Genomic DNA, 230,686 nt, shown 5'->3' with positions numbered 1-230,686 from the left:
GTCGGACCTTCGATTGCCAGACGGCGACGGCCTGGCAATATTACGGAAACTGCAGGCGGAAGGCCATTCGGTTCCCTTTATCATCATCACAGCCTTCGGCACGGTTGACCAGGCGGTAGAGGCGCTTAAGGCCGGTGCCGATGACTTTCTCACCAAACCACTGTCCACCGACCATCTTCGCTTGAAGATCAAGCGCCTGCTGGCCCATGCGGCGGTGACCAGTGAACTCGCACGTTACAAATCCCAGAGTGAAAGCGACAGTGCGCTGGGGCTGGTGGGCGAGAGCCGGGCGATGGGGCGTTTGAGGAACGAAATACGACAGGTGGCCCGTAGCCAGGCGGCCGTCCTGGTCAGTGGCGAGAGCGGCACCGGCAAGGAACTGGTCGCCAGGGCCATTCACGACGAGAGCGAGCGCCGGCAAGGACCGTTTATACCAGTCAATTGCGCGGGCATACCCCATGAGCTGATGGAAAGCGAGTTTTTCGGCCACGAAGCCGGTGCTTTTACCGGCGCAAAATCCGCCCGTAGGGGGCTATTTGCCGAAGCGGATGGAGGCACGCTGCTGCTGGACGAAATTGGCGAGATGCCGCTCGCTCTTCAGGCGAAATTGTTGCGTGTGCTGCAGGAAGGCACGATTAAGCCGGTGGGTTCTGACCACGAAGAGGCCGTCAATGTGCGTGTTATTGCGGCTACCCATCAGGACCTGGTCAGGGCCGTGGAACAGGGTGGCTTCCGCGAGGACCTTTACTATCGCCTGGAAACCCTGACCTTGATGGTGCCGCCATTAAGGGAGCGGGATGACGATGTGGATCTGCTTGCCATGCATTTCCTGCGGGATTCCGCCCGGCGTCACCAGCGCGGATTCCTGCAGCTGGGCGAAGTGGCTGCGCGAATGTTGGCGGATTATCCGTTTCCCGGCAATGTCCGGGAACTGGCCAGCGCGATTGAACGGGCCGTGACCTTTTGCGACGGTGATGTGGTGTTGCCGGAACATCTGCCGGCCCGTATCCGCAAGCGCCAGACAGAGTCTGCTGAGGGCCGGCCGGTGCTGCCATCAGGAAACCTGGCGGATTGGCCCACGTTGGAGCAGGTCCAGCAGGACTATGTTGTGCGTGTTATTGATGCGGTGGAAGGCAATAAACGCCGTGCGGCCCAGATACTCGGGGTAAACCGGCGTACGCTCTATCGCTGGCTTGATGCGGAAAAGGACACTGCTCATGACTAACCAGAAACAGGCAATGCTTTACGGCCTTGGAACGGTATTGCTCTGGTCAACAGTGGCCACTGCGTTCAAGTTGTCATTGCGGGAATTGACCCCGGTCCAGATGCTGGTGGTCGCCTGTTCCGCGTCGGTAATAGTGATGGCGCTTATTCTGGTCGCACAACGACGGTGGCACCTGGTCTTTGAACTGTCGCGCCGCCAATATCTGCAGTCTTTCGGTATGGGGCTTATCAATCCCTGCCTGTACTACTTCCTGCTGTTTGGTGCGTTCGACCGGCTGCCTGCCCAGGAGGCGCAACCCCTGAACTACACCTGGGCGCTGGTGCTGGCCTACCTGTCGGTGCCCTTCCTGGGACAGCGACTGCGGCGTGCCGATATCATCGCCGGATTGATTTGCTACAGCGGGGTCGTCGTTATCGCAACCCGTGGCGATGTGTTGTCGTTAACGTTCTCCGACCCTCTTGGTGTGGGCCTGGCCATCGGCAGCACCCTGGTCTGGGCGTCCTACTGGATTATCGCGACTCGGGATACCCGGGATCCGGTGGTCGGTCTGTTCCTGAATTTTCTCTGCGGTCTTCCGGTGATCGTGGTGATTTGCGGGGTGACGGATGGTTTCGATTTCAACCCCACAACAGGCCTGTTGGCGGCCACCTACGTGGGTGTGTTCGAAATGGGAATTGCCTTTGTGCTCTGGTCCTACGCCATGAAGAAGGCGGAAAATACCGCCAGGGTGAGTAACCTCATCTTTATCTCACCGTTCCTGTCGCTGGTGTTCATCTATTTCATTCTTGGCGAGATCATTCTGCCATCCACATACGTTGGCCTGGTGTTGATCGTTGCGGGGCTGTGGATTCAGCAACGTAAAACCCGGGAGACAATGGCGAGGGCTTCATCGGTATGAGCCAGTGGTTCATCTACATGGTACGGACCGCCAAAGGGGCTCTTTACACGGGGATCACAACCGATGTGGCGCGGCGCTTTGCCGAACACCAGGCCGGTGCACCAAAAGGGGCCCGTAGCCTGCGGGGCAAAGGGCCCCTTGAGCTCGCATTTTCTGCCGAGACGACAGACAGGGCGACGGCGTCGAAACTTGAGTGGCAGATCAAACAATGGCCGCGCAAGCAGAAGGAAGCGCTGATTCGTGGGGAGGTTGTCCTCCCGGTCAACTCGACAGATGCTGGCGTATAAACGCGCCAGCTGTTTGCAGGGCCTCGGTGGCGCGGTCCAGTTGCCCCGCGTGGACCTGGAAAACGTGCCAGAGCCCGTTATAGATTTCCAGGCGTGTATCGACACTGTCACGGCTGGCCGCGTTCGCCAGGCGCCGGGCATCATTCAGCAGGATTTCCTGGCTGCCCACCTGTATCAGCAACGGCGGAAGGCCGGAAAGGTCGCCAAATACGGGTGAAACGAGAGGCTCGGACGGTGGTGTGTTGCCGCAGTACAGGCGCGCGGACTTGTCGATCCACGGCTTCTGTAGAACCGGCTCGCATTCAGGCGCGTAAAGGTGCTGGTGGGAAAGATCAGTCCAGGGCGACAGCACCATCAGCGACGAGGGCAAGGGCAGGCCTTTGTCGCGTAGGCGCATGGCCAGGGCTACGGCGAGTCCGCCGCCGGCTGAGTCGCCCGCGAGGCATAGGGTTGCAGGCGGATGCCCTTCGTCCAGCAAGGCGCGGTAAACCATTTCAGCATCGTCCAGTGCCGCGGGGAAGGGGTTCTCCGGTGCCAATCGGTAGTCGGGAGTAACCACCATCGCGCCACTGAATTTCGACAGGTGGCCGGTAATTCCCTTGTGTGTTTTTGGCGAGCCTATGATGTAACCACCGCCATGGAAATACAGTATGACCCCGTGAGGGTTGTCGCTGTGACAGGCCCGGGTGATCGAAAGCCCTTCTGCCTGGATGTCTTCAAACCGGGTGCCACGTGGCGGAATCGATGTCAGGTAGGCCTTGCTGATCAACCGGCGTTGCAGGGCAACGGGAATCGCGGGATGCAGCAGGGGACGAACGAGTCGGTTCATGGTCTGGCGCAGGCCGGCTTCCAGGGCGGTTTGTATCATCGGCAACTCCGGGGTTGTGGTGTGCTAATCTAAGCACCAAGCTTAGTGCAGACACACTGCTATTTTCATACCCATTCATGACAGGCGTTTAACTCTACGTGTACTGGAAAACAGATACCATAGAAATTCCGAACTGGGACAGGGCGTCGTTACTTGAGCGAATGTCGCCCTTCGAGCCTGAAAGCCAGGAACAACTCAGCGAGGATATGGTGGCCTACTGCCGGTTCTACGGCCTCGATCTCTGGGTAGAGCACCCGGAGGTCAGCTATCGCCAGGGTTATGTGATGGCGGACCGGCACCAAGTGATGGTCCACTATTTTCGCCTTCCGGATCAGTGCAAGCCCCGGGGCACGGTGTTTATCCTGCATGGCTACTTTGACCATGTAGGGCTATACAGCCAGTTGATCGACCGTTGCCTGGGTGCGGGCTTTGATGTGCTCGCCTATGATCAGCCCGGGCACGGGCTGTCCAGTGGCACACCAGCGGCGATTGGTAGTTTTCTCGAGTATCAGGCCGTGCTGACGGATGTCATGGCCAGTGTAAGGCGTCACGTGCGGGCGCCCTGGTATGCGGTCGGGCAGAGTACGGGCGGGGCTATCCTGATTGACTACCTGCTGACCAACCATCACGACCGGGAAACCTCGGATTTTCGTAGGGTGGTACTGCTGGCACCGTTGATCAGGCCGATGGGGTGGCTGGGTGCCAAAGTTCTGCACAGCCTGGTAAAACCCTTTATATCGCGATGGCGACGGGCGTTTGGGGCCAACAGTGGAAACTCGCGTTTCCTGAAGTTCCTCAGGGACTACGATCCGCTCCAGGCCAGGGCCGTACATGTGGACTGGGTTTCTGCATTACGGCAGTGGGTACCGCATATTGAGTCCGCCCGCCCGGTCGATTTTCCGATTACCGTGGTGCAGGGGGAAAAGGACCTGACTGTAGACTGGCAGCACAATCTGCGGATTATCCGCAATAAATTTTCCTCCGTGGAGGAACTCCGGATACCGGATGGGCGTCATCATCTAGTAAACGAAGCCCAGGATTTACAGGCAACCGTATTCAATACCATTGTGGATACGTTTGAAAACGACCATGACGGGTCTCTGTCTGAGGCCAGTTAAGGAAAGCCAATGGCGGCATCATGCCGCGAACAGTCATACCTTGGAAAGACTTTGGAGAATGCCGTGAAGAAAACGATTGTAGCTTTTGCCGTCGCCACCGTGGGTCTTGGCGGCTGTATGACATACGATCCTTACACCGGTGAGGAAAAAACCTCTAGCGCCACGAAAGGCAGCATTATCGGGGCCATTGGTGGTGCCGCCGTCGGCGCTGCAACCTCCAGCAGCAGTGACCGTGGCAAAGGCGCACTGATTGGTGCCGCATCCGGTGCGGCCATTGGTGGTGGTATCGGTTATTACATGGACAAGCAGGAAGCGCAGTTGCGCCGCAAACTCGAGGGTTCCGGTGTTCGCGTTGTACGCAATGGTGACGAAATTGAACTGGTCATGCCGGGCAACATTACCTTCGACGTCAACCAGTCCTCCATCAAGCCGTCGTTCAGCAACACGCTGGAATCCGTGGCGCTGGTACTGAAGGAATTCGACAAGACCATCATTCAGATCGAAGGCCATACCGATAGCACTGGCTCGCGGGATTACAACCAGTTGTTGAGTGAGCGCCGCGCTGGGTCAGTCAGGGATTTCCTTTTGAATCAGGGTATCGCACCCAAGAGGACCCGTGCGACAGGTTATGGCCCGCGCTACCCGATTGCCTCCAACGACACTGAAAGCGGACGTGAACAGAATCGTCGCGTCGAGCTGACACTGGTTCCCATGCAGTAACATCAGCCCAGGCTGAATCAGCGACTCCGGATCATGCCCGCGTCCGGAGCCGCTTCCCTCCCTTTTTGCTCCTTCCCCATTCTGCCATCAGCTTCAATTGTCAACATCGGCCTTTGTGCATTAAAGGTTGTTTAAGAGAGCCGAATTGGCCTCATCTGACCTGAATCGCCCTTCAATGCATGGAACGGTGAAGGGGAATGTCCCGTGGTGGAACATAAGGCTCTATGTTGTCCGTTCCCGGTGAGCCTCAATCATGGAAAATGAGCAAATGGGAGATCTGCTTTGACAACAACGATCACAAAAACAATTGGTTTTACCCTCAGTGTTCTCTTGGCCGCCCCGGCCTTCGCAGAACTGTCGGATGGTGTCGGCCTGACGGGCACTTCGGAAGCCTCCGAATCCGCGCTTCAGCCGGGAGATCGCATACCGGGGCGCTATATCCTCACACTGGCCCCGTCGATTCCTGACATGCTGGGGCTTGCCGACCTGCAGGCAAGCGTCGAATCGCTTCTGGTGGCCGTAGGTGGTGGTGATATTCTGCATGTATACCGAACTGCGATGACCGGTGCGGCGGTCACGATGACAGAGCCGCAGGCAGCACTGTTGTCATCCCTGCCTGGCGTGCTGGCAGTTGAGCCCGACCAGGTTGTTGCCGCAAATGCGGTGACGCAGGGTGATGCCACCTGGGGGCTGGACAGGATCGATCAGCCGGTGCTCCCCCTGGATGAGCAATATAGCTACCCGTCCTCTGCCGGTAACGGAGTCAGTGTCTATATCATCGACACAGGTCTGCGGGATAGCCACGATGAGTTTGCCGGACGGGTGATTGAAGGCCGTAACTTTGCGGTGAACGATACGGGCTTGCTGGGGTTGGGTGGGTTGCCGTTGATCGGCCCGATCGTCAACATTGGTGGCGAGACTGACCCGGAAGACACCACAGACTGCAATGGTCACGGGACCCATGTCGCCAGTACCGCAACTGGCACCGTCTATGGCGTTGCCAAGAACGCATCCATCTCGGCCGTGCGGGTGTTGGATTGCTCCGGTGCCGGTTCTAACGCGGATGTGATCGCAGGTGTTGACTGGGTGGCTGAGAACCATCAGGCGCCGGCCGTTGCCAATATGTCCCTTGGTGGAGGAAATTCAGACGCTCTGGACGATGCCGTGCGTGGTGCGATAGAGCAGGGAGTGACGTTCGTCGTGGCCGCCGGTAACAGCGATGCTGACGCCTGTTCCGGCTCTCCAAATCGGGTTGCATCAGCGGTAACCGTAGGAAGCACTACCCGCGAGGATCAACGATCGTCGTTTTCCAACCACGGAGAATGTCTGGACCTGTTTGCCCCGGGGTCTGACATCACCGCGGCCTGGTACCAGGAGGACGATGAAGTAAACACCATCAGCGGGACCTCTATGGCATCGCCACACGTAGCGGGCAGCGTTGCCCTGATCCTGGGGGCTGAACCCGATCTGTCACCGGCATCGGTCAGCACCAGGCTGGACGAGCTGGCGACCAGAAATGTACTTGGGAGTATTGAAGAGGGCTCTCCCAATCGTCTGCTAAGAGTGCCGCAGTAATGCTTGAGGGCCGGAACGATCCCGTTCCGGCCATTTATCGTTTCCTAGTTCTTCCCGCCGGGAAGCCACTCGTCAATCCTTGCCTTCAGGTCCCGCAACTGGTCTTCCCCTGAATCCCGGATTTCCGAAATCTTCTTGCGTGCTTCTTCGACGTGTTCTTCCAGCGCCTGAATGCGCTCGGAGAAATCTTTCTGGATTTCAGCCTCTGCCTGGTCGTCCTGGGCTTTTGCCATCCTTTCTTCAGCATCGGCCTGCAGGCTCTGGATCTGTTTGCTCCAGTACTCGGTCTGGGTTTCCAGTTTTTTCTGCAATGACTCCTTCAGTGACATGGAATGCTCCTTGGAGTGAATGTTGGATGCAATGTTAAAGCTTTCACTTCCATCATGGCTGCATCTGATGACATCTCAAGGTCAAGTGCCCTAAAAGAGGATTAATAAGAGGTCATGTGCGGGAGTTGGCCTGTTTGGCCATAAAAAAGCCGGGACCTGTTGGCCCCGGCTTCTTTGTGGTGCTGAAACACCGTCTGGATCAGAACAGCACGCGGCAGCGGATGGTGCCTTTGACTTTCAGCAGTTTCTCAAGTGCCAACTCGCCGTACTCCTTGTCGACGTCGATCACCACGTAACCAATGTCTTCCTTGGTTTGCAGGTACTGGCCACAGATGTTGATGCCGTTTTCCGAGAACACCTGGTTGATTTCCGACATCACGCCCGGCACGTTTTCGTGGATGTGCAGCAGGCGGTGCTGGTTCGGATGTGAGGGCAGGGCCACTTCCGGGAAGTTCACGGAAGAGACAGACGTGCCGTTGTCGCTGTACATGGCCAGCTTTTCTGCCACTTCGCGGCCAATGTTTTCCTGTGCCTCAATTGTGGAGCCACCGACGTGCGGAGTCAGGATCACGTTGTCGAACTCGCGCAGTGGAGAGATGAACTCTTCATTGTTGGACTTGGGTTCAACGGGGAAGACATCAATGGCGGCGCCCAGGAGCTTGCCACTGCCCAGGGCATCGGCCAGGGCGTCAATGTCTACCACGGTACCCCTGGAAGCGTTCATCAGGATGCTGCCCGGCTTCATCTGGGCAAACTGCTCGGCCTTGAACATGTACTTGGTGGACGGCGTTTCGGGAACGTGCAGGCTGATCACATCGCAGGTGTTGAGCAGCTCCTGCAGGGTGCCTACCTGGGTGGCATTGCCGATGGACAGTTTGGACACCACGTCGTAGAAGTACACGTCCATGCCCAGGCCTTCGGCCAGCACGCTGAACTGGGTGCCGATGTTGCCATAACCGATGATGCCGAGCTTCTTGCCACGGATTTCGTAGCTGTCTTTGGCGGACTTCAGCCATTCACCACGGTGGGCCTTGGCGTTTTTCTCAGGTACGCCGCGCAGCAACAGAATCGCCTGGGCCAGAACCAGCTCCGCCACACTGCGGGTGTTGGAGAAAGGTGCGTTGAAAACAGCGATACCGCGACGGGTGGCCGCCTGAAGGTCAACCTGGTTGGTGCCAATGCAGAAACAGCCCACCGCTACCAGCTTCTGGGCAGCGTCGAATACCTTCTCGGTCAGCTGGGTGCGTGAGCGGATACCCACGAAATGAGCGTCGGCGATTTTCTCCACCAGCTCGTCTTCGGCCAGTGAATGAGTCAGGAATTCGATGTTGGTATAGCCTGCGGCGTTCAGGGTATCAATGGCGGACTGGTGCACGCCTTCCAGCAGCAGGATGCGGATTTTGCTCTTTTCAAGAGACGTATTTGACATGGGCTTGCTTCCGAACCTTTCGTCACATGAAATGACCCGTGAGGACCGCTGTTGGCGGGCGGGCTCACAGAACAGGGGCGGTATGATACCATAAACGCAGATTTTCACAGCGCGTCGGACCACCTGAATCAACTCTGCTTAACGACGCCCTGATTAACCCTTTGCGAGACCGGACTATCCATGAATCCTGAACAGATCGTTGCCTCCCTCAAAGCCCTGATGGAAGCGGGCCAGACTCCCGGAAAAGTGCTGACTGACGCGGCCGACCTGGAAAATTACGGCAAGGACTGGACGAAGATCTATCCACCCAAGCCCGTGGCCATTGTTTTGCCCAAGACGACGGAACAGGTGCAGGCGCTGGTGAGGTTTGCCAACGAGAACCAGGTGGCTCTGGTGCCTTCTGGTGGGCGCACCGGCTTGAGTGCCGGAGCCGTGGCGGCCAATGGTGAGGTTGTGGTGGCGTTTGACAACATGAACCAGATCCTGGACTTCAGCGCCAGCGACCGCACCGTGAAGTGTCAGGCCGGGGTAGTGACGGAACAGCTGCAGACCTATGCCGAAGACAACGGCCTGTACTATCCCGTGGATTTCGCCTCGGCCGGCTCCAGCCAGCTTGGCGGCAACCTCTCCACCAACGCCGGTGGTATCAAGGTGATCCGCTACGGCATGAGCCGGGACTGGGTGGCTGGTCTGAAAGTGGTCACCGGCAAGGGGGATATCCTCGATCTGAACAAAGATCTGGCGAAGAACAACACCGGGTACGACCTGCGCCATCTGTTTATCGGCGCGGAAGGCACTCTCGGATTTATTACCGAGGCCACCATGAAGCTCTCTCGCAAGCCGGATAATCTGACCGTGCTGGTGCTGGGCCTGAACGACCTGACCAACACCATGGACGTGCTGCAGGCGTTCCAGAAGCAGATCGACCTGACCGCCTACGAGTTCTTCTCCCATCAGGCCATGGGGCATGTACTGGCCCATGGCCAGGTGCAGGCGCCGTTCGAAACCGAGGCGCCGTACTACGCGCTGCTGGAATTTGAGGCGGTGTCCGATCAGGTGATGGACGATGCCATGGCGCTGTTCGAGCAGTGCGTGGAAAACGGCTGGGTGCTGGACGGCGTTATCAGCCAGAGCGAAACCCAGGCCCTGAACCTTTGGCAACTGCGGGAACGCATTTCAGAGTCCATTGCACCGCGTACGCCGTATAAGAACGATATCTCTGTGGTGGTTTCCAAGGTGCCGGGGTTCCTGCAGGAAATCGACGCGGTGGTCACCGAGCACTACCCGGATTTCGAGATTATCTGGTTCGGCCACATCGGCGACGGCAACCTGCACCTGAACATCCTCAAACCGGAAGACCTTGCCAAAGAGGATTTCTTTGAGAAATGCCAACAGGTGAACAAATGGGTCTTCGAGATTGTCGAACGTTATCAGGGCAGTGTGTCTGCCGAGCATGGTGTCGGCATGACCAAGAAGCCGTATCTGGAGTACACGCGCAGCGCCGCTGAAATTGCCTACCTGAGGGGCATCAAGCAGGTGTTCGACCCCAAGGGTGTGATGAACCCCGGCAAGATATTTGACTGAAGGCGTTCAGGCGATGCGGGTGGTGGCTCCTGGGAGCGACCTGAATGGTAGAGCAGCTTTCCGAGTGTGAAGGCGACTGTTTTCTCCTGACCCCCAACCGGTCCATGAACTGGCGGGGCAATATCCGCATTTGGCTTGCGGCTGTGTTGCTTTCGCTGGTTATTTCCACTGGCATGCTACTGGCCGGAGCATGGCCGGTATTGCCGTTCGCGGGTCTTGAGTTGACCGCATTGGCGGCGGCGTTCTACTACACCTCCCGTCAGTGCCAGAGGCGCGAAGTGCTCACGTTCGCACCGGAGCTGATCCGCCTGGAAAAAGGCCTGACCCAGAAGGAGCGGGAATGGGAGCTGCCCCGGCGCCACACCCGCGTATGGCAGGACATGCCACGTCATCCCTGGACTCCCCCAAAGCTTCACCTGCAGTTCCGGGGCGAGGAAATTTCCCTCGCACCCTTTCTCAATATCGATGACACCAAGGAACTGGTTGCGATCCTGGAGAGGCATGGGCTGAGGGTGGAAAAACGGCGCAGGCCGGAGAAGCTCTGGTTCTGACTACATTCATCTGACAATCAAAGTGTTGCTGTATGAAAGATCACATCGTTGTGCTCAGCGGCGCCGGTATGAGCGCCGAAAGCGGACTCTCCACGTTTCGCGATAATGGCGGCCTGTGGGAACAACACAGTGTCTATGACGTGGCGACGCCAGAAGCCTTTGCCCGAAACCAGGAACTGGTGCTGCGCTTCTACAACGAACGCCGGCGGCAGTTGAAGTCGGCACAACCAAATGACGCCCACCGCTTGCTGGCGGAACTGGAGCAGCATTACCGGGTAACGATCATTACCCAGAACGTGGACAACCTGCATGAGCGGGGCGGCTCCAGCAATGTTATACACCTTCACGGTGAACTCACCAAAGCCCGCAGTTCGACGCATCCGGAACTGATTTACGACATCGGATTCAACGACATACAGCCTGGAGACACCTGTGATCGCGGTTCCCAGCTTCGGCCGCACATCGTATGGTTCGGCGAGGAAGTGCCGATGATCGAGGCCGCAGCGGAGATCGTGCCCACCGCAGATCATCTGCTGATTGTGGGCACGTCCCTGCAAGTCTACCCCGCAGCCGGGCTGGTGGATCTGGTGAATTTCGATGTGCCGGTAACGGTCATCGATCCTGGTGAACCGGCCAGCCTTTCGAGGGCGGAGGTTATTCGCAAGGGCGCCGGTGAGGGCGTTGCGGAGTGGATGAAGGGGCTGGGGTTATAACGCCAGATACTCCTCGAGTTCTTCCCGAAATGCTGCTTGCACCCCCAAACGCTTCATCATCCAGTAATGGCCGGCAATCATTCGGTCAATGAAGATGCTCTCTACCGGCGGCTTGAAGTAGTCCAGGTACTTGAACACGGTGGTGGTTTTTGCAGCGACGTCCTTGTGCAGCTCTGACTCGGCAAAATCGTAGGGCGTATCGCTGTCAAAGGGCTGAATCAGAATGTCCCGCCACATGGCATAGTAGGCTTCGTCCACCGCCGGCTGTGATTCCACGCGAGCACCAAGGGCGATCAGGTGGCGATCCAGGGCGGCGTAATCCTCTTCCAGGGCGGAGACCAGGGCGTTGCGATAGGCCTCGACGATTTCCGGCTTCAGCTTTTTCACGCAGCCAAAGTCATAAAGGATGATGGTGCCATCGGGCCGGTAGGCGAAATTGCCGGCGTGGGGGTCGCCATGGATGCACTGGTAGCGGAAAAGCTGGTCCGCCATCATGGTGAAGATGCGGTGCCCGATCAGGTTGATGGTGTCCTGAGCGTATCTTGCGGGGGTTACCTCGCTGATATGGTCGCCTTCCACCAGCTCCATGGTCAGTACCCGCCGGGACGAGTGGCTGGCAAAGACGGTCGGGATCTCGATCCAGTCGTCATTGGCATGGAACGCCTGGAATTCCTTCAGGTTGCGGGCCTCGTTCTCGTAATCCAGTTCCTCTTTGAGCCGCACCCGGATTTCGTCGAACAGCTGGTCGACGTGCTCTTTCGGCATTTTCAGCAGGCCGCCCAGTTTCAGGGCCATTCGTAGCTGTTTCAGGTCGCTGTCGCAGGATTCGTCCACGCCGGGGTACTGAATCTTGACGATGACATCGGTGCCGTCGTGCAGGCGGGCCCGGTGAACCTGGCCGATGGACGCCGCCGCGTAGGGTTTTTCCTGCAGGTACTCGAACAGTTCTGACACCGGTTTGCCCAGTTCGCTCTCCACCTGACCGACAATCACCTCGAACGGCATGGGCGGGGCCTCTTTCTGAAGCCGCTCAAGGGCATCCGAGAATTCCCGGGGCAGAAAGTCCTGGGTCTGGGAGGCAATCTGGCCGACTTTCATGACCGCGCCCTTGAGCTCACCCAGGGTGTCGACAATCTGGTCCGCCATGCGGGTATAGCTCTCAGAGCGGGCGCCCTCGTTGTCTTCCTCGCTGCGGAATATCCGGCGCGCACGCTGCCCGGCATACTGACCGGCCACGGACGCCGTCATGCCTGCCAGTCTGAAGAATCGTCCGCTGCGTGTGGTAACCGGTTTCTTTGCCATGCCTGTTATACGTCCTGAAGAGCCGATGGACCTGAGGAGGATCGCAATGTCCCATGCCCAGCCTAGAGCACGGTGGTCTCCACAAACAAGGCGTCTTCCAGTTCCAGAGACAATATCTGGCCGGATTCCAGGGGGCCAACGCCTTTTGGTGTACCGGTAAGAACCACATCGCCGGGCATCAGGGTGAATTGGGTGCTTATGTGGGCGATCAATGGCACGATCGGGTTCAGCATATCCCGGGTATCACCGGTTTGCTGGCGTTCGCGGTTGATGTCGAGGGTAAAGGTGAGATGGTCTCGGCGGAGACGGTCGATACACACGAAGGGCGACAGTGGGCAGGCACCATCAAAGGCCTTGGCGCGTTCCCAGGGCTGGCCTTTCTCTTTGAGCCGGGATTGCACGTCTCGCAGCGTCAGGTCCAGCGCCAGGCCGTAGCCAAGGATAGCGGCTTCGGCGTCGCTGGCCGACGCATTGGTCAGTGGGCGGCCGATCAGCACGGCCAGCTCGGTTTCAAAATGAACCGCGCCCTGGTTGCGTGGGAAGTCCAGGGGGCGGGTGATGTGCACCGCGGAGGTTGCCGGTTTGATAAACAGCAGGGGCTCATCGGGAACCGGGTTGTTCAGCTCCCGGGCATGTTCCGCATAGTTACGACCGATGCAGACGATTTTGCCCAAGGGCAGGTTAACCGGTGTTCCGTCTTTCCAGTGGTGCTGATAGTCAGGCATGGCCGCTCCCGTCGTGCGTTATGGAAGGGAGCGAGACGCTCCCTAATCACCCTCAAAAGAGCAAACAGTATAAACCTTCAACTCCTCTTCCTGCAGCTTGCGTGAGCCCCCCAGGTCGGGGAGGTCAATCATGGCAGCCACTTCGACGATCTCGGCGCCAATTCTGCGAATGAGCCGTGAGGCGGCCAGCATGGTGCCGCCGGTGGCGATCAGGTCGTCCACCAGCACCACGTTGTCGCCGGGCTTGAAGGCATCCTTGTGCAGTTCCACCGAGGCGGTGCCGTACTCCAGTTCGTAGTCTTCCACCAGGGTATCGAACGGCAGCTTGCCTTTCTTGCGGATCAGTACCAGCGAGGCGTTCAGCTCATAGGCCAGGGCGGAGCCGATGATAAAACCACGGGCATCTACGGCGGCAACGGCATCAATATCGTGGCCGTGGTAGCGGTGAACGAAGGCATCAATCAGCTTGCGGAACGCGGTGCGGTCCTGGAGCACGGTGGTGATGTCGCGGAAGGCGACGCCTGGCTTGGGCCAGTCTGGCACGGTGCGAATGGCTTTCTTGATGCTTTCTGAAAAATAGTCCATAGCGTGTCCAAGCGCTGAAAGCGCAGCTTAGGCTGCGTCCAGGAAGATGAATTTCAGGATAAAGACCACGGCGATGATGACCACGCTGGGGTTCAGGTCCGACCAGCGGCCGCTCAAGGCCTTGAGGATGGCATAGGTAACGAAGCCCAGGGCAATGCCGTTGGCGATCGAGAAGGTCAGCGGCATCATCAGGGCGGTTACCACTGCCGGTGCGGCTTCGGTGACGTCGTCCCATTCGATCAGCTTCAGGCCGCTGGCCATCAGCACCGCGACATAAAGAAGCGCCGGAGCGGTGGCGTAAGCCGGAATAATACTGGCAATGGGCGAGAGCAGCAGGCACGCCATGAACAGCGCCGCGACGACCACAGCGGTCAGGCCGGTGCGGCCACCGGCGGAGATGCCGGCGGTGGATTCGATGTAGCTGGTGGTGGTGGAGGTGCCGAGGGCAGCGCCGGACATGGTGGCTACGGAATCGGACATCAGCGCACGGCCCAGCCGTGGCAGTTTGCCGTCCTTGTCCAGCAGGCCACCGCGCTGGGCGGCGCCGATGAGGGTGCCGGAGGTGTCAAACAGGTCTACAAACAGAAAGGCGAAAATCACGCTGATCATGCCAATGTTCAGCGCCCCTGCGAGGTCCAGCTGCATGAAGGTCGGCGCCAGACTTGGGGGCGCGGACGCAAAACCATCGTACTCCACCATGCCCAGCCCCATGGCTGCTGCTGTCACGGCAATGATTCCGATCATCACCGCACCGGTGATCTTGCGGAAGGACAGAGCACAGATCAGCACGAAACCGCCGAAGAACAACAGGCTCTCGGCCACTTTTACGTCACCCAGACCAACGAGGGTGGCGGGGTTATCAATCACGATGCCGGCATTTTTCAGCGCGATGAGCGCCAGAAAGAAGCCAATGCCGGCGGAGATGCCAAAACGCAGGGACATGGGAATGCTGTTGATGATCCATTCCCGGACTTTGAAGATACTCAGCAGGAAGAAGATAAAGCCGGAAATGAAGACAGCACCCAAGGCCACCTGCCAGCTATAGCCCATGCCGCCAACAACGGTGAACGAGAAGAACGCGTTCAGGCCCATGCCCGGCGCCAGCGCGATCGGGTAGTTGGCCCAGAGCCCCATGATCAGGGTGCCTATGGTGGCCGCCAGGCAGGTCGCCACGAATACCGCGCCGAAGTCCATGCCGGTAGCGGAGAGAATGCTGGGATTGACCACGATGATGTAAGCCATGGTCAGGAAGGTGGTAAAGCCCGCAAGTACCTCTTTGCGAACTGTGGTGCCATTAGCCTGGAGCTTGAATAGTCGTTCTAGCATGACGTATGCCTGCCTTACAGGGTGCTGAATGGGGGTTGAATGAACCGGTTTCAGGAATTGGGTGAAAAAACGGCAATGTTACCGGCTGGAGGCGAGAACGCCAAGGGACGATTGATCATCGGTAGCCTCATTGCACTGTTCGCCTGTCCCGCTGGAGGCGGATGTCGAAGCGCACAGCCAGCAGTCGGGTGATGAAAATAAACAAGAGGCCAATGGTCATGGCCAGGGATTCGCTCTCCAGCAGCCACTGGCAAACAAAGTATAGCCAACAGCCGGCGAAGGATATGGACGCGTAGATCTGGTCTTTGCGGAAAATCAACGGCACCTCATTGCAGAAGGTGTCACGCAGTGCACCACCAAAAGTACCGGTCATCACGCCCAGGAGTGACGCCACAAACCAGGAGTGGCCAAGGTCCAGAGCCAACTGCGCGCCGAGGATTGTGAAAACACCCAGGCCGAGAGCATCAGGAAGCAGGATGCGCGATTCGCGGATACGCTCGACACGGTGCCAGTAGCTGAACACAACGGCCATGCAGAGGATCAGGATAGGTTGCTCCTGATGCTTGATCCAGTACAACGGGTGATTATCCATCATCAGGTCACGAAGGGTTCCTCCCCCCAGGGCGGTCACGAAGCCGATGGTGAAAACGCCCACCGGGTCCATGTTCTTGGATCGGGCGATCAACATGCCGGAGATCGCAAAGGCAATCACACCGGTCATTTCCAGCACGTAAATTATGTCAAACATCTCTGGCCCTAAGCCGCGTATTGCGAGCGCTGTGATCCGTTCCCGCTTTTTGAAGCGTGTTTGAGGCCTATCTTGAAGCTGTTACGCGTATTGAGCAATGACTATGTCTCTGATTCGTCTGGCCTATGCCAGTGAGTCATTTTTCCGATCAGAATAAGCCCTGCTAATCCGGAGAGATTAGATTTCTTTATTTGCTTCATGATCCGACTCTGTTTAGGTTGATAACCATCCATTGATGTTGTCCTCTATCGACCGTCCAAATATCGACTGTCCTACAACGGAGTCACGAATATGAGAGCGATCCTCTGCAAGGAATACGGCCCGGCGGAGACGCTGGTGATTGAAGACGTCACCAGCCCCGTCGTGAAAGGTCACGGGGTCAAGGTGCGCGTTAAGGCTGCCGGCCTGAACTTCCCGGATACCCTGATCATTGAAGGCAAGTACCAGCTCAAGCCCACCATGCCGTTTTCTCCCGGTGGAGAGATGTCTGGCGAGGTAATTGAAATCGGCGAGAAAGTCACTCGCTTCAAGCCGGGTGACCGGGTTGCCGGCCTCACCGGCTACGGTGCCTTTGCCGAAGAGGTGGTCGTCCCGGAGCAGAACATCCTGCCCATTCCCGAATCCATGTCCGACGAAAAAGCGGCTGCTTTTTCCATGGTCTATGGCACCTCGTATTACGCTCTCAAGCAACGCGCCAATATCCAGCCGGGGGAAACTCTGTTGGTGTTGGGTGCCAGCGGCGGTGTTGGCCTGGCAACGGTGGAACTGGGTAAAGCCATGGGCGCCCATGTGATTGCGGCAGCCAGTACGGCAGAGAAGCTGGCAGTGGCGAAAGAGGCCGGTGCCGACGAGCTGATCAACTACACCGAAGAGCCGTTGAAAGACGCGGTTAAACGCCTGACCAACAGTAAGGGCGTGGATGTGATCTACGATCCGGTCGGCGGTGATTTTACGGAGCAGGCGTTGCGCGCCATGGCCTGGAACGGCCGTCACCTGATCATCGGCTTCGCGGCTGGAGATATCCCCAAGATTCCGGCGAACCTGACGCTGCTGAAAGGCTGTTCCGTTGTTGGTGTCTTCTGGGGCAGCTTCACCCAGCGTGAGCCTCAGAACAGCGCCCAGAACATGATGGAGCTGCTGAAGCTGTTCTCCGAAGGAAAGATCAATCCGCGAATCAGTGAAGTCTATGACTTCGAGGACTATGAGAAGGCTCTCGGGGCGCTGACCGGTCGGACTGCTACGGGGAAGGTTGTCCTTAAGGTCGGTTCTTAAGGCCGGCCCCCAGCCTGTTTGTTTCGGTGGATGCATCGGTGGGGAGCCCCTCCCAAAAAACGCTTCAAGCACATCGATGTACGCTTGGGCTCCGCCATCCATGGCTCCGCACATTTTTGGGAGGGGCTCCCCACCGATGCAGGCAAGGCATGGGAGGTATGCCTTAGATCCAGAAAATCTCAGAACCGAACTTTTCCGGCATCAATCTCGGTAACCAGCTCGGAGGTCAACCGGGTATAACCATCTGTACCGGGTAACCATGCGTAAACTTTCTCCCCCGCTTTGTCGATGGAATAGCCGGCTTTCTGGATATCCACCTTGCGGTATTTGAACGTGCCCGTTTTCTCGATGGCACCGGTTACCCGCACAAACACCGGAATCGCATAGGGTGGCAGGTTGTCGCTCAGGTACCGGAACAGTCGGTTCACATCAAATGCCTGGCCATTGGCGTGGGGAACTAGCGTTACCATGCCGGCCTTGCCGTTGGTGCCCGGAATCTCCACCCCATAGACAATGGCTTCCTCCACCATATTGGAACCGTCGATGATGTTCTCCACCTCGGTGGTGGACACGTTTTCCCCTTTCCAACGAAAAGTGTCGCCCATACGGTCCACGAACTGCAGGTGTCCGCAGCCGATTTCTTTTAGCACGTCACCGGTGTTGAACCACTGGTCGCCTTTCTTGAAGGCGTCCCGCAGGATCGATTTTTCCGTGGCTTCTTTCTGGGTATAACCCTCGAAGGACCACTTCTTGGTGATCTCGCCGATCAGCAGGCCCGGCTCGCCCTTTTCGACTTCCTGCATGAATCCGCTGTCGTTCCGAACCGGGTCGCGGGTGCCGTCGTGGAATTTGACCAGTTTGTAGGGGGCGGTGGAAAAGCCAACGGTGTTGTCCAGGTTGAAGAAATTGCTGAAGGCGATGTTGCCCTCGCTGGAGGCATAGAGTTCCGCCACGGTTTCGATGCCAAAGCGTCCCTTGAACTCCTTCCAGATGGACGGGCGCAGGCCGTTGCCGATCATCTTGGTGAGGTTGTGATTGCGGTCCTGTTCGCTGGGGGGCTGATTCAGCAGGTAACGGCAGAGTTCGCCCACGTAGCCGAAAGTGGTTGCCTGGAAATACCGCACGTCGTCCCAGAACGCGCTGGCGGAGAATTTTCGACGCAGGGCAATGGCAGAGCCACCGGCCATCACGGATCCCCAGCACACCAGCAGGGCGGTGCCGTGGTACAGCGGAAGGGTGCAGTAAAGGACATCGTCCGGTCTCATGTCCAGGGACATCATGCCGAACCCGCCGTAGGCTTTCATGAACTTGCGGTGGCTGCCCGGCGCCGCCTTGGGTAAGCCAGTGGTGCCGGAGGTGAACAGGTAGATGGCGGTGTCACCCATAGTGGGCGGATCGGCCGGCTTGGGGGCCGTATTCCGATGGGCGCTGACCGTTGCCGCCATGTTCACATAGCCCTCCGGTGCATCGCCGAAGATGTTCGTGGTGTTGGTATCGGCCAGGAACAGGAATGGGTTGGGGTGGCTGGTCCTGATATCGGCTTTCACGCCGTCAAAGGCCTCCACCAGTTCCTCGCCCACAACGACCATTTTAGGACTGACCAGATTGATGCTGTGTTCCAGTACGCGCCCCTTCTGGGAGGTGTTGAGCATGGCACAGGCCACGCCCACCTTGGCGGCACCGGCGACCACGGCGAGCAGCTCCGGGCGGTTTTCCAGGAATACGGCGATGGTATCGCCCCGGATAAGGCCCTCTGTCTTCAGGAAACCGGCAATGCGGTTGGCCCAACCGTTGAATTCCCGCCAGGTAATGCTGCGGTCTTCGAACAGGATGGCCGGGCGGTGTCCGTATTTTTCGGCGTTGCGGTCCACCAGGGTGCCAAGGGTCAGGTCCTTGTTCTCGTTTTTGACCGAGTAGTAGTAATAGCCCTTGGCAATGGCGGGAAATCGCCGGAGTATGCCCGGCAGGCTGCGAGCAATGTCACGTGGGGATACGTTGTCCTGGGTCATAGGGTCATCCGTCAGGGTCAGTGTGAAACGTTGTTGTTTGTTTTGCCCCCGGACAACGAATGGCTCCGGGGTTAATCCAGAAACAGGTCCGGCAGCAGGGGCTTGTCGCCTGGCTGGTACCGGTAGTGTTCGAAATCCGTTACGCCGTCGGCCCTGAGCACGTCCTCATCGATCAGGGACTGACCGGTCATTGCCCCGGCAGGACGGCTGAGGACGCTCAGTGCGGCGTCCGCCATGATGTCTGGCTTGCGGCCCTGGGCCATCATTTGCGGGCCGCCCACTTCAAACTCAATGGCGGCCGTGGCGATTAACGTTTTAGGCCACAGGGTGTTCACTGAAACCCCGTAACGCCGAAACTCCTCGGCCATACCCATGCTCAGCATGGTCATGGCGTACTTGGTGGTGGTGTAGGGCCCATACTGGGCGAACCACCGGGTATCCAAATTCAAAGGCGGCGACAGGCTCAGGATATGGGCCTGGTCGGACTCCTTCAGCCAGGGCAATGCCGCCTGACTGCAGAGGAATACGGCGCGAGCGTTGACCTGATGCATCAGGTCGTACCGGCTGACCTTCAGGTTCTCGACGCCGGTCAGTTTGATGGCGCCCGCGTTGTTTACCAGCGCATCAATGCCGCCAAAATGGTTCGCAGCTTCATCTATCCGCTGGCGCACCAGTTTTTCGTCTCGCACATCCAGCACCAGTGGCAGGGCCTGGCCACCTGCCTGTCGAATTTCCTCCGCCACGCTGTGTATCGTGCCCGGCAGCTTTGGATGCGGTTCGTCGGATTTTGCACCGATCACCACATTGGCACCTTCTCGGGCACAGGCAAGGGCGATGGCTCGCCCGATACCCCGGCTGCCTCCGGTTATAAAAACGGTTCTGTTCTTCATTGTGCTCATTGTCCGGCCTCCTCTGAGGTGACGTCTGTGGCAGTGATCTCTACCAGTAACTGGCTGCGTTTTACCTGGTCGCCTTTGGTGGCCAGTATCTCGCCGACCGTGCCATCGCGGTCGGCTTTTACCGGATGCTCCATCTTCATGGCCTCCAGGATGACCAGAGTGTCGCCCTGTTTCACCGCCTGGCCGGCCTGGACCAGAACATCAATAATGGCGCCGTCCATGGTGGCCTTGATACGGCCACTGCCGCTGGCGGCGGCACCGCTGGCCGGCTGGTGGGTCACGTCACGCACTGCCAGTGCCTGCCCGAACGCCTGCAAATATAGGTGATTGCCCTGGCAGTGATATTGGCATCGCTGACGAACGCCGTTGTCGATAATGCATAACAGGCCATCGCCCATGCTTTCAAGGTCGAGCTCGTATTGCTCTTCGCCCAGGGTCACGGTGACATGATTGCCGGCGCGGCGGACCAGCAGTTCCAGGGTTTTATCGCCGGTATCCAGTTTCATCGGACTGACAGTCGACGGTGCGTTGCTCCAGGCATTATTGAGGTCGGCCCGAACGTCAGGACGGCCTGAATTGCCATGGCTGAACACGCAGGCCGCCAACGCAAGCTCGCGGATGCTGATGTCTTTTGGTGCCAGGGATGGATCGTCTCTGAACGCCTGTTGCAGGAAGGCGGTGGTGGCCTCGCCTTCGCCGAAGGTGTCGTCCGCGATGATGCGGCTCAGGAAATAACGGTTGGTGGTCACACCGAATACAGTGGTGTCTTCCAGCGCCCTGAGCAGTCGACGACGGGCTTCGTTGCGATTGGCCCCCCAGGCGATCACCTTGGCCAGCATGGGATCATAGTGAGGCGTAATCGAGTCCCCGGAGCGCACGCCGGTATCAAACCGCAAACCTTCGCCTTCCGCAGGCTGGAACTGGTGCAGCTGCCCGGTTTGCGGTGTGAAGCCGTTGGCTGGGTCTTCTGCGTAAAGGCGCACTTCAATGGCATGGCCGTTCAGCTGGATCTGGTCCTGTGTTAGTGGCAGCGCCAGGCCCTCGGCCACGGAAAGCTGCCAGGCCACCAGATCCTGACCGGTGATCAGTTCGGTCACAGGGTGCTCCACCTGCAGGCGGGTGTTCATTTCCAGGAAGTAGAAGTTGCGGTCCTTGTCGGCGAGGAACTCGACCGTACCAGCACCTTCATAGTCACAGGCCAGCGCCGCCTTCACGGCAGCTTCGCCCATGGCCTGGCGCAGTTCGGGTGTTACAAACGGAGAGGGTGCCTCTTCGATGACTTTCTGATGGCGCCGCTGAACTGAACAGTCCCGTTCACCGAGATACACCGCGTTACCGTGTTGGTCTGCAAATATCTGGATTTCGATATGGCGGGGTTCAATAACCGCCTTCTCCAGAATCAGCTCACCATCGCCAAAGGCCTGCTTGGCTTCGGAGCGAGCCCGCTGAATGTTATCGGCCAGTTCCGCTGCCTTTTCCACCAGACGCATACCACGGCCACCCCCGCCGGCAGAGGCCTTGATCATCAATGGGTAGCCGATATTTTCGGCGGCGTTGATGAGTTCTTCGTCGCTGGCATTGTCGCCCTCGAACCCCGGCACCACCGGCACACCGGCTTCCTGCATGGCAATCTTCGATCGCCGCTTACTGCCCATCAGCTCAATAGCCGCCTCCGGTGGCCCGACAAACACCAGGCCGGCGTCTTTGCAGGCCCTGGCAAACCCGGAATTCTCCGACAGGAACCCATACCCCGGATGCACACAATCCGCCCCGGTTTTCCGCGCCGCCTCAATAATCGCCTCTGCGTTCAAATACGACGCCGATACCTGAGCCAGTCCGATACACACCGCCTCGTCGGCCAATTCCACGTGCAGGGCCTTGGCGTCTGCCTCGGAATACACTGCCACCGTCCGGTATCCCAGCGACTTCGCGGTTTTGATCACCCGTACGGCGATTTCGCCTCGGTTCGCTATCAGGAGCTTTTTTAGCATTTTTGCTGGTCTCATGGTTGGGTGGTTATCCGCTTTGGTGGGAGGGAGGCCCTGGTTCAGGACACGCCGTGAATACGTCCATGTAGGCTCCTAAAAAACATCCATGTTTTTTAGGGTCCTGAACCAGGGCCTCCCTCCCACCAAAGCTCCTTCCAACTGTTGTAATTGCATGTCTTTTTTTATGAGCGTTTTGCACGGTGTCTGGGGTCGGGGTTGATCCGGCTTTCCGGGACCGTCAAAAACATGGATGTTTTTGTCGAGCGTACAGGGACGTATTCACCGCGTGTCCCGGAAAGCCGGATCAATCCCGACCCTCCACCATCAGTCTGACTTGGCCCAAGAAGCCGGCCGTTTCTGCATAAACGCAAGAGTCCCCTCGGAACCCTCGTCACTGCGAATCGCCTCGGCAAACTTCCCGGCAGCACTGTCCAGAAGCCCACTCATCGACTCGTGACCAACGCGGTGCAACAACGCCTTGGTCTGGGCCGTCGCATTCGGCGCGCACTGCTGTACCCGGTCAACCGCATGGCCGAGCAACTCATCAATCTCAACTTCAGACTCCGCCACCTGGTGAACAATCCCCAGCCGGCACGCCTCATCCGCGTCCACTCGCAGCCCCAGCAACGCCAACCGACGCGCCTGCGTCAGCCCGATGCGCTCCACCACAAACGGCGCAATCTGCGCGGGAATGACTCCCAGGGTCGTCTCCGGCATACCAAACTTGGCTGTCGGCCCGGCAATCGCCACATCCGACACACAGGCCAATCCAAAACCGCCGCCCATCACCGCACCCTCGGTGACTGCAATCACCACCTTCGACGACTCGTTCACCTGTTGAATCATCTGGCCGAACGCCCGGTTCAGCCGGTAGAAAGGATCTTCCTCACCCTCGGAAGGCTTCTGCCCCCGGGCACCGGCCATGTCCTTGATATCCCCGCCGGCGCAAAAGTGGCCACCGGCTCCGCGAATCACCACGGCACGAATGCTGGCGTCGTTCTCAACCTGACTGAACACCGTCGACAGTTCCGCCACCATCTGCAGGCTCATGGCGTTCCGAACGTCCGGCCGGTTGATGGTGACGTGAAGGGCAGGCCCCTGTTTCTCCAGAACTAGCGTTTCGCAATGTGGTAATTGATCCATGTTCGACTCCAAGAAAGTTGTCCGGGGACCGGTGCGTGGGTGGGAAGGCTTTTCCGGGACCGTCAAAAACATGGATGTTTTTGTCGAGCGTACAGGGACGTATTCACCGCGTGTCCCGGAAAAGCCTTCCCACCCATGTGCCGGTCCTTTCTCCCAATGCCAAAATCCAAAAAATCAGTCCCGCTGCTTACCAGGCAAAGTCCCCATCATCTTGCAGATAATCCCCAACATGATTTCGTCAGCACCGCCGCCAATCGACACCAGCCGCACATCCCGGAACGCACGGGACAGCGGGTTCTCCCACATGTAACCATTGCCCCCCCAGTACTGCAGGCAACTGTCCGTCACCTCACGCCCAAGCCGGCCAGCCTTCAGCTTGGCCATTGACGCCAGCTTGGTCACATCCTTGCCTTCCACATGCAGCTCACAGGCCTGATAGGTGAGGGCACGCAGGGCTTCCACCTCGGTTTGCAGCTCTGCCAGGCGGAAGTGAATCACCTGGTTGTTGATCAACGGCTGCCCGAACGTTTTGCGCTCGCGGCAGTATTCAATGGTCTTGTTGATACAGAGTTCCAGCGCCTTGATTACGTTGGCCGCGCCCCACATCCGTTCCTCCTGGAACTGCAGCATCTGCATCATGAACCCGGTGCCTTCCGCACCGATGCGATAGCGCTGCGGCACTCGCACATCGTCAAAAAAAATCTGCGCGGTTTCGGAAGAGCGCATGCCCAGCTTGTTCAGATGCGGACTGAAGGAAATGCCCGGCGTGTTCATGGGCACAACGATGAGCGATTTGTTCTTGTGGGGTTTGTCGTCAGAGGTGTTGGCCAGCAGGCAGATAAAGTCGGCCTTGGGGCTGTTGGTGATCCACATCTTGGAGCCGTTGATGACGTAGTCATCGCCGTCCTGTTTTGCGGTGGTTTTCATCCCCGCCACATCAGAACCGGCGGCGACTTCGCTGACGCCGATACAGCCCACCATATCGCCGGCAATGGCCGGGGCAAGGAAGGTCCGTTTGAGTTCGTCGGAGCCAAAGCGTGAAATGGCAGGGGTGCACATATCTGTCTGCACACCTATTGCCAGCGGCACACCGCCGCAATGGGCAGTGCCGAGTTCTTCGGCGGCCACCAGGTTGTAGCTGTAATCCAGCCCCATGCCGCCATACTCTTCCGGCTTCTGAATGCCCAACACGCCCAGGTTGCCGAGCTTCTTGAAGATATCGTGAATCGGGAACTCGCCGGCTTCTTCCCATTCGTCGCAGTGGGGATTGATTTCCTTCTCCACGAAATCGCGGACGGTTTTTCTGAGGGCTTCGTGTTCGGCTGTGAATTTCACGTTTTTGTTCTCCTGATGTTAGTTCGTGCCTAAGTGGTAGTGGTGCACGTTCTCTAGCTCGGGTGGCGGCTGTGTAGGCGGGCCTTCAGAAACACGCTCCTTCGGCACATCCATGTGACGCTCGGGCTCCGCCATCCATGGCTCCGCACGGTTTCTGAAGGCCCGCCCACACAGCCGCTTTGTCTATAAATTCGTTGCTTCCTGCAGGGCGGTTTTTGGGAGGCCTGCCGCTCCGGGGTCAACCACCATCACTAAGCTCTCCTAGAGGCGGGCAACGCCAAAAGAATTAGGCCGCAACTGCCGAACCTCAGCCTCCCGACAAACCGAAAGCACCAATGCCAGAACCCGCCGGGTATCCCGCGGATCTATGAGCCCGTCGTCCCACAACCGAGCTGTACCGAACAGGGCCGTAGAGCCGTCTTCCAGTTTCTTGGCCGTAGCCTGCTCCAGGAAATCCAGCGTTTTCGGATCCGGCTCCAAACCGCCCCGGCGCTGCTTGTCTTCGGCCACAATGCGCATCACCTTACCCGCCTGCGCAGGGCCCATGACCGCTGTGCGGCTGTTGGGCCAGGCGAAGATGAAGCGTGGGTCCAGGCCGCGGCCACACATCGCGTAGTTACCTGCACCATAGGAACCGCCGATCACAATTGCGACCTTGGGCACCCGGCAATTCGCCACCGCCTGGATCATCTTTGAGCCGTGTTTGATGATGCCGTTCTGTTCCGAATGGGTGCCGACCATGAACCCCGTGGTGTTATGCAGGAACAGCAACGGCGTGCCCGCCTGGTCGCAGAGCTGGATAAACTGCGCTGCCTTGGTAGCGCCGGCAGGCGTGATCGGGCCGTTGTTGCCGATGATGCCCACCGAGTGGCCTTCAATGCGGATGGTGCCGCACACGGTCTGGTCGTCGTAGCCGTTCTTGAAATCCATGAACTTCGAGCCATCGGCTATGCGGGCGAGGATTTCACGCACGTCATAAGGCTTCTTGGCGTCGCTGGGAATAACGCCCAGCAACTCTTCGGCTGGGTAGAGCGGCTCTTCCCATTCCGGCTCCCGCGACGGGGGCAACTGCTCGTTCCAGGGCAGGGCTTCGAGCACATTGCGGGCGTGGCGAATGCCGTCGGCGTCGTCCTCGGCCAGGTATTCCGCCGTGCCGGCCACTTCTGCATGCATCTGCGCGCCGCCGAGTTCTTCATCGGTAGCGACTTCGCCGGTGGCCGCTTTCAGCAGGGGAGGGCCCGCCAGGAACATCTTGGCCTGTTCGCGAACCACAATCACATAGTCCGACAGCCCCGGCTGATAGGCACCGCCGGCGGTCGCATTGCCATGAACCACCGTAACCTGCGGAATGCCAGCGGCGGACATGCGTGCCTGATTGGCGAAACCGCGAGCGCCCAGCACGAAAATGTCCGTGGCGTAGTTCAGGTTGGCGCCGCCGCTTTCAGACAGCGACACCACTGGCAGCTTGTTCTCCATGGCAATTTGTTGCAGCCGCAGGGTCTTGTCCAGCCCCGCCGGCGTAATGGTGCCGCCCTTGATGGCGCTGTTGCTGGCCACCACCAGGCAGCGAACACCGCTAACCGTGCCAATGCCGGCAATAATGCCGCCACCGGACAGGCTGCCGTCCTTGTCGTCATGCATCTTGTAGCCGGCCAGGGAGCACAGCTCCAGGAACGGCGTACCACGATCCAGCAGGCGATTGATTCGGTCACGGGGCAACAGTTTCCCGCGCTTGATGAACTTCTCCCGCGCCGCTTCCGCCAGATCAAGAACCTTCTGCTCCACATCGCGGAAGGTGGCAATGTGCGCCTCCATCACCTCCGCGTTTGCGCGAAAGTCATCCGACTGGGGATTTACGGTGGACTCCAGTACCTGCATCGAATTCTCCTCAGTCGTCACTCAACACTTTCGGCGTGACTGCCCGGTGGAACCCATTAAAGGGCTCATTGTTCTTCGCTTTCGGGAACGGCCAAACCCGGCCCCCCTGGGACGCGGCACCGTCAATTCGCAGGCAATCCCCACTGATAAACGCCGCCGCCGGGCTCAACAGAAAACAAATCGCTGCACTGACCTCGGACTCCGTCCCCATTCGCTTAAGAGGCACGTTATCCCCGAGGCTACGAATCCACTGCTTCATATGTTCGGGATAGTTATCCATCCCACTGGAGGCAATCCAGCCCGGTGCCACAGCGTTCACCCGAACCCCGGAGCAACCCCACTCAACTGCAGCGGTCTGGGTAAAATTCACCATCCCTGCCCGGGCAGCGCCGGAATGCCCCATGCCAGGCATGCCGCCCCACATGTCCGCCACAATGTTCACGATGGCGCCGCCGGTTTTTGACAACAGCTGATTGTAGGCTTCACGGGCAATGAGAAAGCCCCCAGTAAGATTCGTGCGAACCACCGTCTCCCAACCTTTCTGGTTGATGTTTGCCAGCGGCGACGGAAACTGACCCCCGGCGTTATTCACGACGCCGTTCAGCCCGCCATGTTCCTCAATGATGGCCGTGACGGTCGCCTTTACAGACTCTTCCTCACGGATGTCGCACACGTGAGCGGAAGCAATACCACCGTCATCGGTAATCTCTGCTTTCACCGCCTCAACCTTCTCAGCCTTCCGCCCAACCAGAGCGACCCTCGCCCCAAGCGCAGCAAGTTCATGAGCGGTACAACGCCCAATTCCGGAACCACCCCCGGTAACGATAAAAACCTGATCCCGAAAGAGATTCGGGTGAAAAACAGACTGATAGCTCATAACAAGAGGACCTTTTCAAATGTTCGGGCGCTCTGGTGGGAGGATATGTCCGGGACCGTCAAAAACATGGATGTTTTTGTCGAGCGTACAGGGACGTATTTACCGCGTGTCCCGGACATATCCTTCCACCAGAGTGCATGCACCAATGTAAAATCAATCAAGCAGTTCAGCACGAACCGGAACAGGGAACTCAAGCAACTGCTGGGCAAACGCCTTCCCCTGCGGATCAATCCGCAAGCTGGCAACACCCCCGCCACCGAGACTGTGCTCCAACAGGAAATTAAAGGCCTGAAACCCCGGCAACGCCCAACGGGTCACCCGACCATGCGCAGGGTGTAGCGTATGGGCCATCCATTCCGCCACAGCCAACTCCGTCAACGCCGCCTCAATAAACGGCACAAACTCCGCCTTGCGGGCAATCACCCCGATATTGGTGTGATCCCCCTTGTCACCACTGCGCGCCCAGGCCAGTTGAATCAAAGGCACTGTGGTATCCGTGGCCGGAGCGGCCGCACTGGCAGACTGCTCAATCAGCTGGCTTGGCTCGAACCCGCCGTCAGTAGCCACGTCTACCGTCTGCTTGTCGCCACCAAGATCCACGGCAACGGATACCTCCGTTTTCGGAACCAGGCACGAATACAACCGAATCTTCGGCCACACGGTCGGCCGTCCACCCACAATGCCCGTAATCCCAGGTGCCATCCCTGTCGCCGCTTGGGCGATTTCCCGGGAAAACAGCACCAGCGCTTCCTTCTTGAGGTGGGCCGTGCTGATCTTCACCACCACCTCTCGACATTCTCCCATACGTCCCTGAGCGCCGTAGGTGGCCTCGGTGCCTAATAGTTCGATGCTGGTTTCTGTGTAGTCCGGCAAGCCCCGCTCACTGAACATCCGCGAGGTTTTGGCCAGGATCGCCTCGGCGACTGTCCGGGCCTTGGCCTTCGCATCCATGCCTGCCAACAAGAAGGTTACCGTGCACTTGAAACCGTCCGGCCAGGTGCCGGATACCTTATAGCTGTCCGTGGGGGGAAGCCCCTTGGCGCCAGAAACCCGAACCTCGTCCGTTGCCACTTCCTCAAGGGAGACCCCGGTAAAATCACAGGTCACATCCGGCAGCAGGTAAGCTCTCGGGTCGCCGATTTCATAGACCAACTGTTCCGCCACCGTGCCCCGGGACACTTTGCCCCCGGTACCTTGCGGCTTGGTCATGATGAAATCCCCGGTGGCGGAGACTTCTGCAATCGGAAAGCCCATATCGGCATAACCCTCGGCTACATCTTCCCAGTCGGTAAAGTTACCGCCCGTGGATTGCGCGCCGCATTCCAGTAAGTGCCCGGCCAGGCTGCCCTGGGCAAGCTTGTCGTAATCGCTCCAGCGCCAGCCAAATTCATGCACCAGAGGCGCCAGCACCAGGGCGCTGTCGGCAACCCGGCCGGTGATAACAATGTCCGCACCCTGTTCCAGTGCTGCGACCAATCCCGGAGCGCCCAAGTAGGCGTTCAGGCTGACCAGCATCGGCGGCATTGGCTGTGCGGTGGTCATCTCGGTGATGCCGGCATCGGCCAGTTGCTTCTTTTTCGGCAGAAGGTCATCACCCAGCACCAGGGCGATCTTCATATCCAAGCCGGCTTTTTCGCACAAAGCCTGCAGAGCATCGCGGCAGGCGACGGGATTGACGCCACCGGCGTTCGCCAATACCCGGATGCCTTTCTGTTTGATCTCACCCAGCAAGGGGCCCATCACCGTTTGTACGAAGTCGCGGGCGTAACCCTGGCTTGGGTCCTTCATCTTCTGCCCCGCCATGATGGACATGGTGATTTCCGCCAGATAGTCCGCCACCAGGTAATCAATATTGCCCTTGTGGACCAGTTGGGCGGCAGCCGTTTCGGTGTCGCCCCAGAAGGCGGCAGAGCAGCCAATACGGACGGTTTGTGGCCTGGAGATGTCGGAATCTGGCATGTCTTCACCTTGTTGACGGAAGCCGCAAAGTGCTTTCAGAGACCCTTACAGGGTCGCTTTTAGCGGAGATTGTCTATCATGCGGTTGACGATACCAAGCAAGCGCTTGGTTTGTAAACAGGCAAATTCGGGATAGAATGGGCGCTCTTCTGTTCCCTGGCTGGAAAACACTGTGAATCAAGACTCTATCCTGCGCTCACTGGTTGCCGACAACCTGGTTTCCGATCCCGCCGGAGCCCGTGGCCGGCTTCTCCACGAGGCCGCAAAGCTGTTTCGTGACAAGGGTTATGAGCGGACCACCGTCAGGGATCTGGCCGCCGCCGTTGGCATTCAGTCCGGTAGCCTGTTCCACCACTTCCGCACCAAGGAAGAAATCCTCAAGGCCGTCATGGTGGAGACCATTCGTCTCAACACAGCCCTGATGCAGGCTGCGGTGGATGCGGCCAGTACCCATCGTGACAAGTTGCAGGCGCTGATTCGCGCTGAACTGGAGTCCATCAACGGGCAGACCGGGGAGGCCATGGCAGTGCTGGTGTTCGAGTGGCGTAGCCTGTCCGAGGAATCCCAGGCTTACGTCCTTGAGCTTCGGGATATCTACGAGCAGTTGTGGTTGGATGTGCTGGAGACCTTGCGTCAGGACGGCGTGCTGGCGGCAGATCCCTTTGTGGTGCGCCGTATGCTCACGGGCGCCCTGAGTTGGACAGTGACATGGTATCGGCCTGATGGTGGCCTGACCCTGGATGATTTGACGGCGCAGGTGGTTGCAATGATGGGTTTAACGACGCCCTGAATCGGATAACCCGGCGTTAAATGCCGATGGTGGTACAAATGTCTCAATTGTAATTTTTTACATAACTTATTGTTTTAAAGAGATTAAAAGATAATTTCCTCTCGTCTATGTGGGCCATTGGCCTGATCGGCATAACCAAATCGGCAATCCAGCCATTTTTGTCTGACAAGATTCAACGCATTCTTGCCCTCGTCAAAGATGAACGGGACAGTGATTGCGATCGCCCCCGACCTATAAAAACAATGCAAACAGGACGAACTATGAACTCCTCACTGGTGAATTCCTTTGGGCATGCCCTCAACGTTCGCAGCCGTCACCTGCTTCTTCTTGTGGTGACGTTTCTGGCCGGTTGCTCGGCCAACCCTATCTACACTACAACGGGTGTGGTGCTCTCCAATTACTCCGAGGGGGAAGCAACCCCTTACGTCATGCAGATGTCCGATCCGCAAATGGCCTGTGCGTTGGGTGAGGGCGTTGACCCGCTGTTGTACTCGTTTTCCCGCGTGACCGAGGCGCCTGAGAGCACCGGTTCCCTGTTGATGCTGCTGGCCGCGAACTGCTCTGAATACAAGGCATGGGAAGCGGAACTGGAATACCTGCGCGCTGACTTTGCCGGTGATGTACCTGCCGCAAAAGACGCGCGGGAGAAAGCAAAGCGGCTGAATGCCCGAACCGCCAAGCGTCGCTATGTCGCCTATCAGCGCGCCATGGCGGCCTATGACTTTGACCCGGCCGCAAAGGAATTCGAGTGTCCGTTCCTGTTCGATGACCAGGAGGAGCTGACTTTCCTGCTGGGCCTGCTGACCGGCATGCAGGCCATCGTGAACGACGCCAACTCCGGTGCCATGGCAGGGGTTCCCCGCAATATTGCGCCCCGGGCGGAGCGTGCCGCCGAATGCCTGGATAACGAAAAATGGGGCGGTTTACCGAATGCCATACGCGGCATGGTGTGGTTGCTGTTGCCGGACACCCGCCCCAGCCTGTCTCCGGATCCCTGGGAAGTGCTTGAGGATAGCTCCCGCCTGGGGGTTGAATCGGGTATACGGGCGTCCATGGCTCTTGAGGCCGTGGCTGCAGAGACGTTTGGTCGCCCGGAGGTGCTCAAGGATGTCATCGCGCGGTTCGCCGACGCGGATGGAGAGATCAAAGTATGGGCTGAGTATCGCCTGGTAGACGAGATCGCCCGAGACGTCATTCAGTTCTCGTCCGATAAGCATTGGACAGCGAACTACGGCTACCGCACGCCCCGTACCTATTTCGGAAGACTGAGCCCGGAACGGCTCGAAGAGCCTGAAACCATGGATCTGGACGGCCTGCTCTAAGCAGGCCCTCGACTCACTGTAATTACCTACAAACACAAGAAAGACCCGGAGGTCATTCATGATCCGTAAATCCCTTGCTGCCCTTTCTTTTGCTGCAGTTGCTCCGATGGCCGCCGCACAGTCTGTGACGATGTGCGTTTTCGATGTGATCGGCGCAAACGGTGATATGTACAACATGGTCAAAGACTATGCGCTGGAAATGAAAGCCCATGGGGTTGATTTTGAACTGCGCCCCTACACTGACGAAGGGGTTGCCGTGGGTGATTTCAATTCCGGACAATGCGACGCCGTCGCCGCTACGGATCTTCGGACCCGCCCGTTCAACCGATTTACCGGCAGCATCAGCGCCGTTGGCGCGATCCCGACCTATGACGATCTGAAAACAACCCTCGCCACGCTTGCGCAGGCCAAGGCAGCGCCCTTGATGAAACAGGGCGACTATGAGGTGCTGGGCATTGTTCCGGCGGGTGCAGGCTACCTGTTCGTCAATGACCGTAGCATTGATACCGCTGGTGAACTGGCCGGCAAGCGCATGGCCACACTGGATTACCAGAAGGACGCCATCCACATGGTCAACCATGTGAAAGCGACGGTTGTACCCTCCGACATCACCAACTTTGCCGGCAAGTTCAACAATGGCTCGGTGGATACGGCTTACGCACCGGCGTTTGCCTACGAAGCTCTGGAACTCTACAAGGGCATTGGTGAAGACGGTGGCATCGTTGATTATCCGCTGGCGCAACTGACCATCCAGGTCATTGCCCGAGACGATGTGCTCGACGACGACACGGCTCAGAAGTCCCGTGAAGTTGCCTGGGGGATGTACGGCCAGGCCATGGACCTGATTCAGCGGCAGGAGTCCGCCATTCCGGAGGAAAAGTGGATCCGTATTCCCGATGCTGACATCGAAGGCTATCAGGAGATGTTTCGGGAAAACCGCCTGCAGCTTCGGGATGGAACCGATGGTGCCAATAAGGTCTATCACCCGAAGATGATGAGCCTGCTCAGCAAAATCCGTTGCTCCAGCAATCCCGGTGCCTCCGAGTGCACAGCGCCTGACCGCGAATAATAAAGGCTGACCCTCCATGAACTGGCGAGCATTATCAGCGGCAGGCCCGAAAACGCTGTACCCCGTGCATCGATTGCACGGGGTTATCCTCCTGCTGCTCCTTATCTTTACGCTTCTTCTGGGTATGGGAAACTCACTCCACTCGCGCATGCTGTGGGTGGGGGAGCAGACCTGGCCGAACTACTACCTGCTGGACCCGGACGCCACGGAGCCGACCTGCACGTTGTCCATGGATGTGGATGCAGAGGTCAGGAAACGTGTCGAGGCCTACGAGCCAGATCCGGACGATCTTTTCAGCTCGCCGCCGGACCCGGATGCGATCCGCAAGTCCCTGGAAAAAAACCTGGCACTCTGCCAGCAGAAGCATCGCCTCTATGAAGAAAACCAGGAGCATGCCACCGAGGCGTTGGCAGTTTACAAGGCGGTTGAACAGGGCTTTGCGGATTTCCTGCTGGATAATATCGAGCTCACCAAGTTCCTGTTTATCGCCATGTTTGCCATGGCTGCGGCGATTTCGGCCTTCGACGCCGATCACATAGCCCTGCGATTGCCGCGCAACCGGTCAGAGTGGCGTCTGAGCCAGGGCATGCAGTTTGTGGTCAATGGCCTGATGGTGTACTCCCTGTTCTCTTACGTGGGCAAGTTATCCTCTTCGCCGGGCTCGGAAGGCACCGCTTTGCTGCAATACGCCTGGGCGGCAGTCTTCGGGCTGTTCATGGTGATCAACCTGATGCGGTTTGTGTCGGTGCCGTCTCGAATGAGGCCGGGATCACTGGCGGCGTCCTCCGGCCTGGTACTGCCGCTGTATTGCGCAATGGGCCTGATCGCGATGAGTTATTTCTTCTTCGTGGACGGCTACTCGTCCGGCCTGGCGATCTATTTCGGTATGATGACCAACCTGTCATCGATGTTTATCAACATCGGGCTCTATGTGCTTGTGGGCATGGCGCTGAAGCAGACTCGCATTCCGGACCTGCTGTTGAACGTCATCAAACCTTACCATCTGCCCGCGCCCATGCTGGCCTCGGTGATGATATTCGCGACCGCTTTTCCCACTGCGTTTACTGGCGCCTCGGGGATTTTCATCCTGGCCGTGGGTGGTGTCGTCTACGATGAAATGCGCAAGAGTGGAGCAGGGCGACAGCTATCGCTGGCTACCACGGCCATGTCCGGCAGCTTGGGGGTGGTTCTTAATCCCTGTTTGCTGATCGTGGTTGTGGCGGCGCTGAACAAGGAAGTGACCACCTCCGAAATGTACGGCTGGGGTTTCTGGGTGTTTATTATGTCGGCCACTCTGTTCTCTGTGGTTGTCTGTAAAACCCAGGGCAACTGGAAGCCTCGCCCGGCTCCAGGGGCATTCCGTAAATCGCTGGCGCAGCTTCGCCCCCTGGTGCCTTATGCCATCGTTACCGCGGTGGTTATCCTGGCCATCTGGGTCATTCTCGGTTTGGGATTCAATGAGTACAGCGCGCCGATGATCCTGCCGCTGGTGATGCTGGCGCTGGTCTATCTCGATTCGGGCAAGGATCCCAACGAACAGGGCCAATCCCGGGTGCGTGCTTTTTGTATGCGCACAACGGCGGCCGCCAGTGACTCTGCCGTACACATCGGCGCACTGCTGGCGCTGATTGGTTTCTCTATCTGTCTCGGGGGCATCCTGGAACGTTCCGATGTGGTGCACGCATTGTTCCCGGAAAACCTGACCAGCCCCTGGATCGCCATGTTGGTGATTGTGGTTATGCTCACCATTATCGGCATGGTGATGGACCCGTTCGGCGCGGTCATCCTGGTGTCGGCCACCATCGCGCAGCCCGCCATCCAGTTGGGTATCGACCCGCTGCACTTCTGGATCGTGTGCCTGGTGGCGTTTGAACTGGGCTACCTGAGCCCGCCGGTGGCACTGAACCATCTGCTGACACGGCAGGTGGTAGGTGAAACCGAGGTGTTGGCCGCTGAGCGCACGGGTTCGTTCTGGCATCGCTATGAGAGACTGTTGTTGCCACTGGTGGTGATGGGACCGACATTGCTGACGGCGGCGTTCGTGCCTCTGTTTTTCTACGCACTGTAGATATAGAGCCTCGGAGACACCGACGCGAAACCGCCTGTGGGGTAACCTGCAGGCGGTTTTTTGCATCTGATTATGGGTTTGGAACGTAATCGGTTTCATAGGCGTTTAATGAGTACCATACTGAAAGCATATGGTGTCGTTCTCGCACTTCTAAGTTGTCGTCCTTGTGAGCCCATTATGATTCGGACTGTTCCTGTTACTGCTGGTTTGATCTCGTTTACATTGCTGTTCGCAGGCTGCGGCGGTGGTGGATCCGGTGGTAGCAGTGAGGCGCAACCCGATCTGAGTGGGGTGATTGACATCGAGAGCGGTACACGGGTGGACTCCGATACCGCAGATGATCGTCGTGTTGACCTTGCCACCGCCAATAACACGGCCGTGTCTGCCCAGACTCTGCCGCCGGGCGCAACGGTGGGTGGCTATCTGAGTTCTGGCTCCGATACCTACGCAAATTTTTTCCAGTACTTTGAAGATGCCGTTGATGTCTACGCCGTAGACCTGTCACCCGGAGACCGCGTCTCTTTTCAGGTGTTCAGTTCTCCGGAGGATCTCCTGCCCGCTGGCGCAGCGGCGCCGGAGCGTTCTCTTCGGATACTGAAACAGCAGGCGGGAACCGTTGTGGAAGTGGCGTCTCAGTCTGCTTCGGGTGATCTGCGACCGCTGGTCGAGGTGCTCGACGACACTTTCGAGCCCGGCTCTTACCTGGTGGAAGTCAGTACCACCAGCGGTATTCCATTTCGGTACGTGCTGTCGCTGGCAGGTGAGGGAACAGCCAGCGTGATGAACACCAGCTACTCGACGCCGCCATTCATGATTGATGAAGCCGTAGTCACCCTCGCGCCAGCCTCGGGGAACCAGCCAGTGATCGCAGCGATGGCGACGTCACAGCGCAGGGAACTGGGTCGAGGTGCCTGGCTGTTGCGCCGTGACCGGCCACGAAACCTGGCAACCATGTCGTCCGGGCAGCGAGAAAGTGCGCGTCAGGAAACCCTGGAATGGGTCAGGGAGTTGCAGCAACAGCCCGGTGTGACATCGGCGGAGCCGAACTACCTCTATTCCTCCCAACAAGTGTCCCCGGACAATGATCCACTCTACAGTCGCCAATGGAGTCTGCCGCTGATTCAAACGCCGTTGGCCTGGCAGGCCGCACCGAGTGCGGGTGCAGATATTGGTATCGCGGTCATGGATACCGGCGTATTCCGCTCGCCACCGACGGCGACGGGCGACTGGCATCCGGACTTGAGCGCCAATGTGCAACTGATCCCAGGGCAGATCATGGATTACGTATCGGGTGATCTGGATATTGATCGGGAGGACAGTGGCCAACGTGACACAAACCCCGCCGACCCGGGTGACGGCAAGGCCCGGAGCAGTAATTTCCACGGAACCCATGTGGCAGGTATTGCCGCTGCCGTTGATAACACCCAGGGTGTCGTCGGGGTTTCGCCGGGGGCCACTATCTATCCGGTACGGGTGCTCGGGCGTGACGGTGTAGGGTCGTCCGCTGACCTGATTGACGCCCTGAACTGGGCAGCCGGCCGGAATGAAATAGATGTGATTAATCTCAGTCTCGGTGGGCTTGGCCCAAGCAACGCGCTCAAGCAGGCGATCGACGCCGCCTGGAATGGTGGCAACGGCAAACTGATTGTTGCCGCTGCTGGCAACCAGGGCACGGACGAGCCTACCTACCCCGCTGCCTATCCCAACGTTGTCGGAGTGGGGGCTGTAGACGGCGGAAGTGTGCGTGCCTCGTATTCCAACGTTGGCCAGTCCGTCGACGTGGTTGCTCCGGGTGGTGATGCAAGCAGGGATGCCAATCAGGACGGTACGGCCGATGTCATTGTCAGCGCCTGGGGGCGCGACGATACGGGCTCATTCGAGCCGGGATACGCTGGCCTGCAGGGCACCTCAATGGCGGCACCTCATGTGGCGGGCGTTTACGCCCTGATGAAGGCGGAAGTGCCGACCCTTACCCCTGCCGGATTTCAGAGTTTCCTGGTAAATGGTGACCTTACGGACGATGTGGGGCCCGCGTTTGAATACGGAGCGGGGCAGATCAACGCACTGGCAGCGATGGATGCGGCGCTGGACGGCAATTTCCCAATCACTCTTGGTTCCTCGCCCACCGCTATACAGTTCAATGCTGCGGTGCTTAGTGAACAGCTGGTATTTTCGACCTACCCCGAAGGGGAGAGCGTCACCATCACAGACGTGGACCCTGGTGCGCCATGGCTTGATGTGAGTGAACCCAGCGATGCGCGACCGTTGTCACTGACAGTGACCGCAGACCCTACGCAACTGGGGGGTGACGGGCGCTACATGGCAACGCTGGTGATTACCTATCAAGCAGACGGCGCACCTGCTGCAACGCTTATGATTCCGGTATCTCTCAGCCTGGGTAGTTCATCGGATGAACGGAACGCAGGCCGACACTATGTATTGCTGGTCAGTGCGGACGACGAGCGCGATACTCTTGAGCAGGCCGTTGTCTCCGCCTCCCGGGGGCGGTACGAATTTGCGTTTGACGAGGTTGAGGCCGGTGAGTATTTCCTGGTTGCCGGCAGCGACATGGACAACAACGGGCTGATTTGTGAAAACGGCGAGGCCTGTGCCGAATATCCGGTCAATGGGTTACCTGAAAAAATCGTTATTGGCGAAGAACCGGTAGGCGGGGTAAGGTTGAGTACCAGTTTTCGTCGGCCCACCATTACCTCCCTGGGTCTGCCCAGAGTGGGCTTTGAGGGGTATCGCCTGAGATCAGGCCCGAAGTCAAAAACTGGCGGTGAGCCGATCCGCAACGTGGAGAATACCCGTTGACCTACCGTTTTACGCTGCTACCACTCTGTGTACTCGTGCTCAGTCTGATCACAGGCTGTGCGATCAATCGCTCGGCGACCGCTGATGGTGCGCCTCTGGCGAGACAGGTCACTGAGTCCGATCACTGTGGGCTCACGGCGCCGGGACTGGTCTATGTGTCCAGTGCCGGAGATCTGGACAAGCTTGCCCAACTGCCCTCCGGAAACCTGGCGCTGAGCATGCTTCGCGCCATTGATTTCAATGAGGAACATCTGGTGTTGGTGGGGCTGGGGCAGAAAACCACTGGCGGCTACGGCCTGACACTGACGTCATCCGAGATCGTAGACGATGTTCTGGAGTTGGCGGTCAAGGTCAGGCGGCCGGCGGCAGACGCCATGGTAACCCAGGCGTTGACCACACCCTGTGCAGTGATCGCCATCAGCCCCGAAGAGTGGGAGCAGTTGCGGGTGTCCGGGGAAGGCCTCGGGCGTTTCTCGCGACAGCGTTAACGGCGCCGGGGCCGTGCTGATCCACACCAGCACAAAACAACCGTTGATCTTTCCCTGCGAATCCCTAAGCTATGGGCCAGTTTTATAACAAACCCGTGGAGTCGCTTCCTTCCCATGAGCCAGAAACAGTACAACGCCGATGCCATTGAAGTTCTGAGTGGTCTGGACCCTGTCCGCAAACGCCCAGGCATGTACACCGATACCAGTCGGCCCAACCATCTGGCTCAGGAAGTCATTGATAACAGTGTCGACGAAGCGCTGGCGGGGCACGCCCGCAGGATCGATGTCGTCCTGCACAGCGATGGTTCCCTGAGCGTGGAAGACGACGGCCGCGGGATGCCGGTCGACATGCACAAGGAACATGGGGTTCCGGGTGTGGAGCTGATTCTGACCCGCCTCCACGCCGGCGGTAAATTCTCCCAGGGTAACTACAACTTTTCCGGTGGCCTGCATGGGGTAGGTGTCTCGGTGGTCAACGCCCTGTCGACGCTCCTTGAGGTTTCCATCAAGCGTGATGGGCAACTGCACCGGATGACCTTCGCCAACGGCCACAAGAAGACGGAACTAACAGTTGTCGACTCTGTGGGCAAGCGGAACACCGGTACCCGATTGAAGTTCACCCCGGACCCAAGCTACTTCGACAGCCCGAAATTTTCCGTCAGCCGTTTGCGCCACAACCTGCGCGCCAAGGCCGTTCTCTGTCCCGGCCTGAACGTCACTTTCCTGCAGGAACACACCGGTGATAAAGATGAATGGTGCTACGAGGGCGGTTTGCGGGACTACCTGCGCACCGAGCTTGCCGACATCGAAGCCGTACCGCTGGAGCCGTTCACGGGCAGCTTTTCCGGCAACAAGGAAGCGGTGGACTGGGCGTTCCAGTGGTTGCCGGAAGGTGGCGAAGCGGTTATGGAGAGTTACGTTAACCTGATTCCGACCGCCCAGGGCGGCACCCACGTGAACGGCCTGCGTACCGGCCTGCTGGAGGCCATGAGGGAGTTCTGTGAGTTCCGTAACCTGTTGCCCCGGGGCGTCAAGTTGTCTCCTGAAGACATCTGGGAACGCTGCGCCTATGTGTTGTCCTTCAAGATGCAGGAACCCCAGTTTTCCGGCCAGACAAAGGAACGGTTGTCCTCCCGGGAAGCTGCCGCGTTTATTTCCGGTGTGGTGAAGGACGCGTTCAGCTTGTGGCTGAATCAGCATACGGACATTGCTGAAGCACTCGCTGAATTGTTCATCAGCAATGCCCAGCGTCGTCTCAGGGCCAGCAAGAAAGTGGCCCGCAAAAAGGTCACATCCGGTCCGGCTTTGCCCGGAAAACTGGCGGATTGTTCCGGCAGCGACACCAACCGCTCGGAACTCTTTCTGGTTGAGGGTGACTCCGCCGGCGGCTCCGCGAAACAGGCTCGTGACCGTGAATTTCAGGCGGTCATGCCCCTGCGAGGCAAGATCCTCAACACCTGGGAAGTGGACTCCAGCGAAATTCTTGCTTCCCAGGAAGTCCATGACATTGCCGTTGCCATTGGGGTAGATCCTGGCTCCGACAAACTGGAAGGCCTGCGTTACAACAAGATCTGCATCCTGGCGGACGCTGACTCCGATGGCCTACACATCGCCACCCTGTTGTGCGCGTTGTTCGTCAAGCATTTCCGACCGGTGGTTGCTGCCGGCCACGTATTTGTTGCCATGCCCCCGCTGTATCGTGTTGATTTGGGAAAGGAAACTTTTTACGCCCTTGATGAGCACGAAAAGCAGGGCATTATCGACCGGCTGGCGGCCGAAAACCGTCGCGGCAAGATTTCCGTTACCCGTTTCAAGGGCCTGGGCGAGATGAATCCGCTCCAGTTGCGGGAGACGACAATGGCGCCGGATACCCGCCGGCTGGTGATGCTGACCATTGAAGACGGCGACGATACCGACAGCCGCATGGACATGCTGCTGGGTAAAAAGCGGGCGTCTGACCGCCGCACCTGGCTGGAGACTTACGGAAATATGGCGGATATCGAAGTCTGAATCGTCCTATATTTCTTCTGGTGCTTTAAACAGCATCCTTTATTCTTTCTAAGTATTCGGCAAACTCGTTATCCTGCCCCTTTTATCCAAAGGACCACCAGATGGATTGGCAGGGCTGGTTTGCATTAAGCCTTACGGGTGTGGCGTTATTATTGATGAGTGTCGGGCGGTTCGGCCCGCATCTCGTCATGCTGGGTGTACTCATCGTTCTCAGTGCCAGCGGCATTATCAGTGCCGATCAGGCCCTTGCCGGATTCAGTAACAGTGGATTGATCACGGTGGTTGCCATGTTCGTGGTGGCGGCGGGCATTCACCATTCCGGTGGAGTAGACCTGGTTGTCCATCACCTGCTCAGGTCACCTCGTACGGTGCGCTCGGCCCAGGCCCGCATCGCATTCCCTGTCGCGTTGCTGAGCGGCTTCCTCAACAACACCCCGGTAGTGGCCACCATGATTCCCGCGGTCCATGCCTGGTCCCGCAAGATTGGCATATCACCCTCGAAACTGATGATCCCCCTGAGTTACTCCGCCATTCTGGGTGGTACCCTCACCCTGATTGGCACCAGCACCAACCTGGTGGTCAATGGCCAGTACCAGCAATTGACCGGGGAGGGCGGTTTCTCGATTTTTTCCATCACCGCCGTTGGGTTGCCGGTTGCTGTGATCGGCTTGGCTGTCATGCTTCTGGTGTTACCGAGGGCGCTTCCGGATCGTAAGGACCAGCAGAAGTTCGGTTCCATGCGGGAGTTCACCCTGGAGGTGGCAGTTGCCTTTGATGGGCCGTTGGTGGGCAAGAGTGTCGGAGAGGCCGGGCTGCGTGAGTTGGAGAGGCTGTACCTCGTCGAGATTGAGCGGGATGGCAGCGTTGTTACGGCGGTACCTTCGGAAGAACGCCTTCGAGGCGGTGACCGGTTGGTCTTTGCTGGCGATACCCAGGCTATTTCCGATCTGCTGCGAATCAACGGTATTGTCCCTTCGGTACACGATGATGAGCCAAGCCTGAGTAAAGACCGGGCAGAGCGCCGGCTGGTTGAAGCCGCGCTGTCCCCGCAGTCGGAAGTGCTGGGTCTGACCATCCGGGATGCCCGTTTTCGGGATCGCTATGGCGCGGTGGTATTGGCAGTCGCCCGGGGTGGTGAGCGGGTGTCGGGCAATCTCGGCAATATTCGTCTGAAAACCGGCGACGTTCTGTTGCTGGAGGCACGTCCCGCTTTTGTCAGTCGTCAGCGATACGCCAAGGACTTCCTGCTGATCAACGACCTGGAAACCGAAACACCCCGCCATGACCGTGCCTATCTGTCCTGGGGCATCCTGCTGGTGCTCGTGGGCGCTGCCGCTTTTGGGGTATTGAGCATGCTGAACGCCGCACTGATGGGGGCGGCCCTGATGGTTCTTAGCGGTTGCTGTTCCGTCGGTCAGGCGCAGAAAGCGGTGGATGTACCAGTGATGCTTACAATTGCTGCGTCATTTGCCTTAGGGGCTGCGCTTCAGGAAACCGGGGCTGCAGGTTATGTTGCGACGGGCATTCTGGAGGTGAGCAGTGGTCACCCACTGCTGACCATCCTGCTGGTGTACTTCGCGGTATCGGTGCTGACCGAGGTCATTACCAACAACGCAGCCGCAGTGTTGGTACTACCCATTGTACTGTCAATGACAACGGCCCTGGGGATCGCGTCAGAGCCCTATGTTATCGCCGTGATGATGGCGGCATCCGCCAGTTTTGCCACACCACTGGGCTACCAGACCAATATGATGGTGTTTGGGCCAGGGGGATACCGGTTTATGGACTTCGTAAAAGTAGGCCTGCCGATGAACCTGTTTATCGGGCTGGTGACCGTCGGCGTGATCTCGGTGGTCTACGGGATCAGCCTTTCCTGAGGGCGGTTTCGGTAGGGTTGGCGAGAATGTCGCAGCAAAGAACCCTCAGCTCGCCCTTGTGGTAGTAACCGAGGGACAGGGTAACGCACATGTATGCGCCGGTAATACAGAGGTAGGGCGCGGTTATATGAACATGGCCTGGCTGGGCAATGGCCTGGCGTAGATACTGTTGGCGATACCAGTCGGCACTGGTGGTGCTTTCCAGCGGCCGGAATCGAGGGTCCAGGCCCCGGGCTGTGGCGTCCGATACCATGGTGTCATCAATTTGTACGCCGTTGGCATCGACCAGGTAACACCGCGACACCGCAGGATGATTCAGCAGGCTACTGCATGCCTCGTTCATCGGCATGCCCTGCGAGAGTGTGTCTACGGCACTACGAAAGAAATCCTCGAAGTAGGAAATCAGTTGCTGTGTTGGGTCTCTCGTTATCCGGTTTTTGCTCTTATAGTCTCTCAGTAACCCGTCCAGGTCCGTCACTTTGTGGGGAATGTCCGCCAGGGCAGTACTTGGCCTGCTGAAATAGAATCCCTGGACAAAATCAACGCCCGCGTCGATAGCAATCATTGCCTGGTCGTGAGTTTCCACGCCTTCAAGGAGCACTAGGCACCCAGACTGATGCAGCAAAGAGACGATGCCGTTGAGTATCTGTCTGGCCTTGTGGTCGTCTGTGGCCCGAGTCAGAAGCTTACGGTCCAGCTTCACGATATCCGGTGACAGGTTCCAGATGCGCTCAAAGTTGGAATGCCCAGCACCAAAGTCATCGATAGCGGTCAGGCAGCCCAGCTGTTGGTAGTAGGCAACGGTTTCACGCAGTCGTTCTGCATCGTCCGTTGGCTGCTCCACAATCTCCATCACGATGCGATGGGGAGGCAGGCCCGTTTTCTTCAACAGTTCGCCGAAAAAGCTGTCGGCACGGTTGCCAGCTGAAACCACACGGGGAGATACGTTCAGGAACAGCCAATTCAGCTGGTCCTGGAATCCGGAATAGTTGCTGATGTGCAGGTATCGGCAAAGGCGATCAAGCAGCAGGTTTTCGGCGTCAGAGCTCGGTAGCTCGAACAAATGAAGGGGTAATACCGCAGCATTATCGGTATCAAAGGCGCGAATCAGCGCTTCGTAGCCGACAACCCGTTTGTGGGAAATACTGAATATTGGCTGCAGCGCCGTTCGTAAAGTCAGGCCCTGGTAGTCGGCCGTCCATGATTCCCCCTCCCTGGTTAACATAGGCGACAGCACATCAACTTCCGGTGCGGTCATCTGCTCTGGGAGGGTTCGCGACATAGGCCTTTTCTGGTCCGGATAAACGAAAACATCGGGAAAGCCTGTGGCAGCCCGATCTGTTGATCCTGGTCGCATTTCGTTGACTTATAGGAAAGTAAATCAGTCAGCACGAACAGGATGGTCTAGATAGACAGAAGAGTGCCAAAAACAGCGGGTTATTACCACTATTTCATGTAAAAACAGGCAACGTCAGGCGGCAATGCGCAGGTGGGTGAGCAGGACCGGTGTCCGGCAGCTCCGGTGGGAGCTGCAGGGAATCAGTTGTTGCTGGGTACTGCGACGGATTCGTCGAATTCAAGTTCCATGTTTATTCCTCTCGTTCACTGAGTGACCCGAACCGGGTAAATGAAGTATGTAAAAAGTTTATCGTACCCATTGTTTTCCACAATCCGTAAAACCCGTATCAGACCAAAGGTATAAGGGATCGTACGTATGGGGTTGTTCATCAGAAAATCTGATCTTCGTCTCCAAAACATTTTGATTGGTTTTGTGCGGGGCTCTTCCTAAACTGTTGGGATCTTGTTTGGTATCGGGGAGTGGGACGTTAAGCGTCATGCAGGTACGCAATTCGAGCAGTAATTTTGGTGTGGTATCCGTAGCCATTCATTGGCTGGTGGCTGTAGCGGTGTTTGGCCTATTCGGGCTGGGTTACTGGATGGTGGATCTATCCTATTACGACGACTGGTATCGCACCGGCCCGGATATCCATAGAAGTATCGGTATATTGCTGCTGTTGGTCATGCTGTTTCGCCTGGTGTGGCGACTGTTCAATCCGCTGCCGCGTGCACTCCCGAGCCATAGCCGACTGGAAGTGTTGGCCGCTCATGGCGCACACTCTCTGCTCTATGTGCTGATTTTTGTTGCTATGGCCAGTGGGTATCTCATTTCGACGGCGGATGGGTCCTCAATAAGTGTGTTCAACTGGTTTGATGTGCCTTCGGTGACCGGCCAGATTAAGGGGATGGAGGACACCGCCGGGCTTGTCCATTACTGGTCTACCTGGGCACTTGTCGTGCTTGCCGGGGTACACGGTCTGGCTGCGGTTAAGCATCATCTGATTGACCGGGACGACACCCTTCGACGCATGTTGGGTTCAGGCCGCCGCCAATCGTAATTCAGACTATCGATTCAATCGTGCCTACGGGCTGTTTAAACAAGGAGATGAACATGAAAAAATTGCTGCTTGCATCTGCGGTTGCACTTGCGGTGTCTGGCGGAGCCCAGGCATCCGAGCACAGTGGAACCTATGCTTTTGATACCAAGGGTTCCCACCAGTTTATTACGTTCAAGATTTCCCATCTGGGCTATAGCTGGTTGTATGGTCGGTTCAACGATTTCGATGGTGAATTTGTCTACGATGCACAAAACCCGGCGAACAGTTCCGTTGAAGTTGCCGTGGACACATCCAGCGTTGATTCCAACCACGCCGAGCGTGACAAGCACCTGCGCTCGGAAGACTTCCTGTACGTTGACGAATTCCCTGAGGCCACGTTCAAGAGTAAAAGAGTGGTTGTGGACGATGAGGGCGAGGCCGATATCGTCGGTGACCTGACCCTGCGTGGTGTGACGAAAGAGGTCACCCTGGACGTGGAAATGCTCGGGCATGGTGACGATCCATGGGGTGGTTACCGCATGGGGTTTGAAGCTGAAACCGAATTCAAGTTGACGGACTTCGGTATCCCCATGGATCTGGGCAAGGCGTCTGAAACGGTTGAGATGATCATTTCTGTCGAAGGCATTCGCCAGTAAAAGCTTTCTAAATGCCGCCTTCAGGTTTTAGTCCGGAGGCGGCAATGCTCCTTCCTTCAAATTCACACCTTGAACCGGCCTGTCTGCTGCTCAAGTTCCCTGGCATAGCCATCCAGCGATTCGCTAATGCGGTCGATGCTGCCTGAGCGCGTCATGCTCTCTGACGCCAGATCATTGATTTCAGTCACGCTTCGGTTGATTTCGTCAATTACCTGGGTTTGTTCCTCGGTGGCTGAAGCCACGCTGGTGTTCATGTCGCTGATATCCGCCATGGATTCGAGGATGCCCTGAAGCTCCGCCTCCGCCTCCGTGGCCAGCTTTTCAGTTTCCACCGCTTCCTTGCTGCCGGTCTCCATCACCGCAACGATATCGGCAACGCCGGTCTGCAGGGCAGTGATCATGGCCTGGATATCTTCCGTGGATTGTTGGGTGCGCTTGGCCAGGGTGCGAACCTCATCGGCCACAACCGCAAACCCCCGTCCCTGTTCGCCGGCCCGGGCGGCCTCGATGGCGGCGTTGAGGGCGAGCAGATTGGTCTGGTCTGCAATCTCGCGGATAACATCCAGTACCGAGGTGATGTTCTCCGAGTCCTGTGACAGCTTGCGTATAACCTCCACCGCCTTGGAAATCTGCGCCGCCAGTCGCTGTACCTGGACGGAGGAGTTGCGAATGATGGTGGCCCCGTTGCGGCCTTTTTCCTGGGCGTGTTTGGTAATGTCGGCCGCACGTGATGCATTGCCCGCCACTTCTTCAATGGCGCTTTGCATCTCATTGATGGCCGTGGCGACCATGGAGATAGCATCTGTTTGCCGTGTTATCCCGTCGCTGTTGTCGCGCGCCGCACTGGACAGCTCGGATGCGCCCGAGCCAAGTTGCTTGCTGAGGTCCTGGATGGAGCCGATCATGGCCTGGAGGTTTTCCAGCACCTGATTAAAGCTCGTGGCCAGTTTGCCGAGGTCATCGTCCATTTCCACGGGAATGCGTTGTGTGAGGTCTCCTTCGCCCCGGGCAATGTTGTCAAGTTGCTTCCTTAGCACACCAACGGACGCAATAATCATCCGGAGGAACACGATAAACAGAAGAATGCCGGCTATGACAGCGCTGGCGGTGATGACCAGTATAAAGGCCGAGCTGGCAGCCCCCTCCTGAGATGCTTCGTTGGCTACAATCTGAGCCTGCTCATCGGCGTGAACCCCCACCTGGTCGTAGTAATCCCTGAGCTCACTGAACAGCGGGTTGCTTTGTTCAGTCAGTAGCCTGTGCCCCGCGGCGGGGTCTCCTGACTGTGCAGTCCGCATGGACTCTCGAGCGGTCTCCAGCCAGAGGTCATAGGTTTTGCGAAAACTCTCGGTTTTCTCGGAGATACCAGTGCCTTGCAGGCGTTCTATCGCTTTCTCCAGCCTCTCCAGTGCTTGGTCAGCGTTTTCCTCGAAGTCAGCCTGATGCTGGTCCGGAGATTCATTGTTCTCCGTTGCGCTGATAAAAGACATTTGCGCGACCAGGGCCTGATAAAGGTCTCGATCGCCGTTGAGCGCTTCGCTTACGGCGGGAAGATAACGTTCGGAGAGCGTATCTGTGTCGGATACCAGATTCCGTGCCGTCAAGACGCTAAAAAGACCGATGACGATCAAAGCGATGGCGGAAATTGCGAAAGGTAAAGCGATCTTGGCTCTCAGGCCTAAGGAATTCTTGAAATTCATCTTTCCTTCCTGCTTTTCTGAAGACGCGTTTAGTCAGGATAGCATCGGAAAGAAGGTTGTCAGTGTTAGCGGGTTGCTTATGAGGTGTGGTTGGCAGGAATACCCTTAAAGCGTATCAGGGGACTCCTGGGCCGATTGTCCGTTCCGGCAGAGATGGCGCTGGCGCCAGAACTGGGCAAAGAAAATAACCAGTCCGATGAGCAACCCCGCCCACAGGTAAGGGCCCGCCAGTTGGAAAGTGCCGGTTATGGCAAACTCCACCAAGAGCATCAGGGTAAGAGCAAGAACAGCGTTCACCATGGCCGTAATCAGCGCCTGCCCACAGGCTTTCAGGTTGGGTCTCATAGTTCTCCACTCGTGGATGTCGTGAAACGGATCATCGTTTACTGATGGCGAGCATACGGTGAGGGTTACACTCTCTCCATGCGGGAATTCCGCTATTGGAAAATCCACGGGGTGTTGGTGTATCCGTCCCCGCCTCCATATAATGTGCAGTCCCGGCTTAGGCCGGGATAACCAGCGGAATTCATATCAGGCAATAACAAAGGGGCATCCATGCCAGAGTTTCAGACCACGGATGAAGGCTTTGAGCGGGTTTCATTGCGGGACTACACCGAAAAGGCCTACCTCGACTACTCCATGTACGTCATTCTGGACAGGGCGTTGCCCAACGTCGGAGACGGACTGAAGCCGGTGCAGCGGCGTATTATCTACGCCATGTCCGAGCTTGGTTTGAAATCCACCTCAAAGTATAAGAAGTCTGCCCGTACGGTGGGCGATGTCCTGGGTAAATTTCACCCCCATGGCGACAGTGCCTGCTACGAAGCCATGGTGTTGATGGCTCAGCCGTTTTCCTATCGCTACCCACTGGTGGATGGCCAGGGCAACTGGGGCGCGCCTGACGACCCCAAATCTTTCGCGGCCATGCGTTATACAGAATCCCGTCTCGCGAAATTCGCGGATGTCCTTCTCAGCGAGCTGGGGCAGGGCACAGTGGACTGGGTGCCAAACTTTGATGGCACCATGGACGAGCCTTCAGTATTGCCCGCGAGGTTGCCTCACGTACTTTTGAACGGCACCACCGGTATTGCCGTGGGTATGGCAACGGACATCCCGCCGCACAATGTCCGGGAGGTGGCAGCGGCCTGTGTAAGGCTGCTTGACCAGCCGGAGGCCACCACCGATGACCTGTGTGAGCATGTCCAGGGACCAGATTTTCCCACCTACGCGGAGATCATTACGCCTCGCAAGGATATCCGCCAGATGTACGAGACCGGCCGGGGCTCGCTAAGAATGCGGGCGCGCTGGATTAATGAGAGTGGGGAAATCGTGGTGACCGACCTGCCTCATCAGGTCTCCGGGAACCGGGTGCTGGAGCAGATCGCCCAGCAGATGCAGACCAAAAAGCTGCCCATGGTCGCGGACCTGCGCGACGAATCCGACCATGAGAACCCGACCCGGCTGGTGATCGTTCCACGCTCCAATCGTGTGGATCAGGAAGGGCTGATGGCCCACCTGTTTGCCAGCACGGATCTGGAGAAAACCTATCGGGTGAATATCAACGTCATCGGCAATGACGGCCGCCCGGGCGTGAAGGGCCTGCGCGAAATGCTGACGGAGTGGCTCAGCTTCCGTCGCACCACCGTCACCCGGCGCCTGCAGCATAGGTTGGATAAGGTCCTGGCGCGTCTGCATATTCTTGAAGGCCTGTTGGTGGCCTATCTGAACATCGATGAAGTTATCGCGATTATCCGCTACGAAGATAAACCCAAAGCAGAGTTGATGTCCCGCTTCGGGCTGTCCGGAGAGCAGGCTGAAGCCATTCTTGAGTTGAAGTTGCGTCACCTGGCCAAGCTTGAGGAAATGAAAATCCGTGGCGAGCAGGACGAGCTGTCGGCTGAGCGGGATGAGCTGCAGGCGATTCTTGGCTCCGAGGACCGCCTGCGGGAGCTGATCAAGGACGAATTGCTGGCGGATGCGGAAACCTATGGGGATGATCGTCGTTCACCCATTGTCGAGCGCCGGGAAGCCAGGGCCTTCAGCGAAACCGAATTGGTTTCCAACGATCCGGTCACGGTTGTGCTGTCGGAGAAGGGCTGGGTCAGGGCGGCCAAAGGGCATGATATTGAGCCTGAGGGGCTTAGCTATAAGGCGGGTGACAGTTTTGCCATGGCTGCCAAGGGGCGTAATAACCAGCAGGCGGTATTCCTGGACTCCACGGGGCGGGCTTACTCCCTGGTCGCCCATACGTTTCCATCTGCGCGGGGGCAGGGCGAGCCTCTGAGTGGCCGTATCAATCCGCCGTCGGGGGCAACGTTCTCTGGGTTGCTGATGGGCGATCCAGCGCGGAAGGTGTTGTTGGTTACCGATGGCGGCTACGGATTCGTGACCTCCCTCAATGACATGATCAGCAAAAACCGCAACGGCAAGGCCGTGGTGTCGGTACCGAAAGGGGCGAAGATCATGTCGCCGGTGGTGGTTCCCGGCTCGGACAAGCCGCTTTATCTGGGTGCCATTTCCAATGAAGGACGGATGCTGGTGTTCCCGCTGAGCGAGCTGCCGGAGCTGGCCAAAGGCAAGGGCAACAAGATCATCAGCATTCCCTCGGCGCGGGTTCAGAACCGGGAAGAATATGTGGTGGCTGTTGCCGTTTTCGCTGAGGACGACCAATTGGAGATTCGTGCCGGCAAGCGCAAGATGGGGCTTCAGTTCAGCGATCTGGAGCACTACCTGGGCGAGCGTGGCCGCCGTGGCCATAAACTGCCTCGCGGGCTTCAGAGAGTGGATGCGATAGATGTGATTCAGTCAGCCAGCAATGCGGCAGGCGTTTCCGATGCAGACAGCGTTGCCAATGCAGAGGAGCAGCCTGACAGTGAGTGAACTGGTTCTGATTAACGTTTCGGGGCGCGACAAGCCGGGCCTGACGTCGGAGATAACCGGCATCATGGGGCAGTACGATGTGCGTATTCTGGATATCGGCCAGGCGGTGATCCACGACCACCTGACCTGGGGTATCCTGATCGAGATCCCCGATGAGTCCAAATCCTCACCGGTGATTCGCGACCTTCTGTTCCGACTGCATGCGCTGGATCTGCAGGTGCGTTTTGCGCCGATTACGATCGAGGAGTATCAGCAATGGGCGGAGGGACGTAACCGCGCCTGCTACATCGTCACGCTGCTGTCGCGGGATATCAAGGCCGAGCAAATTGCGCGGGTGTCTGCGATTACCGCCCGCCATGGCCTGAACATCGATAACATCAGCCGGCTTTCCGCCCGCCCGTCGCTGAATTCCTCCGAGAACCGCATTGCCTGTGTGGAATTTTCTGTCCGTGGCACACCATCTGATCTCGAACAGCTGCGCTCCGACTTCCTGCATATCGCCGGAGAGATGAACGTGGATATTGCCTTCCAGGAGGACTCCATCTTCCGCCGTAATCGACGGCTTGTCGTGTTCGATATGGATTCCACCCTGATCGACGCCGAAGTGATCGACGAACTGGCTTTGGAAGCCGGCGTTGGGGCGCAGGTGGCGGAGATCACCGAGCGAGCTATGCAGGGAGAGCTGGATTTCGGGCAGAGCTTTGCAGAGCGTCTGGCGCTTCTCCAGGGGTTGGATGAATCCGTGCTTGAGGGCATCGCCGCCCGCCTGAATCTAACCGAAGGTGCGGAACACCTGATACTGAGCCTGAAATCCCTGGGCTACCGTACGGCGATACTGTCTGGTGGCTTCACCTACTTTGCTCGCCATCTGCAGAAAAAACTCGGGATTGACTATGTGTACGCCAACGAGCTGGAAATTGAAAACGGCAAGGTGACGGGCAAGGTGTCGGGCCAGATTGTTGATGGCAAGCGCAAGGCGGAACTGCTTCAGGAAATTGCGGAACGCGAGCATATTTCACGGGAACAGGTCATTGCGGTGGGTGATGGTGCCAATGATCTGCCCATGCTAAGCCAGGCGGGGCTCGGGGTGGCTTTTCGGGCCAAGCCCCTGGTCAAGGAATCCGCACGGCATTCGATTTCGACGCTGGGGCTGGATGCGATCCTCTACCTGATCGGGTTCAGGGAAAGCGACAGTCTACAGGCCCGGGAAAGGTAGCAGAACGCGCGGCATGGGAGGGCTATGCCGCGCGATTCTTCAGTGGTCACCGAAGTCGTAGTTCATCTCCGGAACCGGGGCCTGCAGATAATAGCCCTGGATGTAGTTCACCCCAGCCTGCCACAGGGTTGCAAGCACGCTGGCGTTCTCGACCAGAGGCACGATGGTCAGCTTGCCTGCACTCTGCAGGCTCTTGACCATTTCCTTGACCTCTTCCTTGGCGTCGTCCTTCTTCTGAAGTTCTTCAGTAAAGGAACCGTCGATCTTCACGTAATCCACGTCGATATGCTTCAGGGTATTGAACGGATTCAGGGCGCACCCGAACTGGCAGATCGAGACCTTGCAGTGCAGCTCGTGAACCGCCTTGGCAAACTCTTTGGCCTGTTTCATGTAGTTGTTGGCATCACCTTCGCGTATCTGGAAGATCAGTGAGTCGCCCGGCAGGCGAGCCGCCTTCAGGGCCACACTCAGCCAGGGGGTAAAGGTTTTGTCTTCCAGGGTCTCTGCCGTCACGTTCAGGAACAGGCGGGTATCGTGCCCGCGCGATCGATGGCTGGAAAGCTGCTTGATGGTCTGCAGAATCACCCAGCGGTCAATCTTGATAGCCATCTCCGAGGGGCCAACGGGCGGCAGGAAGTCGTACGGTGAGACTTCCTCGTTGTCCTTGTTCAACATCCTGACGAAGGCCTCGTAGTGTTCTTCACCCTCGCCGCGTAGATTGATAATGGGTTGGAAAAGCAGCTTGAAGCGATTGTCATCCAGGGCTTTCTGGATGGCATCGACCGAGTTGCTTTCATCCATGGCCTCGTAATCTGCCGGGTTGTACACCAGAACGCCGTTGCCCTGCTCATGGCCCGGCTTTTTCTTCAGCTCCGATGAGGCGGTGTGGGCCCGGCCCATCAGGTCCGGTGCCTTGGGTGCATTCTCGGTAATCGCGGCAACGCCGATGCTGAGAGTCAGTTGTACCGTGCGGCCGTTGATGTCGAACAGATGGTCTTCGACCTTCTTGCGAATGGCTTCACATTGCTCCGCCATGATTTTCTCTTCGCACGGTTGGCACAGCAGGCAGAAGGCGTCGTCGCTGAGGCGGGCGAGGACCATATTCTCAGGCGCCTGCTCCTTCAGCAGGGTAGCCAGGTCGCCAAGCATCAGGTCGGCGCCGGCAATGCCCACCTGGCCTTTCAGGCTCATGAAGTTGTCCAGGGCGATATAGGCCAGTGCACCAGTCTTGTTGTCCTTGCCAGCCGTCGCAATCGTTTGGCCCAGGGCATCCATCAGGTATTGACGGTTGAACAGGCCGGTTAGCAGGTCCTGGCTGCTGATCTGACGAATCTTCTCTTCCAGCTCCGCGTCGCTGTGCTCTGGCTGGATCACGATCTGGGTGCAGGTCTCACCATCATACGTCGCTGCGGATACCGACATGGTGACGCTGAGTTCCTGGTCGTCACTGCGGCGGGCGACGCAGTTCATGGTCATGCCATCCTCACCACTATCGGCGAAGGATTTCATGAACTCCTTGTATTTTTCCTGGCTTTCCGGTGTCAGGGTGTCGAGCACAGGGATGCAGATCAGGTCGTCGATGTCGTCGTAGCCCAGGAACTCCATGTACGATTGGTTGGCGTAGATGTGCATGCCATCGTTAATGTAAGCGATGGCGTCCTTGGAACTTTCCAGCAGAAGCTGGCAGCGTTGTTCAGATTCCCGTAGGTGGGATTCGAGAGTCCTGCGACGCCGCCGATCCTCCAGGGCGCTCAGCTCCCGGTTAACCACCAGCACCAACTGATCCGTGTTCTCGAACGGAACCGTGTCCTGTCCACCGGCTTTCATAATGGAGACTGTGCGCTCGCGATTGAATTCGCCGGTCAGGAGAACGAACGGAATGTCCTTGTCCAGGCGCCGAATCATCGCCAGGGCGCCATCCGCGCCGAACTCCTGTTCAACATCGTCGCGCGCTAAAAGCAGGTCCCAGTTACCCGTTTTCAGGGTTTCTTCAAGGTCTTCCTCGGACGTGATGCGATGGGCTCGCGTGGCTTTGCCCGAGTTTCGGAGCAGGCTGACCAGGGTCTCGGCGTCGTTCTGGGACGGATCAAGGATGAGCAGGTGTACGGTTGCGTTCTTTTTCTGCATTTCGTCAGATGTCTCGTGATACACGTTGGCTGTGCCGACACCTGTCGTAGAACTCAGAGCACGGGGCCGGCTTTCACTAACGCTGAATGATGCAGGGGTTACCGGTTAATAACAACCCTTCGGGCGGGTTCATAAGCGTCCGTTCACAGTAACGGTGCGCTATAGCGAGGGCCATAGTGAGTCGAACTCGTCTTCACTGGTGCCTGCCTCCGGCGGATTGTCGCCGGCTGGCGTTACACTGGCGCTCTGAAGCTTGAGCTCAAACTGACTGACACTGCCGGTCGCTGAAATCTTGCGGGACAGTGTGCCCTGATCTTCCCGACCGTCATGAAGCAATGAAATCCGGCTGCCGGACTGGAACGGAAGTCGCGGTGTGATTAGGGTTGCTGCCTGGTTAACGACGCTGATTTCCGGTAGCAAGAGGCCGCGCAGGTACTCGCTGCTGTTGCCAATTTTCTGAATCAGTCTTACGCCGCATGGCGCCGCACTGGGGGCCAAAAGCTCAATGCCAACCTGTGTGCCCTGGTTGCGAACCTGTCTTATCCAGCGCACAACCGCTACGCTCCAGGGGTGGTTTGACTGCTCGCGGACGCCGAGAACCTCGCCCGCCTGAAGGGAGGAGGGGACGTTGGTCTCCCACGCGGCGCAGTATCCGCCGGGACTGGTGTTCACCAGCAGTGCATGGTGGCGCTTGGGTTTTCTTCGATCACTTTCACTGTCTGGTGTGGCGCCAATACTGTTACGGAAGTTGATTGGCGTATCTGCCGATTGCAATGGCTCGTCGTTGGGCCCGGCGTCATGGGCGCCGGCCCAGGCATCCTGTTTCTGCCGGGACGAGCGCAGGAACATGTTGTCGTCGCCGTTCTGGTTGTCGTTGCCGCTGACAAACTCGTTGAACGTTTTTTCGCCGGCCACGTAATAATGGGTTGCGGTCAGGCCTACGCATATCTCGAGCGTGCCCTGACTGGCAATGCGATTGAAGTTGCGCTTGGCAAGGATGCCGAGCGCCTGGCTCAGGTGAGTCAGAAGTGTGTCGCCAATGCGGGAGGGCAGCTCAAGTTCGCTGGATCCACCATCCCGTTTGTTGCGGGCGTGCAAGGCGTCCGTGATCTGTTCTGATAATTCCCGAGTGTCGAAGTTGTAGCAGTCGTTACCCGGCTTTTGTTCCAGCAGGCTGCGGTAGACCGGCGAGGTGTCCCGCTCCATGTTTACCACGAACAGGCTGTCGTTATCGGTTTCGGGCCCGCAGGAAACCAGGTGGGTCCAGTTCTCGAACAGCTCGTAAACCTGCGCCAACTCGCCTTGTCGGAGTTGATTGGGGCGGGCGCAGCCTAGCAGCAGGATGCGTTTGTAGCAGTCTTCCACGGAGCTTCCACGGCGATGGGTCAGAGTATCGTCGTCGACGGATAGCCCCTGAATCTTGTTGCGATGGGCGAATCGGAAAAGTCGATGACATTCCAGCCAACTTTGCGCAGGGCTTGGGCAATACAGTTGATGGGCCCTTACGATCGTAGCCGCCAACTCTGAGATGGCGCGGTGAATTGCTGTCGAGACCGCCTTGCGATTTTTGTCCAGGCCGCCGTTGTCCAGGAACTCAAGCACGCACAGTTTGTAGCCGCTGGCGGCATGGAGCTGGAGGGCTTGGGACAGATTGGCAACCTTGCGCTGTTTTTCCGGTAGTGCGACGGCCAAGCCAAGGTAGTGGCGAGACAGTTCGGAGCAGACGAAGTGAATCTTCGGGCGAATCAGTTCCAGCAGTTGCAGCCGCTGCTGAGGCGCGATAAACAGATGATTGAGCTCAATGATGGCGTGATAGAGTTGCCGGGAAGCTTCCCCAATATTCGCCATTGGTAACTGGTTTACCCAGTCCCTGAAGGCTTTGGGGGAAGTCTGGCAAAAAGAGAGACTTGCCGTCTTCTGTTCAGGAACGCGGAGATCGGGCTTCAGAATCATGCCTTCCATGCTATCACGCCAATTGTCTGGACCACGGTAGGTACTCCGGGTTGCACCACGAACTACAGGCGTATCTTGGTAACGCCTGCGTGTTTTAATCGGAAAACGCCGCGAATATCGGTTTTTATTGTTATCGCTTTCTGCACTGTAAAATAGCAAACGCACAACAAAAAGCGAGAAAAGCACGAGTTGACAATGTTTAACAAGTAAAATTGGGCCAACATTGCCAAATGGGTCACGCAAACAGGTCCAATGGTGTTTTCCCGGGCTGGCCCGGAATCTCCCTGACAAGCCTGGGTACCAGGAAACCTGGCAGCACTGTAATCAGTTGCCGTACCAGGTCCCGAGCCTTGTCGTCACTAACTTCGAAGTGGTGGGCGCCGGCCACTGGGTCGAAGGCGTGGAGGTAATAGGGCAGTACACCGCACTCGAACAATCGCTCGCTGAGTTCCGCTAGCACTCTGGCGTTGTCGTTCACGCCTTTCAATATCACGCTCTGGTTCAGCAATGTGACGCCTGCGGCTTTCAGTCGCCCGAGGGCCTGTTGCGTGTCGGCATCCAGTTCGGCGGGATGATTGACATGGATGACGACGACAGACTGCAGGCGTGAGCCCGAGAGCCACGCGATCAGCGAATCAGACACCCTCTGGGGGATGACGACGGGCAGTCGGGTATGGACTCTCAGCCTGCGGATGTGTGGGATGGCTGCCAGTGCCTCGGCCCAGGCCGACAGCAGCCGGTCATTCGCCACCAGCGGGTCGCCCCCGCTGAAAATCACTTCGTTTATGCGAGTATCGTCGGAGAGGGCCTTGAGGGCCTGCGACCGGTCCTCCGGCGACAGTCGGTGGTCCTCGTAGGGGAAGTGGCGGCGGAAGCAGTAGCGACAGTTGATGGCGCATTGCCCGGTCACCATTAACAGGGCGCGGCTATCGTACTTGCGAATCAGCCCGGTCGCTGGCATCGAGCCACTTTCCTGAAGTGGGTCGGAGACAAACCCGGGATAGGTGTCTGCTTCGGATGATAAAGGCAGCACCTGACGTAGCAGGGGGTCGTCGGGATCGCCCCTCGTGATTCGATTCAGATAGGGGTCGGGTACCCGTATGGGGAACAATCGGTGGCCTTCGTCCGCGCCATGGAGCCAAGCTGCCGGGTCAAGGTCAAGCCGGCGCAGGAGGGCATCCGGCGTAGTGACGGACTCCGAGAGCAGTCGCTGCCAGCTGTGATCAGCGTGATCGACGGGGCGGGCTTCTATACGGGTGGCGGTTCGCTGTATCATAGCCAGCTTCGAATTTCCAAAAGCATCGTTTCAGGTGATAATTTCATGGCTTCATATTCTACCAACGAATTCCGTGGCGGTCTTAAGGTTTTGCTGGACGGCGACCCCTGCATCATTCTCGAGAACGAATTCGTAAAGCCCGGCAAAGGGCAGGCATTCAACCGGGTAAAACTGCGTAACCTGATGACCAACCGGCAGTGGGAACGCACTTTCAAATCCGGCGAGAGCCTGGAAGCTGCTGACGTGATCGATCTGGAAATGGAGTACCTGTATACCGATGGCGAATTCTGGCACTTCATGAAAACCGACGGGTCTTTCGAGCAGTTTCCGGCGGATGCCAAGGCGGTTGGTGACTCGCTTAAATGGCTGAAAGAGCAGGATGTTTATACCGTAACACTCTATAACGGCGCGCCTCTGACAGTCTCCCCGCCCAACTTTGTCGAGTTGGAAGTGGTGGACACGGATCCGGGTATGAAAGGCGACACCGCCCAGGGTGGCTCCAAGCCGGCGACGCTTTCCACGGGTGCCGTTGTCAACGTGCCACTATTTATCACCATTGGTGAAGTGCTCAAGGTGGACACTCGCTCCGGTGAATACGTCAACCGGGTCAAAAACAGCTGATTGGAGCCCTGGTGACTGACTCCCTTCAGTGGCGGCCCTCGGCTTCACAGGTGGCTCTTAAAAGCCGCGCACAACAGTTTGCCTGGGTGCGTGGCTTTTTTGCGCAACGTGATGTGATGGAAGTCGAGACGCCCGTGCTTGGCCGGCATGGTGTTACTGATATCAATATTGACAGTATCTCCGCGAATCCCGCCTCGATCGGAGTCCGCCCAGCGGGCGGGTGGCTGCAGACATCCCCGGAATATCACATGAAACGGATGCTGGCGGCTGGATCCGGCCCTATTTATCAGATCGCCCGGGTGTTTCGCGACGGTGAGTTCGGGCGGCGACACAACCCTGAGTTTTCCCTGCTTGAATGGTACCGGCCCGGTTTTACGGATGTTGATCTGATGGAAGAGGTCTCCGAGTTGGTTTGTGGCTGGCTGGGTTGTGAGCCGCCACGCACCATGGATTATCGCGATGCGTTTGTCCGGTTCGCAGGTATTGATCCGTTTTTGGCCGGTAATGACGAGTTGTCAGAGCGTTGCGAACAATGGATGGAACCATCCCAGCTGGATGGCCTCTCTCGTGACGACTATCTGGATCTGCTGATGAGCTCTCAGGTGGAGCCGGCACTGGCGGGCGTTGGGCCGGTATTCGTGACCGGTTATCCGGAGTCCCAGGCTGCACTGGCCCGTGTGTCTGAACGGTCCGGGGTGCGGCAGGCTCATCGTTTCGAGCTCTACGTGGGCGGTGTGGAGCTGTGCAATGGCTACTGGGAACTGACCGATCCCGACGAGCAGAGGCGTCGGTTTGAGGCGGACAACCAGGCTCGCCGCAGAGTGGGAAAGCCCGAGATGCCCATCGACCAGGCGTTCATGGCGGCCCTGGAGTCGGGGGTGCCCGATTGTTCCGGAGTGGCCTTGGGCCTGGACCGCCTGTTGATGCTGAAGTTGGGGCTTGATGAGTTGGCCGGCGTTATTGCGTTCCCGGCTGACCGGTGTTGATGTCGCCGAAAGCTTCACCCATGCGCACCGTACCGCCTGCTACCTGATTGGCGTTCCATTTCACGGCGCCCTTGGGCATAACCATGATCACCGTTGAGCCCAGGCGGAACCGTCCCATTTCCTCGCCTTTTTCAAGCTGGATGGGTGTTTTGAGGCTGTCATAGCGACTCTCGGAAACCTCACCCCCGCCGGGTGCCACGACGCCAGCCCAGGTCGTCTCGACACTGCCCACGATCATTGCGCCGACCAGCACCAGGGCCATTGGGCCTGCGGGGGTGTCGAATAGACAGGCAACCCGCTCATTTCGGGCGAACAGGTTGGGCACGTTCTCCGCGGTGGTCGGGTTGACGGAAAACAGCTTGCCGGGAACGTACACCATTTCCCGGAGCGTGCCGGCCAGCGGCATATGAATGCGGTGATAGTCCTTAGGGGAGAGGTAGATGGTAGCGAATTCGCCATCGGTAAAGCTTGCCGCCCGCTCCTCATCGCCACCGAGCAGTTCGTTGAGGCTGAAGGACTGGCCCTTGGCCTGGAATACCCGATCATTGCTGACTTGACCCAGTTGGCTGATGGCGCCGTCAACGGGACTGACCAGAGTGCTTTCTCGCTCGTCCACGGGCCTCAGGCCGGGTTTCAGGGCGCGGGTAAAAAAGGCGTTGAAGCTTGCATAGGCCGCCGGGTCCGGTTCCAGCGCTTCGCTCATATTGACGCCATAGCGGCCGATGAACCACTTCACCACACGATCCTTTAGTCCGGGCATGCTTTCATTGTCCGCAAGTCGGCCCGCAAGGCGTGAAACCGCGAGTTGCGGCGTTATGTACTGGCTCATTACAAACAGCTTGTCGAACATTGGAAAGTGATCCTTGGCCCTCAAAGGCGCGAAGTTTAACAAATCGCGGGGTGTGTATAGAAATTGTTTCATATCTTCGCGGTTCGGTCCGCTGCTTGCTATTATCTGTGCAGGCCGGCCAGGCGGCTCCGCTTCAGGCGCCTAGCCTGACAGAAATCATAGAAGGTGTGTTCTCAATCCATGCTACTTATAATCGGTGCAGTCATTGTCATTGCCAGCGTCCTCGGCGGCTATGTCCTCCATGGTGGTAATCTTCTGGTGTTATGGCAGCCCACGGAAATACTCATTATCGGCGGCGCTGCAGTGGGGTCGTTCATCATTGCCAACCCCCTGCACACCATCAAGGAAGTGGCGAAAGGTGTCCTCAGCCAACTGACGGGTTCTCCCTACAACAAGTCCTTTTACATGGATTTGCTCAGCCTGATGTACGAGATTTTCGACAAATCCAGGAAACAGGGTGTGATGGCCATCGAGGAAGACATCGACAATCCGGAGTCAAGCCAGATCTTCAGCCGTTACCCCGCCATTATTAAGTCGAAGTACCTGCTGGCCTTTATCACCGACTACCTGAGAATTATCAGTTCCGGGAACATGGCAACCCATGAGCTCGAAGGCATGATGGAAAATGAGATCGAGAGTCGTCAGCACGAACTTGAAGAGCCAGCCCACGCTGTCAACAAGATAGCCGATGCTCTGCCAGGCCTCGGGATTGTCGCAGCCGTGCTCGGTATTGTTATCACCATGAACTTCCTGAGTGAGGGCCCTGAAAGAATTGGCCTCAGCGTGGCGGCGGCGCTGGTGGGAACGTTCCTCGGAATCTGGATGGGGTATGGCTTCGTTGGCCCCACCTCCATTGCCATGGAGCACACCGCCAAATACGAGATCAAGGCCTACGAATGCGCCAAATCCGCAATCGTTGCCACCGTGTCGGGCCAGGCGCCGCAGATGGCCATCGAGTTCGGCCGCAAGGCCCTGCCGTCGGATAAGCGGCCCGGGTTTCAGGAACTCAACGACCACGTGCGTTCAAAATAGTCTGAGCAAGAGCCGTCAGGAGCAGTTTCTTGGAAGAACAGCCAATCATCGTAAAGAGAAAAAAGAAAGTTGCGGCTGGGCACCACGGCGGTTCATGGAAAGTGGCTTTCGCCGATTTCGCTACCGCCATGATGGCGTTTTTTCTCGTGCTCTGGCTGACCGCAACGGCGTCTCCTGAACAGATTCGTGCTGTGGAAGGTTACTTCAAGGACCCGGTCGGGTTTACTGAGGGTGGGTCTCCCAATCCGGTGGATCTTGAGGGCAGTGCCTCGGTGATCAACGAAAGCAGCGAGGACATCGAGCGCAGCGATATCCAGATCGAAGACCAGGTTGTGGAGGAGCTGGCGCAGACTCTGGAGCAGCGGCAGATGGAGGAGCTCTTTCAGGACCTTCAGGACCGTATAGAGCAGAGCCAAACCCTTCAGGAGTTTAAAGATCAGCTGCTGATCGATATCACCAGCGAGGGCCTGCGTATTCAGATCGTCGACCGCTCACAGCGCCCCATGTTTGACAGTGGTCGGGCCGAACTCAAGTACTATTCTCAAGATATCCTATTTGAGCTTGCCAAGACACTCGGCACCGTCAACAACAAACTGAGCATTACCGGCCATACCGACTCCACGCCCTTCAGCGGTCGCCCGGGTTACACCAACTGGGAATTGTCGGCGGACCGGGCCAACACGGCTCGCAGAGCGCTCGTTGCAGGCGGTGTCAGGCAGGAGCAAATTGGCCGGGTTGTGGGGCTGAGCGATTCGGTGCTGTTTGATCAGGACGATCCTCAGGCGCCGGTTAATCGTCGTATTTCCATTATCGTGATGAACAAAAAGACAGCGGCTGGCATCCAGAGCAATGCCAGTCGATCGGGTGAGCCCTTGATTGACCTGACTGCCCCCTCTGAAGAGGAGCAGCAGGAGGCAATGAAACGGCTGGAAGAAGGCAGCTGGGCGGAAGAGAAGGAAGAACCCAAGCCCGGAGAGCTGAACTGGTAAGTCGGTTCAGTCGGCTTTCAGTCCCCGTGACTGCTGTTCCGCCATATCCTGAAGAATCCGGTTGAAGCTTTTCAGTCGCTCCGTGCTGATGCGACCATCCTCGGCAGCCTGCGCAATGGCACAGCCGGGGTCACCCATATGGCTGCAATTGCGGAACTTGCAGTGACCGATCAGGTCTCGTATCTCCCGGAAGCCGTACTCGATCTCTTGTGGTGTCATGTGCCACAGCCCGAACTCCCGGATACCCGGCGAATCGATGAGATCGCCTCCGCAGTTCAGGTGAAAAAGTTTGGCGGTCGTGGTGGTGTGAACCCCTTTCCCGGTGCTCTCCGAGACCGCGCCTACCCGGATCGATGCTTCCGGCAATAACGTCTGGATAATGGATGATTTGCCAACTCCCGATTGACCCACGAATACGCTAGTCTGACCTTTTACCAGGTCTTCAACCCTAACCGCCTGCTCACCCTCCAGGGTTTTTGCGGAGGTGCGTTCTATTCGATATCCGAGCTTTTCGTAGCGAGCCAGAAGTTGGTCGATTGCTTCCCGATTCTGGTCAGTCACCAGGTCGGTCTTGTTGAGCAGGATGATGACCGGAATGTCTGTGCTCTCGGCCGCCACCAGATAACGATCAATCAGGTTGTCGTGGGGTTCCGGTTCGGGGGCGATCACAAGGATGATGTAGTCAATATTGGCAGCGACGGGCTTGAGTGCGCCGAAGTTGTCGGGCCGTTGCAGTAGGGTGTGACGGTCGCAACGCGCCACAATGACGCCGGTATTGTCGCTGCCTGGGCGCCAGATCACCTTGTCGCCAGTTACCAGGCTGTCGATGTTCGCTCTCACAAAGCAGCGCAGCACCGTGCCGGTGTCTTCCCCCTCCAGGGCTTCCACGTCGAGTTGCTGGCCGTAGTGAGCGATAACAAGGCCTTGTTGCTCCGGGCCGAGATCACCAGCGTCCAGCTTTTCGCTGATGGATTCTTCTTTCTTCGCCGCCCGTGCAGCCCGCTCCTGCTGAATTTTCTTGATGCGCCACTGCTGCTGCTTGTTGAGTCGACGTTTAGCCATATCGTGGGTCGGTTAATTCCTGCTGGGAAATGGTGATTGCTGTAACATCATACGTGAATGATTTCGTCAGAGCCTGTTTGTTCTGTCGGGATTGGCCGATATATTACCAATATTACGAGGGTGGCCGGTCACTGCTTCCCGGGAGCGTCTGAAACCAGGGATGGTTTCAGTCGAGCGCACATGGATGTGCTTGTAGCGTATCCCGGGAAGCAGTGACCGGCCACCCATGCACGCATTGGAAGGCTGGGAGTCACCGAATGCCAGAAGCCAACTACCTTGTCTGGATTGACCTGGAAATGACGGGGTTAGACCCGGAAAAAGAGCGCATCATCGAGATAGCAACCATCGTTACGGATTCTGAATTGAACACGATTGAAGAAGGGCCGGTGATTGCCGTTCACCAATCAGACAAACTGCTCAGTGAAATGGACGAGTGGTGCACGCGGACCCATGGCGAAAGCGGACTGACCCAGCGGGTAAAGGACAGTAAGTACGGCGAGATCGATGCCGAACAGAAAACCCTGGAATTCCTGCAGCGGTATCTCGAGCCGGGGCAGTCCCCATTATGTGGCAATAGCATCGGCCAGGATCGTCGCTTCCTGGTGAAGTACATGCCGGAACTGGAAGCCTTCTTTCACTACCGCAATCTGGATGTGAGTACCATCAAGGAGCTGGCGAGGCGCTGGCGGCCGGATGTGCTGGACGGGGTGAAGAAGAAAGGCAGTCACCTGGCGTTGGACGACATTCGCGACTCCATAGAGGAGCTGCGGCATTACCGGGAACACTTTTTCCAACTGTAGGCCGCGGCGCTTTCAAGCTATAGGCCGTGCCTGCGAAGGGCCCAGTGCACATGCTCCCGAACCATCTCTGACGGAAAGTCAGCCCGCTGTTTTAGGGCTTCGATCACTGGGATGGTTGAAGGCGCATTGCCAAGGCCCACCGCCAGGTTCCTCAGCCATCCCTCGTAACCGGTGCGGCGGATGGCGGAGCCTTCAGTGCGTTTGAGGAATTGTTCTTCCGTCCAGAGGAACAGCGTAGCCAATTCGCTGTTGTCCAGGCCATGGCGGGGCTGGAAGTCTTTTTCCGCCGTTGGCTTGCTGAACTTGTTCCAGGGGCAGACCAGTTGGCAGTCGTCACAACCGAACACGCGGTTACCCATTTTGGGGCGCAGTTCTTCCGGAATGCTGCCCTTGAGTTCAATGGTGAGGTAGCTGATGCATTTGCGGGCATCGAGTTTGTGGGGGCCTTCAAAGGCATCTGTGGGGCAGATGTCCAGGCACGCGGCGCAACTGCCGCAATGTTCCTTTTCAAACGGTTCGTCCAGCGGTAATGGCGCGCTGGTAAAGATTTCTCCAAGGAAGAAAAACGACCCCGCTTTTGGATGAATCAGCATGTTGTTCTTGCCAATCCAGCCCAGGCCCGCGCGCTGGGCAAGGGCCCTTTCGAGCACAGGAGCACTGTCTACGAACGCTCTGTAATCGTATCCCGATACCGCCTCGTCAATGCGTTTTGCCAGGGTCGCCAGTCGTTTGCGCATCAGCTTGTGATAGTCACGCCCAGTGGCATAGCGGGTAATGTAGGCCTTCTCGGGGTTAGTGAGTATTCGCCCCGGGTTATCAGGCGCAGGCAGGTAGTCCAGCCGCACGGAAATGACTCTTTGCGTTCCTTCCACCAGTGAGGTGGGGGTATAGCGTTTGTCGCCATGATCTTCCATATACGACATTTCGCCGTGAAAACCCTTGCGGAGCCAGTCCTTCAGGCGAGCTCCGTGAGCACCGGTGTCCGGGAGGGTAATGCCGACATCACTAAAGCCGAGTTCCCGGGCCCAGGATTGGATATGTTCCGGCAGATGTTCGAGGTTTTGATCGATCGATTCGGTCATGGAGTGCCAGTCGAGTGGCAACCGGTTTTCCCGGCGGCCCGAAGGGTAATGAAGTTTAATTTGATTAAGTTATGACCTTTTCCGCTGTTTTGCTATTCTTTACAGGTATCTGGCCGATTTTCTTAATCCGAATTCTTTAGCGGGAGCCGATTTTCATGCCCCTGTCTGGTGGTCATAGTTTACCAGAAGACCTCTACTCCGCCGATGCGGTGAGGGAGATTGATCGCTATGTAATTGATCAACAAGGGGTTGACGGATTTGACCTGATGCAGGCCGCAGCCGCCGGTGCGTTTCGCAGGCTGGTACGCAACTGGCCTGAGCCGGGCCGGGTTCTGGTGCTGTGTGGCGCCGGCAACAATGGCGGTGACGGCTATTTGGTGGCGGCCAATGCCGTACGCCATGGTTTGGATGTGGACTGTATTGCCGTTGCGCCGACGGGAAAATTATCTGGTGATGCCCGCAAGGCCTGGCAAAAATCCGTGGCCGATGGGGTAAAAGTGCGGGAACTTGCGGATCTTGGTAGCGGCGATGCGCAGCGATCAATTGCCAGCGTCGGTTTAATCGTGGACGCCATGTTGGGAACCGGCGTAACAGGCGCTCCCAGGGAGCCCTTTGCGGCGATGATCGACGCGTGCAATGAGGCGCCTGCGCCCGTAATGGCGATTGATTTGCCGTCCGGCCTGAACGCAACCACTGGAGCGGTGGTCGGACAGGCGATACGGGCTGATGCAACAGTGACCTTTATTGGGCTCAAGGCCGGACTGTTTACGGGGCAGGGGGCTGAGTGTGGGGGTGACATCCTGTTCGAGTCCCTGGATACCGATGACTGGGCCTCCGAGAGCGGTCAGCAGCCTTTTGCTCGCCGGGTTGACTGGCGGTCGATTCGTTCGGTCATCCCCAGGCGATCAAGAACCGCGCATAAGGGTCGTTTCGGGCACGTGCTCGTGGTGGCCGGGGACCGGGGTTTTGGCGGTGCCGGCCTGTTGGCAGCCGAAGCAGCGGCAAGAGCCGGTGCCGGACTGGTTACGCTGGCCACGCGCCCGGAATACGTCTCACCGGCCCTCGCGCGCTGTCCATCGGTCATGGTGCAGGGGCTGATTCATGGTTCTGAACTGCCGCCGTTGATTGAAGCGGCGGATGTCATAGTCTGTGGTCCGGGCATCGGCCAGGGTGCCTGGGGGCAGCAGATGCTCCAGCAGGTGGTTGCGAGCGGTAAGCCGAGGGTGCTCGATGCAGATGCCCTCAACCTGATGGCCTCAAGGGTGGCGCAGCCGGCACACAATCATATCCTTACCCCGCATCCTGGAGAGGCGGCGCGGCTTCTGGCGTGTGATGTGGCGGAAATTGAAGAGGATCGTGTAGGCGCTGCCGGGCGAATCTCTCAGATGTTTGGCGGAGTTGTGCTACTTAAGGGGGCCGGAACGGTGGTGGCAGGCGGAGGTGCAGTGCCGGACGTTGTCAGCGGCAGTAACCCTGGCATGGCGACTGGTGGCATGGGGGATGTTCTTTCGGGCGTGCTGGGTAGTTTGTACGCTCAACTGAAGGATGCCCGTGTTGCAACCTCGGCAGGCGCTGCATTGCATCTGGCGGCTGCGGACCTGGCGTCGGAAACCCGCGGTTATATGGGGCTGTTGCCGATGGACGTTATTGAGGCCCTGTCACAGGTATTGGTGGATTCTGAGCGCTGGCCGGATCGTCGTTCGGTTGGCGGTGGTGGAGACGAATGATGGACGTTGCAGCGCAGGAGCTCTCGCTGTTCCTGAAGGATGAGGTGGCAACAGAAAACCTTGGAAGGGGGCTCGCTACCGTTGTGGTTCAGGCCGGACAGGGAGCCATTGTATTTCTCGAGGGCAACCTGGGTACGGGAAAGACGACCCTGAGCCGTGGAGTCATGCGTGGCCTTGGCCATGACGGGGCTGTTAAAAGTCCGACCTACACCATTGTGGAGCCGTATGAGCACCTGAGCCCTCCCGCTTACCACTTCGACCTATACAGATTGGGTGATCCGGAGGAGCTGGAGTACATGGGTATACGTGATTACTTTCAGGGCCAGAGCCTTTGTTTGATTGAGTGGCCCGAGCGGGGTCAGGGAATCCTTCCGGATCCCGACCTTTGGATACGCTTGAGTGTCAGTGGAGATGGGCGTAAAGCGCTTGTCTCGGCGGCAACGGCTGTGGGTGTGGGGCTGCAGGCCAGGCTTGCGGCAATACCGTTGTCGAGTGTTCGAGGTTAATTATGTGTGATCAGTGCAGGTGGGCAGGAAAATGATGGCAAGAATGTTCTCCAGATGGTGCCTGGCCGGTAGTGTAATGCTGACTCTGTTGTTTCCTATGGCAGCAATGGCGGGCGTTAACGTGGAAGGCGTGAGGATCTGGCCCGCGCCGGACCATACCCGGCTGGTGCTGGATGTTGCCGACAAGATTGATCACAAGGTGTTTGCCCTTTCCGGGCCTTCGCGCCTGGTGATTGACCTTGAGAACACGACGCTCAAGGCCGATTTTGACAAGCTCGATCTCTCGGGCAGTCCCGTAAAGCGTATCCGCAGCGCCCCGCGCAACGGTAATGATCTTCGGGTAGTGCTCGATCTGAAGAGTGACATCAAGCCGCGCAGCTTTCAGCTCGAACCCAATCAGCAGTACGGTCACCGGTTGGTCGTTGACCTGATCGACGAAGGTGGCCTGAAGGCTCGAAAGCCTTCGGAGCCAACCGTCACCGAAAACGCCAACGGCAAGCGGGATATTATCGTGGTGGTTGATGCCGGCCACGGCGGCGAAGACCCGGGAGCAATCGGCCCCCGGGGCACCCGAGAAAAGGACGTGGTGTTGAGAATGTCGAAAACCCTGGCGGAATTGATCGACGCCAAGCCGGGTTATACCGCCAAGCTAACCCGTACCGGCGACTACTACATCGATTTGCGTAGCCGCACACTGCTGGCCCGGAAGCACAACGCCGACCTGTTTGTGTCGGTCCACGCCGATGCCTTTCGCACGCCTCAGCCCCGTGGTGCTTCGGTGTTTGCGTTGTCACAGCGGGGTGCCACCAGTGAAACCGCCCGCTGGCTGGCCAAGACCGAGAACCGCTCTGACCTGATCGGGGGTGCCGGTGGGGTGTCCCTTGATGGTCGAGATGACATGCTGGCGGGTGTGCTGCTGGACCTCTCCATGACCGCCAGCATCAATTCCAGCCTCGGTGTCGGGGACTCTATCCTCGGCAGGCTTGGCAGTGTCGCCAAGCTTCACAAGAAAGGCGTTGAGCAGGCTGCGTTTGCGGTGCTGAAATCACCGGATATTCCATCGGTTCTCGTTGAGGCGGGATTCATCTCGAACCCGAAGGAAGAGCAGAACCTTTCCAGTGCCTGGTATCGTGAAAAACTGTCCCAGGCGGTGTTTCGGGGTATCGATGACTACTTCCAGAAAACGCCCCCGCCAGGCACGTTGCTGGCGTGGCAGAAGCAGAACGGCCGTGGCGATGGCAGTGTCAGTCAGTACCGGATTCGCCGGGGGGATACGCTCTCAGGTGTCGCTCGGGAGAACCAGACAACCGTCAGCGAACTGATGCAGTATAACGGCCTCAATGATGACCGTGTTATGGTAGGGCAAACCATTCGTATTCCTGCATCCTGACACGAGGTCCCCTGGTAACATGCCCTCCATTCGATTACTGACGCCCCGCCTGGCCAACCAGATTGCTGCCGGTGAGGTGGTTGAGCGCCCGGCTTCGGTCGTGAAAGAACTGGTAGAAAATGCGCTCGATGCCGGTGCCCGCCGGGTCGATATCGAGGTGGAGCAGGGGGGTGTCAAGCTGATCCGGGTACGTGACGACGGCATGGGCATAGACGAGACGGACCTTCCCCTTGCGCTCAGCCGTCATGCCACCAGCAAGATTGAAAATCTCGAAGACCTTGAAGCAGTGGCGTCCCTTGGTTTCCGGGGGGAGGCCCTGGCCAGTATCAGTTCCGTTTCCAGGCTGGCACTGACATCACGCACAGAGCGCCAGGAGGCGGCCTCAAAGGTAGAAGTGGAAGGGCGCGACATGGACGCCAGTATTTCCCCGGCGGCCCATCCGGTGGGCACGACGGTGGAGGTCCGGGACCTGTTCTTTAACACGCCCGCCCGACGCAAGTTTCTCCGTACGGAGAAGACCGAGTTCAACCATGTTGAAGAATGTATTCGCCGCCAGGCCCTGAGCCGTTTCGACACCGGTTTTACGCTTCGACATAACCAGCGTGTGGTCCAGAGCCTCAGGCCGGCTGAGAATCCGCTGGACCGGGAGCGGCGGATTGGCTCTCTATGCGGTCAGCAGTTTATCGACAACGCCGTGGTGATTGATGCTGAGGCTACGGGATTGAAACTTTGGGGTTGGGTTGCCCTGCCGACCTTTTCCCGCAGTCAGGCGGATTTGCAGTACTTTTTTGTCAACGGGCGGGTGATACGGGACCGGCTGGTAGCGCATGCCGTGCGCCAGGCTTATCGGGATGTGCTTTACAACAACCGTCACCCGGCGTTCGTGTTGTATCTGGAGGTTGATCCCGCGAACGTGGACGTGAATGTTCACCCCACCAAGCACGAAGTGCGTTTCCGCGATGGGCGCCTGGTTCACGATTTTATTTTCCGGACGCTTCACAAGGCGCTGGCAGATGTACGCCCGGATGATCATCTCAAGGGAGCGGTAGCCCAGTCCCACGGTCGGGAGGCCGGTACGGCAACCGGTGGTTTTGGCGTTCAGGCTGCCATGCCGGGTGTCAATCACCAGCCCGCCTCCGATCCGTTTACAGGTTCCGGCGGCAGCCCGCAGCATGCCGGGTTCTCAGGGAGCCCGAGGCCCCCGCAGCCTGAATGGCAGGCCCGCGATCAAATGGCGTTCTACCAGTCCCTGAACGAGGGCGGTGGAACCGGGGCGCAGCCCGCGATGGCTGACTCCGGTGATCTGGCCGTTGCGGCGCCTACGCCACCGCAGGACAGCGGTGATGAGCCGCCGCTTGGCTACGCCATTGCCCAACTGCACGGAATTTATATCCTGGCCCAGAGCCGTCAGGGCATGATCGTGGTGGATATGCACGCGGCCCATGAACGTATTACCTATGAGCGTATGAAGCGTGCGCTGGAGGCGCAGGACCTCAAGAGTCAGCCGCTGCTGGTGCCGGTTTCCCTGGCTGTCAGCCAGAAAGAGGCGGCATTGGCGGAGACTCATGGTGAAGAGCTTTTGCAGTTGGGATTGAGGGTGGAGCGCATTGGCCCCGAAACTCTCGCTGTGCGGCAGGTGCCTGCGCTGTTGCGGGGGGCGGACACCGAGCAATTGGTTCGGGATGTGCTGTCTGACCTGATTGAGAACGGCGAAAGCGACCGTGTGGAGGCGGTGATACATGAGTTGCTTGGTACCATGGCATGTCATGGTTCCGTGCGTGCCAATCGGCAACTGACCATTCCGGAAATGAATACCCTGTTGCGGGACATGGAGGCCACCGAGCGCAGTGGTCAGTGCAACCATGGTCGGCCCACCTGGACTGTGGTCACCCTCTCGGAGCTGGACAAATTATTCCTGCGCGGGCGTTAACACCGGTATGACGGCATCAACCGCTAAAGGCACCAAGCCCATGGCCATATGCCTGATGGGCCCGACTGCCTCGGGCAAGACCGACCTGGCCATCGAGCTCTGTCGCCACCTGCCCTGCGATATCATCAGTGTTGATTCGGCGATGATCTACCGGGGTATGGATATTGGAACCGCCAAGCCCTCGCACGAGGAGCTCTCCCAGGCGCCACACCGGTTAATTGATATCTGCGACCCGGCGGAAACATACTCGGCAGCGGACTTCCGTCGCGATGCCCTGCGTGAAATGAACGACATTGTGTCAGCGGGGCGGATTCCGTTGTTGGTGGGTGGCACCATGATGTACTTCAAGGCATTGCTGCATGGTATGTCCAACCTGCCGTCTGCTGATCCAGTCGTCCGGGAGGCCCTTGAGCAGGAGGCGAAGGAGCGAGGCTGGGGTGCCCTTCACCAGGAGCTGGAGCGACAGGACCCTGTGGCGGCGGGTCTCATTCATCAGAATAACCGGCAGCGACTTATTCGGGCACTTGAGGTGATTCGTCTGACGGGACGGCCGATTTCCTCAATATGGCAGGACAAGGCGAGCAGAGGCCAGGCAGAGAACCGTCAGAACAGCGATGGCATTGAGGATTACACCTATTTCACCCAATGGCAGGCAGACGAATCGCCGTCTCTTCCGTATACTGTAGTGCAGCTTGCGATGGCTCCCGCCGAGAGGCGGGTGCTCCATGAAAGAATAGCCCTGCGTTTCAACGCCATGCTGAATGCGGGTTTTCTTGATGAGGTCAGGGCGCTGAAGGCCAGGGGTGATCTGAATGCTGGCCTGCCCTCCATGCGTTGTGTCGGATATCGTCAGGGCTGGGCACATCTGGCCGGTGATTATGATTACGACACCATGGTAGACAAGGGCGTTGCTGCTACCCGGCAGCTTGCCAAGCGACAGCTGACCTGGTTGCGAAAGTGGTCCGATGTGGACTGGTTGGATAGTGGCGACAAACTTATGTCCGACACTGCCTTGAAAATTATTGAGTTTCGCACCACATTTAACAATTGAAGTTGACGATCTGCCTTTACTTATAAACAGGAGAAAACACATGTCAAAAGGGCACTCTCTACAAGACCCTTACCTTAATGCATTACGCAAGGAACGCATTCCGGTTTCCATCTTTCTGGTCAATGGTATCAAGCTTCAGGGCCAGATCGAGTCTTTTGACCAGTTCGTGATTTTGCTGAAAAACACTGTCAGCCAGATGGTCTATAAGCATGCCATTTCCACTGTGGTGCCCGCGCGGAACGTTCGTATTCCGCCACAGGCTCCGGGCGGAGAAGAATCTGAAGACTGATTTATCCGGGCACACCGGTGTTGTTACCCGCGCTCCCGAAGGGCCCGAAAAGGCTCCCAGGGCCGCGGGTGTTTGTTTTGGTGACAGGTGCAGTCTGACTGATTTGGAGTTGTTACTACTTGTTTGAGCGTCCCGACGTTGGTGAACGGGCGATTCTCGTTCATATCGAGTTTTCCTCACACGAAGAAGCTGAGGATCTGGGCGAGTTCCGTGAACTGGTCTGGTCTGCCGGTGTCGAACCCGTAGGTGTTGTCACCGGCTCGCGCAAGCAGCCCAGCCCGAGACTGTTTGTCGGCGAGGGGAAGCTGGAAGAAATTCGTGATGCCGTGACCGCCAACGAAGCGGATGTGGTGCTTTTCAATCACGCACTCAGCCCCAGCCAGGAACGAAACATTGAGCGTGAGCTGAGCTGTCGTGTGCTCGATCGCACGGGCGTCATCCTGGATATTTTCGCTCAGCGTGCTCGCACCCATGAAGGTAAGCTTCAGGTGGAACTGGCTCAACTTGAGCATATGTCGACCCGCCTTATTCGGGGTTGGACGCACCTTGAGCGCCAGAAGGGTGGTATCGGGTTGCGTGGCCCGGGTGAAACCCAGTTGGAGACGGATCGGCGGTTGCTGCGGGAGCGTATCAAGTCCATTCATCGCCGCCTTGAAAAGGTCCGTAAACAGCGTAACCAGGGTCGCCGGGCCCGGATGCGTGCGGATATTCCAACCGTCTCACTGGTGGGCTACACCAACGCGGGCAAGTCCACGCTGTTTAACCGCATAACAACGTCAACCGTTTACGCGGCGGATCAGCTGTTTGCGACCCTGGACCCGACGCTGAGGCGCCTGGAACTTCCTGACATTGGCCCGGTCGTAATGGCCGACACTGTCGGCTTTATCCGTCATCTTCCCCACAAGCTGGTTGAAGCCTTCCGTGCCACCCTGGAAGAAACCACCGAAGCCTCAATTCTGCTCCACATAATCGACTGCCACGATCACCGGCGTGACGAGAACATGGAGCAGGTGGAAGAAGTGCTGGCAGAAATAGGTGCTGACGAGATTCCGGTGTTGCAGGTTTTCAACAAGATCGACCTGCTGGATAACTTCCAGCCGCGGGTTGAGCGCAACGAAGATGGCGTTCCCGTGCGTGTCTGGGTTTCTGCGGTCACCGGGGAAGGTCTTGAAGGCCTGTTTGATACCATCGTCGAACGATTGGCGGAGGACGTGATCCATCAATTCGTACTGCTGGGCCCGACGGACGGCAAGTTGCGGGCGCTTTTGCATGAAGCGGGCTCTGTCGTGACGGAAAGTCACCGCGATAGCGGGGATTCGGTACTGGAAGTACGCCTTCAGCATCGTGACTGGTTACAGCTTTTGAGCCGCGCTGGCGTGCGCGAAAATGATGTAAGGCTTGAAGAACAACGTACATAGGCCGGCTGTGCTATTGCCGGGGCGCTTATAAATCCCTAGTATTTGCAGCCATTCGATTAGTTTGGAACGGAGAACACTATGGCCTGGAATGAACCGGGTGGAAACCGCAACGACAATGACCCCTGGGGTACTGGTGGTGGTCGTGGCGGAAATGACCAGGGCCCACCGGACCTGGACGAGGCGCTAAAAAAGGGTCTCGACAAGCTCAATCGCTTGCTGGGTGGCAAGGGCAACAAGTCCGGAGGCAGTGGCGGCAGTTCGTCCTCGGGTGGCGCCGGCGGTTTTGGTGCCATCCTGGCGTTGGCGGCCATCATTTTTGCCGGATACGTGGTCTTTCAATCGTTCTACACCGTGAACGAGCAGGAGCGTGCGGTTGTGCTTCGCTTTGGCGAGTTCAGTCGTACTGAAACGCCGGGTCTGCGCTTCAAGGTTCCGTTGATCGATAGCGTTTATCTGGTCCGGGTGACGAACGTCCGGAATGCGGAATCTACAGGCCAGATGCTGACACAGGACGAGAACCTCGTCTCTGTCGACCTTCAGGTCCAGTATCGTGTTGGTGATGCTCAGGCTTATGTGCTGAACGTCCGTGATTCCAACCAGGCATTGGCGTTTGCTACTGACAGCGCCTTGCGCCATGAAGTTGGTAGCTCAACACTTGATGACGTGTTGACGGAAGGTCGTGCCGAGTTGGCCGTTCGCGTGGAGCAGCGCCTGCAGAGCTTCCTGGAAGAATACGGCACTGGCTTGACCATTGTCCGTGTAAACGTCGAGAGCACTCAGCCACCCGATGCGGTGCAGGATGCCTTCCGTGAAGTGCAGCGCGCCCGTGAGGACGAGCAGCAGGTCAAGGAAGAAGCTGAAACCTACCGCAATAAAGTGGTCCCCGAGGCTCGTGGCCGGGCACAGCGCTTGACCGAGGAAGCGGCGGCCTACAAGGAAGAAGTGATTGAGCGTGCCCGTGGTGAAACCTCACGTTTCCTGGCGGTTCTTGGTGTGTATCAGACTGCGCCGGAAGTCACTCGCGAGCGTATGTACATCCAGGCGCTTGAAGGGGTTCTGTCGAATACCAGCAAAGTGCTGGTGGACACCCAGAGCAGCGACAATATGATGTACCTGCCTCTGGATAGGCTGACTAACCGTTCCGGTGCCAGCACCGGCAGCCAGAGCGGTTCCGGAAGCTCCGGCAGTGACATCGACATCAAGACCCTGTCAGATCAGGTGATTCAGGAGCTGCGTGGCAGGCAGGATAGTGGCGTTCGGAGGAGCAGATAATGATGGGACCCAAAAGTATTGTGGGCCTTGCAGGCGCCCTGATTGTCGTACTGGTTACGCTCTCCAGTGTTTACATTATCCCGGAAACCCATCGTGGCGTGCTGCTGCGGTTCGGTGAGTTGATCGAAACGGATATTTCAGCCGGGCTTCACTTCAAGGTGCCGGTCATTGATCAGGTCCGGGAATTCGACATCCGATTGCTGACAACGGATCTTCCATCGCGTCAGTATTTGACCATCGAGAAGAAGCCGCTGGACGTCGATTCCTACATCGCCTGGAAAATCCGCAACGTGGATCAGTTCTACCGGGCCACTGGTGGTGACGAATACCGCGCCTCCGAGCTGCTGTTGTCTCGCGTGGATAACGGCCTTCGGGATGAGTTCGGTGTTCGGACCATGGTCGAGGTCGTTTCCGGCCAGCGTGACGAGCTGATGCACACCCTGCGTGACCGGGTGAACGAAACGTCGCTCAAGGAATTTGGCATTGAAGTGGTGGATATCCGCGTCAAAGCCATTGAATTCCCGGGGCAGGTGAGCCAGAACGTCTATCGTCGAATGGCGACCGAGCGCGAGAAACTGGCGCAGGAATTCCGCTCCCGCGGTCGCGAGTTGGCGGAGGGTATTCGCGCGGATGCTGATCGCCAGCGCACCGTTATCCTGGCGGAAGCCTTTGCCAAGGCTGAGGAAATGCGTGGTGAAGGTGATGCTCAGGCCGCCCAGATCTATGCCGATGCCTATGGGTCTAACAGCGAGTTCTATAGCTTCTACCGCAGTCTGGAAGCCTATCAGAACACCTTTGCCAATGAAGACGACATCATGGTCATCGACACTGATAGCGACTTCTTGAAGTTCCTGAAGGACCCTCAGGGAAACCGCTAACCACGACGATGGTAGTGACAAAACCGGAATACCTCGGTATTCCGGTTTTTTTGTGTCTGCCAACAGTGTAAAATTCTGCCGGTTTTGGTTCGGGTTTTTATCTTTCCCCGAGCATCGCCCTAAATCCTGTGCACTCTCGCGGCAAGAAGCTTCCGCCCCGGGACAGAACGGACAACCGAATCTCATGACAGTATCTGATCGCTGGCTACTGCCTGATGGCGTGGAAGACATCCTTCCGCCATTGGCTGGACAGATTGAATCCCTGCGCCGGGATGTAATGGATACCTGCCAGCGTTGGGGTTACCAGCTGGTTATCCCGCCGTTGATCGAATACCTCGAATCACTTTTTACGGGCACCGGGCACGACCTGGAGCTTCAGACCTTCAAGCTGACTGATCAGCTGACCGGCCGGATGATGGGGCTGCGTGCGGACATGACGCCGCAGGCAGCACGCATTGATGCCCATACCCTTGGCCAGGAAGGTATTACGCGGCTGTGTTATGCCGGCCATGTGCTCCACACCCGACCGCGCCATATGCTGACAGGGCGCACGCCCATCCAGGCGGGTTGCGAGCTGTTTGGTAGCGCCTCCGAATCGGCGGATCTGGAAGTGATCAGCCTGATGCTTGAAACCCTGCGTGTATCGGGTTTGCCCAGAATCCATCTGGATCTTGCCCATGTCGCGATCTACGAGACATTGGTTGGAGAGGCCGGGTTTGATCGCGATACCGGCGCGGCCATCTTTGATGCCATGGCCCGTAAGTCTGTGCCGGAACTGGATGAATTGCTGGGCGGGTGCCCACCGGGTTCTGCTGGCGGCATGCTCAGAGAGCTGGCCAGAGTCAGCGGTGGGAAGGATGCCCTGCGTGAGGCAAAGCGCATTCTTGAAGGGGCGCCGGAACCGCTTCGTCAGGCGCTGGATCAACTGGATCGAGTGGCGGATATGCTGTCCGCGAGCTATCCAGAGGTAAGCTTCGGGTTCGATTTTTGTGAGCTTCGAGGATACAACTACCATACCGGGCTGGTGTTTGCGGCCTATGTGCCGGGGCATGGTGACGCGGTTGCCAAGGGCGGTCGCTACGATGCCATTGGCAGTGATTTCGGCCGTGCACGTCCGGCGACGGGCTTTAGTCTTGATATCCGTGCGCTGGTCTCACTTGGTCAGCGAACCGGCCGCGCTGGCAAGGCCATATGGGCGCCAGCCACCGAAGATCCTGCGCTGGATGGCGTGATTTCCGGCCTGCGGATGACGGAGACGGTTATCCGCGCCCTGCCGGAAGACGAGGGCGTTGATCCTGGCACGCGCAATTGCGATCGTGCCCTGGTGAAGCGAGACGGCCAGTGGGTCGTGGAGCAGTTGGACTGATGACCTTCGGGGTCGGGCCACTCATTTACAGGTAAACCTGCGGGCACCCCATCAATTGGCGGGGCCGCACTGAGAGAGAGTCATGGGTAAAAACGTTGTAGTGCTGGGCACCCAGTGGGGTGATGAAGGAAAAGGCAAGATTGTTGACCTGCTGACCGATAAGGTTGCGGCGGTGGTGCGCTTTCAGGGCGGCCACAATGCCGGCCATACCCTGGTTATTGAAGGTAAGAAAACCGCCCTTCATCTGATTCCGTCTGGCATTCTTCGCCAGAATGTCCAGTGCCTGATTGGCAACGGCGTCGTGCTCTCTCCGGAAGCGTTGCTGAAGGAAGTCCGCGAACTCGAAGGCAATGGGGTTGCTGTGCGGGAGCGTTTGAAGATCAGTCTGGCGTGCCCGGTCATCCTCAAGACCCATGTTCGTATCGATCAGGCGCGCGAGCGAGCGCGAGGTGTCGACAAAATTGGCACCACCGGTCGCGGTATCGGGCCGGCCTACGAAGACAAGGTTTCACGCCGTGGGATTCGCGTTGGAGATCTGTGTGACCCGAAGAGCTTTGAAGAGAAGCTCCGGGAAATCATGTCGTACCATAACTTCGTGTTGACCGAGTACTTCAAGGAAGAGCCCGAAGACATTGATCAGGCGTTTTCCGAACTGATGACCATGGGCGAGGAAATTCTGCCCATGTCTGCCGACGTCACGGATATCCTCCATGACCTTCGCAAGCGCGGCGAACACATCCTCTTTGAAGGTGCGCAGGGCTCGCTGCTGGACATTGATCTGGGTACCTACCCGTACGTCACCTCCTCAAATACCACGGCTGGCGGCACGGCTACCGGGTCTGGTTTTGGGCCGTTGTTCCTGGATTACGTGCTGGGGATCACCAAGGCCTACACCACTCGTGTCGGTTCCGGTCCGTTCCCGACCGAGCTGTTTGACGATATGGGCCATCACCTGGCGGTCAAGGGCAACGAGATTGGCACCACCACCGGGCGTTCACGCCGTTGTGGCTGGTTTGATGCGGTTGCACTGCGCCACGCCATCCAGATCAACAGCGTATCGGGCATCTGCCTGACCAAGCTGGACGTGCTCGATGGCATGGATACGGTGAAGGTGTGCATTGGCTACAAAACGCCTAACGGGGAGATTACCCGCCCGCCGATCGGTTGCGATACCTACAAGGACATTGAGCCGGTGTATGCGGATCTTCCGGGTTGGCAGGAGAGCACGGTCGGGCTGACAGGCCTGGACCAGTTACCGGAGAACGCCAGGGCCTATATCCGTTTCCTGGAAGAGCAGATCGAAGCACCGATCGATATCATTTCCACCGGTCCTGACCGGGTAGAGACGGTCATTCTGCGCCACCCCTTCGGCGAGTAACCTTCCTGGGTTGTCGCGGACACCTTCAGGGCTTGTCCGCGATAACCGTCGCCCTTTTCGGACCCGGATAACCTTCCACGGTCTTCGTTGGGTCGTCCGGGTCGAGAAAGTCCTGCAGCGACTGGAATTGCATCCAGTCAGTGCTGCGTTGCTCCTCGATCGTGGTTTCTGTCACATCCACCACGCGGGCGTTGCAAAAACCGGTTCGGTCCAGCCAGCGCAACAGAGTGTCGCAGCTGGGCAGGAACCAGACGTTGCGCATCTGGCCGTAGCGGTCCTCCGGCATCAGGCTGTAACCTTCCGGCCCATCCGCTATCAGCGTTTCCAGCACCAGTTCGCCACCCGGGCGGAGTGTGTCTTTCAGTTCCAGTAAGTGATCAAGTGGTGAGCGACGGTGGTAGAGCACACCCATTGAGAAAGTGGTGTCGAATGCTTCCAGCTTTGGCGGCAGATCCTCTACGCGCACCGGGAGCAGATCAATGCGCTGCTCCTGGCCTGCATACTGTTTGACGCTGAGAAACTGGAACAGGAATAACAGTCCTGGGTCGATGCCAATCACCCGGCCGGCTCCTTCGCCCAGCATGCGCCAACAGTGATAGCCAGAGCCGCAACCGACATCCAGTATCTGCCGACCACTCAGGTCTGACAGGTAGGGAGCGACGCGGTCCCATTTCCAGTCAGAACGCCATTCGGTATCGATATAGGTGCCAAAGAATTCGAACGGGCCCTTACGCCAGGGCATCAGTCCTCGCAGCCCTTCTTCGAGCTTTGCACGGTCTTCTGTGCTGAGGGGCTGGTCGGAGTTCAGGGTAATGGCCGACTGGTTCAGGTTCGCCGTGGCATCACCAATGTGGGGCAGGGTGTCCAGAGCCCGGTTCCATCGGGCAATATCCCCATGAGGGTTGTCGTCAAAGCGCTTTTGTAGCTGTTGCTGCAGTTGCTTTCGCCAGCGCTCAAGGCCACGGCTATCAAGATCGTCAAGCAGCGGGGCAAAGCACCCCTGCCAGTTGAAGGTCGTCATGGAGGCTCCGTTCAGTGCGATTTAATGGCGAGCATGGAGACAAAGTTGAAACACTGGTACCACACCATAACCTGACTAAATCCTGCGTTTATCAGTCTCTCACGGTGTTCGGCCAGGGTTTCCGGTATCAGTACCTGTTCCAGGGCGGAACGCTTCTGACTGATCTCCAGGTCGGAATAGCCGTTGGCCCGTTTGAACTCGTGATGGAGTTGGGTCTGTGTCGATTGCTCGGAATCGGATTCAAAGCGAATTTTCTCGGAGAGGATCAGTACTCCGCCGGGCAGTGTGGCGTCGGCGATGCGAGCCATCAGTTCTGCGCGTCTGTCTGGCGCCACGAACTGCAGTGTGAAGTTCAGGGTGGTCACCGACGCGTTCTCAATCGGGGTGTCGAGGATGTCCTCGCACCGCAGCGAAACCGGCAATGGGTGGTCGTCCAGAGCAATATAATGCTCGCAACGCTCAATCATGGCAGCCGAGTTGTCCACGCCTGTAAGGGTGCAGTCGCGGTCCCCAATGCCATGGCGCATGGCCAGAGTGGAGGCGCCGAGAGAGCAGCCGAGATCGTAGCAGTGACTGCCCGGGCGGGCATACTGTTCGGTGATCACTTCAATCATCGGAATAATCGTGGTGTAACCCGGTACTGAGCGCCGGATCATGTCCGGAAATACCCGAGCCACCGATGTGTCAAACCGGAATTCTCCGGTTTCCCGTTCAGTGGCGAACAGACGGTCCAGCGCCTGGCCCGGTTTTTTGTTCCTGTCAGCCATTGTCTGCTGGCTCCTGGCCCTCATTGACAGGCCTGTCGTGTGCGGGTGTCGGGCCTCGGCTGCAGCGTACGCCCCGGTTCTTGTAATCAACGAGGATGCCCCGGAACTCCGGGTCCACATCGGCGGCGATGGCCAGATACCCCTGTTCGCAGACAGCGTGGAGTTCCGATGACTTGGGCGACATGCGGAACTCTTCGCCAGGTTTGATGTGAACGGCCTCAAATTCCCCCACCGGCACATGATCCTTATTCTCGGCATGATCAATCCGCCCGCTGGCCTCCAAAACCACGATGGTAACGATGATGGTGGCAATGGCAGTGACAATCAGGCTGCGGACGGTAAATCGGGCCTCACTTTGGCTCATCGGTTGGTCTCCGGTCTGTCGGTAATAGTGGCCTCAATATTGGCCGGGTACATGAATGGAAGGGGCCTGTAGCGCCGCCAGTTGTTCCCGAAGTGACAGGATCTGGTCGGACCAGAAACGCGGCTGGGCAAACCAGGGGAAGAAACGCGGGAAGGCCGGGTCGTCCCAGCGCTTGGCCAGCCAGGTGCAGTGGGAAATCTGCCGGAAGCAGCGCATGGGTTCAATCAGATGACGCTCACGACGATTGAAATCGCGGAACATCTCGTAGCCTTCCAGTAGTTCACCAAATTGCTGGCCACGTTCAACGTCATCACCGTTCAGTAACAGCCACAAATCCTGAATCGCAGGCCCGGTACGGCAATCGTCCAGGTCGACAAACAGCATCTGTTCCTCGCGGCAGAGGATGTTGCCGGCGTGGCAGTCACCATGAATTCTCAGGGAGTGCACCTCGCCAGCGTCATCGATCCGACGGGCGCAGTGGTCGACAAGATCGGGAATCAGCGAGTCCCACGCTGGCCGAAGGTCATCTGGAATCCAGCGGTTTTCCGTAAGGAACCGATTGTTATCCTCAATGCCCGAAAGAATCGACATAACCGGGCGATGGTTGAAGGGCTCAGTGTCACCGATATTGTGGAGCTGGCCCAGCCACTGGCCGAGGCGGTACAGGGTATCTGTCACGCTGGTGTCGGGCGCCTGCCCGCCCCGCTGCTGAAATACGGCAAACAGAAAGTCCCCGCAACGGCCCAGTGTATCGCCGGAGGGCATAGCCATGGGCGCCACGACCGGAATATCGGCGTTGAGCAACTGGACGGTAAACTGATGTTCTTCCCGGATCTGGGCTTCGCTCCAGCGCCCCGGACGGTAAAACTTGGCGATTATCGGTGGCTGGTCTTCAATACCAATCTGGTAAACACGGTTCTCGTAGCTGTTGAGGGCAAACAGGCGTCCACTGACCACAAATCCGGCGTCTTCCAGGGCATCAAGAATGGTATCGGGGGTAAGGGCGTCGTAAGGATGGCTGGAGGTTTCGGTCATAAATAAGGTTTAGTATCTCGAATTCTGTTGGGACTTCATGCTGGCGAGGTGATACCAGTTTTCGTCCAGTTCCCATCGCACCCGATCAATGCCAGACGCGCTGAGGACGATGTTGCCTGCCTGGGCCTGGACCTGGGCCAGTTCACGCTCGGCCCGTTGCCAGTCACGATCATTGTCTCCCAGGTTACGCATGCTCGGAAAAATGGTGGTGAGTGCTTCGTGCGTCGAGGTTTCATGGGAGCGCAGTGAGCTCATGATGGCGGTCCCTCCTTCAACCCTGAGAACACGATGCTGATAAGGATAGTTGGCCACCATTTCATCGGCCTTCAGTGCCTGGTTCAGGCTGATGACTTCAAAGCCTCGCCAGCCAAGCCAGCCAACAAATATGGCCGCCACCAGCATTACAATAATAAACTGCTTCCTGTCAGACATCGGTTCCCTGCTCCGTGCACTCAATTCACGGCCAAGTATAACGTTTCGGGGGCGACACCGTAATGCGATTCGGGCTTTTTAGCCAACGAGCGTGTTGGTGATGCTGACAAACGATCGAAACACAACGCGGGTGACGTTAGAGCAGATGACAGGGCGAGACATAGTACAGGCAGATACCGTGGTCATCGGTGCCGGCATTGTCGGCCTCGCAGTGGCCAGGACGCTGGCCATGCAGGGCAGGGAGGTGCTGGTACTGGAATCCGGCGCTCACTTTGGCGAAGGGGTGTCGTCCCGCAATAGTGAGGTTATCCATGCTGGTATCTACTATCCCGAGGACACCCTCAAGGCCCGACTGTGTGTTCGTGGTCGTCGGATGTTGTATGAGTATTGTCAGACCCGTGGCATCGACCACCGCAAAACCGGCAAGTGGATTGTTGCCAATGGCGTGTCCCAGGTGGAGAGGCTCGACACTATCGCCAGTCAGGCCCTTCGCAACGGTGTTCTGCTCCAGAGGGTAACCCGCAGGGCCTTGCGGGTTTCTCTGCCGGACGTGACCGCCCAGGAGGCGTTGTACTCACCGGAAACGGGCATTGTAGACAGTCATGGAGTGATGCTGTCGTTGCTGGGAGAGCTGGAGGACTACGGTGGCCATTTGGTCCGCCAGGCGCCTGTAGAGCGTGCGGCGACCTGTGACGGAGAGCATCGGTTGCAGGTTGGAGGGCCAGCGCCCTGTGAGCTCAGGGCGCAACGGGTGGTGAACGCAGCCGGCCTCGGAGCAGTACCATTGGCCACGAGCTGGCAGGGAGTACCAGCGGATATCGCGCCCCGCCAGTGGCTGGCCCGTGGTGTCTACTTCAGCTATTCCGGTCGCCACCCCTTCCATTCATTGGTATACCCTATCCCTGAACCAGGCGGCCTCGGCGTTCACCTGACGCTTGATCTAGCGGGCCAGGCTCGATTCGGGCCCGATGTTGAATGGATAGAGCGGGTGGACTTCTCGGTTGACCCCGGTCGGGCAAGGTCATTTGCTGAAAGTATTCGCCGTTGGTGGCCAGCATTGGACGAGTCCCGCCTGCAGCCCGCCTATGCCGGCATTCGTCCCAAGCTTGCTGGCCCGGATGGTGGGTTTGCGGATTTCCGGATCGCCGGAGAACGTCGGCACGGTGTTGCCGGACTAGTGCACCTGTTCGGCATTGAGTCGCCGGGATTAACGGCTGCTTTGGCCATTGCGGATGAAGTGACAGGGCAGCTCGCCGACTAATGCGTTTACATACCTTTATCCAGGGGTTCTTGCCAGCGCCCAGATCTGAACCTCCCTGGCGCCGGCCTCAAGCAGCACTTCAGTCAGGCTTCGTGCAGTGGCACCGGTGGTGACCACGTCATCAACGATGGCAATACTGGCCGGTGGTATACGGGTAACCTGGTAGATTCCCCGCAGGTTGGCCAGGCGCTCTTCGCGGTTCAGTCCTCGTTGTGGCCGGGTGCGCCGGTTCCTGACGACAAGGTCAGCGCTCCAGGGAATGCCCGATTGACGGCTGATGTGCTCTGCAATATCCGCCGCTTGATTGAATCCTCGTTTTCGTCGACGGGCCGGATGCATCGGGCTGGCCAGAAGCAGGTCCGGCGTGCGTTCAGGATGGGTCTCCAGCATCAATGTCAGATGAGTGCTCAGATCCTGGATCAGGGGGCGGGCATAGGCGCGTTGGCCATTGTATTTGTAGCGCTGGACCATACCGTCAACCGGGAATCGATAGCGCCAGGGCGCGACGATTCGGCTGAAGGGCGGTGGGTCTTTCAGGCACTGACCGCAGATGAGTTCATCGCCAGCGTAGGCGATAGGCAGTGCGCAGCAGCGGCAGTGCGAGTGGTTGGCGGGCAAGTCCTGCCGGCAGGGAGTGCAGAGCCCGAAATGGGCATGCGGTTCCAGGCAGGCCACGCATTGCCCGCCGCGCAGCTGAAATAAGCCCTTGATGCTGATTTGAGCGCGCGGAATCCGTTTCGCGCTGTTAACCTTTGGTGTCATCAAGGTTGACAGCGATTTCAGTCCCTTTATCATCTGTTCAATCCGTAAACCAGAATCCCGGTAAAGTTAACAGGACTGAATCATGACTGCCACCGCACACGCCGATGCACCCTCTATAGCGCCTTCTGCCGCGCCTTCTACCTCACCGCGCCACGATTGGACCATGCAGGAAGCCCGTGCGTTGTTCGAACTGCCATTCAATGACCTGGTGTTCCGGGCTCAGAGCGTCCATCGTGAGCATTTCGACCCGAATGAAGTGCAGATCAGCACGCTCCTGTCCATCAAGACCGGTGCCTGCCCGGAGGACTGTAAATACTGTCCCCAGAGCGGTCATTACAACACCGGCCTGGAAAAGGAAAAACTGCTGGAAATTGAAAAAGTGGTTGCTGAAGCCAAGGCCGCCAAGGCAAAGGGCGCGTCCCGTTTCTGTATGGGGGCGGCCTGGCGTAGCCCGTCGAAGAAAAACATGGAATATGTCGTGGATATGGTGCGCCAGGTTAAATCCCTGGGCCTGGAAACCTGCATGACCCTCGGCATGTTGGAGCAGGAACAGGCCGACGAGCTGGCCGAAGCCGGGCTGGATTACTACAACCACAATCTGGACACGTCCGAAAAGTACTACAGCCATATCATTACCACCCGCACCTATCAGGACCGGCTGGACACCCTCGAGAATGTCCGTAATGCAGGCATGAAAGTATGCTGCGGCGGCATCGTGGGCATGGGCGAAGACCCTGACGATCGTGCTGGCCTTCTGGTTCAGTTGGCGAATCTGCCCCACCATCCGGAGAGCGTGCCGGTGAACATGCTGGTGAAGGTGGCAGGAACGCCGATGGAAAATGTGGAAGATCTGGACCCGTTCGACTTTATCCGTACCATCGCTGTTGCTCGGATCATGATGCCTGCCTCGCACGTGCGATTGTCTGCGGGCCGTGAAAATATGAATGAGCAGATGCAGTCCCTGTGCTTCCTCGCTGGTGCGAACTCGATTTTCTATGGCGAGAAGCTGCTGACGACCGCCAACCCCGAGGCGGATGCGGACCGCGAGTTGTTCAAGCGTCTGGGCATTCGGCCTGAAGAGCGCGAGCAGTCCTGCACCGAACAGGAAGCGGAAGAAGCTATCGTTGAAGCGGTCGAATACGAACAGACCCGTCACATGTTCTACGATGCCACCCGTGAGTCTGCATAGGCAGGCAGCATGTCTGTGAGGGCTGGCCATGCGTGACTTTGCAGCAGAGCTGGAAGAGCGAAAACAGGCGGGGCTTTACCGCACCCGCCGCCAGATCAGCGGCCCCCAGCAGCCCGCGTTGGTGTCCGATGGCGTGTCGCTACTGTCGTTCTGCAGCAACGATTACCTGGGGCTGGCGAATCACCCCGGGATTATCAAGGCTGCCACTGAGGCCATGCCAAACACCGGTTTTGGCGGCGCCGCTTCGCATCTGATTTGCGGTCACCACGATGCCCACCACCAACTGGAACTGCGGCTAGCGGAATTTACCCGCCGCAGTGCTGCGCTGTTTTTTTCGACCGGCTACATGGCCAATATGGGCGTTATCTCTGCGCTGGCTGGCCGTGGCGATACCATCTTCTCTGATCGCCTGAACCATGCCTCCATCATCGATGGTTGTGTTCTCAGCCGCGCCAGGGTGCGTCGTTATCGCCACGGTGATATGAGTGCCCTGGCTGACATGCTTGCCGCTACCGGTGGCCACAAGTTGGTGGTGACAGACGGCGTATTCAGCATGGACGGGGATATCGCGCCATTGAGGGAGTTGGCGGCACTGTGCCGGGCGCACGAGGCCCTTTTGGTGGTGGATGACGCCCATGGTTTGGGCGTCCTGGGGCCTCAGGGGCGGGGCAGCCTGATGGAGCAGGGATTGTCCGAGGAGGACGTGCCCATATTGATCGGCACCCTGGGCAAGGCTATGGGCACCAGTGGCGCCTTTGTGGCTGGCCCCCAGCTGCTGATGGATTACCTGGTACAGAAGGCCCGCACCTATATCTACACCACCGCCATGCCTCCGGTCATCGCTCTGGCCACCTGTGCCAGCCTTGACCTAATCGAACGGGAAGATGGCCGTCGCAGTCACCTGCAGATGCTGATCTCAGAGTTTCGCCAGGAGGCATCGGCACTGGGCTATGAGTTGATGCCATCGCGCACACCAATTCAGCCAATCATGGTGGGCGACAACTGGGCAGCCCTGGCATTGAGCCAGGCCCTGGAGGAGAGGGGGCTAATGGTTACGGCGATCAGGCCGCCGACTGTGCCGGAAGGCCAGGCTCGTTTGCGGGTCACCTTCAGCGCTGCGCACTCTTCGGAAGACCTGGCAACGTTGCTGTCCGCATTGGCGGACTGCCGTTCACTACTGAACAGGCCCTCTGCAGAGGTGGTATGAACGCTGTGGAATCACGAATCCCGCTGGTGGTTGTGGGTGGTTGGGGTGTCGATGCCGCCATGCTGCTTCCGTTGTTTGATCGTTGGCCAGGGGAGATTCATCTGATATCGCTGAACGATGCCCTGATGTCCCGATGCGACTCGATCACGGGGGTGGCGGATTATCTGCTGGAGCGTTATCCGTGCCCGTCAGTTTGGGCGGGTTGGTCCCAGGGGGCGCAGGTGGTAATGGCGGCTGCCTCACGCAGTTGTCCCCAGGTCCGCAAGGCAATCACTCTGGCGGGGTTTCCCCGCTTTGTGGCTGGGGAACAGTGGTCCGCAGGGATGGAGGTGGATACCTTTGAGACATTCCGGGAACAGGTATCGCAAAACGCCGGCCTTGCCTGGCGGCGCTTTCAGCGACTTTTGATTCACGGCAGCCATGATGAGTCGCAAGCCCGGCAGGAACTGCGCCCCTGGCTTGCGCGAGGGCCTTCTGTCAGCGACGTGAACCTGGTTCGGGGCCTGGACTGGTTGGGCAGCGAAGATCAGCGGTCTCTGTGGGGTGCTTTACCAGTGCCGACGCTGCATCTTCAGGCGAGCAACGATGTGGTCGTTGAATGTTGGGAGCACTCGTTTCATCCGTCTCCAGCCGCCAAGGTCGTTAGGGTAACCGGTATGACCCATTGGCCTCGAGGGCAGGCGCTTTCGCGTTGCCATGACGAAATCCTTCAGTTTGTTTTCGGCAAGGAGGTTGAATGGACCCTGTAACAACCAATATCCACGACTGGGTGCCTCCGAAATCCACAATTGCCCGCGATTTCGGCTCAGCTTCCCATACCTACAATCCCGCTGCCCGGCTGCAGCGCTATATGGGCCAGGTCTTGCTGGACCAGTTGAAGGAAGGGCTGCATCAGGCCCAAAGCGCAGATGGACTCCAGATACTCGATCTGGGTAGCGGCACTGGGTGGTTTACAGGGCAGTTGGCGTCGATTCCGGGGAGCCAGGTGACCGGCGTTGATATTGCTGCGGGAATGCTTCGTTACGCCCGATCTGCCAACCCGAGCGGCATTCGGTGGATCGAGGCGGATGCCGAGGCGTTGCCGTTGCCGAATAACAGTGTGGACGTAGTCTTCAGCAATTTGATGATTCAGTGGTGCCGTGACCCGGCCGGTGTGCTTGCTGAATGCCGCCGGGTTCTGCGCCCAGGCGGTCGGCTACTGGTGTCGACATTGCTGGAGGGTACCCTCGACGAACTTCGGGAAGCATGGCACCGGGCAGACCCCGGGCACCAGCATGTGAATCGTTTTGAATCGGAAGCGCGTTTTCGGGAGCAGGCATTTGAAACGCTCCCGGATCCGCAACTTGCGATCGAGACCATTTCACTGGATTATCCCTCGCCGCTGGCTCTGCTGGCGGAGCTCAAGGCTATCGGCGCCGGGTACAAAGGCGCCTCGCGGCGGCAAAGCGCGACTGCGCCTGGCCGTTTGCGGGCCATGTGCCGTTATTATCCGCGAGACGGGGAAGACCGGATACAGGCCACTTACACATCGGCATGGCTGGGTTGCCGTCTGCCGGACTGACATGGGGATTCATTGATCTATGGCCAGAAAGAGTTACTTTGTGACGGGTACCGACACCGGCGTGGGGAAAACGCTGGTGTCTGCTGCGATTCTTGAGGCGGCCGCTACCCTGGGGAAGAAAACGCTTGCGATGAAACCGGTGGCGTCTGGTTGCGACGAAACACCGGAGGGGCTGCGCAATGAAGATGCGCTGATACTGATGGAGTCCATGTCGGAACCGTTGCCTTACGATCAGGTGAACCCGGTAGCCTTACAGCCCGCCATCGCGCCCCATGTGGCAGCTGCCCAGGCGGGTCGGCACCTCACGGCGGAACGGCTGGTCGGATTTTGCCGCGGGTTGCAGATGCGTCCCGCGGATTTACTGTTGGTGGAGGGTGCCGGCGGCTGGCGGGTACCACTCAATGATCGTGAAACCTACGCCGCCATGCCTGTCGCTCTGGGTATGCCTGTCATTATGGTGGTACCCCTGAAACTGGGCTGTATCAACCATGCACTGTTAACCGCTGAAGCTATCCGCCGTGATGGATTGCCTGTCGCAGGTTGGGTGGCCAATCGGCCGGACCCCGCGGCCATGAACTGTGAGCAGGAAACCCTCGATTATCTGATTCAGAACCTGCCCGCGCCATGCCTGGGGGTGTTGCCATGGCAGAAGCGTGCCGACCCGAAGGAGCTGGCCAAAGCACTGGATGTTGCCGTTTTGTTTGAAAATTGACCAAATTTGTGGCTTACTGGTGTCAATATATGGTCATTGGGCTGCGCGGTTATGATCAGCAATACATTAGGCATTGGTATTCAGGGTATCCAGGACGGCATGCAAGGCATGGAAAATGCCGCCCGCAGGATTGCCCGTGGTGGTGTTGATGGCCCCCAGGGCACGGCAGAAGGTGTCGGTGGCCTCGTGGAACCGATCATTGATCTAAAACTGTACGAGCGCAGCGTTGAAGCTTCGGCCCAGGTAGTGAAAACCGCCGACGAAACCCTGGGAACGCTTCTGGATATTACTGCCTGAACCCTCTCAGGGCGTCCGAGCCCTGTTCAGGTCCTTTGGATTCGACGGCCAGTCTGCTGACATGATGATTTCGGGCTCCCTTCCGTCAATGGCTCCTGCCTTTCCTGCGCCTTCCGTTGGCTCGGGAGACGCAGCTGCGGGTGCCCCTCTCCGGCCATCTTCGGATGAATCACCTTCATCTCGAACATCTCCTGAAACCTCCGGGTCCGGCCGCGTAGCTGACGATAATGCTGCGGAGGATCGTACCCGCTCGCAGGGTTCCAGCGTAGAGGATGCTCAGGGCCTGGATGAGGCAGAGCTGAAACAGCTTACGGAACTGAAAGCCAGGGACCGTGAGGTTCGTGCCCATGAGGCAGCCCATCAGGCGGTTGGCGGCCAGTACGCCGGTTCCATTTCCTACGTCTATGAACGGGGCCCCGACGGTGCCCAGTACGCTGTTGGTGGCGAGGTCTCGATCAGCACCTCGCCCGTGCGGGGAGATCCCCAGGCGACAATCGATAAAATGCGTGTGGTCAGGGCCGCAGCGTTGGCGCCGGCAGAGCCTTCCCCACAAGACCGGGCAGTGGCGGCAGAGGCCATGCAGTTGATGCTGCAGGCACAAGCTGAACTCTCCTCAGAGTTGGGTCGCACTGACGAGTCCGGGCAATCTGAAGTGTCCGAGGACCAGGCGGGTGACGAAAGCAGTGCAAAGCAGTCGCAGGAAGCGACGAATGCCTATCAGGTCATCTCCGGCGTCGGGAGCAATGATGTAAGCGCCAATCCCTCTTCATCCTTCCGGGCAACAGCCTGAAAACAAGCTGCTTTTTAGTCTAAAACCTCCCCGTGTGCTTAAGCCATCGGTACACATTCGCGACAAAACACAACACAAATTTTGATTGCGCCTATTGACAATTCTGTGCCTCTAAACGTATGTTTCAAACAAGTGTTTTATTGGCGTTCAGCTTCTCTTGCTGAGCGTATGAGTAAATCCCGAGGCTGAGTGTTGTGACCGTGTCGCAGCTGAGACCGAAAACCTGAGGTGGATTCCATGCCTGACTACAAAGCGCCCCTGCGTGACATTAAATTCGTAATGAACGAGCTGCTGGACAGCGAGCAGCACTACGCCAATCTGGAAGGCGCCGAAGATGCAACTCCGGATATGGTCGATGCCATCATCGGGGAAGGTGCCAAGTTCTGTGAGCAGGTTCTGTCTCCGCTGAACCAGGTGGGCGATAAAGAAGGCTGCACCTGGAGCGAAGACGGCGTGAAAACGCCAACCGGCTTCAAAGAGGCCTATCAGCAGTACGTGGAAGGCGGCTGGCCGTCCATGACCGCTGATCCCAACTATGGTGGCCAGGGCCTGCCACACTCTCTTGGCCTGGTAATGAGCGAGATGGTGGGTACCGCCAACTGGTCCTGGGGCATGTATCCCGGCCTCAGCCACGGTGCGACCAACACCATTGAAGCCCACGGCACTGAAGAGCAGAAGCAGACTTACCTCACCAAGCTGATCAGCGGCGAGTGGACCGGCACCATGTGTCTGACCGAGCCTCATTGCGGTTCCGACCTGGGCACGCTGCGTTCTAAGGCTGAGCCCAATGCAGACGGCACCTACAGCATCACCGGCACCAAGATTTTCATTTCCGCTGGTGAGCATGACATGGCCGAAAACATCGTCCACATTGTGCTGGCCCGGCTGCCAGGCGCTCCTGAAGGTACCAAGGGCATTTCCCTGTTTATCGTGCCCAAGCTTCTGCCGAATGACGACGGCTCTTCCGGTGAGCGCAATGCCGTTTCCTGTGGTTCCATCGAGCACAAGATGGGTATTCACGGCAACGCCACTTGTGTGATGAATTTCGACGGTGCCAAAGGCTGGCTGATCGGGCCTGAGAACAGGGGCCTGAACTGCATGTTCACCTTTATGAACACGGCGCGTATTGGTACCGCGATCCAGGGTCTGGGTGCTGCTGAGCTTGGCTTCCAGGGCTCCCTGGCCTACGCCAAAGACCGTCTGGCCATGCGCTCGCTGAGTGGTCCGAAGAACCCCGAGGGTATCGCTGACCCGATTATCGTTCACCCGGATGTTCGTCGCATGCTGCTGAGCCAGAAAGCGGTTGCAGAAGGCGCCCGTGCTCTGATTTACCTGACCGCACAGCAGGCTGATATCGTTCACAGCGGTAAGACCGAGGAAGATCGCAAAGCGGCTGATGAAGCCCTGGGCTTCCTCACCCCGATCGCCAAGGCGTTCCTGACCGAGATCGGTTACGAAGCAGCCAACCTGGGTATGCAGGTATTCGGTGGTCACGGGTTTATCTCCGAGTGGGGTATGGAGCAGAACGTTCGTGATTCCCGTATCGGCATGATCTATGAAGGCACCACCGGTATTCAGGCGCTGGATCTTCTCGGTCGCAAAGTACTGATGACCCAAGGTGAATCCCTGAAAGGTTTCACCAAGCAGGTTCACGTGTTCTGTAAGGAAAACGCCGACAACGAGCAGTTGAAAGAATTCGTTGAGCCGTTGGCCGCCATGAACAAGGAGTGGGGCGAACTGACCACCAAGGTTGGCATGTCCGCCATGAAGAACCGCGAAGAAGTTGGCGCGGCCTCCGTGGACTACCTGATGTACTCCGGTTACGCTGTTTTCGCCTATCTTTGGGCCCGTATGGCCAAGGTGGCGCTGGACAAGATGGTGGAAGGTACCACCGAGGAAATGTTCTATAACGCCAAGGTTCAGACAGCGCGCTTCTACTTCAAGCGCATGCTGCCGCGGGCCAAAGGGCATGCGGAAAGCATGCTGGCGGGCTCAGACAGCCTGATGGACATGCCGGAAGAAGCCTTCGCCCTCTAAGGCGGGTTTCACGGAACTCTAAAAGCCCGCTCTCCCAGGAGGCGGGCTTTTTTGATGACATGGCCGCCGGTGCTCCATGAGTTGGGGGCTCCAATAGGGTAGAATAGGCCACCATAAATATAACCTGTGCGGACACATAGCCGAGGAAGTGATCAGGGCCGAAGGTCCATCGTTGTTCACTTCGCAGACTGACTGAATTGTGGAGAGTTTTGAGATGGCTGATTATCAGGCACCTTTACGTGACATGCGCTTTGTCCTGAATGAAGTATTTGATGCGCCGGCTCTTTGGGCGTCTCTGCCCAAAGTGGCAGAGAACGTTGACCCGGACACTGCCGATGCCATTCTGGAAGAAGCCGGTAAGATTACCAGTGGTGTGCTGGCTCCTCTGAACCGCGAGGGCGATGAGCAAGGCTGTAAGTGGAATGACGGCGACGTGTCCACACCCGAGGGGTTTCGCGAGGCCTACCAGACCATCGTTGAGGGTGGCTGGAACGGCCTGGGCGGCAACCCGGAGTTTGGCGGTATGGGCATGCCAAAAACTCTGGTTGCCCAGTTTGAGGAGATGATGCAGGCGGCCAACATGGCCTTTGGCCTAGCCCCGATGCTGACGGCGGGCGCCTGCCTGGCCCTGGACGCCCATGGCAGTCAGGAGCTCAAGGAAAAATACCTGCCTAATATGTACGCGGGTACCTGGTCAGGCGCTATGGACCTGACGGAACCTCATGCGGGCACGGATCTGGGGATTATCCGCACCAAGGCCGAGCCTAATGGCGATGGCTCCTTCAGTGTAACGGGCACCAAGATTTTCATTACCTGGGGCGAGCACGACATGGCGGAGAACATCATCCACCTGGTGTTGGCGAAGCTGCCGGATGCGCCCAAGGGCCCCAAGGGGATTTCCCTGTTTTTGGTGCCCAAGTTTGCAGTCAACGAAGACGGCTCCCTTGGCGAGCGCAATAGCCTGAGCTGCGGTTCCCTCGAGAAAAAAATGGGCATCAAGGGGTCCGCTACTTGCGTGATGAACTTCGACGGCGCCAGGGGCTGGCTGGTTGGTGAGGAGAACAAGGGACTGGCCGCCATGTTCACCATGATGAACTATGAGCGTCTGGGCGTGGGCATCCAGGGTGTTGGTGCTGCTGAAGCATCGCTGCAGAGTGCTCGTGAATACGCTCTGGAGCGTATCCAGAGCCGAGCTCCCACGGGTGCCCAGCAGCCGGAAAAAGCTGCGGACCCGATCCTGGTCCACCCTGATGTGCGCCGCATGCTGCTAACCATGAAAGGGTATGTGGAAGGAGGGCGCGCGTTCTCTACCTATGTTGCTCAGTGGCTGGATATCGCCAAGTATTCCGACGATGACGAGCGCCGCAAGCATGCCGAGGGCATGGTGGCGCTGTTGACACCGGTAGCGAAGGCTTTCCTGACCGATCGTGGCCTGGACGCCTGTATCATGGGCCAGCAGGTTTTCGGCGGTCACGGCTTTATCCGGGAGTGGGGCCAGGAACAACTGGTTCGCGACTGCCGCATAACGCAGATCTACGAAGGCACGAACGGCATCCAGGCGCTGGACCTGATGGGTCGGAAAGTGGTCGGCAGCCAGGGCAAGCTTTATGAGCTATTTGCTGAGGACGTGGCCACCTTCATCGAGGAAAGCAGCAGCGACGAAAACCTGCGCCCCTACCTGGAGCCACTGGCTGCAGCATTTGAGCGCCTGTCGGATGTGACTGAGCATGTGATCAAGCAGGCTGGGGATAACCCGGACGCTGTGGGCGCGGCCTCCGTGGACTACCTCGACCTGTTTGGCCTGACGGCTCTCGGCTATATGTGGGCCAAAATGGTTAAAGTGGCGGCACCGAAGGCCGATGGCGACACCTCTGGCTTCTACACCGGCAAGGTGAAGAGCGCACGCTTCTACTTCGACCGATTGCTGCCGAAGACCGTCGCACTGGCTGAGGGCATTCGCAGTGGTAGCGACTCAATGATGGCTCTGACGGCTGAGGAGTTCTGAGTAGTCAGCGGTGAACAAAAAGGCAGGCCCGCGGGCCTGCCTTTTTTGTGCTGCTCTATATACTCGCTTACAGGTTTTCTATCCGGCCTGGATCAAGAACAAACGGGTTTTCGTTACCTTGAATGTCGGCCACCTGGCGATGGCGGACAAGCTCTCGATCATCCGGTGGATCGATCTGATTCCAGCTCTTGAACACCCGGGAAGCGCCTGCCCAGGGCAGGTCATAGGTGTCCACCATATAGGCAACCGTGCGGGCGATATCGCCTTTTACCTTTTGCGGGGGTTCAAAAAACTGCGCACTCTCGCGAATTCCGCACTCGTCCGGGCTGCTTGCATTGCCCAATTCTTCGTAAATCGCGTTTCTCCGGGACATTTCAATGCGACTGCGCACGGGGACCATGTTATGAAGGTCCGATGCAATCTGCCGGTATCTGTCGTCATCGTCGCATTGGCTGCTGGTGCCGCACCCAAGTGCATTGCGAACTTCTGCCAGAGGGTAGACATAGCCTTCCGTAAGGACAAAGCCTTTATTTTTGAAGGGTGTGTCACAGAAGAAGGAGTTGCCGCCTTGGGCATAAAGGTTGCCCCAGAACTCGTTTTTTACAACGGTGTCCGGGTCACTGAAGCGGGTGTTCTGGCTGATGACGAGAGACGGGATAAGCAAGGCCGCCAGTGCGACCAAAACAACGTTTTTAGTTTTCATAGGCCATTTATACCTCTCAGCGCGTGACAGCGCCTTTGCTGATCGGGCCAGGAAAGGAAGTGGTTAGATCTGGCCGGTCAGAAAAATGACGGTTTATTCATTTATAATTGAGAAGTATGACACAGAGGCTCCAAAGGGAGAGAGCCTCTGTGTGGCTATTTGTTGCATTATGTTAACTGGTTAACACTTCACTTCTTTCGGTTGCGCAGATTCTGGTAACCCGTTCTCAAATCTTCGCCCAGCTTATGAGCGGTCTCGCGAGCCTCTTTTGATGCATCTTCGGCGTCGTGAAGGATGTGATCGAGTTTGCTCCGAAACCGTTCCCAGTCCTTCTCCAGATCGTCCCACTCGTCTTTCACGTCCTCATGGGCCAGATGCATCTGAACCCGTGCTTCGTCACGGTACTGTTTAATCTTTTCGGACAGTTTTTTCAGTTCGTCCTGGAAGCTCATATCACGCACCTCCTTTAACAGTTAACAACTATACGATGCTACTGAATATCGAAAACTGTCAAGCCGGATGACGGCCATTTCGCGGAGTCAGGCGGGTCTTGCAAGCAAGGTGATCAGGTCTTGCAGGTAGTGCCAGGGGGAGAGCGTATCAAAGCCTTTGGCGGCCCTATCGGTGGTGCTGCATAGTTCCAGTGCGGTATTGAGCTGGTGGCGGTTCAGGCGTCTCGCCGCTTGTTCAACGGCCTTTGCGCGCTGGGGCTGGAACACTCCGCGCTTCTTGAGGAAGCCGGCAGTATTCTCCCGTTTGGCCGCGGCGATATTCAGCTCCATGGTGAGGTTCAGGTCCCGTGTCAGCACCGCCAGCAATCCCAGCGGGTTCTCGCCTTCCTGCTGCAGTACCCCGACGATTTTGCGAGCGTGGGCGGCCCGGCCAGCGAGGAGTTCTGTCACCAGCTCAAAACCGTTGAAGCGGGAGCTGTCCTGAACAGCCTGTTCGACGGTGTCTTCGTCGATGGTGGCGCCGGTGCCCAATAACGCCAGGCGATCCAGTTCCTGACTTGCCGCCAGGAGGTTGCCCTCGAGGCGTTCCGCCAGGATGTCCAGTGCGCCGCGGGTAAGGCTGAGGCCATGGTTGCGAGCCCGCTGTTGCAGCCAACCCGGGAATTTATCCGTATCTATGGGCCATACCGGCACGTGTACGCCTTTGTCCTGCAATTCCTTGTACCACTTCCGGCGGGTTTCGGCGGCATCCAGCCGTGCGCTGATCAGTAGCAGCACAATGTCGTCAGGAGGATTCTGCAGCACGCTTTCAAGAACGGCGCGGCCATCACCCAATTTGCCGGTAGGCAGGTGTATTTCGATACGGCGTTTTTCGGCAAACAGCGATAGCGCACCAAACTCCTCGCCCACGCGGTTCCAGTCCAGCTGCTGGTCGGCGTGGAAGGTTACCCGGTCCTGATAGCCCGCTTCCCGCGCAGTCTTCCGGATCTGGTCGCAGCATTCCTGAACCAGTAGGGGCTCATCGCCTGACACCAGGTAAACAGGTGACAAGCCTTTCTGGAGAAGCTGGGATAGCTGGTGGGCCTGGGTCTTCATGGTTGGCCACTGTCTTGATCGCGGGTCTGTTCCGCTTCCTGTTTCAGCCGGTCAATGCGATCCCGGTCAAGGGGCGCCAGGCGAAAGATAATTTGCTGGGCCAGTCGGTCATAGAGTTGCTCCTGGAGGGCTTCCTCTTCCCGTTGCTTGGCCAGCACATTGGATTCGTCGTAGCGATAGGTTTCACTGCTATTCAAGTCGGTTGGGGCGATCAGAGGAACCTTGTCGGAGGTCAAAACCTCAATATCGACCGTTTGCCGCAACGTATACTCAGCAGCCGCGGCGCGCACGGTGATGGCACTGGCACGACGTTCCCGGCGGAAATTGCTGATGTTGAGCACATAATCGGCTTTTTCGGAGGGCTGAAGGTCGATGTTGCCCAGAGACAGCTGTTCCTTCACCGAGCCACACAGCTGTTCTGGCACATCGCCGGAGCAATCAACAGCCAGCGGCTGCAATGCGGATGACACCGGCGGGGCGCCCCGTAGCTGAAACCCGCATCCTGACACCAGAAGTGACAGGGCGAGGCCAGCCGGAAGTACCTTGGGGAGGCTCGCCAGGAGGTTCATATCAGTTCGCCACCACGTTCACCAGTTTACCGGGCACAACGATGACCTTTCGCACGGTTTTGCCTTCGGTGAAACGGACAACGTTCTCGTTCTCGAGTGCCAGAGCTTCCAGTGCGCTCTTCTCGATGTTCGCTGGGACGTCGGCTTTTGCCCTGACTTTGCCATTCACCTGCAGGACAACCTGAATCTCGCTGCGAACCATGGCGTCCTTGTCTGCCTCAGGCCAGGGCGCGTCAACCACAGGCTCGTCGTGACCCAGTGCGTGCCACAACTGGTGACAGATATGGGGAACGATTGGTGACAGGACGAGTACCGCGGTATCCAGCGCTTCCTGGCGAACCGCCAGGCTCTGGGGCTCATTGTCGGTCAGTTTGCTGACATCGTTGAGCAGTTCCATCACCGCTGCGATGGAGGTGTTGAACGTCAACCGTCGGCTGACATCGTCGCTCACCTTGGCAATAGTCTCATGGGTCTTGCGACGAAGATTGCGCTGACCTTCACTGAGGCCGGTGGTATCCAGGGCAGGAACTATTCCGCTTTCAGTGTGCTCGCTGACCATACGCCACAGGCGCTTGAGGAAACGGTGGGCGCCCTCAACACCGCTGTCGGACCATTCCAGTGACTGCTCTGGAGGCGCCGCAAACATCATGAACAGACGCACGGTATCGGCACCGTGCTCATCGATAATAGCCTGGGGGTCAATGCCGTTGTTCTTGGACTTGGACATCTTGGTGACACCACCGGCCACCACCGGTTGTCCGTCGTCCTTGTGAACGGCGCGCACGACCTGACCCTTGTCGTCTTTCTCAGTAACGACATCCGCTGGCGAGATCCAGATTTTTGCACCGTTATCGTCTTCACGATAATAGGTTTCGGCCAGCACCATACCCTGGCACAGAAGGCGGTTAAATGGCTCGGAACTGTTGACCAGCCCCACATCCCGCAGCAGCTTATGGAAGAAGCGCGCATAAAGCAGGTGCAGAATGGCGTGCTCGATGCCGCCGATATATTGATCTACCGGCAGCCAGTAGTTGGCGGCAGCCGGGTCCAGCATGCCCTTGTCGTAGTTGGGGCTGCAGAAGCGGGCGTAGTACCAGGACGACTCCATAAAGGTGTCAAAGGTGTCTGTTTCCAGCGTGGCCGGTTGGCCTTCAAAGCTGGTCTTTGCCCATTCCGGATCTGCCTTGATGGGAGATTGGACGCCGTCCATCTCCACGTCTTCGGGCAGTGTGATCGGCAACTGATCGTCCGGTACCGGGCGTTCGGTGCCATCGTCCAGGGTCATCATCGGGATTGGAGCGCCCCAGTAGCGTTGGCGCGACACGCCCCAGTCCCGCAGGCGATAGTTGACCGTGCGCTTGCCAATACCGCTTTCTTCCAGATGATCGGCGATTGCGTCAAACGCCTCGGCACTGGTCAGGCCGTTGTACTTTCCAGAGGATACCAGAACACCTTTTTCGGTGAAGGCGCGCTCCTGAACATCGATTTCGCGGCTGTCTGTGGCGGCGATAACCTGCTTGATGGGCAGGCGATACTTGAGCGCGAACTCGTGGTCCCGGTCATCATGGCCAGGCACCGCCATCAATGCGCCAGTGCCATACTCCATGAGCACGAAGTTGGCGACGTAAACGGGAATCTCTTCCTGCGTCAGCGGATGAATGGTCTTGTAACCGGTATCAATGCCTTTCTTTTCCATGGTTGCCATATCGGCTTCGGCAACCTTGCTGTTACGGCACTGCTCGACAAATTCAGCAACCTCGCGATAGCGCTCGGAAGCGGCCTTGGCAATGGGGTGCTCGGCGGCCACGGCCATGTAAGTCACGCCCATGAGCGTGTCCGGGCGGGTGGTGTAGACGTCCAGCGCGTCCTCGCGGCCTTTGAGGGGGAAGGTCAGCTCGGTACCCACAGATTTGCCAATCCAGTTACGCTGCATGGTCTTGACCTGCTCAGGCCAGTCCTCCAGCTCGTCCAGATCATTCAGCAATTCTTCGGCGTAGTCGGTAATGCGGATAAACCACTGGGGAATCTTTTTCTGCTCGACCAACGCGCCGGAGCGCCAGCCGCGACCATCAACCACCTGTTCATTGGCCAGCACCGTCTGGTCGATTGGGTCCCAGTTGACGGTGGACATCTTCTTGTACACCAGGCCTTTTTCGTAAAGACGGGCGAAGAACCATTGCTCCCAGCGGTAATAATCCGGCTTGCACGTCGCCAGCTCGCGGTTCCAGTCGTAACCGAAGCCCAATTGCTTGAGCTGGTTTTTCATGTAGGCAATATTGGCGTGGGTCCACTTCGCCGGCGCGGTCTTATTGGCAATGGCGGCGTTCTCAGCGGGCAGACCGAACGCGTCCCAGCCCATGGGCTGCATGACGTTCTTGCCCTGCATGCGCTGGTAGCGGGAAATGACGTCGCCGATGGTGTAGTTGCGCACGTGCCCCATGTGCAGTTTGCCGCTGGGGTAGGGGAACATGGACAGGCAGTAGTATTTGGGTTTGCCCGGTTCTTCCTTCACCGTAAACGTGTTGTTTTCTTCCCAATAGGTACGGGCTTGTTGTTCAACATCGCGCGGATTGTATTGCTGGTCCATTCCTGCCATTACCAAAGTTACCCTTTATCAGACCGTATCAAAAAAAGATGTGCGAAGAGGCCGGACATTCTAACGCACACAAGGCTTAACAGGTAGTCTGCCAATTTGCCGATACTGTGCCATGCTTGGGGTGAAGGCGGGCAGGTGCGGCTGACTGGGACACACCGTGAATACGTCCCTGTAGGCTCATAAAAAACATCCCTGTTTTTTACGGTCCCAGTCAGCCGCACCTGCCCGCCCAGGCGCTTGGCGTAAGTTTGCAACTTGTTTTGGTATAGGGCGGAGTGGCTATGGCTGATCAGGGATGTCAAAAACAGGGATGTTTTTGTCAAGCGTACAGGGATGTATTCACAGCGTGCCCTGATCAGCCATAGCCACTCCGACCGTACACCATGAGGGAGCAGTCATGACCGAACCAGAACGCAATCATCTCTCAGGCAGGGCTCTCGAGGCCTACGACCGCATGCTGGAGCGGGTCCAGGCCCGGCTCAGTGATATGGAGAATACCACTCGCGATACCTTGAAAGAGGAAATCGAGCGGGCGGTGGAGTTTGAGTATGAACTGGCAGAGATGACCCGCGAAGAAGCGGACCTGCTTGGCGCGTATCTGCAGCGGGACCTCGAACACCTGCTGCATTTTGTGGAAGAAACCGGCGAAGGTCTGAAGGAATGGTTGCAACTGGATATCTCACTGCTGGAGCACCAGTTGGCGGATATGCTGTTCTCGGTGGCGGATAAGACCCGACTGGATACGCTGGAGCTGAACCAGAAACTGGAAAACCACGAGCCCAGCCAGTATATCAGCGGCGAAGTGGCCACGGCCGGCATGTTCAAATGCCTGAACTGCAGCCACATGCGCTGCCTGACCGCAACCAGCCATCTGGAACCCTGTGACGCCTGCGGCTCCCACTACTACGAACGCGTCACCAGCCGCTGGCCACGGAAGTCAGAATAGCCATAGGAAGACTAGGGGAGTCCAGCGCAGAGCCAGAACGGCCATGGGGTGGGGGTCCCTTTTCTGCCAGAAAAAGGTGTCCGAGCAAAGCGAGTTCTTTTTCCAAAGAAAAGGGACCCCCACCCCGTGGCCAGGCACCATTCAGGCAGGCTGCGAACCCGCCCCGAGGATAAATCAGTTCCGGGGAATCACTCGCTCCCGAACAAACACAATAAGAATCGCCGCCAGCGTCAGCACCGGCCAGGAACCGGATTGCATGTAGGGCGTATTGCCCTCCGCCGCATAGACCTCACCTGTCATCACCGCACGTTCAAACTGCGGGATGGTTTCGGTGATCTGGCCCTTCTCGTCAATAATGGCCGTTACACCATTATTCGTGCCCCTCAGCATATAACGACCGGTTTCCAGTGCACGCATGCGGGCGATCTGTAGGTGTTGCAGCGGGCCAATGGAATCGCCAAACCAGCCATCGTTGCTGATGGTCAGCAGCATGCCACTGTTGCGGGCATTGGTGGCGACGAAGTCCGGGTAGGCCACTTCGTAGCAAATAAACGGCATGATCCTGATGCCATTGGCCTCAAGCGGCGACTGATTGGCAGGGCCGCGACTGAAACTGGACATGGGCAGGTCAAAAAAGCCGATCAGACCGCGAAGCCACTGCTGCAGCGGCACATACTCACCAAAAGGCACCAGCTTCTGCTTATGGTAGATGCCGCCGCCGCTACCGATGGCCATGATGCTGTTGTGGTACGTAAAGTCTTCAATGCGGTCACTGAAGCCGTACCAGGGGATGCCGGTAATCAGTGTGCTGCTCTCTCCCAGTTCCTCACCGATGTGGTCGATGATTTTGCCAGCCTGGTCCTGGGGAATCGGAATAGCGGTTTCCGGCCACAGAATCAGGTCGGTATCCCAGTGGTCTTCAGTCAGCTCCAGGTAAGCGACGATCTGGTCCCGGAGGAAGTCCGGGTCCCACTTGATTTGCTGGGGAATGTTGCCCTGCATCGCGACAAACGTCGTTGGTTCTGTCTGCAGGGCCGTCCATTGTGCTTGAGAAAAAGCCGGGCCGGTTACCCAGGGCAGCAGCGCCACGCCGGCGACGAGCGCCGTGCTGGCATGGCGGGCTTTCCGGACCAGCCACCAACAGCCTGGAATTGCGCAGCCGGTCACGGCCACCCAGAACGTAAGCCCGTGGACGCCCGTTAAGGGGGCGAAGCCGCCCAGAGGCCCATCAACGTGGGCGGTGCCCAGATACAGCCAGGGAAACCCTGTCAGTAGCCAGCCCCGGACCCAGTCACAGAGTATCCACACCGCTGGAAACAGGATCAGCCGCCTGACCGCGTTGTTTTTGGCAAGTTTTCCCCAGGCCCAGAACGCCAGACCATGGAAAAGAGCGAGTCCCGACACAAAAATGACGGTGAGTATGATCGCGAGTGGAACGGACGTATTGCCGTGTTCACTGATGCTGATGTAGACCCAGCTTGCGCCCGTACCGAACAGCCCCAATCCGACCAGCCAGCCAGCCCGAAACAGCTTTTGCGGGGCGAGCGGCAGGCAGCAAAACAGTATCAGCGCGACCGACAACGGCCCCAGCCACCACCAGTTAAAGGGTGAAAAGGTGAGTGTTTGCAAGGCCCCGGCAACGAGCAGAGTGGCCGCTCGCAGCCAGGCGTGCTCGGACAGGGCGGATGTCAGTTCGGAGGTTCGGGCCGTTGTATTACTGGTCATCACCACGCGTTACCTGCAGCAGACGGATAACACGGTTATCGGCGTTGGCAATGGTGAACTGCAATCCGCCAAACTCAACCGACTCGCCCCGTCTGGGCAGATGGCCGAATTCCTTGAGCACAACGCCGCCAATGGTGTCGAACTCCTCTTCGTCCAGCTCGGTTTCGAAGAATTCGTTAAAGTCGTCGACGGGGGTGACGGCCTTCACGGCGTAAGTGCCATCGCCGCGGGCCTTGATGTGGGTTTCCTCGTCGAAGTCATGTTCGTCTTCGATTTCGCCCACGATCTGTTCCAGCACATCCTCAATGGTGATCAGGCCGGCTGTACCACCGTATTCGTCAACCACAATGGCCATGTGGTTGCGGGTTTCCTTGAACTCTTTTAATAGCTGGTTCAGGCGCTTGCTCTCCGGTACGAACGTGGGAGGGCGAAGAATCTCGCGGATGCGGGTCCAGTTGAGGTCGTTGTTCAGGGCCAGAGGGAGCAGGTCCTTGGCGAGCAGTACGCCAATGACATCGTCCTGGCTGTCGCCAATGACCGGGAAGCGGCTATGGGCAGATGAAATGATTTCGCCCAGGAACTCTTTCGGGTCCTGGGATGCCTTGACGGTGACCATCTGGGAGCGGGGAATCATGATTTCATCCACCCGCATGTCGATCACCTGCATGGCACCTTCGATGATGCTCATGGCATCGGTATCGATGATTTCCTGGGACTCGGCGTCCCGCAGGATTTCCAGCACGTCCTCGACGGACTCAGGCCCGCTGGAGAAGGCCTGTGATATACGCTCCAGCCAGGACTTGTTGCTGCCCTGACTGCGACTCGACTGATCGTCGTTCATGAGTCTTTTTCCGTTTCCTCTGTCTCGTAAGGATTGCTGAACCCGAGCTGCGCAAGCAGCCGGATCTCGAGGGCTTCCATGACCTCGGCATCATTGTCTTCAATGTGGTCGTAGCCCTGAAGGTGCAGCATACCGTGCACCACCATATGGGCCCAGTGTTCCGTCAGTGTTTTATGCTGCTCGGCTGCTTCTTTTTCAACAACCGGGGCACAAATGATCAGATCACCGGCCAACGGAACCGTTATACCGGCTGGCGCCTCAAATGGGAAGGACAGTACATTGGTTGGCCCTGATTTCCCGCGATACTGGCTGTTCAGCTCGGCGCTCTCATCACTGGCAACGATACGGATCGTCACCTCGGATGGATTCTCACCCAACCATGCGGCCCGGGCCCAGCGCTCAAACTCGATGTCATCTGGCGCCTCGGGTACCTCGATGGCCCGCTGCAAGTCCACTGTCAGTTCACTCACTGGCCTGTGGCGCTCCCGTCGTCAAAGGAATCGTAAGCCTCGACAATCCGCTGCACCAATGGGTGACGCACCACATCGCGGGCCTCGAACCGTGTGAAGCCAATACCGGACACCTTGCTCAGCACACCGGCCGCATGGATCAGGCCGGAATTCTGCCCGCGGGGAAGATCCACCTGGGTGGTGTCACCGGTGATCACGGCAGTGGAACCAAACCCGATCCGTGTCAGGAACATCTTCATCTGTTCGCGGGTGGTATTCTGGCTCTCATCCAGAATGATGAACGAATTATTGAGCGTGCGGCCGCGCATGAAGGCTAGCGGCGCGATCTCAATCACGCTTTTTTCGATCAGCCGCGTCACATGATCAAAACCCAGCATTTCGTAGAGAGCGTCGTAGAGGGGGCGCAGGTAAGGGTCCACCTTCTGGGCCAGGTCACCCGGCAGAAAACCGAGCTTTTCGCCGGCTTCCACGGCCGGCCGGACCAGCAAGATGCGCTTCACCTGTTCGTCTTTCAGTGCCTCAACGGCGCACGCCACCGCCAGCCAGGTTTTGCCGGTACCAGCGGGGCCGATGCCAAAATTCACATCGTGGGTACGGATGTTGTGCACGTATTTCTGCTGGTTCTCGCCTCTGGGCTTGGCCTGCAGTTTCGGGGTTTTGATGACGGTGACGGCGCCCTTGTAAGGCACGTCATCCGGCAGCCGTTCGAATCCGGTCTCGCGGATAAACAAATGAACCATGTCCGGCGAGATATCATCGTTGGCTTCGGTTTCCCGATACAGGTGCCGGACAACTTCCGTAGCGGCTGCCACGTGTTCAGTTTCACCTTCCACCCGGAAATGATGGCCACGGCGGCCAATTTTGACGTTCATGCGCCGCTCAATGTGCTTCAGGTGCTCATCAAACTGGCCGCAGAGGGTGGTCAGTCGGCGCTGGTCTACCGGGTGTAGGTCGAATTGTCGGTGATCGTTGGCGTTCAAAAGTGCTCCGTTTGTTTACTCCCGTGGATTCAGGGAGCGGGTATGTCATGAATTGTGCAATTGGGCGCTGGCCGGAGGACTATCCCAAAAAACGCCCGTGAATACGTCCATGTAGGGCTCGGTCGCGCCATCCCTGGCGCTCCACGTTTTTGGAATAGTCCTCCGGCCAGCGCCCTTATCCAACTATGTGCAGGCTCACTTGTTTAAATACAAGACCATTTGCACGCTGAAGACACGAGAAGAAGTTGCGGAGAGTGGTGGGGGCCTCCTCCCAAAAATGTGCGGAGCCATGGATGGCGGAGCCCAAGCGCACATGGATGTGCTTGTAGCGTTTTTTGGGAGGAGGTCCCCACCACTCGCCATTCACCAAACCCGAGACGCGTGGGGCCCAGGTTTAATACATCCCGGAACCCACAGGAACCCCGCGAAGAGAATTAGGCAGAGCCTCCCGAATCTCCACATCAATAAAGTGCCCAACCACCTCCGGATTCTCATGCCGGAAGTTCACAATACGGTTGTTCTCGGTACGGCCCGCGTATTCACCGGGGTCCTTCTTGGACAAGCCTGTCACCAGAATACGCTGTGTCGTGCCCACCATCTTGCGACTGATGTCCATCACATTCTGGTTCAGCCGGTCCTGGAGAATGCTCAGGCGCTGTTTCTTCACCTCCAGTGGCGTGTCATCCGGCAGGTCCGCCGCCGGAGTGCCGGGCCGGGCGCTGTAGATGAAGCTGAACGACATATCGAAGCCAATATCGTTGATCAGCTTCATAGTGTCCTCGAAATCCTTCTCGGTCTCCCCCGGGAAGCCAATGATGAAATCCGAGGAGAAACTGATGTCCGGGCGAATCTTGCGCAGGCGACGGAGTTTGGACTTATACTCCAGAGCTGTATGGCCGCGCTTCATGGCTGCCAGGACTCGGTCTGAGCCACTTTGCACCGGCAAGTGCAGGTGACTGACCAGCTCTGGTACCTGCTCATAGGCCTCGATCAGTGAGTCCGAAAACTCCACCGGGTGTGAGGTGGTATACCGGATACGGTCAATGCCGTCGATGGTGGCGATTAGGGTCACTAGCTCCGCCATGTCCATCACGTCGCCATCGTGGGTTTCGCCGCGGTAGGCATTAACGTTCTGGCCCAGCAGGTTTACCTCACGCACGCCCTGGCTGGCAAGGTGGGCGACTTCCGCGATCACGTCGTCCACCGGCCGACTGACTTCCTCGCCACGGGTGTAGGGCACCACGCAGAAGGTGCAGTATTTGCTGCAGCCTTCCATGATGGACACAAATGCGGACGGGCCGTCGGCACCGGGATCAGGCAAGTTGTCGAACTTCTCGATTTCCGGAAAGCTGACATCTACCACGCCAACGCCATTACCCTTGGCGCGGACTTCGGTGATCATATCCGGCAGGCGATGCAGGGTTTGCGGCCCGAAGACCATGTCCACGTAGGGTGCCCGGTCGATGATAGCCTGGCCTTCCTGGCTGGCCACGCAACCGCCTACACCGATGATCAGGTCCGGTTTGCTGTTTTTCAGTTTCTTCCAGCGACCCAGCTGGTGGAACACTTTTTCCTGCGCTTTTTCGCGGATTGAGCAGGTGTTTAGCAACAGGATGTCGGCGTCGTCCGGCGAGTCGGTCATTTCGACGGTTTCGCCGGTGCGAAGCAGGTCTGCCATACGTGATGAGTCGTACTCGTTCATCTGGCAGCCATGGGTCTTGATGTACAGCTTCTTGGCCATGATTCTCAACGTGCTTGGTGTGTGATTTGCGCCGGGAGGTTGGGAGTGGCGCTTAAAAAAGTTAGCTGCACATTATAACGGGGTGATCAATCGGCAACCACCTTTGTCTCGGCAATCCTCTAAATCGCTTGTGGTAGTATTGGTTTTTCCAATTTTTTAGAACGCTCAAACAATCATGACTCCCGAACGCCTGGCCCGAATCAAACAAACCCTGGATACTCGCCAGCCCGATCTCAGCGTCCTCACCGACCAGGTCCACAAACCCCGTAATCTGTCGGCCATCATCCGCTCCTGCGATGCGTTTGGTCTTGCCAGCATGCACGTGGTCTGGCCGCGGGAAGGTTTCCGTGCCTTCCGAAAAACCGCCGGCGGCAGCTACAACTGGGTCACCACCCACACGCACCCCACCATGGATGAGGCGGTTTCGGAGCTGAAAGGGCAGGGGCACAAACTCTACGCCGCCCAGCTGTCGGACAGAGCGATTGATTACCGGGAAGTGGATTTCACCGTGCCCTGCACGGTGATCATGGGTAATGAAGTAGATGGTGTCAGCGACAGCGCTGCCGAACAGGCTGACGAGCACATTGTGATCCCCATGATGGGCATGGTGGAGTCCCTGAACGTGTCGTCCGCCTGTGCGATTATTCTGTCCGAAGCACAACGGCAGAGGAAACAGGCAGGCCTGTATGCCCACCAGAGGCTACCAGACGATGAATACAACCGTCTGCTGTTCTGCTGGTGCCAGCCGGTCGTAAAACGCTACTGCGACGACCGCAACCTGCCATACCCGCCTATAGACCCGGAAACCGGTGAATTGGTTGACGGCGTAGGCTGGATGCAGGAAGTCCGGAAGCTGCGAGCCAGCCGTCCGAGGTGGACCGATACTAATTCGGTCACGACCGCCGAACCTGAATAAAGCTGGTAATCGGTCACGGGGTAGGGATACCTTTTCTGCCGGGAAAAGGTGTCTGAGCGAAGCGAGTTCTTTTCCCAGAAGAAAAGGTATCCCTGCCGCGGGACCAGCCCCCAAGGTGTCAGGCTGGGGAAAGGCTATTCTTCTCGACCTTCAAGATACCGTTGCAGCTGCTCCCGCAAGGCCTTAGGCAACCGCGTAATCGTCAGTGCGTCGTTGTCACGGTCATAGTAAACCGCCTGATTCACCAGATCCGAAGAGAACGACACGCTCATGCCACCACCTGAGCCCGCAATCCGAACCAGCTTCTTCACCTTACGGTGATCCGGATGCAACACCCCGCTTTCCGGCAGCTCGGCAGTCTCACTGGCAAACTCCTTGAAACGCTGGGGCTCGTTCTCGTCCAGATAGCCCGACAGAGCTTCAATGGCCACCGGCTCGCCCAACGCATGCTGCTCCTTCGAGAACTCATAGGCTCGCGCACGAATCTTGCCCGCTTCTTCAGGCTCTGAAGACTTGGCAAACGCCTCCACCGCATCCATGAACGTCAGCGTCTCTTTCTCCACATCCACCTGATTGGTGAAACCGCATAGCTTGATGAACAGGTCACCGCCTTCCCCGGAACCACGAGCGTGGACCAGCGTAAGATAGTTCTCGCCGGCGTTGTCACTCAGCCAGTCGTCCAATTCCACGCGCACCGCCAGATTCAGCCGCGACAGGCTCAGGATGTCCGTCGCGTCCAACGTTTGCTGGGCATCAAAACGCATGGCGCTGTCGTTTTCCAGGATAAACAGATAAACCACCTCCGCATCCGCGAGGGCTTCGTGGACAATCATCAGGTGCCCCTCAAATTCCTCCTGGGCGCTGTTCAGCAGTTCTTGCCATTGCCCAAAAAGACGGTCAGTCATCGACGCAAAGCTTTGCTTGTCCTCCCGGTAGTCCTTCAGCCAGCTGCTAAACGGACTTTCACCGATGTCCTCGGAAAAGCGACCGTATTTCTTGCCGGGCTTGCTGTTGAACAGGCGCTTCATCTGCTTGTGAAGCGCCTCATAGTCGCCACCCGGCTCGGCCAACGCCTCGCCGGGACGAACCCGCGCCGGCTGTCCGGGCTGATACTGGCTGGCGAAGAGAGTGCGGAGCTGTTTGATGGCCATGGAGTCAAGAGTCCCTTGGTTAATAGAGCGTGTAGGAGGCTGAGGGTAAACCTTCAGGGATTGGGATTGTAATGGTTTTTATAGGGCTGTGGGATCAGCCCCAAAACGAAGAAGCCCCCAAGGCCTAAGACCATGGGGGCTATCCTCAAGTCCCAAAAGCGAGGTTAAACCCGCTTATGCCGCATCAGGTCCTGAATCAGTGAAGTCACCGCTTCAGTGATCTCCTTGTCATTGTCTGCAGAAACAGACGCCGATGCCACATCCGCACCTAGGTTCACCGCAATGGCAATCAGGCCATGGGCACTGACCACCTGCGCTGCGCGCCGACGGTCTTCGGCATTGCCGGCGTTGTCCTCGCTGAGGACAACGGAGGTCTTGCCCTGATCGAACAGCGCCCGTTCAACTGCCAAGGCCAGCGCCGTGGCCTGCTTGCCGTTACAGGCAATAATGGCAGGCTTCTGCGCCAGACGGCGCTCGCGCTCTTCGCTGGTCACCGGGTCCAGCGACTCAACTGTGCCTGCAGTGCCAGCAATCATGCCCGCACCGATCGTCACGTTGGTCAGTCGATCAATCACAATGAAGCTGCCCGTGGCGTGGTTGCGCTGATAGGCATCAAACGCAATGGGCTGGCTCAGGGTCAGCTCACACAGTCCGATTTCGTTCAGCTGAAGCGAAGACGGGTTGTCGTTCTTCTCCAGCGTGTTGACGTCGGTCTGGTGATGAATCTTTTTGACGGTAGCCGAGGTAAACGTCGGGCCGAGCTTGATGTCGTAAAGGCGACCGGTTTCCAGCGGGCCGTCCGTCATCCAGACAATGTTGGCGGTGAAGCGGTTGCCCACTTCTGGCTCATCCTCAGCCTTGACCAGCATATCGCCTCGGCTGACATCGATTTCATCGGTGAGCGTCAGTGTGACCGCCTGGTCGATATAGGCTTCTTCCAGGTTGCCATCAAACGTCACAATGTCTTTGATTGCGCTGGTGCGTCGTGAAGGCAAGGCCATCACTTTGTCGCCGGGGCGCACAACACCAGAGGCTATGGTGCCGCAGAAACCGCGGAAGTTCAGGTTCGGGCGCGTCACGTACTGGACGGGGAAGCGGAAGTGCTCCAGATTTTTGTCGTGGGATACTTCCACCGTCTCCAGAATGTCCATCAGGGGCTGGCCGTCGAACCAGGGTGTGTTCTCACTCCTGTTAACGACGTTGTCGCCTTCGAGGGCAGACAGTGGCACGAAGCGAATATCCTTCAGGCCAAGCTGATTGGCAAACGCCAGGTAGTCGTCCTTGATTTCGTTGAAGCGTTCTTCGCTGAAATCAACCAGATCCATTTTGTTCACTGCGACCACGATGTGGCGAATGCCAAGCAGAGAGGCAATGTAGGAGTGGCGGCGGGTCTGGGTCAGAACGCCGTGGCGCGCATCGATCATCAGGATCGCAACTTGAGCCGTCGATGCCCCTGTCGCCATGTTGCGAGTGTACTGCTCGTGGCCGGGAGTGTCTGCGATGATGAACTTGCGCTTATCAGTTGAGAAAAAGCGATAGGCAACATCAATAGTGATGCCTTGTTCCCGCTCGGCCTGCAGGCCATCGACCAGAAGGGCAAGGTCCAGCTTTTCGCCCGTTGTGCCCATCTTGGCGCTGTCACTTTTCAGGCTCGCCATATGATCTTCATAGATCATCTTGGTGTCGTGCAGCAGGCGACCAATAAGGGTGCTCTTGCCGTCGTCCACACTGCCGCAGGTGAGTAGGCGCAGCAGTTCCTTGTTTTCGTGTTGCTTCAGGTAGGCCTGAATATCTTCCGCAATCAGATCAGACTGGTGTGCCATCTTAGAAATACCCTTCCCGCTTTTTCTGTTCCATGGAGCCGGCCGAATCGTGGTCGATCACGCGGCCCTGACGTTCGGAGCTGGTTGCCAGCAACATCTCCTGGATGATCTCCGGCAGCGTGTCTGCCTCGGATTCGATGGCGCCGGTCAGTGGGTAACAGCCCAGGGTGCGGAAACGGATGGATTTCATCATCGGCTTTTCGCCTTCTTTCAAAGGCATGCGGTCGTCGTCCACCATGATCAGCGTGCCATCGCGTTCCACGACGGGCCGCTTGGCGGAGTAGTAAAGTGGCACGATTTCAATGTTTTCGAGGTAGATGTACTGCCAGATATCCAGCTCGGTCCAGTTGGACAGCGGGAATACCCGGATGCTCTCGCCTTTGTTGATCTTGCCGTTGTAGATGTTCCAGAGCTCAGGACGTTGGTTCTTTGGGTCCCAGCGGTGGTACTCGTCACGGAAGGAATAGACGCGCTCCTTGGCACGGGATTTTTCCTCGTCCCGGCGAGCGCCGCCGAAAGCAGCATCAAACTTGTACTTGTCCAGGGCCTGTTTGAGGGCCTGGGTTTTCATCACGTCGGTATGCTTGGCGCTGCCGTGAGTAAAGGGGCCGATGCCCTGTTTGATCCCGTCCTCGTTCTTGTGGACGATCAGGTCCAGGCCATACTCTTTTGCTTTGCGGTCCCGGAATTCAATCATCTGCTTGAACTTCCAGGTGGTGTCCACGTGTAAGAGCGGGAAGGGCAGCTTGCCGGGATGAAAGGCTTTGCGGGCCAGGTGCAGCATTACTGCGGAGTCTTTCCCGATGGAATAGAGCATGACCGGGTTGTCGAACTCGGCTGCAACTTCCCGGATGATGTGGATGCTTTCAGCTTCCAGCTGTTTGAGATGCGTCAGGTTGTAAGTGGTCATCGTGTCCTGTTACCGCTTTGCGTGCCTCCGGATTCGATAGAGGCTGGGCGTGTGAATGCCGCCATGATACCAGATCAGGCCATGGCATAAGAAGTCGGGTAACTAGAGTTTACTGCTATAACAATATAGCGGCAGGAAAGGCTGGAGGGTAAAACTTCCGAGTTAGTGCGACGAGGTGGAAAGCAGTTTGCTGACGTAGTTGTTCACGTAGTCGAAACCATTGCCTTCGAACTCCGAGAACTGGATGCCGAGCTGGAACTGGTCGCGGGCAATTCGTCGCATGTGGACAATGTTGCCTCCGGCGATCACAGAAACGGGTTGGTTGGCAACAACCGGCACAGAGAATGTCGTTGTTACGGATATCCAGTTTCCGGGTGCCGGTGTTTTCTGGCCGGGAACCAGTTTTCTCACGGAGTCCTGATCACAGAGGACCATCAGGCCGGTTCGGGAAATGTTGGAGACTTTACAGGTAAGGCAGCTGCCGTCGGTTTTTTCAATCCGGGCTTCGGTAGCGACATCGACGCGTTGTTGGTTGCGTAGGTTTGGCTTGGCGGCAACTGGTTTCATAGTCACTCTTCTTGCGTCTCTGGTTTCAAAGCAGGCAGCCTTACCCATCGTTCAATCCTTTATTATTTTTACTCGCTGCCTTCTTTCCAGGCACGCTTTCTATACACACGAGAAAGCCAGCCAATTGTCATAAATCTGCAATATGGCGAGTGCGAAAAACAGCAAGCGCTTGTTGTTTCGATCTTAACTTCCTGAAAGTCTAGTTGTTTGTTTGGTGATCAGCAAGTTGCCTGTCGCCAAAACTGTCAGATTTGTGAACTGAATGTGAGCGTGGTGTCACCAAAATCGATTCGGAGCGCTCGCGATCAGGCGGATACGACGGGCAGCTGTTACTTACGGTGTCGGATTGGCTGCGGTAAACTACGCACCAACATCCACCGGGGCCGCTAACGGCTCCACGATTTCGTGCAGGTTATGACAAACAAGATTTCATCCCTTCCCGCAGGCAGCGGAAAAGTGGGTTTTATCAGTCTTGGCTGCCCCAAGGCCCTGGTTGATTCCGAGCGCATCCTTACCCAGCTTCGGCTGGACGGCTACGATGTGGTACCGACCTATAACGACGCTGATATCGTCGTGGTGAACACCTGTGGCTTTATAGATGCCGCCAAGCAGGAGTCCCTAGATGCCATTGGTGAAGCAATCAATGAAAATGGCAAGGTCATCGTAACCGGTTGCATGGGTGTTGAAGCGGACAAGATGCGTGACACTCACCCGGGTGTTCTCGCCGTGTCCGGCCCACACGCCTACGAAGAAGTTGTGGGAGCGGTGCACCAGTTCGTGCCGCCGAACAAGCAACACGATCCGTTTACGGACCTGGTACCTCCTCAGGGCATCAAACTGACCCCCCGGCATTATGCATACCTGAAAATTTCCGAAGGCTGTAACCACCGATGCACCTTCTGCATCATCCCGTCCATGCGCGGCGACCTGGTCAGTCGCCCGATTGGTGACGTGATGGACGAGGCCAAGCGCCTGGTGGACGCTGGCGTAAAAGAGCTTCTGGTGATCTCCCAGGACACCTCTGCATACGGTGTCGACACCAAGTACCGTACCGGATTCTGGCAGGGCCGCCCGCTAAAGACCAAGATGCAGTCCCTGTGTGAGGCGTTGGGTGAAATGGGCGTTTGGGTGCGCCTGCATTACGTTTATCCCTATCCGCACGTGGACGATGTGATCCCGCTGATGGCGGAGGGCAAAATCCTGCCGTACCTGGATATCCCGTTCCAGCACGCCAGCCCGAAAGTGCTCAAGGCCATGAAGCGCCCGGCCCACGACAGCAAGACGCTGGAACGCATTCGCAAGTGGCGTGACATCTGCCCGGAGCTCACCATCCGTTCCACCTTTATTGTCGGTTTCCCCGGCGAAACAGAGGAAGATTTCCAGTACCTGCTGGATTGGCTGGATGAGGCTCAGCTTGATCGTGTCGGAGCCTTCAAGTACAGCCCGGTGGAAGGTGCGAGGGCGAACGAGATCGAAGGTGCCGTTCCGGAAGAGGTGAAGGAAGAGCGCTTGGCCCGGTTCATGGAAAAACAGGCTGAAATATCAGCGGCCCGATTGCAGGCCAAAATCGGCCAGACTATTGACGTTCTCATCGACGAAGTCGACGAAGAAGGCGCCATCGGCCGCTCCAAGGCGGATGCGCCGGAGATTGACGGCATGGTTTACCTCAACGACGAAACCGATCTTGTTCCGGGGCAGATTGTTCAGGCTGCGGTCGAGCATGCGGATGAGCATGATCTATGGGGTCGGCTTGTTCGGTAGTCTTCAGGTTACGCTACTAGCCTCCTTGGGCTGGAGTTGCTTGTCAGGCGTTTTCTCGGAGCCAGTTGGCCTTGGTGGGAGGCTTCTCCCAAAAATGTGCGGAGCCATGGATGGCGGAGCCCAAGCGCACACGGATGTGCTTGAAGCGTTTTTTGGGAGAAGCCTCCCACCGAGGCCTCCCCCAAACCAAACAGGCTGGGGCCGCAGCCAGAGGGTCAGCCCCCCAGTTTCTTCACCAGAATCTCATTAAACAGCTTCGGATTGCCCTGGCCCTTGGAGGCCTTCATCAGCGGCCCCATGAACCCGCCGAGCATCTTCTTCTGCTTCTTGGGGTCGGATTCCTGCTGGTACTGGGCCACCTGATCCGGCATGGAGGCCAGAACCTCGTCCACCATCTTCTCAAGCTCGCCAGTGTCTGACACCTGCTTCAGGCCCTTGGCATCGATGATCGCATCCACGTTGTCATTTTCGCCGGTCCAGAGCGCCTCGAACACTTTCTTGGCACCCGCCGATGAAATTGTGTTGTCCGCGATGCGCACCACCAGATCCCCAAGCTGCTCGCCGGAAATCGGTGAGTCGGCCACAGATTTTTCCTCCGCATTCAGACGTGCGGAGAATTCGCCCTGAACCCAGTTGGAAGCCAACTTGGCGTCCTTCCCGCGATCAGCGGCGGCTTCGAAGAATGCGGCCAGTTTCGAGTCGCCAGCCAGTAGTCCAGCATCGTAGTCGTTCAGGCCGTACTGTTCCTTGAAGCGGGCCTTGCGGGCATCCGGCAGTTCCGGGAGGCTGTTGCGGGCTTCGTCGATAAAGGCATCGTCGATTTCCACCGGCAGCAGGTCCGGGCAGGGGAAGTAGCGGTAATCGTTGGCTTCTTCCTTGGTGCGCATAGAGCGGGACTCGTCCCGGTCGCCATTGTACAGGCGGGTTTCCTGAACAATGGTGCCACCGTCCTCGAGAATGTCCATCTGCCGCTCGACTTCGTGGGCAATGGCCTGCTCCATGAAGCGGAAGGAGTTCAGGTTCTTGGTTTCGGTGCGGGTGCCCAGGGTATCGGAACCCTTGGGCTTGAGTGAGATGTTCACGTCAAAGCGCATGGAGCCCTGTGACATGTCACCGTCACAGATGCCCAGGGACGTGACAATGCCGTGGAGTTTTTTGGCAAAGGCGACAGCCTCATCGGCATTGGTCATGTCGGGTTCAGTGACCACCTCAATCAGCGGCGTGCCTGCGCGGTTCAGGTCGATGCCCGTCATGCCGTGGAAATCCTCATGGAGAGATTTTCCTGCATCCTCTTCCAGGTGGGCGTGGTGAATACGCACCCGTTTGGATTCGCCACTGGCCAGATCGATATCCACATAGCCGGGGCCGACAATCGGGCGCTCCAGTTGTGTTGTCTGATAGCCCTTGGGAAGGTCCGGGTAGAAATAGTTTTTCCGTTCAAACACTGAGCGGCGTTCAATCTCGGCGTTGACCGCCAGGCCAAACATCACCGCGTAGCGAAATGCCTGCTCGTTCGGCACGGGCAGGGTGCCCGGCATGGCCAGGTCAACGGCATTGGCCTGGGTGTTGGGTTCAGCGCCATAGGCGGTGCTGGAGCCGGAAAAAATCTTGGTTTTGGTGGCGAGCTGAACGTGAATCTCCAGCCCGATCACAATGTCCCACTGCATAGTCGTTCTCCTGTATCGGGCTTATTGCGGTTCGCGCTGGTGCCAGTCGGTCACCTGCTGAAATTGATGGGCGGCGTTCAGCAGGCGAGCTTCGGAGAAATAATCCCCAATAATCTGCAGGCCCACTGGAAGCCCGTCCACAAACCCGGCTGGAACGGACATGGCGGGGATGCCCGCCAGGTTGATGGCAATGGTAAACACGTCCTCCAGGTACATGGTCACCGGGTCGCTGGTTTTCTCGCCCTGTATAAAAGCCGGGGAGGGCGTGGTGGGGCTCATCAGAACATCCACTTCCTTGAAGGCGTTGATGAAGTCCTGCTGGATCAGCCGACGAACCTTCTGGGCTTTCAGATAATAGGCATCGAAGTAACCGGCGGACAGGGCGTAGGTGCCCACCAGAATCCGGCGCTTGACCTCGGTGCCGAAGCCTTCGGCCCGGGTGCGTGTGTACATGTCCAGCAGGTCTTTCGGGTCTTCGCAGCGGTAGCCATAACGGGCGCCGTCAAAACGGGACAAGTTGGCCGAGGCCTCGGCCGGGGCGATAACGTAGTAGGCTGCGATGGCGAGGTCAGCGTGGGGAAGGGATACTTCCTTTACCGTGGCGCCGAGCTTCTCGTACTCCCGGATAGCACCCCGAACCTGTTCTTCCATGGCGGCACTGAGGTTGCCAGCAAAGTATTCCTTCGGCAGCCCGATGCGTAACCCTGTCAATGGCTCGTTCAGCGTTGCGGTATAGTCCGGAACGTCACGGTCAATGGAGGTGGAGTCCTTGGGGTCAAAGCCCGCCATTACATTCAGCATCAGCGCATTGTCTTCGGCTGTGCGGGCCATGGTGCCGCCCTGGTCCAGGCTCGAAGCAAAGGCAATCATGCCGTAACGGGACACCCGGCCATAGGTTGGTTTCAGCCCGGTCACGCCACACAGCGCGGCCGGTTGGCGAATGGACCCGCCGGTATCCGTGGCTGTCGCCGCGGGCACCAGCCGCGCTGCAACCGCCGCCGCGGAGCCGCCGGAAGAACCACCCGGAACCCGCTTCTCGCCCTGGCTCAGACCCCAGGGGTTGGCAGTGGCGCCAAAGTAGCTGGACTCGGTAGACGACCCCATGGCGAACTCGTCCATGTTGGTCTTACCCAGGCACACAGCGCCCGCCTTGCGGAAATTTTCCGTGACCGTTGCATCGTAGGGTGGCACAAAATTCGCCAGCATCTTCGAGCCACAAGTGGTCGCCACGCCATTGGTGCAGAATATGTCCTTGTGGGCGAAGGGCACGCCCGTCCAGGGTGTCGCCTTACCCGCTGCCCGTTGCTCGTCTGCCGCATGGGCGTCGGCCAGGGCCTGTTCTTCCGTAATGGTGATAAAGCTGTTGAGCTGCTCGTCTTCCTTTTCAAGGCGGCCCAGGAACTGCCGGGTCAGCTCCACGCTGGAAATCTTGCCGCTTTCCAACTCTCGGGAAAGCTCTGCTACGGATTTGTTATGCATGATACGTCCTGTTTACGTCGCTGTTCGTCGGGTCACTCGATGCCCTTTATTCAATCACTCGGGGAACCAGATAGAGGCCATTCTCGGTAGCCGGCGCAATCGCCTGGAAAGACTCCCGTTCATTGGTTTCCGTCACCTCATCCGGGCGCAGGCGCTGGACGGCATCCAAGGGGTGGGCCATGGGCGCCACCGAATCGGTATCCGCCGCGCTCAACTGGTCCACCAGATCCAGGATATTGCCCAGATCCTTTTCCAGCGCTGAAACCTGTTCCTCGTCCACCCGAATGCGGGCGAGCACAGCGACTTTCTCAATGTCCTTGCGGGAAATGGTCACGCTTCCTCCCATATATATGAAGTTTCAGTAACTTAAATGCGCGCTTTATATCAACTGAAGTTTGCACGGATGATGAGGGTGCTTGAGAGACGGCCTTCCAGAACTGTGCGGAGCCATGGATGGCGGAGCCCAAGCGCCACACGGACGTGCTTGAGCGTGTTTTGGAAGGCCGTCTCTCAAGCGCCCATGCACCCAAGTTCAAAAAGAAAGCGCTATGGTAACAGATTCAAACAATCGCGGGAGGGGCCAAAACAAAGGAGAAAAGCGCGAAAGGCGCCTCGGGAGCCCCGATGGTGCCTTGCCTGCGGGGGTGCTCACTGCTAAAGTTGCCGCATCATTTTTGCGACTGCAACTCTCAGGTTGAAACTACACGAATGTTGATCAAAAGACTCCGAGGTTTATTTTCCAGCGACCTGTCCATCGACCTGGGCACCGCCAACACCCTTATATACGTGCGCGAACGCGGTATCGTACTCAACGAGCCCTCCGTTGTAGCCATCCGCACCTCTGGCTCACAGAAAATGGTCGCAGCCGTCGGCGCCGAAGCGAAACGCATGCTTGGCCGCACACCGGGAAACATCACCGCCATCCGTCCGATGAAAGACGGTGTGATCGCAGATTTCGTGGTTACCGAGAAAATGCTCCAGCACTTCATCCACAAGGTGCATGAGAACAGCTTTATCACCCCAAGCCCCCGCGTACTGGTTTGCGTTCCCAGCAAATCCACCCAGGTAGAGCGTAAGGCTATCCGTGAATCCGCTCTGGGCGCTGGTGCCAGGGAAGTGTTCCTGATTGAAGAGCCGATGGCGGCGGCCATTGGTGCTGGCCTGCCGGTGGAGGAAGCCAGCGGTTCCATGATCGTGGACATCGGCGGTGGCACCACCGAAATCGCTATCATCTCCCTGAATGGCATTGTGTACGCCGAGTCTGTTCGTACCGGTGGCGACAAGTTCGATGAAGCGATTGTTACCTACGTTCGCCGCAACTACGGCAGCCTGATCGGTGACTCCACTGCAGAGCGCATCAAACACGAAATTGGTTGTGCCTATGAGGGGTTGGATATCCGCGAGATCGACGTTCGCGGCCGCAACCTTGCAGAGGGCGTGCCCCGGGCGTTTACCCTGAACAGCGAGGAAATCCTCGACGCGCTCCAGGAATCCCTGGCGCAGATCGTCCAGACAGTGAAAAGCGCCCTGGAACAGTCGCCACCAGAGTTGGCGTCTGATATCGCCGAGCGTGGCATTGTGCTTACGGGTGGTGGTGCGTTGCTGCGCGGTTTGGATAAACTGATCAGCGAGGAAACCGGCCTGCCGGTGATTATTGCGGAAGACCCGCTGACCTGTGTCGCCCGTGGTGGCGGCAAGGCGCTGGAAGTGATTGATCGTGGCGGAATCGGAATGTTCTCCCAGGAGGGCTGACCTTGACTCCGGCTTTACGCCCCGACATTGCCTTTACCCGGCCGCCGCTCGTGAATGATCACGGCGGCGGTTGTCGTATGGACACCTGCATGGAGTGCGGGAGGGTGAGCTATTAAAACCATCTTTGTCCAAGGCCCCGTTCCCGGTTTCAGGCTGCTACTGGTTATTGTGCTCTCTGCGATACTGATTGTTGCGGATGCCCGCTTCGATCAGGTAACGCCGGTTCGCAGCGCGATCGGTACCGGCCTTGCCCCGGTTCACTGGCTTGGCAATGCACCCTCCGAATTCAGCGACTGGGTCGCCAGCCTGTTTACCACCCGTGAAGACCTCCAGGAAGAAAACGAAGCGCTGCGTGCTCGCTTGCTGATACTGGAGCGCCGGGCGCTCAAATATGCCGCCCTGGCCTCAGAAAACAACGAACTGCGCAAGCTGATGAACTCCTCAGAAGTCCTTGATGACCGGGTCATAGTTGGCGAAATAGTCGGTGTTTCACCGGACCCGTTCTCTCACGAAGTGGTGATCAACAAAGGCAGTCGCGACGGTGTTGTGGTCGGTCAGGCTATCCTGGATGCCAACGGCCTGATGGGGCAGGTCCAACAAACCAGCAGTTTTACCTCACGGGTTCTATTGGTATCGGACAGCAGCCACGCGGTGCCTGTGGAAGTGGTTCGCAACGGCTTGCGAGCTATCCTGCTTGGAAATGGGGACACCAGCACGCTTGAATTGGTGCATGTGCCGGATACCGCCGATATTCGCGAAGGGGATCTGTTGGTCAGCTCCGGGTTGGGGGGGCGTTTTCCCAAGGGCTACCCGGTAGCGGAAGTGGACCAGATTTCCAAGGAGCCGGGTGAACCGTTTGTGAAAATTCGTGCTACGCCAATGGCGGAACTGAACCGAAGTCGCCTGGTGTTGGTTGTGTTTTCACCGGAACAGGACGACGCCACGAATGACGCTGAAAGCTCGCCCGAAGGCTCCGATGCTGGATCACCAGAACAGGATGGGGTGCGCTAATGCTGTCGGTGATCAGTTATCCCGTTTTTGCCCTGAGCGTTTTGTTTGCCCTGGTGCTCAGCAGTTCGCTGTTTCCGCTGGGCTGGTTTGAGTTCCGGCCGGAATGGCTGGGCCTGATTGTGTTCTACTGGACATTCCGGGCACCGGCCCAGTTCGGTATCCTGTTGGCCTGGTGCCTGGGTCTGCTGCTGGACGTACTGGAAGCCACCCCGCTGGGCGTGAATGCCCTGGCCATGGGTGTTATTGCGTTCCTGGTGCTGACCATTCACCAGCGGCTGCGTATGTACCCTTTGCCGCAGCAGTGCCTGATGGTGTTCCTTTTGTTGGGTATCAACCAGATGCTGGTGCATTTTATCAAGCAGACACTGGGAGCTGACAGCTCCGGTTTCAGCTACTTGTGGCCGGCGCTGACCAGTGCTCTGGTCTGGCCGGTGTTGTGTGTTTTGCTGGATAACCTGAATCGCAAGCTTGGCTAGGATTGGAGGGCGCTATGCAGTCTATTGTTCTTGCCTCAGCGTCTCCTCGAAGAGCCGAACTGTTAAGGCAGATCGGTCTGTCGTTCCTGGTTCAGCCGGCGGATATTGACGAAACTCCCGCGAGCAACGAGTCAGCCGAACACTATGTCGAACGCCTTGCCCGGGAAAAGGCTCTGGCGGGAAGTGCTTCCAAGCCTGGCTGCCTGGTGATTGGTTCGGACACCTCGGTTGTACTGGAGGGCCGGATTCTGGGCAAACCAGACAGCACCGGCGATGCGACCGTTATGTTACAGGCGCTCTCGGGAACCACCCATCAGGTCATGACCGGTGTTGCTGTGGTTCACAAGGGTATTTGTGAGTCCTGCCTGGTGATAGCGAATGTTCGTTTCCGCGAGCTGCTGGCGGCGGAAATCGATGCCTATGTGGCAACTGGTGAGCCCATGGATAAAGCGGGCGGCTATGGCATTCAGGGGCGGGGTGGTATTTTTGTAGAGGAACTCCGAGGCAGTTACAGCGCCGTAGTGGGACTGCCCCTGCAGGAAACCGCAGCATTACTGGCCGGTGCCGGATACCCGGTATGGGAAACCTGGAACAGCAGGCAGGAGAGCCGCAATGAGTGAAGAAATACTGATCAATGTGACCCCGGTGGAAACCCGGGTGGCGCTCGTGGAGAACGGTATGCTCCAGGAGGCCTACATTGAGCGCACCAGCCGCAAGGGCATCGTGGGCAACATTTACAAGGGCAAGGTGGTTCGTGTATTGCCCGGCATGGAGGCGGCATTTGTAGACATCGGCCTGGAACGTGCGGCGTTTATTCATGCCTCTGATGTCGTCACCAGTCAGCAGCCGGCCAGCGAAGCCCCCGAAACGCCGAAAACGGTTCCGGATATCCGCACCCTGCTCCGTGAAGGGCAGTCCCTCGTGGTTCAGGTCACCAAGGACCCCATTGGAACCAAGGGTGCACGGCTGACCACCCAGCTATCCATCCCCTCGCGCTATCTGGTATTCATGCCTGGCGTCCGTCATGTTGGTATTTCCCAGCGAATTGAAGATGAGACCGAACGTTCACGGTTGAAGTCGCTGGTTGAAGAGGGTGCTGCCGCAGAACCGGACATCTCTGGCGGCTACATTATTCGCACCGCTGCAGAGGCTGCCTCGGAAGATGACCTGATCGGCGATATGACCTACCTGCACCGTCTGAACCAGGCCATTGAGGAGCGCATTACCCGAAGTCAGGCGCCTTCGGTGGTGTATCAGGATCTTCCCCTGTTTATCCGCACCATTCGCGACCTGATTCGTCCACAGACTGAGAAGGTGCGCATCGATAGTCGGGAAAGCCACCAGCGGGTGATGGAGTTCGTTGAGGAGTTTGTGACCGAGTTTTCCGACAAGGTTGAGTATTACCCGGGCGAACGTCCCATTTTTGACCTGTATTCTGTTGAGGATGAAATTCAGAAAGCCCTCAGTCGCAAGGTCCAGCTCAAATCCGGTGGCTACGTGATCATCGACCAGACCGAAGCGATGACCACGATCGATATCAACACCGGCGCGTTTGTGGGGCATCGCAACCTGGAAGAAACCATTTTCAAGACCAACCTCGAGGCGGCCCGTGCCATTAGTCGCCAGCTCAGGTTAAGGAATCTCGGTGGTATTATCATCATCGATTTCATCGATATGGAGGATTCCGAGCACCAGCGCCAGGTCCACCGAATGCTGGAGAAAATGCTGGAGCGGGATCACGCTAAAACCAAGATTACCGGGGTTTCCGAGCTCGGATTGGTGGAAATGACCCGTAAGCGCACCACCGAAAGCCTTGGTCAGATTTTATGTGAGCCTTGCCCCATCTGTGATGGACGCGGCTTTCTCAAGACCAGCGAAACGGTCTGTTATGAAGTATTCCGTGAAATTCTCAGGGTCAATCGCGCCTATGACGCGGAAAGCTATCTGGTGATGGCGTCCCAGAGCGTGGTGGATCGGCTGTTGGATGAAGAGTCCGACAACGTGGCAGACCTTGAGACGTTTATCAGCAAAACCATCCGTTTTCAGGTTGAGCCATTCTACAGTCAGGAGCAGTATGATGTGGTACTGCTGTAACGCCGGCCCGGCAGGCATTGGTTAGGCGTGGCGATTACCCCTGATGGCATCCAGTGTGGCTGATCAAACTCTGAAACATCTGTTACTTCGAATCGTCTCGGGCGCCGCCAGTCTGATCTGGTGGTTGTTGCTGGCGGTCGTCGTCCTGCTTGCACTTTATGCCGGAATAGGGCGCCAGGTTACTCAGAACATCAACGAATATCGCTCTTCGATTGAACAACGGTTGTCGTCTGAGCTGGGCCAGCCGGTCAGTATTGGTTCGCTCTCCTCTAGCTGGAACTGGCTGGATCCAACCATTGTCGCCCGCGATATCGTGGTCGTCTCCGAAAACGACCGTAGTGACGTTGCCGGGTCACTGAAGAGCGTCCGCATTGGCCTCGATTTTCTCGCCTCGCTCATGCGCCTGCGTATTGTGTTCGCTGATTTTGACGCCGATGGGCTGGAACTGACGATCAACCAGACTCCGAGGGGGGCGGTGACCGTCGAAGGTGTCGATATTCCCGATCCCGTGGCAAGCGACCTGGAACTCTGGCTGGATATTGCCGGCGAATGGCTGTCCGACCCTTCCGTCAAGATTACACGCCTGGACCTTGGTATTCGCGACGCCAATGGCACCCTGCGGCATGTAGAGGTGCCCCAGTTGGACCTGATCTACCGGCGCGGGCTGTTTCATGCATCAGGCCGTGCCATGCGGCCGGGAACGACCGAACAACTGGCCAGCTTCGAGCTGGTTGGTCGGCACTTCTTCCGTGGTGACTTCACGGGGCAGGTTTATGCAGATATTAACTCCGGCCGGTTGTTTGATGGACTCGCAGAGGAGTACGCCTGGCGGAACATTCGGGCGGAAGGTTTTGATCTCGGAGGTCAGGTCTGGATGACGTTTCGGGATGGGCACATCGAGCAAGTCAGTGGCAACCTGGAAACGCCGTATCTGCAACTCGGTGTCGGTCTCCAATCCCTGGCCCCACTAGAGAACATCAGGGCGAAATTTGGTTGGCGCAGGCACGACACGTTGGGCGAGCGTGAGCCAGAAGCGGCGGCTAAGCCCTGGTACGCCACCGGTGAGTTTCACGTAAAGGAACTTGAGTGGGAGTGGAACGGCAATACGGTTTCTCCGTTCAGCCTCCGGTTCAGTCATCGCGACGGGGGCCGAAGATTGATCGCTGATGCGCTTCCACTCCAACCCCTTAGACGGTTGGTCGCAGGCATGAACCTGTTGCCAGGCAGGGTTGAAAGGGCCCTTGAGAATTATCGCCCCACCGGCCGCCTGGACCGGGTGATGCTTAACCTGCCCACGGATGATGGCGGTGGCTTTGAGCTGACGGCAGCGTTGAACAATATTGGCGTCAGGGCCCATGACGGTGCGCCGGGTGTGTCTGGTCTTGATGGTAGCCTGGTTATTGACCGGGAAGGCGGTTTCGTCAGAGTGAATAGCGAGGGGCTGTCACTCGGTTTTCCGGAGCTGTTCCGGGGGTTCTGGAGCCTCCGCGACGTCCGCGCAGGTGTGGCCTGGCGTTTTGAGGGAGGGGTAACCCGCGTATACGCGGATGATATCCGTATGGTTTATGGCGCCAACACCCGGCTGACAGGTGCCTTTGACCTGCGAATGGATCAGGGCGGGGAGGACAATTTGGGGCTGAGGGTCGGTGTGCGGGATGGTACGGCCGATATGCTTGCCGACTTCGTGCCAATGAAGGTTGTCGACCCTGACCTCTACCAATGGCTGACGACGTCGATCACCAAGGCCGATATCTCCAGCGGTGAGTTTTACGGTCATGGCCAGATTGATCGTGACGCCCCGGAAAATTCTTTCTCGTCCTCAATGGTTTACCGATTCGAAGAAGCCAGTATCCGCTACGACGAGCGATGGCCCGAGGTGGCGGATGCCAGTGGTGAAGTCTTTATTCAGGATGGTCGCACCCGGGTCGACATCCGCGCAGGACGAACGGGAGGGCTGGAACTGGAGCCCGGCGAGGTGAGGGTTGTCCCGGAGGGTGAGGATATTCAGGTGTACGTCGATGCGTCAGCCCCGGTTCCCGGGTCAGCGTTGGCTTTCTGGATGGACAACAGCCCCCTGGGTGAGCTGGCGGGAGAAGCAGGGCGGAGCATCGTCCTGGATGGCGATTTTCACCTGGATCTCGGGCTTGGTTTGCCATTGATATCCGATGCGCCGCCCACCATCAACGCCAGCGTCAGAGCCGATTCCGGTACCCTGACTTATCCCGAAGCCGATCTACAGTGGACCCAGGTCAATGGGGAGCTGGGGTTTAACAGCGATGAGGGATTTTCCGAGAACCCCCTGCAGGCTCGGTTTATGGGAGCTCCGGTCACGGTTCTGATGCGGCGGAGTGAGAACGGTCAATCGCTCAATATCCGTCAATATGGTCGCCTTGACGTTCGCCAGCTCCTGGATCGAACTGAGTTGCCGGAGGGCATGGACATGGGGCTCAGTGGCGACATTGGCTACCAGGCAACGTTGGACGTCTCAACGGACACCGCTTCTGCCGTTACGCTGTATTCGGATCTGGCCGGGCTCTCGGTTGACTGGCCTGAACCGCTGGCAAAAGACATTGATGATGAAGCGCCCCTGAGGGTAACAGTCACGCCCCGACAAGAGTCCGGCGTTGATATGTCAGTCGACTGGCAAGATCGCGCCAACCTGGATATGACCTGGGAGTCGGGAATGGTAGACGTTGCCCTGAACGAACTGTTTCTGGGCGACCGCCAACTGACTGATATTACGGTGTCTGCGCGGCAAAGTGACAGTGAGTGGTTGATCACTACCGACTCGGAATGGGCGTCAGGCCATGTGCTCTGGCCCCAGGACGATCGACCGGTCAGCGTCGACTTTGAGCGCCTGATGCTCTCCAGGGGCAATAGTGAGTCGGGCGATGAACAGGAGCCCGAACAGCAGGCACAGACATTCCGTGACCTGGGCCTCGGCAACTGGCCGGACGTGGATGTCCGTATTGCCGCTCTCAACATGGATGGGGAAAACGCCGGTAGCTGGTCGTTCCAACTGAGGCCCGAAGCCACACAACTGCTAGTACAGGACATTGTTGGCACTCTCAAATCCTTGACCCTGACCGGGGAGCTGTCCTGGAGCATTGCAGCCGGGCGGGAAATCACCCGTTTTACCGGTGATATCAACGGTAAGTCGCTGGCAGACCTGGACACCTTGGTTGGCGCTGAGATTCCCTTCCGCAGCAAGAACACGGCCGTCAAGCTTGATATTGACTGGCCCGGCCGCCCGGATCAGTTTGACGTTTCGGGCCTTAGTGGCTCGGTCAGTGTGCGTTTTGATGACGGTGTCATCCTTGAGGGCAACAATACGGCTCAGCTGTTCCGGGTGTTCAACCTGCTCAATGCTGACACGCTCTGGCGACGCCTGAAGCTCGATTTCTCCGATCTGTACGAAGCGGGTGTCGCCTTCGATGCCATCTCCGGCAAGGCCAGCATGATTAACGGCCTGCTGACGTTGGATCCAGAGCTGCAGGTGGTAGGGCCTTCCGGCGCGTTCAAGCTGACGGGCACCTCCAACATGATTGAGGAAACCCTCGATATGAGAATGGTGGTGGTGTTGCCTCTGACCCAGAACCTGCCACTGGCCGCTTTGTTAATGGGGGCAGGTGCTCCGATTGGCGGCGCGTTGTTTGTTCTCGACAAAGTGTTGGGTGATCCATTGAGCAAACTCACCAGTGCGACCTATAGTGTAAGTGGAAGCTGGGACGAACCAGACGTTCGACTGAGGCGGGTATTCGATACCGGCAATTGATGGTTTTGGCAGGAGGGCCGTAATGTCAACGCAAAGAGACAATCCCGTCAAATGGCAGGCAAGTCGGGTAGCGGCGATACAGATGGTGAGTACCCATGACATCGCCGCCAACCTCAACGAGGCAGCAAGACTGCTGAAGGAGGCGGCCGACGCAGGTGCCAGCATTGCAGTGCTGCCTGAAAACTTTGCGGTACTGGCCACAAAACAGATGATCGGCTGTGGCCGCCGGGAAGCGGAACCGGACAACGTGATTCGGCAATTCCTCGCACAGCAGGCGACCGAACTTGGCATCTGGGTGGTCGGTGGTTCGCTACCCATTGCGGCGAGGCCGGACTGGTCCACTGTGACCGATCGGGTTCGTGCCTGCTGCTATGTCTACGATGACCGGGGCCGTGAGGTTGCCCGCTACGACAAGATTCATCTTTTTGACGCCACCGTTGAAGATGCCCAGGGGCAGTATCGTGAGTCGGATACCTTCGAGCCGGGTGAAGACGTGGTTGTGATTGATACACCGGCAGGCCGACTCGGCATGGCCATCTGTTACGACCTGCGCTTTCCCGAGCTGTTCCGACAGCTCAGGGAGCAGGACGCAGAATGGGTGTCCCTGCCCAGTGCCTTTACCTGGTATACCGGTGACGCCCACTGGCATGCGCTGATACGTGCCCGTGCGATTGAGAATCAGTTCTGGCTTGTGGCAGCGGCCCAGGGTGGGCAGAACAGTGAGCGCCGGCGCACCTATGGGCACAGCGCGATCGTCGATCCCTGGGGCCGAATACTATCCGAGATCGATGAAGGGCCGGGTGTCGTCGTTGGAGAGCTTGATCGCGAAACACTCAAGGACATCCGCACACGGATGCCCGTCTGGGAGCACCGGAGACTTTAGTTTCCGGCGGCTTCCGCGTCGTCGATGCACTCTCTGAGGTAGCGAAACAGCTTTCGTGGCTGGCCGGTATTCTTTTCTTTCTGCACGTCCCGGCGAGCGTTGCGCGCGAGGTTGCGCAGATGCTGTATATCCGCCGTTGTGCAGTAGTTCAGGAATTCGCCGACGGCCGAGTCGCCTTCCTCAATCATCCGGTCTCGCCAACGTTCAGCAAGGTGATGTCGGCGGGTGTGCTCTTCGCTTCCGGCATCGAAAGCATCAATGGCTCGAGTCAGCCCTTCCGGGTCGTCTTCCTGGCGGATAATCTTGCCGATGTACTGCAGGTGGCGGCGACGGGCTTCGTTCTGGCGAATGCGACGGGATTCCTCGATGGCCGCCCGCAGGGTGTCGCTGATCGGCAGGGTATTGAGCTGATCGTTACTCAGATCCAGCATACGCCTGCCAAGATCCTGCAACTGGTGCATTTCGCGCTTGAGTTGGGATTTGCTCGGGCCGAGGTATTCCGGGGCGTCGTCTTGGGAGTCGTTCATTTTCAGTCCGTGTTGTCGGATACAGGTTATCCGTAGAATATCGTCGCCAGACCAAGGAAGGCCATAAAGCCGACCACATCCGTGACCGTTGTCAGTATAACGCTACCGGCCAGTGCCGGATCAATGTTGCGGGACTTCAGGAACAGAGGTAGCACGGTGCCCACGAGTGCCGCAGCGATCAGGTTGATAATCAGCGCGGCGGCGATAATGGCGCCAATCATGATGTCGCTGAACCAGAGGGTTGCCGCTGACGCAACCACCACTGCCCAGAGCAATCCGTTCAGGGCACCCGCAATAAATTCGCGGTTTAGCAGCCAGCCCACGTTGGCGCCACTGATTTGTCCCACGGCCATGCCACGGATGACCAGGGTCAGGGTCTGACTGCCGGCAATGCCGCCCATGGATGCCACGATGGGCATCAATACCGCCAGCGCCACAACCTTTTCGATGGTCGCCTCAAACAGCCCGATCACGGCCGAAGCGGTAAAGGCCGTAAGCAGGTTGATGCCCAGCCACACGGCCCTGCGCCGGGTGGTCTTCAGAATCGGTGCGAAGGTGTCTTCGTCTTCATCAAGACCGGCCATGCTCATCAGGGAGTGGTCTGCGTCTTCGCGAATAACGTCAACCACGTCATCGATGGTGATTCGGCCCAGGAGTCGGCCTTCCTCACTGACCACGGGTGCTGAGATCAGGTCGTACCGTTCGAACAGGGTTGCCACCTTGGTGTCGGACAGCGTAACCGGTATCGGTTCGATGTCCGTGTCCATCACCTCCCGCACGGTTGCCGCCGGGTTGGATACGAGCATTTTGGTGATAGGCAACATGCCGATGAACTCGTCGCGTCGGCTGACCACGATAAGACTATCCGTCATCGGCGGCAGGTTGCGATGACGGCGCAGGTAGCGCAAAACCACGTCGATACTGATGTCCGGGCGCACCGTAATGGTGTCCGTGTTCATCAGGCCGCCGGCGGTATCTTCCGGGTAGGAGAGGACTTCTTCGACACGTTGGCGATCCTGCTCGTCCATGGTGTCCAGGACTTCCTGGATGACCGTGTCGGGCAACTGCTGCAGTAAGTCGGCCAGATCGTCCGACTCGAAATCCTCGATGATGTCAGCCAGTTCCTGAGCGTTCAGCTGGCTCAGGAAGTAACCTCGGATATCGTCATTCAGATACTGGAGGACTTCGCCTTCAAGCTGCTTGTCGACCAGGTTCCAGAGCAGGGCACGCTGGCGGGGTGGTGATGACTCCAGCAGGTGGGCGATGTCACTGGGGCTCAGGCCGCCATTCAGGATGCGGGCAACCTGTTTCAGGGCGCCACTGTCCAGCGCTTCGCTCAGGGAGCGAAGGCGTTGGCGCGCTTGGCTTTTCTCCAGAATATCGGTCATGGATCACCCACGGTCAGAAAACCCTCGTATTATAGCGGAGTTAGGCAACATAGGTGAGGAAGAGTTGTAGGTGAATGCCGTAGACGGGCAAGGATGTCCAGTGTGGAGGTGGTTATTCGCCTTCCCCGAAGTAGTCGTTGATCAGCGTAACCAGCGCATCGACAGCTTCGGACTCATCCGGACCGTCTACAATCAGCTCTACCTCTGATCCCTGGCTGGCGGCGAGCATCATGACTGGCATGATGCTTTTGGCGTCCACCTGTCGCCCTTTGCGGCTGATCTGAATGCTGCTGTCGAATTCAGATGCCTTGCCCACCAGTTTGGCTGCGGCCCGGGCATGGAGCCCAAGTTTGTTGATGATGGTAATGGGGCGGCGGATCATAGGCGGTTCAGCTTTCCCTGCTTTGCAGGTGGGGCAGTTCGGTGTGGCGAACCTGCACATTGCTGTATTTGCCCGAGAAATAGCGGCCGAGCTGGTCGCAGATATAAACCGAGCGATGCTGGCCACCGGTGCAGCCGATGGATATGGTCATATAGCTGCGGTTGCTGTCTGCGAACGAGGGTAGCCAGTTTTCCAGGAATTGGGTCAGGTCTTCGACCATCTTACGGCTCAACGGCTCCTTTTCCAGGAAATCGATAACCGGCTGGTCGGTGCCCACAAACTGCCGAAGGCTGGTGTCCCAATAGGGATTGGGCAGGCAGCGCACATCGAACACATAGTCCGAATCCAACGGCACGCCGTGCTTGAATCCGAATGACTGGAATAGCAGTGCCAGTTCCTGGTGGCGCCTGCCCGCGACTCGTTGCTTTACCATATCCCGGAGCTCGTACATGGACAGCCCCGTGGTGTCGATGTAGAGGTCTGCCAGCTTGGAAAGCGGCTCCAGAAGCTTCTTTTCGTTACCGATGGCCTCCCTCAGGGAGGTCTTGTCATCACTCAGTGGATGCTTTCGGCGCGTGGCATGGAAGCGCTGCAGAAGAGACTGTTCATCGGCGTCGAGATAGATGATCTCGATGGTTACGCCAGTATCCTGAAGGCTGCGGTAGATATCCTCGAAGTTGCTCAATTCTCCGGAAAGGTTACGGGCATCGATGCTGACCGCCATCTTTCCCAGCCGGCTGGGAGAGTTCTGGTTGGTGGCTTCCTGTGTGAGGGGGAACAGGAGGCCAATGGGCAGGTTGTCAATGCAGTAAAAGCCCAGGTCTTCCAGAACATGTAACGCGGTACTTTTCCCGGAACCTGATCGGCCGCTGACGATGATCAGTTTCATAGCCCGTTCACCTTGGATGTGGAGTTGTTCAGCTTGTTTCGGCTGTCATCCGGCGATAGAGAGAGCCTGCATCAGTGCACTGACGCAGCTGGTCGCAGAATGCACGTTCGTTGAACTTTTCAGCAAGTTGGCTCAAAAGCTCAAGATGCTCGCTGGTGGCTTCCTTGGGGACAATCAAGGTGAAGACGAGGTCCACCGGCTGGTTGTCGATAGCATCGAACGCAACGCCTTCTTCCAGGGTCAGCAAAACGCCAACCACGTGATCCAGCCCTTCCAGTCTGCAGTGGGGGATCGCGATGCCCTGTCCGATACCCGTGCTCCCCAGTCGCTCCCGTGCGACCAGATTAGTGAATATCTGGGTGTCGCTGAGCAAAGCGTCGTGTTGCTGGATCTGCTCGGCAATGGTTTCCATAACCCGCTTTTTGCTAGAGGCAGGCACCCGGCAAAGGGTTAGCTCCGGCGCGAGAATGTTCTCGATAGTCAGGGATGTGTCGGTCATGAATCGACTGCATTTCCGTAAAAAAAGGCTGCGGCACGTGTTGCATGGTTAGCCAGTGCCGCAGCTCGATTAACTGTCATGCCGGGGGCGTCGTCCTAGCGGGCGCCGTTCCCGTGCATCCGGTCTACGTTCTTTTCCTTGTGCTTCAGAATCTGCCTGTCCAGCTTGTCTACCAGTCCATCAATGGCAGCGTACATATCGCTGTTTTCGGCCTTTGCGTGAATCTCACCACCTATCACGTGAAGCGTAGCTTCCGCCATCTGGCGCACTTTTTCCACCTCAAGGGTAACCTGGCAATTGCTGATGTGGTCGAAGTGCCGCTCAAGCTTTTCAAATTTGCCTGATACGTAATCTTTCAGTGCGGGAGTCAGTTCTACGTGATGGCCTGAAATATTGAGTTGCATAGGCTTCTCCTGTTTTCAGCTTGCCGGCACCCGTTAGGATACCGGCTGTGTGCCACAGCGTTATGCTGCAGGCGGTATACTTTCAGGAAAGGGCTCTCCCCGTGAGGCCGGGAACAGACGCTTCCTACACCAATCGCTTTCGCTCGTTGGACGGAGGAATGTGCATTGCCTCGCGATACTTGGCCACGGTTCGTCTAGCCACCTTGATACCCTGGTCTCCTAGCATGGCTGCAATTTTGCTATCGCTCAATGGCTTTTTCGGAGTTTCCGTTGCAATCAGCTTCTTGATCATCGCGCGGATTGCCGTGGATGAGCACTCTCCACCCTCGTCGGTACTGACATGGCTCGAGAAAAAATACTTAAGTTCAAATATGCCCCGCGGCGTGTGCATGTATTTCTGGGTGGTGACCCTTGAAATGGTCGACTCGTGCATTTCCACCGCCTGGGCAATATCCGAGAGAATCAAAGGTTTCATGGCTTCCTCGCCATGATCCAGGAATCCCTGCTGGTGCTCGACAATGCGCGTGGCCACCTTAAGCAGGGTTTCGTTGCGGCTCTGCAGGCTCTTGATGAACCACTTTGCCTCCTGCAACTGGTCCCGCAGGTAGGTGTTGTCAGCACTGCTGTCAGCACGCTTTATAAGAGAAGCATAGCTTGCATTCACACGAATGCGCGGTGCAATTTCAGGATTCAGCTCCACGCGCCAGCGTTCATTGTGCTTGCGCACGATCACATCTGGGATGACGTAGTCTGGCTCGGCCTGATCCAGGGTGTCGCCGGGACGGGGGTTTAACCCGGTAATAAGTGCCAGAACGTCCCGTAGCTGCTCTTCTTTCAGGCGGCTGCGGCGTAACAGCTGGGCGTAATCACGGTTACCCAGCAGGTTTATGTAGTGGGTAATCACCAGTCGCGCCTGAGCCAGCCAGGGTGTTTCCGGGGGCAGCTGATTCAGCTGGATCAGCAGGCATTCCTGCAGATTACGGGCGAACACGCCGGGTGGATCGAAGTGCTGCAGGCGATGAAGAACGGCTTCCACTTCGTCCAGTTCCAGCGGGTCTTCGTCGGATTCGTCCACCATGCCTGAATGAATTTCTTCAAGCGGAGAGGTCAGGTAGCCGTGGTTATCAACCGCATCCATCAGGGCATGGGCGATGGCCTGATCCCGCTCGCTCATGGGCGTCAGGTTCAGTTGCCATTCCAGGTGGTCCTGGAGCGTTTCGGTGGGGGAGTTACGGGTTTCGAAGTCGTGGTCGTTTTCGTCGTCGTTACGGGCTGCTGACGCGGGGGCTGACTGGTAAATGTCATCCCAAGCGGTGTCGACGGGAAGATCATCGGGAATGGTGTCGGGACTGTCCGTTTCTGATGACCAGTCAGGTCCGTTTTCGGATTCGTCCCACTCAGCAGCGGTGTCTGAAGCGGTGTTGGATTCCTCGGTTGACGCTGTTTCAGACGACTCGTTGTCACTGTCCGTTGATTCCGGATTCTGGTTGTCGTCGTCTTCGGAGGTTTCCAGCATTGGGTTGGATTCCAATGCCTGCTGGATTTCCTGCTGGAGGTCCAGGGTGGAGAGCTGCAGAAGCCTGATAGCCTGTTGCAGCTGGGGCGTCATGGTCAGGCTTTGGCCCAGCTTTAACTGTAGTGAGGCTTTCATAACCATGGTTCAGGATCCGTCACTCGGTCTCTCTCTTCCGTCACTCAGGCTCTCTCTTTACGTCATCAGGGCGCTTTCTGGAGCCGGGGTTGCACAAAAACTCTTTGTATGCTGGCTACTTGCCGCACCAAGCAAGTTCTTTGCCGAGTGTACTACAGGCGAAACTCGTTGCCCAGATACACTTCCTTGACCTGCTGGTTGGCCAGTATATCGTCCGAATTACCAGAGGCAATGATGTGGCCGCCGCTGACAATGTAGGCATTCTCGCAGATGTCGAGGGTTTCCCGCACGTTGTGGTCGGTGATCAGTACGCCGATACCCTTGTCCCGCAAGTGTCGGATGATCTGCTTGATGTCGCTCACGGAGATCGGGTCGACTCCGGCGAAGGGTTCGTCCAGCAGGATGAACGCCGGCTCCATCGCCAGCGCCCGGGCAATTTCCACCCGTCGTCGCTCGCCGCCTGACAGGGCCATGCCGACGCTATCGCGGATGTGGGTAATGTGAAACTCTTCAAGCAGTTCCTCTAACTTGGCCTCCCGGTCAGCGCGTTTGAGTTCGCGGCGGGTTTCCAGGATCGCCAGTATGTTGTCGCGTACGGTGAGCTTGCGGAACACGGATGCTTCCTGGGGCAGGTACCCGATTCCCTTGCGGGCACGACCATGCATGGGCAGCGGCGTTATGTCCTGATTGTCGATGGTGATTCGACCGTTGTCGGCGGGAACCAGGCCAACAATCATGTAGAAACACGTCGTTTTTCCCGCGCCATTGGGGCCGAGTAAGCCGACGATCTCGCCACTGCGAATTTCCAGGGAAACGTCGATGACGACCTTCTTCTGTTTGTAGCTTTTTGCGAGGTTACTGGCCCTGAGAACTGCCATCGATATCCTGTCCGTTAGGGTTGTTATCTGGATTGCTACCGGCGTTGCCGCGCGGCTGGATGACCATTTCGACGCGACCGCTGCCATCGCCCTGGTCAGCAGAGCCTTCTGCGGTCACCACGCGTTCGGCGCTGTCATAATGAATGACGTCGCCCCGGAACAGGTTGCCGCCCTGTTCGATCACAGCTTCGCGCTGAAAGGTAACCCGGTTGTCGGAGGCGGACCAGGTGATCGTTAGCGCACGGGCGTCGGTTTCGCCCTGGCCTTCCATGGCAGGCTGGCGGTAGCGTGCCGGGGTACCGGTGGCTTCAATGCGGCTGACGCCATTCTCATCCCGGTGGAGTACAACTTTGTCCGCCATAAGGTTGGCATCGCCCTGACTCATTTCAACCGAGCCGGTATAGGTTGCAATGCCCTGGCCTTCGTCAAGCCGCGCGTTGTCGGCATTGACCCTGATGGGTTGGTCAGACTCAAGATCAAAGGCCGCGGCGAACGGCATGCCCACGGTCATTGTCAGCGCCAGGACAATCGCTGAGACTGCCGGGCGCAATGCCACCGGTTGGTGCCGATTGCGGTGAGGGTTGGGCATGAATTTACTTGCCGGTCTCATAGCGTCCTTCCACGTCAGAGTCGAGTTCGAGGATTCGGTCATCAATCCAGGCCTTCATGCCGGTTGCGCGGGTCAGGCTGAACGAGTCGGTCAGTTCCACCGGGGCGTCTGTGTAAACAGTACGCTCTGTGTTATCCAGTGTCAGCGTTGACGTGGTTAATGTCAGGGGGCGCCCACCTTGGGCTTGCTGGGACACCCGAACATCCCCCGTCAAGTGGACCAGGTCGTCAGCTTCCATGAATTGGCCTTTGTTGGCCTGGACTTGCCAGGGTGCGTTGCCGGGGTCGCCGTAGAGCGTCGCATTCGGCGATTCCATAATGGTTTCGTTGCGGGCCTCGAATTGCTCGATACGTGGGCTTTCGAAGTGTGCGGTAAGCCGCCCGGTCTCGTCGAAAGACAGATAGCGACCATTGACCACGAAACCGTCTGGTTCCGATTCGCCTCTCAGCGCGGCGGCATCCACCGGCTCTGATGACTCGTCACTTTGCCAGAGCAGGAAAAACAGTGCCACTATCGTGACAGCCAGCCCCAGGGTTCGTACCCAGGGCCGGGTAAAGAGGGCTTCAGCGGCCATTCAGTCCTGCTCCAGGTAGGGTTGCAGGCTTGCGTTGAGCTGCCCGCAGGCGCAGAGCAGCAGTTCGCAGGCTTCACGGACCGCGCCGCTACCCCCTGCGGCCGACGTGCAAAAATCCGCGTGCTGGCGCACCAGCCAGTAGCCGTTGGGTACTGTTATGCCCAGTCCGGCGTAACGGATTGCGGGCAGGTCCGGCAGGTCATCACCCATGTAGGCAATCTGGTGTGGCGCGATCTCCAGCCGTGCCGCCAGTTCCCGCAGGGCGATTTTCTTGTCCTCTCGGCCTTGCATCAGGTGTGGGATGCCGAGGTCATTCATGCGTTTCTCTGTCAGCGGCGAGCGCCGTCCGGTAATGACGGCAACGTTGATGCCAGCAGCCATAACCTGTTTGATGCCCAGGCCGTCGAGAATATTGAACCCTTTCATCTCATCGCCTGAAGCGCTGAACAGCAGCGTGCCGTCGGTCATGATGCCGTCCACATCCAGGGCCAGCAGGCGAATGGCAGCGGCTTTTTCAATCAGCTCCGCTGGCCATTGAGGGCGCAGAGTGTCAGCCATCAGATCACTCCCGCCCGCAACAGGTCGTGCATGTTGATAGCGCCGGTCAGTTTGCCGTCACGATTGATGACGGGCAGGGCGTTGATCTTCAGCTCTTCCATCATGTTCAGTGCCTCGGCGGCCAGTTGGTCATCGTGGATCACACGACCGTTGCGGGTCATGGCCTCGGCAATCGGCGTGTTGTGAATGTCCACGGAGCGGTCCAGGGTGCGGCGCAGGTCGCCGTCTGTAAATACACCGACCAGGTCGCCCTCGGCATTAATGACCGTCGTCATACCCAGTCCCTTGCGGGAAATCTCCAGTAATGCGCCGCTGAGGGTGGTGTCTTCCTGCACTCGGGGGATCTGGTCCCCAGTGTGCATAATATCGCTGACACGCAGCAGCAACCTGCGGCCCAGACTGCCACCGGGGTGTGAGAGCGCAAAGTCTTCGGTGCTGAACCCCCGGGCTTCAAGCAGTGCCACGGCCAGGGCATCACCCATCACCAAAGTGGCCGTGGTGCTGGAGGTGGGGGCCAGGCCAAGAGGACAGGCCTCCTGGGCGACACTGATATCCAGGTTGGCAACGGCCTCCCGAGCCAGGGTGGAGTTCTCGTTGCCCGTCATGCTGATCAGCGGGGCTCCCATGCGCTTTATTAACGGCAAAATGGTCAGCACTTCGCTGGTGTTGCCGCTGTTGGAAATGCCCAGGACCACGTCCTGACTGGTGATCATGCCCAGGTCACCGTGGCTGGCCTCGCCCGGGTGTACGAAGAACGAGGGCGTTCCGGTGCTGGCGAGGGTGGCAGCGATCTTGTTGCCGATATGGCCGGATTTGCCCATGCCGGTCACGACAACACGCCCCTTGCACGCCATGATTACTTCGCAGGCGCGGACGAAACGGTCATCAATCCGGTCGGTCAGAGCGTGAATGGCCTCACGCTCGATCTCGATGGCTCGGAGGGCGGATTCTTTGAAGGTCTGGCTGGTTTCGGTGTTCATCTGGCTTCCGGGTTCGAAATGTTGATGCTTTCGTCGTGGCAAAAGTATATCACTTCAAGGGCTTTGGCTGCCCTTCATGACAAGACGTTCAGCAAAACTGATCATTGACATCAGTTCATTTTGTGAAGGATGGATTGAGGTTCACGGCAGGTTGACATAATGTAGCGCACTCATTAAAGGCTGGGAATGCGGGTTCACCGACACTCAGGCGGTTTTGGAAGCAGGTATGGACACATCCCCCTACATTGAATTGAGAGACGTGGTTTTCAGTCGCGGGAATCGTCGTATCTTTGATGGCGTCAGCCTGGACATTCCCCGCGGCAAGATTACCGCCATCATGGGGCCGAGTGGCACTGGCAAGACTACCTTGTTGCGGCTGATCGGCGGCCAACTGAAACCGGATTCCGGCAGCATATCTGTAGCGGGAGAAAACGTTCCTCAGCTCAAGCGCAAGGCGCTTTACCGTCTGCGGGAAAAGATGGGGATGCTGTTCCAGAGTGGAGCGCTGTTCACGGATCTCAGTGTCTTTGAAAACGTGGCGTTCCCGCTCAGGGTTCATTCCACCTTGCCGGAGGACATGATCCGCGACATCGTTCTAATGAAGCTCGAAGCTGTGGGGCTTCGCGGAGCCCGGGATCTGATGCCGGCAGAGCTGTCAGGTGGTATGACCCGGCGCGTGGCCCTGGCCCGCAGCATCGCGCTGGACCCTGAGCTGATCATGTACGACGAGCCCTTTACCGGCCAGGATCCGATTGCCATGGGTGTGCTGGTGAAGCTGATCCGGGATCTCAACAGCTCCATGGGCCTGACCAGTGTGCTGGTATCCCATGATGTGCCGGAGTCCCTGAGTATCTGCCACTACGCCTGTATCGTTGCGGACGGTCGTATTATCGGCGACGGCACGCCCGAGGAATTGAAGGCGCACCCATCGGAGCAGGTTCAGCAGTTCCTGCGTGGTCATCCGGATGGTCCGGTGCCGTTCCACTATCCGGCTGCCGATGCGGCTCAGGACTGGAGTGTTGCCGGGAGGGGGGATTGATGGACCGGCTGGCGGCTTTTGGCCGATTGGGGATGAACGTGATTGCATCGCTGGGCCGCTCCGGGCGTTTCCTTGTCGGTGCCCTGGCAGGTGTTCCGCGGCCCTCGGTTGGTTTTCCGCTGTTGCTGAAGCAACTTTACTCGGTCGGAGTTCTGTCCCTGGCCATCATTGTGGTGTCCGGCCTGTTTATCGGGATGGTTCTGGGGTTGCAGGGATACACCATTCTCAGTGACTACGGGTCTGAGGCCGCGATCGGTCAGATGATTGCCCTGACTCTGGTGCGGGAATTGGGCCCCGTAGTGACTGCGCTGTTGTTTGCCGGCCGTGCGGGTTCCGCACTGACGGCGGAAATCGGGTTGATGAAAGCCACCGAACAGCTTTCCAGCATGGAAATGATGGGTGTTGATCCGCTGCGCCGGGTGATTGCCCCGCGGTTATGGGCGGGTTTTATCTCAGTGCCCGTGCTGGCTGCTGTGTTTTCGGTGGTTGGTATCTGGGGCGGCATGCTCGTGGGTGTGGAGTGGCTGGGCGTGTTTGAAGGCTCTTTCTGGGGCAACATGCAGTCTTCCGTAAGCTTCACCGCCGATGTTCTGAACGGTGTCGTCAAGAGCCTTGTGTTCGGGTTCGTCTGTACCTGGATTGCGGTCTATCAGGGTTACGACTGTGTGCCCACCTCAGCCGGTATCAGTGCTGCAACCACGAAAACCGTGGTGTATTCGTCGCTGGCCGTACTCGGGCTGGATTTTGTGCTTACCGCCGTCATGTTTGGTGACTTCTGACCGCGGTATACTGAAACGTCAGGAAACAGGGGGCCGGAATGGCACAGAGAACAACAGAAGTGATTGTGGGGCTTTTCATGATCGCAGGCATCGCCGCCATAATGTTCCTGGCGTTGCAGGTCAGCGGGCTGACACCGAAGGCCCCGGAAAGTTCGTACACGCTCTACGCCAATTTTAACGACGCTGGCGGGCTGACGCCCCGGGCAAAAGTGTCCATGGCTGGTGTCACGGTCGGCAAGATCCGGGAGATAACCCTGAATCGGGAAACCTACCAGGCCCACGTGACCATTGATGTGAACGCCAGTGTGGATAATATTCCGGCGGACAGCTCAGCAGTAATACGTACATCCGGGCTGCTTGGTGAACAGTACATTGATATATCGGTGGGCGGAGATATGGAGTCCCTGGGGGACGGGGATACCTTCTATTCCACCCAATCCGCCATGAATCTTGAGCGGCTCATATCCAATTTTGCCTCCGGGCAGTCACAATGAAAGAAAGTGGTTCACGGGAGAAAACCATGGTTCTGATCAGACATAGCCTGATGATTGTTGCGTTGCTGATGGTGGCGCTGGCAGCACCGGCCCACGCCGGACCGGAGGAGGACCTCCGCACGTATGTGGATAAAAATACCCAGCGCCTGGTCGACAAGCTCCATCAGGAAAAGGGCCTGTACGAGCAGAATCCACAGGCGTTTTATCGGAGCATGGATCAGGAGCTGAAGAACTTCGTCGACTTTCGCCGAATTGCCGCCCGGGTCATGGGTCGCTATGCAAGGCAGGCATCACCGGAGCAGCGCGACGAGTTTGTTGAGAAGTTCAAGCGCAGTCTTTTCGACAGTTACGCTCAGGCTCTGGTGAGTGCTGACGATTTTACCATCGAGGTAAAGGAAGCCACGATCAACCCGAATGACGACGGTCGGGCGTCTGTGCGTATGGAGGTGATCAGTGCCTCTGGCAACCGCTACCCTGTGACTTATTCCATGTACGAAACGGATGAAGGTCGCTGGATGATGGAAAACGTGATCGTCGAAGGTGTGAACATCGGGCTGGCTTTCCGTGATCGTTTCAGCCAGGAGATGGAGAAGAGCGGCGGCAAGGTCCAGGCTGTTATCAACGACTGGGGCGATGCAGTCGAATCGCTGAACCTCGAAGGTGAAGTCGACAAATCATGAATGCGAGCCGGCCCGTGGTGACTCTTGATGGCGACACGCTATTGGTGAGCGGCGCGGTTGATCCGCTCACCGTGATCTCCGTCAGGCAGGAAGGCGAGAAGTGGATACGGGCGAGCAAGGCGGATTTACAGGTGGACCTGTCCGCCATGGGCACCGCGCACAGCGTGGTGCTGTCTCTGCTGCTGTGTTGGCACCGCCTTGCAGTTGCCCGCAGTCTGGCTCTGCGGTTTACCGGCGTAAGTGAACGGCTGAACTCTTTGGCGGCCCTGAGCGGCCTTGATCGCCATTTGCCGGGTTTTTCCGCCCAGTCCTCTTCTGAAAACCTGCACCATAGCTGACCCGAATGCCATAATTGGTTACAATCTCGCCCCTGATTTAATAACGCCCGAGGATTATTTATGGAAGCCACCGAAGTTGCCGAGTTGGTTAAAGAGGCGCTGCCCGGCTGTGAGGTCGAAGTGCAGGTCGATGGCAATCACTATCTTGTTGTTGTAGTGGGCGATGTATTCGAGGGTTTGCCAACCATCAAACGGCAGCAACTGATCAACAAGGCGCTGTTCCAGCACATTCTGGACGGTACCATTCATGCCCTGCACCCCAAGGCCTTTACACCGGCTGAATGGGCCGCGCGCCAGGGCTGACACGCCCGCAAACTACAGGACACCATTGTGGACAAACTTCTGATCAGAGGCCGCAAGCCTCTCGATGGCGAAATCCGGATTTCCGGCGCCAAGAACGCCGCCCTGCCGATTCTGGCTGCCACCCTGTTGGCGGATGAGCCGGTGACCGTGGGCAACCTGCCGCACCTGAACGACATCACCACGATGATCGAGCTGCTGGGCCGCATGGGTGTGGAACTGATGATCGACGAAAAAATGAGCGTCGAAGTTCACGCCAACACCATCAAGCAGTTCCATGCGCCCTACGAGCTGGTGAAAACCATGCGGGCCTCGATCCTGGTGTTAGGGCCGTTGGTAGCGCACTTTGGTGAAGCGGAAGTGTCCCTGCCGGGTGGCTGTGCCATCGGTAGTCGGCCGGTGAACCTGCACATTCATGGCCTGGAACAGATGGGCGCCGACATCAAGGTCGAAAACGGTTATATCAAGGCAAAGACCAATGGCCGCCTGAAAGGCGCGCACATCTTCCTGGACACCGTGACCGTCACCGGTACGGAAAACCTGATGATGGCTGCCGCGTTGGCCGATGGTAAAACCATCCTGGAAAACGCTGCCCGGGAACCGGAAGTGGTGGATCTCGCTGAATGCCTGATCGCCATGGGTGCTGACATCAAGGGTCATGGCTCCGCAACGATTGAGATCAACGGTGTCGAGCGTTTGCATGGCTGTCACTACGATGTGCTGCCGGATCGCGTCGAAACCGGCACCTACCTGGTTGCAGCAGCAGCTACCCGTGGCCGGGTCAAGCTCAAGGATACCCGCGAGGATCTGCTGGAAGCGGTCCTGCTGAAGCTGGAAGAGGCCGGTGCCCACATTGATACGGGCAAGGACTGGATTTCGCTGGATATGAAAGGCAATCAGCCAAAAGCGGTTAGCCTGCGGACAGCGCCATACCCTGCGTTTCCGACCGATATGCAAGCGCAGTTTGCGGCGATGAACGCGGTATCCGAAGGCACTGGCACCATCGTGGAAACGGTCTTCGAGAACCGGTTCATGCACCTGCAGGAGCTGATCCGCATGGGTGCGGACATTACTCTTGAGGGCAACGCTGCGATCATCAAGGGCGTGGATCACCTCACCGGTGCCCCGGTGATGGCAACGGACCTGCGGGCGTCCGCGAGCCTGGTCATTGCCGGGCTGGTGGCAGATGGAGACACCATCGTTGATCGCATCTACCACATCGACCGTGGCTACGAGTGTATCGAAGAAAAATTGCAGCTGTTGGGCGCCAGTATCCGCCGCCTGCCAGCCTGAACACATTGAACCGGAAAGACGCATGACCGATTCCATCACCATCGCGCTGTCGAAGGGGCGAATCCTCGACGAGACCCTGCCGCTGTTAAAAGAAGCGGGTATCGAGCTGGTCGACGATGTTAAGAAGTCCCGGAAACTGGTGTTTCCCACCACGGACCCGAACGTACGGGTTTTGATCCTTCGGGCCACCGACGTGCCCACCTATGTGCAATACGGAGGAGCGGATCTGGGGGTAACCGGTAAGGATGTGCTGATGGAGCACGGCGGTGAGGGGCTGTATGAGCCACTGGACCTGAATATTTCCCGGTGTCGGTTGATGACGGCCGGGAAGAAAGACTGCAAAGCGCCAGAGGGCCGTTTGCGTGTGGCGACCAAGTTCGTAAATTTGGCACGGCGCTATTACGCGGCCCAGGGGCGGCAGGCCGATATCATCAAGCTCTACGGTGCGATGGAGCTTGCTCCGATTCTCGGGCTCGCCGACGAGATTGTCGATATCGTTGATACCGGCAATACCCTGAAAGCGAATGGTCTTGAGGCTCGCGAGCTGATTGAAAACATCAGTTCTCGCCTTGTGGTTAACCGTGCCTCGATGAAGATGAAACACGCCGGAATTAATCCCATAATTGAGAAAATGTCGATCGCCGTTGAAAAAAGGCGAGCTTCAGAGTAAGAAGCGCTCAGGGACGGCTTTCCAAAACACGCTCCTTCGGCACGTCCATGTGACGCTTGGACTTCGCCATCCATGGCTCCGTACAGTTTTGGAAAGCCGTCCCTGATCACTTCCCATGCCAAGGCGTTGCCTTAAACACAAAGAGTAAACAATCCGAAACAGGATTTAGTGATGACCGATATCAGCATCAGACGATTGAGCGCTTCCGACAGTGACTTTGACAGTGCGCTGGCCAAGCTATTGGCGTGGGAAGACAGTGTGGATCATCAGGTGAATGAGTCGGTTCGTCATATCCTGCATGAGGTGAAAACCCGTGGGGATGCTGCGGTTCTGGAGTTTACCGAGAAGTTTGATCGCTTGAAGGTTGGCGCTGTTGCTGAACTGGAAATGGGGCAGGAGCGGTTGCGGCAGGCGCTGGAGGCTATTCCCCAGGGGCAGCGTGTTGCCCTTGAGAAGGCCGCCGAGCGGGTGCGTGACTATCACGAGCGTCAGAATCAGACGTCCTGGCAGTATGAAGACGATGACGGCACTGTACTCGGTCAGAAGGTCACGCCGCTGGATCGGGCAGGGCTGTATGTGCCCGGTGGCAAGGCTGCCTATCCCTCCTCCGTGCTAATGAACGCCATCCCGGCTAAGGTCGCGGGCGTGGGCGAGGTGATTATGGTGGTTCCTACGCCGGATGGTGTGGTGAACGATATGGTTCTCGCCGCTGCGGCGATTGCCGGTGTGGATCGTGTGTTCTGTGTGGGCGGTGCCCAGGCGGTGGGTGCCTTGGCCTACGGCACACAGACCATTCCTGCCGTCGATAAGATTGTTGGGCCGGGAAATATTTTTGTCGCTACCGCCAAGCGAGAGGTGTTCGGAACCGTTGGTATCGACATGATTGCCGGTCCTTCGGAGATTCTGGTGATTTGTGACGGCAAGACTGACCCAGACTGGATTGCCATGGATTTGTTCTCTCAGGCCGAGCACGATGAGCAGGCTCAGTCCATTCTTATCAGTCCCGATGCCGATTTCCTGGATGCCGTGGAAGCCAGCATCAACAAGCTGCTGCCGACCATGGAGCGGGCCGACATCATCGCTACCTCGATGACGGACCGGGCTGCATTGATTCACGTGGCCGACTTGTCGGAAGCGGCTCGCGTTTCCAATCGTATTGCGCCGGAGCACCTGGAGCTTTCGGTGGAAGATCCGGAGAATCTGGTGGACGAGATTCGCCATGCCGGTGCCATCTTTATGGGGCGCTATACGGCGGAGGCGCTGGGCGATTATTGCGCCGGGCCGAACCATGTGTTGCCGACGTCCGGGACGGCGCGTTTCTCCTCTCCTCTGGGGGTTTATGACTTCCAGAAACGGTCGTCCCTGATTGGTTTTTCTGCAGCCGGTGCCGACAGGATGGGGCGAGTTGCCTCTGTTCTGGCGCGTGGAGAAGGGTTAACGGCTCACGCCCGTTCTGCAGAGTATCGGGTTCGGGAGGGCCAGTCAGATGAGTAAGTTCTGGAGTTCACGGGTCAAGGAGTTGGTCCCCTATGTACCGGGGGAGCAGCCGAAAATGGCCAACCTCGTGAAACTGAATACCAACGAAAACCCTTTCGGCCCGTCTCCGAAGGTGATCGAGGCGATCAACACGGAACTGAATGACAGCCTTCGGCTTTATCCGGACCCCGAAAGTGAAGCTCTGAAAAGCACCATCGCGAATTACTATGGCGTGCAGGGCGAGCACGTTTTCCTCGGTAACGGTTCCGACGAAGTGCTGGCACACATCTTTTATGGTCTGTTCCAGCACGGTGAGCCCGTGTTGTACCCCGATATCACCTACAGTTTTTATCCGGTGTATTGCGGCCTCTACAACATCGAAGGCAAGACCGTACCGCTGACCGACAGCTTTGAGATTGATCCCAAGGACTATAAGCAGCCGAACGGCGGCATCATCTTCCCCAATCCCAATGCGCCCACTGGGCGTTACCTGGCGCTGGATAAGGTTGAGGCTATCGTCGCCGCCAATCCCGACCGGGTCGTGGTTGTGGATGAAGCCTATGTGGATTTCGGCGGAGAGAGTGCGATCAAGCTGGTGGGGAAATATCCCAATCTGCTGGTCTGCCAAACGCTGTCCAAGGCCCGTTCCCTGGCCGGGTTGCGCGTCGGTTTCGCCATCGGCAGCCCGGAGGTCATCGAAGCCCTGAACCGCGTCAAGAACAGCTTTAACTCTTATCCTATTGACCGCCTGGCTCAGGTCGGCGCCATTGCGGCATTCGAGGATGAAGACTGGTTTCGAGCCACCTGCGAAGGCGTCATTGGCGAGCGAGGGTGGGTTACCTCGAAACTGGAAGCCTTGGGGTTCGATGTATTGCCCTCAAAGGCCAACTTTATTCTTGCGCGCCACCCGGATCATGCCGGTGAGGCGTTGGCGAAGGGGCTTCGGGAGAAGGGGGTTATCGTGCGTCACTTCAATAAGCCCCGCATCTCGGACTTCCTGCGCATCACCATCGGCACGGCAGACCAGAACAAGCGACTGGTCGAGTGCCTTAAACCGTTGGTGTAACACGAGACATTCAAGGCAAACCCACGGAGGCAGCATGGCTTCACGCAATGAGATACTCCGCACACTGAACGACTGGTTGGCCCCGCAAGACTTCAAGGACTATTGCCCTAATGGTCTGCAGGTCGAGGGCACTGAAGAGGTCCGTACCATAGTAAGTGGCGTCACGGCTTCCCGGGCGCTCGTGGACGCGGCGATCGAAGCCGATGCCGACATGATTCTGGTGCATCACGGGTATTTCTGGAAAGGTGAGGATCAGGCCATCCGTGGCATGAAACGGGACAGGATCAAGCGCCTGCTGGAGCACGATATCAATCTGGTTGCTTACCACCTGCCGTTGGACGATCACCCTGAGTATGGCAACAATCGGCAGTTGGCCGACGTGTTGGGTATTCTCAATCCCCGGCCACTGGGCGGACTTGTGTGGCAGGGCGAACTGAGCGCCCCGATGGCGCCCCGGGCGTTCGCGGAGTTGATCGGAGAGCGTCTGGCCCGTGCTCCGCTTTGGGTCGGGGACGGCTCCGCAGAGATTTCCCGGGTCGGCTGGTGTACCGGTGCAGCTCAGGGGTTCATTGGCAGCGCCTTGGAAGCCGGGCTGGATGCTTACATCAGTGGCGAGATTTCAGAACCCACTACCCATACTGCCCGGGAATGCGGTATTCATTACTACGCAGCTGGCCATCACGCCACTGAGCGGTATGGCGTTCAGGCCCTGGGGCGGGCCCTGGAGCAAGCATTTGGGGTAAGTCACCGGTTTATCGACTGCGATAACCCGGTGTAAGCGTCAGGCTTTCTGCTGCTTTTCGGCCAGGCCAAAGTCTTCGGCCAGGGTGCCTTTTTCCTGGGGGTCGCTCTTGGGGGCGTAGTCCCGGGGTGGCTCTGCATCATCCTTGCTGGCGGCGCCTTCCAGACGCGCCTTGGCGTTCTCTTTCTCGAGCTCCAACAGCCAGTCTTCGTCGTTGCACAGGCGGTTAGCGCCCCGCGCCATGTGCTGATTTACGTCCCGGTAGGTATCGTTGAAGCGGCGCAGCAGATGCGCAGATTCCATAAAATGCTCGTTCACTTGCGCCTGATAGCGTGTGTACTCGTTTCTCAGCTCCTCGATCTGCTGTTCAGCCCGGCGCTGCCGCAGCGTAGAGCCCTGACCAGACCGGCCAACCAGTACTCCGATGACAATGCCGACAATCAATGCGGCGATGGCTGCCAGAATCAGGTTTGTCATAAGCTGTGTGATCCTTTTAATGAATAGGAATTCCTTCCCGAAGTATACCGTCCCAAGGCCCGTTCACGCACGATTGCCTCGTGCGCCAATCGTCGTATTGCGTCGTATGTCTGGCTCGCCCCCGCTGTTGCAGCGGTTTCTCAGGGTGTTGAACGTGGCGAAAAAAGCCAAAATCGGCCACAATACGCCGCCGTTATGAATGACCATACTTCGGGAAACGCCTTAATGACACCCCAAAAGCGAATCCGTATGACCACTACCCATATGACCCCATGGGAACGATACCAGCAGGACCTTGAGCGGCCCGAGTTTCACAAAGACCCGGCCCAGGAAGATGCGGTCCGCCGTTTGCAGTCACTTTACGACAAACTGGTGGCGGCGGAAAGGGAGCGTGACAAACCGATGGTCAAACTTCGCCTCAAGTTCAAGAAGGGCAAAGAAGATCCGGTGAAGGGTTTGTATTTCTGGGGCGGCGTGGGTCGCGGTAAAACTTACCTCATGGATACGTTCTATGAAGCTCTGCCCTTTGATCGCAAGATGCGGGTGCACTTCCACCGGTTTATGCAGCGTGTTCACAAGGAACTGAAAAGCCTGAAAGGCGAGAAAAACCCGTTGGATATCGTGGCGAAAATGTTTGCGGACGAAACCCGGGTGATTTGCTTTGACGAATTTTTTGTCTCTGACATCGGTGACGCCATGATACTGGCAACGTTGATGGATGGCCTGTTCAGTCGTGGTGTGACCTTGGTTTGTACCTCCAATATCGTGCCTGACGGGCTTTACAAGGATGGCCTGCAGCGTGCCCGCTTCCTGCCCGCCATCGCGCTGGTCAAGAAACACACCGAGGTGGTGAATGTGGATGGCGGTGTGGATTATCGCCTGAGAACCCTGGAACAGGCTGAGCTGTACCACTTTCCCCTGGATGAGGATGCCGACAAGAGCCTTCAGAAAAGTTACGACGGGCTTGCGCTTGAGGCGGGCAGCCACAGCCTGGAGTTGGATATCAACGGCCGAAAGCTGACTGCCCTCAGCCACGCCGATGACGTGGTCTGGTTTGATTTCAAGACTCTGTGCGATGGCCCGCGCAGCCAGAACGACTACATCGAGCTGGCGCGGGAGTTCCATGCAGTGATCATCAGCAATGTCCCGGTGCTGGGAAAAGACAAGGACGATCAGGCCCGGCGATTCATAAACATGATTGACGAATTTTACGATCGCAACGTCAAGGTGATCATTTCCGCAGAAGCTTCGATTACGGACCTGTATGCCGGCGGGCGGCTAGGGTTTGAGTTTGAGCGCACGGAGTCCCGGTTGCTGGAAATGCAATCCAGGGAATACCTCGAGGCACCTCACAAGGCCTGATAGGCGTCGGACTAAACGAAGTCCAATTCGATAACGAACTACCCAAACTATAGAGAGATCAAGCAATGAGCACAGACAACGTCGTCATCGTCAGCGGTGTGCGCACCCCCATGGGCGGATTCCAGGGCAGTCTAGCCGCGGTTTCCGCGCCGGAGCTGGGCGCTATCAGTATTGCCGAAGCTATCCGCCGTGCCGGCTTGCAGCCGGCAGACGTGCAGGAAGTGATCATGGGCAATGTCCTGCCGGCAGGGCTCAAGCAAGGGCCGGCTCGCCAGGCAATGCGCCAGGCAGGGCTACCGGACAGCACTGGTGCCACTACGATCAATAAGCTTTGCGGTTCGGGCATGAAAGCCGCCATGTTTGCCCACGATGTGATCAAGGCCGGCACCAACGATATTATGGTTGCCGGTGGTATGGAGAGCATGTCCAATGCACCGTACATTCTTCAGGGTGCTCGCAGTGGTTACCGCATGGGGCCTGGCCAGGCGCCTCAGGACCATATGTTCCTGGACGGCCTTGAAGACGCGGAAACCGGTCGGCTGATGGGGGCTTTCGCCCAGGAAATGGCCGACAAGAAAGGCTACACCCGGGAAGAGATGGACGAATACGCGATTACCTCCCTGACCCGGGCCAAGAGAGCCATTGAAGAAGGGCTGCTGAAAGATGAAATCATCCCAGTTACCGTCAAAACCCGCAAAGGCGAGGTAGTGGTTGAGGACGACGAGCAACCCCACAACGCCAACATCGAAAAGATCCCGAGCCTGCGCCCGGCCTTTGCCAAAGACGGCACGGTCACCGCGGCCAATGCCTCGTCAATATCGGATGGAGCCTCTGCACTGGTGTTGATGCGTGAATCCGAAGCCGAAAAGCGCGGTCTTAAACCCTTGGCACGGATTGTTGCCCATAGCACCCAGTCCCAGCATCCGTCGGAATTCACCTGTGCTCCGGTGGGTGCCATCGAAACCCTTTTCGCCAAAACCGGCTGGACAAAAGACGACGTGGACCTGTTTGAGATCAACGAAGCCTTCGCCATGGTGGCGATGATGCCCATCCGCGAACTCGGCCTGGACCCGGAGAAGGTTAATATCCACGGCGGCGCCTGCGCCCAGGGCCATCCGGTGGGCTCCACCGGCTCCCGCCTGCTGGTGACGCTGATGCACTCCCTCAAGCACTACGGCAAGAAGAAGGGCGTTGCAGCACTGTGTATTGGTGGTGGCGAAGCAACGGCGATGGCTATTGAATTGCTGTGATTTGTGCCGGCTGGTTGCATCCAAATTTGTTGACTATAGTGAGTCAGTGCGAGGGAAGTCTGCCGCAGAGAGGGGCGTAATCGTAAAATCATACTTTTGACTGATCAAAGCGTTCGATGGCGTTAGCTATAGTGCCAACATCACGAGCACTGTGCATGAAGCCTCCAAACATCGTGAACACCAATAATCAGAGCAGCGACTCAGAACAACAATGGAGTAGCCTTCCAATGACAAGAAAAACACATCAATGGCAGCAGTGGACCAAGTTGCCGCTGGCCGTAGCGGTTGCAGCCGGAGTATCCGGGCAGGCAGCTGCCTATTCATTTTACGTGGGGGATGTGGAAGCCTCTTTCAATACGACGCTGTCGGCGGGCATTGGCTGGCGTACCGAGTCACAGGACCGAAGGTTGATTGCCCAGGGTAACTTGGGGCCACAGTTTGCAAACACCACTGTTGGTGCGTCCACCAACAACTATGATGACGGTAACCTCAACTTCGAGAAAGGGGATACCTACTCCAAAATCGTCAAAGGCAACAGCGAGCTGTTCCTGAACTACAACGTAGACAGCGACACGCTGACTCGCGTTGGTGGTTTTGTGCGTGGTCGGTACTGGTATGACTTCGAACTGAAAGATGAGAACCGGGCCGTGGACCCCGTCGGTCAGCGCCGTGAACTGAACGACGAAGCCAAAGATAATGCCTCTGGCGGTGAAATCCTTGACGCCTACGTATTCTCGGACTGGTACTTTGGTAATGTTCCGGTCAGTCTCCGTTACGGCAAGCAGGTGTTGAGCTGGGGTGAAAGTACGTTCATCCAGGGCGGTATCAATACCATTAACCCGGTCGACGTACCTGCCTTCCGGGCACCAGGCTCCGAACTAAAAGACGCGCTGTTGCCTGTTGAAATGTTCTATGCCTCGGCGGGTATTACGGAAAACGTGACTGTTGAAGCGTTTGTGCAAGCTGACTGGGAGCCGGTTCGCCCAGATGATTGCGGCACATTCTTCTCGACAAACGACTTTGCCGCTGACGGCTGTGGCCCGGTTTTGTTGGCCGGTCAGTTGCCTGATTCCCAAGCGGCGGCGCAGGGGTTCATTGCTCCTCGTCTGGCGGACCGTGAGGCGGATTCCAAGGACCAGTTTGGTGTCGCGCTGCGCTGGTATGTGCCAGCCCTGAACGACTCAGAGCTTGGTTTCTACTACATCAAGTACAACAGCCGTCTGCCGTATGTCAGTGGCTTGGTGAACAACCCGTCTTCACCCAGCGGCAGCCAACAGAACGATCCGAACGAACCGAACTCCACGTTTCCGAGCTACTTCATTGAGTATCCCGAAAACATCAATCTCTATGGTATCAGTATCAACACCACCACCCCGGGTGGTTGGTCACTGGGTGCTGAGTACAGCTTCCGTGATAACGTTCCGCTCCAGTGGAACGCGTTTGAGCTGATATATGGTGGTTTGCAGCAGCGTGGTCCGAACGGGGAAATTCTAAGCAAGCTTGAAAAGCAGCGGCTTGAGGAATCCGGAGGAGCCAACCTGGCAGGAAAGCCTGTTGACGGTTACGACCGATTCAACGTTTCCCAGGCGCAGTTCACATTGATCAAGTTCTTCGACCAGGTCATGGGGGCAAGTCGCCTTTCCCTGATCACGGAATTTGGTGCCACCTACGTTCACGATCTTCCGGACGAGGATGAAGCCCGTTACGGTCGCTCAGGTACCTTTGGTATCGGTACATTGCCGGTGGAAGGTTCCAACTTCACGGGTGATTTCTGTGAGGCAGGTGCCAACATCAATGCCAGCTACTGTACTAATGAAGGCTTTACCACATCCTTCTCCTGGGGCTACCGCACGCGCTTGGTTTGGGACTACCCGAACGCAATCGCTGGTATCAACCTGTCGCCGCAGTTGGCCTGGAGCCATGACGTTCAGGGTTATGCGCCGCAGCCTGGTGGTAACTTCAACGAAGGCAACAAGGCTATCGGCCTGTCACTTCAGGGTGTATACCAAAACCGTATAACCGGTAATATCGGTTACACAAACTTTTTCGGTGGCAAGCCGTATAACGAGTTGACCGACCGTGATTTCGTGAGTGCGAGCGTTTCCTACTCATTCTGATTCGGCCTGAATTCGTTTAACGAGGTAATTTAAATGAAACTGAACAAGAAGCTACTGGCCACTGGCATTCTGTCCGCAACGTTGATTGCGGGTAACGCCTTTGGCGCGGTTTCCGCACAGGAAGCGGCCAAGCTCGGTGACTCGCTCACGCCAATGGGTGCTGAGAAAGCGGGTAACGGGGGCGCTATTCCGGCCTGGGATGGAGGTCTGACGACACCTCCTGCCGGGTACAAAAACGATGGTATCTACGTGAACCCGTTCCCGAACGAGGAGCCAAAGTTCACTATCAACCAGAGCAACGTTGACCAGTATGCGGAGAACCTGTCCCCGGGGCAGGTCGCAATGATCAAGCGTTATGACGAATACGTGATGCCGGTATACGAGACACACCGTTCCGCTGCATACCCGGAACAGGTCATGAAGGATACCGTTGACAACGCCACGAGTGTGGAATTGATCAAGAATGGTAATGGCCTGGGTAACTACCAGACGGCTACGCCATTCCCGATTCCACAGAATGGCCTGGAAGTTATCTGGAACCACATCACCCGCTATCGCGGTGGCTCCGTTCAACGCAACGTAGGGCAGGTGACTCCGACAGAAGACGGCGCCTTCAGCGTTGTGAAATTCCAGGACGAACTGACGTGGAAAACCTACCTGGAAGACTATGAGGCGGGGCAGGACCCGAACGTACTGTTCTACTTCAAGCAGGCCATCACCGCCCCGGCCCGCCTTGCTGGTAACGTACTGCTGGTTCACGAAACCATCGACCAGGTTGAGGAACCGCGTCGCGCATGGGTATACAACGCCGGTCAGCGTCGTGTACGCCGCGCCCCGCAGGTTGCCTATGACGGCCCGGGTACCGCTGCGGACGGCATGCGTACCTCCGACAACTTTGATATGTTCAACGGCGCGCCTGACCGTTACAACTGGGAGCTGGTTGGCAAGAAGGAAATGTACATTCCGTACAACTCCTACAAGCTGGTCGACCGAAGCCTGGACTATGACGAAATCATCAAGGCCGGCCATATCAACCAGAATCTGACCCGCTATGAGCTGCACCGTGTCTGGCACGTGCGTGCCACACTGAAGGACGGTGAGCGTCATATCTACGCCCAGCGTGACTTCTATATCGATGAAGACTCTTGGCAGGCGGCGGTAATCGATCATTACGATGGTCGTGGAGAACTGTGGCGTGTGGCAGAAGCGCACAGCATGCAGTTCTACGATCAGATCGTTCCCTGGTACGCCATTGAAACCCTGTACGACCTGCTGTCTGGACGGTATCTGGTTCTGGGTTTGACCAACGAAGAATCCAACCCTTACGAGTTTGGGGTTGATCGCATGTCACGTGACTACACACCCGCTGCTCTGCGTCGTGCAGGTACGCGGTAAGTCACCGTTATCCGGGAGCAATCCCGGCTGACTGGAAAGCGGTGGACCCTTGGGTCCGCCGCTTTTTTGTTAAAGTCCTTGAATTTCCTCGAATGTTGGGAATTTGCCGGTATTTCGTTCTCTTCCCGTCAAATTTTTGCAGCCTACCCCCGATTTGGTTTAACCTCTCCCTACTAATACTAAAGGCGTACCCGATGCAGGGCGCCGCAGCAACGACAAAGCAGAGATCACATTTGCCGGATAAGGGCCCATCGGGCTCGTAGATTCCGGGCTTTCAACGGGGCAAAGAGTGAAACCATTCGATGATGGCCGTGCGGCCAACGATGAGTTCCAGTCAACATTAGGCGGTACTCATCGTGGCGAGTTGATCAGGGATTTGTTGCGCCAGCGAGTACGGATGCCGGAGCCCGTTCCGAATTACCTCAAAAGGCCAGCGCTAACCGAAAAACTGACAGCGGCAATAACTCCGGGCTCGGTTCTGTTGCTTGAGGCGCCTTCCGGTTATGGTAAAACTCATGCCCTGAGTGCGGCGTTCCGTGAAACCTCCCGTAGCCCCGACACCCTCCGATGGCTGGCTTTGACCGGGCAGGAAAATGATGCCGGGCGACTGTTGGCCTTGCTTGAAATCGCGTTGACACCGCCCGGTGCCACCTCGCGACCGTCAGGGCAACAGAAAGCTTCCAGCAATACGGATGCGCTTGCCCTACTATTGTCCGATGCTCACTGGAGCGACTCGGACCGCGACAGTGTGCTCGTGATTGATAACGTTGGCACCGTCGCCAATCCGGCAGCCATCGCCCTGCTTCAGCAGCTGGTTGAGAACATCCCTTCTGGTCTGGCGCTGGTGATGGTGTCCAGAAAGCCGCTGCCATTTGAGACCCACACATTCGAACTGGAAGGCCGATTCAATAGAATCGGCGCGGATTCCCTTGAGTTGACACGGCTGGAAACGTTCGAGTTCTTCCACGCTGCGATCGACCGTAATCAACTGACCACGGTTGCTGTGGAGCATCTGTTTTCGTTAACTGAGGGATGGATTACGCCTTTGGGGTTGTACCAGCGGGAACTGGACTCCGCGCCGGAATCCCGATTGCCGATACAGGAAACCTTCAGTGTTGAGCGTTTTCTCAGGGATGCTGTGCTGATTCATTTAACGCCTGGCCAACAGCGTTCTCTGAGAATCATGGCGGAAATGGAGATCGTCTCGGACGAACTGTTCCTGTCATTGGCTGATGCTGGGTGTGATCATGCCTTTCGACCCTCTGCAGCTTCGGAAAGTGGTATCCCGCTGCGTCCATTGCCGGGGCGTGGGCGCTGGTTCCGCCTGAACCCTTTGCTGCACGATTGGTTACAGACGCCGGCCCTCGATGAGTCGCAGGAGCGTGCCCTGAAAGCCAGCCGCTGGTTTAGTGACCGTCATCAGTTTCCCGAGGCGCTGCGTTATGCGCTGGTGAGCGGTAGTCTTGAGGAATCGGTCCGGATAGCCTCTGAAGGCTCAGAGGCTTTGTTGATTGGCCAGGATACCGCGTCTTTGCTTCGGCTTCGCCGGTCGTTGCCGTCGGGGCTGCTGGAGAAAAGCGCGCGTCTGAAGATTGTCTACGGTTGGGTCCATGCCATCGGTGGTCAGTTCAGGCAGGCAAGAATGTTGATCAACGATCTCGATAATGGCGAGCGTCCCGAACTTGCTGGCCGGGTCGATGCGCTCAGGGCCTTTATTCTCCGCGGCGAGGGCAGTGTTGATGAGGCCCTGATGGTCGCAGACAGAGCCCTGCAGGCGGAGGAGTTGTCTACTCAGGGCCAGCTGGTGACGCAGCTGGTTCGTTCCAGTGCGCTATGCGCCGCAGGCAGGTTTGGCGATGCCCGGGAGGCCAATCGCATTGCCGCAAGGCTGGCTCGAGAGGCTGGAGACGCTGGTTCGGAAGTTCTGGCAGTCTATGCCCACGCACGGATCGAGCTTGGCAAGGGATCGTTGAAACACGCAGAGCAACTGCTGCGCACTGGTCTGGATACCGCCATGAACGAGTCATCGCGGCCCGCACGTGTTGGCGAAACACGCCTACAGCTAAATCTGGTGATGGTGCTTTGGCACCAGGGACGACAGGCGGAAGCAGATCGCCTGTTGGTGACCTGTGTTCGCCATGCAGAGCAAACCCGCGATCTTGGGTTGCTGCTGGCCATGGCGCTGAGGGTGTTGATTTGCCGCACCCAGAATCGGATGGACGATGCGTTTGCCTGGATTGGTCGTGCCGAGCGAACCATGCAGTCGTGGCAGGTCGACGAGTCCGTCTATGTGCCTGTGCTTGAGGCTCTGAAAATCAGCGGCTGGCTGGCGCTGGGTCAGACGGACACGGCGGCACAGGCTATGGAACGGCTCAAGCCATGGCGGGAAGTGAATTGCGTGCCGGAAATGTTCCCAATGATGCCTGGCATGCTGCAATGCCTGCAGGCGAGGATCGAACTGGCGCGGGGTGATGACATCAAGGCTGCTGAAACCGTCCGGAACATTCGGGACAACGGCGGGGAGACATTGCCTTTCGGTTTGGACTTATATTCCAGGCTGCTGGAAAGTGTCCTTAGCTGGCGCCAGAAAGGCCCTTCCGCTGCCCAGAAAATACTGACCGCCACTATAGCCATGGCAGGAGAAGAGCACTACATCAGCCCCTTCGCGGAGCTGAGGGGAGAACTTCAGGAACTGCTTGAGAAAACCTGGACCCAGCTGCCAGATGCGCCATTTGTCGACGCGATAGGGAGGCTTTACGGTCTCACCGACATGAAAGAGCACGCGTCTCTGGCTGAGCCTATCAGCGACCGGGAGCAGGGAGTGCTTGAGTTGATTGCCCAGGGGTTGTCGAACCAGGACATTGCCGACCGCCTTCACATCTCGTTGCACACGGTCAAAACCCATGCTCGTCGTATCAACGCCAAGCTCGAGGTGAAGTCACGCACGCAGGCCATCGTCCGCGCCCGTGAACTGGGGTTGCTATAGTGAAAGCTCTGTAACGTTCAGCCAGTCTGCTTCAGCTCGTCTATAAGAGCGTCCTTTTCTTCCCATACCTGGCTTACCCAACGCTGGAAGTCCGCCCGTATTTCACGGTTGTTTTCGTAGTCCATGCCCAGGAAACGGTGTGGAATTTCTCGCGTTCGAATATCAACCACAATCCGTTGGATCCGCCCGCACAGGTAATCCCAAATGCCGGACTTGCCGTCCGGATATACGATGGTCACATCCAGCATGGTGTGCAGGGACTCGCCCATGGCTTCCAGTACAAAGGCCGTACCGCCTGCGCGAGGCCTTAGCAGGTGTTTGTGGGGCGAATTCTGACTCTGGTGTTTGGCCGGTGTGAGCCGTGTACCTTCCATGAAGTTGAAAATGGTCACCGGTGTATACCGGAACTTCTCACAGGCGGCTCGAGTGGCTTCCACGTCCTTGCCCTTCAATTCCGGACGCCGGGCTATCTGCTCCTTGGTGTGGCGTCGCATGAAGGGGAAGTCCAGCGCCCACCAGGCCACGCCCAGCAAGGGTACCCAGATCAATTGCTGTTTGAGGAAAAACTTCAATAGCGGGATGCGGCTGTTCAATACGTGCTGGATGGCGGGAATGTCGGCCCAGCTCTGATGGTTGCAGGTGACGAAGTACCAGTGTTCGCGGCTCAGGCCCTCAGCGCCGCGGATATCCCACTCGATGTTGTGAAGTACGTCAGCCAGCACATTGTTGAAGCCAATCCAGAACCACGCGATGCGGTTCAGAACGATGGTGCAGCCTTTGCGAACCGAAGGCGTCGGGATCAACAACTTGATCACGGCAAACACCATCAGGATCGGGAATAGCCAAAGGGTGTTAAGAACAATACAAAGCACTGCGAGCACGCCTTTGACGGGTGCGGGCAAGAACCTGGACATTGACCGATGTCTCCGGAATACGATTTAGCTTGGTTGTGTGATGGCGGTGTCAGCCTTCGCCACTGGTTTCGTCAGCGGTGGTGGCACCGGGCAACAGTGCCTGCTCCTGTTTTGCCGCAGCCAACTCCAAGAGTTCCTGGGAGTTAGTCCCCTGAACAATAGCCTGGAAGTCGTCATCATAATAATCCAGGTTGTTGTGGCGGATCATGTTTCTAATCTCCTCCACATAATCTTCACCGCGCTCGGAATACCCCAGCAAACCGGCAGCAAGGCTTGGACCACTGGCGATATCATCACGATTACGGGCTTTCAGGCGAATGTCCCTGAGCAACTGGTAGGTTGGATGGCGATTCAGGTTCTGGATGTACGAACGCACAGATCGGTAAGGCGAGGAGAAGCTTGCCACTTCATGACTGGCACCCTCGACTCGTCCCCGGGGCACCAGACCGCAGCCCTGCGAGAAACACCATTGTCCGAACAGGTTGTTGCCTCTACGTGCAAAACGGGAGGTGCCCCAAGCGGATTCATTGGCGGCCTGAGCCAGCACCAGCGAGGGTGGAATCACATCGAGGCGGTTTTTCAGGCGTCGGAACATGGTTTCGCTGCCGGGTTCTTCATCAACCCTCAAGCGCTCGGCCTGGCTTTTCAACCAGGAAAGTTCCGATTTGCTGAGTTCGTCCTTGCCGGCCAGGCTGTCGAGGTAATCACGCTCGATCAGAATACGGGAGTTTGCCAGCACGATACGTGGATACAGGAACGAGAAAAACGCGGCTTTCTTCTCGGTGGTATCACGGTAGGCAGAGAAATCCGGCAAGTCCGCTCGTGACCAGCCAGGGAGTGAAGGCAGTTTGGCCAGGGCGACATCCGAGTCCTCGGCGTCGCGGTCGTGGTCTGGGTCAGGAGTGTGCAGTATGCCCCACAAACCAAAAACCATCAGCGGAACTATCAACCACAGTGCCCGGATACCAGAAGACATAAAACCTCTCGTTACAATCGATATGACAGCAATTATAACAGGTTATACGCCAACGTCGCCCGGGTGGTTTGCTGCCCGCTAATCTGGCAGGCGTGTCGCCATGAGCAACCCCAGTACCTCTTCCTGGCCCTCTGTCTGCCTGAGTTGCAGGAAAAACTGATCCTGATCGCTGGTGAAAAAGCCGTCCAGCGTCAGGCTGCCCGCACTAAACGTTGCAGCCCCGGTGTTGCTGGCCGTGTACGCCAGGGATACCGTTCCGGGTGACTGTGCCTGCGGAGTGGAGACAGATTCGGCATTGACTTGATGGACAACCTCGAGTGTCCGGCCCTCCAGACGGGCGCCGCCGGAAGATTCAATCACCAGCAGGGCGTTATCGAAATGCGTCAGCCGGTTGCTGGCCTGCTCCATTCCCACCCCCACGCCCTGAAGGCGGTAGCGCCCCTGGCTGGGTGGTGAGGCATTGGCTTGCTCGGCAGCCACCAGAATTCCATCACCAATGGCGTTGGTGTCCAGGTTGAAGGCCATCAGCGAACCGTTCGGCGTTGATGCGCCGACGGCGATGTCCGGCTTCTCATCCAGGCCGGAGGCACTGTCGCGGTCCAGATTCAGGCGCCCGTTACTGACGATACGGTTTCCACTGTTTGGGTCGTAAACCCGGGACTGACGCTCACTGATGATCCAGTTGGCGTCCCGCTGGCCGGGGTTGTCTGCCGGCACGGACACAGTGACGTTCCCCGTGTTGTCCCTGCGCAGGGAGGTGGTCGCCATGGTCTGGGTGACGGATGGGCCACTGATCTGCCAGTTTCCCACGCCGGCTTCTACCACGAAGGGCTGGTTCTCATCGCCCATGCGGGTGGACAGGTAAGCCACGTTGTAGTTGCGGCCATCCAGTTTCTGGCGCTCGAATCCTTCTTTCCTGAGCAGGTTCAGTTCAAACACGGACAGGTAGTGATCTTCCAGTGTCCGCTCGCGCTTCAATTCACCGCTCTCCGAGCGAAGTTCAATCGCTTTCCCGGCGCTGAAATACCCACTAAGGACTCGATCGGGCTGTTCGGTGCCGCCACCGACGTATGCGCTCATGAAATAGGGGTTGCGGGTCCAGCCTATGATCCGGGAGCTACCACGGCCGGTGATGCTCTGGTAAAGGGCGCGGCCGGCCAGCAGGCGGGTTTCGTCCTCCACGGTGGCGGCGCCAGGCGAGGATGAGTGGGTATTCAGGTCCCAGGCCGGGCGGTCGAAGAACTCGTTGCCATCGGCATGTATCAGGGCCCGGCGATCATAGGGGATATCGCTGGCCAGGTTGGTGACTCGAATATTGAAGGCGTCGAGGGAGGTTAACGTCATGCCTGGGTAAACATAGCCGGTACCGTTCTGGTCGGTTGTGGTTTCCTCGCGGGCGATCCGCACGCCCCATTGGCCGGAGCCGGCAATGCTGGACTCGAGAAACGTTTGCCCCAATTCGACGCCCCAGAACACTGAATTGTAGTTCGCGGCGCTGGCTTCTATCTTGCCGGAGGAGCTTTCTCCCAATAGTGCGTAATCGGCCATAGCGTCCACATATCGGGCGAAATCTCCCCGTTCCTCTAGCAGGTCGAGTGCTCCGTCGACATCCAGATTGCCGGGGATATCGATTTCAAAATCATGGACCTGATCGGCGAGCGTGGGCCAGACGTACTTGTTCAAGCACAGTGAGCCATTGACGTCGTTCACACAGTCCATGATCTGGGAGAACTCGCCGGAGCTGTAGAGGTCCAGCGAGTTGGTCACGAGGTATTCCGAAAACGGGTTCACTTTCACGTCCCTGTCTTCATCGGCCGCCAGTGATCGCATGCGGCTGTTGCCATAAGTGGCTTCGATAACGACATTGGGTCCTATTGGTTGTCCATTCTCAAAACGGATGACGGTTCGCCCGCTGTCTTCCCGGCGGGACCGAGTCTCTACGGAGCCGAGCTCGCGGAGGGTCTGATCGGTCAGGTAAACCCGAATGGTGTCGGGCTCCACAATCCTTAGGTTGCGGCGCGTCAACTCACCACCTGGTGCAACGGATTCCGGCACCTCCATGGTAATCCGTACTTCATCTTTGGCCAGGCCGGACGCATTGTTGGAATCGCCGGTTGAGCCGGGCGTGAAGTCATCGATCGCGTTTTTTGTCGGCGGGAAGCTGTTTCCCCGGCCTGCCACGTCGTCGTTCGCGTCACCACTACCGTCACAGCCGATCATCAACGTAACAGTGGAAAGAGTGAATACAGCGGTGAAGGTCCGTGCAGCTAGGTGAAACATAGGGTTGTCCATGCCAGATAAAACGTTCCAGAAGCGTGAGCCAGAAGTCTATCAAGTTGGCAAGGCACAAAGAGTGAGGAAGGGCACGAAATGGGGAGCGGTAACCCCGCCCTGGTAGAGGCGGGCAGGGTTACTCTGCGGGATCAGGACCTGATCAGAAGAAGATCTTCATGCCGGCCATCACGCCTTCATCCAGGTTCAAATCACCACGACCGTCAAAGTCGGTATTCAGGTAGCGGTAACCGGCAAACACCTCGGCGTTGCGGATAACACGGTAGCTGCCGCGAAGCTCAAGGCTGGTGAGGTCATCGGAATCGCCAAAGGCAAGGATGCTGGGCGCGTAGTGAAGCCCGCCGGTAAATGACAACCCGGGTACGTTGGGTACATTCACGGTGGCAAAGCCGCCGAGAGCTACGGCGCCGCCGTCCAGCCGATCATCATCCCATCCGAAGGCGCGAACACCAATGCCCGCTGTGGTGGGCAGGTTGCCAATGGCGGTGCGGCCCTGGGCGTGGAAATCCACGTTGCCGATGTGACGGCTGCCTTCGTGATAGGTATAGCCGGTGCCGACCTGGATGTCGGAATTGGTGCCGAAGAAGTTGACCTGGCCCTTGACCGAGTCGTTGGTCAGGCTCAGGTCCACATCGGAGGCGTATACAGGTGCTGCCGCAAGTGACAGAACGATAAGGGGAATTCGGGACGCTTTCATTCTTCGACCTTCTTAATGTTTGAATGTAACCGCCGGAATGTTAACGGTCCGGCCCAAGTGGCTCAACTTAAAACGGGTTAAGGGCGGGTTAATGCGGGCGATCAATGGGTGGTTGTGTCGCCGCCCTGATCCAGATCGTCGGGGGATGCATTTTCTGCGGGAACACGATATTCCTCATTGGCCCAGGCGCCCAGATCAATCAGTTTACAGCGTTCGGAGCAGAAAGGGCGAAACGGGTTATTCTCATTCCATTCCGCGGACTTTTTACAGGTGGGACATTCTACGTTCATGGTGGCCTTGTGTCGGGTATTCAGGTGGATGCGGAGGCTTGGCAGTATTGTTCCAGAACCGCCCGCAACATTTCAATATTGACCGGCTTTGCAACAAACGAGTCCATGCCTGCCTCGCGGCAGCGCTCTTCATCCTTTTCCATAGCGCTTGCAGTCAGCGCCACCACAGGTACCCGATTACGGTTGTGGTCCTTCTCCCATTGGCGCAGGCGGCGAGTGGCCTCGAAACCATCCACCCGGGGCATCACACAATCCATGAAAATCAAATCAAAGGGGTGCCATTGCCAGAGACTGGAGGCGGCTTCGCCGTCATTCGCCGTCATCACATCACAGCCCAACTTTTCCAGCAGCCGGCGGGTGAGGGTGCGGTTGACCGGGTTATCTTCCACCAACAGAACTTTCATGCGGCCGCAGGGTAATTCCTGGCGGCGGGTATTGTCACTGACGGCTTGCAGGGAAAACCGGGTCAGGAAGCGACGTTCGTTACGGACGGAATCCGAAAACAGTTGGTGCAGGATAGGGGTCAGGCATGATTCCCGCAGGGACTTGCTCAGGAAGGCATCGGCGCCGGCCTGCCGGAAGTGCTCTGCATCCCCCCGCTGGGGGTTGGACGACAGAATCAATAGCCGTGTATGGCCCCATTCCGGGTTGCTACGGATCTGTCGGCACAACAGGTCACTGTCCATATCCGGTACAAACCCGTCCAGCACCAAGGCATCAAAGGGCTTGTGGTTGTCCGAGGCCAACCGCAATGAGGTCAGTGCCTCTCCGGCGGATTTCACTGCTTCGATATCCAACTCGTGGCGCGAAAGCATTTCCAGGGTGATCTTGCGGGACAGTTCATAGGAGTCCACCACCAGAATGTGCCGCCCGCGGATCATGCTGGTATCCGGTCGACCGCGGGCGGCGCTCTCTGGCGCAACCTGCAGGCTGAGCTCCATCCAGAAGGTGGAGCCCTCGCCGGGTTTACTCTCAAGGTCCAGTGAGCCGTCCATCAACTGAACCAGCTGGCGACAAATGGTCAGGCCCAGGCCTGCACCCGGCAATTGTCGCTGAAAACGCTGACCGAGCTGAACGTAGGGCTCGTACACCAGCGGTATATCCTCGGGGTTGATCCCCACGCCCGTGTCTTCAACCGCCACCCGAAGTCGTACGTTGTTATCCCGCCGACCCAGCACCTCGATGCTGATCAGCACGTGCCCGGAGTCGGTAAACTTGATGGCGTTGGATGTCATGTTGAGCAGAATCTGCCTCAGCCGTACCGGATCCCCTTTCAGGGCCCAGGGCAGGTTCTCGTCAATTCGCAGTTCCAGCGCCAGACCCTTTTCCCGAGCCCGTGCACCCAGCATATGCACCAGATCATTCAGGGTGTCGCGAAGGTCAAAGGGAATGTCATCCAGCACCAGCTTGCCGGCTTCCATACTGGAGATGTCCAGCAGGTCATTGATAATGGCCGACAATCCCTCCGAAGCGTTGAGCAGGGTGTGGACATATTCCCGCTGGTCCTGATCGAGGGGGGTATCTGACAGGAGATTAGCGTAGCCCAGCACCGATTGCAGCGGAATGCGCAACTCATGGCTGACGTTGGCCAGGAACTGATTCTTGGCATGGTTTGCCCGCACGGCTTGATCTCGTTCATCCTGGGACTGGATGGAGGTCTGGCGTAGGGAACGGGTGTCTTCCAGCAGCTGCAGGCGCATGGTGTTCAGCGCCTGTTCCAGCTCGCTGAGTTCGTCACCACGCTTTGGGGGCTTGCGGCGAAGCTTTAGCGGCTCAATCAATGCGTCCAGGTTAAGCCGGGCGGCGTAGTCGGCAATCGATTCCAGATGGCGGGAAAGGGTGAGCCGAACAATGACCAGAAGCCCGAGAGTACCCAACATCACGATCATCGACTGGAACAGCAGTGTGAGCAGTGCCCGGTCCATTAATTCGTTGTAGACGGTTTCCACAGACGACGTCACAGTCAAGGTGCCCATGGCTTCCGGGCTATTGAAGGACGCGCGATTGAACACCAGGGGGAAGGATTGGCTGATCACCCGGCCATCCGGATAGGTACCCGTGTTGAACTCCTCGCCAGCGGCTGTGATCACCCGGGCATGCTGGATAACCGGAATGGCGCGCATGTCATCCAGGCTGTTGGCGACCTCGCTGTAGTTCATCAGCCAGAGGTTGTTGCTCATACTGCCGGCAACCAGTTCCGCAGCGCGTTCCTGGGTGCTGCGCAACTCTTCGGTTCTGCGCTCAAACTCGCCAATCATCTGAACGCCGGTGGCAGCCAGCGACAGGATCAGGCTGAACAACAGAACATATACCAGCAGCCTGGCAGCCAGTGGCCGTACACCTATTCGTCTGAATAACCGGATCGGAGGCAAGGCACGCATTCCCTGTGTCGAAAAATCAACCGATCTGCAGTTTAACAGACCGTTAGCACTTCGACACGTTCCTGTGATTCATCATGGACAAAGCGGAAGCGCACGTTCAGATCGTACAAATGCGCTCCGTATATCCGTTCTTCATCCCGGCCACGCCGGAACGATGGGCGAGGGTCGTAGCTCACCACATCTTCTATCAAGTCTCGGAAATCCGGATACTGATCCGCTGGCAAGGCTGCGAGCTGTTGGTCAGCCTCATTCAGGAACACTACCGGTAGACGATCCGTCGGTGCGGACTCCGCCCAACCCAGGGTGGCTTCCGGGACTGAATCTGCAAATGGCAGATAGGGCTTGATGTCCAGGATGGGGGTGCCGTCGATAAGATCGTGGTCCCCAATCCGCAACACCAGGCGACCGCCCGCGTCCCGCGTCAGTCCTTCGTTTCTCACGACTGACAGCCCCAGGCTGTTGGGCCGGAAAGGTGACCGGCTAGCGAACACACCTATCTTTTTGTTGCCTCCCAGCCGGGGTGGCCGAACCACCGGCCGCCATTCCGCCCGTACCGCCTCATGGAACTGGAACGTCAGCCACAGGTGACTGGCCGTCTCCAACCCCCGGAACGCATCCTCGCGATCGAAGGGCGATTGGATGATCAGGTCAGCGTGGGCAAAGCGGGTCAGTCCTGGTTGTCGGGGTACACCAAACTTGTCCCGGAAGCAGGAACGGGTAATAGCGATGGGGGTCAGCGTCAAGGCATCAACGGCGGGGCGGGAGGGGTGTCGGCTCATAGACACTAACGCCCAAAGGCTGCCAGGAACGTCTGGTGTAACTGTTCAACCTGACGCTCAACATCAATTATAGCCAGGTTGTTGTCCACCACGTCATCGGCTTTCCGGAGTCGTTGTTCTCGCGGCATCTGAGCGGCGATGATGCGTTCAACCTGCTCTCTGTCGTTGGTATCCCTGGCCATGGTTCTCTGGATCTGCACATCGACCGGCACATCCACCACGACGACTTTCTCGACCAGCTCATGCTGGTCGGTTTCCAACAACAAAGGCGACACCAGAAGCACATAGGGTAGGGAATAGTTATCCGGACGCAGTTGCCGCATCAGCTCCTCACGGATCACCGGGTGCAACAGCCCCTCGAGCCAAGCGCGCTCCTCCGGCGCATCGAATACGATTCGCCTCAGCGCCGCACGGTCCAGGCTGCCATCCGGCAGCAGGATCTCTTGCCCAAAATGCTCCGCAATCTTTTCAAGGGCCGGCGTGCCGGGTTCGACGACTTCGCGGGCAACATCATCCGCATCCACCCAGTGCACACCCAGTGCTCCGAACAGCCGCGCGACCGTGGACTTGCCAGAACCGATACCGCCGGTAAGGCCTACGACTGCCATTCAAACCCCCAGATAGGTAAACCAGGCTGCCTGAATTTCTGCCCCAAACCAAAGGCAGAGCAAACCCGCCGCCGCCAAATAGGGCCCGAACGGAATTGGCACTTCGCGGCCGTGCTTGCGGAACACCATCAAACTAATCCCCACAACGGCACCGACCAAAGACGACAACAAAATCACCGCCGGCAGCAATTCCCAGCCCAGCCAGGCGCCCAGCGCCGCCAATAACTTGAAATCGCCGTGGCCCATGCCCTCCTTGCCGGTTACCAACTTGAAGAGCCAGTACACCGACCATAGCGACAGATAGCCTGCCACCGCGCCCCAGAAGGCACTGCTGAAATCCGTCAGCACGCCGAAGTAATTCAGGATTAGCCCCAGCCACATGAGGGGCAGCGTCATGCTGTCTGGCAGCAGCTGGGTGTCGAAATCGATTACCGTCAGCGCGATCAGCACCCAAACCAGCAACAGCGACCAAAGCGCAGCTTCAGACGGCCCCATGACCAGAATGGTCACCACTGAAAACAGCGCGGTAATTGCCTCAATGATTGGGTATCGCGGTGAAATGCCCGCTTTGCATGATGCGCATTTGCCGCCCAAAACCAGGTAGCTGATGACCGGGACGTTTTCCCAGGCGCGAATCCCGTGACCGCAGGAAGGGCAGGTGGAGGCAGGTTTGGAGAGCGTAATCGGCGCATCGTTCTTGCGTTGATCGTCTGATAGCTCCAGGAACTCTTCGCATTGGCAGCGCCAGTCCTGCTGCATCATCTTCGGCAGGCGAAGGATCACCACATTCAGGAAGCTACCGATGCAGAGGGAGAAAGAAATGACTGCGGTATAGAGAAGCCAGGGCGTGGCCAGGAACGTATCAAGGGAAATCATCAAAACTCTCAATCTGTGCCATCAAAGCCCCCCTCCCATTGCGGAAGAGGGGTGGGGAGAGGGGTTGGTGAAAGGAAGGGCGTGATCAGCCAACCACCTGACCCATCTGGAAGATCGGTAGGTACATAGCGATGATCAAGCCGCCTACGAGTACGCCCAATACCGCCATGATGATCGGTTCCAGCAGGGCTGTGAGGTTGTCGACCATATCATCCACGACTGCCTCGTAGTGGATGGCGACTTTCTCCAACATTTCATCCAGGTTACCGGATTCTTCACCAATGGCCGTTAATTGCACGGCCATAACCGGGAACACATCCTGTTGGCGCATGGTGGCCTGCAATTGGGTACCGCTCGAAACATCGTTTTTTATTCGCTGGATAGCATCCCGATAAACGGCGTTGCCGGTCGCGCCGGCAACGGAGTCGAGCGCATCAACGAGCGGAACGCCAGCCGCAAAGGTCGTGGAAAGTACGCGTCCAAACTTGGCAACGGCCGACTTGTCCAGGATTTCGCCCACGACAGGCAGTTTCAAAATGTATTTGTCCACGAAGTCAGAGAACTTCTGAGACCGTCGCACCGCTTCTTTGAACAAGAAAATCGTGCCCACAATGCCCAGTAACACCACAAACCACCAAGCTTGTAGCCACTCAGACAGCCTGACAACCATCTGCGTGAACACGGGTAGCTCTGCACCAAAGCCCTTGAACAGGCTTTCGAACTGGGGCACCACTTTAACCAACAGGATAGCGGTCACGATCACGGCAACCACAATAATGGCGGCCGGATAGGTCATGGCTTTTTTGACTTTCTTCTTGAGAATCTCGGTTTTCTCGAGATAGGTGGCGATACGGTCCAGCATGCTCTCAAGGGCACCGGCTTTTTCCCCGGAATCCACCAGGTTGCAGTACAAGTCGTCAAAATGCCTGGGATACTTACGCAAGGCGCCGGCGAAACTGGTGCCCGAAGAAATATCGTTGCGGATGTTGGTAACCAACTCCTGAAGGCCCCTGTTCTCAAGGCCGTCAGCCACAATATCGAAACTCTGAACCAGCGGTACGCCAGCTTTCATCATGGTGGCGAGCTGGCGTGTAAGCATGGCGATGTCGAAAGGCGTGATCTTTTTGCTGCCGCCAAACAGGGGTTTCGGTTTCTTCTTTACCTTGTCAGGAATAATGCCCTGCTTACGCAGCTGGGCCTTCACCAAGGCCAGGTTGGTGCCAGACACCTCGCCCTTGGTTTTGTTGCCCTTGCGGTCTTTGCCTTCCCAGACGAACGCCTGAAGTTTCTCTGCTTTCTCTGCCATGCTTAATCCTTCGTCACGCGGTTGGCTTCCTCAAGACTGGTCACGCCCTCAATGACTTTTTTGAGGGCAGACTGCCGCAAGTTCGGGAAGCCTTCGGCCTGTGCCTGCTTTGCAATTTTAATCGAACTGGCTTCTTCCATAATCATGTTCGCCAGCTCGTCGGTAATCTTGACCACCTCGTAAATCCCGACGCGGCCTTTATATCCACCATTGCATTTATCACAGCCCTTGGGACGGTACAACGTGAACCCTGTATCAATTTGTTCCTGTGTGAACCCCTCCGCTAAAAGCACGTCTTTGGGGATATCGGCCGGCTGCCGACAGGAATTACACAGTCGGCGGCCCAGTCGCTGGGCAATGATCAGGCTCACCGACGTGGCGATGTTGAAGGACGGAACGCCCATGTTCATCATGCGCGTGAGCGTTTCCGCAGCGCTGTTGGTGTGCAGGGTCGAGAGCACCAGGTGCCCTGTTTGCGCAGCTTTGATAGCGATGTTCGCCGTTTCCAGGTCTCGGATCTCACCCACCATGATGATGTCCGGGTCCTGGCGGAGGAAGGCTCTCAATGCCTCCGCAAAGCCGAGGCCTACCCTGGTGTTGACGTTGACCTGGTTGATGCCTTCCAGGTTGATTTCCGCGGGGTCTTCGGCCGTGGAAATGTTTCTTTCTGGTGTATTCAGTATGTTCAGGCCGGTATAAAGGGAAACCGTCTTGCCCGAGCCGGTGGGCCCCGTCACCAGTATCATCCCCTGGGGCTGCTCAAGGGCGTCCAGGTACAGTTGTTTCTGTTCTTCCTCATAACCCAGGACATCGATGCCGAGCTTCGCCTGACTTGGGTCGAGAATCCGCAGAACGATCTTTTCTCCCCACAGTGTCGGCAGGGTATTGACCCGGAAGTCGATGGCCTTGGTCTTGGACAGCTTCATCTTGATCCGGCCGTCCTGGGGGACCCGGCGCTCCGAGATATCCAGCTGCGCCATGATTTTTACCCGGGCAGAAATCTTCGGGGCCAGCTTGATGGAGGGCCGCGACATTTCTTTCAGAATGCCGTCGGTGCGGTACCGAACCCGATAGGTTTTCTCATAGGGTTCAAAGTGAACGTCCGAGGCACCCCCGCGAATGGCGTCAAGAAGCATCTTGTTCACGTACTTTACGATGGGGGCATCGTCGACATCGCTCGTTGCGGCAACGGCATCGTCTTCCTGATCGCCGCCTTCGGTTTCAACGCCTTCAAGGTCGGCGTCATCCAGATCACCCATCGACGTATCGTGGGACTCAAGATACTTGTCAATGGCTTCCCGGAGCTTGGCGTCGTCAACCAGGATGGCGTCAGTGCTCAGACCGGTATTAAACTTGATCTCGTCTAACGCCTGGATGTTGGTCGGGTCGGAGACCGCAATGAACAGCCGGTTCCCGCGCTTATAGAGCGGTAGGGCGTTGTGTTTTCGTATCAGTTTTTCGTCTACGACCTTATCGGGCATCATCTCCGGCATAAAGGCGTTGAGATCCAGAACCGAAACGCCGAACTCCATCGCGGCGGAGAACGCGAGCCCTCCGCTGTTCGCCAGGTTGTTCTGTACCAGGTAGGTAATGAGTGGAATGCGGTTGTGGGATGCCTGAAGAAAGGCATCTTTCGCGGTGGATTCATCAATAAGCCCGTCATCGACGAAGCGTCTCGCCAAGCCTGTAAGCGTTACATTGCTTTTATTGGTAGACATAAATTGTGTAAAAAACGCAGCCTAAGTGTCTGAAACGGATGTTGGTCTAATGGAGTGAGTTTAGATGGCTGGCAACGGTTTGGAAAGGCGTGCGGGCAATGAAGTGGTCTTATGCCCAGAAAACCCGGTGGCTATGGATGTGTCATCTGACAAAAATTGTCACCCAGTGACGCGTGAGGGCATGGGGTCGACTTCTTTTGTCGATGCGATGAATTTCACAATGTTTTATAAAGTGCTGATAATAAGGCGTTTGTCGGCGGCTGACTTTAGTTGGCACGAGCAATGCTTAACGAAACCCAGGCTCTAGATACCGGTCACGGGGTGCGACTCCGCCGGGCCCGGGCCGTATCGAGTGGATTAACGACAAACACAGAGGTCGACTAATGAAGAACATTCAAATGAATCACGCCCAGAAGGGTTTCACACTGATCGAACTGATGATCGTTGTTGCGATCATCGGTATCCTGGCAGCTGTTGCGATTCCTCAGTATCAGGATTACACAGCTCGTACACAGGTTTCTCGTGTTGTTGGTGAAGTTAACGCGCTGAAATCCAATGCCGAGAGCATTTTCAACAACGGCGGCCAGATCGGCTATGAAGATGACCTGACCACCGATCCACGTACTATTGGTATTGGCTGGACTGGTTCCAACCTCGTAGATGAGGGTACTGGCGCGGCTAACGGACCTGAGTTTGGCCTGACTATCGCTGACGGTGCTTTGGCCACTATGTCTTGGAACGTTGAATTGGGTACTGACGCTTCGGCAGCGGTTCGTGGTGCAGTGATTACTGTAACTCGCTCTGCAAATGGTGCTTACAGCTGTGGCGTTACTCCGCCGACTGCTGGTAACGGTTGGAAAGACAGCTACGCACCTGCGGGCTGCCCGGCTTCCTAATCGGGTGATGTGAACTAAGCTTCCGTACAGTTTTGTCTAGAACTATACGGCAGTCTGAAAGCCCGGGGCCTTGGCTCCGGGCTTTTTTATTTGATAATGCGTGTAGCAACGTCGGGCTTTTTTTGGGCGATATGAACCTTAGAGACGGAGTGTTGCAAAATTGAAAGCCAGTCGGATCACGCTTGCCCTTACAGGGTGTGCTGTCACCTTGTCTTTACTTGCTGTTTTGTTTGCCGATTTTTTGCCCACATACGCTGGATCATACGCGGACCAGCGTTTTCTTCTGGTGGGCCTGATAGGTGCTTTTTCGGTTGCAGGCACAATGTTTATTGCAGCGCAGGGAATACCCTCGAAAAAAGCAATGTTTGCCCTACTGCCCGCTTTTTCGTTTGCGCTTGCCTTTCCTATTTTATCCATTCCTTTTCTTGAGCAGTTATACGCGTTCGTCGAGCCGGCTCTGTACTCGTTTTACTTTGCTGCTGCGGTCTTTGGGGGGCATGCTCTTGTGGCGCAGGGAATGGCCAATCGATACCTAGAGATATTTGTTTCCGTCGCAGCAGCGGCGTGCTTTCTTTATGGTGTGATGTCAGTAAACGTCTACCTGTTTGCGTTGGTGGATGGCTATGCCGATCTTTCAGATCTCATTCCATGGGGCTTCGTGAATATCCGTTACTGGAGCCATGTAGCAACCTGGCTTTTACCCATTCTACCGCTGGCGGTCCTTGTGGGCCCGCTTGGTAAATTCCGCCTTTGGCGCACGATCGTCGCCACCGGAGCTGGGCTTTGGTGGTGGATCATTTTTTTGTCAACTTCCCGGGGTTCGATTCTGGGAATTACGATTGGTGTGGTATTCGCTGCACTGTTCTTTGGCCGTCAAGGCTGGCCTTGGCTAAGGCGGTTTCTTATCTACCTTCTAATTGGACTTGCAATTTGGTTTGTCCTCTCCGTTCTGGTGCCTTCACTTTTCTTCGGTGAAACCGAGTTGCGGTCAGTCAGGGTGGACAGCGCAGGCAGGGCGCCACTATTTATGGAAGCTTGGCAGATGAGTCTCCAGTATTTTCCGTTGGGTATGGGGCCACAGTCCTGGTTAACCCACGATCTGCTTACGCAGGCGTATTCGGAAAACAGTAAATATGGTCATCCGCACAATATGTATCTGATGTGGGCGGCAGAGTATGGCTGGCTGTTGATTCTCCTGTTCCTCCTGCTAGCGCTCCAGCTAACCGTCCAATTATGGCGTCGTCGCACGGCGCTATTGGCTGAGGGTGATACGGAAGGCGTTCTTATGCTCGCTGGTGTTGTTGCGTCCGTGATTGCCGCTTTCATACATGCGGGGGCGTCCGCGGTGTTTATTGCGCCGGGCTCAATGTTGGTTGGTTTGTTTGTGTTGGCGGGGTTCTGGGCGTTGATTGTCTCTCCACTGTTCAGCGTTAGGCAGAGGAATGGCTCTAACCAGGTGCTACCTAAGAAACTGGCTTTTGCGACCTCTTCAGCAGCACTCGTCTTGATTCTTTGGTTGTTGTGGGCCGCACAGGTGCATACCTATTATCTCGATATGAAAGCAGATGAGATTTATTATCATGAGCACATGAGCGAACGGACACTGCCGCGCTTCTGGTTTCATGGAAACTTCCCTCGCCCCGATACCCGATAGTGGCGTTCCAGAGAATGGAGTGCCTCCTCTCTCGCTATATCGGTATTGGTCCGGACTTTGCTCAGTAAAAGTATCTTCGGGTCTTCGGAATACAGAGTATGTCTGGAAAAAACAGCGGTTTTACCCTCATTGAGCTCATGATTGTTGTTGCCATCATCGGCATTATTGCATCCATTGCGATACCAGCCTACCGGGGGCATGTTATGCAATCCCAGGTAAATCGAGCACTTGGAGAGCTGTCTGCCTACAAATCTGCTGTTGAGGAGCGTCTGGCGCGTGGAGCGACGGTTGATAATTCGGACATCGGTTACTCGCCGTCATCGTTGACAACCGGTGTTCCTGCAATCGACATCGCAGTGTTGAATCCTGACGGTTCTGGTCACATTCAGGTGACCATGGGCGGCAACGCCCATGGCGACTTGGTGGGCGTTGTCATCCGCATGGAGCGATCGGTGGCGGGGAACTGGCAGTGTGTAATTGATCCTAGTGCAGCGGCTAATTGGAAGGGTCGGTATAGCCCCAATGGGTGTGATGTGATCTAAGCGATTCCTGCGAGGCATTCCTGTAGTAATTTTGATGTGTTGCGTCACTATCGCCCATAATAGCGCAAACGTAATTGACCTGACGCAGGAAGCCGAGCCTCATGCACTACAACTCCATCCTCCCCGATGTCCTGAAAATCGCAGACGCCGCCAGCGAAAAGGTGCTCAGCATCTACATGACGGACTTCAAGGTCGATTTTAAAGCGGACGAGTCGCCGATTACCGCAGCGGACGTCGCCAGTCATCGCGTGATTGTGGAGGGCTTGCGCAACCTTAGCCATGATATTCCGGTACTTTCGGAAGAGGGTGCCGAAATTCCCTGGAGCGAGCGAAAACAGTGGCGGCGCTTCTGGCTGATTGACCCGATTGATGGCACCAAGGACTTCACCCAGCGTACTGGCGAATTCACCGTAAACATCGCTTTGATCGAAAACGGCGAACCCATTCTCGGGGTCGTCACAGCGCCTGCGTTAAAAGAAGCATACTGGGGCTTGAAAGGCGAGGGCGCCTACAAGCGGGACCGTACAGGCCGCACCCGGCGGATCAGTGTGGTCGAGCCCGGTGAGGCCAAGCGCGTTGTTGCCAGCAAGAATCACTTGAACGACGAAACCAAAGCTTTCATCGACAAGCTTGGCGCTCATGAGCTGGTGCAGGCTGGCAGTTCCCTCAAGTTCTGCAAGATTGCCGAAGGCCATGCGGACATTTACCCAAGGCTGGGGCCAACTTGTGAGTGGGATACCGGTGCAGCTCACGCCGTGCTTTCGGCCGCCGGAGGTAAGGTAGAAACCTTGGAGGGCAAGCCCTTGCAGTACGGCAAGGAGGATGTGCTCAATCCCCATTTCGTTGCTGCTGGCAACTGGTACAAATGACCTGGTACGCATTACAGTACAAACCCAGCCAGGGTGACCGCGCCCTAAGTCATCTGCAAAATCAGGACATTGCCTGCTTCTATCCGAAAATCACGGTGGAAAAAATCAAGGCTGGCAAGCGCACCAAAAAGCTGGAGCCGCTGTTCCCCGGCTACCTGTTTGTGAACCTGGAGCAAACGGATCCCATGTGGGCCAAGCTACGCTCCACGAGAGGCATACTGCGGATTGTCAGCTTTGCCAATAAACCAGCCGCCATCCCGGATGACGTCATCAAACATGTAAAAGACAGCCTGCACACCGTTGCAGAGCAGGGTGGCATCAAACCCGGTCAGGCCGTGGATCTGGAAGACGGACCCTTTAAGGGTATCAGCGCCATCTTCCAGGCTTACGACGGCGAAGAGCGTGCCATTGTCTTGATCAGCTTCATGCAGAAGCAGCAAACGGTCAAAGTTCCCCTATCCACCCTCCACCCACGTAAGTCGGATTAGCGCAGCGTAACCCGACAAGCCAGCCCTAGCTCAAAGAGGAACTTTTGTTCACTTCTATTCGTTCTTCAAACGGTCATAATGTCATTAACGCTTAACAAACGATGGTTACGGAATGCTAGACCCCTCACAAGGGCCATCACGGCCTCAATACGATGACGAAATTAATCTGGTTGATCTGACCAGGACGTTCCTAAGACGAAGGCGGGTGTTCTACATCGTTTTTGTGGTGGTCTCTCTCGGAGGCGTGGTATACGCGTTGTTTGCGCCCGAGAAACACGAATACGTCACCTTGGTGAAATTGGCTGAAAAGGCGAACGGGGAATTCATCGAGGAGCCTGGCACCGTCATCGCCGAACTGGACAGTCTCTGGGTACCTGACCTGCAGGCCCAGCACCATCAAGCTGCAGGCAGTAATCTACCGTTCAGCCTATCCGCCAGTAACCCGGAGAACACCGGGCTCGTCCGAATCGTATCGGAAGCGCCGCCCGCTAAGGCGGAGCTCGTGGAGAAGAACCACCGGCAACTGATTGAGCGACTGAACTCTGAGCAGGGGCAGGCGTTCGCAGCTCTGCAGAAGAGTCTGGAAAAGCAGATTGAATCTCTGGAATCGACCATCAAAATGTTGGAAGCCGGAGAGAATACCGGGGACGCAATTGCATCCGCCGTCGAAAAACAACTGTCACTAGAATCGAGTTTGGAATCGTTATCGCCCTTTGAGGCGTTGGTCGTCAGCAGGCAAAGTGGAGAAAACGCCGGCCCATCGCGCAGGCTGATGGTTGCGCTCTCGATCATGCTCGGTTTGTTGGCGGGGGTATTTATTGCGTTTTTCGCCGAGTTCGTTGGTTTGGTGAAAGGCAAAACGCCTGAAATTTGATCACATGTACCCGTTTCAATAACGGTTTGACAACTTATTACTCCCTGGGCGCTTTGGGGCGGGCATGTCAGGCTTATTGTCACTTGCGTGTCATATTGGATGCCGTAAAATCGTCACGCTTTTGACACAGATGCTTCATCAACCGACAGGGATACAGTTGGGATTGGGTTGTTCCCTCCGTGTTGTTCGTTTTTCCTGTCATTTTTCAGAAAGTTGCCGGTATATGACCTCAAAACACTGGACTCTGGTCGGTGGGGCGGTAGCGTGCCTGATTGCCGCCACGTATTCTTCTGCGGCCTTTTCGGCACCTTGGCTGAAACCTGGCGACAACCGTGCCCGCTTTGCCCTGCAGAAACTGGCGGACCGGGGGCACCTGAACCGCACAACCTCCACCTGGCCGGTGATGATGGGTACTGTCCATAGTGGCTTGGGCCGGGAAACCGGTAACGATGCCCCAGCCATCGGCGGCCCATTGGCTTACCTGACGTTCGAGATGGATGAGCAGGGCCAGCAGGGCTGGCGAGCGGAATACGAACTGGGCGCAACCAGCGAGCCGACCTTTGTAAGAGGCTTTCAGGCTGGCCCACGCGAAACAGCCGAGACCAGCCTCAATGTGCAATGGCAGGGTGAATCCTGGGCCTTCGGCATAAAACCAGGCCTGGCAGCTAACCCGGAAGACGACGATACACTTCGCCTGGACGGCTCCTATCTCGCTGCAACCGCCGGTAACTGGGTGTTTGGCGCTGGTGCCATCGACCGCTGGTGGGGGCCTGGGTGGCAAAGCAGCTTGATCCTTTCCAACAACGCTCGCCCCATGCCTGCGATATGGCTGAACCGTAAGGACGCCGCGGAGCCGGAAACCAGCTGGCTGAAATGGATCGGCCCCTGGCAGTTCACCACCTTCGCTGGCCAACTGGAAAGCGAACGTGCGGTTCCCGACGCCAAGATGATTGGCATGCGCCTGACGGTAAGGCCCATCGACGGGCTGGATATCGGCTTCTCCCGCGCGATCATGTTCGGCGGCGAAGGTCGGCCGGAAGGCGCCTCCACCATCTGGAACGCCCTGATCGGTCGCGACAATGGTCAACTGGAAGAGAACGACCCCGGAAACCAATTGGCCAGTATTGACGCGCGCTACGGTTTTTCCATCGGCGACCAGGCCATGGGTGTCTACGGCCAGATGATGGGCGAAGATGAGGCTGGCGCCTTTCCAGCTCGCAAATCCTGGCTTTTGGGTACGGATTGGACCACTCAATTGTTAGAGAGCGACCAGCAATGGTTTGTAGAGTACGCCAACACGTTGGCCGATGACTTTCTGGGAAATGCCATGCCCAACATCACCTACAACCATTCCCGCTATCAAAGCGGTTACCGCCACAAAGGTCGCAGCATGGGCTCCACTTTCGATGGCGATGCCGAAACTCTGACGGTCGGCGCATTCAACTTTTTTCCGGATGGCCGTAACCTGTTGGCGTCTGTAAGCTATCTGGATCTCAATAAAGATGGCCAGAACCGTGCGGTTGTAATCGACGAGGACGTATTTTATACCGTTCCAGGAGGCAACCAAACGGCCGCTATGCTATCCGTGGGTTACGGTACACAATTTCTCAACGGCTGGCTGGACCTCACGGCCCAGGCCACCGACAAAAAGATAGAATTCATCAGCGGCGAGAAAGACCAATGGTCTGTTGGCGCCGCCTGGCGCTACCGCTTCTAAAAAACGGATTTACTAAGTGAACCTGACCAAACGACTATTAATGTCACTGGCGCTTGTGTTGCCAGTTACCACCGCTGCCCAATCCATTAGCCAGTCCCAGATTGAACAGTTCAAGACTATGCCCCGGGCCCAACAGGAAGCTCTGGCAAGCCAGTATGGGGTGGATCTTGATTCAATCACAGGCTCTGTAAGCCCACAAAACCAGCGCCCACAGAACGTGAGCGTGGTAGAGCCGGTTGACGCCATCTCCGACGAAGAGCGTGAGCGCGCCCGGAAAGAGGCGCAAACCAACGAAGAACAGGACCGCAAGAACGGCGGCCTGAAGCCTTATGGTTACGATCTGTTTGTTGGAAGCCCTACAACGTTTGCGCCAGTGACCGAAATTCCCGTTCCTAACAACTACACCTTGGGCCCCGGCGATGTACTGCGGGTGCAGCTCTGGGGAAAGGAAAATCAGCAACTGGAACTGCCTGTTTCGCGGGACGGTACCATTAGCTTTCCGCAATCCGGCCCCCAAACCGTTGCGGGCCTCACGTTTGACCAAGCCAGACAGCAGATCAAGAAGCGGGTCTCCGAGCAGTACATCGGTGTGCAGGCCAGTGTTTCCCTGGGAGAACTGCGCAGCATGCGGGTGTTCGTGCTGGGGGAGGCCAGAAATGCCGGCTCCTATACCGTCAGCTCGCTGTCCACCATCACCAACGCACTGTACGTCTCAGGCGGCATCAAGCGCACCGGCTCCTTGCGTAAAATTCAGCACAAACGGGATGGCAAACTCATTGGTGAGTTGGACCTGTACGACTTGTTGCTGGCAGGTGACACCTCCAACGACAACCGCCTGCAACCTGGCGACGTTATTTTCATCCCACCTGTGGGTGACCGAGTAGGGATAGAGGGTGAAGTCTACCGCCCCGCGCTCTATGAGCTGAAAAATGGCACCAACCTTCAGGAACTGGTGAATCTGGCCGGCGGCCTGACCCCTCAGGCCTATCCGCAGCTGGTGCGTATTGAGCGGAACAATGACGACTTCCTGCGCATCGTCGCCGAAGCCAATCTCACTACGGCAAAAGGAAAACAGGCAGCAGTTAGACCCGGTGACCGCATAGAAGTTGCCTCCATCTCCGACATCACTGGCCAATACGTGGAAGTGAAAGGGGCGGCCACCCGGCCTGGCCGCTACGCCTGGGTACCGGGCATGCGAGTGAGCTCCGTTATTCGCTCTCTGGATAACGATCTTCTCCGGGAAGCCGACAAGCGCTACGCCGCGATAGTTCGTACTGACCCGGATGCCGACACTGTGTCTGTTATTAACTTGCGCCTGCGAGAGGCCCTCAACAACCCTGGCGGCGGGAATGACATACTTTTGCAGGAAAAAGACCAGTTCCTGATTTTTGCGGATGAGGGCAAAGTTAATGCCCGCAAGCGGGATCAAAATGACTCTGCGCGTAAGGTATCCTCCTCTGGCAATGGCACCGATAGGCTCAAGAACGGGGCTACCTCTGAAGATGGAGATAGGGATTACGGTCGGTTCAGTCGTGAAGCGCTCTTTGCCCCGGTGCTACAACGCTTGAAAGCTCAGGCCAAACCCGGAGCGCCCCAACAAACCATTCAAGTGACGGGCCCAGTGCGTTACCCTGGCGAGTACCCGTTGCCGGCTTCGCGGCAAGTAGCAGATGCCATATATGTCGCCGGCGGCTTGAAAGATTCAGCTTCGCTCTATACAGCAGAACTGGCGCGATTCGGCGTTGACGAACAGGGTACGGGTAAAACCAACATTCAGAACCTGAACCTCAAAGCCGTAATGGAAGGGCAGGTGTCAGTCTCGCTTCAAAGCCGGGACCGTCTACTTATCAAGTCCATTCCGGAGTTTGCTCGGGCTAAAACGATCGAGCTGAATGGTGAGGTCCGTTACCCGGGGCAATATACAATCCGCAATGGCGAAACCCTGCGTGACGTGATCCAGCGCGCCGGTGGCCTCACTGAGAACGCTTTCCCCGAAGGCGCGGTCTTCACCCGCGAAAAGCTCCGCCAACTGGAGGCCCAGCGCCTGCAGGAAGCCGAAGAGCGCCTGCAGGGAGACCTTCTGGGCATACAACTGGAAGGCGACGACATCGGTGGTCAGGGCGCAGAAAGAACCCAGCAAGTCGAAGATCTGCTGGAGGACGTACAAAGCGCTCGCCCGGTCGGCCGCATGGTCATCAACCTGGCTGACGTTATAGGCAGCGACGAATATCAGCCCATCCGTCTGCAAGACGGCGATCGCTTGACCATACCCCTCATCCCGCAGTCCGTCAGTGTATTTGGCGAAGTACAGTTTCCCACCAGCCACCTGCACACTGAGGGACTCACCGTGGATGAATACCTGGAACGTAGCGGTGGCCCAACGCGACAGGCCGATGAAGACAGAGTCTACGTCGTTAAAGCGGATGGCTCCGTAATGCTCCCTGAGAAGAGTCGCTGGTTTGGCGGCCGCAGCCAACAACTAGCGCCGGGAGACACCATCATCGTGCCCATCGACGTGGATCGCCTGAACCAACTGGAGCTTTGGAGTAACGTAAGCCAGATTGTTTACCAGATGGCGTTGGGAGCAGCGGCAGTGGGGAACCTCTGATGGCCAGATACGAGCAGTTACCGGCAAACACTCAGGCTAAACACATTCCCGATGACGAGATCGACCTGCGGGAACTCTTCATAACCTTATGGCAAGGCAAGTGGATAATCATCTTGATCACGGTGCTCTTCGCCGCTGGCGGCGTGGCCTATGCGTTGTACAAACCTGACATCTACAAGGCCAGCGCCCTCCTGGCACCTGCAGACGGCGATGGTAGCAGCGGTTTGGGCGGCCGGCTCGGAGGCCTGGCCAGCCTGGCTGGCATCAACATTGGCCAAGACGGCTCAAACAAAACCGTCATTGCCCGCGAGGTACTTGAGTCCCGCGCCTTCCTAACGGATTTCATCCGCCGCCACGACCTAATGGTACCGTTGATGGGCACCGATGGATGGAGTAATCAGAGGCAAGAGTGGATTTATAACCTTGATGCCTACGACCCCGGAACTAGTGAGTGGAATACGGACGAAGATGGCAAAAGCCTGGAGCCCACCAACTGGGACTTGGTCAGGAAATTCAAAGAAGTTCACCTAAGCGTCAGCGAAAACAAAGAAAACGGTATGGTTATCGTCAGCGTGATAAGTGAGTCCCCCATCGCCGCAAAGCGGTGGACAGACTGGCTGGTAAAAGATATCAACGAACATATGCGGACCCAAGATGTGGAAGAGGCAGAGGCCAGCATTGAGTACCTGCGGACCAAATTGAACGAAACCAATATCGCCGGTATGCAACAAGTGTTCTATCAGCTCATCGAAAGCGAAACACGCACCGTTATGCTGGCGCACGCCCAGAAAGAATATGTGTTTAAAACTGTAGACCCGGCCGTAGTGCCTCAGGAAAAAAGTGAACCAAAACGTGCCCTTATTGCCGTCGTAGCAACCATGCTTGGCGGTATGCTCAGTGTATTTGTTGTATTCATTCGAGCCCTGCTGCGCAGTGGAAAAGAGCCTGAGTTTACACCCAAAAGATAAAGCGGCTTTAGACGGTATTTGATAGCCAACGACTTTTTCGAAAGCAGCGCATCGGACAGAGCAAAGCGATACCCGATACCTGAGGCAACGTCTTCCTTGAAACTGAAAGTGCGCAGGACCGTTTGGCAAACTCCAAGCTTGCAGCGATGGCGAGTCTCCTAGCGGTCCGTCCTGCCAGCAAACAACCAAAGGCAAAGTCCAAAATAAGCGGGCTTATGCCTCATTTACTCCGAATACATAGGCACCAATGTTCAGCCAACTAAAAGAGCTCTACTCCTTACTAACAATCGACCAACGAAAAAAGCTCCTACGTCTACAAATCCTGGTCGTACTTATGTCTTTCGCCGAAATCGCTGGTGTAGTCGCCATCGGGCCATTCATGGCGTTGGTCGGTGACATTTCTCAGTTGGAAGGCGACGGCGCTTTAGCCGACCTTTTTCAGGCTACGGGCCTGGAGAGCCCTCGCGACTTCCTGTTCTGGCTAGGCATCGGTGTCCTAACGATTCTTACTGCAGCAGCATGCATTTCCATGTTCACCACTTGGCGCCTCTCCATATACGGCGCCCAGGTGGGGGCTGAGTTGGGCAACCGCCTTTTCCGCCATTATATGTATCAGCCTTGGTTATTCCACGCCAGTGGTAGCAGCAGTCAGCTTACCAATCGCATTTCTCAGGAAACACAAAGAATAACTACGCAGATAATTAATCCTCTGATGCAAATGAACGCAAAACTGGTAATGGCATTATTTATGGCGTTAGCCATATTTTTATACAACCCGTTAGTAGCGCTTTCAGGCATCGTTATATTCTCCAGTTCCTATATGCTGCTCTATAAAACGGTTCGTCGCCGTTTGGTCCGTAACGGACGCCACATAAGTGATGCACAGCAAATGCGATTCAAACTTATGGGTGAGGGCTTCGGTGGCATCAAGGATGCGCTGCTTTTGGGTCGCCAAAAAATTTTTACTGACCGATTTCAAGTAGAATGCGAAAAATTTGCAGCAGCCCAAGGCGCCAATCTGGCCCTAGCCCAGGCTCCTCGTTATGCAATGGAATTGGTGGCGTTTGGTAGTGTTATCTTTTTGGTACTGTATTTGCTAGCGGTACACGAAGGTAATCTTGGCACTATCCTACCTGTACTTTCAGTCTATGCGCTAGCTGGTTTCAAACTTTTGCCTGCATTCCAGAAAATTTACACCAGTCTTTCAAATATTCGTGGCAACCTCTCCGCTTTCGATACCGTGCGGGATGACCTACGAGCAAGCAGTTTAGAAGCTGCGAAGGCACACCATCCAACTGCCGAGAGAATCACGCCGAGAAAGGAAGTCCAGATTAAAGACGTGATATTCACTTATCCAGGCATAACCGAACCCGCCCTAAAAGACTTGAATATCAATATTCCGAGCAACCGGACAATTGGCCTCGTTGGTGCTTCCGGCTCCGGAAAATCAACGGCAATTGATATATTACTTGGTCTTATCGAACCGCAACAGGGTAACCTGCTAATCGATGGTGAACCATTAACGAAGGACAACATACGAGCCTGGCAAAATTCCGTCGGCTTTGTACCACAATCGATTTTCCTGGCTGACAGTTCAATTCGTGAGAATATCGCCTTCGGGCTACCGCCAGAAGCTGTTGATGAAGAGAAGGTTGACCATGCTGCCACCATGTCCCATCTGGGTGAGTTGCTCGCAGAACTACCTAATGGCTTAGACACCAGAGTAGGGGAGCGGGGTGTTCAACTGTCAGGCGGCCAAAAACAACGTATTGGTATAGCCAGAGCCCTCTACAACGATGCAGATGTACTTGTTCTAGATGAGGCCACAAGCGCACTTGATGGTATTACTGAAAGGCTTATCATGGATGCCATTCATGATTTTTCAGGTAAGAAGACCATCATCATGATCGCTCACCGACTTGCAACCGTGCGCCAGTGTGACGTTATTTATCTACTGGAAAAAGGTAAAGTAACCGATCAGGGAACATACAACGAGCTAGCTTCACGAAATGCGATCTTCCAACGTATGGCCGAACACAACTGAAACAAATACGTAGTGATTTATAGCTTAAAAACCAAACTGTGTGTTCATTAAAGTTTCCGGTTTTTACTGCGATTGTCCCGTGTAATACGCTTAGCGTCAGCCACGCTTCGAGTTACGAGGTTCAACTGGCACTCGCATCTTAAAGAATCCACTACAGAGAGCAAGCTAGTATCTAAGCTTACAATCTAATATTATTTATGGAGGTTTCAAGTGGTTGATAATCCGAGTTTTAAGATAGCTGGCCGAGATGTTGGTGTAGATTTTCCTCCGCTCGTTGTTGCGGAAATTGGAATCAACCATGAAGGATCTTTAGACACCGCGAAGGAAATGGTAGATGCGGCTAAGCGGGCTGGTATAGAAGTGGTTAAGCATCAAACCCATGTCGTTGAAGATGAAATGAGCGCGGAAGCGAAGAAGGTGATTCCTGGGAATTCTGATGTTTCAATATACGAAATAATGGAACGGTGCAGCCTTTCCGAAGCGGAAGAAGTCGCGCTCAAAAACTATGTCGAATCGAAGGGTATGATTTTCATTAGTACTCCGTTCTCGCGGGAAGCAGCGAATCGTTTAAATCGGATGGGCGTTGAAGCTTTCAAGATTGGATCAGGGGAATGTAATAACTATCCGCTACTAATGCATGTTGCGAAAATGGGTAAGCCGGTCATATTGAGCACCGGAATGAACGATCTCTTAAGTATAAGAAAGGCTGTGGAAATTTTTAAAAGTCATAATATACCCTTGGCTATATTACATACTACAAACCTATATCCAACGCCCCCCCATCTTGTTAGATTGGGCGCTTTCAAACAGATGAAAAATGAATTCCCTGATTTGGTGGTTGGCCTATCCGACCATACAATAACAAATCACGCCTGTTTCGCAGCAGTCGCGCTGGGCGCATCGGTTCTTGAGAGACATTTCACGGATCGAATGGACCGCGAGGGGCCCGATATAGTTAACTCAATGGATGAACATGCTGCACGAGATTTGATCGTTGGAAGTCAGATGATTTGGGAGATGCGCGGTGGAATAAAAGAGGCGGCAGAAGAGGAAAGAGTTACAATAGATTTTGCTTTCGCTACCGTAGTGGCAACAAAGCCTATAGAAAAAGGCGGAGTACTAACAGAAGATAATATTTGGGTGAAACGCCCAGGGAAGGGAGAAATTCCCGCGGAGAAATATTACGACCTAATTGGCAAACGAGTTAAAAGGGCAGTTTCTAGTGATGAGCATCTTGAATGGAAGGATATCGAAAGATGAAGAATATTCTCTTCGTTTCCGGTACAAGAGCAGATTTCGGAAAACTTAAGCCCTTGATTGAAAGAGTTAGGGAAGAGAAAAACTTAAAATATGGCATTTTCGCGACTGGAATGCATTTGCTTTCTAAGTACGGGTCTACGATAAACGAAATCTATAAATCAGGCTTTTCCAACGTCTTCCAGTATATGAATCAGGTTGAGGGAGAAGACATGGAGGTTGTGCTCGCAAATACAATTACGGGTATCAGCCGATATTTACATGAAAATAAAGTTGATCTCATTGTCGTTCATGGTGATAGAGTTGAAGCACTGGCCGGTGCAACTGTAGGGGCATTGAGAAATGTTCTTGTTGCCCATGTAGAAGGCGGGGAAGTTTCTGGAACTGTAGACGAATTGATGCGTCATGCAATTTCTAAGTTGTCTCATTTCCATTTCGTTGCAAGTGACGTTGCTAAGAAGAGACTAATCCAGCTTGGAGAAGACTCGGACTCTATTGCAGTTATTGGCTCCCCCGATGTAGACGTTATGTTGTCGAAGAATCTACCAAAATTAAATGATAGTCTATCTCGTTACGAAATACCTTTTGAATCTTATGCCATCGCTATATTACATCCAGTTACAACAGACTTAGCCTCGCAAAGGTATCATGCCGATCAATTCGTTCAAGCACTGGATAAAACCGGAGACCGCTATATAGTCATATATCCAAATAATGATCAAGGGTCTGCTTTTATTTTTGAGGCATATCAAGTCATTAAAGAAAACCAAAAATTCAGGATGTTTCCTTCCCTAAGATTTGAACACTTTCTAACACTGCTGAAAAATGCCGATTACATCGTTGGGAATTCGAGTGCTGGGATTCACGAAGCACCTATTTATGGTGTTCCGACCATAAATATTGGCAATCGTCAGCATAAACGTATGCAGCATGAATCGATATTTAATACTGAGTTTTGTGTCGATTCTATAGTCGACACGATTAGGAATGCCGTCTTGTCTGCACCATTTAAGAGAACAAACCACTATGGCGACGGACGAAGCGCGGACTTGTTTGTCGATGTGCTGAAATGTGATCTGTGGCAAAGACCAAATCAGAAACATTTCCGGGACTTGGAATTTGTACATGTTTAAAGGAAAATCGATTCTAGGGCTTATTACAGCGAGGGGCGGGTCAAAGGGTATCCCACGCAAGAATGTGAAGGAGTTAGCGGGCAAACCGTTGATCCAATGGACAATTGAGTCAGCAAGAGATTCGGTTTTTATTGATCGACTCGTTGTAACGTCTGATAGTGAAGAGATACTTAGTGTATCCCGCGGTTTGGGGTGTGAAACAATCCAAAGACCAAGCTGTTTCGCCCAAGATGAATCTAGTAGCATGGAGGCGATTCTTCATGCAATAGAAGTTCTGTCGCCGTCGTATGATTACTTGATTCTGCTTCAGCCAACGTCCCCCCTTCGAAAAACCTCTGATATAGATGGAATACTAGAATCTGCGATTACCAGTAACTCCGAGATAATGGTTTCAGTATCTAAATTAAAAACACATCCTATGTTTATTTATGAAATACATAACGGATATCTAAGATCTTTTCAGCCACAAAAGGAGCAGTTAAGAAGGCAAGACATGCCTCCTGTGTACGTACATAATGGTGCACTATATGTTGCTGAGGTAGCGAAACTAAAAGCTGAGAAGAGCTTTAATGGCCCAACGGCAATGGCCTATGTGACGGATGGTTTAATAAATCTTGATATTGATACGCTTGAAGATTGGAAGTATGCGGAATTTTTGATTGAGGAGAATTTATGAGCCTAAGAATTCTCCACATTGCTTCTTTTGTTGGTAATATTGGCGACAATATGAGCCATATTGGACTTATGTCAATATTCGATGACATTCTCCCAAACTATCAAGTTGAAAGACTGGAGATTCGAAAATTTTATAAGAACTATACTGGAAACGATAAGCAACATTTTGATGAGTCTTTTCTTTCAAGATTGAAAAATTTCGATCTATGCATTATTGGTGGTGGTGGGTTTCTCGATTATTGGGTTGAAGGAAGCGAGAGTGGTACCACTATCGATATCTCTCCTACAATCATATCGCACATTGACGTCCCTGTTTTAATTTGCAGCGTCGGTTGTATTCCTCACCGGACAGTTCCCCGTGGCAATATTGATAAATTCAAACGATTTTTGGACGCCTGTGCATTAAATCCATTGATTAGAATCATTTTACGTAACGATGGCTCACTTGAGAATGTCAGAAGAAATATTGGCGATAAGTATTCATTAGGCTTAATGCAAGGGCTTGATAATGCTTTTTTTATTAATGGTAAATACGAGAACGAACTCCCATTTCTAAAGGACTATGTTGCAGTCAATATCACTTCCGATCAGCTATTAATGAATAGTGAGGTGAGCGGCGAAATTGACATCGGCCTCTATAATGATGAGCTGGCGAAAGTTGTCTCATATATTTGTGAAGAGCGTGGTTTGAATGTGGTTTTTGTACCGCATATTTACAGTGACCTTGAAGCAATATCAAGCTTGTTGGCGCGATTAGATGATTACACTATTAGGACTAGAATCTCGATTGCTTCGTGTTTGCAATTTGACCAAGGAGCTATTGCAGCTGCATCCATTTATCAGAATGCTCGATTGACGATTGGAATGCGGTTCCATGCCAATATAATACCGATAGCACTAGGTTGTACCGCGCTTGGACTGGTCGCACTTGATCGAGTAAAACATATGTATGATAGCATTGGAATGAATAAAAATTACGTTTTCGCCGACGGATGTTTTTCATCCGAGTTGTGTGGGAAGATTAGAAATATATTTGATGATACGTTACTAGACGGCCAAGCATGGACTCCATCGCTTGATGTTATCAAGAACGAAGGTCGGCATTCCATCGTCAGTGCTGTTCGGTCTTTGGGGATTGGTCAGTCATCTATATAAAGTTTTGGAATTTTTAACTCGTTTAAAATAGGTTCTCAGTGTCTAAGCAAAAAAAAATAGTTTTTCATTCGATTGATTCTCCGCGTCGCGAGTTAGAGTGGCGGCTTTTCGTAGCGATAAAGCTTGCAGAAAAGGGGTTTACTAATATTATAGGCTCAAAAACGGAGATAGAGTATTTACATGAGAATTCTAGAAATTGTGTTTTCCTTGGTCGACTTAATAGTGTAACAGGTCGCACCAAATCAGATATTCGATATCTGAAAAGGATGGAAGTTAACGGAACTAAAATGTTCTACTTGCACGACGAGGGTGGGTTTTACTTTAGGGGAGAGTATGACGAGGCCGTAAAGAAAATATATCCGGATGAATTGTTTGGCTCAAGTGCCATTCATAACGTATTTTTCTGGGGAGAAAAGCAGAGAAGAGTCTTTGAGAACCATAAGAACTATTCTAAGCTTCATGTTACCGGTTCACCCAGGTTCGACCTGTTAAAGTCTGGCTTTTCTCATATTGATTCTGAATATGTAAAAAGTATAAAAGAGCGTTATGGTAAATTTGTACTGGTTTGTACCCGCTTTGGTGCTGTAAATAGAGTGCCTGATGAGCCAACTACTTTAAGTAAACGTAGCTTTGATATTAGGGTGGAGGGGGGTGCTCTCAAGAAATTCAGTAAGGAAGAAATATTTGAAACAATGTTCAGCGCCTGGGAGAAGATATCCTATGAATTCACGAGTTTCGTTCCTACTTTAGCAAAACTCGTACAAGACTTCCCTGACGTCAATTTTGTAATTCGTCCGCACCCAGCAGAACGCCAGTCATTCTATTCGGATTCATTCGCTCATTTTAATAATGTTTTTGTAGATAAAAGTGGTGACGTTCGACCGTTTATAAGGGCCTCGGAGGTTGTAATACATTCAGAGTGCACCACGGGTGTGGAAGCGGAAATAGCGGGCAGACCCACCATTAATTTTCGCCCCTGTATGAATATTGAGAAATACGCACCATTCAGCGTTGAAGGTGTTAGCAACGTGGGCCTTCTTTGTTGTGATTACGAGTCACTTTACGACTCATTACAGTCAGCGTTGTCGGGTCAAAGCCAGTCAAATGATTCACTTCATAACGCTGCTCCATATTTGGCTAACGTTATGGGTAATTCATTCGCATTTGAGCGAATTGTTCAGATGATAGATGAATTTTGTGGGGCCCGTCTCGAAACATCGCATCTACCCATTTTGCCAATTCGATCGAGGTTTCAGTTCATAAGGTATATTAAAAATAAACTTAGAACGTTTAGAGATTTAGTAGTAAATGCTGCTGCACTGAAAAAAGGTGACTCTAAGTTTTATTATTATAGTGATACGGAGTTACAGCGCTTTCTTAAAAATGTATCTACCAACGATGTCAAAATCTGGAGAAAAGGGCGAAATATTTGGGTAACACCAAAACGGAATTTGTATAGTTAGGACATTGCGCTTTGTAGTTCTATATTTACTGAGCGAATCGTATAGTTTATATTGATTCAATCATTCCTGACGTCAGGGTTAAAGCCTGAAAGTTGCAAGATTACTCGAAAGGGAAACTCGTTCTCTTTCGAGTGTAACCATGATGCTGCTAGCCCAGTGCTGGATAAAAGTTTGACTATTAAGGCGAGCTTGAGTGTCCTAGGGCTATCTACTTTCCAGCAAAAATGCCGTTATGGCGTCACGCTCAAGATTAAGGTGTCCACTCTATATCAGTGCGAAATTTCAGTGCTGGTATGTCGGTCTAGCGTCTCGAATTGGTAATAAACGTCATTGAGAGGCGATCGCTCCATTGAGCTGGAACTACGCACTAGCAAAAAAGTTGAGTAAGTATCTTGCGATAATAGATAGTTTGTACAGCATCTGGTGTCATGCGTTTCAATAGAGACCAACATTAAGCGTGTGGATATCGGAGCTCTGTCTCTTGGAGCCTTAATGAACTGTCTGTTTCTATAGAGCCGCAATCATCCCTCTGCGACACAATCAAGGACTTGTTGTTTTGGTAAATGGTGAAATTCGAAATACTCTGTTCGGTCCAGGTTTACCATTGTGGTTCGCAGGTAATTAATTGTTAACTCCTTTGTTTATTAGAACAGTAGACTACAGAGTAATCTAATGGGTTTTAACCTTGTAGCAGCATTCATATTTTTATTTTTTTCATTTGCGGCTCTCAAAAGGAGTCCTGTTTCGGCCTATATCTCCGCTTTAATTGCATTTACTTATATTTCTGGAATCTTAGTTGGAAATTTCCCTACGGACGTAGGGTTTTCGCTGGTCATTAACTTTATTTTTATAGCATTAATTTTGTTAGCATTTTGTTGTACTTTTCGAGGTAAAAAAATTTTTTGGATTAAAGAAGATTACTCCATCGTCACCCAGAAATGGTTTTTATTTTCTTTATCCTTGATGTTAACGATTGTAACAGCAACAAATATTTTAATCGTGTACAGTTCTATTTCTTATGTCCTTGGGGGGAATATTGATATAACCGCCTTTAAAAATCAGGGAGGGGCGGCTGAGATGATTAGGGTTTGGGCTGACCCTCGTCTTGTTTTTTTAAGCTATGGTTTTTCGCCTCTTGCGTACTTTTCTCTCGCATTGCATTTCTACTTTATCTTTCGAGGGAGAGTTTTTCTGAGCCTGGTTTTCTTCATCTTTTCCTTGAATATACCGCTAGTTGGGCTTCATAGTCTTTCGCGCTCTTCAATCGTTCACTATTTTTTACTGTACTTCCTTATTTATTGTGCATGCTATGGTGGTATACCTGATAAAGTAAAAAGAAAGGTAAATTTGATCGCTGGTTTGTTTTTTACCGGGATCGTCGCGATATTTGCTCTCATTACAACCTCTAGATTCTCTGGGTCTAGTTTTTCGACGATACCTGGAAACTCCTTTGTATCGAGCCCCATCTTGTACTCAATTTTGAATTATGCGTCTCAATGGATAGTTAATAGTATCGGTGCTTTGGAAGATTTCTCCTTGAATCATATTTGGTTTGGGAAGTCTACTTTTACCGTTTTCGATATAGTAACTGGTATGATTGGATTTGACACTGTGGATTATGGAGATCTTCGACAGGAGACCCTGGGGCAGTATTCAACTAAGTTTATCGGTTTGGTTGCTACTCTCGTTTATGAATTCTCATACATAGGTGCGATCTATTATGTTTGTTTATTTTACTTGTTTTTTAGGTTTCTCGCTCCAGGTCGATTTGAGATGAGAGTAAGTGGTATTTTGATTTTAATTGTTTTCTCGAGCCAACCTTTGATGTTTTTCACTAATAATTATCTTGGTAATACGATGTATGCGATTGGGGCATTTTATGCGATCATGATTTACATTTTATCTAACTTTTTTGTTAAGTTAAATGTGCCGAAGTATTGATCTGATACAAATATCATAGACACCTTTTTCGATAGTTGCAGTTCCAGAAGGTTAATATTTTAGTTCTCAGAAAATGATTTTCGAGGACCATATCTGGTAACTGTTATTTATATTGCTTATTTTGATGTTTTTAGGTTAAAGGTTATATAATGTGAGTTTTATTAGGTTGGTAGTATAATCTCCGATAATATTGTTTAATACTTCGTTAAGAGTAGCAGTAGCAGTAGCAGTAGCAGTAGCAGTAGCAGTAGCAGTAGCAGTAGCAGTAGCAGTAGCAGTAGCAGTAGCAGTTTTCTGATCACCTAGTCAAAATGATCTAAAACTTTTCCACCATGAGCTAAAGTTCAATGATGAATGCCTCAAATAATCTAGTTTTTCTTGATTGTACACTTCGAGACGGCGGCTACTATAATTCGTGGGATTTTGATGTTCGACTAATTCAGGATTATATGGATGCTATGAGTTCAGCCGCAGTCGATATTGTTGAGCTCGGGTTTCGTTCGTTGAAATTGGAGGGTTTCAGAGGGGCCTGCGCCTACACGACTGATGAATTTCTCGAGTGTCTGTCTATCCCCACTTCATTGACTGTCGGGGTGATGGTTAATGGTAGTGAGCTTGCTACGTCAGAGTGTCTGGACGCGACTCTGCATGCTTTATTTCCCCGTCCTGCGGATAAGACATGTTTTAGTCTGGTCCGTATTGCATGTCATGCTCATGAGTTCCGTGCCGCGTTGCCTGCAGCAACTTGGCTCAAAGATCGCGGTTTTTCGGTAGGCTTTAACCTAATGCAAGTAGCCGACAAGAGCGAATCGGAAGTCGTTGGGCTGGCAAAAGAGGCTACGAACTATCCGGTGGATGTTTTGTATTTTGCGGATTCCATGGGGGGCATGGAGCCTGATCAGGCAGCTCAGATTATTGGATGGATAAGGCAAGCATGGCCGGGGCCGCTGGGCATTCATACACATGACAATATGGGGCTGGCGCTCCAGAACTCTTTACGCGCGCTGGAAGAGGGTGTTACCTGGGTTGATTCTACTGTGACCGGTATGGGGCGAGGGCCTGGCAACGCCAGAACAGAAGAAATGATGATAGAGATGGGGGAGCGCCGCTCGGGGGCGGTTAATATGGTTCCCTTGATGCGGCTTATACGCGAGCACTTTAAGCCTATGCAGGAACTTTTTGGCTGGGGAACAAACAGCTATTACTATCTTGCAGGAAAATATTCCATTCATCCCACCTACGTTCAAGAAATGCTGAACGACTCCAGGTACGACGAGGAGGATATCCTTGCGGTCATCGAGCACCTTAGAGTTGAAGGGGGGAAGAAGTTCAACCTGAACACGCTTGATGCAGCCCGACACTTTTATCAGGGTGAGCCGGCAGGTAGTTGGGACCCGGCACCCATGATGAAGGGGCGTGAAGTTTTGCTGCTGGGTTCCGGCCCAGGCGTAATGGATCATCGGGGAGCGATTGAGTCCTATATCCGCCGAAAAAGGCCGCTGGTTGTTGCTCTTAACACGCAGTCTTCCATATCTGCGGATCTGATTGATGTTCGTGTAGCCTGCCATCCGGTTCGTCTACTGGCTGATTGTGAGACCCATACCCGGCTTCCGCAGCCGTTGATAACCCCCGCTTCAATGTTGCCGGAAGATGTTAAAGTTTCACTGTCCAGCAAGCAGACTCTGGATTTTGGTTTGAAAGTTGAGCCGGAAAGGTTTGAGTTTGGTCAATATTACTGCTCTGTACCAACTTCGTTGGTTATAGCCTATGCGCTGGCGATTGTCACAAGCGGGAGGGCGGAACGGGTACTGATGTCCGGCTTTGACGGTTATGGTGCAGATGACCCGAGAAGTCAGGAGATGCAAAACCTGTTATCACTTTATCAGTCCAGTCCGGAGGCAGTGCCTTTGGTCGCAGTTACGCCGACCCGGTATTCACTCCCTGTTCAATCGATTTACGCATTGTGAGGACCAAATGAGAAGAGCTGTTATTATCCCTGCCCGGTATGCTTCCAGTCGTTATCCTGGCAAGCCTCTGGTGCCACTGCTGGGAAAACCGATGATTCTGTGGGTAGCGGAGCTTTCTGCCAAAGCTATCGGTGCTGAGAATGTTTATATTGCCACGGAGGATCCTCGTATAGCGGAGGTTGTTCGCTCGGCGGGGTTCCAGCCAGTGATGACGAGCACGAGTGCGTTGACGGGGACGGACCGGCTCGCTGAAGCAGCAGAACAGATCGAGGCGGATATCTTCATAAACGTCCAGGGTGACGAACCACTGGTCAATCCGGCAGATATTCTCAATATAGGGGATGCCAAGGCCGGCAGCATGGATGTGGTGGTAAACGGGTACAGCTGGGTCTCTGATCAGGAGAATCCTGATAACGTTAATATTCCCAAAGTCATCACCAATGAGCGCGATGAGTTGGTTTATATGTCTCGTGTTGCCCTACCTGGTTACAAAGATCCCAAAAATGCACCAGAGCGGTATAAAAAGCAGGTATGCATCTATGCATTTACCGGTGAGGAACTTAATGCGTTTCGTCAGTTCGGACGAAAAAGCGAGCTCGAACGCTGTGAGGATATTGAAATACTGCGTTTCCTGGAATTGGGCAAGCGCGTTCTCATGATTGAAACACAGCCCGGGAGTCTCGCTGTTGATGTCCCGGAGGATGTGGCTGGCGTTGAAATGGCGCTGAAGCGGAAGCATGGCTTGTGAATATTGAACGCTACAAGAGTCTGATTTTTGATTGCGACGGGGTTGTACTTAATTCCAACAGGGTAAAAACCAGGGCTTTTTATGAAGCTGCCTTGCCCTACGGTGAGGCAGCGGCAATGGCGCTGGTTGATCACCATGTGGCCAATGGTGGAGTCTCACGCTATCAGAAATTCGCACACTTTTTAAGCCGGATTGTTCCCCAGGGTGCTGATGGACCGAGCCTTGATGAGCTGCTTGAGGTTTATGGGAGTAAAGTTCGTGAAGGTCTTATTTCCTGCGAGGCGGACTCGGGATTGATTGCCTTGCGTGAACGGACTCCGTCGACTCGATGGTTTATTGTTTCTGGTGGTGATCAAGCCGAACTGCGCGAGGTATTTTCCGAAAGAGAATTAGACCATTTGTTCGACGGCGGTATTTTTGGCAGCCCGGACACCAAGGATGAAATATTGTCGCGTGAGTTGCAGGTGGGGAAAATTATTAGGCCAGGCCTATTTATTGGGGATAGCCGATACGATCATGTGGCTTCCGTTAATGCCGGACTGGACTTTGTTTTTGTCAGGCAGTGGACAGAGTTTAGTGAATGGAACTCATATTGTGAAAACCAGAAGATTGAGGTTGCCGCCAGTTTGCGTGATCTGACATGAAGTCAAGGTTAGTTCTCTTTATCGTTTGGTGCTGTTTTGTCTGATAAATTTACATGCTTGCATCTTACTCGTTCGGGCCTTAAAAATGTTCAGGCTAATGATGAATCTGAAAATATTTCTCCGGATAGTTGTTATACTGAGGATTTTGTAGACCGACTGAACGATCATCATTTTATTGGGTTTTCTGACTATTCAAATGAAATTTTTCTTTATCATTATGTGAGATTAATGGAACTATGTGAGCTATTAAGGTCGAGTGATTGCTCACGCTCTAGTTTTTTTGCGCAATTTTTAGATAAGGTGTTTTTTTTAAGAGCAAAGTCGATATCTCATCATAAAGTTTTTTTTGTGAGCCGGGCGCTAAGATTTTCTCGTGTTCTAGTGGGGTTTCTATTTTCTGTTATTGCCATATTTTTCTTGTCATTTTTTCTTCCTTTTTATCTTATTAGAAGAAAAAAATCAGATAGCTCTTTGAAGTATGATGCCAAAAGGAAATTTGTATTTTTAATACGCTCTAAGGCTGCTTATCAGAGAAGTAGAGTTAGAATAGAGAAATCCATATCGGCCCTGACACTTGTAGACAACTACGGTGGTCTCGATGTTCCAGGGTGTTCTATATATTCTGTCATTAATTGTAAGAATATCTTTAAAATAGCAGTAAAATCTGCGTTCTACGCATTGAGGGATATTTGGGGATTCTTCAAGGATAGCAATATGATGCTAGGAGCTGCCTGTTCTTTGGCATTATTCCCTGGCTATATTAAAAAGATTGCTCATAAATCGGTCTATGAAGCATGCTTAAATGAAGTAATTTACTTGTCTCCAGGTGCAGTTTTCTTTACTGGGGATAAAGAAGACCGATTCGCACTGCTTCAGACAAGGATTTGTAAGCGAGAGAAAAAGAGTCTCTTCTGTTTGCCGCATGGGCTTGAATATGGGTTTCGGTTTCCTGGCGGTTTGGCAGCAACCACTTTCTATTGCTTTACTTCAGAGGCGGCAGAATTCCTAAACGATTTGTATCATGAAACCAAATTTGTTTATTCAGAGCTTGTAACGGATGAGATGTTTGGGGCTGATTTTGAAAAGCAAGCCGAGCGAAAAGTTGAAAGACTCTGTTTTTTTACCGAGCCTCGTGATCCTGAAATAAACTATGAAATTGTAAAGGAGTTAATGGGAAAAAATATAAGATTTTCCCTGAAGCTGCACCCTCTTGAAAGTTCTGGAGACTACAGGAAGCGGTTTCCGGAAATAGAACAAGTAAATGATTTTAACGATGCGATATGCTCGACGGTTTGCCTTGCGAGGAAGTCAACCGTTCTTCTCGAAGCATCCCAAAGAGGATCGAAAGCTGTCGCGTTGCTGGTTAATGAAAAAGACAGAACCTACGTAATGAAAATATTTCCATCTCTGTGTTCAAAGAGTATTCTCAGGGCTTTTACGTTTAATGAGCTTCAAGAGTTTCTTTGATGTTTGGCGAACGGAGGGATCAAACTCGTAATGTTTTTGAAACTTTATGACATCGGGGGCTTAGAGTGTTCCGCAATAAAACCTTACTTATAACCGGTGGCACAGGGTCTTTCGGCAATGCCGTACTGAACCGCTTCTTGGGCACCGGTATCGAAGAGATCCGGATCTTCAGCCGTGACGAGAAGAAGCAGGATGACATGCGCAAGCGCTACGCCGATCCCAAGCTGAAGTTCTATATTGGCGACGTGCGCGATTACACCAGCCTGCTGAACGCTACGCGAGGTGTCGATTACATTTTCCACGCGGCCGCGCTCAAACAGGTGCCCTCCTGTGAGTTTCACCCCATGGAGGCGGTGAAAACCAACGTGATCGGTACGGAAAATGTCCTGGAGGCGGCGATACAGAATCAGATTCAACGAGTAGTTTGTCTCAGTACAGACAAGGCCGTGTATCCCATCAATGCCATGGGCATCTCCAAGGCGATGATGGAGAAGGTGATGGTGGCCAAGTCCCGTAATGTCGACCCGGAGAAGACAGTGATCTGCGGTACACGATACGGCAATGTGATGGCGTCTCGTGGTTCTGTGATTCCGTTATTCGTGGATCAGATTCGGGCCGGTAAGCCGCTAACGATCACGGACCCGAACATGACTCGGTTCATGATGACTCTGGCTGATGCGGTAGACTTGGTATTGTATGCCTTTGAACACGGTGACAACGGCGATCTGTTCGTCCAAAAGGCACCGGCTGCCACCATTGAAACGCTGGCACTGTCCCTTACGGATATCCTGGACAAACCGGAGCATCCTATCAACGTGATTGGCACGCGCCACGGTGAAAAACTGTTTGAAGCGCTGCTCAGCCGTGAAGAGATGGCCTGTGCGGAAGATCGCGGCGGGTATTATCGGGTGCCACCGGATTTGCGGGACCTGAACTACGGCAAGTTTGTGGAGCAGGGCGAAGAGAAGATCACCCATACCGAGGATTATAACTCCCACAATACCGAGCGCCTGGATGTTGCGGGTATGCAAACCTTGCTGCGCAAGCTGGACTTTATTCGTGCCCTGGAAAGGGGCGAGTACCTCAACCCGGAGGATTGAGCCATGAAAGTACTGGTTACCGGCGCGAATGGATTTATTGGTAAAAACCTGCTGATGCATTTGCGCGAAAAAGGCGGTTTTGAAGTGGTTCCGTTTACCCGGCAGCACACCGAGCAGGATTTGCCCGGTTTGCTTGACGGTGTCGACTGGGTTATTCACCTGGCTGGCATCAACCGCCCCGAAAACCCTTCGGAGTTTGTTACCGGCAATACCGGACTCACTCAGACTTTGTGCGATGCGGTAAAACAGTGTGGCCGTCAGATTCCGATCATTTACAGTTCCTCCATTCAGGCGGAGCGGGAGAACGACTATGGCACCAGCAAACGGGCCGCGGAAGGGGCCTTGCTGGCGCTGAATGAAGCCACCGATAACCCGGTGTATATTTACCGCCTACCCAACGTGTTTGGCAAATGGGCGCGCCCCAATTACAACTCTGCGGTAGCAACCTTCTGCCATAACGTCGCCCGGGATTTGCCCGTGTCGATTAATGATCCGGATGCGGTGATTAATCTGGTGTACGTAGACGATGTGGTTAACCATTTTCTCTCGCTGCTGGAAGGGAAAAACAGCAACCCTGGCCCGTTTGTTGAGGTGGAGCCGGTTTACCAGATTTCCGTGGGTGGCTTGGCGGGCCAACTTAATCGCTTCAAGGCCACCCGGGAGAACCTGATCACGGAACAGGTAGGTACCGGCCTTACCCGCGCTTTATACGCCACTTATGTGAGCTATTTGCCACCGGAGCGGTTCACCTACACAGTGCCCCAGCATGGCGACGATCGCGGCGTGTTTGTGGAGATGCTAAAAACCCGAGACGCCGGCCAGTTTTCCTTTTTCACCGCCCACCCTGGTATCACCCGGGGCGGCCATTATCACCACTCCAAAACCGAGAAGTTCCTGGTGATCAAAGGCCAGGCCTGTTTTCGTTTCCGCCATATGTTAACTGGCGAGTTCTACGAGCTGTTCACCGCCGGGCACAAGCCGGAGATTGTGGAAACCGTGCCGGGCTGGACCCACGACATCACCAACGTGGGTGACGACGAGCTGGTGTGCATGCTCTGGGCCAACGAGATCTTTGACCGGGACAACCCGGATACCTTCGCGTGCCCGGTGGGCACGGAAGCCTGAACCGATTTGGGAATGCCATGAAAAAACTGAAAGTAATGACGGTGGTGGGCACCCGCCCGGAGATCATCCGGCTCTCACGGGTAATGGCCAAGCTGGATGAGTATTGTGAGCACATTCTGGTGCACACGGGGCAGAACTACGATTTCGAGCTGAATGAAATCTTCTTCCAGGACCTGGGCATCCGCAAGCCGGATCACTTCCTGAGTGCGGCGGGTGCCAGTGGCGCGGAAACCATTGGCAATGTGATCATCGCGGTGGATCGGCTTCTGGCCGAAGTTCAGCCAGAAGCCCTGCTGGTGCTGGGCGACACCAACAGCTGTATGGCGGTTATCCCGGCCAAACGCCGCAGAATTCCTACATTTCATATGGAAGCGGGCAACCGTTGTTTTGATATGCGGGTGCCGGAGGAGATCAACCGGCGCATTGTGGATCACACCGCCGATATCAATCTCACCTACAGTTCGATCGCCCGTGATTACCTGTTGCGCGAAGGCCTGCTGCCAGACAGGGTAGTCAAAACCGGCAGCCCCATGTACGAGGTGCTGAACCATTTCCGCAGTGGCATTGATGCCTCGGATGTTCTGGAACGACTGGGGCTCACCGAAGGCGAGTTCTTTGTGGTGAGTGCGCACCGGGAAGAGAACGTGGATTCCGACCGCAATTTCACCGCGCTGGTAGAAACCCTGAATGCCGTGGCTGAGCAGTACGGCTATCCGGTGATTGTCTCCACCCATCCCCGTACCCAGAAGCGTGTGGATGCGATGGGTGTGAAATTCCACAAAAATGTGCGTCTGCTCAAGCCCCTTGGTTTCAAGGATTACAACAAGCTGCAGTTGAGCGCGAAGGCGGTGCTGTCTGACAGCGGCACCATCAGTGAGGAAGCGTCCATCCTGAACTTCCCGGCCTTGAATATCCGCGAAGCCCACGAGCGCCCCGAAGGCATGGAAGAGACGGCGACCATGATGGTTGGCCTGAGCACGGAGCGTGTGCTGCAGGGGCTGGCCATTCTTGAGGGCCAGGGCAGGAGGGACGAACGCTCCATGCGCTTGGTGGAAGATTACAGCATGCCGAATGTGGCGGAGAAGGTGGTTCGCATTATCCACAGTTACCGGGATTATGTGATGCAGACGGTGTGGAAACAGTATTGAGGGCGCATCCTTGAAGGTTCTGGCAATTCACCGGTTTTACTGGCCGGATACGCCCCCGTATGCATCAATGCTTCGCGCCATTGTGGGCCGGTGGGTCAGCGATGGGCACGAGGTGGATGTGTTGTCCTCTCAGCCCTCGTACAAGGCGAGTGTTGATAATCAGCGGCAGCCTGCCCGGGAGCGCGTGGATGGCGCGAACGTGGTTCGTCTCAATCTGCCGCCGGAGGCGGGAAGGCCCTTGGTGCGTATTGTGAACTCACTGGTCCTGGGCCTGGGGGTGTTCTGGCATGCCGTCGTCCGAAAACGGTATGACGTCATCATGGTGTCGACTTCACCGCCTGTTCTGGCGGGCTGGTTCGTGGCGATGGCGGCGAAGGTGACTAGCGCGCGGTTTATCTATCACTGCATGGACATTCACCCGGAAATTGGCCATATTTCCGGGGAGTTCAGGAACCCCCGGGTGTTTTCGCTTTTGTCCCGCTTGGACAGGTGGACCTGCACACAGGCGCGACCGGTTGTGGTGCTGTCGGACGATATGGCCGAATCGTTAATCGCCCGCAGGCCCGAAAAACCGCCGGAAACCACTGTTATCAATAACTTCAGCCTGCCATCGGAGGGGGCTGAGCCTGATGAACTGCCTTTCTCCTGGCCGAATGAGCCGTTTGTGCTGCTGTTTGCCGGCAATATTGGCCGTTTCCAGGGCCTGGATGCTTTGGTGGATGCCATGGCCAGGCTGCGCGACCGGCAGGATATCCGGCTGGTCATGATGGGCGATGGCACGGAGAAAGAGCGCCTGTGCCGCAAGGCGGAAGAAAGCGGCGCCCAGGTATCCTTCGTGGGCCATCAATCCGTGGAGGTGGCCAAAGCCGCCATGGCGAGGGCAAGTGCCGGCTTTGTCAGCCTTGTGCCGGAGCTCTACCGGTACGCATACCCCAGTAAGACCATGACCTATCTGGAGCATGGCTGCCCGGTGTTGGTGGCGGTTGAAGTCGACAGTGGCCTGGCGCGGGATGTGACTGGCAATAGCGCGGGGGTGGCTGTTCCGGGCGGGGATGTCGATGCCCTTGCTACTGCGATTTCGTCTCTTGCCGATGATCCTGAGGGTCTGGGCTCGTTGAGGCAAAAGGCGCTTGAATTCTCAGCCCGGGCTTTTGCGACGGATGTCGTCCTGGCCAGGTGGTCTTCTCTTCTTCAATGAAATTCGGAAGTTTGAATGAGTAATACGGACGTAATTATTGTGGGCGCCCCCCGTTCGGGCACCAATATGCTGCGCGATGTGCTCACGTCGTTTGACAGCATTTGCACCTGGCCTTGTGACGAGATCAACTACATTTGGCGCCATGGCAATGTGCGCTATCCATCCGATGAAATCCCTGAAAAAAGGGCGACCCCAGCGATAAAGAATTATATTCGACAGCGCTTCAGCGATATACGGCAACAATACAATGCCGAGGTTGTCGTAGAGAAAACCTGCGCAAACTCGCTTCGTGTGCCTTTTGTGGATGCGGTTTTGCCCGATGCAAAGTACATCTTCATCTACCGTGACGGCATTGATGCCACCGGTTCGGCGAAAGAGCGATGGACGGCAAAACTGGATATTCCCTACATTCTGGAAAAGGTGCGCTTTGTTCCCAAAACGGACCTGCCATATTACGGCTTGCGTTATTTCTGGGCGCGGGTGTATCGGTTTATATCGCGTGAAAAGCGCCTTGCCTTCTGGGGACCGGCTCTGGATGGCATGCAGAGTGTTCTGCAAAACCACACCTTGAACGAGGTGTGCGCACTGCAATGGCAACGTTGCGTGGATAACGCGGAAAAGGCGTTTTCCGACATGCCGGCCGATAAGGTCGTTCGTGTGCGCTATGAAGATTTTGTTCGCCAGCCGGTGGAAGAGCTCAGCCGCATTCTTGAGTTTATCGGTAAAGAGGTCGAGCCTGAGAAAATCGCTACGGCGGTGGAGGGCGTTTCACCGCGTAGCCTGGGGAAAGGCCGTAAGGCTCTCGGTGAGCAACAGGTGGCAAATCTGGAGGAGCTGGTAGGGGAGACGCTGAAGCGTTATGACTACCTCTGACTCGCTGTCCTGCGGTACGGCAGGCCTCGGAACCGTTCAAGCGTTGCAGAAAAGAGCGTTCGATCTTTTTTTTGCAGTGCTGGGGCTTTTGGCGGCCTGGTGGCTCATTCTCCTGGCCTGGATGGCCGCCAGTATCGATACCCGCTCCAATGGTTTTTTCATCCAGAAGCGGGTGGGGCGCCATGGTAAAATTTTCCGGGTAGTGAAAATGAAAACTATGCGTCCGATTGCGTCGTTTGAGACGACAGTGACCCGGCGGGGGGATCCCCGTATCACTCCCCTCGGAGCGTTCTTTCGTCGCACCAAAATTGATGAGCTACCCCAGCTCTGGAATGTGTTGTTGGGCGATATGAGTTTTGTCGGCCCAAGGCCGGATGTTCCCGGCTTCGCCGACAAGTTGCAGGGTGAAGAGCGGGCAATGCTGTCGATTCGGCCTGGCATTACCGGGCCCGCCACGTTGAAGTACCGGAACGAAGAAGCGCTTTTGGCTACGCAGGCTGATCCGGAAACGTACAACCATAAAGTGATCTGGCCTGATAAAGTGCAGATGAATCTTGATTACATCCGCAACTGGTCACTTCGAAATGACATTCAATATATTATTCAGACGGTTTTTCACTAGATGCTAAATGGACCATTCTCGCCCTGGCCCTCCTATACTCAGGAAGAGGCCGATGCGGTTTCCCAAGTACTGCTCTCCAATCGAGTCAATTACTGGACAGGTAAGGAGTGCCGTGAGTTCGAGCGGGAATTCGCTGAGTTTGCCGGCACCAACCATGCCATTGCTGTGGCTAACGGTACGGTGGCTCTGGATCTTGCCCTGAAGGCGTTAGGTATTGGCGCCGGTGATGAAGTAATTGTCACTTCCCGAACCTTCCTGGCCTCGGTAACGTGTATTGTTAACGCGGGCGCTTGGCCTGTGTTCGCGGATGTGGATGCGGATTCCCAGGGGATTTCGGCTGAGACGGTTGCGTCGTTGATTAATGACAACACCAAGGCGGTCATTGCGGTTCATCTTGCAGGCTGGCCCTGTGACATGGATGGCCTGAATGACTTGGCTTGCCGCCATGGCTTATCAGTGATCGAGGATTGTGCCCAGGCCCATGGTGCGACGTACAAGGGCAAACCGGTTGGGTCTCTGGGGCACGTAGCAGCCTGGTCCTTTTGCCAGGACAAGATCATGACCACCGGTGGTGAGGGCGGCATGGTGACCACCAATGATCGGGAACTGTGGTCGCGCATGTGGGCCTACAAGGACCATGGCAAAAGCTGGGAAGCAGTCTACGAGCGGGAACACCTTCCGGGCTTTCGCTGGCTGCATGAGAGTTTTGGCACGAACTGGCGGATGACGGAGATGCAGGCTGCCATTGGCCGGATTCAGTTGCGGCGCATGCCAGACTGGGCTGAGCGCCGTCGGGCTAACTGTGAGGCTATCTGGCAGGCTGCTAGGGAGTGCAAAGGGCTGAGAGTGCCGGACGTTCCGGAACACATCGGCCATGCTGGCTATAAGTGTTATGTTTTTGTAGAGCCTACTACCCTTAAGCCAGGGTGGGATAGAAACAGGGTGATGTCAGAGATTGTTAGTGCTGGCGTACCATGTTTTTCCGGCTCCTGCTCGGAAGTATATTTTGAGAAGGCGATACAGGACGCAGGTATGGCTCCAGCGGAGCGCTTGCCGGTGGCCAGGGAACTGGGTGATACCAGCCTGATGTTTTTGGACCACCCCACATTGACTGCCGAAGAAATCAGACTCACGTGCGATGTGCTCGCACGGGTAATGAAGGAGGCAACCGCTTGAACAGGGACAAGTTGGTAAAGCGTAGAGATGGCAATCTTATGATCAGGTCATTTCTGAACCTTCCCAGATTTCATAAACGGGTTGTATCCGTTCTGTCGGATGCGTTCTTCCTGTTCTTTGCGATCTGGGCTGCGTTTGCCCTGCGCCTGGAGCAGCACCTGTGGTTGCCTACTCGGGAGCAATTGACGATCGCTGCTATCACGGTGGTGTTTACCATCGGTGTGTTCATTCGCCTGGGGCTTTATCGGGCGGTTATCCGTTATCTGGGTGACCGGGCTTTCCTCACAATAATCTACGGAGTGATTGCTTCCAGCGTTGCCCTGATTACCTTGGGCTACCTGTTGCAGGTGTTTGTACCTCGCTCGGTGCCCATCATCTACGGCGCTCTTGCTTTTCTATTTGTTAGTGGCACCCGCCTTGGTGTGCGGATGATCGTAAACCATCCCAAGCAGATGGCGAAGGAAGCCGTTGCCATTGTCGGTGCGGGCGAAACCGGCATGCAATTGGCGTCTGCGCTGGAGCAGGGCACGGAGTACCGGCCGGTGGTGTTTGTGACGTTTGACCGGGCCAACCACAAGTCCATGATCAATGGCTTGCCCGTCGTCAGCATTAATCACATCGCCAAGCATATGCCTAAGCACCAAGTGCAGCGGATTCTGCTGGCGCTGGATGAAGGTACGCAAATAGATCGCAAGAAACTGCTGAAGCAGCTTGAGCCATTGTCGATCCCGGTGCAGACCGTTCCTTCCATGTCGGAACTGGTGGCGGGCCAGGCGCGGATTAATGACATCCGGGATCTGGAGATTGAAGACCTGCTGGGGCGAGACCCGGTTCGGCCGGACTCTGCCGTTGTAGCCAAGAGTCTGTACCAAAAATCCGTGATGGTCACTGGCGCGGGCGGTTCGATTGGCTCAGAGTTGTGCCGCCAGATTATTCGTCATCGTCCGCGCGCGTTGGTACTGTTCGAGCAGTCCGAATTTTCCCTGTACGCCATTGAGCGTGAGCTGAGCTCCATCAATCGGGTGGAGGGGCTGGGGGTAGAGTTGCATCCCTTACTCGGTAATGTGGGGCATCGGCGCCGCTGCGAGTCTGCCATGAGGGCGTTTGGTGTGCAGACGGTATACCACGCAGCCGCCTATAAGCACGTACCCTTGGTTGAACACAACGTGATAGAAGGCGTGCAGAATAACGTGTTTGGCACCTGGCACACGGCTGAAGCCGCTATTGCAGCCGGTGTTGAGCGTTTTGTGCTGATTTCCACGGACAAGGCGGTTCGTCCCACCAATGTGATGGGGGCCAGCAAGCGGTTGGCGGAACTGGTGCTCCAGGCGTTGGCACAGCGGCAGAAAAAGACGGTGTTCTCCATGGTGCGTTTCGGCAACGTACTCGGCTCTTCCGGTTCTGTAGTTCCGCTTTTCCGAGATCAGATTCGCGATGGTGGCCCGGTTACCGTTACCCATCCGGACATTATCCGGTACTTCATGACCATTCCTGAAGCCAGCCAACTGGTTCTCCAGGCCGGCAGTATTGGCCTGGGTGGCGAGGTGTTTGTGTTGGATATGGGCGAGCCGGTGAAAATTGCGGACCTGGCCCGCAAGATGATTCACCTCATGGGGCTGGAAGAGAAAACGGAAAGCAATCCCGCAGGTGATATTGAGGTGACCTTTAGCGGCCTTCGCCCTGGGGAAAAGCTCTATGAAGAACTGTTGATTGGTGACGATCCGCAAGGTACTTCGCACCCACGAATCATGATGGCACGGGAAGTTTATCTTCCCTGGGAGCAGGTAGAAGACTTCCTCAGTCAGTTGCAGCGGGCCAGCCAAGCCTTTGATTGTGGTGCGATTGTCGAAGTGTTGAAGAATGCCAAAACGGGGTATGCACCCAACGGCAATCTGGAGGATCTGGTGTGGTGCAATGGGCAGTCCGATGTGGTGGCTGCGGACCGCCAGGGTGATAAAGTGCACCGGTTATCGGTGTAGGAAAAACAAGTTTCAAGAGCAAGGTTGCTGTTTCATGTCTGAAAATATCGTCTGGCATCACCAGAAAGTCACCCGTGCTGATCGCGCTTCCATCAAGAACCAGAGCCCGTGCCTGCTGTGGTTTACTGGCCTGAGTGGTTCCGGTAAGTCCACTATTGCCAATGCGCTGGACGTGGCTCTGTTTGAGCGCGGTTACCACACCTTTCTGTTGGATGGAGACAACGTGCGCCATGGTCTGAACAAAGATCTTGGCTTTTCCGATGAGGACCGGGTTGAGAATATTCGTCGTATAGGTGAGGTGAGTAAGCTCTTCACAGATGCTGGGGTGATTGTGCTCAGTGCGTTCATTTCCCCCTTCACCACCGACAGGCGCTTGGTGCGTAACCTGTTCCCGGCGGGTGAGTTCATTGAGGTGTTCATGGATACCCCGCTTCAGACGTGTGAAGAGCGTGATCCAAAGGGTCTTTATGAAAAGGCCAGGGCTGGCAAGATCAAACACTTTACGGGTATCGATTCCCCCTATGAGGCGCCTGAGCGCCCGGAAGTACGCCTGGATACGTCTCAGATGTCGGTGGATGATTGTGTAAATCGCTTGATCAGTTACCTGCTGGACCGGCAATTGATCTTTACGTCGCCACAAGCCGCCGGAGCGTAAGCGCCTATGGCGTGGGAAGCCATTGTTACCCTGCTTACCTTGTTCTCGGCTCTGGCAGCATTGGTGATTACACGGGTGTCGGCCGATCTGGTGCTGATGGCGGCCCTGGCGTTCCTGTTGATTGCCGGCATCCTGGGGCCGGCTGACGCGTTGGAAGGGTTTGCAAACCCGGGCGTGATTACCATTGCAACGCTCTATGTGGTAGCCGCCGGCCTGAAAGAAACCGGGGCCGTTCAGTGGATTGCCCGTTTGCTACTCGGGCATCCGAAAACCGAAAAAGGCGCGCAGCTTCGGATGCTCGCGCCGACTGGTATCCTCAGCGGCTTCATGAACAATACGGCCGTTGTGGCCATGTTCATCCCAGCTATTCAGGACTGGGCCCAGCGCCTGGGTATTCCATCCTCACGCCTTCTCTTACCCTTGAGCTACGCCGCCATTCTGGGCGGCACCTGCACGTTGATCGGTACCAGCACCAACCTGGTGGTGGATGGCATGCTGCAGGCGCGCTTGGGTATTAATCTGGGGTTGTTTGAGTTGGCCTGGGTGGGCGTGCCGCTGTTGTTAGTGGGTGGATGCTATTTGGTGCTGGTGGCATCTCGCATACTGCCGGACCGGGGAGGCATGCGGGAGGAACTGGAGCAGGTTCGGGAATACGGCGTAGAGGTGGAAGTGGACGCCGCTGGCCCGTTGGTGGGCAAAACCGTGGCTCAGGCTGGTTTGCGCGCACTGAATTACGGTTACCTGACGGAGATCGACCGGGGTGGCCGGCTGATTACGGCGGTGGAGCCGGATCGGATGCTGCAACCGGGGGATAGGTTGTATTTTGTGGGCGCGCCGGAATGCGCCAGTGAGTTGCGTCGGATTCAAGGCCTGAAACCAGCCCATGCCAGTATCCAGAAACTGGATCTGGCGAACCATCAGCGCTGCCTGGTGGAAGTGGTGCTGGGACAGGAATTCACGGCTCTGGGGAAGACCGTGCGGGAAAGCCGTTTCCGTACTCGCTTTAACGCCGCGATTCTCTCAGTTTCGCGTGAGGGGAGTAGGGTGCCTGGTAAACTGGGGGATATCACCTTCCGGATGGGCGATACCCTTTTATTGGAGGCCAGCCACCAATTTGTAGAACAGTACCGCTTCCGCCGGGACTTTTTGTTGGTCAGCGCCCTGAACGATTCCACGCCACCGGATTTTCACCGGGCGCCCCGGGCGCTGGGAATCTTGTTGTTGATGGTTGTGGCCAGTGCTACCGGGCTATTACAGATTATAGAGGCGGCCTTCCTGGCCGCGGGCGCAATGATTGTCACTGGGTGCATTACGGCCAGCCGTGCCCGCCGGAGTGTGGATTTGCCAGTACTGGTGGTGATTTCGGCCTCTTTTGCGCTAGGCAATGCCATGACGGAAACCGGTGGGGCCGAGTGGGTAGCCGCCAGCCTGCTGGGCCTGTTCGGCCCGCTCACGCCCTGGCTCGCTCTGGCGTTGGTGTATATCCTCACCGCTGCCTTTACCGAAGCTATCACCAACAACGCGGCAGCGGTGCTGATGTTTCCGATTGCGTTGGCGGTGTCTGAACAATTAGGCGTTCATTTCCTGCCGTTTGCCGTGGCCGTGATGTTCGCTGCTTCGGCGTCGTTTATTACGCCTCTGGGTTATCAGACCAATCTCATGGTTTATGGCCCCGGCCGCTACCAGTTCATGGATTACGTGCGTTTGGGCTTTCCGTTGAGCCTGCTCGTAGGCTCAACCGCTATCGGTTTGATCCCGTTTGTCTGGGGATTTTGAGCTGTTTGGGAATATACTGGCAGAAAGCGAATTGTGAATAACAAGGATGTGTTGGATGATCGATATAAAACACCACGGAGCGGTGTCAGGTGTAACCGGTTCTTGCCACGAGCTGGTCGTTGGCCGTTCCGGCATTTTGATTGATTGCGGCCTGTTCCAGGGTGCGGAAGCCGGTAACGGCGCGAGTGCGTCGAATCTCGCCATTGATTTCTCCATTAGCCATATCCGTGCGCTGGTGGTCACCCATGTGCACATCGACCACGTCGGTCGCATTCCCTATCTTCTGGCTGCCGGGTTTGACGGGCCGATTATCTGTTCGGAGCCATCGGCCATTATGTTGCCGGAGATTCTTGAGGATGCCCTGAAGATTGGCTTCACCCGGGACCGAGCCCTGATTGAGAGGGTGCTTGGGTTGATTCGATCCCGTCTTGTGCCGGTGCCCTACGAGCAATGGCATTCGGTGTTCGATGGCAAGGATGAGTCGCTTTCCGTTCGGTTGCAGAGGGCCGGGCATATTCTTGGTTCGGCTTATGTGGAGTGCGAAGCGGAGAGTGATGGCGAGTTCGAGCGTGTCGTGTTCAGTGGTGACCTTGGGGCTTCCCATGCGCCACTGTTGCCTGAGCCACAGCCGCCGGAGCGTGCTGATAGGTTGGTGATTGAAAGCACCTACGGCGATAAGGACCACGAGAGCCGGGAAGAGCGTCGTTATCGTCTCAAGGCGGTGCTGGAGCACGCCCTTGAGGACGGCGGGACGGTACTGGTGCCGGCGTTCAGCATTGGGCGTACGCAGGATCTGCTGTATGAAATTGAAAGTCTGATTCATGAGTTCGGCAGCGATGAAGTCGGGCCGGACTTGCCTTGGCGGGATCTCGAGATCGTTATGGACTCGCCTCTGGCCGCCACTTTTACCCGTATCTACCGGGACCTCAAGCCTTTCTGGGACGCTGAAGCCACCGAATTGGTCAGTCAGGGCAGGCACCCGCTTTCGTTCGAACAACTCACGCTGATCAACAGCCATGAAGACCACCTCAATGCCGTGGATTATCTGGCAAAGTCACACCGCCCCTGCGTGGTGCTTGCTGGCTCTGGCATGTGTGCAGGGGGCAGGGTGGTGAACTACCTGAAGGCTATGCTGGCGGATGAACGCAACGATGTGTTGTTCGTGGGCTATCAGGCCAAGGGCACGCCGGGCAGGGATATTCTCGCCTGTGGGCCTCGTGGTGGCTGGGTGGAGTTTGACGACCAGCGTTACGAGATTCGCGCCCGGGTTCATCAAGTGGGTGGTTACTCCGCCCATGCGGGGCAATCCGATTTGCTGCGGTTCGTAAGCGGAATTGAGTCGCCACCAACGGAGATCAGGATTGTGCATGGTGATGCGAAAGCCAAAGAATCGTTGAAAAGCCAATTTCATTCCGCCGGACTAACGGGGATAATGATCCCAGGTTTGGCGTAAACCAGTTATTTGTTATTAAAGGATTGTTGGAATCATGAAAAAGATCGCCGTCGTCGGCCTGGGATATGTCGGTTTGCCTTTGGCCGCCGCATTTGGGGAAAAGCGGGACGTTGTTGGTTTTGATATCAACGTAAAGCGAATAGCCGAACTAAAAGATGGCGTGGATTTTACCCGTGAGGTTTCCCGCGAAGAGCTGGCTGCTTCAAAAGGGTTGTCGTTTGCCGACTCCCTGGACGGCATTCGCGATTGTCAGATCTATATTGTGACGGTTCCCACACCAATTGATGAATTCAAATCCCCGGATTTAACACCGCTGGTCAAGGCCAGTGAGAGCGTGGGTAGCGTCCTCAAACGCGGCGATATTGTTATTTATGAGTCCACGGTTTACCCCGGTGCCACGGAAGAAGTCTGTGTTCCTATTCTGGAAAAAGTATCCGGCCTTGCTTTCAATCAGGACTTCCACGCCGGTTACAGCCCCGAGCGGATTAACCCTGGTGATAAAGAACATCGTATTGCCACGATTAAGAAGGTAACTTCTGGCTCCACGCCGGCCATCGCCGATGAAGTGGACGCGATTTATGCCGGTATTATTACCGCTGGTACTCACAAGGCCAGTTCCATTAAGGTGGCCGAGGCGGCCAAGGTGATTGAGAATACCCAGCGTGATTTGAACATTGCGCTAATGAATGAGTTATCAATGATTTTTTCCAAGCTTAAAATTGATACTCACGAAGTGATTGCTGCCGCATCGACCAAGTGGAATTTCCTCCCGTTCAAACCGGGATTGGTTGGCGGACACTGTATTGGCGTGGACCCTTACTACCTGACTCACAAGGCCCAGGCCATTGGCTATCATCCGGAAATTATCCTGTCTGGCCGCCGCGTAAACGACAACATGGGCCCGTATGCAGCGTCTGAATTGGTGAAGGCGATGATCAAGGCCGGGCATACGGTTGCCAACGCTCGGGTGTTGATCATGGGCTTTACTTTTAAGGAGAACTGCCCCGATTTACGTAATACTCGCGTTATTGATGTGGTTAAGGAGTTGTCTGAATTTGGTTGCAAGGTGGATGTAACGGATTGCTGGGCCGACAATGAAGAGGCTGAGCACGAATACGGAATTACATTGAAACAGAATCCGGAGAAAGCCCAGTACGATGCGGTACTTCTGGCGGTTCCGCATAGAGAGTATGTGGCGCGTTCGTCCCATAATCTACGCGAGTATATGAAAGACAATGGGGTTTTGTTTGATCTGAAAGGTGTATTGCCACTGGGTGAAGCTGATTTGCGTTTATAAACGCTTTGGCTATTTAAATAAAAAAACCAGCCTGCGGGCTGGTTTTTTTTGGGTTACTTTTCCGTAAATGAATTATTTTGCCATAGTCTGTTTTATGGATTACTATTTCTCGTGACTTTCAGTCATAACCGTCATATTCAAAAATTATCCATTCGCAGGTTCCGTGCTTGGTTGTCTGAACTAATTGCGGCCTTCGAATATCGGCAAATCAATAGCAGTTAATTAAATAAGGGTTTGTATCCATGGCAAAGATTAACGATTACTACCAGAAAAAACAGCTTATGGAAAAGCTCTCTGAAGAACTGGCGAAACTGGAGCAGGACCAGGCGCTGAAAAGCGAGCTTGAGTTTGAAAACAAGGTTCGCGACCTGATGAAGAAGTATGACAAGTCGCCAAAAGACGTTCTGCAGATTCTGGGCGCCATTGATCCGTCCATTTCCGGTGCCAAGGCTGATGCATCCACCGGCAGCCGCCCCAAGCGCCCGATGAAGACCTACAAGAACCCGAACACCGGTGAAGTGGTCAAGACGCGTGGCGGGAACCACAAGGTATTGAACGAGTGGCGCCAGAAGCATGGAAAAGAAACTGTGCAGAGCTGGCAGCAGGACTGATTGAGTCGTTTTTAACATGGTGTCGGATTACGACTTTGCGTAATCCGACCTACGATTGCTCCCCGAATACCACCACCCGGTTTCTTCCCCCTTCCTTGGCGGCGTACAACGCTTCATCCGCCTGTTGTAACCACTGCATATGATTCTCCGGCCTATCCGTTAATGGCGCGATGCCAATGCTGACGGTGTACTGAATCGGCGCTGCCGTGGTCTGAACCGTGCTGTTCTGTATGGCTTCCCTTATGCGCTCGCAAATCACCCTGGCGCCTTCGGCATCGGTTTCCGGCAGGATGATGCCGAATTCCTCGCCACCATAGCGGCCGGGGCTGTCTGACTGGCGCAGGTTGTCTTTCATAACCTTGGCGGTGTACTTGATGACTTCGTCACCCGCCAGGTGGCCGTAGGTATCGTTCACCGCTTTGAAGTGGTCTATGTCGAACATGATCAGACAGGTGCTGTGACCATAACGACGGTAGCGTTCGTATTCGGCGTCGATCAGGTTTTCCCAGGTACCACGGTTGAGCAGACCGGTCAGGCGGTCGGTCATGCTCAGCTTGGCCAGTTGTTCGTTGGCGGTTTCCAGTGCCCGTTTGCTGGTGGCGATGTCGGTGACGTCGTAGACCATCAGGCAGATCTTCTCGACCTGGCCGTCTGGCCCGGAGAGGGGGCTGATGGTCAGATTCTGGTACATGAAGTCTTCGGTGCCGGTTATCGGGCGTGTGTTGCGAAAGCGGAACAGGTAAGGGCGCTGTTCCCAGGAGGTGAATGCCCGGGTGTTTAGCATGGCGACTGAGTCGACCTTGCGGGTCAGCCATGCTTTGGGGATGTCCGGGAACACGTCAAACAGAACCTGCTCGCGAATCTTGCTGGCGGTGATGCCGCTGTGATGTTCCATAAAGCCGTTCCAGGCCTGTACTCGAAAATCCAGGTCCAGCACGACCAGGCCGACTTCCACCGATTCCAGCATGTCCACCAGCCAGTGGAAGGTGCTTGCTCCGATCTCTTTAATGGCCATGGTTAATCCACCAGGTACTGTAGTCGTTGTTCAAGGAAGGGCACTGAATCTTCTGTCAGCAATACCAGCATGTCGCAACTGATCTCCCGGTCTTCCAGTTCATAGCTGATTTCAATACACAGCAGCTTTTCGTGGCGAGTACTGTGGTGTTCCAGCAGGTCTCCGATCTGTCGATGCTGTCCCAGGACGGTTGGGTGACCAAGACCGAGTTTAAGATCCAGCTGGTCGCCAATGCCTTTGAGGAAGGCGCCAAACAGGATGCTGGACATGTCCATGAGCACCTCTACCTGAATGCTTTCGGTGTCCATGTCCTCGTAATGGAGCAGTTCGGCCATGTCATTGAAGCTGGCGTCAGCAAACAACAGAAGTGCTTCACCTGCAACGCCTGCGCCGGTGAAGCCCTGGCAGACAGCGGAGTAGCTGCTGTCGGCCTGGGCGGCTGAAATCGCCATGCTGAGCTCCGAGCGGGCAATCATTTCCACCCGGGGGATGGGCTGTTTGACGAATACCCGCAGCAGTCTTGCCAGCAAGTCGGACGAACGGCCCATGGCAACGTTGGCGATTTCCTGGAGATAGTCGTTCAGGCTAATCGGTGCACTGGTTAAAGTGGTGTTGGTGGTATCGGACGCAGCGCTCTGCTCGTGTTCTTCAACCAGATCCTCAGGGCGCAGAAAACCGTAGTCCTGCAGCAGCTTTAAAACCAGTTCAGTGTCCGTAGGCTTTTTTATGAATTCGATGGCGCCGAGCTTGCGGACTCGAGCCCGCGCTTCCGGTTGGATGTCGCCGGAAACGACGATCGTCAACACGGGAAGATCCTCTTTCCTGATGGCGTCCAGAACCTCGTAGCCATCCATTTCCGGCATATTGAGGTCCAGAAACAGCAATTCGCCGGCACCGGCACGGAGCTTTTCCAGAGCATTGCGGCCATCAAATGCGAAGGTAACTTCAGCGTTCCAGTTTTTGGGTAAAGCGCGCGCCATTTGTTTTCGGGCGAGAGAGGAATCGTCGCAGATAAGAACGCGGGTGGTCATGGGGGCTCCGTTTATTATTTAACCCCAGTATAGCAGTGCCTGAAGTGAATTCTATGCCCTGTGAACTATCTCACTCTATTGGCTCGGCAGCCTGGGATATAGTGCTCCTGCGGTCATAATAAGAATTGATTCAGAGACACAACACTATGAGACAGGATGCTTGTTGGTATGCTGTCCCTCTCACCATCTGTCTGGGTATGTCGCCTGTTGCCCTGGCAGAGTTGGAGCCTATTTCCGAACAGGAAATGAGCCAGGTGCAAGGGCAGGCAATGATGACGGTGGATCATGTGGATGGAGTAAACCACCGGTTTACCCGCGTGACACTGGGGGTAGACGCAGAAACCCGGCTGAACGCCGACGGTGTGGTGATGGGCGGGGATGATTCCGGCGCCGATCTCGATATCAAGAATTTCGCGCTCGGCCACTACGTGCGCGACGACACCCGTGTCCAGATCGACGGCAACACTTACAACGTGGACGAGGTGGTTCCGTTTGAGGGTGTTGAACCCTATCTTGAACTGGCTGAACGGGATGGTCAGCTCTCCGGTTTCCGCTTTGGTCTGAACCAGGCTCGGGGCACACTTTCTGGCGAGATCGCCAGCTTCAGTGGCAACCTGAACCTGAAAATTAACGATGCAGACGGCAACCCGGTGGGCGCCATGCTGTTCGATGATGCAGGAGTGGCCACCAATCACCGGGCAACCCAGATCGGTCTGGCGGGTGAAGACGGAACCTGCAGTCAATGTGTCCCGCTGACCAATCTGCTGTCCATGGATATTGGTGTGGACAATGGAGATGGCACGGTTGGCTTTACGGAAGACCTGTTCCTGGCGTTCCAGCGTGAGTCTGTGGACTGGCAGGACCTGGGAGGCCCTGGCGCCATTCAGGGGCCTGAAGGCGTGTTCCTGAATCTGCCCACCAGCATGACGCTGGACATGCAGACACTGCAGAATGGTGTTCAGCGGGAGCGCACGCATTACGTGGATCGCGGTACCGGGATGTTTTGATTACACTACCCTGCATTCGACCGATTCACGCAATGCAGGAGTTCTCTCGGTGATCCGTTCTTTCTACTGGCACGACTACGAAACCTTTGGTGTCGACCCCATACACGATCGCCCCTCCCAGTTTGCCGGGGTGCGCACCGATGCGGATCTGAACATCATCGAAGACCCGCTGATCATCTACTGCGCACCGGCTGACGACTACGTGCCCTCGCCAGAAGCCTGCCTGATTACCGGCATTACCCCGCAAAAGGCATTGGAAGACGGTTTTCCCGAGGCGGAGTTTATTGCACAGATCAACGAGGCCTTCAGCCAGCCTGGCACCTGCGCCGTGGGTTACAACAGCCTGCGTTTCGATGACGAAGTGTCCCGCCACACCCTGTACCGTAACCTTCGTGACCCTTATGCCAGGGAATGGCAGAACGGCAATTCCCGCTGGGACATCATCGACATGGTGCGCCTGACCTACGCGTTGCGACCAGAGGGTATTCAGTGGCCAAAGAAGGAAGACGGTAGCCCCAGTTTCAGGTTGGAAGAACTCACCGTCGCCAACGGCATCGCTCACGAAGCCGCTCACGATGCCATGTCGGATGTGGAGGCCACGATTGCAGTGGCAAAGCTAATCAAGGAGAAGCAGCCCAAGCTGTTTGAGTTTGTGCTGCAAAACAAGGACAAGCACTCCGCCCGCGCCATGCTGGATACTGCCAGTATGAAGCCAGTGTTCCACATTTCCGCAAAGTACCCGGCCACCCGTGGTTGCTGCGCAATGGTGGCGCCATTGGCTGATCACCCCACCAACAAGAACCTGGTGATCGTGTACGACCTGCGCGAAGACCCAAGCGAGTTGATTCACGCCACGCCTGAGCAGATCCGTGAGCGGGTATTTACTTCCCAGGCGGAGTTAGGGGAGGGCACCAGCCGTTTTCCACTCAAAGGCGTGCAATTGAACAAGTGCCCGGTACTGGCACCCGCCACCATGCTGAAATCCCTCTCTGAGGAGCGGCTTGCCGAGCTGGAACTGGACGGCGACAAGCTGCGTGAGCACCTGGCCATTTTGCGCAAGGCGCCGGATCTGCCAGCCCGAATCGCCCAGGCCTTCGATCACCCCCATGAAGGTGACCTGACGGACCCGGACGAACAGCTTTACGCTGGCGGTTTTATCAGCAAAACCGACCGCGAGAAGCTCAACTGGCTATTGCAGCAGCCGGTGGAAACCCTGGGAGAACAGGAAGTACGGTTTGAGGATGGTCGTCTGGAAGAAATGGTGTTTCGCTATCGCGCCAGGAATTACCCCAATACGCTGATATCCGAAGAGCAGGAGAAGTGGGAAGTCTTTCGTCAGCAGCGGCTGATGCAGCCCAAGAAAGGGTGGCGGTCTCTGGAGGAGTTCTTCAAGATTTTGCAGAATCTTGCCGCTGATCCGGAGCTTACGCCGGAAAAGCGGCATGTTCTGGAAGAGCTTCACCTCTATGGTGAATCCCTGATTCCTTACGTCTAGCGCCGGCGCTGGAAGTACACGGACAGGCCTTGACCCATCAAGCTTTGCACCTCGCTTCCCAGAGCCTCAGCCTGGATCTGTTTCTGTACAGGCTTGGTGGCGAGGCTGTGGCCGTCGGTGTCCCGGGCTTTTACCAGTTTCCAGTCTACTTCGTTGCTGAGCAGCGCCATTAGCTCTTTTAGCTGCCTGGAATCCTGCTCACTGAACCAACGGTCGCGGCAGCCACCCAGGCCGTAGAAGTCGGTTTCGGCAACCAGGGATTGCCACATCGGATCCTGCCGATTGGTCAGTACCATCCGTCGGAGTTGACGCAGGGCCGTACGTGTCGGTTTGAGGTCGTGTTGGGAGATCAGGCGGCGGATCTGCTTGTCGCCATCGGTCTGTTCGTTGACGGCGGTGTGCATATGGACAACAGCACCGTTGCCGGTCGCTGAACTCACCAGGGCTGCGAGGGACACCTCGGTCATGCTTGTTGACGGCAGGCGCCCGATTTCGATCCAGTGCACCTTGTGGTCATCGGCGACGAATTGCTGGGCGATGGACCAGGGCCAGAACACGATGTTGCTGATGCCCATCTCGCCCGCGAGTCGCGTTGCCTTGGCAACGTTGGCCAGGGATTCATCCACTGCGATCACTTCCACGTCTTTCAGGTAGTGCGCCAGTTCCATGGCGCGCTGGCCGGACTGGGCGCCACACACCATGATTCGGATCGTTTCCGGCAGTTGCTCGGTACTCATGCCCAGCTCGGTCGCCATTATGGCTTTCAGGCTGGTTTCGGAGCGATAGGCAAGTTTCGACCAGTTGGGCCAGGCCTGGGGCACATCGGTTTTCTCCAGACAAAGCTCGGCTGATTTCTCGTCGAAATTCTGTTTGATGGCCTCTTCCGACGCGCGGTTATAGTAGCTCGCGGCCATCATCCCCTGCATGGCAACCGGCCAGTCCACCAGGTTCCAGCGGCCAAGGTGTACAGCATACTTCTGATGGAACAGAGCGCCGTACATGGCACTGATGATCAGCGAACCGATCATGCCATCCTGTTGCTCGCCCATGGCAAGTTGGGCGCAAATGCTGTCGTTGATGGCTGAGGCCAGCCGTTCTTCGTCGTCCTCCGTGGTCAGGGCGTAACCGGTGCGATCGGCGTAGACCGCCAGGGCCAGCGCCAGCGGTTGAAGTTCGTCCCGCAGTTCAACAGTCTGTGCTACTTCCGCGATAATCGCCCGGCGCAGCAGGGTGGCCAGCTCTTCCACGGCTGGGTCTGGCATCAGGGTTTTTTCCAGTGCCAGGATCAGCAGTTCGTCCTCGCTGGCGGCGTCCAGAGCCACTTGAGCATTCGGGTTTTCCAGATCGTATTGCTGGCGGATGATGGCGCCTACGAAACGGCCGATTTCCTGGTGGGGCAGGCCGTCATGTCGCAGCAGAAGGATAGCGTCGCGGGCCAATTTGGTGTCAGCCCTGTTCACATCCAGATGCTCCGCACAAGTCAGCATGCCACTATAGATAGACGGCCATTCCAGGCCCATTTCCAGCAGCTTGCGGTAGTGCAGATAGGCTACGTCGAACTGGCCCTGCAGGCGCTTGGCATGGGCGACTCCGCCGAAAGCGGCGGCGGATTGCCGGTCCATTTCCAGGGCCTGGATGAAATACTGCTCCGCCAGGGCCGGGCGCTCGGACTTGATTGCCCAGTAGCCCAGGTTGGTGAACTGCTGGGGCTGTGCCGGGTCATGGCTCAGGCTGTCCGTGAACAGGGTGTGTGCCTTATCAAGTGCCCCTTCGTCCATTTCCACACGCCCCATCAAGCCCAGCGCGCCTGCGTTACCGGGTTCCTGCGCCAGAACCTCATTCAGGTAGTCACGGCATTCCTGCCGCGCCTTGAGACGCTGAACCAGCGATGTCGGGCTGTTTGACTCGGCATAAGCCAGGTTTGCCTGCAGCAGTAGCCGCGCAATGTGGGCTTTTTGTGCGTCGGTGGCATGGATGTTGTGCTGTGCTTGCATGGGGCTACCCCTTTGACTCTGTGACGAAACCCGATTAACCCTGCAGCAACTGCAGAACCTGCTGTGGCCTTGCGTTGGCCTGGGCCAATACCGACAAGCCGGCCTGCTGCAGCACCTGGGTGCGGGCGAGTTCTGCGGATTCAGCGGCAAAGTCTGCATCACGAATCCGTGAGCGCGCGGCCGACAGGTTCTCAGAGGTCGTGCTCAGGTTGGCAATGGTCGACTCGAGTCGATTCTGGGCGGCGCCCAGGTCGGCACGAATGCCACTGATGGTTTCCAATGCCGCGTCCACAACTGCGAGTGCGCTGGTGGCGCCGTCAACGGTGCTTATATCGATACCTGCCACTTCTTCAGGCGTAGAGCCGGCAGCGGTATTCTGCGCACTGTTCAGGACGCTGCCTGCGGCCAGGGTGGCGTCAGACGTCGCGGCGAAGCTAACGGACGAGTCCAGCGTCAATTCGCCGGCAACCCGTGTGGCATTAGCTCCACCACTTGTCAGTTCGATGGCGCTCGGGTCGCCGCTACCCTGTACCGCCAACTGTTGAGAGCCGGCAGCGGTAAAGTCTTCGATAGTGATGTCTTTACCCTGTTCCTGAATCAGCGTGATACTGCCGTCGTTAGCAACTTCCGCGGTAATGCCGGTCTTGCCAGACGCGGCGTTCACCTCACGTGCAATCGCTGAGAGGTCGTTTGCATCGGTGATCTGCGCGGAAATGGTCGCTGAGCTGCTCCCATTGGAAAGGGTGAGCGACACGGTTTGAGGCACGGCGATTGGCGTGGTAGCGGTGTTGCTCAGGGTCGCCGATGTTCTTGCCGTCGCGTTCACACCCGTCGTGGCACCAATGTCGTTGATGGCTGCGGCGATGTCTTCTGCCGTGTCACCTGCTGTAATGGGCACCACCTGGCTGTCCAGCGAGCTGGAAATGGTGAGATTCTGCGTGGCGATCGTGTTTTGTGCGGGTAACGTCGCATTCGCTGCCGTTGTTGAACCGGTGCCCTGGTTCAGGGTTGCGTTGGCCGCGTCGAGCGTGTTGTTGGCCAGGTCGGCGGTTCGGGCGCCTTCGATGGAAACGGCGATGCTCTGGTTTTCATTGGCGCCAGCCTGGAATTTTTGGGCCTGGAAGGTGCCGTCCAGGAGTTTCAGCCCGTTGAACTCGGTGGTGGTGGCAATGCGCTCCAGCTCGCCTTTTAGCTGGTTTACTTCGGACTGCAGGGCCTTCCTGTCAGATGCGGAGTTCGTTGCGTTGGCGGATTGTACCGCCAGTTCCCGAATGCGCTGCAGGATGTTCCCGGATTCGCCCAGCGCGCCTTCAGCAGTCTGAGCCAGAGAAATACCGTCGTTGGCGTTTCGAATGGCCTGGTTGAGGCCTTTGATCTGCGATGTGAATCGCTCAGAGATGGCAAGCCCGGCGGCATCGTCCTTGGCGGAGTTGATGCGCAGGCCGGATGACAGCCGCTGCAGGGCAACGTTGGAGTCTTCCTGTGAAGTGTTCAGGTTTCGCTGAGCATTCAGCGACGCGATATTGGTGTTGATGATCTGAGGCATAACATTTCTCCCTGCTCAGAGATGCCGGTAACCCGGTGCCCGATCAAAATGGACGCCTTGCCGGCGGAAGTTCATTTAATTGCCGTTTTGCAGGGAGGTAAGCGAAGGTTGTGCCAGTTTCGGAGTTTTTTTTGTAAAGCATTGATTGGTATTGGTTTTATTAGTCTGTTTTGAAGTCTGGAGCATGAGTCCAATCGTCAACATGTAGCGGTATAAGGAAGACTATTGCCGCTTTTACATTCCCTTACAAAATACCGTTAATTTTTTCTAAAGGTACGGACGGGGGCGCCGTTAAGCGCAATAACAGGGAGGCGCTCCCAAACTGAAAATGGGCGCCATTCCTTTTCCATGAAATAACGACATATGTCGAAGGAGAAGCAATATGGCTCTCGGTATTAACACTAACGTTGCGTCACTGTCAGCTCAGAACCAGCTGAACAAATCCCAGGAGCTTTCTAACCAAGCTCTGGAGCGTCTGTCTTCCGGCCTGCGTATCAACTCCGCCAAGGACGATGCTGCTGGCCTTGCAATTTCGACCCGTTTTCAGTCCCAGATCTCTGGTCTGAACGTTGCGCAGCGTAACGCCAACGACGGTATTTCTCTGGCTCAGACTGCTGAAGGTGCTCTGGAAGAAACCACCAACATCCTGCAGCGTATCCGTGAGCTGTCTGTTCAGTCGGCCAACTCGACCAACTCTTCTTCTGACCGCTCTGCACTTCAGGGCGAAGTAAACCAGCTGAAGCAAGAGCTTGACCGTATTGCCGGTACTACCCAGTTCAACGGCCTCAACCTTCTGGATGGCAGCTTCACTGCTCAGTCATTCCAGGTTGGTGCCAACGCTAACCAGACCATCTCAGTATCCGTGACCGGTGCTCGTGGTGCCGACCTTGGTAACAACACCGTATCCGGTGAAAGTGATACCACTGTCAGCCAGGGCACAGGTTCTGTTGCGGTAGCTGCGGCTGATGTGGCAACGGTTGCCAACAACACCATTGCTACACAGAACATCACCGTTTCTGGAACTGAAGGCTCTGAGGTCATTGGTATTACCCAAGGCGATACTGCAGAAGCGATTGCGGCTGCTGTTAACGCTGAAACCGGCACGACTGGTGTAACGGCTACTGCATCGACCACGGCAACCCTCGCTGGTCTGTCTGACGATGGTACGGTTTCCTTCACGCTTGGTAGTGGTGGCGACACAGCGACCATCTCCGCAGCGGTAACTACCACTGACCTGGGTGCGCTGGCCAAAGCGATCAATGATACCTCAGGCACCACTGGTGTTACGGCTGAAGCAAACGGTGGCGAAATCACACTGACCCAGGCTGATGGTAAAGACATCCGTCTGCAGGACTTTGCCAACTCAGGTAACGCTACCGGTACCGCCACGCTGCAGGGCAGTGGTGATCCAAGTGCGGTTACTTTGACCGCTGGCAGCACTGACAGCACGATTGCTTCTGGTTCTGTTGAGTTCGCTTCATCCGGTGCGTTCTCGGTCAGTTCCTCGGTTGCCGAGACCGCTGGTAGCATTCTGAACGTTGCAGCAGACACCGTGGTTGGTTCTAACCTCCAGTCAGTGTCTTCTATCGACATCGGTACTGTTGCAGGCGCTAACAGCGCAATCGAGATTGCAGATGCGGCTCTTGAGCAGATCAGTGGTATCCGCGCCGACCTGGGTGCTGCCCAGAACCGGTTTGAATCCACAATCGCCAACCTGAGCACAACTGCCGAAAACCTGTCGGCCGCTAACAGCCGGATTCTGGATGCAGACTTCGCATCTGAAACTGCTAAGCTGTCCAAGGCGCAGGTTCTCCAGCAGGCTGGTATCTCTGTACTGGCGCAGGCGAATGCCCGCCCGCAGCAGGTTCTGTCCCTCCTGCAGTAACAGGGGCATAACGGCAAGGCCGGGGTCTTTGGGCCCCGGTTTACTGCTGTATGAGGATAGCGAGGTGAGCTATGAATGGCGTTAACCTGAATGGCCCGGATTTGAAGCTGATTCGTTCCAGCGAGCAAGCTCCGGCTCGGGCAATTTCGTCATCTCAGGCCGAAGGCAGGAATGCCTCCGCCCTGACTGCACCTTCATCACCTGGTCTTGCTGAGCGTTCGGAGTTGTTGTCCGGGGCTCAGGAACTTTCGAAAGCTGAGAGGCTCGAAAGGCGCAGTGAGGCACAGAAAGAGAAATTGGATGATGCCGTGTCTCAACTGAACGATTTCGTTCAGACGGTCCAGAGGGATTTGCAGTTTGAAGTGGATAACGAGCGGGGACAGACGATCGTCAAGGTCGTCGATCAGTCCACCCAAGAGGTTATTCGGCAAATTCCGGATGAAGTTGCGTTGAGGTTGGCAGAAAACTTGCAGCAGGATGAACCGCTGACGTTATTCAACACGAAGGTCTAGAGTTTGCCGCTCTTGGCCTGACGTTGAAAACGGTTGTTCAGCACCGCCGCACCCGAAAGGGGCCGGCGGTGTTTTGCTTACATGTGGTTACAAAATTGGTCGGTAGAAAAGGCAAAGTTTTGCCGCTTCAGGCCGATATATGGAATAGCATTGGAAATTGCCCTCCTGAGGAGGCACATACTATGGCAAATATATCATCGTTGGGTATCGGGTCTGGTGTTCTGACCTCCGAGTTGGTCGATCAGTTGGTGCAAGCGGAACGGGCACCGACGGAAAATCGTTTGGCTCAGAAAACCGAGCGCACCCAGGCGCTGATTTCTGCCTATGGCACGCTTCGCAGTGCAGTAACAGAGCTGCGCCTTCCAATGCGGCAATTGAGTGCTCCAGATAATCTCAAAGCCTTTTCTGCAACGTCGTCCAACGAAGACGTTGCTGTGTCTGTGGACAGCTCCAAGGCTAACCGCGGTACTTACAGTGTCGATGTGACAAGTCTCGCCAGTGCTCAGGCGCTCGCGTCTCGTGATGTATTCGCGGATCGCGACAAGACCAGTGTTGGCCAGGGAACAATGACGCTTTCTGTTGGTGACAACACCACCAATATTGTTATAGACAGCAGTAACGACACGTTGCAGGGCCTGGCAAACGCGATCAACGATTCTGATGCAGGGGTTTCAGCGGGCGTAATCGATACCGGTAGTGGTTTCCAGCTCGTACTATCGGCAGACGAAACCGGTACGGCAAACGCCGTTAGTATTTCCGTATCGGGCGACAGCGCCGGCACGGATACCGATGCCCAGGGGCTTTCCCGTTTTGCGTTTAACACATCAATGGATGCGGGCGCCGGTCTCAATGAGACAATCGCCGCGTCGGACGCCGTGATGAGTATCAATGGCGTAGAGGTTACCCGTTCTACCAATAGTTTTGAGAACGTCATTGATGGTTTGACATTTGATCTGACTGCCACTGGTACGTCCACGGTTAAGGTTGAACAGGATCTCGGAGCGGTAGCAGACCGTGTCCAGGGCTTTGTCGAGAAATTTAATGGCCTGCAGGAAACCATTGATGCGCTGGCAGGATTCAATGCAGAGAGCGGTAGCGGAAGCCTTCTGACTGGCGATAGCGTTATTCGGGGTATTCAGAACCAACTCCGCCAAGTGCTGACCCGCGTTGTTCCCGGGCTTGAAGACGCAAGTGTCCGAAGTCTGGCGGATGTGGGTATTACCACAAATTTCGAGACTGGCTCTCTGGAATTTGACCGCGAAGAGTTCATGGCGCAGTTAAAGGCTAATCCGGACGATGTCACGGCCTTGTTTGCCGAACAGGGCAGGGCTACCGACAGCCAGGTAGAGTTTGTTCGCAGTGGTGTAAACACCGAACCTGGAACCTATGATATCAACGTGACCCAGGCTGCGACCCAAGGCACGCTTGCCGGGAATGCCGCAGCCACTTTTCCCGTTACTATTGACGGAACAAATGATGAGTTTTCACTGCTGGTTAATGGTGATACCTCCGTTAACCTTCAGCTTACACAGCAGACTTACAACAGTGCACAGGATCTGGTTGACGAGATTCAGGCTCAGCTTAATAGCAACAACGCGCTGAACGCGTCAGATGGGTCCGTTCAGGTGAGCCTGGGGGCTGGGGATGAGCTGGTTTTCTCTTCCTCCACCTACGGCAGCGAGTCTTCGGTCACCTTGTCGTCCGCTGAAAGCGCGGCTACGTTTGGATTGGATGCCGCCACAAGCACGGATGGCCTCGATGTTGCGGGTACCATTGACGGAAGAACAGCTGAAGGCGAAGGGCAAACACTGTTTCTGGGCGAAAACAGCGGTGCTGCGTCTGGGCTCCAGGTACAAATATTGGGCGATCAGACTGGAAGTCGAGGCTCGATACAATTTATTGAAGGTGTTGGCGAACGTACGGTTGACCTGATCACCAACTTTGTCGGTGCCGATGGTGCAATTGATACCAGAACCGAGAGCCTGAACCGCGATCTGGAGCGAATTCAGGAAAATCAGATTCGGCTGGAAGAGAGAATTACAGCCTATCGAGAGCGCCTGGTGAGTCAATTTACAGCTGCGGATTCATTGATCTCGCAACTGAACAGTACACAGGACTTTGTGAGCCAGCAGCTTGCTGCGCTGGCACCACAGAATAATCGCAATAACAATTGATGTTTATTGCACGAAAAGCGAATAAAGAGGTCACTTATGAACGGTTTACAGGCTTACCAACGCGTAAACGCCCAAACCAGCATTACGGATGCCGATCCTCACAAGCTGATCCAGCTTCTTTACAACGGAGCGTTGGAACGCATTAACATGGCCAAAGCCAGGATGCAGGCGAAGGATTTTGAGGGCAAAGGCCGATTGATTTCCAAAGCGATTGAAATCATCGGTGGCCTCCGTGGCTTTCTGGATTTCGAGAAGGGTGGCGATCTGGCCGTGCGCCTGGAATCGCTTTATGACTACATGGAGCGGACCCTTTTTGAAGCGAATGCCAAGAATGACGTCGCTAAGCTTGATGAAGTCGCGGACCTTCTGCGCTCAATCAAAGACGGCTGGGATGGCATCCGCGAAGAGGCTACCTCCAAGCAACAGCAGGCTGTCTGAATACGACGTTCTGGTGTGAATACCGTGCATTCTATCCAAGATGCCACCTGGCGCCCTGCCGGTGGCATCCGCGGCCAGTAACGAGGTCGCACTCTTGCCCCAATAGCCATTCCCCCCGCTGTCCCGTACAATACGCCCCTTATTTTTGATACATCCATTCTGTTCAGTCTGGAGCAAGGGCATGTCTGATATTAAAAAGGTGGTTCTGGCGTATTCCGGTGGCCTGGATACCTCGGTAATCGTTCGCTGGTTGCAGGATACCTATGAGTGTGAGGTGGTGACGTTCACCGCCGACATCGGCCAGGGCGAGGAAGTTGAGCCGGCGCGTGAGAAAGCGAAAGCGCTGGGCGTGAAGGAAATCTACATTGAGGACCTGCGCGAGGAATTCGTTCGTGACTACGTGTTCCCGATGTTCCGCGCCAACACCATCTACGAAGGAGAGTACCTGCTGGGTACCTCCATCGCCCGCCCGCTGATCTCCCGTCGTTTGATTGAGATTGCCAACGAAACCGGTGCGGACGCGATTTCCCACGGCGCTACCGGCAAGGGCAATGATCAGGTTCGTTTCGAGTTAGGTGCCTACGCGCTGAAGCCGGGTGTGAAGGTGATTGCCCCCTGGCGTGAGTGGGATCTGAATTCCCGTGAGAAGCTGCTGGCTTATTGCGACGAGCGCAACATTCCGGTGGAGAAGAAGAAGGGCAAGAGCCCGTACTCCATGGATGCCAACTTGCTGCATATCTCTTATGAAGGCATCAACCTGGAGGATCCCTGGGCGGAAGCCGAGGAAGATATGTGGCGCTGGAGTGTGTCTCCGGAAGCAGCGCCCGACACGCCTTCCTATATCGAAGTGACCTATGAGAAAGGCGATATCGTGGCGATTGATGGCCAGGCCATGAAGCCTCACGAGGTGCTTGAACACCTGAACAAGGTCGCCGGCGAGAACGGGATTGGTCGTCTGGACATTGTTGAGAACCGTTATGTGGGTATGAAATCCCGCGGTTGTTACGAAACTCCGGGCGGCACCATCATGCTGCGCGCCCACCGTGCGATTGAGTCCATCACCCTGGACCGCGAAGTGGCGCACCTGAAGGACAGCATCATGCCGCGTTATGCGGAGGTGATTTACAACGGTTACTGGTGGTCCCCTGAGCGGGAAGCGCTGCAGGCGCTGATCGACCAGACCCAGACTTATGTAAACGGTACCGTGCGCCTGAAGCTCTACAAGGGCAACGTGGATGTGGTTGGGCGTAAGTCTGACGATTCGCTGTTCGATGAGAAGATTGCGACCTTCGAGGAAGACCAGGGCGCCTACGATCAGAAGGATGCTGAAGGCTTTATCAAGCTGAATGCGCTTCGGTTAAGGATTGCGGCTGGCAAGGGTCGCAAGCTTTAAGTGGCCTCCCGTGACGCCCGGAACTCTCCGGGCGTCTTCCCCGTCTCTGCTTTGAACTTTCGGTGAAACGACGTTGTTTCGCTGTACCCCAGCCTCAACGCTATCTCCGGAATGCCCAGTTCGCTGTTCGTCAGAAAATCTTCCGCCATTGCCTGTCTTACCTCGTCCAGCAACTGCTGATACGAAACACCTTCCTGGCTAAGTTTTCTCTGCAGCGTTCGGCTGGTCATGCCCAGATGGTCTGCGACCATGTCCTGGCGGGTGATGCCGTGCATCAACTGTTTGCGAATGCTGTGTTTAACCCGGTTGGTGAGGGCTGTGTCGGTTTCCAGGGTGGCCAGTTGGCTGAGGGCGTGGGCTTCCAGGGTTTTTCGCAGCAGTGGGTCAGGCTGGCGTAGGGGAGTGCCCAGCAGGTCTTTGTGCAGAACAATGGCATCTTCGTTGGAACGAAAACGTACCGGGCAGCCCCAGCGTTCCGTGTAGGCGCTCTCCAACTCCGGCCCGGGGGAAGGGTGTTCGAGGTGTACTTCCACTGGCGAGGCGGCGTTGTTGTCGGCCAGCCAGCGGGCGTAGTTGATCCAGGAGGCGAAGACGTTGTCCACCATCTGGGGGCGAACGACCGGGTCGGTGTAGTTGCAGGCCCAGATCAGTTTGATGTGATCGCCGCTACCCGCAATTTGCGTCGTTCCCATGTCGCCGACCAGTTTCTCGAACGGGGCTATACGAGCTACTGCTTCTCCCAGCGTGGCGGAGCTCATGGTGATATACCCGAGAACACTGTAGGACCCCGGTTGCACGAAGTCACCGGTTTCAAGGCCGAGGATGGGGTTATTGCTTTGTTCACAAAGCAGCCGTATGAATGCCTGGAACTGCTCGCCGTTTATACGCTCGTCGTCGGTCTGGAGAATCGACGCATCAAGCCCGGCGTTGCTGAACAGTGCTGAGGTATCCAGGCCTTGGGCATTGGCGGCGCGGACATATTGTCTTAGGGCTGCTACGGAGGCGGTTCCGAGGGTCTTCATGATTACGGCAACGTCTTGGGGTTATTGTTGCCATCAGTATAACGGAAGCAGAAAAGAAAAAAGCCAGCTATGAAGCTGGCTTAAAAACAAGGAAAGAACGAAAGTGCCTGAAAAATTCGTTAATTCTGCGGATTTTCCCCATTTGGCGGCGGAGGTACTACTCGGCTCCTCCGCCATGGGGGATACTGCTTAAATCCACAATTTCAGAATAGGGCTTTCGCTCATGGAAGTCTGTTTGTGATGTGTGTCGCAGTGTTACGTAGCGTAATCCGACACTCTTCCTTCAGGCTTTCTCAAGCTCTGGCCTGGTCTCGGTAAACCGCCGGGTCTCATAGGCATCTACCAAGCCTTGAACTGCTGCACGCTCCATCTCATGAACCGAGGGGGTGCCGTTTTGGGCATCCGCCCTGCAAAGCACCATGCCTGCCTCAACCGAGATGTAACCCGCCGTGGTTTTCAGAGCTTTGTGGTTAATGCCGTCGAATACGCGGCGAAAAGCTGTTGTGGAGCAATGATCGCTGTTTGGGAAGTGAGCGATAATCGCGTACTGGTTGTCGCCCACGCGGCACAGGGAGTCCATGGGCCGGATCAGGTGGCTCAGGCGGCGGGCGATGCCAACGGCCAGCTCACTCATCACCGAGGGCGCATGCTTACGCTTGAGTTCCTGCCAGTTGCGAATGCCGCACAGCACATAGGCAGAAGCACCGCCTCGGGATTCCGCCTGTCGCAGGCATTTGCCCAGCTTATTCCGGGCATAACGGTTGTTGCAGAGGCCCGTTTCAAGATCAATGATGTTGCTGCTTTCCAGTTCGCGGTTGTTCTCAATCAACAGGGAGTTGGCGCGCAGCAGGGTGTTCTGGCGGTCCGCCATGCGGTCGGCCGCGAAAATCCTTGGAATCAGCTGCTTGGTCATGTCCGATTTATAGATGAAATCGTCGACGCCCCGGTCGAATGCTTCTGACAGGGCCTCCACACTCTCCCGGGCGGTGAGCAGGATCACGTAGGTGTAGTGGTTGTTCTGCTCATCCTGCTGGCGGACCTGATCGGTCAGCTCCAGCCCGTCCATCTCCGGCATCAACCAGTCGGCAATCAACACACTGACTGGGCGTTGGTCAATAAACTCAAGCGCGGCAGGGGCATTGTTGGCGATTCGCACGTCGCGGTACCCTGCATTGCGGAGGGTTCGGCCCACCACCATACTGCTGAATTTGGCGTCGTCTACCACGAGGATGGGAAGATCAAGATTTGGCATTGTTAACTACTACTCACCAGTCCATTGTCAGATGCGGTGCCGGCCCGGTCTTGGTATGCTTTGGCACCTTGCGCAACCAGAAGGGCACCAGTATAGCGTTTTGTACGTGCCCTGACGTGGATAATTGTAAAAAGTGAGAACACATCATGCCTTCTTTTGACATCGTTTCTGAAATCGACATGCACGAAGTGACCAACGCCGTGGACCAGGCCAAGCGCGAGCTGGGCAATCGCTGGGACTTCAAGAACGTGGACGCGGACATCGAACTGGACGACAAAGGCATCACCATCAGCGCCGAGCAGGAATTCCAGTTGGAGCAGTTGATGGACATGCTGCGCATGGCCTTCGCCAAGCGCAATATCGATTCCCGGGCGCTGTCCGAAGACGGAGAAAGCAAAGCCGGCAAACTGGTCAAGCAGCATCTGCAATTGAAGCAGGGAATCGAAACCGACATGGCCAAGAAGATCGTCAAGATGATCAAGGACGGCAAGCTCAAGGTCCAGGCCAGCATCGAAGGTGACAAGGTAAGGGTAAAAGGGAAAAAACGCGACGACCTGCAAACGGCGATTGCGCTGTTAAAGGAAGCCGAGCTGGATATTCCACTGCAGTTCAATAATTTCCGCGACTGAACCGGGAGCCACACCATTTTATCCGGCAACACCCTGGCGTTACTTAAGGAAACCCTCCACACCTACACTCGTTGGCAGGTCATTGCGCTCCTGTTTCTGGGGTTTTCGGCCGGCCTGCCGTTCCTGCTGGTGTTCTCCACCCTGAACGCAAGGCTGGCGGATGTCGGGGTGGAAACGGCCACCATCGGTTTTTTCAGTTGGCTGGGCATAACCTATTCCATCAAGGTGTTCTGGGCGCCGGTGGTGGACCGGTTGAAACTGCCGTTTCTCGACAGGCTGCTGGGCAAGCGCCGGAGTTGGATATTATTGGCTCAGGCGGGCATCGCAACGGGCCTGTACCTCATGGCCCACGTGGACGCCACCGTGGCACCGGAGATGATGGCGTTCTGCGGTTTGCTGGTGGCTTTCTCGTCCGCCACCCAGGACGTGGCGATTGATGCCTACCGGATTGAAGTGGCGGAAGAGCGGTTGCAGGCGGCACTGGCGGCCACCTATATCTTCGGCTACCGGCTGGCTTTGCTGGTCGCCGGGGCCGGGGCCTTGTATCTTGCGGAGTTCTGGTCCTGGCAGGTGTCTTACGAAGTGATGGCGCTGCTTGTTGGAGTAGGCATGGTGACGGTACTCATCGTGCGGGAACCCAGGGTCAATCACTACGCCGCCGCCCAGGACATCGCCGACAAAATTGAGCATGAGGCGAGTAAGCGCACCCACCTCAACCCCCGCCTGGCTCGATTCATCGGATGGTTCTACGCTGCCATCGCTGGGCCCTTCCTGGACTTCTTCCGTCGCTACAAGGAACTCGCCATCCTGATCCTGGTGATGGTCGCTGTGTATCGCATCTCCGACATCGCCATGGGGGTTATGGCGAACCCCTTCTATCTGGATTTCATGGGCTTCTCGAAAACCCAGGTGGCCGACGTCACCAAAATCTTCGGCTTCTTCATGACCATCGCCGGCTCTCTGGTGGGTGGTGTACTCGTAGTACGGTACGGCGTACGTCGCATCCTGCTGGCCGGCGCCATCATGACCGCCGCCACCAACCTGCTTTTCGTCGTTCTGGCACAATACCCGCCCAACATTGTCACCCTTGCACTGGTGGTCAGTGCCGACAATCTCAGTGGCGGCATCGCCAATGTAGCATTGATAGCCTGGCTGTCCAGCATGACCAGCGCGGCCTTCACCGCTACCCAGTACGCCCTGTTCAGCTCCCTGATGACACTGCCCGGAAAATTCATCGGCGGCTTCTCCGGCATCGTCGTGGCCGGATTCGGTTACGCAGAATTCTTCCTGGTTGCCGGCATAATGGGCGTTCCCGCCATACTGCTGGCCATATACATGATGCGCAAAGGCGAACGCCTGGACGCCTTGGCACCGCGGAACGAAGCTGTTGAGTCGTCATGACCGAACCCACCAAAGACCAGAAAATCTGGCAGGTTGTCGCCGCTATCCCCCCTGGCTGCGTAGCCAGCTACGGCCAGATCGCAGATATGGCCGGCCTGGGCCGGCAGGCCCGGTATATCGGTAAAGCTTTGGGAAAACTCCCAGAAGGGCACGCCATTCCCTGGTATCGCGTGATCAGAAGCAATGGCCAGATCGCCTTCCCCATCGGCAGCGAGGCTTTTGAGACGCAAGCCCAGAGCTTGCGGGAGGAAGGAGTCGTCGTTGTAGATGGACGAATATCAATGAAGCAGTTCGGCTGGCGCCCGTAGTTTATTGGGTTGATATACATCGGAGTACAGTCGGGCAGGGGGTGGTGCCAAATTTTTCTGCCAGAAAAAGATGTCCGAGCAAAGCGAGTTCTTTTTCCAAGAAAAATTTGGCACCACCCCCTAGCCAGCCCCCAAACCCTTCAGGCTAGGTAGCAGAGAGGGGCAAAGCTCAAAACCTACAGCCGAAGCGCCCCATCAATCTCAATCATCCGCCCCGACATATAGTCATTCTCAAAAATAAACGCCGCCGCAGACGCAATTTCCTCCGGCTTACCCATACGCTTCAGGGGAATACCAGCGGTCATCTTCTCAAGGGCTTCCGGTTTCATCGAAGCCGTCATCTCAGTCTCGATAAAGCCAGGCGCAATCCCCATGCACCGAATGCCATAACGGGCAAGCTCCTTGGCCCACACCGGCACCAACGCCGAAACCCCCGCCTTGGCGGCAGAATAATTGCTCTGGCCCATATTTCCGGCACGGGAAATCGACGCAATGTTGATAATCGCACCCTGATCGCCATTCTTGATCATCTGCGTAGACGCCTCACGGCCGCACAGGAAAACCCCCGTCAGATTCACATCAATCACCGACTGCCACTGCGACAGCTCCATGCGCTTCTCAACCTGGCCGTCCTTAACCTTCACCATCAGCCCATCCCGAAGGATGCCAGCGTTGTTAATCAACCCGTTAAGCTGACCAAAATCCGCTACGATAGCCTCAAATGTCTTCTCGACATCGTCTTCCTTGGCAACATTGCAGATATAGGTTCTGGCATCGCCACCGGCTTTCTTACAGGCGGCTGCAGCCTCTTCCAGCTTCTCCGGCATCAGATCAATCAGCGCCAGACGAGCCCCTTTGGCTGCCAGATACTCAGCCATGGCTCGGCCCAAACCCTGGCCGCCGCCAGTAATTGCGATCACGGAATCTTGAAGTTTCATGTTTTGCCCTAAGGTTAAGCATTAGCGGAAGCGGCGAGTATATCAGAGGTTTTTACGGTCGCAGCAACCAGACCAACGCTCATCCACGGAGGCTCCCTTGGGCATTTTTCTGTTTTTATTCATTGTCATGCCCATCGTCGAAATGACGATATTAATCAAAGTTGGCACCATGATTGGCGCCCTGAATACCATTGGCCTTGTCCTCTTGACGGCCATCATTGGTGCCGCGCTGCTGAGGCAGCAAGGGCTCGCCACCTTGTTGAAAGCCAATCAGAGGCTCAATAGTGGTGAGTTGCCAGCGAAGGAAGTGGCGGAAGGCCTGATTCTGGCCGTGGGCGGCGCCCTGCTGCTGACGCCGGGATTCGTCACCGACACCATTGGCTTCCTTTGCCTGATTCCGGGCACCCGCCACTGGTTCGCCGCCCAGGCCCTGAAGCGAATGGTGGTGGCCGGCCAGTCCGGCGGTTTCACATTTACCGCTGGCCAGCAGGGGCCTTTCCAGGGGCAGGGGCCCTTTGGTGGCCGCGAAGGGCCGTTCGGGCGTCAAAATCCTTTCGACAGGAACGATGACATTATTGAAGGGGAATACCGCGACGAAACCGAGCGCGACTACGATCGTCTGAACCGGAATACCGAAGGCCGAGAGGATAGTGATCACGGCGATGGCGGTCCGAAAAAAAACTGAAAAATTTTTCAGGGGAAGTGTTGAAAACGCATCGGCCACCCCCACATAGGTCTCACAAGTTCGCTGCGGGCTAATAACCGCTGTAAAACAGTTGGTTAAAAGCCCCGGCTTTTAACGCAACCATCATTGCCAAACCTAACCTGACATTGGAGATATCGAGCAATGAAAATTCGTCCGCTACACGATCGTGTTGTCGTGCGCCGTAAGGAAGAAGAAGAGAAAACAGCTGGTGGCATCGTACTGCCGGGTAATGCCAAAGAGAAGCCGTCCCAGGGTGAAGTTATCGCCGTAGGAAATGGCCGTATTCTCGACAATGGCGAAACCCGTGCGCTGGCGGTAAAGGTGGGTGACACCGTGGTCTTTGGCCAGTACGCCGGTAACACCGTAAAGGTTGACGGCGAAGACCTGCTCATCATGAGCGAAAACGACATTTTCGGCGTTCTCGAGTAAACGCTCGGTTACGCAGCAATCCGATTGAACGATTGAATTGGGTTTAACGAACAGGAATAGATGACATGGCAGCAAAAGACGTTAGATTCGGTGACAGCGCCCGTAAACGCATGGTTCAGGGTGTTAACATCCTGGCGGACGCAGTTAAGGTAACCTTGGGCCCGAAAGGCCGCAACGTTGTTCTGGACAAGTCCTTCGGCGCACCAACCGTCACCAAGGACGGCGTATCCGTCGCCAAGGAAATCGAGCTGAAAGACAAGTTCGAGAACATGGGTGCCCAGATGGTCAAGGAAGTTGCTTCCCAGGCCAACGATACCGCCGGTGACGGCACCACCACTGCGACCGTTCTGGCACAGGCCATTGTTCGTGAGGGCATCAAGGCCGTTACTGCCGGCATGAACCCGATGGACCTCAAACGTGGCATCGACAAGGCGACAATCGCAGCAGTACAGGCCATCCGTGACCTGTCCAAGCCCTGTGACGACAGCCGCAACATTGCCCAGGTAGGCACGATCTCCGCCAACGGCGACGAGACCATCGGCCAGCTTATCGCAGACGCGATGGAGAAAGTGGGTAAGGAAGGCGTTATCACCGTTGAGGAAGGCCGTGGCCTGGAAGACGAGCTGGACGTAGTGGAAGGCATGCAGTTTGACCGTGGCTTCCTGTCTCCGTACTTCATCAACAACCAGGAAAACATGTCCACCGAACTGGATGACCCGTACATCCTGCTGGTTGACAAGAAGATCTCCAACATCCGTGAGCTTCTGCCCGTTCTGGAATCTGTGGCCAAGGCTGGTAAGCCTTTGCAGATTATTGCTGAAGACATCGAAGGTGAAGCGTTGGCGACCCTGGTCGTGAACAATATGCGCGGCATTGTGAAAGTAAATGCTGTAAAAGCACCCGGCTTCGGTGACCGCCGCAAGGAAATGCTGCAGGACATCGCTATTCTGACTGGCGGCACTGTTATTTCCGAAGAAGTCGGCCTGTCTCTGGAAAACACCACCATTGATGACCTGGGTACTGCCAAGCGCGTCAACGTCACCAAGGAAAACACCACCATTATTGGCGGTGCTGGTGCTCAGGGTGATATCGAAGCCCGCGTTGAGCAGATCCGTAAGCAGATTGAAGACAGCTCTTCCGACTACGACAAGGAAAAGCTCCAGGAGCGCGTGGCCAAGCTGGCTGGCGGTGTAGCCGTCATCAAGGTTGGCGCCGGTTCTGAAGTGGAAATGAAAGAGAAGAAGGCCCGCGTTGAAGACGCTCTGCACTCCACCCGCGCTGCGGTTGAAGAGGGCATTGTGCCGGGCGGCGGTGTCACTCTGATTCGCGCCATCGCGGCTCTGGACAAGGTTGACGCCATCAACGAAGAGCAAAAGGCGGGCGTTAACATCCTGCGCCGTGCCATGGAAGCTCCGCTGCGCCAGATCGTGACCAACGCCGGTGGTGAAGCCTCCGTTGTTGTGAACAAGATCATGGAAGGCGAAGGTGCCTATGGCTATAACGCCTCTACCGAAGCGTTCGGTGACATGCTGGAAATGGGTATCCTTGACCCGGCCAAAGTGACCCGTTCCGCGCTGCAGGCAGCCGCTTCCGTGGCTTCCCTGATCATCACCACTGAGGCGATGATTGCGGACGAGCCGGAAGAAGAAGGCGCCGGCGGCGGTATGCCGGACATGGGTGGCATGGGCGGAATGGGAGGCATGGGCGGCATGATGTAATGCCGACCGGACCCGGACCAATTCTCAATTTCTGAGGAATGGCCCCATAAACCCGGAAAACCCCGCATTGGTTCACACCGATGCGGGGTTTTTTGTTTTTTTGTCATGAACTTGCGAAATGGCTTTGCTAGACTCGGCAACCGGCCATTTATCTTTGTGACACTGTATGAGCGAAACCCCAGCAAAAGCCTTTCTCAGACCCGGCAAAGTGTTCCTGCTGACCTTGGCCGGTGTGCTGGTTTATCTGGTGGCGCTGGTGGTTCTCGTACCGGCCGGATGGCTTTGGCATCAGGCGTCTGCCTATGTTGCGCTTCCGCCGGAAGTCCAGGTCAGTCAGGTGTCTGGCAGGGTCTGGTCAGGCGCTGCCGGCGTGGTGGTCGCCGGTTATCCTGTGAGGCTTGAGTGGCGGCTGGGCATGCCGTCCGTTTCTGGATTATCGTTACCCGTCGATTTTTCAGTGTCGTCGTCACAGTCTTCCGTGGATGGCAATGTTAGTCTCGGATGGCAGGGGGCAGGCACCCTCAACGCCAGTGGCCATCTGGCAGTCGCTGAATTTGAGGACCTGATCCGACGCAGCGGTGGAGCCGTCATCGAAGGTGACGTCACCATTGATCGATTGGTGTTGTCGTGGCAGGACAACCGCGTGACCCAGGCCGACGGCGTTGGCCGCTGGGCAGGAGGCCAGGTTACCTGGCCCATGGGGAATAATATTGGCCAGGCAGATTTCCCGCCCATGCTGGCGACGATGGACAGTACGGCCGATGGCGTTGCGCTGGTCATCTCGGAGCAGGGCGGCGATGGCCCCGCGGCGGATGCCGAGATTCGCTGGAACGGTATGATGGAGTTGCGAGTCTATAAACGCATGATCGACCTGGCCGACCAACCCTGGCCAGATTCTGCTAACCCCAGTGATGTCGTCTTCAGGGTCAAGCAGCCCTTGATTCCGGGAGGTGCTCTGTGACAGCAATGGCGGCTGTTATCGGTAGCCGGCGACTGCCCCGGTTGCTGGCCAATTTGTTACTGGCGGGCCTCGTGGTTTATGTTGCTCTGGTACTGGCGCAGACAACCTGGCTCATCGCCTGGGATGACCGCCCGGTGGCCATGGCACCCGCCTCTGACAGCCGCGCGAGCGCTTCAGGTGGCGGCCGATTACAGCCACTGGCGGCCCATCAGGTGTTTGGCAGGGCGGAAGAACAAACCCGTGTCGCAGAAGTGGTACGCCGGTCGGCACCGGAAACCAGGCTCAACCTCAGGCTTGAAGGTGTGCTGGTGGCAGAGCGCCCGGAGGACTCCGGTGCTATAGTTGCGGGAAGCAATGGAGTAACTGAGCACTATCGTGTGGGTGAGGTCTTGCCCGGTAACGCCGAACTGGCGGAAGTGGAACCAGGCCGGGTGCTGATTCGCAGGAATGGGCAATACGAAACCCTGACGTTTGAAGAACAGCTTTCCACTGGCCTGGTTGAGGGCGTGGAAGAAGATTTGGCGGAACCGGCGTCTTCGCCGGAGCAGTTCCTGAGTGAAGCACGGGAACAGCTTGATTCCCAGGGAGTTGCGGCGCTTGCACCATACGGGCTGAGCCCGACCGGGGAGGGAGGTACGTCCGGTTATGTGTACGATGGTTCCAATGCCATGCTCAATGCTGTCAACCTCAGGGCCGGTGACGTCATCACTGCCGTCAATGGCCAGCGGCTGGGGGATCTTGAGCAGGATATGATGCTTTTTGAGAATTGGCGGTCTGAGCCGCAATTGGAAATAGAAATTGAACGGGACGGATCCATTCTGACCGTGAGCTATGCCATACCTGAACAGTGGCGATGAACGGATTTAACGATACAGGACAATAACGCCAGATGCTTAACCACAGATCCAAATTATTCCGGGCCTTTGTTCTGGCCCTGCTGATGCCCCTGATGTCTGTTGCTTACGGGCAGGAAACGGAGACCTGGCGACTGAACCTCAAGGACGCCGACATTCGCGCCTTTGTGACCCAGGTGGCCGATATCACCGGCTACAGCTTTGTTGTGGATCCACGGGTAAAGGGAAAGGTGACCGTCCTGTCCAGCGCCCCCATGAACAAGGACGAGATTTACGACCTGTTCCTGGCTGTGTTGCAGGTGCATGGCTTCACCGCCATTCCCGGCGAGGAAGTGATCAAGGTGGTTCAGCAGGTGGACGCCAAACAATCCGCTGAGTCGCTGGAGCGGTTTACGGAGGTACCCTCAGAGCAGCTGATTACCCGTGTTATCCAGATCGATAACGCCAATGCCCTCGAACTGGTGCCCATCCTGCGCCCGCTCGTGGCCAAGTATGGCCACCTGGCGGGGGTGGCGGCCGCCAACGCCCTGATCGTCAGCGACCACTCTTCCAATATCCAGCGCATCGAACAGATTGTGAGAGAGCTCGACAGTCCGTCCAAATACGAGGTGGAGGTGATCCAGCTCGAAGAGGCCTGGGTGGGCGATATGGTCGAGTTGCTGCAGGAACTGGCTCCGGCGGAATTGGGCCAGGGTGGTGGCGATAACGCTGCCCGCAAGTACAGCGTAACGGCCGATGAGCGCAGCAACCGGCTTATTCTCAGGGGGGATGAAACCTTCCGTGACAAGATGAGGGAGC

Annotated in this window: 202 protein-coding genes (2 of these 202 only partly in view); 123 read left to right on the top strand and 79 right to left on the bottom strand. The window is 56.3% G+C overall.

The window, feature by feature from the left end:
* The 3 genes in view from JJO78_RS12565 to JJO78_RS12555 are tightly spaced (each overlapping or abutting the next) and all read left to right on the top strand, a layout consistent with a single transcriptional unit that may run on beyond the window.
* On the top strand, positions 1-1,225 hold the 3' portion of the coding sequence (locus JJO78_RS12565; protein WP_075197068.1) for a sigma-54-dependent transcriptional regulator. The gene continues 161 nt to the left of window position 1, outside the view; 1,225 of the gene's 1,386 nt are visible here — the last part of the coding sequence; the start codon falls outside the window, past its left edge; the stop codon is at positions 1,223-1,225.
* Positions 1,218-2,123 carry a DMT family transporter gene (locus JJO78_RS12560; protein WP_036209597.1) on the top strand — a complete coding sequence of 302 codons (906 nt, stop codon included), beginning with the start codon at positions 1,218-1,220 and terminating at the stop codon, positions 2,121-2,123. Before JJO78_RS12565 ends, JJO78_RS12560 begins: the two co-directional genes overlap by 8 nt.
* Complete coding sequence (locus JJO78_RS12555; protein WP_036209599.1) at positions 2,120-2,410, top strand: GIY-YIG nuclease family protein; 291 nt, start codon at positions 2,120-2,122, stop codon at positions 2,408-2,410. Before JJO78_RS12560 ends, JJO78_RS12555 begins: the two co-directional genes overlap by 4 nt.
* On the opposite strand, the gene JJO78_RS12550 is transcribed toward JJO78_RS12555, so the two are convergent.
* On the bottom strand, positions 2,385-3,278 hold the full coding sequence (locus JJO78_RS12550) for an alpha/beta hydrolase (protein ID WP_036209601.1): 894 nt from the start codon (positions 3,276-3,278) through the stop codon (positions 2,385-2,387). The two genes, JJO78_RS12555 and JJO78_RS12550, sit on opposite strands and share 26 nt — an antisense overlap.
* Before the next feature lie 98 nt (positions 3,279-3,376).
* Between JJO78_RS12550 and JJO78_RS12545 the strand changes: the two genes are divergently transcribed.
* The 3 genes from JJO78_RS12545 (at position 3,377) to JJO78_RS12535 (ending at position 6,691) form a co-directional block, all read left to right on the top strand.
* Positions 3,377-4,396: an alpha/beta hydrolase gene (locus JJO78_RS12545; protein ID WP_036209603.1), complete on the top strand. Its 1,020-nt coding sequence runs from the start codon at positions 3,377-3,379 to the stop codon at positions 4,394-4,396.
* 63 nt (positions 4,397-4,459) lie between these two features.
* Entirely contained in the window at positions 4,460-5,116 is a 657-nt protein-coding gene (locus JJO78_RS12540; RefSeq protein WP_036210301.1) for an OmpA family protein, read from the top strand.
* 282 nt (positions 5,117-5,398) lie between these two features.
* Positions 5,399-6,691: a S8 family peptidase gene (locus JJO78_RS12535; protein WP_198324912.1), complete on the top strand. Its 1,293-nt coding sequence runs from the start codon at positions 5,399-5,401 to the stop codon at positions 6,689-6,691.
* A 44-nt stretch (positions 6,692-6,735) separates the two neighbouring features.
* On the opposite strand, the gene JJO78_RS12530 is transcribed toward JJO78_RS12535, so the two are convergent.
* Positions 6,736-7,020, bottom strand: coding sequence for a hypothetical protein (locus JJO78_RS12530; RefSeq protein WP_007154450.1), 285 nt, complete (start codon positions 7,018-7,020; stop codon positions 6,736-6,738).
* A 199-nt stretch (positions 7,021-7,219) separates the two neighbouring features.
* Positions 7,220-8,449, bottom strand: coding sequence for a phosphoglycerate dehydrogenase (serA, locus tag JJO78_RS12525; protein ID WP_036209606.1), 1,230 nt, complete (start codon positions 8,447-8,449; stop codon positions 7,220-7,222).
* 180 nt (positions 8,450-8,629) lie between these two features.
* Between serA and JJO78_RS12520 the strand changes: the two genes are divergently transcribed.
* The 3 genes from JJO78_RS12520 to JJO78_RS12510 are packed head-to-tail and all read left to right on the top strand — an operon-like array spanning position 8,630 to position 11,297.
* Positions 8,630-10,033 carry an FAD-binding oxidoreductase gene (locus JJO78_RS12520; protein WP_036209609.1) on the top strand — a complete coding sequence of 468 codons (1,404 nt, stop codon included), beginning with the start codon at positions 8,630-8,632 and terminating at the stop codon, positions 10,031-10,033.
* 44 nt (positions 10,034-10,077) lie between these two features.
* On the top strand, positions 10,078-10,584 hold the full coding sequence (locus JJO78_RS12515) for a DUF2244 domain-containing protein (RefSeq protein WP_075196562.1): 507 nt from the start codon (positions 10,078-10,080) through the stop codon (positions 10,582-10,584).
* 32 nt (positions 10,585-10,616) lie between these two features.
* Positions 10,617-11,297, top strand: a complete 681-nt coding sequence (locus tag JJO78_RS12510) for an SIR2 family NAD-dependent protein deacylase (RefSeq protein WP_075196561.1) — start codon at positions 10,617-10,619, stop codon at positions 11,295-11,297.
* Here the strand turns inward: JJO78_RS12510 and JJO78_RS12505 are convergent.
* From JJO78_RS12505 to JJO78_RS12485, 5 genes are all read right to left on the bottom strand, one after another.
* Positions 11,292-12,599: an ABC1 kinase family protein gene (locus JJO78_RS12505; RefSeq protein WP_075196560.1), complete on the bottom strand. Its 1,308-nt coding sequence runs from the start codon at positions 12,597-12,599 to the stop codon at positions 11,292-11,294. The two genes, JJO78_RS12510 and JJO78_RS12505, sit on opposite strands and share 6 nt — an antisense overlap.
* Before the next feature lie 62 nt (positions 12,600-12,661).
* Entirely contained in the window at positions 12,662-13,324 is a 663-nt protein-coding gene (locus JJO78_RS12500) for a fumarylacetoacetate hydrolase family protein (protein ID WP_075196559.1), read from the bottom strand.
* A gap of 42 nt (positions 13,325-13,366) precedes the next feature.
* Positions 13,367-13,909: an adenine phosphoribosyltransferase gene (locus JJO78_RS12495; protein ID WP_036209624.1), complete on the bottom strand. Its 543-nt coding sequence runs from the start codon at positions 13,907-13,909 to the stop codon at positions 13,367-13,369.
* Positions 13,910-13,936: 27 nt separating this feature from the next.
* Positions 13,937-15,235, bottom strand: coding sequence for an NCS2 family permease (locus JJO78_RS12490; RefSeq protein WP_036209628.1), 1,299 nt, complete (start codon positions 15,233-15,235; stop codon positions 13,937-13,939).
* Between the two features lie 127 nt (positions 15,236-15,362).
* Positions 15,363-15,983 (bottom strand): trimeric intracellular cation channel family protein, encoded by a 621-nt coding sequence (locus JJO78_RS12485; protein ID WP_041332388.1) that lies wholly within the window; start codon positions 15,981-15,983, stop codon positions 15,363-15,365.
* A gap of 291 nt (positions 15,984-16,274) precedes the next feature.
* On the opposite strand from JJO78_RS12485, the gene JJO78_RS12480 reads away from it, so the two are divergent.
* The gene (locus JJO78_RS12480) at positions 16,275-17,255 is read left to right on the top strand and encodes an NADPH:quinone oxidoreductase family protein (protein ID WP_075196558.1); all 981 of its coding nucleotides are present in this window, start codon (positions 16,275-16,277) and stop codon (positions 17,253-17,255) included.
* Positions 17,256-17,434: 179 nt separating this feature from the next.
* Here the strand turns inward: JJO78_RS12480 and JJO78_RS12475 are convergent, their stop codons facing one another.
* From JJO78_RS12475 to JJO78_RS12440, 8 genes are all read right to left on the bottom strand, one after another.
* Positions 17,435-19,264, bottom strand: a complete 1,830-nt coding sequence (locus JJO78_RS12475) for a long-chain-acyl-CoA synthetase (RefSeq protein WP_151982696.1) — start codon at positions 19,262-19,264, stop codon at positions 17,435-17,437.
* A gap of 71 nt (positions 19,265-19,335) precedes the next feature.
* A complete protein-coding gene (locus JJO78_RS12470; protein ID WP_075196556.1) occupies positions 19,336-20,163 on the bottom strand; it encodes an SDR family oxidoreductase in 828 nt (275 codons plus the stop codon).
* Entirely contained in the window at positions 20,160-22,154 is a 1,995-nt protein-coding gene (locus JJO78_RS12465; protein ID WP_127401735.1) for an acetyl/propionyl/methylcrotonyl-CoA carboxylase subunit alpha, read from the bottom strand. The genes JJO78_RS12470 and JJO78_RS12465 overlap by 4 nt, the downstream gene beginning before the upstream one ends.
* Positions 22,155-22,475: 321 nt before the next feature.
* Positions 22,476-23,294 (bottom strand): enoyl-CoA hydratase/isomerase family protein, encoded by an 819-nt coding sequence (locus tag JJO78_RS12460; protein ID WP_151982694.1) that lies wholly within the window; start codon positions 23,292-23,294, stop codon positions 22,476-22,478.
* Between the two features lie 174 nt (positions 23,295-23,468).
* On the bottom strand, positions 23,469-24,629 hold the full coding sequence (locus tag JJO78_RS12455; RefSeq protein ID WP_151982692.1) for an acyl-CoA dehydrogenase family protein: 1,161 nt from the start codon (positions 24,627-24,629) through the stop codon (positions 23,469-23,471).
* Positions 24,630-24,890: 261 nt separating this feature from the next.
* Positions 24,891-26,507: an acyl-CoA carboxylase subunit beta gene (locus JJO78_RS12450; RefSeq protein WP_151982690.1), complete on the bottom strand. Its 1,617-nt coding sequence runs from the start codon at positions 26,505-26,507 to the stop codon at positions 24,891-24,893.
* 10 nt (positions 26,508-26,517) lie between these two features.
* Entirely contained in the window at positions 26,518-27,384 is an 867-nt protein-coding gene (locus tag JJO78_RS12445; protein WP_151982688.1) for an SDR family oxidoreductase, read from the bottom strand.
* 153 nt (positions 27,385-27,537) lie between these two features.
* On the bottom strand, positions 27,538-29,343 hold the full coding sequence (locus tag JJO78_RS12440; protein ID WP_151982686.1) for an acyclic terpene utilization AtuA family protein: 1,806 nt from the start codon (positions 29,341-29,343) through the stop codon (positions 27,538-27,540).
* A 171-nt stretch (positions 29,344-29,514) separates the two neighbouring features.
* Between JJO78_RS12440 and JJO78_RS12435 the strand changes: the two genes are divergently transcribed.
* The 8 genes from JJO78_RS12435 to JJO78_RS12400 all read left to right on the top strand — a co-directional run bounded on the left by JJO78_RS12435 (position 29,515) and on the right by JJO78_RS12400 (position 41,783).
* Positions 29,515-30,132 carry a TetR/AcrR family transcriptional regulator gene (locus tag JJO78_RS12435; protein ID WP_036209652.1) on the top strand — a complete coding sequence of 206 codons (618 nt, stop codon included), beginning with the start codon at positions 29,515-29,517 and terminating at the stop codon, positions 30,130-30,132.
* Between the two features lie 260 nt (positions 30,133-30,392).
* Positions 30,393-31,454, top strand: coding sequence for a hypothetical protein (locus JJO78_RS12430; RefSeq protein ID WP_036210312.1), 1,062 nt, complete (start codon positions 30,393-30,395; stop codon positions 31,452-31,454).
* Between the two features lie 58 nt (positions 31,455-31,512).
* Positions 31,513-32,523, top strand: coding sequence for a putative solute-binding protein (locus JJO78_RS12425; protein ID WP_036209655.1), 1,011 nt, complete (start codon positions 31,513-31,515; stop codon positions 32,521-32,523).
* Positions 32,524-32,539: 16 nt separating this feature from the next.
* Entirely contained in the window at positions 32,540-34,591 is a 2,052-nt protein-coding gene (locus JJO78_RS12420; protein WP_085679765.1) for a TRAP transporter large permease subunit, read from the top strand.
* 177 nt (positions 34,592-34,768) lie between these two features.
* Positions 34,769-37,408, top strand: a complete 2,640-nt coding sequence (locus tag JJO78_RS12415; RefSeq protein ID WP_159265610.1) for a S8 family serine peptidase — start codon at positions 34,769-34,771, stop codon at positions 37,406-37,408.
* Positions 37,405-37,896 carry a protease complex subunit PrcB family protein gene (locus tag JJO78_RS12410; RefSeq protein WP_075196546.1) on the top strand — a complete coding sequence of 164 codons (492 nt, stop codon included), beginning with the start codon at positions 37,405-37,407 and terminating at the stop codon, positions 37,894-37,896. Before JJO78_RS12415 ends, JJO78_RS12410 begins: the two co-directional genes overlap by 4 nt.
* 114 nt (positions 37,897-38,010) lie before the next feature.
* Entirely contained in the window at positions 38,011-39,906 is a 1,896-nt protein-coding gene (gene parE / locus JJO78_RS12405; protein ID WP_091640957.1) for a DNA topoisomerase IV subunit B, read from the top strand.
* Positions 39,907-40,007: 101 nt separating this feature from the next.
* Positions 40,008-41,783, top strand: coding sequence for an SLC13 family permease (locus JJO78_RS12400; protein WP_126811974.1), 1,776 nt, complete (start codon positions 40,008-40,010; stop codon positions 41,781-41,783).
* Here the strand turns inward: JJO78_RS12400 and JJO78_RS12395 are convergent.
* Positions 41,770-43,065, bottom strand: a complete 1,296-nt coding sequence (locus JJO78_RS12395) for an EAL domain-containing protein (protein ID WP_036209674.1) — start codon at positions 43,063-43,065, stop codon at positions 41,770-41,772. The two genes, JJO78_RS12400 and JJO78_RS12395, sit on opposite strands and share 14 nt — an antisense overlap.
* 553 nt (positions 43,066-43,618) lie before the next feature.
* Here JJO78_RS12395 and JJO78_RS12390 point away from each other — a divergent pair.
* Positions 43,619-44,179 (top strand): cytochrome b, encoded by a 561-nt coding sequence (locus JJO78_RS12390; protein WP_036209677.1) that lies wholly within the window; start codon positions 43,619-43,621, stop codon positions 44,177-44,179.
* A gap of 53 nt (positions 44,180-44,232) precedes the next feature.
* A complete protein-coding gene (locus JJO78_RS12385) occupies positions 44,233-44,814 on the top strand; it encodes a YceI family protein (protein ID WP_036209679.1) in 582 nt (193 codons plus the stop codon).
* Between the two features lie 62 nt (positions 44,815-44,876).
* On the opposite strand, the gene JJO78_RS12380 is transcribed toward JJO78_RS12385, so the two are convergent.
* Positions 44,877-46,514, bottom strand: a complete 1,638-nt coding sequence (locus JJO78_RS12380) for a methyl-accepting chemotaxis protein (RefSeq protein WP_151982682.1) — start codon at positions 46,512-46,514, stop codon at positions 44,877-44,879.
* Positions 46,515-46,619: 105 nt separating this feature from the next.
* Positions 46,620-46,859: a hypothetical protein gene (locus JJO78_RS12375; protein ID WP_036209682.1), complete on the bottom strand. Its 240-nt coding sequence runs from the start codon at positions 46,857-46,859 to the stop codon at positions 46,620-46,622.
* Positions 46,860-47,069: 210 nt separating this feature from the next.
* On the opposite strand from JJO78_RS12375, the gene parC reads away from it, so the two are divergent.
* Entirely contained in the window at positions 47,070-49,394 is a 2,325-nt protein-coding gene (parC, locus tag JJO78_RS12370; protein WP_036209686.1) for a DNA topoisomerase IV subunit A, read from the top strand.
* On the top strand, positions 49,387-50,610 hold the full coding sequence (gene serB, locus JJO78_RS12365) for a phosphoserine phosphatase SerB (protein ID WP_036209688.1): 1,224 nt from the start codon (positions 49,387-49,389) through the stop codon (positions 50,608-50,610). The genes parC and serB overlap by 8 nt, the downstream gene beginning before the upstream one ends.
* 39 nt (positions 50,611-50,649) lie before the next feature.
* Here the strand turns inward: serB and JJO78_RS12360 are convergent, their stop codons facing one another.
* From JJO78_RS12360 to epmB, 3 genes are all read right to left on the bottom strand, one after another.
* The gene (locus JJO78_RS12360; RefSeq protein WP_075196572.1) at positions 50,650-52,737 is read right to left on the bottom strand and encodes an EAL domain-containing response regulator; all 2,088 of its coding nucleotides are present in this window, start codon (positions 52,735-52,737) and stop codon (positions 50,650-50,652) included.
* Positions 52,738-52,896: 159 nt separating this feature from the next.
* Entirely contained in the window at positions 52,897-54,699 is a 1,803-nt protein-coding gene (locus JJO78_RS12355) for a GTPase (protein ID WP_151982680.1), read from the bottom strand.
* A gap of 226 nt (positions 54,700-54,925) precedes the next feature.
* On the bottom strand, positions 54,926-55,966 hold the full coding sequence (epmB, locus tag JJO78_RS12350) for an EF-P beta-lysylation protein EpmB (RefSeq protein WP_151982678.1): 1,041 nt from the start codon (positions 55,964-55,966) through the stop codon (positions 54,926-54,928).
* A 45-nt stretch (positions 55,967-56,011) separates the two neighbouring features.
* On the opposite strand from epmB, the gene efp reads away from it, so the two are divergent.
* Positions 56,012-56,587: an elongation factor P gene (gene efp / locus JJO78_RS12345; protein WP_036209698.1), complete on the top strand. Its 576-nt coding sequence runs from the start codon at positions 56,012-56,014 to the stop codon at positions 56,585-56,587.
* An 11-nt stretch (positions 56,588-56,598) separates the two neighbouring features.
* The gene (gene epmA / locus JJO78_RS12340) at positions 56,599-57,573 is read left to right on the top strand and encodes an EF-P lysine aminoacylase EpmA (RefSeq protein WP_127401724.1); all 975 of its coding nucleotides are present in this window, start codon (positions 56,599-56,601) and stop codon (positions 57,571-57,573) included.
* On the opposite strand, the gene asd is transcribed toward epmA, so the two are convergent.
* The gene (gene asd, locus JJO78_RS12335; RefSeq protein ID WP_127401723.1) at positions 57,545-58,423 is read right to left on the bottom strand and encodes an archaetidylserine decarboxylase; all 879 of its coding nucleotides are present in this window, start codon (positions 58,421-58,423) and stop codon (positions 57,545-57,547) included. The two genes, epmA and asd, sit on opposite strands and share 29 nt — an antisense overlap.
* A gap of 180 nt (positions 58,424-58,603) precedes the next feature.
* Between asd and motA the strand changes: the two genes are divergently transcribed.
* Entirely contained in the window at positions 58,604-59,455 is an 852-nt protein-coding gene (gene motA, locus JJO78_RS12330) for a flagellar motor stator protein MotA (protein ID WP_075196537.1), read from the top strand.
* Between the two features lie 29 nt (positions 59,456-59,484).
* Complete coding sequence (motB, locus tag JJO78_RS12325; RefSeq protein WP_127401722.1) at positions 59,485-60,444, top strand: flagellar motor protein MotB; 960 nt, start codon at positions 59,485-59,487, stop codon at positions 60,442-60,444.
* A gap of 6 nt (positions 60,445-60,450) precedes the next feature.
* On the opposite strand, the gene rsgA is transcribed toward motB, so the two are convergent.
* Positions 60,451-61,506 carry a small ribosomal subunit biogenesis GTPase RsgA gene (rsgA, locus tag JJO78_RS12320; RefSeq protein ID WP_091640967.1) on the bottom strand — a complete coding sequence of 352 codons (1,056 nt, stop codon included), beginning with the start codon at positions 61,504-61,506 and terminating at the stop codon, positions 60,451-60,453.
* Between the two features lie 257 nt (positions 61,507-61,763).
* On the opposite strand from rsgA, the gene orn reads away from it, so the two are divergent.
* Complete coding sequence (gene orn / locus JJO78_RS12315) at positions 61,764-62,306, top strand: oligoribonuclease (RefSeq protein WP_036209714.1); 543 nt, start codon at positions 61,764-61,766, stop codon at positions 62,304-62,306.
* Positions 62,307-62,323: 17 nt separating this feature from the next.
* Here orn and queG read toward each other — a convergent pair whose 3' ends face one another.
* Positions 62,324-63,388 (bottom strand): tRNA epoxyqueuosine(34) reductase QueG, encoded by a 1,065-nt coding sequence (queG, locus tag JJO78_RS12310; RefSeq protein ID WP_036209717.1) that lies wholly within the window; start codon positions 63,386-63,388, stop codon positions 62,324-62,326.
* Positions 63,389-63,543: 155 nt separating this feature from the next.
* Here queG and JJO78_RS12305 point away from each other — a divergent pair, with 155 nt between their 5' ends.
* The 11 genes from JJO78_RS12305 to JJO78_RS12255 all read left to right on the top strand — a co-directional run bounded on the left by JJO78_RS12305 (position 63,544) and on the right by JJO78_RS12255 (position 76,593).
* Complete coding sequence (locus tag JJO78_RS12305) at positions 63,544-65,115, top strand: bifunctional ADP-dependent NAD(P)H-hydrate dehydratase/NAD(P)H-hydrate epimerase (RefSeq protein ID WP_075196534.1); 1,572 nt, start codon at positions 63,544-63,546, stop codon at positions 65,113-65,115.
* Positions 65,115-65,621, top strand: coding sequence for a tRNA (adenosine(37)-N6)-threonylcarbamoyltransferase complex ATPase subunit type 1 TsaE (tsaE, locus tag JJO78_RS12300; RefSeq protein WP_085679782.1), 507 nt, complete (start codon positions 65,115-65,117; stop codon positions 65,619-65,621). The genes JJO78_RS12305 and tsaE overlap by 1 nt, the downstream gene beginning before the upstream one ends.
* 34 nt (positions 65,622-65,655) lie before the next feature.
* Positions 65,656-67,011 (top strand): N-acetylmuramoyl-L-alanine amidase, encoded by a 1,356-nt coding sequence (locus JJO78_RS12295; RefSeq protein WP_041332406.1) that lies wholly within the window; start codon positions 65,656-65,658, stop codon positions 67,009-67,011.
* Positions 67,012-67,030: 19 nt separating this feature from the next.
* A complete protein-coding gene (gene mutL / locus JJO78_RS12290) occupies positions 67,031-68,941 on the top strand; it encodes a DNA mismatch repair endonuclease MutL (protein ID WP_036209729.1) in 1,911 nt (636 codons plus the stop codon).
* Positions 68,942-68,948: 7 nt separating this feature from the next.
* Entirely contained in the window at positions 68,949-69,992 is a 1,044-nt protein-coding gene (gene miaA, locus JJO78_RS12285; protein ID WP_127401720.1) for a tRNA (adenosine(37)-N6)-dimethylallyltransferase MiaA, read from the top strand.
* 40 nt (positions 69,993-70,032) lie between these two features.
* Positions 70,033-70,281, top strand: coding sequence for an RNA chaperone Hfq (gene hfq / locus JJO78_RS12280; protein WP_007154829.1), 249 nt, complete (start codon positions 70,033-70,035; stop codon positions 70,279-70,281).
* Positions 70,282-70,400: 119 nt separating this feature from the next.
* Complete coding sequence (gene hflX / locus JJO78_RS12275) at positions 70,401-71,699, top strand: ribosome rescue GTPase HflX (protein WP_036209734.1); 1,299 nt, start codon at positions 70,401-70,403, stop codon at positions 71,697-71,699.
* A 78-nt stretch (positions 71,700-71,777) separates the two neighbouring features.
* Positions 71,778-72,971, top strand: a complete 1,194-nt coding sequence (hflK, locus tag JJO78_RS12270) for an FtsH protease activity modulator HflK (RefSeq protein WP_041332407.1) — start codon at positions 71,778-71,780, stop codon at positions 72,969-72,971.
* Positions 72,972-72,973: 2 nt separating this feature from the next.
* A complete protein-coding gene (gene hflC, locus JJO78_RS12265; RefSeq protein WP_041336347.1) occupies positions 72,974-73,849 on the top strand; it encodes a protease modulator HflC in 876 nt (291 codons plus the stop codon).
* A gap of 184 nt (positions 73,850-74,033) precedes the next feature.
* Positions 74,034-75,215, top strand: a complete 1,182-nt coding sequence (locus JJO78_RS12260; protein ID WP_036209740.1) for an ATP phosphoribosyltransferase regulatory subunit — start codon at positions 74,034-74,036, stop codon at positions 75,213-75,215.
* 82 nt (positions 75,216-75,297) lie between these two features.
* Positions 75,298-76,593, top strand: a complete 1,296-nt coding sequence (locus JJO78_RS12255) for an adenylosuccinate synthase (RefSeq protein WP_036209743.1) — start codon at positions 75,298-75,300, stop codon at positions 76,591-76,593.
* Between the two features lie 25 nt (positions 76,594-76,618).
* Here JJO78_RS12255 and cmoB read toward each other — a convergent pair whose 3' ends face one another.
* Genes cmoB through JJO78_RS12230 form a run of 5 tightly spaced genes read right to left on the bottom strand, consistent with a single transcriptional unit; the run spans position 76,619 to position 80,212 of the window.
* Positions 76,619-77,614: a tRNA 5-methoxyuridine(34)/uridine 5-oxyacetic acid(34) synthase CmoB gene (gene cmoB, locus JJO78_RS12250; RefSeq protein ID WP_085679786.1), complete on the bottom strand. Its 996-nt coding sequence runs from the start codon at positions 77,612-77,614 to the stop codon at positions 76,619-76,621.
* 11 nt (positions 77,615-77,625) lie between these two features.
* Complete coding sequence (gene cmoA, locus JJO78_RS12245) at positions 77,626-78,381, bottom strand: carboxy-S-adenosyl-L-methionine synthase CmoA (RefSeq protein ID WP_036209747.1); 756 nt, start codon at positions 78,379-78,381, stop codon at positions 77,626-77,628.
* Positions 78,374-78,745 (bottom strand): kinase, encoded by a 372-nt coding sequence (locus JJO78_RS12240; protein WP_075196529.1) that lies wholly within the window; start codon positions 78,743-78,745, stop codon positions 78,374-78,376. Before JJO78_RS12240 ends, cmoA begins: the two co-directional genes overlap by 8 nt.
* A 33-nt stretch (positions 78,746-78,778) precedes the next feature.
* Positions 78,779-79,780, bottom strand: a complete 1,002-nt coding sequence (locus JJO78_RS12235) for a serine/threonine protein kinase (RefSeq protein WP_127401719.1) — start codon at positions 79,778-79,780, stop codon at positions 78,779-78,781.
* A gap of 9 nt (positions 79,781-79,789) precedes the next feature.
* The gene (locus JJO78_RS12230; protein WP_007154819.1) at positions 79,790-80,212 is read right to left on the bottom strand and encodes a hypothetical protein; all 423 of its coding nucleotides are present in this window, start codon (positions 80,210-80,212) and stop codon (positions 79,790-79,792) included.
* Between the two features lie 145 nt (positions 80,213-80,357).
* Here JJO78_RS12230 and JJO78_RS12225 point away from each other — a divergent pair, with 145 nt between their 5' ends.
* Positions 80,358-81,473 (top strand): NAD(P)/FAD-dependent oxidoreductase, encoded by a 1,116-nt coding sequence (locus JJO78_RS12225; RefSeq protein WP_213479548.1) that lies wholly within the window; start codon positions 80,358-80,360, stop codon positions 81,471-81,473.
* Between the two features lie 15 nt (positions 81,474-81,488).
* Here the strand turns inward: JJO78_RS12225 and JJO78_RS12220 are convergent, their stop codons facing one another.
* Positions 81,489-82,268 carry a ComF family protein gene (locus tag JJO78_RS12220; protein WP_075196527.1) on the bottom strand — a complete coding sequence of 260 codons (780 nt, stop codon included), beginning with the start codon at positions 82,266-82,268 and terminating at the stop codon, positions 81,489-81,491.
* 49 nt (positions 82,269-82,317) lie between these two features.
* On the opposite strand from JJO78_RS12220, the gene bioB reads away from it, so the two are divergent.
* From bioB to JJO78_RS12175, 9 genes are all read left to right on the top strand, one after another.
* Complete coding sequence (bioB, locus tag JJO78_RS12215) at positions 82,318-83,424, top strand: biotin synthase BioB (protein ID WP_143071122.1); 1,107 nt, start codon at positions 82,318-82,320, stop codon at positions 83,422-83,424.
* A 28-nt stretch (positions 83,425-83,452) separates the two neighbouring features.
* Positions 83,453-84,631 carry an 8-amino-7-oxononanoate synthase gene (gene bioF / locus JJO78_RS12210; RefSeq protein ID WP_213479549.1) on the top strand — a complete coding sequence of 393 codons (1,179 nt, stop codon included), beginning with the start codon at positions 83,453-83,455 and terminating at the stop codon, positions 84,629-84,631.
* Positions 84,628-85,380 (top strand): alpha/beta fold hydrolase, encoded by a 753-nt coding sequence (locus JJO78_RS12205; protein ID WP_213479550.1) that lies wholly within the window; start codon positions 84,628-84,630, stop codon positions 85,378-85,380. Before bioF ends, JJO78_RS12205 begins: the two co-directional genes overlap by 4 nt.
* Entirely contained in the window at positions 85,368-86,192 is an 825-nt protein-coding gene (gene bioC, locus JJO78_RS12200; RefSeq protein WP_213479551.1) for a malonyl-ACP O-methyltransferase BioC, read from the top strand. The genes JJO78_RS12205 and bioC overlap by 13 nt, the downstream gene beginning before the upstream one ends.
* Positions 86,193-86,211: 19 nt before the next feature.
* Positions 86,212-86,904, top strand: coding sequence for a dethiobiotin synthase (gene bioD / locus JJO78_RS12195; protein ID WP_213479552.1), 693 nt, complete (start codon positions 86,212-86,214; stop codon positions 86,902-86,904).
* Positions 86,905-86,955: 51 nt separating this feature from the next.
* Positions 86,956-87,201, top strand: coding sequence for a hypothetical protein (locus JJO78_RS12190; protein WP_007154811.1), 246 nt, complete (start codon positions 86,956-86,958; stop codon positions 87,199-87,201).
* 88 nt (positions 87,202-87,289) lie between these two features.
* Entirely contained in the window at positions 87,290-87,991 is a 702-nt protein-coding gene (locus JJO78_RS12185; RefSeq protein WP_226909942.1) for a putative metalloprotease CJM1_0395 family protein, read from the top strand.
* A 237-nt stretch (positions 87,992-88,228) separates the two neighbouring features.
* On the top strand, positions 88,229-90,028 hold the full coding sequence (locus JJO78_RS12180; RefSeq protein WP_036209767.1) for an acyl-CoA dehydrogenase C-terminal domain-containing protein: 1,800 nt from the start codon (positions 88,229-88,231) through the stop codon (positions 90,026-90,028).
* Between the two features lie 214 nt (positions 90,029-90,242).
* Complete coding sequence (locus JJO78_RS12175; protein WP_127401713.1) at positions 90,243-92,033, top strand: acyl-CoA dehydrogenase C-terminal domain-containing protein; 1,791 nt, start codon at positions 90,243-90,245, stop codon at positions 92,031-92,033.
* A 67-nt stretch (positions 92,034-92,100) separates the two neighbouring features.
* On the opposite strand, the gene JJO78_RS12170 is transcribed toward JJO78_RS12175, so the two are convergent.
* The 5 genes from JJO78_RS12170 to leuS form a co-directional block, all read right to left on the bottom strand.
* Positions 92,101-92,736, bottom strand: a complete 636-nt coding sequence (locus tag JJO78_RS12170) for an endonuclease (RefSeq protein ID WP_041332413.1) — start codon at positions 92,734-92,736, stop codon at positions 92,101-92,103.
* A 188-nt stretch (positions 92,737-92,924) separates the two neighbouring features.
* The gene (locus JJO78_RS12165; protein ID WP_041332414.1) at positions 92,925-93,188 is read right to left on the bottom strand and encodes a hypothetical protein; all 264 of its coding nucleotides are present in this window, start codon (positions 93,186-93,188) and stop codon (positions 92,925-92,927) included.
* Positions 93,189-93,275: 87 nt separating this feature from the next.
* The gene (gene holA, locus JJO78_RS12160) at positions 93,276-94,283 is read right to left on the bottom strand and encodes a DNA polymerase III subunit delta (protein ID WP_085679820.1); all 1,008 of its coding nucleotides are present in this window, start codon (positions 94,281-94,283) and stop codon (positions 93,276-93,278) included.
* Positions 94,280-94,852 (bottom strand): LPS-assembly lipoprotein LptE, encoded by a 573-nt coding sequence (locus tag JJO78_RS12155; RefSeq protein WP_040474681.1) that lies wholly within the window; start codon positions 94,850-94,852, stop codon positions 94,280-94,282. The genes holA and JJO78_RS12155 overlap by 4 nt, the downstream gene beginning before the upstream one ends.
* Before the next feature lies 1 nt (position 94,853).
* Positions 94,854-97,439: a leucine--tRNA ligase gene (gene leuS / locus JJO78_RS12150; protein WP_127402413.1), complete on the bottom strand. Its 2,586-nt coding sequence runs from the start codon at positions 97,437-97,439 to the stop codon at positions 94,854-94,856.
* A 406-nt stretch (positions 97,440-97,845) separates the two neighbouring features.
* On the opposite strand from leuS, the gene JJO78_RS12145 reads away from it, so the two are divergent.
* The gene (locus JJO78_RS12145) at positions 97,846-98,394 is read left to right on the top strand and encodes a zinc ribbon-containing protein (protein WP_007154802.1); all 549 of its coding nucleotides are present in this window, start codon (positions 97,846-97,848) and stop codon (positions 98,392-98,394) included.
* Between the two features lie 174 nt (positions 98,395-98,568).
* Here JJO78_RS12145 and lnt read toward each other — a convergent pair whose 3' ends face one another.
* From lnt to miaB, 5 genes are all read right to left on the bottom strand, one after another.
* Positions 98,569-100,119 (bottom strand): apolipoprotein N-acyltransferase, encoded by a 1,551-nt coding sequence (gene lnt, locus JJO78_RS12140; RefSeq protein WP_151982676.1) that lies wholly within the window; start codon positions 100,117-100,119, stop codon positions 98,569-98,571.
* Positions 100,109-100,960: an HlyC/CorC family transporter gene (locus tag JJO78_RS12135; protein ID WP_036209781.1), complete on the bottom strand. Its 852-nt coding sequence runs from the start codon at positions 100,958-100,960 to the stop codon at positions 100,109-100,111. The genes lnt and JJO78_RS12135 overlap by 11 nt, the downstream gene beginning before the upstream one ends.
* Positions 100,957-101,430: an rRNA maturation RNase YbeY gene (gene ybeY / locus JJO78_RS12130; RefSeq protein ID WP_036209787.1), complete on the bottom strand. Its 474-nt coding sequence runs from the start codon at positions 101,428-101,430 to the stop codon at positions 100,957-100,959. Before ybeY ends, JJO78_RS12135 begins: the two co-directional genes overlap by 4 nt.
* On the bottom strand, positions 101,427-102,410 hold the full coding sequence (locus JJO78_RS12125) for a PhoH family protein (protein WP_007154798.1): 984 nt from the start codon (positions 102,408-102,410) through the stop codon (positions 101,427-101,429). Before JJO78_RS12125 ends, ybeY begins: the two co-directional genes overlap by 4 nt.
* 394 nt (positions 102,411-102,804) lie before the next feature.
* Positions 102,805-104,151: a tRNA (N6-isopentenyl adenosine(37)-C2)-methylthiotransferase MiaB gene (gene miaB / locus JJO78_RS12120; RefSeq protein ID WP_127401710.1), complete on the bottom strand. Its 1,347-nt coding sequence runs from the start codon at positions 104,149-104,151 to the stop codon at positions 102,805-102,807.
* Positions 104,152-104,326: 175 nt separating this feature from the next.
* Between miaB and trmH the strand changes: the two genes are divergently transcribed.
* Entirely contained in the window at positions 104,327-105,067 is a 741-nt protein-coding gene (gene trmH, locus JJO78_RS12115; protein WP_151982674.1) for a tRNA (guanosine(18)-2'-O)-methyltransferase TrmH, read from the top strand.
* 134 nt (positions 105,068-105,201) lie between these two features.
* Here the strand turns inward: trmH and JJO78_RS12110 are convergent, their stop codons facing one another.
* From JJO78_RS12110 to JJO78_RS12095, 4 genes are all read right to left on the bottom strand, one after another.
* Positions 105,202-106,218 (bottom strand): nucleoid-associated protein, encoded by a 1,017-nt coding sequence (locus JJO78_RS12110; protein WP_127401709.1) that lies wholly within the window; start codon positions 106,216-106,218, stop codon positions 105,202-105,204.
* A 164-nt stretch (positions 106,219-106,382) separates the two neighbouring features.
* On the bottom strand, positions 106,383-108,041 hold the full coding sequence (gene cysN / locus JJO78_RS12105) for a sulfate adenylyltransferase subunit CysN (RefSeq protein ID WP_273623807.1): 1,659 nt from the start codon (positions 108,039-108,041) through the stop codon (positions 106,383-106,385).
* Between the two features lies 1 nt (position 108,042).
* Positions 108,043-108,951 (bottom strand): sulfate adenylyltransferase subunit CysD, encoded by a 909-nt coding sequence (gene cysD / locus JJO78_RS12100; protein ID WP_036209815.1) that lies wholly within the window; start codon positions 108,949-108,951, stop codon positions 108,043-108,045.
* Between the two features lie 162 nt (positions 108,952-109,113).
* Positions 109,114-109,518 carry a PilZ domain-containing protein gene (locus JJO78_RS12095; protein WP_036209818.1) on the bottom strand — a complete coding sequence of 135 codons (405 nt, stop codon included), beginning with the start codon at positions 109,516-109,518 and terminating at the stop codon, positions 109,114-109,116.
* Between the two features lie 414 nt (positions 109,519-109,932).
* Here JJO78_RS12095 and rimO point away from each other — a divergent pair, with 414 nt between their 5' ends.
* Positions 109,933-111,279, top strand: a complete 1,347-nt coding sequence (gene rimO, locus JJO78_RS12090) for a 30S ribosomal protein S12 methylthiotransferase RimO (protein WP_273623805.1) — start codon at positions 109,933-109,935, stop codon at positions 111,277-111,279.
* 215 nt (positions 111,280-111,494) lie between these two features.
* On the opposite strand, the gene gatB is transcribed toward rimO, so the two are convergent.
* The 3 genes from gatB to gatC are packed head-to-tail and all read right to left on the bottom strand — an operon-like array spanning position 111,495 to position 114,759.
* The gene (gene gatB / locus JJO78_RS12085; RefSeq protein ID WP_136633359.1) at positions 111,495-112,946 is read right to left on the bottom strand and encodes an Asp-tRNA(Asn)/Glu-tRNA(Gln) amidotransferase subunit GatB; all 1,452 of its coding nucleotides are present in this window, start codon (positions 112,944-112,946) and stop codon (positions 111,495-111,497) included.
* Positions 112,947-112,967: 21 nt separating this feature from the next.
* Positions 112,968-114,425: an Asp-tRNA(Asn)/Glu-tRNA(Gln) amidotransferase subunit GatA gene (gatA, locus tag JJO78_RS12080; protein ID WP_036209833.1), complete on the bottom strand. Its 1,458-nt coding sequence runs from the start codon at positions 114,423-114,425 to the stop codon at positions 112,968-112,970.
* A gap of 46 nt (positions 114,426-114,471) precedes the next feature.
* Positions 114,472-114,759: an Asp-tRNA(Asn)/Glu-tRNA(Gln) amidotransferase subunit GatC gene (gatC, locus tag JJO78_RS12075; protein WP_127401706.1), complete on the bottom strand. Its 288-nt coding sequence runs from the start codon at positions 114,757-114,759 to the stop codon at positions 114,472-114,474.
* Positions 114,760-115,136: 377 nt separating this feature from the next.
* Here gatC and JJO78_RS12070 point away from each other — a divergent pair, with 377 nt between their 5' ends.
* From JJO78_RS12070 to JJO78_RS12040, 7 genes are all read left to right on the top strand, one after another.
* Positions 115,137-116,177 (top strand): rod shape-determining protein, encoded by a 1,041-nt coding sequence (locus tag JJO78_RS12070; RefSeq protein WP_036210335.1) that lies wholly within the window; start codon positions 115,137-115,139, stop codon positions 116,175-116,177.
* Positions 116,178-116,297: 120 nt separating this feature from the next.
* Positions 116,298-117,188, top strand: coding sequence for a rod shape-determining protein MreC (gene mreC, locus JJO78_RS12065; RefSeq protein ID WP_075196514.1), 891 nt, complete (start codon positions 116,298-116,300; stop codon positions 117,186-117,188).
* Positions 117,188-117,664, top strand: a complete 477-nt coding sequence (mreD, locus tag JJO78_RS12060) for a rod shape-determining protein MreD (protein ID WP_036209841.1) — start codon at positions 117,188-117,190, stop codon at positions 117,662-117,664. Before mreC ends, mreD begins: the two co-directional genes overlap by 1 nt.
* 14 nt (positions 117,665-117,678) lie before the next feature.
* The gene (locus tag JJO78_RS12055; protein WP_269400092.1) at positions 117,679-118,284 is read left to right on the top strand and encodes a Maf family protein; all 606 of its coding nucleotides are present in this window, start codon (positions 117,679-117,681) and stop codon (positions 118,282-118,284) included.
* Positions 118,277-119,758 (top strand): ribonuclease G, encoded by a 1,482-nt coding sequence (rng, locus tag JJO78_RS12050; protein ID WP_036209846.1) that lies wholly within the window; start codon positions 118,277-118,279, stop codon positions 119,756-119,758. Before JJO78_RS12055 ends, rng begins: the two co-directional genes overlap by 8 nt.
* A gap of 55 nt (positions 119,759-119,813) precedes the next feature.
* The gene (locus JJO78_RS12045; protein ID WP_273623804.1) at positions 119,814-123,533 is read left to right on the top strand and encodes a YhdP family phospholipid transporter; all 3,720 of its coding nucleotides are present in this window, start codon (positions 119,814-119,816) and stop codon (positions 123,531-123,533) included.
* Between the two features lie 22 nt (positions 123,534-123,555).
* Positions 123,556-124,416, top strand: a complete 861-nt coding sequence (locus JJO78_RS12040; RefSeq protein ID WP_051947036.1) for a carbon-nitrogen hydrolase family protein — start codon at positions 123,556-123,558, stop codon at positions 124,414-124,416.
* Here the strand turns inward: JJO78_RS12040 and yjgA are convergent.
* The 12 genes from yjgA to JJO78_RS11980 all read right to left on the bottom strand — a co-directional run bounded on the left by yjgA (position 124,413) and on the right by JJO78_RS11980 (position 133,756).
* A complete protein-coding gene (gene yjgA, locus JJO78_RS12035) occupies positions 124,413-124,943 on the bottom strand; it encodes a ribosome biogenesis factor YjgA (RefSeq protein ID WP_036209854.1) in 531 nt (176 codons plus the stop codon). The two genes, JJO78_RS12040 and yjgA, sit on opposite strands and share 4 nt — an antisense overlap.
* A 26-nt stretch (positions 124,944-124,969) precedes the next feature.
* Positions 124,970-126,331 (bottom strand): magnesium transporter, encoded by a 1,362-nt coding sequence (gene mgtE, locus JJO78_RS12030; RefSeq protein ID WP_007155323.1) that lies wholly within the window; start codon positions 126,329-126,331, stop codon positions 124,970-124,972.
* 112 nt (positions 126,332-126,443) lie between these two features.
* Entirely contained in the window at positions 126,444-126,713 is a 270-nt protein-coding gene (locus JJO78_RS12025) for an HPr family phosphocarrier protein (RefSeq protein WP_036209856.1), read from the bottom strand.
* A 7-nt stretch (positions 126,714-126,720) separates the two neighbouring features.
* Positions 126,721-127,602: an RNase adapter RapZ gene (gene rapZ / locus JJO78_RS12020; protein ID WP_036209858.1), complete on the bottom strand. Its 882-nt coding sequence runs from the start codon at positions 127,600-127,602 to the stop codon at positions 126,721-126,723.
* Between the two features lie 28 nt (positions 127,603-127,630).
* Positions 127,631-128,101 (bottom strand): PTS IIA-like nitrogen regulatory protein PtsN, encoded by a 471-nt coding sequence (gene ptsN / locus JJO78_RS12015; RefSeq protein WP_036209861.1) that lies wholly within the window; start codon positions 128,099-128,101, stop codon positions 127,631-127,633.
* Between the two features lie 95 nt (positions 128,102-128,196).
* Positions 128,197-128,505, bottom strand: a complete 309-nt coding sequence (gene hpf / locus JJO78_RS12010) for a ribosome hibernation promoting factor (RefSeq protein WP_126812032.1) — start codon at positions 128,503-128,505, stop codon at positions 128,197-128,199.
* Between the two features lie 124 nt (positions 128,506-128,629).
* Positions 128,630-130,156 carry an RNA polymerase factor sigma-54 gene (locus tag JJO78_RS12005; RefSeq protein ID WP_273623800.1) on the bottom strand — a complete coding sequence of 509 codons (1,527 nt, stop codon included), beginning with the start codon at positions 130,154-130,156 and terminating at the stop codon, positions 128,630-128,632.
* Between the two features lie 152 nt (positions 130,157-130,308).
* Complete coding sequence (gene lptB / locus JJO78_RS12000) at positions 130,309-131,034, bottom strand: LPS export ABC transporter ATP-binding protein (protein WP_075196507.1); 726 nt, start codon at positions 131,032-131,034, stop codon at positions 130,309-130,311.
* On the bottom strand, positions 131,012-131,545 hold the full coding sequence (gene lptA, locus JJO78_RS11995) for a lipopolysaccharide transport periplasmic protein LptA (protein WP_075196506.1): 534 nt from the start codon (positions 131,543-131,545) through the stop codon (positions 131,012-131,014). The genes lptB and lptA overlap by 23 nt, the downstream gene beginning before the upstream one ends.
* Before the next feature lie 82 nt (positions 131,546-131,627).
* Positions 131,628-132,218: an LPS export ABC transporter periplasmic protein LptC gene (gene lptC, locus JJO78_RS11990; protein WP_075196505.1), complete on the bottom strand. Its 591-nt coding sequence runs from the start codon at positions 132,216-132,218 to the stop codon at positions 131,628-131,630.
* Positions 132,219-132,776: a KdsC family phosphatase gene (locus JJO78_RS11985; protein ID WP_036209871.1), complete on the bottom strand. Its 558-nt coding sequence runs from the start codon at positions 132,774-132,776 to the stop codon at positions 132,219-132,221.
* A complete protein-coding gene (locus JJO78_RS11980; RefSeq protein WP_036209873.1) occupies positions 132,776-133,756 on the bottom strand; it encodes a KpsF/GutQ family sugar-phosphate isomerase in 981 nt (326 codons plus the stop codon). Before JJO78_RS11980 ends, JJO78_RS11985 begins: the two co-directional genes overlap by 1 nt.
* Before the next feature lie 226 nt (positions 133,757-133,982).
* Between JJO78_RS11980 and JJO78_RS11975 the strand changes: the two genes are divergently transcribed.
* The 11 genes from JJO78_RS11975 (at position 133,983) to JJO78_RS11925 (ending at position 142,669) form a co-directional block, all read left to right on the top strand.
* Positions 133,983-134,795, top strand: coding sequence for an ATP-binding cassette domain-containing protein (locus tag JJO78_RS11975; RefSeq protein WP_273623798.1), 813 nt, complete (start codon positions 133,983-133,985; stop codon positions 134,793-134,795).
* A complete protein-coding gene (mlaE, locus tag JJO78_RS11970; protein ID WP_178380808.1) occupies positions 134,795-135,574 on the top strand; it encodes a lipid asymmetry maintenance ABC transporter permease subunit MlaE in 780 nt (259 codons plus the stop codon). Before JJO78_RS11975 ends, mlaE begins: the two co-directional genes overlap by 1 nt.
* 38 nt (positions 135,575-135,612) lie before the next feature.
* Entirely contained in the window at positions 135,613-136,068 is a 456-nt protein-coding gene (mlaD, locus tag JJO78_RS11965) for an outer membrane lipid asymmetry maintenance protein MlaD (RefSeq protein WP_273623796.1), read from the top strand.
* Positions 136,069-136,094: 26 nt separating this feature from the next.
* A complete protein-coding gene (locus tag JJO78_RS11960; protein WP_036210348.1) occupies positions 136,095-136,748 on the top strand; it encodes an MlaC/ttg2D family ABC transporter substrate-binding protein in 654 nt (217 codons plus the stop codon).
* Positions 136,745-137,086 carry an STAS domain-containing protein gene (locus JJO78_RS11955; RefSeq protein WP_273623795.1) on the top strand — a complete coding sequence of 114 codons (342 nt, stop codon included), beginning with the start codon at positions 136,745-136,747 and terminating at the stop codon, positions 137,084-137,086. Before JJO78_RS11960 ends, JJO78_RS11955 begins: the two co-directional genes overlap by 4 nt.
* 60 nt (positions 137,087-137,146) lie before the next feature.
* The gene (locus JJO78_RS11950) at positions 137,147-137,389 is read left to right on the top strand and encodes a BolA family protein (RefSeq protein ID WP_036209886.1); all 243 of its coding nucleotides are present in this window, start codon (positions 137,147-137,149) and stop codon (positions 137,387-137,389) included.
* Between the two features lie 27 nt (positions 137,390-137,416).
* Entirely contained in the window at positions 137,417-138,679 is a 1,263-nt protein-coding gene (gene murA, locus JJO78_RS11945) for a UDP-N-acetylglucosamine 1-carboxyvinyltransferase (RefSeq protein WP_036209888.1), read from the top strand.
* A gap of 22 nt (positions 138,680-138,701) precedes the next feature.
* Positions 138,702-139,349: an ATP phosphoribosyltransferase gene (hisG, locus tag JJO78_RS11940; protein ID WP_075196503.1), complete on the top strand. Its 648-nt coding sequence runs from the start codon at positions 138,702-138,704 to the stop codon at positions 139,347-139,349.
* 171 nt (positions 139,350-139,520) lie between these two features.
* Positions 139,521-140,843, top strand: a complete 1,323-nt coding sequence (hisD, locus tag JJO78_RS11935) for a histidinol dehydrogenase (protein ID WP_273623794.1) — start codon at positions 139,521-139,523, stop codon at positions 140,841-140,843.
* On the top strand, positions 140,836-141,891 hold the full coding sequence (gene hisC, locus JJO78_RS11930; RefSeq protein WP_273623792.1) for a histidinol-phosphate transaminase: 1,056 nt from the start codon (positions 140,836-140,838) through the stop codon (positions 141,889-141,891). The genes hisD and hisC overlap by 8 nt, the downstream gene beginning before the upstream one ends.
* A 34-nt stretch (positions 141,892-141,925) precedes the next feature.
* The gene (locus tag JJO78_RS11925) at positions 141,926-142,669 is read left to right on the top strand and encodes a Nif3-like dinuclear metal center hexameric protein (protein WP_036209901.1); all 744 of its coding nucleotides are present in this window, start codon (positions 141,926-141,928) and stop codon (positions 142,667-142,669) included.
* A gap of 3 nt (positions 142,670-142,672) precedes the next feature.
* Here the strand turns inward: JJO78_RS11925 and JJO78_RS11920 are convergent, their stop codons facing one another.
* On the bottom strand, positions 142,673-143,110 hold the full coding sequence (locus JJO78_RS11920) for a YhcB family protein (protein ID WP_007155665.1): 438 nt from the start codon (positions 143,108-143,110) through the stop codon (positions 142,673-142,675).
* Between the two features lie 264 nt (positions 143,111-143,374).
* Between JJO78_RS11920 and zapE the strand changes: the two genes are divergently transcribed.
* From zapE to JJO78_RS11895, 5 genes are all read left to right on the top strand, one after another.
* Positions 143,375-144,472, top strand: a complete 1,098-nt coding sequence (zapE, locus tag JJO78_RS11915) for a cell division protein ZapE (protein WP_177190585.1) — start codon at positions 143,375-143,377, stop codon at positions 144,470-144,472.
* 65 nt (positions 144,473-144,537) lie between these two features.
* The gene (locus JJO78_RS11910) at positions 144,538-145,722 is read left to right on the top strand and encodes a thiolase family protein (RefSeq protein WP_273064360.1); all 1,185 of its coding nucleotides are present in this window, start codon (positions 144,538-144,540) and stop codon (positions 145,720-145,722) included.
* Positions 145,723-145,949: 227 nt separating this feature from the next.
* Positions 145,950-147,839: a DUF1302 domain-containing protein gene (locus JJO78_RS11905; protein WP_151982653.1), complete on the top strand. Its 1,890-nt coding sequence runs from the start codon at positions 145,950-145,952 to the stop codon at positions 147,837-147,839.
* 33 nt (positions 147,840-147,872) lie between these two features.
* A complete protein-coding gene (locus JJO78_RS11900; RefSeq protein ID WP_085679870.1) occupies positions 147,873-149,234 on the top strand; it encodes a DUF1329 domain-containing protein in 1,362 nt (453 codons plus the stop codon).
* Positions 149,235-149,523: 289 nt separating this feature from the next.
* Positions 149,524-152,220, top strand: coding sequence for a LuxR C-terminal-related transcriptional regulator (locus tag JJO78_RS11895; RefSeq protein WP_151982651.1), 2,697 nt, complete (start codon positions 149,524-149,526; stop codon positions 152,218-152,220).
* Positions 152,221-152,237: 17 nt separating this feature from the next.
* Here the strand turns inward: JJO78_RS11895 and JJO78_RS11890 are convergent, their stop codons facing one another.
* The 11 genes from JJO78_RS11890 to pilB all read right to left on the bottom strand — a co-directional run bounded on the left by JJO78_RS11890 (position 152,238) and on the right by pilB (position 165,057).
* Entirely contained in the window at positions 152,238-153,134 is an 897-nt protein-coding gene (locus tag JJO78_RS11890; protein ID WP_273623788.1) for an acyltransferase, read from the bottom strand.
* Positions 153,135-153,183: 49 nt separating this feature from the next.
* Entirely contained in the window at positions 153,184-154,110 is a 927-nt protein-coding gene (locus JJO78_RS11885) for a glucosaminidase domain-containing protein (RefSeq protein WP_273623787.1), read from the bottom strand.
* Between the two features lie 78 nt (positions 154,111-154,188).
* On the bottom strand, positions 154,189-156,390 hold the full coding sequence (locus tag JJO78_RS11880) for a hypothetical protein (protein ID WP_273623784.1): 2,202 nt from the start codon (positions 156,388-156,390) through the stop codon (positions 154,189-154,191).
* A gap of 154 nt (positions 156,391-156,544) precedes the next feature.
* The gene (locus JJO78_RS11875) at positions 156,545-157,099 is read right to left on the bottom strand and encodes a YfaZ family outer membrane protein (protein WP_036209917.1); all 555 of its coding nucleotides are present in this window, start codon (positions 157,097-157,099) and stop codon (positions 156,545-156,547) included.
* 101 nt (positions 157,100-157,200) lie between these two features.
* Positions 157,201-157,389, bottom strand: coding sequence for a DNA gyrase inhibitor YacG (gene yacG / locus JJO78_RS11870; protein WP_036209919.1), 189 nt, complete (start codon positions 157,387-157,389; stop codon positions 157,201-157,203).
* A gap of 20 nt (positions 157,390-157,409) precedes the next feature.
* Positions 157,410-159,770, bottom strand: a complete 2,361-nt coding sequence (locus JJO78_RS11865) for a response regulator (protein WP_443094029.1) — start codon at positions 159,768-159,770, stop codon at positions 157,410-157,412.
* A gap of 32 nt (positions 159,771-159,802) precedes the next feature.
* Positions 159,803-160,549: a tRNA (N6-threonylcarbamoyladenosine(37)-N6)-methyltransferase TrmO gene (gene tsaA, locus JJO78_RS11860; protein ID WP_036209925.1), complete on the bottom strand. Its 747-nt coding sequence runs from the start codon at positions 160,547-160,549 to the stop codon at positions 159,803-159,805.
* Between the two features lie 5 nt (positions 160,550-160,554).
* Positions 160,555-161,157: a dephospho-CoA kinase gene (gene coaE, locus JJO78_RS11855; protein ID WP_273623783.1), complete on the bottom strand. Its 603-nt coding sequence runs from the start codon at positions 161,155-161,157 to the stop codon at positions 160,555-160,557.
* On the bottom strand, positions 161,158-162,033 hold the full coding sequence (locus JJO78_RS11850) for a prepilin peptidase (protein ID WP_273623782.1): 876 nt from the start codon (positions 162,031-162,033) through the stop codon (positions 161,158-161,160).
* Between the two features lie 85 nt (positions 162,034-162,118).
* Positions 162,119-163,339, bottom strand: coding sequence for a type II secretion system F family protein (locus JJO78_RS11845; protein ID WP_273623780.1), 1,221 nt, complete (start codon positions 163,337-163,339; stop codon positions 162,119-162,121).
* A 2-nt stretch (positions 163,340-163,341) separates the two neighbouring features.
* Positions 163,342-165,057, bottom strand: coding sequence for a type IV-A pilus assembly ATPase PilB (pilB, locus tag JJO78_RS11840; protein ID WP_273623779.1), 1,716 nt, complete (start codon positions 165,055-165,057; stop codon positions 163,342-163,344).
* A gap of 383 nt (positions 165,058-165,440) precedes the next feature.
* Here pilB and JJO78_RS11835 point away from each other — a divergent pair, with 383 nt between their 5' ends.
* The 33 genes from JJO78_RS11835 (at position 165,441) to JJO78_RS11675 (ending at position 205,180) form a co-directional block, all read left to right on the top strand.
* On the top strand, positions 165,441-165,953 hold the full coding sequence (locus JJO78_RS11835; RefSeq protein ID WP_273623777.1) for a pilin: 513 nt from the start codon (positions 165,441-165,443) through the stop codon (positions 165,951-165,953).
* A 208-nt stretch (positions 165,954-166,161) separates the two neighbouring features.
* Entirely contained in the window at positions 166,162-167,607 is a 1,446-nt protein-coding gene (locus tag JJO78_RS11830) for an O-antigen ligase family protein (RefSeq protein ID WP_273623775.1), read from the top strand.
* 98 nt (positions 167,608-167,705) lie between these two features.
* Positions 167,706-168,149 carry a pilin gene (locus tag JJO78_RS11825; protein WP_273623773.1) on the top strand — a complete coding sequence of 148 codons (444 nt, stop codon included), beginning with the start codon at positions 167,706-167,708 and terminating at the stop codon, positions 168,147-168,149.
* Between the two features lie 101 nt (positions 168,150-168,250).
* Entirely contained in the window at positions 168,251-169,018 is a 768-nt protein-coding gene (cysQ, locus tag JJO78_RS11820; protein WP_273623771.1) for a 3'(2'),5'-bisphosphate nucleotidase CysQ, read from the top strand.
* Positions 169,015-169,506, top strand: a complete 492-nt coding sequence (gene rfaH / locus JJO78_RS11815) for a transcription/translation regulatory transformer protein RfaH (protein ID WP_273623769.1) — start codon at positions 169,015-169,017, stop codon at positions 169,504-169,506. Before cysQ ends, rfaH begins: the two co-directional genes overlap by 4 nt.
* Before the next feature lie 112 nt (positions 169,507-169,618).
* The gene (locus tag JJO78_RS11810; protein ID WP_273623767.1) at positions 169,619-170,380 is read left to right on the top strand and encodes a Wzz/FepE/Etk N-terminal domain-containing protein; all 762 of its coding nucleotides are present in this window, start codon (positions 169,619-169,621) and stop codon (positions 170,378-170,380) included.
* Positions 170,381-170,603: 223 nt separating this feature from the next.
* A complete protein-coding gene (locus JJO78_RS11805) occupies positions 170,604-172,097 on the top strand; it encodes a capsule assembly Wzi family protein (protein WP_273623765.1) in 1,494 nt (497 codons plus the stop codon).
* A 16-nt stretch (positions 172,098-172,113) separates the two neighbouring features.
* Positions 172,114-174,705 (top strand): SLBB domain-containing protein, encoded by a 2,592-nt coding sequence (locus JJO78_RS11800; RefSeq protein ID WP_273623763.1) that lies wholly within the window; start codon positions 172,114-172,116, stop codon positions 174,703-174,705.
* The gene (locus JJO78_RS11795; protein WP_273623761.1) at positions 174,705-175,673 is read left to right on the top strand and encodes a Wzz/FepE/Etk N-terminal domain-containing protein; all 969 of its coding nucleotides are present in this window, start codon (positions 174,705-174,707) and stop codon (positions 175,671-175,673) included. Before JJO78_RS11800 ends, JJO78_RS11795 begins: the two co-directional genes overlap by 1 nt.
* A gap of 334 nt (positions 175,674-176,007) precedes the next feature.
* Complete coding sequence (locus JJO78_RS11790; RefSeq protein ID WP_273623759.1) at positions 176,008-177,717, top strand: ABC transporter ATP-binding protein; 1,710 nt, start codon at positions 176,008-176,010, stop codon at positions 177,715-177,717.
* A gap of 210 nt (positions 177,718-177,927) precedes the next feature.
* Complete coding sequence (locus JJO78_RS11785; RefSeq protein WP_273623757.1) at positions 177,928-178,977, top strand: N-acetylneuraminate synthase family protein; 1,050 nt, start codon at positions 177,928-177,930, stop codon at positions 178,975-178,977.
* Positions 178,974-180,107 (top strand): UDP-N-acetylglucosamine 2-epimerase, encoded by a 1,134-nt coding sequence (neuC, locus tag JJO78_RS11780; RefSeq protein ID WP_273623755.1) that lies wholly within the window; start codon positions 178,974-178,976, stop codon positions 180,105-180,107. Before JJO78_RS11785 ends, neuC begins: the two co-directional genes overlap by 4 nt.
* Positions 180,100-180,783, top strand: coding sequence for an acylneuraminate cytidylyltransferase family protein (locus tag JJO78_RS11775; protein WP_273623753.1), 684 nt, complete (start codon positions 180,100-180,102; stop codon positions 180,781-180,783). The genes neuC and JJO78_RS11775 overlap by 8 nt, the downstream gene beginning before the upstream one ends.
* Positions 180,780-181,937: a polysaccharide pyruvyl transferase family protein gene (locus JJO78_RS11770; RefSeq protein WP_273623751.1), complete on the top strand. Its 1,158-nt coding sequence runs from the start codon at positions 180,780-180,782 to the stop codon at positions 181,935-181,937. Before JJO78_RS11775 ends, JJO78_RS11770 begins: the two co-directional genes overlap by 4 nt.
* A 38-nt stretch (positions 181,938-181,975) precedes the next feature.
* Complete coding sequence (locus JJO78_RS11765; protein WP_273623749.1) at positions 181,976-183,400, top strand: surface carbohydrate biosynthesis protein; 1,425 nt, start codon at positions 181,976-181,978, stop codon at positions 183,398-183,400.
* A gap of 672 nt (positions 183,401-184,072) precedes the next feature.
* Positions 184,073-185,341, top strand: a complete 1,269-nt coding sequence (locus tag JJO78_RS11760; RefSeq protein ID WP_273623748.1) for an O-antigen polymerase — start codon at positions 184,073-184,075, stop codon at positions 185,339-185,341.
* Positions 185,342-185,688: 347 nt separating this feature from the next.
* Positions 185,689-187,308 carry an aldolase catalytic domain-containing protein gene (locus JJO78_RS11755; protein ID WP_273623747.1) on the top strand — a complete coding sequence of 540 codons (1,620 nt, stop codon included), beginning with the start codon at positions 185,689-185,691 and terminating at the stop codon, positions 187,306-187,308.
* A gap of 7 nt (positions 187,309-187,315) precedes the next feature.
* A complete protein-coding gene (locus JJO78_RS11750; protein WP_273623746.1) occupies positions 187,316-188,056 on the top strand; it encodes a 3-deoxy-manno-octulosonate cytidylyltransferase in 741 nt (246 codons plus the stop codon).
* Positions 188,053-188,700, top strand: coding sequence for an HAD family hydrolase (locus JJO78_RS11745; RefSeq protein WP_273623745.1), 648 nt, complete (start codon positions 188,053-188,055; stop codon positions 188,698-188,700). The genes JJO78_RS11750 and JJO78_RS11745 overlap by 4 nt, the downstream gene beginning before the upstream one ends.
* A gap of 36 nt (positions 188,701-188,736) precedes the next feature.
* Entirely contained in the window at positions 188,737-190,167 is a 1,431-nt protein-coding gene (locus JJO78_RS11740; protein ID WP_273623744.1) for a hypothetical protein, read from the top strand.
* Between the two features lie 65 nt (positions 190,168-190,232).
* Positions 190,233-191,267, top strand: coding sequence for a polysaccharide biosynthesis protein (locus tag JJO78_RS11735; protein WP_273623742.1), 1,035 nt, complete (start codon positions 190,233-190,235; stop codon positions 191,265-191,267).
* A 3-nt stretch (positions 191,268-191,270) separates the two neighbouring features.
* The gene (wbjC, locus tag JJO78_RS11730; protein ID WP_273623741.1) at positions 191,271-192,392 is read left to right on the top strand and encodes a UDP-2-acetamido-2,6-beta-L-arabino-hexul-4-ose reductase; all 1,122 of its coding nucleotides are present in this window, start codon (positions 191,271-191,273) and stop codon (positions 192,390-192,392) included.
* Between the two features lie 17 nt (positions 192,393-192,409).
* Positions 192,410-193,540: a non-hydrolyzing UDP-N-acetylglucosamine 2-epimerase gene (gene wecB, locus JJO78_RS11725; protein ID WP_273623740.1), complete on the top strand. Its 1,131-nt coding sequence runs from the start codon at positions 192,410-192,412 to the stop codon at positions 193,538-193,540.
* Positions 193,541-193,550: 10 nt separating this feature from the next.
* Entirely contained in the window at positions 193,551-194,738 is a 1,188-nt protein-coding gene (locus tag JJO78_RS11720; RefSeq protein ID WP_273623739.1) for a glycosyltransferase family 4 protein, read from the top strand.
* A gap of 15 nt (positions 194,739-194,753) precedes the next feature.
* Positions 194,754-195,611: a sulfotransferase family protein gene (locus JJO78_RS11715; protein ID WP_273623738.1), complete on the top strand. Its 858-nt coding sequence runs from the start codon at positions 194,754-194,756 to the stop codon at positions 195,609-195,611.
* Positions 195,598-196,233, top strand: coding sequence for a sugar transferase (locus tag JJO78_RS11710; protein ID WP_273623737.1), 636 nt, complete (start codon positions 195,598-195,600; stop codon positions 196,231-196,233). Before JJO78_RS11715 ends, JJO78_RS11710 begins: the two co-directional genes overlap by 14 nt.
* Entirely contained in the window at positions 196,234-197,409 is a 1,176-nt protein-coding gene (locus JJO78_RS11705; protein ID WP_273623736.1) for a DegT/DnrJ/EryC1/StrS family aminotransferase, read from the top strand.
* A 38-nt stretch (positions 197,410-197,447) separates the two neighbouring features.
* The gene (locus tag JJO78_RS11700) at positions 197,448-199,388 is read left to right on the top strand and encodes a polysaccharide biosynthesis protein (protein WP_273623735.1); all 1,941 of its coding nucleotides are present in this window, start codon (positions 197,448-197,450) and stop codon (positions 199,386-199,388) included.
* Positions 199,389-199,422: 34 nt separating this feature from the next.
* Positions 199,423-200,043, top strand: a complete 621-nt coding sequence (cysC, locus tag JJO78_RS11695) for an adenylyl-sulfate kinase (RefSeq protein ID WP_273623733.1) — start codon at positions 199,423-199,425, stop codon at positions 200,041-200,043.
* 6 nt (positions 200,044-200,049) lie between these two features.
* Positions 200,050-201,819, top strand: coding sequence for an SLC13 family permease (locus JJO78_RS11690; RefSeq protein ID WP_273623732.1), 1,770 nt, complete (start codon positions 200,050-200,052; stop codon positions 201,817-201,819).
* A 55-nt stretch (positions 201,820-201,874) separates the two neighbouring features.
* Complete coding sequence (locus tag JJO78_RS11685) at positions 201,875-203,272, top strand: MBL fold metallo-hydrolase RNA specificity domain-containing protein (RefSeq protein ID WP_273623730.1); 1,398 nt, start codon at positions 201,875-201,877, stop codon at positions 203,270-203,272.
* A 34-nt stretch (positions 203,273-203,306) separates the two neighbouring features.
* Entirely contained in the window at positions 203,307-204,569 is a 1,263-nt protein-coding gene (gene tviB, locus JJO78_RS11680) for a Vi polysaccharide biosynthesis UDP-N-acetylglucosamine C-6 dehydrogenase TviB (RefSeq protein WP_151982593.1), read from the top strand.
* 242 nt (positions 204,570-204,811) lie between these two features.
* Entirely contained in the window at positions 204,812-205,180 is a 369-nt protein-coding gene (locus tag JJO78_RS11675) for a histone-like nucleoid-structuring protein, MvaT/MvaU family (protein ID WP_085679964.1), read from the top strand.
* A 49-nt stretch (positions 205,181-205,229) separates the two neighbouring features.
* Here the strand turns inward: JJO78_RS11675 and JJO78_RS11670 are convergent, their stop codons facing one another.
* A complete protein-coding gene (locus JJO78_RS11670) occupies positions 205,230-206,195 on the bottom strand; it encodes a sensor domain-containing diguanylate cyclase (protein WP_036210036.1) in 966 nt (321 codons plus the stop codon).
* A gap of 2 nt (positions 206,196-206,197) precedes the next feature.
* On the bottom strand, positions 206,198-207,226 hold the full coding sequence (locus tag JJO78_RS11665; RefSeq protein WP_127401653.1) for a response regulator: 1,029 nt from the start codon (positions 207,224-207,226) through the stop codon (positions 206,198-206,200).
* A 146-nt stretch (positions 207,227-207,372) separates the two neighbouring features.
* On the opposite strand from JJO78_RS11665, the gene JJO78_RS11660 reads away from it, so the two are divergent.
* Positions 207,373-208,233 carry a hypothetical protein gene (locus JJO78_RS11660; RefSeq protein WP_226909938.1) on the top strand — a complete coding sequence of 287 codons (861 nt, stop codon included), beginning with the start codon at positions 207,373-207,375 and terminating at the stop codon, positions 208,231-208,233.
* A gap of 49 nt (positions 208,234-208,282) precedes the next feature.
* Positions 208,283-209,728: an exodeoxyribonuclease I gene (gene sbcB / locus JJO78_RS11655; protein ID WP_036210050.1), complete on the top strand. Its 1,446-nt coding sequence runs from the start codon at positions 208,283-208,285 to the stop codon at positions 209,726-209,728.
* On the opposite strand, the gene JJO78_RS11650 is transcribed toward sbcB, so the two are convergent.
* Together JJO78_RS11650 and JJO78_RS11645 are read right to left on the bottom strand one after the other, a co-directional pair.
* Positions 209,725-211,722, bottom strand: a complete 1,998-nt coding sequence (locus tag JJO78_RS11650) for a tetratricopeptide repeat protein (protein WP_151982589.1) — start codon at positions 211,720-211,722, stop codon at positions 209,725-209,727. The genes sbcB and JJO78_RS11650 overlap by 4 nt on opposite strands.
* A gap of 34 nt (positions 211,723-211,756) precedes the next feature.
* Complete coding sequence (locus tag JJO78_RS11645; RefSeq protein ID WP_085679970.1) at positions 211,757-213,268, bottom strand: flagellin N-terminal helical domain-containing protein; 1,512 nt, start codon at positions 213,266-213,268, stop codon at positions 211,757-211,759.
* Between the two features lie 382 nt (positions 213,269-213,650).
* On the opposite strand from JJO78_RS11645, the gene JJO78_RS11640 reads away from it, so the two are divergent.
* The 5 genes from JJO78_RS11640 to JJO78_RS11620 all read left to right on the top strand — a co-directional run bounded on the left by JJO78_RS11640 (position 213,651) and on the right by JJO78_RS11620 (position 219,670).
* Complete coding sequence (locus JJO78_RS11640) at positions 213,651-215,153, top strand: flagellin N-terminal helical domain-containing protein (protein ID WP_007154099.1); 1,503 nt, start codon at positions 213,651-213,653, stop codon at positions 215,151-215,153.
* 71 nt (positions 215,154-215,224) lie between these two features.
* Entirely contained in the window at positions 215,225-215,665 is a 441-nt protein-coding gene (locus JJO78_RS11635; protein ID WP_041332462.1) for a flagellar protein FlaG, read from the top strand.
* Positions 215,666-215,847: 182 nt separating this feature from the next.
* Entirely contained in the window at positions 215,848-217,839 is a 1,992-nt protein-coding gene (fliD, locus tag JJO78_RS11630) for a flagellar filament capping protein FliD (RefSeq protein ID WP_085679976.1), read from the top strand.
* Positions 217,840-217,875: 36 nt separating this feature from the next.
* Positions 217,876-218,277, top strand: a complete 402-nt coding sequence (fliS, locus tag JJO78_RS11625; protein WP_007154096.1) for a flagellar export chaperone FliS — start codon at positions 217,876-217,878, stop codon at positions 218,275-218,277.
* Positions 218,278-218,458: 181 nt separating this feature from the next.
* Entirely contained in the window at positions 218,459-219,670 is a 1,212-nt protein-coding gene (locus JJO78_RS11620; RefSeq protein ID WP_036210071.1) for an argininosuccinate synthase, read from the top strand.
* On the opposite strand, the gene JJO78_RS11615 is transcribed toward JJO78_RS11620, so the two are convergent.
* Together JJO78_RS11615 and JJO78_RS11610 are read right to left on the bottom strand one after the other, a co-directional pair.
* Positions 219,667-220,692: an AraC family transcriptional regulator gene (locus JJO78_RS11615; RefSeq protein ID WP_075196456.1), complete on the bottom strand. Its 1,026-nt coding sequence runs from the start codon at positions 220,690-220,692 to the stop codon at positions 219,667-219,669. The two genes, JJO78_RS11620 and JJO78_RS11615, sit on opposite strands and share 4 nt — an antisense overlap.
* Positions 220,693-220,975: 283 nt before the next feature.
* Complete coding sequence (locus JJO78_RS11610) at positions 220,976-221,944, bottom strand: response regulator (RefSeq protein WP_151982587.1); 969 nt, start codon at positions 221,942-221,944, stop codon at positions 220,976-220,978.
* A 146-nt stretch (positions 221,945-222,090) separates the two neighbouring features.
* On the opposite strand from JJO78_RS11610, the gene JJO78_RS11605 reads away from it, so the two are divergent.
* Genes JJO78_RS11605 through JJO78_RS11595 form a run of 3 tightly spaced genes read left to right on the top strand, consistent with a single transcriptional unit; the run spans position 222,091 to position 224,282 of the window.
* A complete protein-coding gene (locus JJO78_RS11605) occupies positions 222,091-222,573 on the top strand; it encodes a YajQ family cyclic di-GMP-binding protein (protein WP_036210083.1) in 483 nt (160 codons plus the stop codon).
* 15 nt (positions 222,574-222,588) lie between these two features.
* Complete coding sequence (locus JJO78_RS11600) at positions 222,589-223,974, top strand: AmpG family muropeptide MFS transporter (protein WP_407716498.1); 1,386 nt, start codon at positions 222,589-222,591, stop codon at positions 223,972-223,974.
* The gene (locus JJO78_RS11595; RefSeq protein ID WP_085679988.1) at positions 223,971-224,282 is read left to right on the top strand and encodes an MGMT family protein; all 312 of its coding nucleotides are present in this window, start codon (positions 223,971-223,973) and stop codon (positions 224,280-224,282) included. The genes JJO78_RS11600 and JJO78_RS11595 overlap by 4 nt, the downstream gene beginning before the upstream one ends.
* Positions 224,283-224,458: 176 nt before the next feature.
* Here the strand turns inward: JJO78_RS11595 and JJO78_RS11590 are convergent, their stop codons facing one another.
* The gene (locus JJO78_RS11590; protein WP_151982585.1) at positions 224,459-225,220 is read right to left on the bottom strand and encodes an SDR family oxidoreductase; all 762 of its coding nucleotides are present in this window, start codon (positions 225,218-225,220) and stop codon (positions 224,459-224,461) included.
* Positions 225,221-225,317: 97 nt separating this feature from the next.
* Here JJO78_RS11590 and JJO78_RS11585 point away from each other — a divergent pair, with 97 nt between their 5' ends.
* The 6 genes from JJO78_RS11585 to gspD all read left to right on the top strand — a co-directional run.
* Entirely contained in the window at positions 225,318-225,905 is a 588-nt protein-coding gene (locus tag JJO78_RS11585; RefSeq protein WP_036210095.1) for an FxsA family protein, read from the top strand.
* A 162-nt stretch (positions 225,906-226,067) separates the two neighbouring features.
* The gene (gene groES / locus JJO78_RS11580; protein WP_007155569.1) at positions 226,068-226,355 is read left to right on the top strand and encodes a co-chaperone GroES; all 288 of its coding nucleotides are present in this window, start codon (positions 226,068-226,070) and stop codon (positions 226,353-226,355) included.
* Between the two features lie 65 nt (positions 226,356-226,420).
* Positions 226,421-228,073: a chaperonin GroEL gene (groL, locus tag JJO78_RS11575; protein WP_036210097.1), complete on the top strand. Its 1,653-nt coding sequence runs from the start codon at positions 226,421-226,423 to the stop codon at positions 228,071-228,073.
* A 166-nt stretch (positions 228,074-228,239) separates the two neighbouring features.
* Positions 228,240-229,034, top strand: a complete 795-nt coding sequence (gene gspN, locus JJO78_RS11570; RefSeq protein ID WP_075196452.1) for a type II secretion system protein N — start codon at positions 228,240-228,242, stop codon at positions 229,032-229,034.
* Between the two features lie 5 nt (positions 229,035-229,039).
* Complete coding sequence (locus JJO78_RS11565; protein ID WP_036210102.1) at positions 229,040-229,891, top strand: type II secretion system protein N; 852 nt, start codon at positions 229,040-229,042, stop codon at positions 229,889-229,891.
* A gap of 32 nt (positions 229,892-229,923) precedes the next feature.
* Positions 229,924-230,686, top strand: partial view of a type II secretion system secretin GspD gene (gene gspD, locus JJO78_RS11560; RefSeq protein ID WP_085679995.1) — the start only. Its footprint extends 1,190 nt past the window's final position; the window shows 763 of its 1,953 coding nt (coding positions 1-763); the start codon lies at positions 229,924-229,926; its stop codon lies beyond the right edge, outside the window.

This window comes from Marinobacter sp. DS40M6, from assembly GCF_028581595.1.
GTDB classification, from domain to species: Bacteria; Pseudomonadota; Gammaproteobacteria; order Pseudomonadales; family Oleiphilaceae; genus Marinobacter; species Marinobacter salarius.
This window is presented reverse-complemented; position numbering and strand designations above follow the sequence as displayed.

Coding starts and splice junctions, on each gene's coding strand:
- JJO78_RS12560 (WP_036209597.1), top strand. CDS start 1,218: ATGACTAACCAGAAACAGGCAATGCTTTACGGCCTTGGAACGGTATTG.
- JJO78_RS12555 (WP_036209599.1), top strand. CDS start 2,120: ATGAGCCAGTGGTTCATCTACATGGTACGGACCGCCAAAGGGGCTCTT.
- JJO78_RS12550 (WP_036209601.1), bottom strand. CDS start 3,278: ATGATACAAACCGCCCTGGAAGCCGGCCTGCGCCAGACCATGAACCGA.
- JJO78_RS12530 (WP_007154450.1), bottom strand. CDS start 7,020: ATGTCACTGAAGGAGTCATTGCAGAAAAAACTGGAAACCCAGACCGAG.
- serA (WP_036209606.1), bottom strand. CDS start 8,449: ATGTCAAATACGTCTCTTGAAAAGAGCAAAATCCGCATCCTGCTGCTG.
- JJO78_RS12520 (WP_036209609.1), top strand. CDS start 8,630: ATGAATCCTGAACAGATCGTTGCCTCCCTCAAAGCCCTGATGGAAGCG.
- JJO78_RS12515 (WP_075196562.1), top strand. CDS start 10,078: ATGGTAGAGCAGCTTTCCGAGTGTGAAGGCGACTGTTTTCTCCTGACC.
- JJO78_RS12510 (WP_075196561.1), top strand. CDS start 10,617: ATGAAAGATCACATCGTTGTGCTCAGCGGCGCCGGTATGAGCGCCGAA.
- JJO78_RS12505 (WP_075196560.1), bottom strand. CDS start 12,599: ATGGCAAAGAAACCGGTTACCACACGCAGCGGACGATTCTTCAGACTG.
- JJO78_RS12500 (WP_075196559.1), bottom strand. CDS start 13,324: ATGCCTGACTATCAGCACCACTGGAAAGACGGAACACCGGTTAACCTG.
- JJO78_RS12495 (WP_036209624.1), bottom strand. CDS start 13,909: ATGGACTATTTTTCAGAAAGCATCAAGAAAGCCATTCGCACCGTGCCA.
- JJO78_RS12490 (WP_036209628.1), bottom strand. CDS start 15,235: ATGCTAGAACGACTATTCAAGCTCCAGGCTAATGGCACCACAGTTCGC.
- JJO78_RS12485 (WP_041332388.1), bottom strand. CDS start 15,983: ATGTTTGACATAATTTACGTGCTGGAAATGACCGGTGTGATTGCCTTT.
- JJO78_RS12480 (WP_075196558.1), top strand. CDS start 16,275: ATGAGAGCGATCCTCTGCAAGGAATACGGCCCGGCGGAGACGCTGGTG.
- JJO78_RS12475 (WP_151982696.1), bottom strand. CDS start 19,264: ATGACCCAGGACAACGTATCCCCACGTGACATTGCTCGCAGCCTGCCG.
- JJO78_RS12470 (WP_075196556.1), bottom strand. CDS start 20,163: ATGAGCACAATGAAGAACAGAACCGTTTTTATAACCGGAGGCAGCCGG.
- JJO78_RS12465 (WP_127401735.1), bottom strand. CDS start 22,154: ATGCTAAAAAAGCTCCTGATAGCGAACCGAGGCGAAATCGCCGTACGG.
- JJO78_RS12460 (WP_151982694.1), bottom strand. CDS start 23,294: ATGGATCAATTACCACATTGCGAAACGCTAGTTCTGGAGAAACAGGGG.
- JJO78_RS12450 (WP_151982690.1), bottom strand. CDS start 26,507: ATGCAGGTACTGGAGTCCACCGTAAATCCCCAGTCGGATGACTTTCGC.
- JJO78_RS12445 (WP_151982688.1), bottom strand. CDS start 27,384: ATGAGCTATCAGTCTGTTTTTCACCCGAATCTCTTTCGGGATCAGGTT.
- JJO78_RS12440 (WP_151982686.1), bottom strand. CDS start 29,343: ATGCCAGATTCCGACATCTCCAGGCCACAAACCGTCCGTATTGGCTGC.
- JJO78_RS12430 (WP_036210312.1), top strand. CDS start 30,393: ATGAACTCCTCACTGGTGAATTCCTTTGGGCATGCCCTCAACGTTCGC.
- JJO78_RS12425 (WP_036209655.1), top strand. CDS start 31,513: ATGATCCGTAAATCCCTTGCTGCCCTTTCTTTTGCTGCAGTTGCTCCG.
- JJO78_RS12420 (WP_085679765.1), top strand. CDS start 32,540: ATGAACTGGCGAGCATTATCAGCGGCAGGCCCGAAAACGCTGTACCCC.
- JJO78_RS12415 (WP_159265610.1), top strand. CDS start 34,769: ATGATTCGGACTGTTCCTGTTACTGCTGGTTTGATCTCGTTTACATTG.
- parE (WP_091640957.1), top strand. CDS start 38,011: ATGAGCCAGAAACAGTACAACGCCGATGCCATTGAAGTTCTGAGTGGT.
- JJO78_RS12400 (WP_126811974.1), top strand. CDS start 40,008: ATGGATTGGCAGGGCTGGTTTGCATTAAGCCTTACGGGTGTGGCGTTA.
- JJO78_RS12395 (WP_036209674.1), bottom strand. CDS start 43,065: ATGTCGCGAACCCTCCCAGAGCAGATGACCGCACCGGAAGTTGATGTG.
- JJO78_RS12390 (WP_036209677.1), top strand. CDS start 43,619: ATGCAGGTACGCAATTCGAGCAGTAATTTTGGTGTGGTATCCGTAGCC.
- JJO78_RS12385 (WP_036209679.1), top strand. CDS start 44,233: ATGAAAAAATTGCTGCTTGCATCTGCGGTTGCACTTGCGGTGTCTGGC.
- JJO78_RS12380 (WP_151982682.1), bottom strand. CDS start 46,514: ATGAATTTCAAGAATTCCTTAGGCCTGAGAGCCAAGATCGCTTTACCT.
- JJO78_RS12375 (WP_036209682.1), bottom strand. CDS start 46,859: ATGAGACCCAACCTGAAAGCCTGTGGGCAGGCGCTGATTACGGCCATG.
- parC (WP_036209686.1), top strand. CDS start 47,070: ATGCCAGAGTTTCAGACCACGGATGAAGGCTTTGAGCGGGTTTCATTG.
- JJO78_RS12360 (WP_075196572.1), bottom strand. CDS start 52,737: ATGCAGAAAAAGAACGCAACCGTACACCTGCTCATCCTTGATCCGTCC.
- JJO78_RS12355 (WP_151982680.1), bottom strand. CDS start 54,699: ATGGAAGGCATGATTCTGAAGCCCGATCTCCGCGTTCCTGAACAGAAG.
- epmB (WP_151982678.1), bottom strand. CDS start 55,966: ATGATACAGCGAACCGCCACCCGTATAGAAGCCCGCCCCGTCGATCAC.
- efp (WP_036209698.1), top strand. CDS start 56,012: ATGGCTTCATATTCTACCAACGAATTCCGTGGCGGTCTTAAGGTTTTG.
- asd (WP_127401723.1), bottom strand. CDS start 58,423: ATGTTCGACAAGCTGTTTGTAATGAGCCAGTACATAACGCCGCAACTC.
- motA (WP_075196537.1), top strand. CDS start 58,604: ATGCTACTTATAATCGGTGCAGTCATTGTCATTGCCAGCGTCCTCGGC.
- rsgA (WP_091640967.1), bottom strand. CDS start 61,506: ATGGCTAAACGTCGACTCAACAAGCAGCAGCAGTGGCGCATCAAGAAA.
- orn (WP_036209714.1), top strand. CDS start 61,764: ATGCCAGAAGCCAACTACCTTGTCTGGATTGACCTGGAAATGACGGGG.
- queG (WP_036209717.1), bottom strand. CDS start 63,388: ATGACCGAATCGATCGATCAAAACCTCGAACATCTGCCGGAACATATC.
- JJO78_RS12305 (WP_075196534.1), top strand. CDS start 63,544: ATGCCCCTGTCTGGTGGTCATAGTTTACCAGAAGACCTCTACTCCGCC.
- tsaE (WP_085679782.1), top strand. CDS start 65,115: ATGGACGTTGCAGCGCAGGAGCTCTCGCTGTTCCTGAAGGATGAGGTG.
- JJO78_RS12295 (WP_041332406.1), top strand. CDS start 65,656: ATGGCAAGAATGTTCTCCAGATGGTGCCTGGCCGGTAGTGTAATGCTG.
- mutL (WP_036209729.1), top strand. CDS start 67,031: ATGCCCTCCATTCGATTACTGACGCCCCGCCTGGCCAACCAGATTGCT.
- miaA (WP_127401720.1), top strand. CDS start 68,949: ATGACGGCATCAACCGCTAAAGGCACCAAGCCCATGGCCATATGCCTG.
- hfq (WP_007154829.1), top strand. CDS start 70,033: ATGTCAAAAGGGCACTCTCTACAAGACCCTTACCTTAATGCATTACGC.
- hflK (WP_041332407.1), top strand. CDS start 71,778: ATGGCCTGGAATGAACCGGGTGGAAACCGCAACGACAATGACCCCTGG.
- hflC (WP_041336347.1), top strand. CDS start 72,974: ATGGGACCCAAAAGTATTGTGGGCCTTGCAGGCGCCCTGATTGTCGTA.
- JJO78_RS12260 (WP_036209740.1), top strand. CDS start 74,034: ATGACAGTATCTGATCGCTGGCTACTGCCTGATGGCGTGGAAGACATC.
- JJO78_RS12255 (WP_036209743.1), top strand. CDS start 75,298: ATGGGTAAAAACGTTGTAGTGCTGGGCACCCAGTGGGGTGATGAAGGA.
- cmoB (WP_085679786.1), bottom strand. CDS start 77,614: ATGACGACCTTCAACTGGCAGGGGTGCTTTGCCCCGCTGCTTGACGAT.
- cmoA (WP_036209747.1), bottom strand. CDS start 78,381: ATGGCTGACAGGAACAAAAAACCGGGCCAGGCGCTGGACCGTCTGTTC.
- JJO78_RS12240 (WP_075196529.1), bottom strand. CDS start 78,745: ATGAGCCAAAGTGAGGCCCGATTTACCGTCCGCAGCCTGATTGTCACT.
- JJO78_RS12235 (WP_127401719.1), bottom strand. CDS start 79,780: ATGACCGAAACCTCCAGCCATCCTTACGACGCCCTTACCCCCGATACC.
- JJO78_RS12230 (WP_007154819.1), bottom strand. CDS start 80,212: ATGTCTGACAGGAAGCAGTTTATTATTGTAATGCTGGTGGCGGCCATA.
- JJO78_RS12225 (WP_213479548.1), top strand. CDS start 80,358: ATGACAGGGCGAGACATAGTACAGGCAGATACCGTGGTCATCGGTGCC.
- JJO78_RS12220 (WP_075196527.1), bottom strand. CDS start 82,268: ATGATAAAGGGACTGAAATCGCTGTCAACCTTGATGACACCAAAGGTT.
- bioB (WP_143071122.1), top strand. CDS start 82,318: ATGACTGCCACCGCACACGCCGATGCACCCTCTATAGCGCCTTCTGCC.
- bioF (WP_213479549.1), top strand. CDS start 83,453: ATGCGTGACTTTGCAGCAGAGCTGGAAGAGCGAAAACAGGCGGGGCTT.
- JJO78_RS12205 (WP_213479550.1), top strand. CDS start 84,628: ATGAACGCTGTGGAATCACGAATCCCGCTGGTGGTTGTGGGTGGTTGG.
- bioC (WP_213479551.1), top strand. CDS start 85,368: ATGGACCCTGTAACAACCAATATCCACGACTGGGTGCCTCCGAAATCC.
- bioD (WP_213479552.1), top strand. CDS start 86,212: ATGGCCAGAAAGAGTTACTTTGTGACGGGTACCGACACCGGCGTGGGG.
- JJO78_RS12190 (WP_007154811.1), top strand. CDS start 86,956: ATGATCAGCAATACATTAGGCATTGGTATTCAGGGTATCCAGGACGGC.
- JJO78_RS12185 (WP_226909942.1), top strand. CDS start 87,290: ATGGCTCCTGCCTTTCCTGCGCCTTCCGTTGGCTCGGGAGACGCAGCT.
- JJO78_RS12180 (WP_036209767.1), top strand. CDS start 88,229: ATGCCTGACTACAAAGCGCCCCTGCGTGACATTAAATTCGTAATGAAC.
- JJO78_RS12175 (WP_127401713.1), top strand. CDS start 90,243: ATGGCTGATTATCAGGCACCTTTACGTGACATGCGCTTTGTCCTGAAT.
- JJO78_RS12170 (WP_041332413.1), bottom strand. CDS start 92,736: ATGAAAACTAAAAACGTTGTTTTGGTCGCACTGGCGGCCTTGCTTATC.
- JJO78_RS12165 (WP_041332414.1), bottom strand. CDS start 93,188: ATGAGCTTCCAGGACGAACTGAAAAAACTGTCCGAAAAGATTAAACAG.
- holA (WP_085679820.1), bottom strand. CDS start 94,283: ATGAAGACCCAGGCCCACCAGCTATCCCAGCTTCTCCAGAAAGGCTTG.
- JJO78_RS12155 (WP_040474681.1), bottom strand. CDS start 94,852: ATGAACCTCCTGGCGAGCCTCCCCAAGGTACTTCCGGCTGGCCTCGCC.
- leuS (WP_127402413.1), bottom strand. CDS start 97,439: ATGGACCAGCAATACAATCCGCGCGATGTTGAACAACAAGCCCGTACC.
- JJO78_RS12145 (WP_007154802.1), top strand. CDS start 97,846: ATGACCGAACCAGAACGCAATCATCTCTCAGGCAGGGCTCTCGAGGCC.
- lnt (WP_151982676.1), bottom strand. CDS start 100,119: ATGACCAGTAATACAACGGCCCGAACCTCCGAACTGACATCCGCCCTG.
- JJO78_RS12135 (WP_036209781.1), bottom strand. CDS start 100,960: ATGAACGACGATCAGTCGAGTCGCAGTCAGGGCAGCAACAAGTCCTGG.
- miaB (WP_127401710.1), bottom strand. CDS start 104,151: ATGGCCAAGAAGCTGTACATCAAGACCCATGGCTGCCAGATGAACGAG.
- trmH (WP_151982674.1), top strand. CDS start 104,327: ATGACTCCCGAACGCCTGGCCCGAATCAAACAAACCCTGGATACTCGC.
- JJO78_RS12110 (WP_127401709.1), bottom strand. CDS start 106,218: ATGGCCATCAAACAGCTCCGCACTCTCTTCGCCAGCCAGTATCAGCCC.
- cysN (WP_273623807.1), bottom strand. CDS start 108,041: ATGGCACACCAGTCTGATCTGATTGCGGAAGATATTCAGGCCTACCTG.
- cysD (WP_036209815.1), bottom strand. CDS start 108,951: ATGACCACTTACAACCTGACGCATCTCAAACAGCTGGAAGCTGAAAGC.
- JJO78_RS12095 (WP_036209818.1), bottom strand. CDS start 109,518: ATGAAACCAGTTGCCGCCAAGCCAAACCTACGCAACCAACAACGCGTC.
- rimO (WP_273623805.1), top strand. CDS start 109,933: ATGACAAACAAGATTTCATCCCTTCCCGCAGGCAGCGGAAAAGTGGGT.
- gatB (WP_136633359.1), bottom strand. CDS start 112,946: ATGCAGTGGGACATTGTGATCGGGCTGGAGATTCACGTTCAGCTCGCC.
- gatA (WP_036209833.1), bottom strand. CDS start 114,425: ATGCATAACAAATCCGTAGCAGAGCTTTCCCGAGAGTTGGAAAGCGGC.
- mreD (WP_036209841.1), top strand. CDS start 117,188: ATGCTGTCGGTGATCAGTTATCCCGTTTTTGCCCTGAGCGTTTTGTTT.
- JJO78_RS12055 (WP_269400092.1), top strand. CDS start 117,679: ATGCAGTCTATTGTTCTTGCCTCAGCGTCTCCTCGAAGAGCCGAACTG.
- rng (WP_036209846.1), top strand. CDS start 118,277: ATGAGTGAAGAAATACTGATCAATGTGACCCCGGTGGAAACCCGGGTG.
- JJO78_RS12040 (WP_051947036.1), top strand. CDS start 123,556: ATGTCAACGCAAAGAGACAATCCCGTCAAATGGCAGGCAAGTCGGGTA.
- yjgA (WP_036209854.1), bottom strand. CDS start 124,943: ATGAACGACTCCCAAGACGACGCCCCGGAATACCTCGGCCCGAGCAAA.
- mgtE (WP_007155323.1), bottom strand. CDS start 126,331: ATGACCGATATTCTGGAGAAAAGCCAAGCGCGCCAACGCCTTCGCTCC.
- JJO78_RS12025 (WP_036209856.1), bottom strand. CDS start 126,713: ATGATCCGCCGCCCCATTACCATCATCAACAAACTTGGGCTCCATGCC.
- rapZ (WP_036209858.1), bottom strand. CDS start 127,602: ATGAAACTGATCATCGTCAGCGGCCGATCAGGTTCCGGGAAAAGTACC.
- ptsN (WP_036209861.1), bottom strand. CDS start 128,101: ATGACCGACACATCCCTGACTATCGAGAACATTCTCGCGCCGGAGCTA.
- hpf (WP_126812032.1), bottom strand. CDS start 128,505: ATGCAACTCAATATTTCAGGCCATCACGTAGAACTGACTCCCGCACTG.
- JJO78_RS12005 (WP_273623800.1), bottom strand. CDS start 130,156: ATGAAAGCCTCACTACAGTTAAAGCTGGGCCAAAGCCTGACCATGACG.
- lptB (WP_075196507.1), bottom strand. CDS start 131,034: ATGGCAGTTCTCAGGGCCAGTAACCTCGCAAAAAGCTACAAACAGAAG.
- lptA (WP_075196506.1), bottom strand. CDS start 131,545: ATGACCGTGGGCATGCCGTTCGCCGCGGCCTTTGATCTTGAGTCTGAC.
- lptC (WP_075196505.1), bottom strand. CDS start 132,218: ATGGCCGCTGAAGCCCTCTTTACCCGGCCCTGGGTACGAACCCTGGGG.
- JJO78_RS11985 (WP_036209871.1), bottom strand. CDS start 132,776: ATGGCTGACACTCTGCGCCCTCAATGGCCAGCGGAGCTGATTGAAAAA.
- JJO78_RS11980 (WP_036209873.1), bottom strand. CDS start 133,756: ATGAACACCGAAACCAGCCAGACCTTCAAAGAATCCGCCCTCCGAGCC.
- JJO78_RS11975 (WP_273623798.1), top strand. CDS start 133,983: ATGGACACATCCCCCTACATTGAATTGAGAGACGTGGTTTTCAGTCGC.
- mlaE (WP_178380808.1), top strand. CDS start 134,795: ATGGACCGGCTGGCGGCTTTTGGCCGATTGGGGATGAACGTGATTGCA.
- mlaD (WP_273623796.1), top strand. CDS start 135,613: ATGGCACAGAGAACAACAGAAGTGATTGTGGGGCTTTTCATGATCGCA.
- JJO78_RS11960 (WP_036210348.1), top strand. CDS start 136,095: ATGGTTCTGATCAGACATAGCCTGATGATTGTTGCGTTGCTGATGGTG.
- JJO78_RS11955 (WP_273623795.1), top strand. CDS start 136,745: ATGAATGCGAGCCGGCCCGTGGTGACTCTTGATGGCGACACGCTATTG.
- JJO78_RS11950 (WP_036209886.1), top strand. CDS start 137,147: ATGGAAGCCACCGAAGTTGCCGAGTTGGTTAAAGAGGCGCTGCCCGGC.
- hisG (WP_075196503.1), top strand. CDS start 138,702: ATGACCGATTCCATCACCATCGCGCTGTCGAAGGGGCGAATCCTCGAC.
- hisD (WP_273623794.1), top strand. CDS start 139,521: ATGACCGATATCAGCATCAGACGATTGAGCGCTTCCGACAGTGACTTT.
- hisC (WP_273623792.1), top strand. CDS start 140,836: ATGAGTAAGTTCTGGAGTTCACGGGTCAAGGAGTTGGTCCCCTATGTA.
- JJO78_RS11925 (WP_036209901.1), top strand. CDS start 141,926: ATGGCTTCACGCAATGAGATACTCCGCACACTGAACGACTGGTTGGCC.
- JJO78_RS11920 (WP_007155665.1), bottom strand. CDS start 143,110: ATGACAAACCTGATTCTGGCAGCCATCGCCGCATTGATTGTCGGCATT.
- zapE (WP_177190585.1), top strand. CDS start 143,375: ATGACCCCATGGGAACGATACCAGCAGGACCTTGAGCGGCCCGAGTTT.
- JJO78_RS11910 (WP_273064360.1), top strand. CDS start 144,538: ATGAGCACAGACAACGTCGTCATCGTCAGCGGTGTGCGCACCCCCATG.
- JJO78_RS11905 (WP_151982653.1), top strand. CDS start 145,950: ATGACAAGAAAAACACATCAATGGCAGCAGTGGACCAAGTTGCCGCTG.
- JJO78_RS11900 (WP_085679870.1), top strand. CDS start 147,873: ATGAAACTGAACAAGAAGCTACTGGCCACTGGCATTCTGTCCGCAACG.
- JJO78_RS11890 (WP_273623788.1), bottom strand. CDS start 153,134: ATGTCCAGGTTCTTGCCCGCACCCGTCAAAGGCGTGCTCGCAGTGCTT.
- JJO78_RS11885 (WP_273623787.1), bottom strand. CDS start 154,110: ATGTCTTCTGGTATCCGGGCACTGTGGTTGATAGTTCCGCTGATGGTT.
- JJO78_RS11880 (WP_273623784.1), bottom strand. CDS start 156,390: ATGTTTCACCTAGCTGCACGGACCTTCACCGCTGTATTCACTCTTTCC.
- JJO78_RS11875 (WP_036209917.1), bottom strand. CDS start 157,099: ATGAAAGCGTCCCGAATTCCCCTTATCGTTCTGTCACTTGCGGCAGCA.
- yacG (WP_036209919.1), bottom strand. CDS start 157,389: ATGAACGTAGAATGTCCCACCTGTAAAAAGTCCGCGGAATGGAATGAG.
- JJO78_RS11865 (WP_443094029.1), bottom strand. CDS start 159,770: ATGCGTGCCTTGCCTCCGATCCGGTTATTCAGACGAATAGGTGTACGG.
- tsaA (WP_036209925.1), bottom strand. CDS start 160,549: ATGAGCCGACACCCCTCCCGCCCCGCCGTTGATGCCTTGACGCTGACC.
- coaE (WP_273623783.1), bottom strand. CDS start 161,157: ATGGCAGTCGTAGGCCTTACCGGCGGTATCGGTTCTGGCAAGTCCACG.
- JJO78_RS11850 (WP_273623782.1), bottom strand. CDS start 162,033: ATGATTTCCCTTGATACGTTCCTGGCCACGCCCTGGCTTCTCTATACC.
- JJO78_RS11845 (WP_273623780.1), bottom strand. CDS start 163,339: ATGGCAGAGAAAGCAGAGAAACTTCAGGCGTTCGTCTGGGAAGGCAAA.
- pilB (WP_273623779.1), bottom strand. CDS start 165,057: ATGTCTACCAATAAAAGCAATGTAACGCTTACAGGCTTGGCGAGACGC.
- JJO78_RS11835 (WP_273623777.1), top strand. CDS start 165,441: ATGAAGAACATTCAAATGAATCACGCCCAGAAGGGTTTCACACTGATC.
- JJO78_RS11825 (WP_273623773.1), top strand. CDS start 167,706: ATGTCTGGAAAAAACAGCGGTTTTACCCTCATTGAGCTCATGATTGTT.
- cysQ (WP_273623771.1), top strand. CDS start 168,251: ATGCACTACAACTCCATCCTCCCCGATGTCCTGAAAATCGCAGACGCC.
- rfaH (WP_273623769.1), top strand. CDS start 169,015: ATGACCTGGTACGCATTACAGTACAAACCCAGCCAGGGTGACCGCGCC.
- JJO78_RS11810 (WP_273623767.1), top strand. CDS start 169,619: ATGCTAGACCCCTCACAAGGGCCATCACGGCCTCAATACGATGACGAA.
- JJO78_RS11805 (WP_273623765.1), top strand. CDS start 170,604: ATGACCTCAAAACACTGGACTCTGGTCGGTGGGGCGGTAGCGTGCCTG.
- JJO78_RS11795 (WP_273623761.1), top strand. CDS start 174,705: ATGGCCAGATACGAGCAGTTACCGGCAAACACTCAGGCTAAACACATT.
- JJO78_RS11790 (WP_273623759.1), top strand. CDS start 176,008: ATGTCTTTCGCCGAAATCGCTGGTGTAGTCGCCATCGGGCCATTCATG.
- neuC (WP_273623755.1), top strand. CDS start 178,974: ATGAAGAATATTCTCTTCGTTTCCGGTACAAGAGCAGATTTCGGAAAA.
- JJO78_RS11775 (WP_273623753.1), top strand. CDS start 180,100: ATGTTTAAAGGAAAATCGATTCTAGGGCTTATTACAGCGAGGGGCGGG.
- JJO78_RS11770 (WP_273623751.1), top strand. CDS start 180,780: ATGAGCCTAAGAATTCTCCACATTGCTTCTTTTGTTGGTAATATTGGC.
- JJO78_RS11760 (WP_273623748.1), top strand. CDS start 184,073: ATGGGTTTTAACCTTGTAGCAGCATTCATATTTTTATTTTTTTCATTT.
- JJO78_RS11755 (WP_273623747.1), top strand. CDS start 185,689: ATGATGAATGCCTCAAATAATCTAGTTTTTCTTGATTGTACACTTCGA.
- JJO78_RS11750 (WP_273623746.1), top strand. CDS start 187,316: ATGAGAAGAGCTGTTATTATCCCTGCCCGGTATGCTTCCAGTCGTTAT.
- wbjC (WP_273623741.1), top strand. CDS start 191,271: ATGAAAGTACTGGTTACCGGCGCGAATGGATTTATTGGTAAAAACCTG.
- wecB (WP_273623740.1), top strand. CDS start 192,410: ATGAAAAAACTGAAAGTAATGACGGTGGTGGGCACCCGCCCGGAGATC.
- JJO78_RS11715 (WP_273623738.1), top strand. CDS start 194,754: ATGAGTAATACGGACGTAATTATTGTGGGCGCCCCCCGTTCGGGCACC.
- JJO78_RS11710 (WP_273623737.1), top strand. CDS start 195,598: ATGACTACCTCTGACTCGCTGTCCTGCGGTACGGCAGGCCTCGGAACC.
- JJO78_RS11705 (WP_273623736.1), top strand. CDS start 196,234: ATGCTAAATGGACCATTCTCGCCCTGGCCCTCCTATACTCAGGAAGAG.
- JJO78_RS11700 (WP_273623735.1), top strand. CDS start 197,448: ATGATCAGGTCATTTCTGAACCTTCCCAGATTTCATAAACGGGTTGTA.
- cysC (WP_273623733.1), top strand. CDS start 199,423: ATGTCTGAAAATATCGTCTGGCATCACCAGAAAGTCACCCGTGCTGAT.
- JJO78_RS11690 (WP_273623732.1), top strand. CDS start 200,050: ATGGCGTGGGAAGCCATTGTTACCCTGCTTACCTTGTTCTCGGCTCTG.
- JJO78_RS11685 (WP_273623730.1), top strand. CDS start 201,875: ATGATCGATATAAAACACCACGGAGCGGTGTCAGGTGTAACCGGTTCT.
- tviB (WP_151982593.1), top strand. CDS start 203,307: ATGAAAAAGATCGCCGTCGTCGGCCTGGGATATGTCGGTTTGCCTTTG.
- JJO78_RS11675 (WP_085679964.1), top strand. CDS start 204,812: ATGGCAAAGATTAACGATTACTACCAGAAAAAACAGCTTATGGAAAAG.
- JJO78_RS11670 (WP_036210036.1), bottom strand. CDS start 206,195: ATGGCCATTAAAGAGATCGGAGCAAGCACCTTCCACTGGCTGGTGGAC.
- JJO78_RS11665 (WP_127401653.1), bottom strand. CDS start 207,226: ATGACCACCCGCGTTCTTATCTGCGACGATTCCTCTCTCGCCCGAAAA.
- JJO78_RS11660 (WP_226909938.1), top strand. CDS start 207,373: ATGAGACAGGATGCTTGTTGGTATGCTGTCCCTCTCACCATCTGTCTG.
- JJO78_RS11650 (WP_151982589.1), bottom strand. CDS start 211,722: ATGCAAGCACAGCACAACATCCATGCCACCGACGCACAAAAAGCCCAC.
- JJO78_RS11645 (WP_085679970.1), bottom strand. CDS start 213,268: ATGCCTCAGATCATCAACACCAATATCGCGTCGCTGAATGCTCAGCGA.
- JJO78_RS11640 (WP_007154099.1), top strand. CDS start 213,651: ATGGCTCTCGGTATTAACACTAACGTTGCGTCACTGTCAGCTCAGAAC.
- JJO78_RS11635 (WP_041332462.1), top strand. CDS start 215,225: ATGAATGGCGTTAACCTGAATGGCCCGGATTTGAAGCTGATTCGTTCC.
- fliD (WP_085679976.1), top strand. CDS start 215,848: ATGGCAAATATATCATCGTTGGGTATCGGGTCTGGTGTTCTGACCTCC.
- fliS (WP_007154096.1), top strand. CDS start 217,876: ATGAACGGTTTACAGGCTTACCAACGCGTAAACGCCCAAACCAGCATT.
- JJO78_RS11620 (WP_036210071.1), top strand. CDS start 218,459: ATGTCTGATATTAAAAAGGTGGTTCTGGCGTATTCCGGTGGCCTGGAT.
- JJO78_RS11615 (WP_075196456.1), bottom strand. CDS start 220,692: ATGAAGACCCTCGGAACCGCCTCCGTAGCAGCCCTAAGACAATATGTC.
- JJO78_RS11610 (WP_151982587.1), bottom strand. CDS start 221,944: ATGCCAAATCTTGATCTTCCCATCCTCGTGGTAGACGACGCCAAATTC.
- JJO78_RS11605 (WP_036210083.1), top strand. CDS start 222,091: ATGCCTTCTTTTGACATCGTTTCTGAAATCGACATGCACGAAGTGACC.
- JJO78_RS11595 (WP_085679988.1), top strand. CDS start 223,971: ATGACCGAACCCACCAAAGACCAGAAAATCTGGCAGGTTGTCGCCGCT.
- JJO78_RS11590 (WP_151982585.1), bottom strand. CDS start 225,220: ATGAAACTTCAAGATTCCGTGATCGCAATTACTGGCGGCGGCCAGGGT.
- groES (WP_007155569.1), top strand. CDS start 226,068: ATGAAAATTCGTCCGCTACACGATCGTGTTGTCGTGCGCCGTAAGGAA.
- groL (WP_036210097.1), top strand. CDS start 226,421: ATGGCAGCAAAAGACGTTAGATTCGGTGACAGCGCCCGTAAACGCATG.
- gspN (WP_075196452.1), top strand. CDS start 228,240: ATGAGCGAAACCCCAGCAAAAGCCTTTCTCAGACCCGGCAAAGTGTTC.
- JJO78_RS11565 (WP_036210102.1), top strand. CDS start 229,040: ATGGCGGCTGTTATCGGTAGCCGGCGACTGCCCCGGTTGCTGGCCAAT.